Here is a 182,263-nt window from a genome sequence, read left to right as displayed (position 1 = left end):
TTTCCAGTTAATATCTACGCTGTCAATTCAATATGTTAATGAACTTATCCCCATCTGCTCTCTCGAACATCTTCCCCGAAGGGTAAGGTAATAATGAGTTTTCTTTTTTTATCTTAACTCGTTGCCTCGTTAAGCGGGTGCAAATATAAAACCCTTTTTTTAATCTCGCAATGTTTATTTGATTTTTTTTTAAGACCGCTTTTGCAAGCTTTCTCATCTAAACCAAATCAACACTCAAAGAACTTTTTACGCTAAAAACGTTGCCGTTTTTAGCGGTTGCAAACTTACAACCTTTTTGTTTAATAACGTGCTTTTATTTCTCTTTTTTAAAAACTAATCTAAATCCGATAATAATAACTTGTTAATGAACATTTTGCCTCGCTAACTACCGTAGTTGTCTCGCTAAGCGGGTGCAAATATACAGCGTTTCTTTATTAGTAATCTAATTAAATTACACCTTTTTTTAAAATAATATGTAAAGCGAATGTTCCTAGATGGTTATGTGTGGAGGATAATCGTTTTAAACATTTCAATACTTTAAAAACACCTAGCTATATTACTAAACCGAATAGAAAACGCCCATAACCCCTTACGGGATTACTTCAATAAAACACCTCTTATATAGTACATCTATAATATACCTACCATACTTTCATACTAAAACAAAAGACTTATATAATAGGTATAGGTTGTTTTCTACATAAAGAAATTCCAAACAATTCCAAAACGCACCGCTAAATCACGGTATGGATAATATGGTGCAGAAAAATAATCGTAGCCAGAGAAGGCCGCATTAAAATGTTCTACTTCAAAATAAATACGAGTTTGTTGGATTTTAGCATTCAAAAAGAAATCGAATCTTGGGAAGTTTCCAAATTCACGATCTGTTTGCACATAGAACTCTCCCAATAACGGATCGTAAGCATCCATATAGTAGTTTGAGAAGTAATTAAACGTAATTCCTGTTTCCAGAAGCAAAGCCTTCTTAAAAAGTCTTTTACTATAATATAAGGTATTACGAGTTACAAAGTCCGGCATGTTTAATACCTGGTCACCGTCTTGCACATTTTGATACAATATGGTATTATCTAATGCAAAATCTCCGAACTTGATTTTTTTATCTAAACGCACTCTTAAATACGTTATCGTTCCATTATCCTGAAATGGTTTAATACCTCCTGCCTCTTCATCATTCTTAAAATAGGCATAATCGCTTACGGTAGAATAATCGACAGTTAGATTTAATAGTTTTTCTGATTCGAACTTAAAACTTAATTGCTGTGTTTTTTCGGTACTAAAATTAGTTTGCCAATTGTAGTTTAAATAATCACTTTGAAAAAGCAAAAAATTGTAATTGGGTTGTGACGCATTATGATTAATCTCTGCACTCATTAATATATCGTCCGTAAATTGGTAAGCGGCTTTTCCTGTAATATAATTTCCTGAGAAATCTCCAGTAACATTTAATCCAGCATCACCATAAATATCAAATCCTCCAAATTTGTTATGATATTTCCCACCAACAGCAACCACATTACCTTTTAAACGGTTTGTAATATACTGATCTTCTAAAATCACAACTTGGTCGTAACCGTAATTATAATTATCCAGACTTACATTAAATTGTAAATCACCTAAAATAGCGTTATTGTAATTTAATTGAAGTTGATTATAGAAATTTTCGACCGTGGAGCGATCTGTTATATCTGATGTTATAAAGGATTCTCCAAAATAATCGTTCGCAGTTTCCTGGTTAAATTCGAAGTACTTATCATCGAAAGTCATAATATGAGTTATATTTAAACTGTGTTTCGCCAATGAATCTTCTGGCTTTACAATATAATATCTATGATCTAAATGAAAACGCTTTCCCTTTAATACATTATCGGCATCTTGAAAATTCATATCAAAAACACCACGATCTAAAAACTCAGGGTCTCCAGATTCAAAATATCCGACTTCTTCATCGGTTAAACCCCCGTTTTCTTCATTTTCCAAATACTGAGAAACAAAGTGGACTTTAGCGATATAACGTTCATTCTTCGTTTTATAATTAAAGGTCCCTTCAAAATCTCCAGAACTTGCAAGAAAACTTTGATAATTACCTAAAGAACGTAATCCTTTATACGAGACAGAAAAATTAAACTGCTCGGAAAGGTTTACGGAAAAAAAACCTTGAGCCACCTGCCCTTGCTTAAAACCAGTTCTATAGAATAGTTCTGTTAAAGGTGTTGGCACATGGTAATAGCTAACATCTTCTACCGTTCTAAAAGCAAAAGATTTACCTCGTGCTCCCAAATCTGGCATTAAACGTTCGGACTTAAAATTGTAACTCAATGTATTATAAGACTGCCCCATGTTAGAAAACTTCATAAGGTTGAAATTATCTTTTCTTAAATAATTGAATTTATATTGTTTTTGGATGGATAACGTAGTATCTACATAGGTCGTATCGTTTAGATTCGATATAATAAGATACTGTTCAATTTTAGCTACTTTTTTATCCCCAGCTTTAGTACTTGTAGTATCCAATGTGATTTGAGAAAATTCGTATTGATTTGCAGCATCGTCTCCTTTTACCTTTTTCCCAGCACCTAGACTTTCTATTTGAGAAAAGGCTAATTGAGTAAAACACAATAAAAAGAATGACAGAATGATTTGCTTCATAATTATTTTTTAGACCTTGCAAAGGTAAATACAAAATATGATAACCGTATATAACAAAACTATAATTTAAATGCTTGCCCTTAACTATTCAGAATTCGAGTTTGAATGTGGTACAGATGAAGCTGGACGCGGTTGTTTAGCAGGTCCGGTTACTGCTGCTGCCGTAATTTTACCAAAAACTTTTATTAATTCAGTACTAAATGATTCTAAACAATTATCTGAGAAAAAACGAGATTTACTAAAACCTATTATAGAACTTGAGGCTGTTACTTTTGGTGTGGCACATGTTTACCCCAATAAAATAGATGAGATAAACATTTTAAACGCTTCTATTCATGCCATGCAATTAGCTATTGCTAAATTAAACCCAAAGCCGGAATTTATAAGTGTAGACGGGAATAGGTTTAAACCATATTTAGAAGTGCCCTATGAAACCATTATTAAAGGAGATGGGAAATTTTTAAATATTGCCGCAGCATCAATTCTTGCAAAAACCTATCGCGATGCATATATGTGTATTATTCACGAAGAATTTCCAATGTATAATTGGAAACAGAATAAAGGATACCCTACTAAAGAGCATCGTGCAGCCATAAAAAAATATGGACCAACAAAATACCACCGTTTATCTTTTAGATTACTACCCGATCAATTAAAATTAGATGTATAACTTCATATATTTGTAAAAAAATTTCTTTTATGAGAGCGCTTTTCTTAGCCATAATTTTTAGTGTATTCTTAATAAGTTGCGACACCTCCACAACAACGAAACACAGTTTAATTGAATTTGTTCCGGAAGGTGCTTCAACTTTAATTAAAACGAATAATATTGAAGATTTAAAAAGCAGTCTTTCCAATAACGATTTAATTCAGGAATTTAAAACGGCTTCATTTTATAAGTCTTTAGATAATATTTTTAAAAACACAACGGCTTTCAAACCTAAATCTGAAGCTCTGTTTTGTTTTTCTAAGGATAAAAACGATAGTACTCAAGTCACTTTAATTACAAAATACACGCCTAATTTATTTCAGTTCGATTCGTTAGCGAAACCCAAGCGAGAAGATATTAAGTTTAAAAACGCGACTATTACCAAAACGCAACTCAATTCGGAAACGCTATATAGTGTAATTATTGACAGTATTTTTATTGGATCGACTTCAAAAACCATTATTGAAAACAGTTTAGATGTAAAACCAGTAAGTGAAGAGCTTCAGAAAATTTATAATACTACGGCCACCGAAAAAACATTTGCTGTAATTTTAGATACGGAACAAGTAAAACAATCATCACTGTTTTTTAGTTCAGATTCTATTCCGCTTCAAAATTTCACAAAGTATATTGCTTTAGACACAGATATTACTCAAGATCAAATTACGTTAAACGGTATCACCAAAGCATCAGATTCTACAAATCACTTAATAAATATTTTTAAAAATACTACGCCTCAAGAAAATAAGACCGCTAAAATCACGCCGGAAGATAGTGACGGTTTTATGAGTTTTACGTATCAAGATTTTAGTAATCTGCAGGCCAATCTAGTCGCATTAAACAAGCAAGAACCTATAGAAACCACATTATTTCATAATACAAATGAAATTGGAGTGATCTATAATAAGGAGCATCGCGCAATTGTTTTACATAGTTTAGACGATATGGCTACTAGTGAAGCTTTACTAGATTCTCAAGAAGTTATAGAAACCTTTCGTCAAGTAGATATTAAACGTTTTGCGCATCCGGAATGGTTTACTAGCAATTTTAAACCTTTAATTAAAATAAAAACAGCTTCATTGTACGCCGTTTTAGATTCCTTTTTTGTATTCTCTGATGACTTAGAAATGCTTCAAAATGTAATTTCAACCTTTCAAAATAAATCAACTTTAAGCGAACGCGATTTTTATCATAACATTACAGAAGACTTAAGCGATGCCTCTTCTTTAATGCTGGTTGGTAATGCCAATCTGTTAGAAGACATATTACAATCTAACTTTAAAACATCGTCTCAAGTAAATACTACAGATTTTAAAATATCTGCTATACAATATATATACGACCACGATTTTGCTCATGTAAATGCTGTGATTAAGAAAGCCAGAACCAAAGCAACTGAAAATTCTGTAAGTGAAGAGTTGAACATAAAATTAGATGCGAAACTTTTAAATAATCCCCAATTTGTAACAAATCATATTACTAGCGAAAAAGAAATCGTGGTACAAGATGTAAATAATAATCTGTATTTAATTTCTAATAAAGGAAAAGTCCTTTGGAAAAAACAGTTAGACGAAGCTATTTTAGGAGACATTTCGCAAATTGATATGTACAAAAACGGTCGTTTACAATTTGCTTTTACAACAGCACATCACCTATACATATTAGACCGTAACGGGAAAGATGCAAAATCCTTTCCAATAAACTTTAAAGATAAAGTAACACAACCCTTAGCGGTTTTCGATTACGACAATAATAAGAAGTATAGATTATTAGTGATACAAAATCAAGAGGTTTTAATGTACGATGCTCTTGGAAAACAAGTTAAAGGCTTTAACTTTAAAAAAGCAAGTACAACTATAATACATAAACCACAGCATTTTAGGGTTAGTGGTAAAGATTATTTAGTTTTTAAAACAACCGATAAACTATATATTTTAAGCCGGACAGGAGAAGTACGTGTTACTCCTAAAACAGCATTCACCTATTCTAAAGAAGCTGTTTACGTTTACAATAATAAATTTGCTACTACTACAGATAAAGGCGATTTAATACTAGTAGATTTAAACGGAAAAGTATCCAGCGAGAATTTAAATCTCGGCGAAAACCACCATATAGATGCAACGACACGAACACTTGTAACGCAGTCTGAAAACAAACTAACCATTAGAAATAAAACATTAGAGTTAGATTTTGGAAGTTACACTCAAGCAAAATTATTTTACATAAATAATAAAATTTACGTAACCACAACAGATTTACAAGCCCAAAAAGTTTATGTGTTTGATAGCCAAGGTGAGGAAATCTCAAATTTTCCAGTCTATGGAACGAGCGCTTTAGACATAGCAAATTTAGACAAAGATAAACCGTTGGAAGCGGTAACAAAAGGAAACGATAATGCCATAATTATTTATCAGATTAATTAAAAGTTTAAGCCTTAAAGTGCTCTTATTTATTATTAAAGCTGAAGGTAATTTAGTACTATTGCAACCCTTAATTTTTTAAGATTAAAATACTATGATAAAACGTAACATCGCCACGATTTCTAAATTTATAATTCATAAAGTTGGAAATAAATTTAACGATACCAAAAATGCATTTTCTGAAAAAGAAATACAATTTGACGAAGCGAGTTACGATTTAATGCTTCCGTTCTTATTGAGACCATTTGGCACCGTAGTGCAGAGTCATCGTTTTAATCATCATGCGAATATTAAATTGAATGAAATAAACACTTACGCTGGAGATATTTTTGCTGATGAATCTAATTTTATCGATGTATCTAAAAACATCGTTAAGCATTTATACGAGCAATCAAATTCAGTACAAATTAAAACTGGAGATGTTATTGTTGCGATTTTTGAAGGTATAGAGTTTAATGAAATCGTAACCAATGCGATTGGAATTTTTAAAATTGAAAACAAATCTAATTTCTTTCAGACCTATTTAGAAGGCAACAGTTACGACGTTGCTGTTCAACAAGGAATTAACACAAAAAAAGTAGACAAAGGCTGTTTAATTTTAAACCAAACAGATGCTGAAGGACCAATTGTATTAACCGTAGACAATAACAATTACGATGCACAATATTGGATTAACCACTTCTTGAACATTAAATATGCTAACGATTTTAATTCGCACACCCAGAATTATATCGAGTTATGTAAAGAGTTTTCTACCGAGATTTTAAAAACAAGTTATGGTAACCAAGAACAGAATATCTTTTTAGCAAAAACAGTAGACTATTTTAAGGAACATGAATTTGTAAACATTGAAAATTTTAAAGAAGAAGTCTTTCAAGACGATAAGCATAAAACCCTTTTCGACGATTACAAAAAATCTTTTGAAGGCGAACAAGATATCCTTATTTTAAATCAGTTTGATGTTGCAGAACCTGTTGTGAAAAAACAAAAGGCGAAAATTAAAACAGAGATTAAGCTCGATACTCAAATCCAAATTAAACTCGATATTGATGCACCAGATGCAGCAAGCGAATATTTAGAACGTGGTTTCGACGAAGAAAAGAAAATGTATTATTATAAGGTGTTTTTTAATACTGAAGCTTAATCTCCTTTTAGCTTAAAAGTATTTAACTTTGAACTCTTATAATAAAGAACGGAATTATAAAAATAGATTCCGCGGTATAGACACTAACGGTTGTCCTAAAAACAACAGACTAAACGTATAATAAAATGACACAAGAAGAATTTTTAGAACAGAACGTATTTACGGGTTTAACAAAGAATAATGAAAATAATGGTGAATGTTACTTCTCAGAAGAAGATTTTTCTGAAGTTTTAAAACAATGCGAACATTTTGGAATTGCTATTTACGATATCAAGGCCACTATAAATGGTGAAGATCACAAAACGATAAACCACGATATGTTCAGGAAAAAAGCAACTGATGTAAACTGGTACAAAAGAGAATTCAGTCACTTAAAACGTGAACAAGAAGACATGCAATATGCTGCTACTTACAAGGTTTCTAAAAAATTATTGGCTAGGTAATCTCTAAATCTCATTCTAAAAAGTGTATTTAGAATGAGATTTAGATTCGTTTATTCTAAAACAAATTCAGCCTCAAAAAGCGTGCTAAAATGTTTCTGAATTTTAGTCTTTACTTCCGCTTCATCAACTTCTTTTACCCCCAACTCAACATTAAGAGACGTAACGGCTTTGCCACGAATTCCACAAGGCACAATATTATCGAAATATCCCAAATTTGCATTCACATTTAAAGCAAATCCATGCATCGTTACCCAACGACTAGCACGTACTCCCATTGCACAAATTTTCCGAGCAAACGGCGTACCTACATCTAACCAAACTCCTGTTTCACCAGGACTGCGCTCAGATTTTAAGCCATAATCATTTAAAGTCAAAATAATAACTTCTTCTAAAAAACGAAGGTATTTATGTATATCTGTAAAGAAATTATCAAGATCCAAAATGGGATAACCTACTATTTGCCCAGGACCATGATAGGTAATATCTCCACCTCTATTTATTTTATAGAATGTCGCACCCTTTGCTTTTAATTGCTCTTCGTTAAGCAACATATTAGACATATGTCCACTTTTTCCTAAAGTATATACGTGCGGATGCTCTACAAAAAGAAAGTAATTTGGAGTAGGTATTGTAGTGTCTTCTCTCCTATTTTTAATTTTTATATCTACGATTTGTTTAAATAAGTCCTCTTGGTAATCCCAAGTGTCTTTATAATCTTTTAAACCTAAATCTTGTAATTGTATGATCTTATTCAATGTAGTAAATTTTTAATCTTTTAGAACCACTTTTAAAGTCATTAATTCTGAATTTCTAATCATCTCAATATAGTTCTGTTTCAGAGTCATCGTTTTCTTGTCTTTACTAAGCAATGCATTGGTATTAGAAACCGACTTTATTTTTTTCGGAAAATGATACACCAATGTATAAGTCATGGCATTCAGAGTTTCTTCTCCCTCTTCACCCATCATACTCATTTCTTTATCTAATTCTGCTAGTGCTTCATCGGATGGTTTATAACCATCTTTAAGCGATCTCGAAAACTGCTTACCATCAAACGAAAAGTCGACATGTTTAAGCATATCGTTTACCGATTTAGCGACTGCAGTACCATCCATTTTAGAAAACTCAGGACTGCCTTTCGTATTAAACGCTTTTGCCTTATCTATATTTTCTAAAATTTCCGGAAATTCTGATATAGATTTAAATGTTGAACCAAAACCAAGATTAAAAACATCTGTTTCGTAATTGGATTTCACGCGCATCATCATCGTCTCCAAAGATTTCAAATTATCCTGTTCCTCTTGAGGTAAATTCGAAATACTATCATACTTTTCCTGTAATAGATCCTTAAAATAAATGATACTATCTACCTTTTTCTCTTTCTTGTAAGCCTCTTCATTTCCTCCTATCTTTTTTACAGCGATCATGGCTTCACTCATATCATAATCCATCAGAAATTCTCCTGAACCATCGGGATAAAATGTAATCTCTTCTGTATAATTACAACTCGTTAACACAAAAGTTGAAAGGCAAATAAATAGAATAAAAAAACGAAACATAAGACTTATAAAAGCGGGTTAGTATTCGTGCAAAGATACGACTTTAGGTACGAGAAACTTCAGCAGACTAAAGCTTCAGTTCGGGCTAAAAGCAGGCAGGTTATTAAAAGTATTTAATCTTCTAATACGACTTCTACATTCAGACTTTCAGGATTAGTTACATAGTCTTTAAAGCTAAGTTCTGCAGAAAAACTTTTATGATCTTCACTAAACATCACATTCTTTAAAGACACCGATTTAATCTTCTTCGGAAAATGATAATTTAATGTATATGTAGATGCAGCAAGAATCATTTCTGTATCTGCTAAACTATCTTTTGTAGCTTGTAAAAGCTCAGGGTCTGTAACCTTTACAGTACGTTTAAATACATTTTCTTTGTAAGAATAATACACTTCACTGCCTTCTGTAACGCCCATATTTCCTAAGGGGCTAGTCTTAGCCGAACCTTTATCATTTAATTCATTTGCCTTGTTAAGGACTTTAAACATATCTTCTAGCTCATCAACATTTTTAAAATCAGTATTAATATCGATTACCATTTGTTTTGTGTTTGGATCCATTAACATATGCATTTTAAAGTTTTCTAAAGCTTTAAGTTGCTCTTGTTCGGCTTTTGGAAGTGTTGCAATGCTATCTTTTTTGGCTTCTAAAAAATCCTTAAATACAATTGTCGAATCTAAAACCACATCAGCAGTATCTCCTACACTTTCTCCTCCCATTTGCATAAGCTGAGAGCCATCAAACTCAAAAGACATTTTACCACTACCGTCCTCATTTATATATATGTTTTCAGAAAACTCACAACTACTTAATATAAGTAACATAATACAAACGCTTAATACATAGATTTTTTTCATAGGTTGGATAGGTTTATTATCAGCCGCAAATATACTTACTTATATATAAAAAGCACCCTGATTTTAACCTTAAGACACCCATATAGAGCAAAATTCACTGAATTCAGGTAGACATATAAAGTCGAAGTTAAATTATCGTTTTGGATTATTTAAGATCACTAATGCAGCTATTACACCGGGAACCCAACCGCAAAGCCATAGTAAAAAAACGATAAGAACAGATCCGCAGCCTTTCCCTATAACGGCTAATGGCGGACAAATAATTGAAAGGATTACTCTCCAAATACTCATTGTGATTGATTTTATTGTGATTGATGATGTATAAATAAGACGCTATAAAAGGGCAATTGTTACACCTATAAAAATCTATTTTGTTTTTCGATAATATATATTGATATAATAACCAATAGTAATTATCTTTGTCAGTTAATATATTAAATAGAACAATAGTAGTATGTCGCAATTATCAGAGCAAGAAATCGTAAGAAGAGAAAAGCTGACTAAACTTCGTGAGTTAGGAATTAATCCATATCCAGCAGATCTTTATCCCTTAACCCACACGAGTAAACAGGTTAAAACAGGTTTTGAAGAAGGTAAGAAGGTGATAATTGCCGGACGATTAATGTCACGCAGAATACAAGGAAACGCGAGTTTTGCAGAAGTGCAGGACAGCGAAGGTCGTATTCAAGTCTATTTTAATCGTGATGAAATTTGTACAGGTGAAGACAAAACCAAGTACAATACTATTTATAAAAAATTATTAGATATAGGTGATTTCGTTGGTATTGAAGGTGAATTATTCACAACCAAAGTTGGCGAAAAAACCATTATGGTGAAAGACTTTACCATTTTAAGTAAATCGTTACGCCCGTTACCTCAACCTCGAGTTGATGCTGATGGAAAAGTACACGATGCCTTTACAGACCCGGAACAACGTTATAGACAACGTTATGCAGATTTAGTTGTAAATCCACATGTAAAAGAAGTGTTTATAAAGCGTACTAAACTTTTTAATGCCATGCGTAATTTCTTTAACGACGCTGGATATTTTGAAGTTGAAACGCCTGTATTACAACCTATTCCTGGTGGTGCTGCTGCACGTCCGTTTATTACACATCACAACAGTTTAGATATGCCTTTGTATATGAGGATTGCTAACGAATTATACCTAAAACGTTTAATTGTTGGTGGTTTTGATGGTGTTTACGAGTTTTCTAGAAACTTCCGTAACGAAGGCATGGACAGAACCCACAACCCAGAGTTTACTGCAATGGAAATCTATGTATCATACAAAGATTACAATTGGATGATGGATTTCTGTGAAAAACTTTTAGAACATTGTGCAATGGCAGTTAACGGAACTACAAAAGCGACTTTCGGAAAACACGAAATAGACTTTAAAGCGCCTTACGCGCGTGTAACCATGGCAGATTCTATTAAGCACTTTACAGGCTTTGATATTACGGGTAAAACAGAAGCTGAAATTCGTGAAGGTGCTAAAGCTTTAGGAATCCAAGTTGATGAGACCATGGGTAAAGGAAAATTAATCGATGAGATTTTTGGTGAAAAATGTGAAGGAAACTACATTAACCCAACCTATATTACAGATTACCCAAAAGAGATGAGTCCGCTTTGTAAAGAGCATAGAGATAATCCTGAATTAACAGAGCGTTTTGAGTTAATGGTTTGCGGAAAAGAAATTGCAAATGCATATTCTGAATTAAACGACCCAATAGACCAACGCGAACGTTTCGAGCATCAATTAAAATTAGCTCAAAAAGGAGACGACGAAGCTACAGAGTTTATCGATCACGACTTTTTACGTGCATTAGAATATGGTATGCCTCCTACTTCAGGTATGGGAATTGGAATGGACCGTTTAATTATGTTCTTAACAAACAATCAATCTATTCAAGAAGTATTGTTTTTCCCTCAAATGAGACCTGAGAAAAAACAAGTGGATATGTCTGAAGATGAGAAAATAGTTTTCAATATTCTAAAATCTAATTCACCTATAGAGCTAAATGCACTTAAAACTCAATCTCAATTAAGTAACAAGAAATGGGATAAAACTATAAAAGGGTTAACCAAATTAGGAGTTGCCAAAGTAGACAAAGCAGACGATGGTTTGTTTGTTGCACTCAATGGATAATTTATGATTGAACTTATATTTAAATACAAAGCTAAAGCATACCTCATTTTTTGGTATGCTTTTTTATTAGTTGTCCATTTTTTTTTAAAAGATAGATTTCTACCTCTTGTTTTTATTTTTAATGCGTGTTCCTTAATTTTCATTATTACATATGGTTTTTTGCTATCTATTGGCCTATATAAACATAAGAAACTGAGTATATTCATACTCTGTTTTAATAGCTTAATAGCGGTGTATTGGTATAATAATTACCATTTTAAGACTGAAGACACAACCGTCAATACAGCCTTAAACACCCATTCGGTCTTGTATTGGAATATTTCCCGGCCAGATCAATTGCCTTTAGATGTGATTTTTAAAAACATGAAGGATAGCAATCCTGAAATCATTGTTTTAGTTGAAGCTAAAGATATCCCTTATGCCGATATTAAATTTTTGAAAAGACATTATCCTTCTTATGATATACAGCAACTTGAAGGTGAAATGATGATAGCTGTTAATGGTGAAATAAACGACGTAGAATACAAGAAAATTTCGAGAGGTTCTAAAGCTAATTTGGTCACCGCTACAATTAACAATCGTCTGAGAACCATTTTAGTTATCGATTTATTAGCGAATCCAGCTTTATCAAAAAAAGCAGATTTTAAAATGTTAGAATCAATTATAGAATCTCAGCATATCGATTTTATTATAGGTGATTTTAACACCACTTACGAAAGTGTTTATTTTGAAGCTTTTACTTCAGATTATGAGAGTTTCCATAAGTACAACAATGGTTTTACGGCTACCTGGCCTAGCGTACTTCCTTTATTAGAGATTGATCATTTTTGGCTGTCTAAAAAATGGAAACCTATAATCCTACACAAGGAATTCAATACTGATTCTGATCACGGACTTTTACTAGGGAAATTTCAGCTTAAACCGTAATTTAAATAGTCTTGTCACTCTACTTAGAGCGTTAATAGGTTGTTAAAATTTAATTACCAATTAAACCTATTTAAAAAACCACGGTCTTAGATGTATAATTTTTAACACAAAAGACATGAAAAAAATAATGATTTTAGCACTTGTATTTATCTCTATAAATGCTTTTGCACAACAAAAAAAGGGTGATTCTCAGAAACAAGACAGAAAAGAAATGCGCATGCAAGGTGCAGACTTTACTCCTGAACAACAAGCAACACTACAGACAAAAAAAATGACTTTAAATTTAGACCTTTCTGATGCTCAACAAAAGGAAGTTTATAATTTAAATATTGCTCAAGCGAAAGAAAGACAGACCAATCGTGAGGCGTTTAAGAAAGCTAAAGAAGCGGGACAAAAACCTACAGACAATGAGCGTTACACAAGAATGGTTGCTCAGTTAGACAATCAAATATTGGTTAAGACTAAAATGAAAAGTATCTTAAAAAGCGAACAATATGCAATTTGGGAAAAAGACATGGCGAACCGTAAAAAAGGCAGAAAAAATCAAGGAGACAGAGGAACCGAACGTCAAAACCAAAATAGACAAGGATAACAAGTAAAAGCATTAAAGTAAAAGCGGCAAATGGTAACAGATTCGCCGCTTTTGCTTTTATATAAATTTTATAAACATTCTGTTTAATTCATCAGGTTCAATAAATTATTTTTAATAGCATAGGTTACTAAACCAGCCACATTTTTAGATTCGGTTTTAAGAAGTAAATTATTACGATGACCTTCAACCGTTCTTGGACTTATACACAATTGATCTGCTATTTCTGAAGTTGTAAATTGCTTGCAAATAAGCCCCAATATCTCTTTCTCTCTTCCTGTTAAATACGATTCGTCAAAATCACATTTTGCATGTTTCCCGTTATTATTAGCCAAATCTTCGTGAATAAACTTTAAAACGTCGTTGGTATAACAAAATCCAATATCATGAACTTCTTTTATAGCTGTTAAAAATTCTTCTGGACTCGCATTCTTAGGCAAATAACAAGACACTCCTAAATGAATCATATTTAAAATACAGGATTTAGAATTATAACTCGTTAGTGCTACTATTTTTAAATCTGGAAATTCCTTATGAATTAATTTCATGGCTTCAACTCCATTTAATTCAGGCATATTTAAATCGGTAATTACAATATTTGGAAGGGTAGAAGATGTTCTTAAATATGTAATAAGCTCTAATCCATTAACAGCTTCAAAGTCTACTACTATTTGCTTATCACGCTCAAGCAGGAAACGAATCCCTTTTCGAAACAACCGTACGTCGTCGGCCAAAACAATATGTATTTGGTTAGATTCCATTAACTAAATTTTAATATTAACTATTAGACAAAAAGGCCCAACTCCTATGCGTTGGTTATAAAGCAAGTAGATTTTTGAGTTTTTTTTAACGTTTGTAACGTTATTAGTTCTGATAAAAACTAAATACTTACGCCTTATTGCTATTAATCGTTAAAGGAAGTTTAAAGCTAATATAGGTTCTTTTAGAGCAGATTAACCAAAAACGACCTCTAATCGATTAAAAACACGTAGAAATACCTACTAATAAATAGGAAATTTCTACGCTAAAATTTCAGGTTTAATTTTCTTATTTTTAATAGAATTCAATTTAGAATGTGAATTATTATCTTATTAAACCACTGGTATATCTGCAAATTTTCAACAGAAAGATAACAAAAAATAGTATACAAAAAGCGTTTTTAATAAGTACGTAACCATACGTAAGTACAAATACCTTTTTTTAAATTCTGGTACTACCCCTCTAAAAACAACTGTTTTAGTATTCTAAATTTGATACAAACATATTAATAATCTAAAACTTAGAAATCATGAAAAAATTCATCGCACTTGTATGTTGTTTGTTTCTAGTAAACAACTTCTACGCACAAACTATTAAAACGCAACAAGAACTAGAACTTGAATCTGCAGTTGCCGTTAACCAAAACAAAAATGTGGCAGCCTTAACAAATTTAGATAAATCGAGAGCCTCGGTTAAAACTGTTGGAGTAAATGCTACATATATGAATAGCTCTGTATTTACAGACAATGCAACGTTTGTAAAGATTTTACAACAACGCGCAGCCAAATACGATTTAAAAAACACAGAAGTATATAATCCTGGAGACAAATCGACTTACGCTGTTGTTTTCGACACAAAAAAAGGTGTCATGTCTGTAACGTATAATGATGATGGTAAAATTACAGCATCTAAAGAGCGTTACAAAAATGTAGCTTTACCAAGACCTGTAATTGTAAGTATAATGAAGGCATATCCAGAATGGAGATTCGATGGCAATGTATGTAGTATAGATTACAAAGACAACAAAGGCCTTTTAACCTCTTACAAAGTAAAAATTTCTAATGGTACCCAAACAAAAACAGTAAAGTCGGATGCTAAAGGAAACATTATCTAATTGAATACCGTTTTAATAATTCTCCCATTTTAAGATAGTAGTGAGATCATTGAATATACATAAAAACATCAGTCATGAAACGTATACTAATAAGTGTTGTAATTCTCCTCTTGGGCTTTCAAAGTCTGAAGGCACAGATGAGTTCAAAAAAAACAACCATCGAATTTTCCAATACACAAACCCCACAGGTTAACAATATTTATAGTGTACATGAAGATATTCATGCTGAAGCAAACTATGTTATAACAAAATCTAAAATTGAAGTCCCTATAACTTACGAAACAGATATTAATTATCCTTACGAAAATAATTCGGAGGACCAAATAGATACAATTACATTATACTCCAAATTTTCAGACCAAGGGTTAACAAACTTACAATGAGTCTTTAGAAAACACCTATACATTATGAATTTAAAAAACATTTACCTGAAGGATTTAATCCTTACAATGGCATGTTCGAAGACGTTAATTCTAAATCTTTACAACACCCCATTACAGCCAGATAAAAACTTAAAGCCTCAATTAATAACCTCTAACCACATTATTAATTTAAAATTAAGACATTATGAAAAAAATTATTACACTAGTATGTTGTTTGTTTCTAGGAAACAACTTCTACGCACAGGTTGAAATCACTCAAGATAATTTACAAGAAAATCCAATTGCATACACTCAAACCAAAAATCCAGATGCACAAACGAGTCTTGAAAAATCTAAGGCAACGGTTAAAACTGTTGGAGTGAATGCTACTTATATGAATAACTCCGTATTTACCGATAATGGAAACTATGTAAAAATTTTGCAACAATACATTTCAAAATATGATGTAAAGAATATGGAAGCTTATAATAATGATGACAAATCTATTTATGATGTAAGTTTTAAAACAAAAAAAGGGATTTTTTTAGTAACGTATAAAGGTGATGGACAAATTATATCATCCAAAGAGCGTTATAAAAATGTGATAATCCCAAAAGCCGTAAGCATTAGCATAATGAAAACTTATCCGAATTGGATACACGAGGCTAGTATATGCACCGTAAATTACAGACATGGCAAAGGTCTTTCGACCAGCTACAGAGTAAAAATTTCTAATGGAAATCAGACCAAAATAATTAAAACCGATGCTAAAGGAAACATTATCTAATTGAATACCGTTTTAATAATTCTCCCATTTTAAGATAGTAGTGAGATCATTGAATAAACATAAAAACATCAGTCATGAAACGTATACTAATAAGTGTTGTAATTCTCCTCTTGGGCTTTCAAAGTCTGAAGGCACAGATGAGTTCAAAAAAAACAACCATCGAATTTTCCAATACACAAACCCCACAGGTTAACAATATTTATAGTGTACATGAAGATATTCATGCTGAAGCAAACTATGTTATAACAAAATCTAAAATTGAAGTCCCTATAACTTACGAAACAGATATTAATTATCCTTACGAAAATAATTCGGAGGACCAAATAGATACAATTACATTATACTCCAAATTTTCAGACCAAGGGTTAACAAGCTTACAATCGTTCGCTGTATTTACCGTGGTTAACACTAACGACTTACCTTACAATGAGACTTTAGAAAACACCTATACATTAAGTCCTGAATTTAAAAAACATTTACCTGAAGGATTTAATCCTTACAATGGCATGTTCGAAGACGTTAATTCTAAATCTTTACAACACCCCATTACAGCCAGATAAAAACTTAAACCCTCAATTAATAACCCCAAATCACAGTATTAATTTAAAATTGAGACATTATGAAAACATTCATTTCAATCGCATTATGCCTGTTATGTTATAACAGCATCCGTGCACAAAACACAGACGTCAATAAAACTAACGACAATAAAATAACAGTAACAGCTGTTGAAAAATTAGAAATTCCTGATGTATTTCTATTAGAAAAACACAACTTAGAGATAAAAACGACAGGAACAAACGCCAATTATTTAAACCTGTCTAGCGTTTTAGAAAGCTCTAGATACGTAAGAAAACTACAAACTATCGCTGCGGGCTACGACATTAAAACATCCGAAGTGTATACCAGTCAATACGACAGTGAGAAAAAGCCCATTTATCATATAACTATGAAAACAAAAGAAGGCAGAATTAGAGCTTATTATAATGGTAAAGGTGAAATTAAAAAGGCTTCAGAACGTTACACAAATGTGGCAATCCCAACCTACATTGTAATTAAAATTATGAAAGACTATCCGGATTGGAAGGTTACGAATCAACTGTGTGAAATCGATTATCAGCTTAATAAAGAATCTATAATAACCTATGAAGTTAAACTTATGAAAGGAAACAAAAAGAAAACAATTGATTTAGATGCTAATGGAAATATTATGTAAAAAACCTCAACAATGAGTATCAAACAAAATGTAAAACATAGACAAAAGACTTATAATTTCATTAAGTCCACAGCAGTAAGTGTAATATAAAAAGGCTTTCCCAATATATAGGAAAGCCTTTTTTATATCTTATAATTTATAATCTCACTGCGACTTTACAGCACTGCTATCTGGCATCCTGATTGTGTTTCAACATCAAAGAACACTTAATCATTTAGCTATGTAACTCTGTAATTCAATTATTTTAAAATCTTATTTCTCCAACGATGTTGCTACTTTATGTACAGCATTTATAGTGGTATCTAAATCGGCATACGTTAAAGCATCTGTTATAAACCAAGTTTCGAAAGCACTTGGTGCGATATAAATACCTTGATCCAACATGCCATGGAAAAATATTTTAAAATTTTCATTATTTCCTAAAGCAGACGTTTCAAAATCGACCACAGGCGTTTCAGAAAAATGTACTGAAATCATAGAACCTATTCGGTTTATGGTGTGTACAATTTTATGATCGTTTAATACTTTAGTTATCCCTTTATGTAAATATTCGGTTTTTTCTGCCAAACGATTAAAAATTTCAGCATCGCTTTCTAACGCTTTCAACATCGCCAAACCTGCAGCCATCGCTAACGGATTTCCGCTTAAAGTTCCTGCCTGATACACCGGGCCTAACGGCGCCAGATAATCCATAATGGCTGCATTCGCTGCAAAAGCACCTACTGGCAATCCGCCACCAATTACTTTTCCAAAACATACAATATCTGCTTTTACATTATATAATTCTTGCGCACCTCCTCTAGCCAATCTAAAACCAGTCATAACCTCATCGAACACCAAAAGGATATTATTAGCATCGCATAACGCTCTAAGTTTCTGCAGAAAATCAGCTTGTGGCGGAATACATCCCATATTCCCTGCAACAGGCTCTAAAATAATACACGCGATATCGTCTGGATTCGCTTCAATTATAGATTTTACGTGGTCTATATCGTTATACTTTGCCAATAACGTATCTTGAGCAGTACCTTTAGTAACCCCAGGACTATTCGGGCTTCCAAAAGTTACGGCTCCACTTCCTGCTTGAATTAAAAACGAATCGCTATGCCCATGATAACAGCCTGCAAATTTTATAATTTTTTCTTTTCTGGTATAACCTCTTGCTAAACGCACGGCACTCATACACGCTTCGGTTCCTGAATTTACAAATCGAATTTTATCAATATTCGGAACCATAGACACGGCCAAAGCAGCGATTTCTGTTTCAATTTCTGTAGGTGCTCCAAACGATGTTCCTAATTTTGCTTTTTCAATAATAGCGTCGACAACGGGTTGGTAAGCATGACCCAAAATCATAGGTCCCCAAGAGTTTATATAATCTATAAAGGTGTTATCATCTTCATCAATTAAATACGCACCTTTAGCTTCTTTCATAAAAATAGGAGTTCCTCCTACCGCTTTAAAAGCACGAACTGGCGAGTTTACACCTCCAGGAATTACGCGTTCTGCATTAGCAAATAACGCACTACTTCTTGTATATTTCATTGTAATATTTTTATATTTAGGATTTTACGACCAACTCCTGACCAATAGAAATTGTAGTATCTCGTAATCCATTTAATTTTTGTAGTTCTTGAACCGAAATATTATAGCGTCTAGAAATAGAATACAGCGTATCTCCTTTTACCACATAATGTACATCTTGACTTGTACTTGGTTTACTAACACGTTTTGGTTCATTTCCTGTAACGGCATCGTCGTATGTATACAACTCATAACGCTCTATTATTGCTATTAATTTTTCAGGATATTTTTTATCGGTGGCATAACCTGCAGCACGCAAACCTTTCGCCCAACCTTTATAATCGTCTATATCTAATTCGAATAAGCCCGAATAGCGTTTTCTTTCGGTTAAAAACAAAGAGTGATCGCGGTACGAATATTTTGCATCTTTATATTTTCTGAAACATTCCTGATCTTCATCATCGTCGTGATGAATACTTGCACCCGTCCATTCATGACATTTAATTCCGAAATGATTATTCGCTTCGACAGCTAAACGTCCTTTTCCGGAACCCGATTCTAAAATACCTTGCGCCAATGTAATACTTGCCGGGATTTTGTAGAATTGCATTTCTTCTACAGCAACACCACTATAAACCTGAATATATTCGGCAGTACTACTCACCAAAACAGGCACTACAACTACCTGAGTTTCGGCAGGCGTATCTTCATTCTTAATTTCCGTTTTTGGCTGAGGCGTCTTACGCTGAACGTGTTCTGTTTTGTGTTTCGATTTAGACGATTTATGCTTTCGCTTCCGCGCTCCACAACTAAACAACACACTTACGACTATTAAAAGGATTACAATTTGCTTCATGCATCTATATAATTTGGGGCAATTTCTTTTTTTTCAATTGGGTGTTCATACCTGCAATGCCTTGTAAACCTCCGGTATGAATCATTAAAATTTTGGAATGTTCTGGAAAATATCCTTTTCGGATTAAATCCATAATACCAAATAGTACTTTTCCTGTATATACCGGATCTAGAGAAACGGTATAATCCGATTTAAATTGATTGATAAAACGAACCAAATCGGCATTAATTTTAGCATAACCACCAAAATGATAATCGGTTATCAGCTTCCAATTGGTTTTGGCTACAAACTTACTAATATTGTTTTGTAAAAAGTCACCTTTTAAAGCAGGAAATCCTAAAACAGTTTGATGAGGTTTACTGCTATTTATCAATCCTGAAATGGTTCCTCCAGTCCCAACCGCACAACAAATATAATCGAATTCTGAATCTTGAGGTGTTAATATATGTTCGCACCCTTGTACCGCCAACGTATTTGTACCGCCTTCAGGTATCAAATAAAAGTCACCAAAAGCGACTTGTAAACCTTGAATAAATGCATCTGTTTCTTTATTCCTGTAATCGGCTCTCGTAACAAATTTAAAATCCATACCACAAGATTCGGCAAATTTAAGCGTGGGATTTAAATCGGTTTGCAAAGCCAATTCTTCGCCACGAATAATACCAATGGTTTTAAAACCTGAAACTTTCCCCGCATGGGCCACTGCGGCAATATGATTAGAATATGCACCACCAAACGTTAACAAAGTTGTATGTGCTTCTTCCTTTGCCTTTAAAACATTGTAGTATAATTTTCTGTATTTGTTCCCGCTAACAAACGGATGTATTTCGTCTTCCCGTTTAATAGAGAGACTAATATTATAATCGGCATTTAAAATTATGGCCTGATTATTGATTTGTGAAGTTTTGGGTATAAAAAACATAGTACGTCTAGTGTCTTTAGACTTAGATGTACAAAAGTAAAGGAAAAATTAAAAAGTTAACATGAACTTTTTATTAAAAAAGAGAAAATATCATACTAATTCGTTAATTTTAACCTAAAATCACCCTAAACAAGAAATCTATTAACAAAATTTTAATCGTTTTACTTTCAGTTAATTAGTTTTAATTATCCGAAATGATTAATTTTGCAACCGATAATTTTTAACCTCATATTTATGGCTATTAACTCTACCTATTCAGTTCCTAATGGAACATCTTCTAATCGCACCTCCTCGTTTATAAAATATATGTTTTGCTTTATGCTTTTTGGACTTTTGAGTTTAGAAGGGTTTGGGCAAGGAGCAAGTTATACATGGACAGGAAATGTTAGCACGGACTGGGACGATTCTGGAAATTGGGATGGTCCGGGTAATAAATTCCCTAATAATAATGGAGCGGCAGTTACTATTGGTAATAGCCAAAACAACAATTATCCAGTAATAGATGATCAGACTATTGTTGTTAAGTCTATCTCTATGGATTGGAATGGCAATCTAACTGTGCTAAATGGTGCTATATTAAATGTTTCGAAAGATATGATAATCAATGGTGTACTTACGATAACCAATAGTAGCTTGGACATTGGAGGAGATTTTAGTAGTAATCGTAATTTAACCATTTCAAATAGTACCATAACTGTAACTGATTTCACTTACGAGAGTAGCGGATCTAATAATATGTCATTAGGAAGCTCTGTATTGGATGCAACTGGAAACATTACAATAAATAGACCGTTAACATCAAGTATTAATTCAATTATTAAAGCCACAAACTTTACATTAACAGCTTCTGGTGGTAGTCAGTGGGATTTAGATAATACTCAAGTATTTATTACAGGAAAATTTAAATCTGAAAGAATTGTTAATATTAAAAATTCTAGTAATATTGAAACTTCAAACTTTGAACTCACTAGGTCAGGACAGTCAACAGTAAACATCTATGATAAATGTACTCTTACTGTGAAAAATAATCTAAGTATGGATAATTTTATGACAATTTATGATGGCGGTAGTTTAATCCAATTAAAAGAAGGGGTGGATTCAAATATAATAGGGAATAGTTATACCAATCCATTTACTGTTGAACGCATAGCCACCATAGCACGCAACACAGATTACGTCTACTGGGCATCACCAGTACAAGGCTTTTCAGTTGATAATATTGGTAGTACATCACACCGTTACGAATGGCAACCTACTGTAGAAAATAACGACACATATTTAAGCGATTTTGGCAACTGGAAAAAAGCTACAGGAACAATGACACCTGGTCAAGGGTACATTGTTAGAGGATTTCCAACAATTAACGGTGCAAGTGAAAATGAATACACTCAAAGATTTCAAAATCAAAAACCAAACAATGGACTAATTTCAATACCTGTTTTTCATGGGGGTTACGATAAAGGAACTTACAATGAATATGACTCAGGAAATTCTGGCCCATCAACCACAAAAATATCTAATGAAGACGACAACTGGAATTTAATAGGAAACCCATATCCTTCTGCCATTAGCATTGAAAAATTCTTAACAGAAAATGAAGATGTTTTAGAAGGCGGTGTGCGTATTTGGACACATGGTTCTGCTATTAGCACAGAACATGATGACCCATTTTACCAAGATTTTGTATACAACTATTCTTCATCAGATTATTTCACTCATACCGCTACAGGCCCAAGTACTTTTGGTGAATTTTCTGGTTACATCGCTTCAGGGCAAGGATTTTTTGTGACAGTTATTCACAATGATTACGACAAGGATAATGAGAAAGCTGAATTTAATGTAAACTTCACCAATGCCATGCGCCAATTAGAATCAGACTATGATAATGCTGATTTTTACAGAACAGATGAAGCCTCACAAAAATCACGTATTTGGTTAAGCTTATCGGCAAACGAAACAAAAAGCTCTAACTCTATGCTATTAGGATATATAAACGGAGCAACTATAGAAAAGGACAATATTTACGATGCTGTAATTATGGATTACAATATCATGAGTATACACTCTTTAATAAATGAAGAGCCTATGGTAATTCAAGGGCGTCCCTTACCATTTGTGAACTCAGACGAAGTGCCTTTAGGAGTTATCTTAAAAGATAAAGATTTATATACTATTGGTATCAGCCAAGTAGACGGTTTGTTCGAAGAAGGTCAAGATATCTATTTAGAAGACACCTACGAAAATATTACTCACGATCTTAGAAAATCGCCTTACCAATTTGCAGCAGAAGCAGGAACGTTTAACGACCGTTTTGTGCTACGTTACCAAGCCAATAAATTAGATGTAGAGGATGCTGTTATAAATACTAATTTCAAAATTATAGCAACTAGAGATTTCATAAAAGTGAGTAGCACAACAAGTACAGTGAACAGCATTGTTGTATACGATGTATTAGGTCGTGTGTTATATCAAGCAAATAAATTAAATGCTGCTGAGGTAAAACTAGATCAGTTTAAACCAACCAACAGTCCGTTAATTGTAAAGGCAACGTTGTCTAACGGAACAGAAAAAGCACAGAAGGTTATTTATTAGGTGTTAGGTGTTAGGTGTTAGGTAAAAATAACCATGAACAACTCACTAATATCCAAGTGTTATTAAAAACGTTCGTCACCCTGAACTCGTTTCAGGGTCGCATTTGAGTAAGATAATCACTGTTATGTGATACCGAAACAAGTTCGGCATGACGTTGTATCATAATACAAACTTGAACTAAAAACACCCATCACCCTGAACTCGTTTCAGGGTCGCATTCGAGTAAGGTAAACACTGTTATGCGAAACTGAAACAAGTTCGGCAGGACGTTGTATCATAATAAAAACATGAACTAAAAACGCTCGTCACCCTGAATTCAGTTCAGGGTCACATACGAGTAAGAAGACTACTGCTATGTAATACCGAAACAAGTTCGGCATGACGTTGTATCATAATACAAACTTGAACTAAAAACACCCGTCACCCTGAACTCGTTTCAGGGTCTCATTCGAGTAGGTAAACACCGTAAAAACCACTAACAATTCACTATTTTATAGACTTCAAAAAAGAAAATCGAGACCTTGACTGTAAATAGTTAAGGTCTTTTTCGTTGGCATAGGCTTCACGTTCAAAAGAAATATGTTTATAAGCCATCCTCCTGTTTTTATATTGAGCCAAACGGAGCAAGAATTCTAAAGCATACCAGATATAAAAAGGCAATACCAAAAGTTCCAATTGCTGTTTTAAATGAATACGCTCGTGGTTTACTAAAACCAAATTCGTTTTCATTTTCGAATCTCTTAAAAACATAAACGGGTACAGAGTAATTCCCTGAAAGCCTTTTGGTATGATATATTTTGAAATTAAAATCATACAATTGCGGGTTCAAAAATCAATCCAATTTACACTATCTTTGAAAAACATGAAAAAAATAATTCCTGTAGAAGAAGGCGATTACTATTTAACCCCAGAAGGGTATCGCTGTTTTACCGCACAATACCATCTTAAAAGAGGCTATTGTTGCAAAAGTGGTTGCAGACATTGCCCGTACGGTTACGATAAAAAAACGGATTCGTTTAAAAAGTAATATGTAAAACTACTATATATTATGAAAACAAAATTTGATCAGCAAACTCTCAAATCAAGCGGAATCGAGATCGAGCCTAAAGGCTTTTAACTAGGCTCAAACTGACCATTTTAATAATTAAGAGTAAACACATATACAATGGATAATCTTTTAATGACCTATAGAAATAAAGTAGCGAATACCCATCACCGAGTGGATATTCGGTATCCATAGCGTTTTAATTTTAATTAATGAATTAAAACTAAAAACGCTAAAATTCAAACTATAATGACATTTAAAGCACAAATCCTAGAAGGTATTCCAAAACAGTTACCTGAACCTCAAGCTTACGACACCACAATAAATCACGCACCAAAGCGTAAAAACATATTAACGACTGAAGAACGCAAATTAGCATTAAGAAATGCGTTGCGTTATTTTGATGCATCTCAGCATAAAGAGCTTCTTGAAGAGTTTAAAAACGAGCTAGACACTTACGGTCGTATCTACATGTATCGCCTACGACCGACTTATAAGATGTATGCCAGACCGATTAATGAGTATCCTGCGAAGTGCGAACAAGCTGCAGCGATTATGCTCATGATTCAGAATAATTTAGATTATGCTGTGGCGCAGCACCCACATGAACTCATTACCTATGGCGGAAATGGTGCTGTATTTTCTAACTGGGCGCAATATCGCCTAACCATGAAATACCTTGCCGAGATGAACGACGCCCAAACCTTAGCGATGTATTCCGGGCACCCGATGGGACTATTCCCATCTCATAAAGATGCTCCAAGAGTTGTAGTGACTAACGGCATGATGATTCCTAATTATTCCAAACCCGACGATTGGGAGAAATTCAATGCCATTGGCGTCACCCAATACGGACAAATGACTGCCGGTAGTTTTATGTACATCGGCCCGCAAGGGATTGTTCACGGCACAACCATTACGGTATTAAACGGCTTTCGGAAAATAAAAAAAGAACCACAAGGCGGATTATTCGTCACCTCTGGCTTAGGAGGCATGTCTGGCGCGCAACCCAAAGCTGGAAATATTGCAGGTTGCATAACAGTTTGTGCCGAAGTCAATGAAAAAGCGGTAAAAACAAGACATTCTCAAGGTTGGGTAGATGAAGTGATTTCCGATCTTAAATTACTTGTGGTCCGTGTAAAAGAAGCACAGGATAATAAAGAAACAGTGTCCATTGCATACCACGGAAATGTAGTAGATATCTGGGAAACCTTCGATACTGAAAACATTCACATCGATTTAGGAAGCGACCAAACTTCGCTTCATAATCCTTGGGCAGGTGGCTATTACCCAGCAGATTTATCTTTTGAAGATGCAAATATTATGATGTCTGAAAACCCTGGATTGTTTAAAGAAAAGATTCAAGGCACCTTACGTCGTCATGCAGATGCTATTAATAAACACACAGCCAAAGGCACCTATTTTTTCGATTATGGAAATGCCTTTTTACTAGAAGCCTCGCGTGCAGGAGCAGATATTATGGCAGAAAATGGTATCGATTTCAGGTACTCGAGCTATGTGCAAGATATTATGGGCCCTATGTGTTTCGACTATGGTTTCGGACCGTTCCGTTGGGTTTGTGCTTCAGGAAAACCAGAAGATTTAGAAAAAACAGATGCTATCGCTTGTAAAGTTTTAGAAGGAATTAAGACCAACTCACCTGAAGAAATTCAGCAACAAATGGCTGATAATATTCAGTGGATAAAAGGCGCTCAAGAAAACAAATTAGTAGTTGGATCTCAAGCACGAATTTTATATGCCGATGCCGAAGGACGTATGAAAATTGCGGAAGCTTTTAATGAAGCCATAAAAAATAATGAAATTGGAACTATAATTTTAGGACGCGACCATCACGATGTTTCTGGAACCGATTCTCCGTATAGAGAAACCTCTAATATTTACGATGGTTCTCGCTTTACTGCAGACATGGCGATACAGAATGTAATTGGCGATAGTTTTAGAGGTGCGACCTGGGTAAGCATCCATAACGGAGGCGGTGTTGGCTGGGGAGAAGTGATCAACGGAGGTTTTGGCATGGTTCTTGACGGTAGTAAAGACGCTTCTAGACGGTTGAAATCCATGTTGTTCTGGGATGTGAATAACGGAATCGCAAGACGAAGTTGGGCTAGAAACGAAGAAGCATTATTTGCAATTAAACGTGCAATGGAAGTAGAACCTAATTTAAAAGTAACCCTTCCAAATATGGTGGACGATAATTTAATCAACAACCTTTAAACTAAAAACACATGAAAAAATTCTTAAAATTTGCACCTGCGTTATTAATTCTTTTAGTGGTAAGCGCTTGTAGTTCTATAAAAGTAGCTTCAGATTACGAAAAAGGAACGTCGTTTGATACATTTAAAACATATGCGTTTTACAAAACCGGAATTGATAAAGCCGAAATTAGTGATTTAGATAAAAAACGTATTTTACGTGCTATCGAAGCCCAAATGACTGCTAAAGGTTATGTAAAATCTGAGACTCCGGATATATTAGTCAGTATTTTTACAAAAGCAAGAGAACAAGTAAACGTATATAATAACAATATGGGCTGGGGCCCTTATGGTTACGGTTGGGGTTGGAGTCCATACTATTACAACGATTTTAACAACACTTCAATAACAAGCTCTACAGAAGGTACTTTATTTATAGACCTTATAGATGCAAAGAAACAAGAACTGGTTTGGCAAGGTGTAGGTTCAGGATATTTAAATCAGAACATGAACAAAAAAGACGAGCGTATTAATGAGTTTGTAGCTCAGATTTTAGCAAGTTACCCGCCAGAACCTAAAAAATAATATTTTCCCTGAAAAAGAAAATTAGTGCTAGGAACCTAGAAATGGGTTCCTTTTTTTATGCTCAATTTTGAATAGAACTTTAAGTTTAATTCATAATTTAATTTACTCACGTCCACCTACTCTATGTCCTTCCTAACTAGACTTTAACATTATCATCAGCTAAATTTCATTATCTTACCCTAATAGTGTCCTAAACAATTAGTCTCTTTTCCCAAAAAGATTTACCGCTGTTCACTTTATAGAATTACTTGTGCTAAGGGAAGTACTTTTTCTAAATAAGTTAAATTTTGTTTATTGGGTTGGCCTATCGAAAATTTATCGTAAAATTTGAAGTGAAAGTATCGTAAAATTTAAAGCTGTTTGAGCTAAACGAATGAATCAATATTATTGAATTTTAGTAGCGAGTTCTTTAAATTTAGATGGTGAACGAAAAATTTAGATAAAAGTTCGTAAGCCTAGATTTTTTTGGTTCGTTTTTTTATCAATGAAAAAAATGAACATATAATATTATTTAGAACACGATTGACCTTACTCTAAGCAACTTGTAAAATAATGCAGAACAATACAATACCATCTAATCCTATTTTAAAGCGTTTACCAAAACACTTACAGCAGTTTATAAAGCCACAAAATTACGATGATTATACGGCTATAAATCAAGCCGTATGGCGGTATGTTATGCGTAAAAATGTAGATTATTTAAGTACGGTTGCACATAAATCGTATTTAGACGGACTAAAACAAACTGGGATATCCATTGAAAGCATTCCTAATATGTACGGTATGAACCGTATTTTAAAAGATATTGGTTGGGCCGCTGTTGCTGTAGATGGCTTTATCCCTCCAAATGCATTTATGGAATTTCAGGCGTATAACGTCTTGGTTATTGCAAGCGACATCAGACAATTAGAACATCTAGAATATACACCTGCCCCAGATATTATTCACGAAGGTGCAGGCCACGCTCCTATTATTGCGAATCCAGAATATGCGGAATATTTAAGACGTTTTGGAGAGATTGGTTGTAAAGCAATTTCGTCGGCTAAAGATTTCGAATTGTACGAAGCCGTAAGACACTTATCTATCATTAAAGAGGCTCATGGTTCTCTAGAAACAGATATTATTAAAGCAGAACAAAAGGTTGAGGTGCTTCAGCAAAACATGGGGGAACCAAGCGAAATGGCACTAATAAGAAACCTGCATTGGTGGACTGTAGAATATGGCTTAATTGGTAGTATTAGTGATCCTAAAATTTATGGTGCAGGATTACTATCATCTATAGGCGAAAGTGCTTGGTGTATGACTAATGAAGTCAAGAAAGTTCCTTATACTATTGAAGCTCTACATCAAAATTTCGATATTACGAAGCCACAACCTCAACTGTATGTCACTCCAGATTTTGCACATTTAAGTTTAGTATTAGAAGAATTTGCCAATACTATGGCATTGAGAACAGGCGGATTAAATGGTATTCAGAAGTTGATTGATTCAAAAGCAATAGGCACTATTGAACTGAGTACAGGTATTCAAATTTCTGGTGTTTTTGATACTGTTTTAGAGGCCAATAATCAACCCATTTATTTTCAGACAACGAACGAAACGGCTTTAGGTTATAGAGACAAAGAATTAGTTGGACATGGTGTTAAGAATCACCCAAAAGGCTTTGGCTCTCCTATTGGGAAGTTAAAAGGCATAAATTTAGCCATTGAAGATATGAGTCCCCGTGATTTAAACGCCTACGATATTTACGAAGGAAAAATAGTTACTTTAGAGTTTAAAAACAACCTTGTTGTTCGTGGCGAAATCATTACGGGAAAACGCAATTTACAAGGAAAGATTATTTTAATCAGTTTTAAAAATTGTACCGTTTCTCATCAAGAAACTATACTTTTTAGTCCTGATTGTGGTCATTTTGATATGGCTGTGGGTAAATCTATTGTCTCTGCTTATTCTGGTCCGGCCGATTTTAAAAGCTTCAATCTTATTACGCATACACAAACGCATCAAACTATAAAAGCTAAAAAAACCATAGAGAATATTGCTTTAGAGAAATTGTATCAAAACGTTAGAAACTATCGAGAAGGAAAAAACAAGACGGTTTCACTTTCTGAAATTTTGAAGTCACTAAAAGAAAATTATTCTAGCGATTGGTTACTAACTGTAGAATTGTATGAACTCGCTCATCAATCTAACAACCTTATTTTAAAAGAAGATATCCTAACTCGTTTACAAGAACTGAAACAGAATAGACCAGAAATTAAACATTTAATTAATGGCGGCTTACAGATTATCAATAACACTATTTAAACATAACTTAGGTCGTTTTAAAGCTATTCAATACGGCTTTCGTAAAAGTACTCAAAACTAAAGTTCCGCTTATTTTTGCACGTTCTGCAAGTAAATTATCCCAATGCTCCGTGTTTTGCCACATCACAACTTTCATGGCTTTAACGGCGTCTGGATTGTACGTTTTAAGTTTCTGAACCAATGTTTTAGTAGCTTCAATTAATGCGCTTTTAGAATCTAAAACATCTGCATATAATCCTTTTTGTTTTGCCCATTGAGCATCGTAAAACTGCTCTGCATTAATAGTCATTTCAGACATCGCTGTCATTCCAATTTTTCGACTCACAGCGGGCTCTATAACAAAAGGCCCGATGCCAATACTCAATTCACTTAATTTAATAGAAGCGTGTTGTGTTGCCAAACAATAGTCGGCTGCAGCAGCTATGCCAACCCCGCCTCCAACAGCTTTACCTTGTACTGCACAAACAATAAATTTAGGACACTTACGCATCGCATTAATAACATTTGCGAAACCAGAGAAAAACAATTGTCCTTGGGCTTCCGTCTCAATACCAATTAATTCATTAAAACTTGCACCTGCACAAAACGTTCTATCTCCTCCACTTTGTAAAACCACAACCTGTACATCGTTATTTTTACCAGCCAAATTAATGGCTTTTTCTAACTTAGAAAGTAGTGCGCTAGGTAATGCATTATGTGACGGATTGTGAAATGTAATGGTACTTATGCCGTCTTCTACGACTTGTTTTACGAAGGGTTGTTCCATGTTTTAATCAGCAAAATATTGAAAATCGAAGATACAGAAATTTTTAAGTTGGGTATTGATAAGCTTTCATTTATCTAAGAAAACTCGTATTTTTATAAAAAAAGTCATGGGTTTACTCGATTTTTTATTCAGAAAGCAAAAACGCGATATTCAATATTTCAAGTCTAAAGGTGCCATTATTTTAGATGTTCGCTCTAGAAGGGAATACAAAAAAGGTCATATTATTGGATCGGAAAATGTACCAATAGCAGATTTACATCAAAAAGTAATACTACTAAAAACCACTAAAAAACCTTTTATTGTGTGCTGTGCCAGCGGTGTTAGATCTGCAAAAGCTGTGAAATTTTTACTTATAAACGGTATTGAAGCCACAAACGGCGGAAGTTACCAGACTCTAAAAAGGTTACTATAATTCTAAATCTTGCAATGTTTCCTCGGCTGTAATTGGCGTATTATTATATTGCAATGTCCAACCTAAAGAATTGGTTAATATATAAAACTTTGCAAGTTCACTAATTAATCTGTTTTTTGAATTTTTCTTAAATTCTGAAGCCGCTACTTTTTTCATTAAAGAGGCTTTTACCTTATTCTTAATCTTATTATAATCTTTTGCTTCAAACTGATTTAAAAAATCGGCTTGTATATCATAATACTCAAATTCGGGACTAATTTTAATTTCTTCATCTGGAATGTACGTGATATTTAATATTTTATTCACCTCATCGATATCGTAGGTAATTTTACTTAAATCGTAAGATATGGTAACATCAGCATTTACAACAACCAAGGCTTTTTTTTCTGCACTAACTAAATACGGGAATACTTCCTTAGAATCTTTGTAGGTAAACACCTCGCTAAAATGACCTTCTGTAACAACTAATTTACCAACGTTTTTAATCTGCTCTTGAATTAACATCGAACTTTGTAAAAGTTCAGAATCGTCGTCTGTCTTTGGATTACAATATTTAAACGTGAAGAAAAATGCTATTGCGATAAGGACTCCAAAAGTTATATTTCGCATCAATTTATTTTTTAATTAAAGGTATAAAATATGTTGAGTAACACGACACTTTTAGGCATTAAAAAAGCATCAACTCCTTGTTCACATACTTCATGCTTCATGACGTTGATACTTCTTAACAGACTGATTAATAGCACTGCTAAATTATATATTATTTAAACAATTGGCGATTCTTTTAGATGATTGACATGAAAATTAGACATAAAGTGAAATAATCGAAAGTTTCACAATAAATTCTTACAAAGAAAAAGAAATCCAATCTATTTTTTTCTGAATATTAGTAATTTTCTTATTTAAATCCTTAAGAAATTTCTGATGATTCTCAGAAAATTCGTTGAAAGGTTTGTGTTTTAATCCGCTTTGAATAACATGTACGTCTTTCATAATTGGAACTGTTGTAGACGCAAACCAAGAGGCTTGAAATTTCTCCCAAATATAATCGACAGCCATTTGATTAGGATGAATTAAATCGGCCGCATAAAAGCGATAATCGCGAAGCTCGTCCATCATAATTTCATAAGACGGAAAATAATGTAATTGATGTGTTTCTGAATCATCTAAAAGCTGATGGATTGCAGATATTAAATGTGATTTACTTCGAGTGTTTTCGACAAAACCATCTTTTGTATGTCGAATAGGTGAAACCGTAAAAACCACATGAACATTTGGATTTACTGAAGCAATTAAGCGCAACATCTGTTGTAACGATTGTGCAATCTCTGCACTGCTCAACAATTCCTTTTTAAAAGCTTTTTGTGGCACTTTATGACAATTTGCAACAATAGTATTGGATGCTAAATTTCTGTACACCCAAGCTGTCCCTAGAGTAATTACAATATGTGTACTGGTATCCAAAAACTGTTTAGTCTGTTTTAAAGCTGAATTTAATCCGTTTAAAACTTGTGCCTTATCTAATCCGCTTAATTTAGAATGTGCTTCGAAACAATGCCAAACCTCATCCTGAGAAAACAGATCAATATCTGTATAAATTTTTCCATTAACGGCATGACTTATTAAGCGTTCTATCGCTTTAGGCTGAAACAAAACACCAAACGGATTTTGAAGATTTTGAAATTTAAAATAATCGAACTTTTCACCTATGTTTTCTACAAAACAAGATCCCAATAACAACACCTTAGACTGATAATCGATTTGATTTTCGGTTTGCTGTTGTATTGGGATCTCGGTAAAAAATTTCATATGTTATGGATTAACAACATAATTTTTTGCAGCGACTAAAGCTTCTGCAATACCTTCTGGCTTCTTACCTCCAGCTGTAGCAAAAAACGGCTGTCCGCCACCGCCTCCTTGTATATATTTTCCTAATTCGCGCACTACTTGCCCGGCGTTTAGTTTATGGCTAGCGACTAATTCTTTAGAAATATAACATGATAAGAGCGCTTTTCCGTCCTGTTCTGTTCCAAAAACTAGAAATGCATTTTCTAAAGTCCCACCTAACTCAAAAGATAAATCTTTAATTCCTGAAGCATCTAAATCGACTTGCTTTGCTAAAAACTGAATACCATTAATGGTTTCTACTTCGTTTTTAAGCTCGCCTTTAACATTTTTTGCTTTTTCTTTTAAAAGTACTTCTACTTGTTTTTTCAGACTTGAGTTTTCATCTTGTAAATTCTGAAGTGCTTTAATAGGCTCTTGAGCATTATTAAGCAATTCTTTCATTTCAAAATAAATCTTACTATTATCTGTATAAAAATCTCTTACAGAATCATTTGTAATCGCTTCAATTCTACGAATTCCTGAAGCTACAGCACTTTCCGAAGTGATTTTAAAATGCCAAAGATCGGCTGTGTTTTTTACGTGAGTTCCTCCACAAAGTTCTATAGATTTACCGAAACGAATAGCACGAACAGTATCTCCATATTTTTCTCCAAAGAGCGCCATTGCGCCTTCGTCTATTGCTTTTTGCATTGGAATATTACGTTGTTCTTGTAAAGGCAATTTACCTTCTATACGTGCATTTACAAAATCTTCTATATCGTTTAATTGCTCATTCGTAACTTTCGAAAAATGAGAAAAGTCGAAACGTAAATGTTTAGAATGTACAGCAGATCCTTTTTGCTCTACATGCTCTCCTAAAATTTCGCGAAGTCCTTGATGCAATAAATGTGTTGCGGTATGATTACTAGACGTTCTGCTACGTTGTTTCTCATCGACACCCGCTTTTAAAACATCGTTTAAATCTTCAGGAAGTTCCTTCACTAAATGATACACAACATTATTTTCTTTTTTGGTATCTAAAACATAAGTGACGTTCCCATTAGGCGACTCTATATATCCTTTATCTCCTACTTGCCCTCCGCCTTCTGGATAAAAAGGTGTAAGATTAAATACTAGTTGATACATTGTTCCATCTTTTTTAGAGACCACTTTTCTGTAACGTGTAATTCTCACAGGAGCTTCTAAAGTATCGTAACCTACAAATTCCTGAACAGCATCTTCGATTAAAATAGTCCAATCGCCTGTAGACATTTCACTTGCCGAACGCGATCTTGATTTTTGTTTTTCCATGGCAACATGAAAACCAGCTTCGTCTAATTCTAATCCTTTTTCTCGAAGTATTAAAGACGTTAAATCTATTGGAAATCCATAAGTATCATATAATTCGAATGCTTTTTCTCCAGAAATCACTGTTGTGGAGGCATGATCGATAATACCATTTAAAAGCACTAAACCTTGATCTAATGTTCTTAAAAAAGACATCTCTTCTTCTTTAATTACGTTTTGAATCAGTTGTTTTTGAGATTTTAATTCAGGGAAAGCATCTCCCATTTTATTAATAAGCACATTTATTAGTCTGTAAATAAATGGTTCTTTTTGATCTAAAAATGTAAAACTATAACGTACAGCACGACGTAAAATTCTACGGATTACGTAACCTGCTCCAGTATTACTTGGTAATTGTCCGTCTGCGATTGAAAATGCTACAGCACGCACGTGATCTGAAATGACACGAATCGCAACATCTACTTTTTCATCTTTACCATAAGTCGTTTTAGAAATCGTTTCAATTTCACGGATAATTGGGGTAAACACATCGGTATCGTAATTAGACTGTACACCTTGCATAACCATACATAAACGTTCGAACCCCATACCTGTATCGATATGTTTATTTGGAAGAGCTTCTAAACTACCGTTGGCTTTACGATTGTATTGCATAAATACCAAGTTCCAAATTTCGACAACTTGCGGATGATCTGCATTAACTAATGTTTTTCCGTCGACTTTAGCTTTTTCTTCAGCCGATCGAATATCTACATGAATTTCACTACAAGGTCCGCATGGTCCTTGATCTCCCATTTCCCAAAAGTTATCTTTTTTGTTTCCTAGCAAGATGCGATCTTCAGAAACAATTTCTTTCCAAAAATCGTATGCTTCTTGATCCATTGGCGTACCATCAGCCTCGTCTCCCTCAAAAACAGTTACATATAAAATATCTTTATCTATACCATATACATCAATTAACAACTCCCAACACCAAGCAATAGCTTCTTTTTTAAAATAATCGCCAAAACTCCAGTTCCCAAGCATTTCAAATAAAGTATGATGGTACGTATCGTAACCTACTTCCTCTAAATCGTTATGCTTTCCAGAAACGCGTAAACATTTTTGCGAATCGGTTAACCTGGTATTTTTAGGTACAGCTTGCCCTAAAAAGTATTCTTTAAATGGAGCCATTCCCGAATTAACAAACATTAACGTAGGATCGTTTTTTAAAACCATAGGTGCAGAAGGCACAATGGTATGACCCTTACTTTTGAAAAATTCTAAATATTTAGCGCGAACGTCTTGAGATTTCATAATATATGTAACAAAATGTTATTAAATTGACTACTTTTAAGAGGTCGTTTTTCGGTTTTAAAGTGCAAATATATTGTTAAATAAAGGTTTGCTTGAATCTAGTCGTAAAATATTCTCATTAGTTTTTTAAATTTGCAAAGAAAATATTTTTGTAGGTTTGTCAGAATACCCTTGATTTAACACCATGTTTAATCTTTATAATTGCAAAAATAGTATAAATTAGATAATGAGTAAGGTAAAATATTATTATGATCCTGAGACGCTTTCCTATCGTAAAATAGAGCGTAAAAAACGAAATACGTTTAAGTTTATCCTAGGATTTATAACGGCTGCTGCATTATTCGGATTTTTAACCATTTTTATCACAAGTCATTTTGTTGAATCGCCACAAGAGAAAGCCTTAAAGCGCGAATTAGTAAATATGCAATTGCATTATGATATGCTAAACAAAAAGATGGATGAAGCCTCTGAAGTTTTAGCCAGTTTAGAAGATCGAGACAACAATATATACCGTATTTATTTTGAAGCGAACCCCATTCCTGAAGAACAACGTAAAGCAGGTTTTGGAGGTATAAACCGATATAAAGGATTAGAAGGTTACGACAATTCTAAACTTATAGTTGAAAGCAATAAAAAACTAGATATTCTTCAGAAACAAATTGTAGTGCAATCTAAATCCTTAGACGAAATTGCAATATTAGCAGAAGACAAAGAAAAATTATTAGCAGCTATTCCAGCAATCCAACCTGTAAATAATGTCGATCTAACTCGAATTGCTTCAGGATATGGTTATAGAACAGATCCGTTTACAAAAGCTCGTAAATTTCATTATGGAATGGATTTCACCGCACCAAGAGGAACTCCCGTATATGCAACTGGTGATGGTGTTGTAATTCGTGCCGATAATCAATCTACTGGTTATGGAAATCATATTAGAATAGACCATGGCTATGGCTATGTGAGTTTATATGCTCACCTTTACAAATACAATGTCAAGAAAAATCAGAAAGTAGAACGCGGAGATCTAATCGGATTTGTAGGAAGTACAGGCCGGTCTGAAGCACCTCATTTGCACTATGAAATTTTTAAAGATGACGAACGCATCAACCCAACAAATTTCTATTATGGCAGTTTAACTCCCGAAGAATACAATAGTCTTTTAGAGAAAGCTTCTTTAGAAAATCAATCATTAGATTAATGCATATAGATTTACCCGAAAAACGCTATTATGGTATTGGCGAAGTCGCCAAAGCATTCAATGTTAATGCCTCTTTAATCCGCTTTTGGGAAAAAGAATTCGATGTGCTTAAGCCTAAAAAAAACGCTAAAGGCAACAGGAAATTTACACCTGAGGATATAAAAAATCTAAAATTAATTTATCATTTAGTTAAAGAACGAGGATTTACGCTAGACGGCGCAAAAACTCATTTAAAGGAAGAAAAAAAGAAAACTTTAACTAACTTTGACATTATAGATAAATTGGAGGATATAAAAAACCAACTTATCAGAATTAAAAATCAACTATAAAAAACTAACAATCATGAAAAAATGGTTAATTCCTGTAATTATTGTTGCAGTTATTGTAATAGGATTCTACAAATGGGGTGTAGGATTTAACAACTCAGCTGTAAGACTTAATGAAAATGTAAGTGAAGCTTGGGGTAATGTACAAACGTCCTACCAACGTAGAAACGACCTTATTGGAAATCTTGTAAAAACAGTTCAAGGTGCTGCAGATTTTGAAAGATCGACGTTAACGGATGTTATTGAAGCGCGTGCAAAAGCAACTTCTACAACAATTAACCCGGAAAATATAACACCAGAACAATTAAAACAATTTAATGACGCTCAAGGTGGATTAAGTAGTGCTTTATCTCGATTATTAGTTTCGGTAGAACGCTATCCTGACTTGAAATCCAATCAGAATTTCTTAAAACTTCAAGACGAATTAACAAGTACTGAAAACACGATTCAAACTGCGAGAGTACGTTATAACGAAGCTATTAAGCCTTATAACAATCACGTAAAAACATTCCCTAATTCTTTATTAGCAGGATTCTTGAACTTCGATGCCAAGCCGTATTTCGATGCTGAAGCGGGTGCAGAAAAACCAGTAGATGTTGAATTCGATTTCAATAAAAAATAATGGATTCTAAAGTAGAAAAATTTCTTAGTCAAAAAGAAGAGAACGAGATTGTTGAAGCTATTCGTGTGGCCGAAAAACAAACATCTGGTGAAATCCGAATTCATATAGAAAAGACTACTTCCATAGACGTTTACGAACGTGCTTTGGAAGTTTTCCTTGCTCTAAAAATGAATAATACAAAACTCCAAAACGGAGTACTTATTTATGTTGCTGTAGAAGATAAAACTTTTGTTATTTACGGTGACAAAGGCATAAACGATGTGGTTGACAATAATTTCTGGGACGCTACAAAAGATGTGATCCAATCTCATTTTAAACAAGGTAAATTTAAAGAAGGCCTTATTGAAGGTGTACTAAGAGCAGGAAAAGAGCTTCAAGCTAATTTCCCTTGGGACGCTTCAGACATTAACGAATTACCTAACGAAATTTCAAACGGATAGATCGTGCAAAAATTAAAAAACACTTGGTTATTTACCTGTATATGTATTACATTTTGTTTCACACAATTAGCTACAGCTCAATTTGAGATTCCTGCTAAACCAGAAATTCAAACCAGTGTTTACGATTATATCAATTTATTAACGCCAGCAGAAAAAAGTGCCCTCGAAACTAAACTTGTAAAGTACTCCGATACAACTTCTACACAAATTGTGGTTGCCATTATCGCGTCCACAAAGGGTGAAAACATTGGATTATTGGCTCCTAAATGGGCCCAAGAATGGGGCATTGGCCAAGCAAAAGAAGACAATGGTGTTTTTATATTATTAGCCAAAGACGATCGTAAAATATGGATTGCTCCAGGCTACGGTGTAGAAAACCGACTTACCGCTGGTATTGTAGGCGAAATTACAAGAGATGTGATTATTCCCGAGTTTAAAACAGGGAGTTTTTACGTAGGATTAAACAAAGGTTCTGATGCTATTTTTCAGCTCCTTATGGGGGAATATCAGGGTTCTAGACAAAGTGCTAAACCAGATAATTTTCCTTCAGGTAAGATCATCTTTATGATCGTTATTTTCATAATTTTCATTATAGCTATTTCTAAAAACAAACGCGGTGGCGGCGGAAATGGCAACAACCGTAGACCAACAAGCATCTTAGACGCTATTATTTTAAGCAATATGGGCCGTGGTAGTTTTGGTGGAGGCTTTGGATCTTCTAGTGGCGGCGGTTTTGGCGGCGGCGGCGGTTTTGGTGGAGGCTTCGGTGGCGGTGGTTTTAGTGGTGGTGGAGCTGGCGGGAGCTGGTAACTCATTATCAAATATTCAATTTTTCATGTCTTATTTTTTATTAATCTGATTTCTATTCAGTTCATAGCTTTATGCTTTTTTGTTTTGTCTTTTTTTGGCTAACTTTAAAATAAAAATGCTGTGAAGTGCCATCCTCATCACTATTTTTTCGAGGTTAATTTTCTATTTCATAGCTAAATCGTACTAGTCATTTTTTTATTTCTAGTAAACAACACTTCATACTATGAAAAAACACACCAAACTTATAATCAGTATTTTAGTATTAATTCTTGTGATGAGTATACAATTAATAGCTGATTTTCTAACTCGAATTACAGGCTTGGATTTTTCCATCTTGACTACCCAAAAATCAAATCTCTTTATAGCTGCTTCTGCTTGGGTAATCATAGTCGTTTTACGCTTACTAAAAACAAGATTCTTAAGACATTACGACATCTCTGAAGAAGATAACTTACATTCACGAAAAATATACACACAGTTTAATATCTTAGAAAAGGTTCTTATTTTTATAATAATTATTTCGGCTATAGGATTTATTTTACTGTCTTTTGATGGCATCCGAAAAATCGGTATGGGGCTTTTTGCTTCAGCTGGAATAGCGGGAATTATACTGGGTTTATCGGCACAAAAAGTTGTAGGTGCTTTGTTTGCAGGAATCCAAATTGCGATTACGCAACCGTTCAGAATTGACGATGCCGTTGTTGTTGAAGGGGAATGGGGCTGGATTGAAGAAATAAATCTCACCTATGTGGTTATTCGCATTTGGGATAAAAGACGATTAGTTTTACCATCTACCTATTTCTTAGAAAAACCTTTCCAAAATTGGACTAGAAATAACGCAGACATTATGGGAACCATATTTTTATACACAGACTACAATATTCCTTTTGATGATCTAAGAACTGAACTTACACGCCTTTTAAAAGCTAGTGATTTGTGGGATGGAAAAGTAAACGTGCTACAAGTTACAGAATCTAAAGAAACTACCGTAGAATCTAGAATTCTAGTGAGTGCTAAAAATTCTCCTATGGCTTGGGATTTACGTGTTCATATACGCGAAAAGATGATAGTATATATTCAAAAAAACTATCCAGATAGCCTACCGAGAACACGTTTTGTTTTGGAAAACAAGGCATCCTAAAAACGATATATTTATTAATTAGCTCGACCTTTTTTAATTATAATCTCAATCAAATAGAATACTGAGGTTATTAAACAAATTTGAGACACCTTAAACTTAACTTTTTGTGCCTAGACTATTAAATTTCCAACTAAAGCCAATTAAAAAATACTGTTGCAATACATTACTTTCACTATCCTGAATATAATCTTCGTTTACAATACGACGGGCATTTGTATTCTGGTTTAAAATATCGTAAGCCTTCAAGGTTATGTACCCTGTATCTTTTAACAAAGAATAGGACAACGTACTATTCCATAACCATGAACTTTTTTGAAACCCGTCTGAAATATTCGAGTTGTAATTGAAATTAATATTGTTTCGCCACTCGAAGTTATTAGGCAAATACAAAGCGGTATTTAATCTTAAATTATGAATGGTAAAAGCGGTATCGTCAAAACTTTCTAAACTATAAGTCCCTTTAGAGAATTTCGTAGAATAAAAAGATTCAAGCTCTATAATGTCTGTTATTTCATAAACTAAACCGATTGAAGGTTCCAATGCACGCACCGTACTAGTATATTCAACATCATTATTGAAATTGACATTACGCTGCAAATTAGGACGCATACCTGCAACTACTTTAAGATTGGAAATAGAATCTAATCTTATTTTTTGAGACACATTCAACATCATATATAAATTATATGAGCCATCTACATTTGCATAGGTAGTTGTTTTAACCAAATTCTCGTCGATAATGGACTTAGCCACAACTTTATTATCTAAAACACTCATGTTTACATACCCGAAAAATCCAAAGCGCTTATTAAAATTATTAGTATTAAATCTCGCATTTAGTCTGTGGTTTTCAGTCACCTCTAAGGCAGGATTACCTTTAATTATGTGTAATGGATTACTAATATCAACATAAGGTTGAAGTTCTGCAATTGACGGTGCTTCATTTCTTAACCTATAATCCAAACGAAAAGACATTTTAGATTTTATATTATAACCCAATCGAGACCCTATTCTTACCTGTGCAAAATCTTGATCAAAATTTAGCCATGGACGCAACGCATCTTTAGACGATAAATTTATAAAGTCGTAACCCAACTCTGCTCTAAAAGACCATCTATCACCACGGTATCTCACACCTACTTCTGGTGTAGATGTTATATTTTCATTCGTGAAATCTGTACTTTGATCGAAATTAAAATCGGAGTAATCTTGTTCTGATTCATTATAATCATACGTAGCCAATTTACTCTCTGTTAAGGTACCGTTATAGTTATACTCTACATCTAAAGACATTTTATCTTCAATTAGTGGCATCCTAAACCGTACAGAAGAATTAGATTGAGTTTCTGAAAGGTCCCCATCTTCATATTGATTTCTAATATCATCACTAGGGTCATTACCATAATAATTAGTTTCTGAAAGTAAATACTTATCGGAATCACTATTTTTCAGTTCACCACCCATTTCAAAACGAATAAAACTACCTTTCTCTCCAATACGTTTTGTTGCACGTAAATCGGCCGAAAACTCATCAGCCTCACCCACACTGTTAATCTTACTTACAGATTCGTTTGTTAGCTCTTGATCGGCATTAAAAGATTCCTCTCCACTTAACCAATTACCTGTGGTTTTATTAGCTTCAAACCGAGATCGTAAAGAAATCATTAAAGTTGGATCTAACTCGGTTTCGTAGGATATATTCGCCCTATGCCCTTCGTTTGTTTTTAAATTACTAGATTCTTCGGCAGTATAATACTTGGTATCAGGAAGAAATATTTCTTTATCTACTTTTTGTTTCTCATCAGAATCGCTTCTTGCATAAAAATAGTCGGCATTAAATTCCTTATTTTTAGAAGGAGAATCGTTATAATTTGCCCCAATATTCTTTGATGTTATAATTCCATTACCACTACCACTAAATGCTCTGCTTCCACCACGACCAAAAGTATCGTTCAGTTCTGAATTACTAAAACCTGGCGCGTTTATATTATTCCCTCCTGCTAATATACTCACTCGGCGTGTATCGTTAAATCGATTATAGATACCTGACATTTCATAGCGACCATCAGTACCTCCTGCGGCAGATAACCTTCCGAATTGCCCTTTATTCTTATCTTCTTCAATCGTTAAATTAATCGTTTTACTTTCTTGTTCTCCAGCTTCTCCAGCGAAAGCTTCATCTCTAGTTTTTGTATCCACGATTTGAATCTTCTTAATCATATCCTTAGTTAAGTTTTTAGTCGCAATGGAGGGATCGTCTCCAAAAAAGGATTTTCCATTTACCAAAACATTATCAACTTCAACTCCATTTACAGTAATAATTCCATTTTCATCGATTTCTACCCCTGGTAAAACTTTTAAAACATCTTCAACATTGGCATCTTTCTTTGTTTTAAAGGACTTAACATTATATTCTAAAGTATCTGTCTTAAATGTAATAGGAGCTGTCGATTTTATTAAAATCTCATCTAGAGTATTATCTTCTGTTTCTAATAAAAGAGCTGGTAATTGAATCTGATCAGACGACATTTCTATAACCTTCGCATATGTTTTATACCCCAAATACGTCATAAAAATATTTAAACGATCGTCTGGTGATTTGCCTTCAATTTTAAACTCACCCTTTTCATTGGTTATGCCATAAGCTACTAGTGAACTATCTTGAATACGCTCTAAATACACCGTTGCAGCTTCCAAAGGTTCATTAACATCTGCAGCAATTAAGACTCCTGAAATTTCAAATTTTTTGGATTGTGCATGTAAAAAAGTGGATAGCAAAAATAAAAATGCAATGAAAATATATTTCATGTTGTTTGGTTTGTAAGTAAAGTTTGTTTTAAAACTAGAGTGATGCTCCTTAATAATTAAGACCATACAAAACACAAATGGTTTAATGTCTTAAACAGAATTACATGTATTACATTAAATCACACCATATTTTTTGTATAAAAAAAGCCCATTCTATTTAAGAACGGGCTATAATATGATAATATAATATTAATTATTTTTTACGCATGTATACACTAACAGGCACTCCATTAAAATCGAAATGCTCGCGTAATTTATTTTCTAAAAATCGTTTATACGGATCTTTTACATACTGTGGTAAGTTACAGAAAAATGCAAATTGTGGTTGCGAAGTTGGCAATTGCGTAATAAATTTAATTTTTACGTATTTCGCTTTATATGCTGGCGGCGGATAGCTTTCAATTATAGGTAGCATCACTTCGTTTAAAACACTTGTTTTAATTTTCTTAGTTCTGTTCTTATAAACTTCTACAGCTGTTTCAATAGCTTTAAAAATACGTTGTTTGTTTAAAACTGAAATAAACACGATTGGCACATCTGTAAAAGGTTCCATCTCACGACGAATTTGTCTTTCAAATTCTTTAGCCGAATTGGTTTCTTTTTCAACCAAATCCCATTTATTTACAAGAATAACAATCCCTTTTCTGTTACGTTCTGCTAACCAGAATATATTCTGAACCTGGCCGTCGAAACCTCTTGTTGCGTCTAATACAATAATACATACATCACTATGCTCAATGGCACGCACACTACGCATTACAGAATAAAACTCTAAGTCTTCCTTTACTTTAGATTTACGACGAATTCCAGCCGTATCAACCAAATTAAATTCAAAACCAAAACGGTTATATTTTGTATCGATAGAATCTCGAGTCGTTCCAGCTATATCTGTAACAATGTAACGTTCTTTACCAATCAATGCATTTATAAAAGACGATTTCCCTGCATTAGGGCGACCAACTACTGCAAAACGAGGCAAAGCATCTTCTTCCTCTTCCTCTACATGTTCTGGTAAAGCTTTAACAAGAGCATCTAATAAATCTCCTGTTCCACTACCATTTATACTGGCTACGTTATAATATTCACCTAAACCTAACGAATAAAACTCTACAGCATCTTCTGCACGTTTTCCGTTATCTACTTTATTTACTACTAAAAACACAGGTTTAGTAACTTTACGCAATAACTTAGCTACGTCTTCATCCATTCCTGTAACTCCAGTCTCTACATCTACCATAAAAATAATAGCATCTGCTTCTTCAATAGCTAAAACGACTTGTTTATCGATCTCAGCTTCAAACACATCATCACTCCCCTTTACATATCCTCCTGTATCTATTAACGAAAATTCCTTTCCGTTCCAGTCACTTTTACCGTAATGTCTATCGCGAGTAACCCCACTAACGGCATCTACAATGGCTTCACGTCGTTGTATTAAACGATTGAAAAATGTTGACTTTCCAACATTTGGTCTTCCTACTATGGCTACTATATTACTCATATACTTTTAATTGTCTGCAAAGGTAGTGTTTACAAGTTTAAGAAAAAACTGTATTTTAACGCATTCTTTTAAACGTGAGAAAAAACATGATATTAGATAACGACATTGTACTTCGCCCAAGGTTTAACATGGATTTACCCAAGAGTAATGAAACTATTTTAACTGTTTTTGAAGATTTAAAAAATACCCAAACAGAATTTATAGTGTCGCGTGTAGACGATCATGTTTTTATTCGCATTCCGAAGCACAAACAACATTTTTGGTCTCCACAATTACATCTTGAAATCAACGAGTTAGAAGACGGAAATTGCAAGCTTCACGGGCTTTTCGGGCCTAATCCGACCGTTTGGACGCTCTTTATATTTCTACATTTTGTAGTCGCAATGCTTTTTTTTGGCTTCGGTGTTTGGGGCTATTCCAACTGGGCTTTGAAGACCGCTTTCGGATTACAATTAGGTATTTGTATAACGATGATTGTACTCTGGTTTGCACTCTATTTTATAGGACGTGCTGGCCGAGCAAAAGGAAAAAACGACATGATTATTTTACATCGTTTTATGAAACAAAACCTAAATTTATAAAATTTTACACCAAATTATTTCTGATTATATCCAAAACGACGCAATTGGACAGAGTTTGAACGCCAGTTTTTGTTCACTTTTACGTATAATTCTATGTGAATTTGTTTTCCAAAGAATTTTTCTAAATCTTTTCTTGCCTCTACACCTACGCGTTTTAAAGCCGAACCTTTATGACCAATAATAATTCCTTTTTGTGTTTCGCGTTCTACCATAATTACCGAACGTACACGAATTATTTGTTCTTCTTCGAAAAACTCTTCCGTATCAACCTCAACAGCATAAGGAATTTCCTTTTTGTAATGCATTAAGATTTTCTCACGAATAGTTTCATTGATAAAGAAACGCTCTGGCTTATCGGTTAACTGATCTTTTGGATAAAACGGTGGAGAATCTGGAAGTAATTCGATAATACGATTAAAAACTTCAGAAACGTTAAAACCTTCTAAAGCAGAAATTGGAAAAATCTCAGCATTTGGGACTTTACTACTCCATAAACCTACTTGCTCTTCTAGTTGACCTTGATCTGATTTATCAATCTTATTAAGCAGTAATAAAACAGGAATTTTAGCTGCGGTAATTTTATTGAAAAAGGCTTCATCTTTTAATTCTGTTTCACCTATTTCAACCATATAAATCAATACGTCTGCGTCTTCAAAAGCCGATTTCACGAAATCCATCATAGACGATTGCAATTCGTAAGCCGGTTTAATAATCCCAGGAGTATCTGATAAGATTACTTGAAAATCATCTCCATTTACAATACCTAAAATACGATGACGCGTGGTTTGTGCCTTAGATGTGATGATGGATAACTTCTCACCTACAAACGCATTCATCAATGTTGATTTCCCTACGTTTGGATTCCCTATAATATTTACAAAACCTGCTTTATGATTCATCTTTTACTGCATTTTAGTGGTTGCAAAGTTACAACCTTGGTTTATTAAATCCGCTTTTACGAACATAATACTTTGTTTTCAATTCAATTTAAATGAAAAAAGCGACTAAGAAGTTCTTAATCGCTTTTTATATTTGTGTTTAAGAAGTTTACATTCCTATTAAACTCATGGCTTGTTTTAAAATTTCTGGATTACTAGAAATCCAACTCATTACTTTACTAGTTAATTCTGGATTACTCATAGCGTACTGTAATAGTTTAGATTTCGTACCTGAACCTGCTAAATAATCTGTAATCTGAGATTTAGTATCAGAACTCGTTGTTAAGTAATTTGTAACCTGTGAACTTAATGTTGAGTCTGAACCAGAAACCAAAACATTTTTTACTTTATCTTGAGCCGCAGAACTGTTCATAAAGTAAGTCTTCATCTGAGCTGCACTCATATTAGATACTAATGAACTAGCCGTTGAACTTGTTGTAGATTTTGTTGAATCACAGCTATAAAACGCTGTAAAGCTTAAGGCTAACGCCAATACTACGAGTGTTTTTTTCATGACTATTATTTAATATATACTTATGTTTTTTAATGAAATTGTCTCAAACAGATTAACCCTTCTTCAAAAGCATTTTTAAATACAACTGTTCCACTTTGGTTCTTGCCCAAGGTGTTCGTCGTAAAAATTTTAAACTCGATTTAATTGAAGGATTTTCTGTAAAACAACGAATTTTAATATTATAGCCCATATATTCCCATCCATAATGCGCTTCAAGATCTACTAAAATCTGTTCTAATTTTACACCGTGTAAGGGATTATTTGGTTGACTTTCCATAACTTAGTTTCTTCTATCTCTGGTTCTGCGACCTGAATTAGAAGCACTACTTTTATTTGAATTTCTACTATCACTAGTCTTAGCTTTTGGAGCTCTAGATCTAGAACCACCGCCACCTTGTTTAATCGGTTCTGTTGAAGCGTTAGGATCTGGTTCAAAACCTTCAAGAATTTCTACAGGAATCTTCATTCCTATTAATTTCTGAATATCAGCTAAGAAAGATGTTTCATCTGCACTTACTAAAGAAATCGCTTCTCCACTTGCTCCTGCTCTACCCGTTCTTCCAATTCTGTGAACGTAATCTTCAGGAATATTAGGAATTTCGAAGTTTATAACGTGAGGTAATAATGGAATATCTAATCCACGTGCAGCAATATCTGTTGCTACCATAACGCGAATACTTCCATTTTTAAAACCTTCTAATGCCTTTGTTCGTGCTCCCTGACTTTTATTTCCGTGAATAGCTGCAGCTGTAATTCCCGAAGAAATCAACTTCTTCGTCAAATTATTAGCTCCGTGTTTTGTTCTTGTAAATACTAGAACCTGCTTCCATCTTCCTTCCGAAATTAATTTAATTATCAAGTCCGTTTTCTTTGCTTTAGCAACACGATATACTTTTTGTTGAATAACTTCAACTGTTGTATTTTCTGGAGTTGCCTCAACAGAAACAGGATACGTTAAGATGCCGTTCGCAAGTTTTTTAATGTCCTTTGAGAACGTTGCAGAAAACATTAAATTCTGACGTTTTTTAGGAATTAATTTAATGATACGTTCTATATCCTTAACAAATCCCATATCTAACATACGGTCTGCTTCGTCTAAAACAAATATTTCTACACTTGCTAAAGACAGTATATTTTGGTTACATAAATCTAATAATCGTCCTGGAGTTGCGACTAAAACATCTACTCCACGCTTAATTGTTGTTGCTTGTGGTTTTTGATTAACACCTCCAAAAATCACTGCCGATTTAATATCTAAAAACTCGCTATATTCTTTAACGTTTTCATAGATCTGCGCTGCTAATTCTCGAGTTGGCGTAAGTATTAAAGCGCGCACTGGGCGATGCCTTTTGGCTGTTCCTTCGCTTAAAATTTGAAGTAATGGCAACGTAAAACCCGCGGTTTTACCTGTACCTGTTTGTGCCGACGCCAATACATCCTTCCCTTCTAAAATGGGTGGAATTGCTTTTTCTTGAATTGGAGATGGCGTGTCGTATCCTTTTTTATTGATTGCTTTCAATAAGGCATCAGATAGGCCTAGTGAATTAAATGACATACATTATTATTGAAGAAAATGACATACAATTATTTTAATGTCATTCTTTATGAAGTTGCAAAAGTACGCTTAATTTTTCACGCATAGCATCATTTTAAGAAGAGTTACTAAAATTAGAGTCACGAAACACATCACAAATCAGTCATTAACCTTCTTATTTTAAGCGGTTTCATCATTTGTAACGTTTACCATATCTTGTTTCATTTTAACTCCTAAAATATAAGCTCCATTAACATATTTGTATCAAATATTAAATAAAACAACCTTTTAGCAGTTGAAAACACTCAGAAATATTCATAATATCGATTACAAAAGAAGCCATACATAAATCCTAAAAGAGTGAAACAACAGTCAAATAAATCGTATTTTTACATTCCGTTTATCAGCTTTAGAAAATGCATATTTCTGAAGTTAAAAATTACGATACAATGCATAATTTAATTCAGAAATACAACATTCCAGGACCTCGTTACACCAGTTATCCAACCGTACCATATTGGGACGAACAAGGCATATCTCCAGAAAATTGGATAAGTACGCTTAAAAAATCATTTAACGAATCGAATACTTCCGAAGGCATAAGCCTGTATATTCATTTACCTTTTTGCGAAAGTTTATGTACGTTTTGCGCCTGCAATAAGCGTATTACGAAGCAACATGGTGTGGAAGTGCCTTATGTAGACATGGTTTTAAAAGAATGGAATATGTATTGTGAAATTCTTGAAGACAAACCTAATATTAAGGAAATACATTTAGGTGGCGGAACACCAACATTCTTTTCTTCGGAAAATTTATCCAAACTCATACATGGCATTTTTGAAACAGCTACTAGAGCTGAAGATTTCGAATTTAGTTTTGAAGGACATCCAAATTACACAACTAAAGAACAATTACAAGTTTTATTCGATTTAGGATTTAAACGTAACAGTTTTGGGATACAAGATTACGACCCAATAGTTCAGAAAGCGATTAATCGCATGCAATCTTTCGAAACTGTAAAACGTGTTACTAACGATTCTCGTGCCATAGGTTACGACTCTGTAAGTCACGATTTAATTTTCGGATTGCCGTTTCAAAATGAAGACAGTATACGAGAAACCATAAAAAAAACAGTCGAATTAAAACCAGACCGTATCGCCTATTATAGTTATGCACATGTCCCGTGGATAAAAGGAAACGGACAACGCGGATTTAAAGACACCGATTTACCACAAGACAACGAAAAGCGTGCTTTATACGAACTAGGAAAACAATTGTTTTTCGATGCTGGTTATGTAGAAATCGGAATGGATCATTTTGCATTATCAACAGACAATATGTATGTTGCAATGAAAAATAAAGCGCTGCACCGTAATTTTATGGGCTATACCTCCGGAAAAACAAAACTTATGATTGGTTTAGGCGTATCGTCGATAAGTGACTCTTGGTACAGTTTTGCTCAGAACGAAAAAAACATAGACGATTACTATGCCCGTTTAGAAGCTGGTGAATTACCCATTTTTAAAGGTCATTTATTATCTGAAGAAGATTTAGTGGTAAGACAACACATTCTAAATATAATGTGTAATCTAGAAACATCATGGAAAGATTCTAAAATGAAATTGAAAGAGCTTCCTGAGATCCTATCTCATTTAAAAGAAATGGAAGACGATGGGGTTCTCGACATTCTTAAAGATGGTTTAATTGTAAAAGAAGAAGGTCGTATGTTTATTAGAAACATTTGTATGGCTTTCGATTTGAAACTCCTTCAGAATAAACCAGAAACTAAGATTTTTTCAATGACAATATAATTCATTTATTTCCAAATCATATTTGAATCTAGAATCCAAATTAGTAATTTTTTATTTAAATGATATATTATGAAAACGAAAACCTCTATAATTTTAGGACTTCTGCTTCTTCTCGTTGCAACTGCAATACACTTCTATTTTAAAAATGATTTCTCAGATTTCATGATAGGTCTATTATTTGGGACAGGAATTGCGATCCTAATAATCGCTCTTATCAAAAGCAAAAAGTAAATTTAAAATACATTTATAAAATATATAGTACAAAAAAGGGAGGCAAATGCTTCCCTTTTTCTATAAAAATATTGCGTTCACCGCTAAAGAATAGCGAGAACTATCAGTACTGTATAGGCTCCAATATTAAATAGTAGTCTATTCTTTAAAACATGTAGATTATATGCATTTAGATTAAACAAAAGTGCGATACAAATACATTAACTAGTCAATATTTTATAAAATTACAACTCGTATTTAATACGTAACTCATAACTTTATGTTCAATATAAAACTAGTATAAAATGAAACATTCAAAATATATAAAACACACTATCATCTTAATAATAATGGCAATTATCTTTTCTTCTTGTGCTACAATTCCAGAAAAAGTAGAAGCTGTTAGTCCGTTTAACAAAGAAAAATATTTAGGAAAATGGTATGAGATTGCACGTTTGGATTTTAAATATGAAAAAGATCTGAATAACACTACTGCAAACTATACTATAAACCCTAACAACTCTATAAAGGTTGTAAACAAAGGTTATAATTATGTAAAAAAGGAATGGACAGAAGCCGACGGAAAAGCCAAGTTTATTGATAGCGATACTATTGCCAAATTAAAAGTATCCTTTTTCGGTCCGTTTTATGCTGGTTATAATGTCATTGCGCTAGCCGAAGATTATAAATACGCCTTAGTTGCTGGTAAAAACTTAGATTATTTATGGATTCTATCTCGAGAGACAACAATTCCAGAGCACATAAAACAAGACTTTTTAAACACAGCGGAAACCATTGGATACAACACAAAAAACCTGATTTGGGTGAAACACGACAAGTCCTAATGCGATTAGATACAGTGCTCAAATAAAATATTTTTCACAAATAATTTATAAAGTTTTCGGATATTTATAAAGTAGAAATTGATTTACGTTTAAAATAATAATTTCAAAACGAAATCGACCACACAACTAATCAATAAAAAACCAACTTTATGAAAAAATTATTAGCAGAATTCCTAGGCACCATGTGGCTAGTATTAGGCGGATGTGGAAGCGCAGTTATAGCAGCTGGATTTCCAGAATTAGGAATTGGATTTGTAGGAGTCGCCCTGGCTTTTGGACTTACCGTTTTAACAATGGTTTATGCCATTGGAAACATTTCCGGATGTCACTTAAATCCAGCGGTTTCAATAGGACTGGCGGTTGGAGGACGTTTCGACAAAAAAGATCTTATTCCTTACATAATTGCTCAAGTCCTTGGTGGTATTCTAGGAGCTGGAATACTATACGTAATAGCATCGGGTAAAGCTGGCTTTGAATTAGGTGGATTTGCAGCCAATGGATACGGAGAACATTCTCCAGGTGGCTACAATTTAATGTCTGCTTTAGTTTCAGAAATCGTAATGACGTTTATGTTCTTAATTATTATTCTTGGTGCGACACATTCTAAAACGCCTAAAGGTTTTGCGGGTATCGCTATTGGTTTAGGTTTAACACTTATTCATTTAATTAGTATCCCTGTTACTAACACCTCTGTTAACCCAGCAAGAAGTACAAGTCAAGCTTTGTTTGTTGGAGATTGGGCATTAGGCCAGTTATGGTTGTTTTGGGTAGCTCCAATTATTGGCGCCGTTATAGCAGGTGTAGTTTATAAATATTTAGCACCAGAAAAAGCATAAAAGCATATAAAAAATATTTTGTAAATAGACTGTTTTTTAATACATTAGGATACTAACTGTAAAAATAAAATCATGAGAAGTCTACTTTGGCTTGTTGCCGTAATTTGCATTATCGTTTGGCTTTTAGGAATGCTAGATATAGTTCCTGGACTTGCCACAAACAGTTTAATTCACATTCTTATAGTAATTGCCATTATTGTAATTCTTTACAATATAATCTCTGGACGTAAACCTTTATAAGAGCGTTTTACTTTTTAAAATAACAATCTACTTTTAGACTATAACTTTGTTGTCTAAAAGTAGATTGTTTATTTTTACACTTTCCTTAAAAAATTATCATGGGTAAAAAAACAGATCATATAGCACCACATATCGAAGACTTTATAGCTAATCAGCATTTGTTTTTCGTGGGCACGGCTGCTGCCGAAGGTCGCATAAATGTATCTCCAAAAGGCACAGATAGCTTTAGAGTAATTAATAAAAATAAAATTATTTGGTTGAATTTAACCGGAAGCGGAAATGAAACCGCTGCACACTTACTACTAAACAATAGAATGACCATTATGTTTTGTGCGTTTGAAGGCAAACCTCTTATTTTGAGACTTTATGGAAATGCTACAATTTTTCATCCAAGAGATAACGCTTTTGACACCTACAGCTCTTATTTCCCTAATGCGGTTGGCTCTAGACAAATTATTGAAATGGATGTAGATTTGGTGCAAACCTCATGCGGATTTGGCGTGCCATTTATGGATTACAAAGAAGAGCGCACCACTCTAAATGAATGGGCAACACAAAAAGGTCCAGAAGGCATTGAACAGTATTGGGTCGATAAAAACACCGAGAGTATTGACGGTTTCGAAACGCAAATTATTAAATAAAATGGAACACACACATATTGCAATAAATTTCACGAAAAAGCCTACTCCCGAAGATTACATAACCTTTATTACCGAATCTAACATACCGCTTTTATCAGAATTTAAAGGCAAAAAAGGTGCATTTTTATCGGATTCGACTTTAGACGAATTTGTAAAAGCAGAATTATTACACGACGATTACACATTAACTCAAGACTCTAAAAGAAAACTATTAACACTATCTAGTGGTGAACGTAAAAAAGCGTTATTCAATCATCTTTTAAAAGCGAATCCTCAGTTTTTAGTCGTAGTCAATCCGTTTGATTCCTTAGATGTACAAAATGTAGACGAATTAAAAGTGCGTTTAATATCACGTTCTGAAGACATTCCCATCATACAATTCTTTAGCAGAAAAGACGAAATATTACCCTGCATTCAATATATTTTGAAACCTGAAGCTGATACTTTTAAAATTCAGCCTCTTTCAGAATATATAAATGAAGGCAATGGAAATTCGAATTTAGAATTTTCAAAACCGCTTCCTAAACCCTTTTCAAAACAAATAAAAAGTTTACCATCAACATTAATCGAATTAAAGAAAGTTAATGTTTCTTACAACGACAAACCGATTTTAAAAAACATTAGTTGGTCGATTAATCAAGGTGAGTTTTGGGAACTAAAAGGGGCTAATGGTACCGGAAAATCGACTTTGGTTACGATGATGATTGGAGACAATCCAAAAGCGTATGGTCAAGATGTGTTTTTATTTGGATCTAAACGTGGTTCAGGTGAAACCGTTTGGGATATAAAACAAAATATAGGCTATTTTACACCAAGTATGATGCACTTATTTAACGGCCAACATACCGCTTTAAATATGGTGATTTCGGGTTTAAAAGACAGTATTGGTTTATACCAAGTTCCTACAGATTTGGAGGTGAATTTAGCCAAACAATGGTTACAATTAATAGGATTAGATACGATTACAAACACAAATTATTATTACCTGTCTGAAACCAATAAACGGTTAATTTTAATTTGTAGAGCCATGATTAAACACCCTCCTTTAATTTTGTTGGACGAGCCTACGGTTGGTTTGGACGATAAAGGCGCCATGGTATTTATTAGTTTAGTTCAGAAAATTGCAAAGGAAAGTAATACTGCGGTTTTGTATGTATCGCACAAAACGGAACCCGAATTAAAACCAACACATATTTTTCAATTGGAACGTACAAATTCTGGTTCGATTGGAAAAATTATTACACCAGCTAATTAGCATAAAAAGGTAAATGATAGTCGATAAATTAAGTATAACAGAACATATTCCTAAACGGATTTTACCACTTATTATAATTTCTCAATTCTGTTGTACTTCACTTTGGTTTGCTGGAAATGGTGTTATGGACGAGCTTATTCAAGTCTATAATTTAGATACTTCTGCGCTAAGCTTTCTCACTTCTGCAGTGCAATTTGGATTTATTCTAGGCACATTTGTTTTTGCTCTATTTACAATTTCAGATCGGTTTTCGCCTTCTAAAGTTTTTATGGTGAGTGCTTCTTTAGCCGCTATTTTTAATTGCGGATTGGTACTAAAAGGTCAATCGCTAACATTGCTGCTTACTTTACGTTTTTTAACGGGATTCTTTCTTGCTGGTATATATCCTATAGGCATGAAAATCGCAGCCGATTATTATAATCAGGGTTTAGGAAAAGCTCTTGGGTTTTTGGTAGGTGCCTTAGTATTAGGAACAGCTTTCCCTCATCTTTTAAGTAACATTACGGAACATTTACCCTGGGAAAGTGTAATCTACACAACATCTCTACTCTCAATTTTAGGAGGATTTTTAATTTTAGTTTTCGTCCCCAATGGTCCGTTTAGAAAATCAAACACTAAAACGGACTTCTCTATACTTTCGAATTTATTTAAAAACAGAGCATTTAAAGCTGCTGCATTCGGATATTTTGGGCATATGTGGGAACTTTATGCCTTCTGGGCATTTACACCAGTAATGATTGCAACCTACAACCTGCTTCATCCGGAAACAGAACTAAACATAGCTCTATTTTCATTTTTAGTTATTGGTAGCGGTTCATTTAGCTGTGTTTTTTGTGGCATACTTTCAAAATACAAAGGCTTAAAAACGTCTGCATTTTACATATTATTAGCTTCTGCAATCTGTTGTCTGTTATCTCCTTTTAGTTTCTACTTAAATTCAGCTCTATTTTTTATATTGTTTTTAATCTTTTGGGGTATGGTTGTGGTTGCAGACTCTCCGCTCTTTTCAACCTTGATTGCTAATAACACAGCTCCGGAAACTAAAGGAAGTGCACTAACCATTGTAAACTGTATAGGGTTTTCTATCACTATTATTAGCATTCAGACTTTAGGATTTCTACAAACAATCATCAATCCAACGCTAATATATTTAGTTTTAGCCATTGGACCTATTCTCGGATTAATTGCATTAAAAAACAAGAAACAACTACCAACTGTTTAATAAATTAAGATCATTCGAATCATGTCATTAATCAACTAAAAAGTAAACAAGACAATTCTTTTTGTAAAATAAACTTTACTTTTTAAAACTATTTATCTACATTTGTGTCAAGTTAACTTAACATTTACTAAAACACACTTGACTTATGGAACCACAAAACTGGAATAAAAAAGTAAAACAAAACACAAAAACATTAGCCTTTTGGACCTTGGCTTGGCTATTGTCTATGGCTCTAGCAACCTTTGGCCCAAAATTTATTTGGGAAGATAATTTCACATTTACTTTAATAGGTGTTATTTTGAATTTTTTAATAGGAATAGGAATGATTTATGCAAATATGAAACAACTAAAAGGTCTTGATGAGTTGCAACAAAAAATTCAATTGGAAGCTATGGGTATTGCCTTAGGCGTTGGTATTGTAGGAGGTTTAAGTTATTCTTTATTAGACACAACCAATATCATTTCGAAAGATGCTCAAATTTCATTCTTAGTTATGGGGATTTCTATTACCTATTTAGTAGCCACTTTTATTGGAAACAAAAAATACAAATGAAAAACAGACTAAAAGTACTACGCGCTGAAAACGATATGACACAAGCCGATTTAGCCAATAAACTCGAAGTATCCAGACAAACAATTAATGCTATAGAAAAAGGAAAATTCGATCCGAGTTTACCTCTTGCTTTTAAAATTTCAAGACTTTTTAAGCAAGAAATTGAGGCTATTTTTATAGATGAATAATTTTATATCTAAATATCATGCTCAATTTGTTTTAGTAATGCAAAGCAGGAGTAATGAGAATATGACACAAGCTTAAGGTGAATATAAATTCAACACTAAAGCACAATTGTTTCTCAATTTAAAAGATTCCTGATCTTCACTATTCATGTCTTTATCAAAATAATAACTACTCCTCCTTTTTATAAACATGCGGATTTTCGACTATGCCTTTTTTAAATATTTTTCTAATATTCATTCTTAAAAACGAATCAATTTTTAAAACCTGATTTGTTAATTTTTGTTCTGGTCGGCCTCTAAATGTAGTTACATGAAACGAATCGGTAGTTTGAAGTGGGCTATCTGAAAAGTAATAATTAGACACACATTGTCTTGATGCATCTGCTGTAACAGGACTCACAGAATGCCAGGATGCCTGATGAGTGGCCATTACAATAAGCCTATTAAACTTAGAATGCACAACGGTTTGTGGTTTATCCAGACCATTTGGCCAAAGTTCTAAATGTCCGCCATTATCATCTTTCCAATCAGGACTTACATAATACAGTAAATTTAAAACACGCCAGCGATTTCTATCCTTATCGTGAGAATTATCTAAATGCGGATTTAAAAACTGATCTTTATGCATAGCAGAAATTCCGCCTGCATATAACTTTTCATCTGGATATAAATCGTCTATTTCACAAATCTCACGAACCAATCTTACAATTTTTTCATCTTGAAAAGCATAAATAGCTTCTTCTAAAATAGGATTGTATTTATTCATTTGAGCAGCTACATGTTTATATTCACGTAAGCTCTTTTTAAGTGTCATATCTTCTGGTGAAGGAAATTGATTATGAATTTCTGTAGCGATATCAACAGGCAAAATAGTATCGATATAAAAATATCCTATTTTATCTTTTGAGTCATTAAACTGAAGCTTTAATGATTCTTTTTCTGCAATCAACCGATCTATAATTAGCTTGGACAAACTGTTGCGATCTATAGAATCTTTATTCATTTTAATGGGGTTTATATAACTGTAAATAATATTATGCTTTTGTATTAAAGCGGATTAGCACTAAATGTATCCCCCTGAGAAACATCGCCAGACATAAATCCTTTTTTAAACCAACGCATACGTTGTTCTGAAGTCCCATGTGTAAAGGAATCTGGAACTACACGACCTGTAGATTGTTTTTGCAAACGGTCGTCGCCAATAGCATTTGCAGCATTTAAAGCTTCTTCTAAATCCCCATCCTCCATCATCTGTGTCATGGCTTGTGAGTGATGTGCCCAAACTCCAGCAAAGTAATCTGCTTGAAGTTCTAAACGCACAGAATACTTACTATATTCTGTTTCACTGACCTGACCTCTTAACTGTTGCATTTTATCTGTAATACCCATAATTTTCTGAACATGATGTCCGACTTCGTGAGCAATAACATAGGCTTGAGCAAAATCTCCTGGCGCATTCATTTGGCGTTCCATTTCATCAAAAAAACTGATATCTAAATATAATTTTTCGTCACCTGGACAATAAAAAGGACCAGTTGCACTGGAAGCCGCACCACAAGCAGATGCTACAGAACCCGTAAAGAGCACTAAGGTTGGTTCTCGGTAATTTGTTAAGAGCTGATTCCAAACATCTTCTGTACTCGCTAAAATGGTTGTACTAAATTCAGCTAGTTGTTCATCTTTTTCGGTTGGTTGATAAGTAGTCGAGGATTCTGTTTGTATTGGTCCACCTCCTAAAACTCCACTAACTAAATTTAACGGATTATACCCTGTTACAACCGAAAATAAGATGACGATTCCAACAACAATTAATCCTTTTTTAGAAAATAAAAGCTTTACTAACGGAATCAATAACATTGGACTAATACCACCTGATCCTCTTCTGCGACCTGGACCACTTTGCCCTCTGCGATCTTCTACATTAGAACTTTGCCTTCTTCCTTGCCATTTCATAATACAGTTTTGCTTTAGTTGGTTTCTCTTTTAAATAAATTTAATCAAATTTACTTTACATTGTTTAGATGTACAATCTAAATTTAAAATGATTAACGTAATCTAAAAATTATTCCAATACTAATCCCCAATTGATGCACATCAATCGGGGTTTATAATCTATATAAAAAACACTTAAATTCTATTCTCTTTTTTATTTAGTAACAGGACCTAGAGGCATAATTACTTTCCCGTAAACTTCGTTTAACAAAGTACCAACACCTGCATAAATCGCAGAAGCACCACAAATAATACCTTCGTAACCTGTAATCGTTCCGATAAGTTCACTACCTGTATATCTCCCTAAAGCTAACAAGAAAAATAAGATGGTTAAGCTTCCAAATACAAATTGAAGTGCTTTACTAATTCTTAAGGTTCCAATAAAAAAAAGACCTGTAAAAATGCCCCACATAATAAAATATGCAATCATTCCGGCTGTCGACGTCCCTTCATAGATGTCTAATTCCGGCATTAAAAGTAATCCAACTAATGTTAACCAGAAAAAACCATACGATATGAATGCGGTCATCCCAAAGGCATTATTCTTTTTAGATTCTAAAATTCCTGCTATAATTTGTGCAGAACCACCGTAAAAAATCCCCATGGCTAAAATCATAGAATTTAATTCGTAAAAACCAGCATTATGCAGATTTAATAAAACGGTTGTCATTCCAAAAGCTAAAAGTCCTAATGGACCAGGATTCGCCGAACCATCTTTAATTATTACTGTCTTTTCTTCCATTTGTCTTACTTGTATTTAATGTTTATATTATAAATTTAATTTACTCCTATAACTTCTAGTTTATACTGCATTTTATTAAAAATTTAATTTTAAACACACAATATAAAGATAATCCCAAATAATATGTTGAAAAATTACGAAATTTACACATCTATTAATGTGATTTATGCTATTTTTTTGAATGAAAAATAATCACCATTAAATACAAATAACTTTATATGCAAGACATAAGTATTTTGGGATGTGGTTGGCTAGGTTTCCCACTGGCAGAAACACTCCTAAATAAAGGATACCACATAAAAGGAACAACAACTAAGGTAGAGAAATTAACAACACTCAAATCGGTTGGTATTGTTCCTTATCTAGTCGATATACATTCTAAATCTTTGAATACTAAATTTTTAGATTCTGATATTTTAATTATTTTAATAACCTCAAAAAATGTTGATGCTTTTAAACAGCTTATAAAACACATTGAAGCATCCCGAATTAAAAATGTTATTTTTATAAGTTCCACTTCCGTCTATCCAAACACAAATACGGTGGTTACTGAAGAATCCCAAACGAAATCAAGTCCGCTTGTTGATATTGAAAATCTTTTTCTAAATAATAAAACCTTTAAGTCGTCTATAATCCGATTTGGCGGTTTATTTGGTTATGGCAGAAAACCGGGAAATTTTATTCGATCGCATAACACAATTCCTAATCCTGAAGGGTTTATAAATTTAATACATCAAGACGATTGTATAAATATAATTAACGCTATTATTGAAAAGAACATTTGGGGAGAAACACTAAATGCATGTTCTAATTCTCATCCTAAACGTTCAGATTTTTACATTAAGGAAATGGCTAAAGTGGGAAGATTACATCCGATATTAGATCCTGAATCCGCTAACGATTATAAAATTGTTAATCCTGAGAAACTTATATCGCTATTAAACTTCACTTTTAAATATTAAGATTTGATGAACTATTAACATGTTGGAATATTGAATTATAAACAAAAAAAAATCATCAGTACATTATAATAATATACTGATGATTTTTAAATATTATCAAAAGACGAAAGTAATCTAATTCTTAATTTTAAATTCCTGAACACCTTCCTCTAACCATGTTTGATATATTTCCGGGTCTGGAAGATAAGCCACTGGCTCTAATAATTGGTCTTCATTATGATCTATAATAACATAAAAGGGTTGTGAATTAGACTTGTATTTAATGGTCTGCATTTCACTCCATTTTTGACCAATATATTTTAATTTCTTTCCTGGTTTCAACTTAGATTCTACAATATCACCTTCCGCTAACGGACGTTTATCATCAACATACAAGGAAATCAAAACAACGTCATTTTTTAAAATATTTAAAACACCTGGTTTTGGCCAAACATTCTGTTCCATCTTTCTACAATTTACACAAGCCCAACCCGTAAAATCTAACATAATAGGCTTACCTACTTCCTTAGCGTAAGCTAGACCTTTATCATAATCATTAAAGGCCATTATATCGTGAGGTGCTAATAAATGCGCCCCATCTGGCAATTCTGCATGAACCTCTGTATTAACTCCACCTCCAAGTTTAGAGAATCCTACACCATAAGGCGATTCGCTATATTCTTGTGGCGGTGGAAATGCACTAATAATATTTAAAGGTGCTCCCCAAAGTCCAGGAATCATATAAATGGTAAATGCTAAAACTACAAGACCTAAACTTAAACGACCTACAGAAATATGAGGTAATGGTGAGTCGTGTGGTAATTGTATTTTTCCGAACAAATAAAAAGCCAAAGTTCCAAAAATAGCAATCCAAATAGAAATAAATACTTCACGTTCTAGTATATGAAGTTGTAATACTAAATCGGCTTGCGATAAAAATTTAAAGGCTAAAGCCAATTCTAAAAATCCTAAAACTACTTTTACTGTGTTTAACCATCCACCTGATTTCGGTAATGAATTTAACCATCCTGGAAATGCTGCAAATAATGCAAATGGTAAGGCGATAGCCAAAGAAAACCCGAACATTCCTATAATTGGTGCTAGCCCTCCTTTAGATGCAGACTCGACCAAAAGCGTGCCTACTATTGGTCCTGTACAAGAAAAGGATACAATGGCTAATGCCAAAGCCATAAAGAAAATCCCAACTAATCCACCGCGATCTGCTTGAGAATCGACTTTATTTGCCCAAGAATTTGGCAGTACAATTTCGAAAGCCCCTAAGAACGAAGCTGCAAAAACCACTAATAATATAAAGAAAATCACGTTAAACCATACATTTGTTGCCAATGCATTTAAAGCACTTGCTCCAAATATCCCTGTTACCGCAGTTCCTAATAAAACATATATTACAATGATGCTAATTCCATAAATAACGGCATTCTTAATTCCAGCAGCTTTGGTTTTACTTTGTTTGGTAAAGAAACTCACTGTCATAGGAATCATTGGGAACACACAGGGTGTTAATAATGCTGCGAACCCGGATAAAAAAGCAATAAAAAAGATAGACCAAAGTCCTTTATTAGACTCTGATTTTTCAGCTTTTTTAATATTTTTCTCGGTAACTTTTATTTGTGTTTCCTCAGAATCTTGTTCTGCAGTTAACGTTTTGGCTGTAGCCGAAGCTGAGTTATCGTCCAAATAAAACTCCAAATCTATCTCTGTAGGAGGCATACATTGTGTATCATCACAGACCATAAACTCTACAAATCCTTCAATTTTTTTAATGGCCGAATTGACCTTTATATTTTGAACAAATCGGGCTTGACCTTCAAAAAACTTAATCTCCATTTCAAATACCGGATCGAAAACAGTATGCCCTTCCCCTTCTATTGTATTACCTTCTAAAGTAAATGTTTCTTCAGAATTATCGTAAATAAAAGTTGTTGGAATAGGACCATCATCTGGCACAAATTGAGAGTACAAATGCCAATTTGTATCAATATTTGCAGTAGAAATTAATTTGTATTCTGTATCTGAAATTTTCTCTACGGAAGTAGACCATTTTACAGGATCTAAGATTTGAGAAAAAGAAGTTAAACTGAATGTAAATAAAAGGGCAAAAAGAATATGCTTCATAGTAAATGAAAAGTTAAAAGGGGATTGATGTAATATACTTAAATAAATTTTTTAACGTCTTGCAAATATACGTTGCCTATTAAAAAATCATTCTATTCTTAAAGAACTATTAACGTAAATCTATCAAATCAATCAGGATTACAAGGAATCCATTCATCCATAAAATAAATTAGCAATCATAATTCTTCAATGCTGTCGTAACTTAAATAGTTTTACTTACAATTAATTTTCAAAAACACACAATAAAACTCTAATATCAATCACATATCGTAAAAATCGACTAATAACCAAAGTTCATTTTTTATCGCATGTTAAAAACACACAATAATCGGTTTCTAATTAGTCGCTCATACAGGAGGAGAAGGTTCTGTAAACTTTATATCGGAAGCTTTTAATCATTTAAAAACTGACAGCAAAGACCATGAAAATCATTGTTTAGATGATGATGTTTTGGTTCAGAAATTAATTAAAGATAAAATTGCTTTAACCTTATGTCTGCTAAGTAATCTAGAACTTAAAGTGATTCAGAAATTAGAAGATCATAACATTACTGATATACTTGATAGAGGAATTATGGCAACCATAAATTCTGACGATCCTACCTATTTTGGTAGTTAATGTGAATGAAAATTATTAAGAAACGGCTAAAGTCTTAAATTTAAATATAGGTCACTTAAAACAACTCACCATTAATGGTTTTGAAGTAAGTTAACTTAGTTCTAAAGTTAAGAAAAAGCATATTTTAAATGTAGAAAACTATTTCAGTTCATTAGACTAATAAACTGGAATAAAAGTTGAGTTTCACTTTATTTAGCTGCTTAGCACAAAAAAACAGCCCTTAAAAAAGAGCTGTTTCATTATATTATTTAAATAACGTTAGATGTTATTTCATTCCTTTTTTATTAATAGCGAAACGGTATTGCAAGCCTGTCATAAGAAAACGTTGATTATCGGAAAGACTATATTCACCTCTAACCATCCAGTGCTTATTAATCTGCACATTGAATCCCATTTGGAATGTTACTGTCTGAACCATTTCTTTTTTAATATTGTAATCAATGGTAGTGGTAAATATGCCACTTTCATTTACCCTTTCCCCAATTGTTGTTAAATATTCGTTATGACGTGTTAACTTTCTTTTATCTCTATTGCTTGTACCCGGATCATTAATAATTTCTTCGTTACTTGCTATTTTCTCATCTAAAGTTTCATTAAATGTCGCATCTAATTCAGGAAACACTTCATCTAATCCAATTGAACCTGAATTACCATCTGCCCCAACAAAATTTCTATACATAACTCCAACATAAGGTGCTATAAAAAAATCTTTATTTTTTTGAGATACTCCAAAACGATACCCTGCTCTAGCCGATAAGGTCGCATAACCCACTTGTTCTTTTAACAACTCGGTATCTGTACGTGAATAATTAAAATCTGTACTTCCGAAATAGTTATTCCACCCAAAAACCAACGTAGCACCAATCCCATATGTTCTGGCATCAAACTCTACTTCTGATGAAAATTCTGGTAGCTGTAAAATAATTTCTCCCAATCCATCTTTCCATGTTGGCTGAAGTGATACTTGTGTACCTCCTGTTACCGCAGACATTAGGCCATATACATTAAGAAAAGGCAACACCCAAGCATCTGCTCTAAGATTTAAACCATTTGTAGTCGCACTAACCTGTGTAAAATTTAAGGTTTCGACATTTAATATATCCGAAAAATCTTTACCACCTACTTCCAGACCGAATTCAGTAATTTCCATATCCATAAACACATTGATATAATTTACATTTACACCAAAAGGAAGCTGAAGTTGATCTGCATACCCTTTGTCTGCAACTTTTTGCCCCCAGATTGGTAATACATAAGGATATATAATAGAGTCTTGTGCTTCAGAACCTCTATTTTCTGGTGACTCCTCAATTATTTGTGCTGATGCTTGAAAAGGCAAACTAAATATTACTGCTATTAACAGTATTGAAAATTGTTTCATTTTGGTTTTAAATTAATTTTTGATTTTTTTGATTTCTCGTCAGTATACTTAATAACTCTTTTTCCGTATTAAGATTTCTTTCACATTTCAAAAATAAATGAAAAGATTTTTTAAAAAGACTATTGAAGGGTAAAATATTTCAAAAATCACAAAACCCTAGATCACGCAAAGAATCCGGATTAACTAGATTCTATTTATGCCTAATATCAAAAACCCACAACTTTTGGACTTGCCCACTCACACTTCCTAATTAAACCATACTCAAATCCATAAATAGGTCAATTACATACACACACATTGTTTAATTAACAAAAACAATTGTGTTAATCAGAAACCTAAAGGTTTTACATATTTTATTTATGATTTACACAATTATACTTATGTCTTTTTATATCCCTGTTTTTATTTGGGACATACATTTATTTCTTTTACCTATTCCTTATAAACCTCCGTTTAGAAGTTTAAATTTCCATCTAGAATCGAATTAAAATAGAAATAAATTTCTACTTAATTTATGATTTAGCAGATAATAACCTGATTAGAAGCCCATATTGTTAATTCATTTTTCACACTATTAACTGCTAATTTATAAGAATTTATTACTGTTATTATTCTAAATGATGAATATGAGCAAACAATTGATAGATTCGAGAATTAAAATTCAACCCTATTTACGGTTCTTTACGAAGTGATTAATAAGGTCAGGTAACTCACTATGATTTTTAATTCATTAAGATTAAGTTATCTGTTTAATTTAAAATAGTCACAATCTTTTTATTCCTAAAACATACAATTACATTACCATATAATAGCAACAACTAATAATCGAAGACAGAAAAAACTAATATTCCGGGATCGTTAGCAACTTTAAATAGATAGCAAAAACAACATATACATATCGTATTAAAAACACATATTACTACACATAAATCAAAATAGACATGAAAGAATACAATCAATTTATAAACGGAGAATTTGTAAAATCAACATCTTCTGCAGTTACAGAAGTACTTAACCCATGTACAGAGGAAGTAATTTCGATAATTCCAGAAGGCTCTGTAGAAGATGCAAACAAAGCATTGGAGGCAGCGCAAGCATCGCAACATGCATGGAAATCACTACCCGCAATAGAAAGAGCAGGCTATTTAAACAAAATGGCTAATGTAATTCGCGAAAACCGTGTGTTTTTAGCAAATACTTTAGCAAAAGAACAAGCAAAAGTTATAGCACTAGCTCAAGTTGAAATTGATGTTACTGCCGATTATTATGATTATAATGCTGGATGGGCTAGACGTATTGAAGGTGAAATTATTCAAAGTGATCGTAAAAAGGAACACATATTTTTACATAAATCGCCTATCGGTGTCGCTGTAGGTATTTGCCCATGGAACTTTCCTTTTTTCGTCGCTGCTCGTAAAATAGCACCATCTTTAGTTACAGGAAACACTTGTGTTTTAAAACCAAGCTGTATCGCACCTAACACGATCATGGAATTTATTAAATTAATTGAAAACATTGGAATTCCTGCTGGAGTTTTAAACGTTGTTTGTGGAACTGGTAACGTTGTTGGAAATGCCCTTACAACAAGCCCTATAACTGGCATTATAAGTTTAACAGGAAGTGTATTTGCAGGTCAAAAGGTTATGGAAGCAGCTTCTCAAAATATTACAAAAGTATCTTTAGAATTAGGAGGAAAAGCACCTGCTATAGTTTGTGCAGATGCTAATTTAGATTTAGCTGTCAATGCTATAGTGTCTTCTAAAGTAATATTTAGTGGTCAGGTTTGTAATTGTGCAGAACGCGTTTATGTTGAAGATGCCATATATGATGAGTTTATGGATAAAGTCACTAAAAAAATGGCAAATGTAAAAGTAGAAGATGCTTTTTCTGAAAACAATCCAGATATGAGTAGTATGGTTTCTAAGGATCAAATCGATAAAATTTCTGAAATGGTTGAGTATGCAAAAAAGGAAGGTGCAGAAGTAGTTATTGGAGGAAAAAGGTCAAGCCAATTTGATAAGGGATTCTTCTATCAACCTACTCTACTAACCAATGTAACTCAAAACATGAAGATTATACAAGAAGAAGTCTTTGGTCCTATCTTACCCGTGATGAAATTTAGCACGTTAGACGAAGCTATTGCATTATCTAACGATAGTGAATTTGGATTAACATCATCCATTTTTTCTGAGAATTTCAACAAAGTGATGTATGCTTCTGAGGAATTAAATTTTGGAGAAACATATATTAATAGAGAACATTTTGAAGCTATTCAAGGATTTCACGCAGGATGGAAAAAATCAGGATTAGGTGGCGCAGATGGGAAACATGGAATGGAGGAATATCTCCAAACTAAAGTAATCTATGCACAATATAGATAAAACAAACATCTTCTATACAATTTGAGCAGCATTTCATAAACTGTCTAAGTTTTAAAATCTCAGGTTAAATATTAATCTGAGATTTTTTTATTTATTAATTTTAACTTTTACGCACTTAAAAAACTAGAAGTTTATTAAAACTCCAGAACTGCGAATACTTATGTAGAAACTTTCAATGCCAAAATCAAAGAATATATAGCACAGTTGAGAGGTGTGAAAAATGTAGAACTCTTTCTTTTTTAGGCTCACTACTATTTTTGCTTAAACATAACAATTAGGCTTGATACTAAATTGATCCCGTATGACCCGATGTCTATTCATTATAAAAGTATCCTTAATTTTATTGATAATAAATTTTAATACTAAAATTACCAAAATAAATGAGAAGACGAATAAAACACTTTTCATGAAATATTCTGCAACTATTCTGTACGCTAAAAAAACAAAAAAAGCTTCACATTTATGTGAAATCTGGCTATACTTAATAGCGGAAATTGGGCTCAAACCAACGACCAGACATCGTTAATCCAAAACACTTTATAAGCATAATTCCAAAGATAACCATCACTTTGTTTCCGTTCTCCCCTGCACGCTCTAGCAATACTTGTTTTGGATAAATTATTAATCTTTGATGCCTCTGCCACAGACCTATAAGCTCACAATTTAACACCTTTTAAATTGTATTGATGTACTTTCTTTTTCCGGAGATCCTCCTTTAGCACATACGGCATAGTTAAATTGTAATTGCAATCTATGATTTCATACCCATGGCCAGGAAATATTCGAGAATTATATGAAACGTAGTATACTATTGGCAAAAGACAATATTATTTCTGAATTACATTTTCCTTTAAAAAACAATATTATTTCAAATAATAATAATAATAATAATAATAATGCATCTAAATCCTTAAAATCACTTGCAGATAATTAGTTTAGCCCCGTATAAGTTCGGGGCTAAACTAACTGGAAAATTTGAATAATTGGTTAATGAAAAATCGCAAAAATTCATATGTGTTAGTGTTAACGAATAATTCGCACCATCTTTAGCAAAATAGGTGTTTATAGTTTTATCTCGATTCGCTTTACTTGACTTGTTAACAGGCAGGCTGAAGACTACATAAAAGCACCTCCAAACCCCGGTAATGGTTTGAAATGCTTCTTCAGGAGATAGTTAATAGTCACCGAATCATTCGCAGATATAAAAGACTCTAACTTCGTTAAACTATGTCTGCTTTCTTAGGTTTCATAAACTTCAAAAGTCATTTCGTTTGTTTCTTTATTTTCATTTCATTGGTTTTACAACTTGATAATGCGATCATCATTAAAAAAATTGTGACGTAGTTTCATTTTTTTATATATAATTTTTTTTATCTGACCCTATTTTGTTTGATTAACCTTAAAGATTACTTTCATATTTCTATTAATATTTACTATTCTATAGAACTACTCTTTAAGAGAACTATTGTACGGCACACCATTATTTTACTGCGCCTATACTCTACTTATTTTTCAGAATTACCTGCTTTATTCCATAAATTTTCAAACGAAAACATCCTTACATTTATACAGATCTCTTAATTTACCACCTATTTGATTTGGCCAACTTCAGACGAACAGCACTTAATACGCTTAAAATTATTCAATTACAACAATAGTGATAATCTTTAAATATTTCATTGCACTTATATAATTGTTATTAATTAGAATTACTTTTAGTTTCATAATAATCTCTTAAAATATAAAAAGCTTGTTTTTTCATTCCTTGTTCTGAAATTAATCCCTTTCTATTAAAATCATCTTGAATTTTTCTTAAAGGACGCCTTGCTGAACGGAAGTCCATTTAAATCCAAGGAGATATACCTGCTAGAAAATCAATGTTTTCCATCATTTCAATATTTTGGTTGTAACCTATGATTATAATAACCATTTTCAAGTGGGTCAACAATCATGTCCCACATACCATTTAATGACGTTTTTTCTCTTGAATCAATGTTTCGTAATAGGTTTAAAAAAGCTGCTTCTTGCGCTGTAAGTATTGTACTTAAACTTATTAGCACTATAATTAAACTATTCTTAAGTAATTTTATATTAAGTTTTTTTTCTAAATGTTTTTTTTATTTAGAATTTACCTTATTGTAATTCCAATACTCTAACATAGTCAATAATCATTTTTTGAGAAGTCATAGTTTCATCCATACCCTGTGCTCCTCCCCAGCCACCTCCCATGGCAAGGTTTAAAATAATATTTTGTGCATTATCAAAAGGCCAAGCATCTTCTTCTCCATTATTGTTATAATAGAAATACTCAGTATCATCTACAAAACCTGTAATTTTTTCAGGAGTCCATTCAATGGCATACGTATGAAATTCTGTATTCATTTTCTCCACATCAACAATAAAGGTTTTTTGATTTCCAATTTTAAAATAATACGCATTACAATGAACCGACGCATGTGCAATTCCATTTCCCGTAGCATCATCCATTTCATATCCAACGCTTTCTAAAATATCAATTTCACCACATTCTGGCCAAGAAGATTCATCAATATAAGTATCACCTAATGTCCAACCTGCAGCCCAATTCCCTCTGTTTACAGGTACTTTTGCTCTCAATTCAATTCTACCATAGGTAAAACTGGTTTTTCCACGTGTAGTTAACCTTGCTGAAGTCCATTCTTGCCCCATATCGTTTTTACGAGCTTCAATAATTAAATTTCCATCTTCAACACGCGCATTTTCTTTTCTATCAACAGTGTAATATTGCGCTTCAAAATTTCCCCAACCCCAGTTTCCAATATCATAAGTCCATTTGGAAGTATCAACTTCAGTTCCTTCAAACTCATCTGCCCAAACAACTTTCCAGTCTTTTCCATCTGTTTTTTGAGTTAAATTTTGAGGTGTTACTTCACTTTCTCTTAATAGCGTAAATTTTAACCAATCAATATTTACAGCAGCATTAAAGTGGATTTTCATTTTATGAATTCCTTTTTTCAACGGACTTCCATCTCTATTAATTACAGAAAAACCAGCATCTTCAACAAGCATATTTCCTGTAATATTATAGGTTCTTCCAACAGTATTATCTGCATAATCTTCTACCCAAAAACTAGCATTTTCAACTTCAGAACTTAGTTGAATTGCTGTTGTATATCGTCCTGAAATAGGAACATTAACGGCTACTTCCACCCAACCTTCTGAATTTGGGCTAATATAAGTAACGTCATTTAATTGTATTGTTTCAAAATCTTCACTAGAAGCTGTAAAATCTTCTGCCTCTACTTTTATTTCAACAACTTTAGACTCTACTGCTTCCTTTACTACTTCTTTTGACTTTTCTTTTGATCCGCAAGAAATTAAAACGGAAACCCCAAAAAGAATAAAACTAAGGTTATAAAATATTGATTTTTTCATTATTATTATTTTTTAAATTCATACACTTTCTTCAAATCTAGTTTGAAGTACTTTTAGCTTCATAATAATCTTGCAACACAAAAAATGCTTTCTTTTTTTGCCCGTCTTCAGAAATCAAACCTTTTCTATTCCAACCATCTTGAATTTTTGGCAACACACGTCTTGGAGATCTAAAATCTACCAACACCCAAGGAGAAAAACCTTGTAATTGCTTAATTCCATCTAACATTTTTAAGGTTTGTATATAAACATCTTCTTGAAATTCTTCTGTCCAACGTGCAGATTTATTACCGTGTAAACCAACTTTAGCACCAGCACCAAATTCAGAAATAAGTACTGGTTTGTTTTGCGTAATATTCCAACTTATTTGGCCACATTTTTCAGGTAAACCATCGTACCAACCAACATATTGATTAAAACTTAGCACATCAACCACATCTGCAAAAGAATCATTTATTGTTCTTATCGCCGGATTTCCTTCAAAGTCGCTTTGCTCTAAAGCGGCGCTAATTAAACGCGTTGGATCCATTTCACGAGCGTGCGCTGCTAAATTTCCAAGAAAAACATTTCGTGCTTCACTTGTAGGAGTTTCGTTTGCCATAGACCAAATAATTACTGCTGCTCTATTTTTATCACGCGTAATTAATTCTGATAATTGAGTTTCAGCATTTTTATAGGTATCTTTATTATTCCAGGCAATAGTCCAGTATACTGGGTTTTCTTCCCAAACTAAAATCCCCATTTTATCAGCAAGGCGGACCATATGCTCATTGTGTGGATAATGCGCCAAACGCACATAATTACAACCCAATTCTTTGGCCCAATTCAACAACTTTTCAGCATCAGCTTCAGAATAACCTCTACCGTTACGATAAGGACTTTCTTCATGAATTGAAATTCCTCTTAAAAAAACGGGCTCATCGTTTAATAAAATCTTAATTCCTTCCGTTTTAATAGTTCTAAAACCAATATTATCGGTGATTTTATCTTCTGAAGTTGAAACGGTTACATCATATAACTTAGGGGTTTTACCTGACCAATATTGAATTTTTTTAGATTTAACCTCAAACGTAGCTAACCCTTCGTTATTGGTTACAATTGTTTTATTTATTTTAAGTTCAGGAATGTTTATTTGTACATTTTTTTTAGCAATATCAGTTCCGTTTAACTGTACAAATCCAGAAATTTGTTGGTTGTCATCTTTATTTAATTGAATTAAGTAATCCTCAATAAAGTTAGTTGAAACTTCTACTAATTTCACATCTCTTGTAATTCCACCATAATTCCACCAATCTGTATTTAGCGTTGGTACACCTTCAGCAGTTCTTTTATTATCTACTTTTACAATTAAAAAATTGTCTTTATCTTCTAATAAATCTGTTACTTCAAAATTAAAAGGCGTAAAACCTCCAATATGTTTTCCGATTTTTTTCCCATTAAAATAAACATCTGCTTCATAGTTTACCGCTTCAAAATACACATAAACGCGATCTGTAGCATTCGTTTTTTTATAGTTGAATGATTTTTTATACCAAACAGTTCCTTCATAATAAAACAAATTTTCTTTTTGTGTATTCCAATCGCTTGGCACAATAATTTTATCTGAAGTATCAAAATCATATTCTACTAAATCTGATTCATCTTTAGGTTTTACATTCAAGAAAAATGCACCATTTCCTGGGTTTTCTTGATCTTCAAATGCTTCTAAACGGTAATTATAAAAACCGTTTTCATAAGGATCTACTATGTAGTTCCATTCACCATTCAAGCTTGTTACTGGCCGATTATAAACATTTATCAATAGGTTTTCTTGTGCTGATAATCCAGCAAAAACTACTATAGTTAAGAGTAGCGATAATTTAAATTTGTTCATATCTCAATTTGTTTGATGTTTATAATTTATTCTTTGTTTAATTAAGTGTTGAGGATTACCTCCGACTTGAATTTCAAATTCACCTTCTTCAAGTACCCAAGTATTATCTGGGCCTATACTTTGTAAATCTTTCGTTGAAACTATAAATTCAACGGTTTTAGATTCGCCTGATTTTAAACTGATTTTATCAAAACGAATCAATCTTTTTGAATCGGGTGAAACGGTTGCTATTAAATCTTTCGCATAAACCTCCACTATTTCTTTTCCTTCTCTTTTCCCAGTGTTTTTCACATTTATAGAAACTGTAAATTCATCAGTACCAACTATAGTTTCTTTACTAATTTTTAAGTTTGAATATTCAAAAGTGGTATATGACAATCCGAAACCAAATTCAAACTGAGGATAAAACCCATCATAACCCCAATCTGTATCTCTTATATCGGTTTTTTTATGATAATAGGTTACCATATTTCCTGAATATTTTGGATAGGTATACGGCAATTTCCCACTTGGATTTACAGATCCAAAAAGCACATCTGAAATTGCTCTACCTCCTTCTTGGCCTGGATAATACGCCATTAAAACACCAGAAACCAGTGGTTCAATTTCACGAATAATTCTAGGTCTTCCTTGCGCCATAACTAAAATGATTGGTTTTCCGGTTTTGGCTAATTTCTTCACCAATTCTTGTTGAACAACTGGTAGTTCTAATTCATTAATATCTGAAGGTTTTTCAGTTGCAGGAATTTCACCCACACAAACCACAATATAATCGGCACTTTTGGCTTTTTTAACAGCTAAATCTGAATTAATATCATCCGTATAATCTGTTCCTTCAATAAAATCTACATTCTCTGCACCTATTTCTTTTTGAATAGCGTCTAATATTGTGAGTTTTGTGGGGTCGTTATAAATGGTATCTCTTCCTAAAAAAGTTCTAGACCAAGCACCATTCAACATATTTATGGAGTTTGAAGCATACCCCGTCACCAATATTTTTTTGTTTTTCAGTAAAGGTAAAATGGCATCCTCATTCTTCAATAAAGTAATCGCCTCAATTGCAGTATTGTAGTTTGCTTCTATATGTTTTTCACTTCCAAAATCTGGATATTCATTTGGGTTATTATAAGGATCTTCAAATAAATTTAATTGAAATTTTAAACGTAAAACACGTGTCACCGCATCATTAATTCTACTCATTTCAATTTCACCACTTTCAACCAATTCTACAATAATATCCACCACATCGGCACTGTACGGATTCATTAACAAATCCAACCCTGCATTTACAGCAAATTTTGTCGCTTCTCTTTTATCTTTTGCAGTTTCGTGTGCTTCAATTAAAAATTCAACATCACTAAAATCTGAAATTACCACACCTTGAAAACCTAATTCTCCTTTTAAAATATCAGTAATATAGTATTTGTTCATATGACAAGGAATTCCGTTTACCGCGTTAGAACTAATCATTACACCCATAGCACCAGCGTTAATCGCTTTTTCAAATGGTGGTAAAAAGTACTCACGCAAACTGTTTTCAGGAATAATGGCATTGGCACGATCTTTTCCATTTCGTCCAGCTCCATAACCAATAAAATGTTTTAAACAAACTGCGGTACTTTGTGAATTTGCCAAACTTTCTCCTTGCGAACCTTCTACATATGCTTGTGCCATTTCGGAAATTAAATAAGGATCTTCTCCAAAACTTTCTGCAATTCTTCCCCATAACGGGCTCATAGCAACATCCGCATTTGGATTAAAATTCCAAGGCAATGATGCCGCTCTAGATTCATAAGAAGTAATTTGAGCACCCAATTTTGACAATTCAGTATTCCAAGTCGCTGCAACTGCAATTTCGTGTGGAAATAGTACAGAACCTTTCACATAATTCGCCCCATGAATATTGTCAATTCCATATAAAACAGGGATTCCCAAACGCGATTTTTGCATCGCTGAATCTTGAATTTCTTTTACTATTTGATACCATTGTTCTCTACTTGCTAAAAACCCTGGAGTGTTATGAATGGAACCAACATTTAAATCAATAATTAAATTTTTAAATTTTTCAGCATCAAAATCAACACTATCACGTTTATCCCAATAACCGCCCGTTAACACTGCAGGCAAACCAATATTTAACATTTGACCTGCTTTTTCTTTTAAGGTCATTCGAGATAAGATATCTTGAATTTTTGTTTCAATCTCTGCAGATTGAAGATTATCTACTTTTGATGTCTCCGTACTATTTTCAATGTTTGAACAAGAAAACAGTACAGTTGCTACTATAATAAGTTGTATAAGTTTTTTCATTTAAATTTAGTTTACATTAAAACCTAATGCTTTAGAATAACCTGTATTGGGAAAACAATTTTGGTACAAACTATTTTCTAAATATTGATTTAATGCTTTTTGAACCTTTACAATATCAGGTCTATTTTCTCTAATTTTCGCATATGAAGAACGATCACTTTGTGCATATTCAATAATTAAATTGTAATCTTCTGGCTGTTCAAAATTCATAATTCCTTTAGTATTATTCATTTTTTTATACGGCCAGTAGCACCAATTGATATTGTTTTCTTCTAATAAAATTCTGAAATCTTCTACCCATTCATCCGTGTTCTCACCTGTTTCTCCAACATAAATTGGCACTTGATGTTCGGCACTAAAATCAACATATAATTGAACTTCTTCTTGCTGTACTTCAAACCAATATTTATGAAATTCATATACAATATTATCATCTACTATGTCTTCAAAAACATCAAAATTAGTACTCCAAACCGAACCATTTAAAAAGATCATATGTTCCGAATCTACCTTTCTAATTTCTTTAATAATACGACTGTACAATAAAAATAACTGATGATTTAAATCGTCCAACTCATCTTCAAAATAATGCGCAATGGGTTCATTCACTAAATCATAACCAATAATCACGGGTTCATTTTTGTAACGCTCTGCAATTTCTACCCAAATCTTCGTCATTAAATCTTGTGAAGATTTACTTTTATATAAGTACGGATACCCATAACTATCGTCTATATTATCACCCGTTTGTCCTCCCGGAGCAGCGTGCATATCTAACAAAATATACAATTGTTCTTCTCTACACCACTCAATTATTTTGTCGAAATATTTAAACCCTGAGTTGCGCTCACCCATATACAAATCATCAGTAAACATTTTATAATTGAATGGCAAACGAATATGGTTTACACCTATCCTTTTTAAATATTTAATATCGTCGTGCGTGATATAATTTTTCAAGAAACCATTCCAAAAAACAGCTAAACTATCAGGACCAACCAATTCGTATAACAATTCATCTATTTTACGTGGAGAATTTACTTGCTCCATTTTAAACATATAACCTTCAGGCACTAACCAATTTCCAATATTAGTTCCTTTTAACTGAATTTCGTTTCCCAACGTATCCACTAATTTAGTTCCATCCGTTTTAATAAAACTCAAGGTGTTTTTAATTTCTTTTGATATTGAAATTGGTTCTTTTGAGTTTTCTTCAACCTTTTGCTTACAAGAATAATTTACCGAAAGCAGTGCTATTAATATTAAAGTAGTAAGCTGTTTTTTCATTATATATATGTCTTTTCTAATTTAATTTTAACAAATACAGGAAAATGATCGGATGGAAATTTTAAATCCTTTGAATTATTTAAAACTCCATATGTTTTAACCTCTATAGTTTCAGTATTGGAAACAAAAATGTAATCTATTCTTTGTGTAGAAATTTCATCATATTGAAAATCATTAAATGTTCCTACAGAACCTATTAATTCTTCAGTAGCAATTTCTTTACTATCTCTCATTTCATTTTTCACTATTGAAATTGGATTACTTGTTGGTTCAGCATTAAAATCACCCATTAAAAAGGTTGGTAACTCATCTGTATTTAATGCTTTCATTTTGGTTAAAACTAATTGCAAACCTTCTACTCGTGCTATTTCACCAATATGATCTAAATGCGTATTAAATACCCAAAATCTTGTCCCTTCTTTTATATTTTCAAACAATCCGTAAGTGCAAACTCTTGGATAAGCAGCATCCCAACCTAAACCAATTTCATGGGGCGTTTCTGACAACCAAAAAGTACCTTGCTCTATCATTTTGTACTTTTTTTTATTATAAAAAATTGCTGAATACTCACCATTATCACCACCATCTCTTCCTTCTCCAATAAAACTAAATGCAGTTAATTGCTTATTTATATAAGCTACTTGATTTGGCCTTCCTTCTTGAATTCCAAAAATATCAGGACTGTAAAACTGAAGTTGAGAAACTAAAAACTCTTTTCTATTTGGCCAAGCATTTTCACCATCAGAAGCTATGTCTAAACGGATATTGTAGGTCATTAAAGACAACTCCTGGCTCATTCCTTTTGAAATAAAAAAAACTGTAAATACTATTAAAATAAAATTTCTCATATACTATTATTTACCTTAATTTTTAATAGTTACCGTAACCTTTTCAACCTCACCCGCTCTTTCAAATAGTAGAGTACTTGTAGCCGCATCAATACTCAACGTTCTTGATTGAATAGTCGAATTGTCCTCAAAAAATATAGTCAATGTATTTTCTGCTCCTTTTTGATAAATTACTGGCACTTGACAATACGTAAAACACAAAGAGTTTTCTTCCAATTGAATTTCCTTTTTAACTCCTTTTACATCCCAATAATTAAATGTTTTTGGAGATTTCAAGAACTCTTCTTCTTTTAATAAACATGGATTAAATTGAATTTTTCCGTCTTCAACTAAAACCCCTAATTCTCCAAATCTGCTTAAAAAATCTTCTTTTACTTGCCCTGTCATTCCAGGTTGTTGTGCTCCTTTTCCTCCTGGTGTATGCGAATATGGATCGGTTGGAAATGCACCATAAACTGTTGGTGATTTGTGTACCCCAATTCCTTCATTTATTTCGTAATAATGCGCAATTAATTGATCAACTAATTCTTTACTTTCATTCTTATTTACAGCTTTTACGCAAATTTCTTGTACCGCCAATGCCAATTTTGAAACCATATGCCAATAAATAGATCCCAATCCTTCATAACCATAAAATGTTCCAGATCTTCCTGTAAAATATTTATGATTGAATACTTCCTCAAACACCGCTAATAATTGTGGCGCTTCATTTTTAATAACCTTTCCATATTCCTTTTCAGGTAATTCAGCCAAAGCGTCTTTTACGCTATTTGCATTATTGAAGTTTCCATTGAAATGATAATTTCCTTCAATGTCTTTTTCTATAATTTGCGTATTTCCAACTTTCAATAATTGGTGAACGAGTTTTAATTTTTCAACTTTCTCTGTTGGAATTATATTTTTACCCACAAAACGCGCTAATTGTTTGTTTGGATACAACAAATAACTCGATTGGTCTTTTCTGTATAAATCACTTTTCTTCAAACCATTTAACAACGCTAAACTTTCTTTTGAAGAAAGTTCCCCAGAACTTAAAACCGCTACTTGTCCTTCTAACATTTCAGGTAAATACGCAATTGAAATTTCCTTATTTTTTATAGTTATCAAATTGTACGCGTGATACAAATTATCAGCTCTTTTATTTGCTTTTATAGAATGATCTATAAATTCCAATGCCACTTTTGTAAAGCTTAATAAATCGGTTTTTGAAACCGTTTTTTTCTTTGCTGAAAATCCATTTTTATAAATAGTTGTTCTAAAATTACTTCCTGCAGTTCCCAAACCATCTAAAATAGATTTACGATTTTCATCTGAAATCGCACCATTTAACAACTGTTTGTTATTGGTCAACGTTTCTAAAACTGTATTAAAAAACACCGCTACTTCTTCAGAAAGTTCTGTTTCAGATAGCTTACTTTTTTCTATAACTTGTTCAAAAAAGTGTAAAAATCTACGTAAATAATACAAGGTTACCATAGACACTCCATTACCAACCAAGGCATTATTTGCATCATTCCATTCTGGTCGTTGTGTATTTAACCAAATACCTGCTTCAGGAATAAAGTTGGAAACTTTTGCCAACACCGTTGCCAATAATTTCTCCATTAAATTCACTTTACAAATAGCATTTTGTTGGTTTAATAACAAAGCTCCATCCGCTCCTAAAACTGCTTTTCTTTTATTGATTTCGCTATCTAAATCGTAATCAAAATCAATGGTATCTTTTGGATGTTTTAAAGTATCCTCATAACTTTTAATTTTATACGGCACATTGGCATATACAAACAAATCTTCATTAAAATATTTTTCTAACTGATTTGGATAATAATTTTCAGCAAACTCTAAGAATTTCAACAGATAAATAATTTGATGATCACCCCAATAACCAATAAATGACCAAGGATCATCTGGCTCCACAATTTCCCAGTCAAAACCATCTTTTGTAACGCGATACGGATTGTAACCTTCAAAAGTCGTTGCATTTAAAAACTTGAAAATCATATTTTCAATAAATGCGGGATATGAATGTGCTAAGGCTTCCCAATTTTGAAAAATATCACGCCAATTCCCCTGATAATCTAAAATTTTAGAACCATCAATTTCACTGCGTGTATTGATAGAAAATTTATTCCAAGGACGACTTGGATCTCCATGACGTCTACTAAATTTTAGCGGTAAATATTCTGCACACAATCGTTTAAAATCAGTGTTTTTATTTTTTGAAGCTAATTCTTGTAAGTCTTTTAAAGTGAATACTTCTGATAATGAATTCACCTCGTTTTCAACTTCACTGTAAACGTCTTTGTTTGCTTTTGAAATGTATTTTTTAAAATCACCGGCTTCGATCTGATAATTTTCATCAAAAATTCCACCACGCATAATGTTGAATAACGTGTTTGCAAAATGACGTGTATCTTTAAAAACATCAGCAGTAACTTCAATTCCATCAGCATTACCAGTTAATTGAACCAAGTTTTGAGTTCCTAATTCAATATCCTGTTCCACTTCTTGAATAAGTGATTCCTTATTTTTTATTTTAGTTGAAATTTCAGTAATTACGGTAGCACTCTGATTTACATTGGCTACTTGCATCCATTTTTTTTCTGAATTCTCTTTTAATTCAATTTCTGACACCGTGAAATAAGCTCCTTTTTCAGCTCTTACATCAACTTCTTGTGTTATTTCTTTTCCTTTTCTGAAATTATTTAATTGTAATGAAGATATTAGATACATTGGGTTTTTAAAACCAACAGACCAAACAGTAGTCGATTTTAATGATTCACTTGGCTCGGCTTTATCAACAATAATAGCACTTAACGTATAAATCCCTAAGCCAGTTTCAGTTTCTAATTCATTTTTTTTATAGGCATCAACTAGGTTTGATTTACTATTTTGCATATCAGCAGATAAACCTGAAGGAATCAAATTTTGTAAGCCATCTAAAACGGTGATTTTTTTCTTTTTCGAAGACGTATTTGTTAACGTTGCCTTTTTTACAAAACCGAATACATTACTTGAATTCCATTCATATGAATACGCTAAACCTAAGCTTTTATTGATTTCTTCAAAAATAATTTTATTGCCGAAGCTATTTTTATAGAGGTTCCGTTGAATTTTATAAACACCTTCAAAACGATTTGAAAAAGGTTCCCAAAGTAAGGTTTTCTTCTTTTTATGAATTTTAAAAATGGTTTTACTACCCGTAATTTCAACTGACTCTGTTATTTTATCATCGGTATTATACGGAAATAGTGCAGAATCACAATCTTTTCTACCCGCTGTTAAACCGCCGTTACTTGATACAAACATCCAATGATTGGAGTCACTTACTATGCTCATAAAAAACGGACGCATAACATTGCTATTCGAAATTTTGAAAAAAGTTTCGTTATTTATTTCAATACTTTTCCCTTTTACTTTTTGGGATTGAAGCTTTGATTTTATGTTTCCAATATATATATTCTCCTTTTTCATTTCAGGTCGTTTTAAAAAAAAATAGATTGCCAATTAAGAGATTCAAACAATTAACCAAAACAATTCAAAAAATAATTATTCGCTGCTAAAACCGAAACAAACAACCGCGATTTAAACAATGTATATCCTAAAAGACAACCTATTCGTTGTTATTCTAATTCAATATTAATTTACTTTAAATGGAATATTTGCTGCGGCAGCATGTTTATTCCCATCACTTGCATACACAAATAACCGGTATAACCCCGCTTTTGGTGCTTTAAAAGTAAGTGCTCCATTTTCTTGATTTACAAACAAGTTTTCAATCGGTTTTGGCCTCGATTCATGATCTCCACCATGACCTAAATCCGTGCTTTCAGGTAAAATTTCCCAGGTATAAGTAATACTGTCATCTTCAAAATCATTGATAATTACAAATGCTTCAGACTTTTCATTAGCCATTAAAACTACATTGTCATTTGCTGTTTTATCATTAATTGTAAAGGACACTATTTGAGGCGTTCTGTTTGCTGGCCACTCACCATTCCATATATAATGCATCACATCAACCGACTCCGTTTCATCTCCGTTTTCTAAAAACACGCCATACCAAGTTGGCGTACGTTCTTGCTTATTTCCCCAAAGAAAAACGTATGAACCTATACATTGTAGACTATCTGCTTCAATTCCTCCTTTGTATCTTTTTAAATAATTTGCAGCTTTTATAGTACTGTTTTCTTCTATAGGTACACCCCACTCCGTTTTTGGCACTTCCCAATGACCAGTTGCTCCCCATTCTGTAACCATATAAGGGCCTTCCCAACCATACTCACGAATCAGATTCGGTAAATTTGGTAAGTCGCCATACATTTGAACAGATAGAATATCCAAATCAGGACATCTTTCTTTTATTAGTGTAACTTCTTTTTCTGAAATCCCAGCTAAACTTGTCGTTGTTAAATGATTTGGATCTACTTCGTGAATCATTTCTGAAATTTCATTCACAGCATCCCAAACTTTAGGGTTTTCAGAGTTTAAATTCAGTTCATTTCCAATTCCCCAAATTAATAACGCAGGATGATCTTTCAAGGCTAATACTTGCGCTTTTATACTATCTAATTGAGCTTGTACAGCAACCTCATCATCATAATCAAATCCATGGCGTTCTCTTGCCACTTCAATTCCCATAGTTACCATTAAACCGTTTTCCAAAGCTTCGTCTAAAACCTCTTGTCCGCTTCTTTCTCCGTTATCTGTTCTCCAAGTTCTAAATGAATTTCCATTGTGTGCAGCTAAAGAAGGAATATCTCCATATTCTAAGCCCGCTCCATTAATATAAAAAGGTTCTTCATTTACAAGTAACTGAAACTTTCCATCTACATTTTGTAATGTAACTTTTGCTGTTTGTCCTTCTTTATTCTCCACAACTTCCTTATTTGGTTCATTTTTACACCCCATCAAACAACTAAGAAGTATTAAGAATGCTATATATTTTTTCATTTTTAATGTTAATTTTATTAATCTTAGTTTTTAACTAATTCAAACTCAATTTGCTCTAATGATTTCCCTTTGGTTTCTGGAAGAATTCTAAAAAGAATAAAGAATCCTATCGTTGCAATAGCTCCAAATATTAAGAAAGTCATGGCGTTTCCTAAAGTTGACAATTCCCAAGGGAATATTTGCTGAATTAACCAGCTTACAAATGAGTTTACAAAGCCAATAGCACCAATGGCCAAACCTCTGTATTTAATAGGGTATAATTCTGATAATAACACCCACATAACTGGTCCTAATGAAAATGCAAAACAAGCGATAAAGCCTAAAATACCGACTAAAACTAACACGGGATTCATGTCCGCTGCAACTTCTAAAATAGCGCCTTCATTTTTAGCGTACACTTGATTTCCTAGTGCAGATTTCATATCGTTTTTAAAATCTACATCATTGTCATATTGCTTGTTTTCAAAAGGAATTAACTTTGAATTATCAAAACCTTCAAAACTTGCAATGTCTTGCGGTGTTAATTTATAAGTCGCTTGACTAAATCCGTACCCACATAATAGTAAACTCACTGCGATACCTGCCATTCCTACTAAAAGTAAAGGACGTCTTCCCATTTTATCAATTAACAAGATGGCAACTATAGTAAATAATACCGATGTAAAACTTAGTAAAACACCTGAAGAGAATGCCGCATCTGTACCGATACCTGTCTGTTTAAAAATGGAAGTTGCATAAAAATAAACGGCGTTAATTCCTGTAATTTGTTGTAAAACTCCAATGGTTAAACCAACAATTATGATGAATCGTAAGGAAGGTTTTAGCAACTCTCTAATGGACACTTTCGATTTACTTTCTCCTTCTTTAACATGGTCTTCAATAGATTTTATTTCTATGTCTGCTTGTTCTTTTCCATGAATAGATCTTAATACGTTTTTAGCTTCTTCTATTTTACCAGAAGCAAATAACCAGCGCGGGCTTTTTGGCACTAAAAACATAAAAAAGAAATATAAAACTGCTGGAATTAATTCAACGCCCAACATATATCTCCACACATTTTCATCTGTCAAAAATGAAGATCCTTCAGAATTTAATTGATTCAAATAATAATTACTTAAAAATGCTGCAAAAAACCCTAAAACGATGTTTAACTGCTGTATAGAAACCAACTTTCCTCTGTTTTCTGCTGTTGAAATTTCAGCAATATACGTGGGTGCTAAAATCAACGCTGCACCAAAGGCAAAGCCTCCAAGCATTCTAGCGATGTACATCATTTCATAAGAGGTAGCATACGCCGATGCTAATGCTGAAATTGCATACGCTAAAGCTACAATTATCAGAATTTTTTTTCTTCCAACAATATCACTTAATCTACCTGAAACTAACATGGCAATCATGGCTGCAAATGATGGTGAACTTACCACCCAACCCATTTGGCCATCGGTTAAATTAAATTCAGGTCCGGCATAAGACATAACCCCTGAAATAATTCCTGCATCAAATCCAAATAAAAACCCACCTAAGGACACTACGAATGCAATAAATACTAACTTTTTTGACATAATAAATTTGTTTGTTTTAATTAGTTCAATACAATGGATTGAATTGAACGTGCTGGCATACTTAAATTTGCCGTTTTGCCATCTACAGATAACATATAATCCATAGCGTTATCACTTTCATTCATGGCCACAATAACAATACTACCATCTGTATTTTGAAACGTTGTAGCGCTTATATGATTTGCTGTTGTTCCGGTTGAAAGTCGTTTGGCTCCTGGACGTATAAATTTTGAAAAGTGACCAATATAGTAGAACGAATTTGTAAATATTAACTCATCCGTATTTGTATCGCCATGAACGGGTGCAAAACATAAGTTCCCTACATGATTTGGCCCACCTGTTTCATCTAATAAAATATTCCAATCAGTCCAAGCCACAGTTCCATTATTAAAATCGTTAATCATTGCTTTCCCGTAACGTTCGGCTAATTTTGGATCTTCAATTCTATTGAAATCATATTTTTCAGTGCAACCTTCAGTAAAAACTAACTTTTTATCAGGAAATGCTTCATACACTTTACCAACATTATCAAACATTGGCACACCATCTTTCCAATCTTCATACCAGTGAAAACCAATACCCCAAACGTATTTTGAAGCTTCAGGATCGCTTAAAATCACATTGGCTCTCTCGTATAATAAATCTCGGTTATGATCCCAAACAATAATTTTTTTATCTCCAAGTCCTTCATTTTCTAATGTTGGTCCTAAATAATTTTTTAAGAAATCGCGCTCTTCTTCAGCGGTATAAATACAAGATTCCCAAATTTGAGTGGCCATGGGCTCATTCTGAATAGTCAATCCCCAAATAGGTACACCTTCACTTTCGTAAGCTTTTATAAATTTCGCGTAATAATTTGCCCAAGGTTGTGCGAAATCTGGTTTTAATTTCCCACCATTTAACATCTCTCCATTTGTTTTCATAAACGCTGGAGGACTCCAAGGTGTAACATACATTTTTAAGGTTCCACCTGCAGCTTCAATAGCAGTTTTTATAAATGGTAATCTGTACTTTTGATCGTGTTCAATTGAAAACGTAGTTAATTCTTCATCGCCTTCTTCAACATATGTATAGCTTCCACTACTAAAATCACTACTATGAATGTGTGTTCTTGCTAACGAATAGCCAATTCCATTTTCAATACTGTAATAAGCTTCCATAAATTTGTCTTGATTTTCTTTAGACAATTTGTAAAAAGTTTCCGCAGAAGCATCAGATAACGCAGCTCCAATACCAACAAACGTTTGAAATGATTTTGAGGTATTTACGAAAATAGAAGCTTGCGTTTCTAAGGGTTGTATAAAATCTGAAAAAGCAACATTTTCTGAAGTTAATTTTAGTTTAACATCACTCACTGAGTTGGTAGTATATACTTTACTACTTGAAATTTTAATACTGTTAGCATTGCTTTTATCAGCAGTAACCACTATTTCATTTTCTGTTTTTTCTTTAGTAATACAACTGCTAAAAGCTAATGCGATTAGCAAACAACTAAGGACCATTTTTAAAGATTTTTTTTGTAACATACTGTTATTTTTTTTAAGAAAATTCATGTTAATTGACACCTTTTAAAGGTTGTATTCATACCAATTTTCAAATTATTCTAAAACCTAATTATTCGTTTTGATATACTCTTACATAATCTACTTCCATAGATGATAGGGTGAAATTTGGATCTATATCAAACCAAGCTCCTCCCATTGCAACATTTAATATTATAAATTGATTTGCCATAAAAGGCCAAGTATCATTCGTTTTATTTGATGGTTTGTATGTAAAATGCTCTTTACCATCAACTGAAAAAACAAGTTCTTCACTATCCCATTCCACTTCATAAATATGAAATGCTGTTGAAACATCATCAATGGTTTGCGAACCATGATTTACAGTTTCACCATAACTTGAAGGTGTGTGTGTAGCACTTTGAACAACGTTTTGATTGTAACCCCAATGTTCCATAATATCAATTTCACCACAAGCTGGCCACCCTGCGTTATCAATATTTGCACCAAGCATCCAGATGGCAGGCCAAGTACCTTCACCAAATGGTAGTTTAGCTCTTACTTGAACTTTTCCATAGGTAAAGTCATATTTACCTTGAGTTAACAGACGTGCAGACGTGTATGAAGCCCCGTTATAAGCTTCCTTTATCGCTGTAATTTTTAATAGTCCATCTTCAACAATTACGTTTTCAGGTCTGTCTGTATAATATTGTTTTTCTCCATTTCCCCAACCATTACTTCCTGTCCCAATATTATAGCCCCACTTTGTATCATCAGGGCTGCCATCAGTATCAAATTCATCACTCCAAACCAATTTATTAAACTGATTAGACACTAAAACAGTAACAGATTTAGAATCACTAATATAATCACCTGTACTAGAATAAGCGTACACGTACACTGTATATGTATTTGTACCTTTAGTTGTATAGGTATGTTCAATAGTTCCGGTGGAACTTTCAACTTCGGAACCTGTACCCAATCTAAAACCATATCTTACAGCATCTTTAGCAGATGCTACACATTTAATTACCCCTGAACCATCTCCATTAGGAAAATCGGTTGTAACGCCTTCAGTAGTAATTGTTAATGTTACGTTTGAAGGAATAATTGGTTGTGTTTCATCTGGTAATACTGGTAAATCTTCAGAACTATCTCCGCTACTACAAGAAATGAATAGTATTCCTACAATTGCTATAATTTTATAAAATCTCATCATATTTTAGATTGTAATTAGTGATTTGACAAATACTTATTTGAGAAATTACATTTAGATTTTCAGAAAAAACCAAACCTTTAAAATGAATTTATCGAATACTTTTTTTGAATGAAATAGGGAACAATTACACCTTTTTTTGTAGCGAGTATTTACTCTAGTAAATGAAAAATCACCCACCACGACAGTGCAATGGGTGATAAACCAAATTCAACAGTATAAAATTATTCAACTAATTTCAAGCGTAGTACTTGCTCTAATTAAGATTATTCTTCTGACTTAAATACCCAAGTCCAACCAGTTCCTCCTCCATTAGTTGGCACATATAAAACTAATTGCTCTTCTGTTAATGAAACGATTTCATATAATCCATCAGGATTACCTCTTGGTTCTTCAGACCCTAAAATATTACTATCATTAACTTGTAATAATTGGTTTTTAACATCTAACACAAAACTCCCTAATTGTTCTGCCCCACTACCATCATAATAAGTGTAGTTCGCTGCTCCATTTAAATCAAAGTGCATTTTTCCAGCGGCGTCAACAGGTGGGCAACAATCTCCTGCGGCATTCCACCAAGCTGTCCACGCACCATCTTTACTATCTGGAGGAGACATAAACCACCATAATTTACCATCTGGGCTAGGTCCACCATCAAAAACCCATGTTTTTCCTGCAACAGTATCATCTCCTACTAAATCGTACCAATCTTGATCTAAAGGATGATCTAACGCATCAATTTGTATATCAATTGTTTTTTCGAAAAATTCTGCTCCTAAAGTTCCTTTATAAGTGAACGTTGAAGTTCCGGGTATTGGATAAATAAGTGTAATCTCATTGGTTAAGGCTTTCCCTAAATTATAATTCCAGTACCCCGTAATTCCCGGAGTTACCATATTTAAAGTAATTTCATTACCACCAGAAGTACTTGCTGTAACGACTAATTCAACCCCTTCAACATCAGTAGTATTTACTAAAGTTTCTTCATCTACAATTGGATCACAGGCAGCAAAAAGCAACACCAATACAATTGAGAAATAACTTATTATTTTATTAATTTTCATATCGTTTCGTTTTAAAATTAAATTAACTCTACCATCCTGGGTTTTGATTATAAACTCCGTTTGATAATCGTATTTGTGTTTCAGGTATGGAAATCAACCCTTTAGTTTCAGGTCTATAATTCACTTTATAATTTCCTTCTACACCTGAATTATTTACTTGAATAGTTTGGCTAAATGCGGTGTCTACATCTCCCCAACGCACTAAATCAAACCAATGTAAACCTTCAAAAGCTAATTCATGTAAACGCTCTTGTTTTAAAGCTTCTATCGAATATCCTACTGGAATTAATCCTGCTCTTGATCGTACTCTATTCATTCCATCTGAAGTTCCTGAAATTTCTGAATGCATTAATAATACATCTGCGAAACGCATAAAAATAAAGTCTTGTGCATGCATTAATTGCATATCTGAATCTCCCCATTGATACATTTGAATGAACATTCCTGTAACATCTCCACCACCATCAGGTACATTTTGAATTGCAGTATACTTTTTATTCCAGTAGCCTGTTTCTTGATCTCCTTTACTTGGTTCGTATCCTGCTGTTCCTTGATCCGCTTCGCCAACTTTAATAATTGAACCTACCTTTCTTGGATCTGCATCATCCCATCCACTCCATAAAACTGGATTAATGGTACACCATCCCCATCCTTCTCCAAACGGAACTAATGACTGGCCACGCATTCCTGAGAATAAAGCAAATCTATTGGTATAAATATTTCCATTATCCCAACCCCAGTTACCAAAAGAATAACGTTGCATAAACATAGTTTCAGAATTCCCTGTTCCAAATGTTGGATTTGTGCCATCTTGTCCAACCCAAGCTAAACCTTCTGCTGCTGCCCAAGGCAATGTTGTGTCGTTATTTGCAACTTCATTCACATAAGAATAAGGCCATAAATTTCTAAAATCGCTTACTAATGCATATCCACTATTTTGAATACAATCGTCTAAATATGTTGTAACCTGTGAAGCGCTTAACGTACCTCCATCAACCAAAGGTAATTCTGAAGTTGCTTGACCATTCATGTTTGTCATATAACCTGTATAGTACAAGTAAACACGTGCTAAATAAGCTTCGGCGATCCATTTATTTGCATGCCCATAACTTGAAGTAGGAATACTTTGAAACGAAGTTGCTGGCATTCTTTCAATAGCAGTTACTAAATCTGAAGCAATTTGTGCATAGGTTTCTTCATAAGTAGCTCTAGGAATATCTCTAGGAGTATCTAAATTTATAATTAAAGGTACACCTCCAAAGAATTTTGCCAATCTAAAGAAATAGAAAGCACGCATAAAATAGGCTTCACCTATTGATTGATCTTTAAATGCTAAAGCTTCTTCTGGAGTATCAAAGAAAGAAGTAAAGTCTGTTGCCTCTGTCTTTTCTATAATTCCATTGGCTCTAGAAATACCGTTATAAGATTGTGTCCACATATCTTGATACGTATCATCTTGTGGGTCTTCAAAATTATCAGCCCATTTGGCTGATTTATCATCTGGCCCACCACCACCTAACATCATATTATCCATGAGGTTAGCTGCCATTGATTCATTACTATGAACATTTAAAGTATACATTGCATTATATACACCTGCCATTGCTTCATCAATATCTGTAGGTGTTTTGTAAAAACTCTCTAAACTTTTCCCATAGAGGTTTACCGTGTCTAATTCTGAAGAACAACTGGTTGCGAAAACCATTGCCATGAAAGCTATTAAATATGTTATTTTTTTCATCGTCTAAGTTTTTTTAATTAAAATTGAGCAGTTAGTCCCCAAATTACTGTTCTTGCTTGAGGATACAAGCCTAGATCAACTCCTGATGCCCAAGTTGTATCATCATTCCCACCGTAACTTACATCTGGATCCATTCCGTCATAATTAGTAAACGTGTGAAGGTTCGTTACTGCCATATATATATTCAACTTGGAAAACACATTGGCAGGGAGCATACTTTCAGGAAATTCAAACCCTACAGTTAAATTATTAATTCTTAGATAATCTGCATCATGCATGAAAATATCTGAAATATAATTTGTATTTCTATTTGATCCTGAAGTTAAACGTGGTAAAGTATTCGAAGTACCTTCTCCATGCCAGCGATCAAAAATAGAAGTCGTATAATTTTGAGTAAAATTATCAGCAAATGATCTATAGGATTGCATTACTTGCATTCCAAATTTCCCTGCTAATGTTGTATTGGCATAAAAACCTTTATACCCAACATTTAATTGAAATCCTAATTCTAAATCTGGATTTGGATTACCCAAATACGTTTTGTCACCTTCATCAATTACACCATCTTGGTTTAAATCTACAAAACGAACATCTCCAGGACGTTGATCAGAAAAATAAGGATCTCCACTTGGAGTCACATAAGCATCTACCTCTTGTTGATTTTGTAAAATACCATCAGTTTTATATCCGTAGAAATAACCAATTGGTTGCCCTACCTCTACTCTTGAGATATAAGAAGTCCCTTGTGATAATATACTACTAGCTCCAATAATAGAACCATCTGTATTTGCTATTCGAGTGACTTCATTTTTATTACTCGCTCCTGTAAGTGTAACACCATATTGGAAATCGTTAATTTCATCAGACCAACTTACAACAACTTCAACCCCTTCATTTTCAATATCACCTCCGTTAATATAAGGAGCACCTGCGCCTGAAGTTCCTAAAATTGGAGCTTCTAACAACCAGTCTTTTGTTGTTTTTTTATACCAATCAAAAGTTAATGCTAATCTAGAATCAAACATTCTTACATCAAATCCAAAATCTAACTGTTCTGAAGTTTCCCATGTAACATCTGGATTTGGAACTTTTGCTGGATATGCTGTTGTTCCTGAAACGGGTTTAGTGTCTCCAAAGAAATATCCAGGAAATACATAGGCAATTTGTGATGAATAGATAAAATTATCTATAGATTGGTTACCGTTTTGTCCCCAACTAGCACGAAGTTTTACAAAATCTAAATAGTCTCTAGTGTTATCCATAAAGTCTTCTTCAGACAATATCCAACCTCCAGAAAATGAAGGGAAAGTTCCCCAGCGATTTCCTTCAGCAAAATTTGAAGATCCATCTACACGTACAATTGCTGAAAACAAATACTTTTCTTTGTAGTTGTATTGCGCTCTTGCCATATAAGACATTAATCCTCCACCACCTGCGGCCCAATCTGCACCCCAAGTATTTATATCACTAATAGAAGCTGGATTTTCTGTATTTTGAAGATAAGCATATTCCATTTGACCAGGGAATAATAAATTAGCTTTGGATCCACCTACTTCATTATTAATTTGATTTTGTAATAACTCTGTACCTATTAAACCTGTAATTTGATGATCTCCAAATTGGCGCTCGTAGGTTGCCGTGTTTGTCCAAGTCCAAGTATTTCCAAAATACTGACTTTGAGTTGCACCATTAGTACTATTAGAATACAACCTTCCTAAATTATAAGTTGAACTCATAGATCTATTGTTTCCAAACCAAGTATTGATACCAAATGAAGAGCGTATTTTTAAATCTAGAATAGGTTCTATTTCTAGATAAACATTTCCAACAATAGTGTTGTTTTTATTATCGTTAAAATTACTTCGATAATACATTACTGCTAAAGGGTCATGTTGATTTCCTCCAACACCTTCTAAGGTTGGTGCAAATCCATAGGGATCAATATTGTAATCAATAGATCCCTGCCAATAAGCAGGCATCAATGGGTTTTGAACCAATGCATTGTGTAAATCATTGTAGTAAATATTACCCGTTGCTACAGATCTATTTTCAGAATTGGTATATGTCATATTTTGTCCAACTGTAATAATATTGTGCTCTTCATTTTTTCTTAACACAAATTCAGTATTCAGTCGTAGTGTTAATCTGCTATAGCCAGCATCAATTATATCTCCACCAATTATCCCTTTCTGGTCGAAGTAAGAAACACCCAATGCATAAACAGCATCCTCACTACCTCCTGTAATATTTAAGGCATAATTACTTACTGGAGCATCTGCCGTAGTCATCTCATCAATCCAATTAGTGCCTTCCCAACCATTTTGGAGATTATCCCAAATTTCTTGACCGTATTGTTCGGCAGCTTGTGGATAGTTAGTACTTAACCAAGCATTATTTTTAATTGCAGCTTCCCAATTTGTTGGTGCTAACCCATCATTTACTCGCCCTTCATCCATAATGTACATATACTCTTGTGCATTTAAAGGGTCTAAGTTTTTGTAAATGTTTTGAAATCCATAATAAGTAGAAAAAGTTATTTTTGCTTGACTACCCGCACGACCTTTTACTGTAGTCACTAATACGACCCCATTGGCTGCTCTAGAACCATAGATTGCAGCAGAAGCAGCATCTTTTAAAACATCGATAGACTGAATATCTGTTGGGTTTAGGTAATCAATGTTACCAACAGCTATACCATCTACAATATATAACGGCTCTGCATTTCCAATAGTACCAATCCCACGAATAGTTACCTTAGTACCTGCTCCAGGAGCTCCATTGTCTCGTGTAATATTTACACCAGCTGTAGTCCCTTGTAAAGCCTCCATAGCCGAAGGCGTGTTAAGAGCAGTAATTTCTGCACCAGTCTTATTAACACTAGACCCAGTAATTAATTCTTTTTTCATTGTACCATAACCTACTACAACAACTTCATCTAAACTTTGTAGATCTTCTTGCATGATTACATTTAAGGCGTTAAAATCCTTAACTACAATTTCTTGGGTGATGAATCCCATAAAAGAAAACACTAATGTTTCTCCTATTTCTACTCCAGAGATTGTAAAATCACCATCAAAGTCTGAAGCGGCTCCATGGGTTGTGTTTTTGACAATTACCGAAACTCCCGGCAAAGGAAGATCGTTTACACCTGAAACATTTCCTGTTATATCTTGCGCATACCCATAGGAGCATAGCATAAATAAACCTAGAAATAAAAAGTTCCTAAAAATTTGAATTTTCATAAATAATTTGGTTTTATTAATTAGTTTGTTTTTGTATTAATTTGAATTAATACTATTCAAAGTCCTGTAGAATGTTAATACAATTTCATCTTTTACCTATACCTATAGATTTAGACATAATATAAAATCATTTTTTTCTACTTGATTCTGAATACTTTAAATATATAGGAAAATGTTAAAAAAAACTTAAGAACAACCTATACAAAAAACATACAATCGCTAAATCCAATTGATAATATAGAATAGTTTTGAGGTAAAATAGCATAGAAATGCCCGTAAAATATGATTATTCAGCCTTATTTATATCTTTAAAAATTGAAGAAAAATAAAAGATAAAAAAATAACTATTTCGTTGTAGTAGCTAGAATGTTGTGGTAATGTTGTACTAATTTTAAACTGTTTTAATACAAAGCTGAGGTCTTTATATTTCTAAAATGTACTCAACAAGGCTTTTCTTGTGATCTAAGTTTAATTTTTTACGCAATCTGTATCTTTTAATTTCAACACTTCGAAGTGAAATATTTAGTAAAGGGGCTATTTCTTTGGACGATAAGTTTAAACGAAGGTAAGCACATAGACGAAGATCGTTTGGAGTAAGTACAGGGTGGACAGATTTCATTTTCTTCAAGAAATCACTATCGGCATTATTAAAAGCTTCCTGAAACATTTCCCAGTCACTATTTTTAGCCATATCCTTATCTATTATTTTTATAATGGGTTTAACACTCGAGGTGTCCTTTAAATTAGCCAACTCATTTTTTAAGGAATTTAAAAACTCATTATTTTTTACAATATTCATTGTTGAAGTCGCTAGTTCACGTGTTTTACCTTCAATTTCATTTTGTAATTTTTCGTTTTTCAAATTCATTATTTCTTTTTCAGACTTTAGCTGACTTAAAGTAAACTCACTTTGTTTTTTTTCTAATAATATTTGTTTTTGTTTATTAAAATATCTCTTATATAATAAATGCACTACAATTATTAGCACAATAAATAAAACGATATAAACTACAATTAGAGTATTTGAAATATACCAAGGCCTATTAATTGTAAAATGATAAACAATAGAATCTTCAGATACATTATGCCCTATTCGAGCATTTACTCTCAGGGTATAATCTCCAAAAGATAAATTCTCAAAAGATACTGATGATGACGGAGACCATTCACTCCACTCATTATACATGCCATCTAATTTGTATTGATAATTAACAATTAAATATTTATCAAATACAGGAACACTATATGTAAAATTTAAATTGTTTTCAGATGTTTTAAAATTTCCAATCTCATTTAAATTAACTGGCATTTTTTCACCATTTAAAGTACTTTTATTAATAGTGTTTAACGTTAATTTAAAATCTAGAAGTTTGGTTTTACTTAAATCTAATATTATATACCCTCTTGATGTTCCAAATAAATAACTTTGATCGTTTAGGCGAGACATACATTCATAACCTGAAATATCGAACCTTAATGATTTAGGAATTAATATTTTATTAATTTTAAAATCTTCAGAAAGTTCTCCTGGTGTAAAATAAGTAATACTATTATTGGTAAATCCCCATAACGTATTTGTCTCATCATCAACTATTAATCTACCAGAGACGTAAGTGTCATTAAGTAAAACTTCATTGGTTAAAAGTGTGTCTTTAATAAAAAAATCTTTAGAGGAATTAAATTTAAAAATTCCACTACTTGAGTTATAAATTAAAGCATCATTATAGTTAACAATTCCTGAACCTAGAGATTTTGGAGCAGATTGATCTATTAACTTTGTATAAACTTTTGTATAATCATCATTAAGAATTAGTTTAAATAACCCCATTAATCCATGATTAACAAATAACTGATTTGACTTATTTAAATATATTTGACGACAAGATATATTATCAAATCCTTCAATTTTATTCCTTAACCCCCAGGTATCACCCTCCTTTTCCAGAACATATAACCCATCATAATTTCCTTGTATTAATAAATTTGGATTATTTTCAATAGGTTCAAAATCCCAAGCCCCCATAACATCACAAACCAATTTTACAGAATCACCTTTTACTATAAAAGTTCCTGTATTGTGCCCACAAAACAAGGTGTCATCAAAAACCTCCAAACTCCAAACTTGCCCACTTGTTCCTTCTATAAACTTGAAGTTATCGTTTGTATTAAATTCTTTGTAAAACAATCCTTGATTTGTACCTAGATAAAGTGTATTGTCGTATAATCTTGAAGCGTAAACCGTACCTAGATTTCCACTTATATCATTATAAACACTGAAAGGAGAATTTAAATTTACAACACTAATTCCATTATCTAGCCCTAACCATAGATTTTGATCTTTATCCTCAAAAAGTGATAACACTGTATTATTATTTAAGCCCTTTTCTTGGTTAATAGCTGCTATTACATTTCCTTTTAAATCAACTTTATACATCCCATTTGAAATAGTACCTAAAATTAGGTTTCCATTTTTTAGTTGAATACTACTAAAAACGCGTTGATTTTTAATAACCTCATTTATAGGACTCTCCCAAGTTTCAATCTTTCCATTCTGCAACGTAAAAAACCCAGCATCTTGGGTTAAAAAAACTGTTTTACTATCAATTTTATAAATATTAACCAAGATATTATCTTGAAAGATGGGATCATTAGAAACTAAGACTTCTTTTCCCCGTTCAATTTTATAGATTCCATCAGCTACCTTTTGAAAGTAAATACTGCGATCAATTTCAAAAATTTTATATAAAACCGTTTCCGAATTAATTATATTAAATGTTTCATCTATTGTATTATAAATATAAATTCGATTTAAAGATTGAAATAAAACCCAATCCTCAAATATCAGAATAGTCCAAAAATTTTCATCATCAATTAAAAGCTCATCCAGTTTATCACTCAATGAATTGTACTCTAGTAATCCAAAATTATTTTTTTTCCAACACCCAAACTCCTTATAACTACCTGTATATATTCGATCTCCATCCACTTTAACAGACCTAATTATAGCCTTATTTGGAGATTGCCATAAATTCCATTTTTCACCATTATACTCTAACAAACCTTTATTATTTGCTACATATATATAATGTTCATCAGATTGGTCTATAGACCAATTTTGGTTATCAGCTCCATATATTTCTGCAGAAAAATTCTCAACAGGTGGTAATTCTTGTGCATAGCCAAAAAAGCAAATGAAATAACATATAAAAAATGTAACTTTTTTTAATAAATTCAAAAGATCTATAATTTAAAGATTGATACTTAATCGAATCCGAAATTTAAGAAAAAGATTATTGATAGATAATCTTTAATTATATTTTAAATTAAGACATTGTTTAAGATAACGATTCTATTTATTTCTAAAGTTGAGATTATAACCTAAGCAGAGCGTTTAATAACCATCATAATTACCCAATAGAGATTAAATAATAGCTGAATCAGGCTAAAATGATTATCAAAACCTGTTTAGTCTTATAAAAATTGTAATAATAAGCTAGCTTGTGGGCTTGCCCCGAGGCAGTTTATTTTGTATGCCGAATGCTACAAAAAATTAAATTGACGAATTTACTCAAGATATTATTAATAAGAATAAGTAAGAAGTAAATAAAATTATCAATTAATTTATTACTTTAAAAATAAACACAAAAGGATTAGAAAGTATGAACGTAAAGACTTAATGAACACCAGAGTGAAAGTGGAAATAAAAGACGAAATATCTTGAATTAAAACGCTTCAAAAAGAAATAGAATAACTTAAAAAGTTACTCCTTAAAAAAGATCCGGATGCTATGGTAGAGGAATCTTACTTGGAAGTAGCTACAGAGAAATTAGGATACAAAAATGTCTAACAACTCAAAAATAAACTCAATACCAAGCCTTAATAAAAGCAAAAAATAAAGCTAAAGGATTTGCTTCCTTATTAACTATATCCTGTAGTTTTGGTCTAAAACGATATGCTTATAATAAGTATAAAAACAGAGCTGATATATGTTTAAAACAGGAGCAATAGATTATTAATATAGTTAAAAAAAAGACGCAAACTCCTTCCTTAAGAAGGTGTTCGGAAATTTATAAAAGCATTAGACGAAGAATTTGGATTAAAAGAGAAAGATTATACTTGTTTAGTGGCTGTTTCTTTAGGTTACAAATCAGCTTCTGATTTTAATACTACTGACAAAATACCAAAATCTAGATTATTAGAAAGTGAAATAATAACAGTAGTTTAGAAAAATGACAAAATCAACATGCTTAAAATTACTTTTTATCAGCATGGTAGGTATCTCAAATTTACGATTAATAATAGTGTGGTAATTACAATTAAGCCTATTATAATTATCTTTACAAAAAAAACAGGAAACCATGAGCATGCTCCACCTAAAACTAGAAACAGATCCTCGCTGGGTTACCATCGTAGAAAGTAATATTGAAGAAATACTTACCGATCACGCTTGGTGTGAGCAAAAAGCAGCTACAAATGCCATTACAATTATTACAAATAATAGTGAACACCAAGAGCTAGTTACCGCATTATTAGAGTTAGCTAAAGAGGAGTTAGAGCACTTTCAAATGGTACACAATATCATTAAAAAACGAGGTTATACTTTAGGTCGCGAGCGTAAAGACCATTATGTAAATCAACTCTATAAGTTTATGAACAAAGGAGGAAACAGGCAACAAATTTTTGTAGATCGTTTATTGTTTTCGGCAATGATAGAAGCACGAAGTTGTGAACGTTTCAAATTACTATCTCAACGAATTAAAGACGAAGAATTATCTAAATTTTACCACGACTTAATGATTAGTGAAGCAGGACATTACACCACATTTATCACATTTGCTAGACAATACGGAAAAGGAATTGATGTTGATAAGCGCTGGCAAGAGCTCGTTTCTTTTGAAGGTGAATTAATAAAAAGTTACGGTAAAAGTGAAACTATACACGGCTAAACGGGATGCCTATTATAAGTATAAAAATAGAACTGATAAACGTTTTATACGGAAACAACAGATTATTAATACAGTTAGAAAAAGACGCATATCTCTTCCTAAAGAAGGTATTCGAAAACTTATAAAATCATTAGACGATGATTTACCAAGATCAATCTTAAAAACCACTAAATTTAGTGTATCAATTCTTAGTCAAAAAGAGGTTTTAAACTTTAACGGATCAAATGGAAAAGTTGGGGAGAATGTTATCTTTGAATAAAAAGTGTTTAGATTTTGAATATAGAATTAGCCCGTTATTTATTGCCAGAAGGACTATTAGAATACTTTGATATTGTAGCAGATAATACTACCAATAATCAAACTCACTTCTATTTAGAAGAAAAAAATAGACTCCCAGAAGAATACCGCTGTGAAATAGCAAAGTCAAAAGGATTCTTGTCAGAAATCACTATTGAAGACTTTCCGCTTCGAGGCAAACCTGTACTTCTACATATAAAAAGAAGACGTTGGACACTCGTTGATACTGGCAAAATCATAAAAAGAGATTGGAATTTAGTCGCTAAAGGCACTCGGATTACTAACGAGTTTGCCTCTTTTTTAAAAGAACTCTCTTGATAATCATGCTATAAGCGCTAAACGTTTTGGAGATTATTACAAGATAAAAGGAAAAACACTTCAGTTTCACTATAAAAATCATCTTAGCGACTTTAAAGATTGGGCTGAAAAGGATCACGCTAGTGATTGGCTACTCTATGGTAAAAATCTGGGTAGATATCTAAGCTTAGATGAGACTTCGCTTTCTAATGGAGAACTTTACACCATTGTAACCAATAAGGACGCCCATGGTAAAAAAGGAAGTATTGTTGCTATTGTAAAAGGCACCAAAGCACAGGATGTCATCGATGTGATTAACCAAATCCCTATAGAAAGACGAAACATGGTTAGGGAGGTGACTGTAGATATGGCGGGAAACATGAACTTAATCGCTAAAAAATGTTTTCCAAAAACAGATATCGTCACCGATTGATTTCATGTTCAAAAACTAGCATCAGAAGCTGTTCAAGAAGAACGTATTCGATTAAGATGGGACGTTATAGAGACTGAAAATAAAGCCATTTAAGAAGATCGAAATAAAGGAAAAGTATATCAAACTGAACTTCTTCAAAACGGGGATACACATAGACAGTTATTAGCTAGAAGCAGATATTTATTATTCAAATCAAAAACTAAATGGACGACAAGTCAAATAGATAGAGCTGAAATTTTGTTTCAACTATATCCAACTATTGAAAAAGCTTATAAGTTAGCTCAAGCACTAAGCTATATCTATGAAAACAACACCAATAAAGATGTAGCTAGACTAAAAATGGCACATTGGTACAACAAAGTAGAAAACTCTAATTTTAAGTCATTCAATACCATTGTAAGATCTATAAAGATGCACTACAAACCGATTTTGAACTATTTTAAAAACAGAAGTACAAACGCATCGGCAGAATCTTTCAATGCCAAAATAAAGGAATTTAGAGCGCAATTTAGAGGTGTAAGAGATGTGAAATTCTTCCTCTATAGATTAACTAAATTATATGCTTAATTTTCACTACTCCCCAGAAATATGTCTTGATCCTTTATTTTTCACTTATTAAACCTATAGAAAACAAAAAACCCTTATAAAACGTGTGTTTACAAGGGTTGATTTCTAACTTAGTAGCGGGAACTGGACTCGAACCAGTGACCTTCGGGTTATGAGCCCGACGAGCTACCTACTGCTCTATCCCGCGATATAAATCCTAACAACAAACTTAGCTTTTAACTCTCAGCTCATAATACTGACCTCGTTGTTTCGGACTGCAAAGATACAACCCTTTTTTGATATATCAAGCATTATTTTTAAAAATAATTAAATTAAATTGTATTCGCTTGAAAACCTGAAAGTTCACTATCTAAAAAAGAAACATTAATCTCTATAGGATTACAACAGACTTCACAATCTTCGATATATTGTTGTTTGGAAACTCCTGAATCCAACAACATCGAAATCTGCTCCCAACAATACGGACATGTAAAAAAGTGTTCTAACATGTCTTTTCTTTATATGAGATTAAAATTTAAATATATTAATAATCGGTGATTACTGTACCTGTCTCTATCGCTAGATATCCCTTTGGCATATGATCGGTAAAACTATAATACTCTTTATTAAAGTTGTTTTTCTTCAACATTAATGTTGTTAAATTATTTAGGTTACCTATTGATGCAGGCAAATACCCTGTAAACTTGTTATTTGTAATAATTAGTTCTTCCAAATTTGTTAGCTCACCAATTTCATTTGGTAATTCACCTTCAAAATCATTATCATGTAAGCTCAAATGTTCTAACTTTTTTAGGCTACATAATTGTTTTGGAAAATATCCTGAAAAATGATTTCTTCCTAATTGTAGAATTTCTAATTGCGTTAATTTTGTAAAGGTTGATGGTACATTCCCTTTAAATTTATTATGATATAAACTTAAAAATTCTAATTGCTGTAAATTACCAATCTCAACTGGTAAGAAACCTACAAATTCATTTAAAAACAACTCTAAACTAGTAAGATCTCTTAATTCTCCTATAGATCTAGGAATTGTTCCCCCTAAACTATTTGATGCTAAATTAAGTACTTTTAAATATGTTAATTCACTAATACTAGCAGGCAATTCTCCTCTTAAATTGTTACTTGGAAGATTAAGAGCAATAACATGGTCGTCGCTAATTGTAACGCCATACCATTCCTCTACGGGAGTATTTAAATCCCATGGTGTTTTCCAATATTCGCCATCTGTGGCATAGTATAAATTAACGAGTGCTTTCTTCTCATTAAATGGAATACTCGCCAAAGCGAAAAGGGATGAAAATAAACAGATTAAAGTAAGTTGAATTGTTTTCATTACGAAAAAGATTAGGGGGGCTATTAGTCAAACAATATTAACTAAAACATAGCTTAACGTCAAATTTTTTCGATGAAATACAGTTTTTGTTAACTTTCTAATTTTTCGATATCTATTTGCACAGCTTCCCAATCTGACATTAATGTTTTTAATTTCTTTTTCTTTTTATTATAAATGTCGAAAAAATCAGGTTTAGCAGCATATTCGTCATAATTTAATGCTAAATCTGTATCAGATTTTTTTATATCCTTTTCTAATTGACTAATTTGAGATTCGATTTTACTCAGTCTATTCTTTAAAGATTTTGATTTTTTCTGATCCTCGTAAGACGCGGTATTCTTTTCTTTTGGCTGATCTTTAATTACATTACGTTTTTCTACTTCTCTTAAATTTTCAACATTACGTTCTTCTAAGTAAAAATCTACATCTCCTAAGTATTCCTTTATTTTATGATCTTTAAATTCAACTACTTTATCAGTTAAATTTTGAAGAAAATCTCTATCATGCGATACTAATAACAACGTCCCTTCAAAACGTTTTAAAGCTGCCTTTAGCACATTTTTAGACTTAATATCTAAGTGATTGGTTGGCTCATCCATAACCAAAACATTAAAGGGCTGTAGCATTAATTTTGCCAATGCTAATCGGTTTCTTTCACCTCCAGATAATACACGAACATATTTTTCGGCTTCTTCTCCTCTAAATAAGAACGATCCTAAAATGTCTCGAACTTTACTTCTGTTCTTTTCATTAGCAGCATCAATCATAGTATCTAGAACGGTTTTATTTCCGTCTAAATATTCTGCTTGGTTCTGAGCAAAATATCCAATCTGTACATTATGGCCTAATTTTAATTGGCCTTCGTATTCTAACTCTCCAACAATAATTTTTGCTAACGTAGATTTACCTTGTCCGTTTTGTCCAACAAATGCCGTTTTACTGTCACGCTCTATGTGTAAACTTATACCCTGAAGCACTTTCTTATCACCATATTCCTTGACAATATTATTAGCTTCTACAACCACTTTTCCAGGAATAACTGACACTGGAAAGTTAAGCGTCATTACACTATTATCATCTTCATCGACTTCTATACGATCAATCTTATCTAACTTTTTAATAAGTGATTGTGCCATTGTTGCTTTAGATGCTTTAGCACGGAACTTTTCAATCAGCTTTTCTGTTTGCTCTATTTGCTTTTGCTGATTTTTCTGAGATGCCACTTGTTGATCTCTAATCTCCTGACGCAAAACCAAAAACTGAGAATATGCTTTTGGGTAATCGTAAATTCTACCTAAAGATATTTCTATAGTTCGGTTGGTTACATTATCTAAAAACATCTTATCGTGAGAAACAATAGCTACTGCTCCTTGATAATTTTTCAAGAAACCTTCTAACCAAATAATAGATTCTATATCTAAGTGGTTTGTTGGCTCATCGAGTAATAGAATATCATTATTTTGAAGTAATAATTTGGCCAATTCTATACGCATTCTCCAACCTCCAGAAAAAGTATCTGTCAATTTTTCGAAATCTTCACGCTGAAATCCTAACCCTTGTAAAATACGCTCGGTATTTCCTTGATAGTTATAACCGCCTATAATTTCGTATTGATGTTGCAAATCGTTTAAATCGACCATTAACTGGTGATACGTTTCACTTTCGTAATCTGTACGAATAATAAACTGTTCGTTTATATATTCCATTTTGGCCTCTAAATCCTTAATTTCTGTAAAGGCTTGATAAGCTTCTTCTAGAACTGTTCGACCTAAAACAAAATCTATATCTTGTCTTAAAAAGCCTATTTTTAAATCTTTATCTGCAGAAATCTGACCAGAATCTGGTTGTAAATCTTTAGATAAAATCTTCAGCATGGTCGATTTTCCGGCACCATTTTTACCAATTAAACCAACGCGGTCTCCCTGACCTAGTTTAAAGGTTATCTCTTCGAATAAATATTCACCCTGAAATGAAATAGATAAATTATGAATGTTAAGCATAGAATTGTTACAAATGTTACCAAACATTAAGCTATTAAATCTTAAGTTTGTGTTTTAAAATAAGTTGCAAAAATACATTAAATAAAATGTTTACAAAAGGATCGAAACTATATAGTATTTTTACTGGAGCTTGCCCTAAATGTCATCAAGAATCTATGTACGAAAATAAAAATCCGTATGTACTTAAAGACACTTTATTAATGCACGATAATTGTTCGCATTGTAATACAAAATATAAAATTGAACCTTCTTTTTTTTATGGTGCAATGTACGTAAGTTATGCCGTAGGTATAGCATTTGCCGTTGCCGCTTTTATTATTAGTCACATATTTATTGGCTCCGGATTATTAACAGCATTTATTGCAATAGTTTGTACTTTAATAGCATTTATGCCTGTAATAATGCGATTATCTCGTAATATCTGGATAAACATGTTTTTGAGTTTCGACAAAAATTTAGTAAATAAATAAAAAATTAAACTTCAGCATATCTACTTATATCGATTTCCGAGTCTAAATCCGAACCATTTTCTATAGTATTATACAGTTGTTTAGACACGTACGGGCCAATCATAACGCCTCGCGATCCTAAACCATTTAGCACATACATATTCTTATGTTTTGGATGCTCTCCAATCAATGGTCTTCTATCTTTTACTGTAGGTCGAACTCCTGCGAGTTGGTCTATAATAGTAAAATCGCACTTTAAAAACGTTTTTAACTTCGTTAATAATTGATTTTTTCCGGCTTCGGTAGTAAGATTTGTCTTGTCTGTGTTTTCGTAAGTCGCTCCTACTTTATATAAGTCTTCTCCTAAAGGCATTAAAAACAAACTAGACTTTACCAAATAATCGATTTTTAATTCGGGAGCGTGAATAATTAGTAGTTCACCTTTAGATCCTTGTAATGGTAAATAATTGAAAAATGGATTTTGTTTCATTCCAAAACCTTCAGCAAAAACGATATGCTTTACTTTTATATTCTGATATGTGAATCCTGTATCTGTAGATTTTAAATCTTCATATATAAACCCTCTTTCATCTAATTCATCATGCAACTTTAAATATTTTCTGTAAGATGAAATTAATGTAGAGGTATCTATTCTTCCTGTAAGAAGCACTTCCCCAAATCCTAAATCAGCATCTAAAGACGCATTTGTGTTTTTAATTAATTGAGTAGAAAGAAATTCACCAACATTAGGTTTATCTGAAGCTGCAAACCAATTATTCTGATCTTCGGAAGATACAAATCGTCTATAAACAGGAAGTTTAAAATCTAAAGTGACTCCCAATTTAGATTCTAAATTAAGGTAAAAAGGCAAAGCCAAATCTAATTGTTCTTGACTTTTCCAAACTGCGGTAAATCGCTTTAAAATAACAGGATTATACATCCCTCCTGCGACATTAGATGATTGCTGGGATTGATTATCAAAAACCAATACAGATTTGTTATTCGTTTTTACCTGCTCAATAAAAGACACACCTGCAAGCCCACAGCCTACTATTAAATAATCTACTTCTTTCATGGTTCAAAGATACTGTGTTTAAAAATATGGGAATACTAAAAAGGCCCGCAAATTGCGAGCCTTTTTAAATAAGATATGATATTATGGACTTAGTAAGACCACATATCTAATTCGAAATTTCTAATATTTTCTTTAATTCTATCAGATTCTAATAACTGCATTAAAGCGTTATCTGAGATATATTCGTCAACTTCTCTGTCTCCATAAACATTCTCTTCTTTAAAGATATATCCGTTAAAACGTCTAGAGTTTAAAATATGATCAAAACTGAATGGAACTGCACTATTGTTACTATTAAAAGCTTTTGCTTCATGCAACACTTGTCTAGCATCTGGATAGAACACCCAGAATAATGGAATTAATTCTGGAGTATCAGAATCGATAAAGTTAACATCTGGTGCTACGGGAGCAATACCTAATAAACGGTATTTTAACTCAGACTGACGCTTATCGAAATACCAAAGTCCTTTAATCCAATATTCAGTAATATCGTAAGAAGAGATAGATCTTTTACTTATATATTGCTCATCTACTACACCTTCAGCATTGTATTGTTCAAAACCAAGATCTGTAGTATCTACTAAAACTAATGCATCTTGAATATCTACTAATGTTCTTTTGGTAGTAAAATAAGAATCGTCGTAAATATTTACAATCTTACCGTCTTTAATACTTTTTAAAAGCACATCGTAAAGTGAACGTCTGTTATTTCCAATATTATTTGTATCTACAGGATAATATAAAGGAAAATTTACACGCTCGTCTAACACAATTTTTTCCCAGACCATTTTAGAAAACAATAGATCACGATCGTCTACATAACCATATTCTAAAGGCTTATCATTATCTAATGCTTTTTGTGCATCAGTTCTCTGACCGATTTCGTCTGGGCTTTTAGCATTTAAGATATTGGCTTGTGCAAATGATGCTGAAGCAACAAAAACGCTACATAGGATTAATAAAAAACTTTTATAATTCATTGTTTAAAATTTAAAATGTTGTGCTAATCTACTTAGAGATGCTTAGTCTTTTAATTAGTTTGAAAGCTCAATTAAGATCGGAGATACTTTCTTCAATTTATACGATGTGTTTCCGCTAATTTGAGCAGAAATATCGAAAATAGTTATTGCGTCTCCACGTCTTGCTTTACGTAAAGCAGCTTTTGCTTTATCGTTAAGTTTAGTTCCTCCAACAGTAATAGTTGGTTGTCCAGGGATTTTAATTTTGAAAGATGTTACTTTTAAAGGTAAATCGAAATCGAAATCATCCAATTTAGCTCCAATAGTAGAAATCTCTAAAGCATTACGTTGCATGGTAACATTACCATCTTCACCACGTATTGTTCCTGTTGGACTAGGAATATCTTTAATTCTAAATGTAGCTTTATCAGATACTGGTTTCCCATCAGGTAAAGTACCAGTTACACTAATAGTAACTTCTCTTCCTTGTCCAGGATTCATAACGTATTTACCAACTCCAGAACCTTTCTTTAATCCAGCTGCACTAGCATTTACTTTATTGTCTGCAATACCAGCGAATGAAATAGTCATGGGGTTAGCAACACCACGATAAACTACATTCATTTTGTCTGCAGAAATAGTTGCTGCATTTGGCATTGGAATGGTTGCGAATGTTGATTTTACAGGAACTTCTACAGCTTCTCCATCTTGAATAAACGTTAATGTACCTGCTATTACATGTTCTCCCGCACTTCCCGTTCCGAACTTTAATTTCACTTTACCATCTTCTACAGTATATTGCGCTGGTGTTAATGGTTTACCATCTAAAGTTAATTCAACTTTGTTTGGTTTAGTAGAACCATCTTTACGACCTAATACAATATTACCATCGAAAGTTTCTCCGTTAAAATAAGCAGATTTAGAAGTTTCTAATAACGTAGTATAGTTAGTCATTGAAGCTTCTGCCGCCAAAGAACCAGATAACATTCTATTTAGAATTTCTGAAGATGTACTTTTAACGTCAGATTGTAATTGTGTAATTTTAGTTAAAGAAGCTACTAAAGGAAAACCTTTATAGTTATAATCTAACCAATCTACTTCTTGACCATCTCTATTTTTTACTGGTGCAGTACTAAACTCTTCTTCTACATCTAATGCTATAGGAGCTAATTTAGGATCTGTATTTAAAACAGCAGCAACTCCATTTCTAAAGTTTGCAATCTGAGTTAGAAACTCATCTCCTTCCGGCTTATATCCGTTAGGCTTAAAGAAAAATTCATCTAAGAAATCTCCTTTATCCATTGTTTCATAATCTCTAGGATCTTCAATACCAGCAAGCATTTTGCCTTTTAAATCGTCTAAATATGAATTAAAATCTGTAACTAAAGTTTTAATTTCATTAGCTTTAAGCTTAAGTGGCTTAAATTTCTCTGGTTGCTCTTCTGCTTTTAAATCCAGGTTTGATAATAATGCGAGATTACGTTCTGTAGTCGCTTTGTTAGAATCTTCTAACTTTTCATTCATCATTCCAAATGCTGATAGCACTTCTTTTGACATATTCAACGCTAACATCGCGATGAAGATTAAATACATCAAGTTAATCATTTTCTGCCTTGCAGATAAATTCCCTCCTGCCATGTCTAATTAGTTTTTTAAGTTATTAGTAAATAGAACTATATATTCTAATTAGTGATTATTTTTTTGTCATTGCTGAAAGCATTCCACCGTATACACCATTTAAAGATGATAAGTTAGAAGCTAATGATTGCATTTGATCTTTTAATTTTTGAGCATTTTCTACAGACTCTTGATTGATTGAAGTTTGACGACTTGCGCTCTCCAATTGAATCTTATACATACTGTTTAAAGACTCCATTTGTGATGCAGCGATAGACATTTCTTCACCATATTTTTTTGTAGAAGCAATAGAATCTACTGCAGGACTAATACCTTTTGCAGCACCTTCAAAGTTTTTAATACTAGAACCAAGACTTGCCATTAATTCAGCATCAATTTTAGCATCCTTTAATAAATTATCTAATTTTTTAGATAATAAACCTTCAGCATCTTTAGGCTCTTCTTTTTTACTTTTACTAGTTTGCATTGCTCCTCCAGATAATTCAGGATAAACTAAAGACCAATCTAATTCGTTGTCTACTGGTTCGAAAGCAGAAATTGCGAAAATAAGTGCTTCTGCAACAAGACCAATAGTTAATAAGTTATTCCCATTTAAAATACCAAATTCTATGTGGGTAATTTTAAATAATGCACCAATAATTACTACTGATGCTCCCAGCCCATAGGCCATATTCATAAATCTTTTACTTGCTTTTGATTGTGCCATAATTTCTAAATTTAATTAAGGAATACCCTTAAATAGGTTGATTAATAATGATTAATATTTAGGTTAAGTTAAAAAAATTAATTTATCGTCCGCTACCACCACTAGTGATATCTGTTCCCATATAATCTTGAACAGTTCTAAAACCAATATAGCTTCTTGCAGAGTCTGCGTATTCATAATCTCTTGAGCTTACTTGTAAGAAATATGCAACATCTTTCCAAGAACCACCTCTTACACCTTTACGTTGGCTATTGTGGTCGTTTACACTTGGGTTAATAGATGAAATATATTCATAAGATCCTGGATCGTAAGAAGAAGATACCCATTCTGCAACATTTCCTGACATATTATATAAGCCAAAATCGTTCGGTTCGTAAGATCTTGCCTCTACAGTATATAATGCTTGATCTGCAGCATAATCACCTCTTAAAGGTTTAAAGTTTGCCATAAAACAACCTCTATCGTCTTTAGCATAAGGTCCACCCCAAGGGAATGTTGCTGCTTGAAGACCTCCACGTGCCGCATATTCCCACTCTGCTTCAGATGGTAATCTGAAAGAGTTTACATACTGCATTTTTTTATCTTTTTGATATGAATTTTTGTATAAAGTTCTCCATTGACAGAATGCATTTGCTTGTTTCCAACTTACACCTACAACAGGATATTCACCATAAGCATCATGCCAGAAATAGTCATTATGCATTGGCTCGTTATACGAATATGCAAAATCTCTAATCCAAGCTGTAGTATCTGGATATACTTGAATTTCTTCAACCATTACAACATCACTACGTTTAAGATTTTTATTCTTAGCCGCCTTCTGAATATCTAAATAGGTATATTGAAATTTAAATTTATTAACATCCCAAGTACGTTGACCATTATAAGATTCTTCTAAAGGAATATGCATAGTGTCCATTACTTCTGCATAATATTCGTCTGGATATTCAGCTTCTTCAAAAACAAGATCTACACGCTTATTTAGTTTTCTTCCTTCATTTCCTGTAGGTCCTAAACCACTATAGTTGTCTAGCATATATTTTTCGTATACTGTCATACTAGCGGTATCTGCATCCGTAAATGCATATTCACCAATACCACCATCTTCAGGAGTTTTTCCAACTTCGTCTGCTAAAACAGCTAATCTCGTTCTAATAATAGAATCACGAACCCAGTTAACAAATTGTCTATACTCGCTATTGGTAATCTCAGTTTCGTCCATATAGAATGCACGAACAGTTACCGTTTTTGAAGGCGCATCTTGTATGCCTGCTAAATCGTCGTCTGCTTTACCCATTATAAAAGAACCTCCAGGAACTAATGCCATTCCATAAGGTTTTTCTGGGTGCCATCTTTTTCCTTTAACTCCAGTAAGCTCTCCTCTGTCTCCAGAGCCACAACTCATTATTACTGCTAAAACAACTGTTAATAAAACTATTTTTTTCATATCCATAGAAAACTTGAGGTTATAATTGGTACCTAAAATTTAAGAGCGTAAACATATTTATATATTTTCTAAAAAACAACTTTTTTGAGGAAAAATTAATCATTTCATCGTAAAAAGATGCGTTTAGTCGATGAACTGTACGTTTCGTCCAATTTATATGCCCTTTAAACGCAATTCTTTTGATAGGCCTTAAACCATCTCGCGGGAATTATGTTATTGCAAGCATCTAAATAATCTTGATGCATACAGGGTAATAACGTGTGTCTCTTTAATTTATTATTGATTTCATTTAAAAATGGGATCTCAATCCACCAACGTCCAGTCTTGACGCTTTTGTAAAAATTGAGTTCTTGGGAGTCGACTAAAGTAATAAATTTTTGGTAAATATGTTCGTTTTTAAAATCACTATCATCTACTCTATTATTCAGTCCTTCAATAAAGTACCAAATCATTTGAGAGATTAATACACATGTAATTTCGTCGTCTTGAGAGGGCTTATATTCAAAGATACCTAAAGCACTCACTTTATTACTAATACCTGCATATCTTGTAATAGCACATATTTCTTTACCATCTAAACCATTAGGAGAAACCTTTTGGTTTAAGCTAACTTCAGAAGCTTTCATAGATCCTAAATCTATAGTTACTATATTGGCATCACGCATAACAGGTTCTACCAAAGTAATATCGTTAGACACTTGCCCTAAACGATACGCTTCAAAATATAATGTTTCCATCAAATCTATTTGTTCTTGCGAATTAAAATAGGTCTGATAGCCAATAGTTGCATAATTAAATAGATTGTAAGGCTCTTCTAAAATAATTTTACCAACAAAACTATTATTTTTAATAGGTTGAGCTAAATCTCCTAAATCGAAATTGCTATCTACATTAACAATGTTAACCATTGGAATAAGACTGTCGAATGCACGATACATAGGATATGTAAGATCTTGACTTCCGCCAAGTACAACCGGAATTATTTTTAATTTCACTAATTCTGAAACGGTTTCTTTTAACGCATAGTACGTATCTTCTACAGTTTCTCCTTTATAAATATCTCCTAAATCTGCTATAGTCGTACTCCAACTTCCAGGATATAATTTATATAAAGCGTTACGGATTTCGTTTAAATTGAAATCTTCCCCAATATAATTAACGTCGTTTCGATTTTCTAAAACACCTATAATAGCGACATCCACACCTTCTAGGTCTGGAATACCACTTTGTTTAGAATGAATTTTTAATTTTTGTCCGAATGCTTGTGGCGACAATAACGCGTTATGTGCCAAAACAACATCGGGAACAGGAGCCAAAAAATTAAGGTCGGCCATGTATTATTTCTTTTTAGCAGTAGTTGTTTTTTTCACTGGAGCCTTCTTTTTTGCCGGAGCTTTCTTTTTAGCTGCAGTTTTTCGCTTTGGTGTTTTTGCTTCAATTAAAGCCATAGCCTTATCTAAAGTAATTTTTGTTGCGTCTACTGTTTTATCTAGTTCTACCTTTATTTTTCCTTTTATAACATTGTGTCTTCCCCAACGAGCTTTCTCTACACGAATACCTTCATCTTCCCAATTGTGAATGACTTTATCAATTTCTTTCTGAATTTTCTCTTTTATTAGCGTTACAATATCATCATCGGATAAATTATCCCAATCGTATTTTTTGTTCACATTAATAAAAATATTGTTCCATTTAATAAATGGTCCGAAACGTCCTTTTCCTTTTTGTACTGGTAAATCGTCGTACATATATATAGGAGCATCTGCTTCTTGCTTCTCTTTTATTAAAACAATAGCATCTTCCAATTCTACACTTAATGCATCTACACCTTTTGGTAAAGACACATAAGCTTCTCCAAATTTCACATAGGGTCCGAAACGTCCATTGTTTACTACAACAGGAAGATCTTCATAAACACCTAAATCTTTAGGAAGCTTAAATAAATCTAAAGCATCTTCAAATGTAATGGTATTTAATTGTTGGTCTGGAGATAAACTTGCGAATATTTTATCTTCTTCTTCGGCTGCTCCTATTTGAGCCATTGCTCCGAATTTACCTAAACGCACACTAACTTGACGGCCAGTTTTAGGATCTGTTCCTAAAATACGCTCGCCCGATTCACGTTCTGCGTTTTCTTGAACATCTACAACTTGAGGATGGAATTTAGAATAAAAATCCTTCATCATTTTAGTCCAATTTTCCTTCCCTTCAGCAATATCATCAAAATCTTCTTCAACTTTGGCGGTGAAATTGTAATCTAAAATACTCTCAAAATGATTTACTAAAAAGTCGGTTACTATTATTCCAATATCTGTTGGTACTAACTTCCCTTTATCCGATCCTACTTTCTCGGTAAGTAGTTTCTCTTTTACTTCTCCACTGTTTAAAGTGATTTGTGTATACTCACGTTCTACCCCTTCAATGGTTCCTTTTTCAACATAATTTCTATTCTGAATTGTAGAAATTGTTGGTGCATATGTAGACGGACGACCAATACCAAGTTCTTCTAGTTTCTTAACCAAAGAGGCTTCTGTATATCTATAAGGTGGTCTGGTGTAACGTTCTGTCGCCGTAATATATTCGTTAAGTAATGTTTCCTTAACCTTCATTGCTGGCAACATACCATCTTGCTCAGAATCTTCGTCGTCGTTGCCTTCTAAATAGACTTTTAAAAATCCATCGAAAGTAATAACTTCTCCGTTTGCTGAAAATAATTCTTTATGTGTTGAAGCTGAAATTTTAACGTTTGTACGTTCTAACAACGCTTCACTCATTTGCGATGAAATAGCACGTTTCCAAATCAGTTCGTATAAACGTGCTTGATCACGATCTATATCTACAGAATGTAGAGCAAAATCTGTCGGACGGATAGCCTCATGCGCTTCTTGAGCACCTTTAGCTTTACCTTTATAATTACGCTCTTTAGCGTATTTAATACCGTAAGCATTTTCAATCTCGGCTTTCGCTCCTTTTCTTGCTTCGTCAGATAAGTTTACACTATCTGTTCTCATATAAGTAATTAAACCGGCTTCGTATAAACGCTGCGCCATGGTCATGGTTTTACTTACTGAAAAATATAATTTACGTGCTGCTTCTTGCTGAAGTGTAGACGTTGTAAATGGTGCTGCTGGTGATTTTTTAGCTGGTTTTTTCTCTAAATCGGCTACTTTAAAATCGGCTGAAGCATTACTTTCTAAAAACTTAAAAGCGTCTTCTTTTGAAGTAAACGATTTTGGTAATTTAGCTTTAAATGATTGTCCGGCTTCATTAGAAAATTCGGCATCAATTCTATAAGATGCTTCTGCTGTAAATTCCTGAATTTCGCGATCACGTTCCACAATTAATCGCACAGAAACCGATTGTACTCGACCTGCAGACAAACCACCTTTTACTTTACGCCATAATACCGGCGACAATTCGTAACCTACTATTCTATCTAATACACGACGTGCTTGTTGCGCATCGACTAAATGATAATCTATACCACGTGGATTTTCAATCGCCTTTTGAATAGCTGTTTTAGTAATCTCGTGAAAAACAATACGTTTTGTTTTGCTTTTGTCTAATTTTAAAGTTTCGGCTAAATGCCAAGCAATCGCCTCACCCTCGCGATCCTCATCACTTGCTAACCAAACCATTTCGGCTTTCTTAGCTAAGTCTTTCAGTTTTTTTACAACTGCTTTTTTATCGGAGGAAACTTCGTATTTTGGACTAAAATCGCCTTCTACATCTACACCTAATTCCTTAGATGGCAGATCGGCAATATGACCAAAACTAGACTCTACTTTATAATCTTTACCTAAAAATTTTTCGATCGTTTTCGCCTTTGCAGGTGATTCCACTATTACTAAATTCTTCGCCATTTTTACTTTTTTGGTGCTGCAAATGTATATCAAAAAAGATACATCATCCTAATTATATCAGTATTCAGTACGATGAAAGGTGAAAAACTTCGATTTTTAACCGAAATATATTCAACTTAATTATTAATTTTTTAAGAATTATAAGGTTGTTTCTATAAAAACACTTTGGTCTTCTGAATTCTCGACCCCAATTACCTCTTTATAAATTATATATAAAGGTATGTACGTAAACGAAGCTGTAGCAAACAAACCAATAAAACACATTAACATCCCTACAATCTGTGCCAAAAAACCACATATAACGAATAAACCAAATGTGATTAACCATTTTTTGTTTCCTAATTTAAAACTAGCTTTTACAATATCTGTAACACTTTGATCTGGATTAAAAGCAAAAATTACAGTTATAAATGAAAGCGGAACGAAAGCATAAAATAACGGAATTACACATAAAAATGCAGCAACAATAGAGATTAACAGAACGACTAAAGCCAATTTAATTAGTTTAAGAAAATAAGCCTTTTTAAAATAATAGAAATAATCGTCTTTAACAATTTCTTCAAAATCCTTTTGTTTACAAATCCTGTAAAATGCAGACATCAATCCCATACTTATCGCAGATGCTATAATTGCGAAAACAAAGAAGAACACCCCTGTAAGAATTAAAAAAATCACGTTTACACTTTCACTATTACTAATAAATTCTGGATCGATACCAAACGCTAATAAAGGAATATATATAATACAGTAAATTGGAATAATAGCGACTATACTTAGTAATATCGTAATTAATCCTTGTACCCACACTTTTTTAAAAAGGTCGATAGATTGGCTAAAGATAATTCCGAAATCTAATTGTTTAGCGTGATTTACTTTCTGTTCAAATTCTGATAAAAACATTTATATAGGTTTAGTTGGGCTAAAGGAAACATAATTTAACAAAATTACAAGAAAAATTAAACTGACACTTTGTCACAAACATAATATTAATTGTATCTTTGCAAACTTATTGACTGATAATTTTTTTCAGCAACATTATGGAGAAGACAATTGACGAAAGCAAACAAGGAGAATCCCTTGTATTAGAACAAAAAAAAGAAAATTCACGTAAACTTTTTATAGAAAGCTACGGCTGTGCTATGAATTTTAGCGACAGTGAAATCGTAGCCTCAATTTTACATAAGCAAGGTTACAACACCACTCAAAACTTAGAAGACGCCGATTTAGTTTTAGTAAACACCTGCTCTATTAGAGATAAAGCAGAACAAACTATACGTAAACGCCTTGAAAAATATAATGCGGTAAAACGTATTAATCCAGGAATGAAAGTTGGCGTTTTAGGCTGTATGGCCGAACGTCTTAAAAGCAAGTTTTTAGAGGAAGAAAAAATCGTAGACCTTGTAGTTGGCCCTGATGCTTATAAAGATTTGCCTAATCTTTTGGCAGAGGTTGAAGACGGTCGCGATGCGATAAATGTAATTCTTTCTAAAGACGAAACTTATGGAGACATTTCTCCAGTACGTTTAAACAGTAACGGTGTAACTGCTTTTGTTTCGATTACGAGAGGTTGCGACAATATGTGTACCTTTTGTGTTGTTCCGTTTACTCGTGGTCGCGAACGCAGTCGTGAACCACAAAGTATACTTGAAGAAATTAATGATTTAGCGAGTCGCGGTTTTAAAGAAATCACTTTATTAGGACAGAATGTAGATAGCTATTTATGGTATGGCGGCGGACTTAAAAAGGATTTTGATAAAGCGACAGATATGCAAGTTGCAACTGCTGTTAATTTTTCAAAACTTTTAGAATTGTGCGCTAAAGAACAACCAAAAATGCGTATCCGATTTTCAACATCTAACCCTCAGGATTTAACCCTTGATGTTGTTGAAACAATGGCAAAATTCAAAAATATTTGTAATCATATTCATTTACCCGTGCAAAGTGGGAGCAATCGTATTCTTAAAGAGATGAATCGTTTGCATACACGAGAAGAGTATTTTGAATTGATAAATAACATTCGCCGTATTCTTCCAGACTGCTCTATTAGCCAAGATATGATTACGGGTTTCCCAACCGAAACAGAACAAGACCACCAAGACACTTTAAGTCTAATGGAATTTGTAAAATATAATTTCGGTTTTATGTTCTATTATTCTGAACGCCCCGGAACTATGGCCGAACGTAAAATGGAAGACGATATTCCCTTAGAAATTAAAAAGAAACGTCTAGACGATGTGGTTCAATTACAACGTAAACACAGTGAATTCCGCACCAAAGCCTATGTAAATACTGTTGTTGAAGTATTAATTGAAAGAGAATCTAAAAAATCTGATCAGCAGTGGTCAGGAAGAACATCACAAAATATTGTTGCTGTGTTTCCTAAAGGGGATTTCAAAATTGGTGATTTTGTAACCGTTAAAATTTTAGACTGCACGAGTGCGACTTTAATAGGTGAAGCTATTTCGATTTCAAACGTATAACAAGACCTTTAACCACAACCTAAAAACTAATTAAAGTATGGAATCAGTTCAAGCCATAAAACAACGTTTTGGAATTATTGGTAACGACCAAAAACTTAATCGCGCCATTGAAAAAGCGATACAAGTTTCGCCTACAGATATTTCGGTTTTAGTTACCGGAGAAAGTGGTGTTGGTAAAGAAAGTATTCCGAAAATTATTCATCAGCTTTCACATAGAAAACACGGAAAATATATTGCAGTAAACTGCGGGGCTATTCCCGAAGGAACCATAGATAGTGAACTTTTCGGACATGAAAAAGGAGCTTTTACGGGTGCGACACAAACCCGATCCGGTTATTTTGAAGTCGCCGATGGCGGAACCATTTTTTTAGACGAAGTTGGAGAATTACCGCTTACAACCCAAGTCCGCTTGTTGCGTGTATTAGAAAACGGAGAATTTCTAAAAGTAGGTTCTAGTCAAGTACAAAAAACAGATGTTCGTATAGTAGCTGCCACAAATGTGAATATGTTTGATGCAATTAAAAAAGGAAAGTTTAGAGAAGATTTATACTACCGTTTAAGCACTGTAGAAATTCACCTTCCACCTTTACGCGAACGTCAAGAAGATATTCATTTATTATTCAGAAAATTTGCTAGCGATTTTGCTTTAAAATATAAAATGCCAACTATTAAATTAACAGATGATGCGACGCTCGATCTACTAAAATTTAGATGGAATGGAAATATTCGTCAGTTAAGAAATGTGGCAGAACAGGTTTCTGTTCTAGAAGAAAACAGAACCATAAACAGACAAACATTAAGAGGTTATTTACCTAATACAGCGTCAAATTTACCTGCCGTAATTTCCAACACGAAATCAGACTCAGACTTTAGTAGTGAACGCGAGATCCTTTACAAGGTATTGTTCGATATGAAAGCAGATTTAAACGATCTTAAAAAATTGACAGCCGAATTAATGAAGAACGGTAATGATAAAGACGTTCAGAAAAATAACGAAAGTTTGATTCAAAAAATTTACGGAGACGAATCGGATGCTGAATATGACGAAACAGATGATGATTTAGAAATCTTATCAATAGCAGAACCAAAATCAACAGCTTTGGTTGACACCTCTGTAAATCCTTTAGATAAATATCATTTTGCTGAAGAAATTCAGGAAGAAGAAACCCTATCTTTACAAGACAAAGAATTGGAGTTAATAAAAAAATCGTTGGAACGTCACCAAGGAAAACGTAAATTGGCGGCTGCCGAATTAGGCATAAGCGAACGCACTTTATATAGAAAAATTAAACAGTACGACTTATAAATCATGGCTTTAAAACATTATTTTCTATTATTTTTAATTTCAATAAGCATTACTGCCTGTGGCGTTTATTCGTTTACAGGTGCAAAAGTAAATGCAAAAACAAAAACATTTCAGGTTAATTATTTCCAGAATAATGCCATTTTAGTCGAACCCGGATTAAGTTTAGATTTCACGAACCAATTAACAGATTTACTATTAAATCAGACCAACTTGGATCTAGTAACATCTAATGGAGATTTAGTTTACGAAGGTGAAATCAAAGTATACAGAATATCTCCAACTACAGCAACAGCCGACAATACCGCAGCACAAAACAGATTAACCATTTCTGTGAATGTCCGTTTTTACAACACCCAAGATGAAGAAGCTGATTTTGAAAAGAACTTTTCGTTCTTTTACGATTACCCAGGAACTTCCCAGTTAGTGGGTGCACAAAAAACAGTAGCTGTAGATGCTATTTTTGAACGTTTAACTCAAGATATATTTAATGCGTCTTTAGCGCAATGGTAACTATGACAAGCGCCGATTTTACACATATTTTACAATACCCAGAAGCTTTGTCTCCAAAGCAAGCCAATGATTTGAAAACCATTTTAGATGAGTTTCCATATTTTCAGCCTGCTCGTGCCTTATACCTTAAAGCATTAAAAACCGAGGAAAGTTTTAAATACAATCAAGAATTAAAAACTACGGCAGCTTACACTACAGACCGCAGTATTTTATTCGATTTTATTACTTCGGAAGCCTTTGCACAAAATAAAATTTCTCAATTTATAAAGCAAAATACCGAATATTTAAGAGATATTGAAGTTGATGTTGAAGATATTTCGGTAGACAAAAAAACATCTATAGATGATATTCTTTCTCAGCAAATTGATGACACTGAAGGTGTTCTTGATCCTGAATTATTTCAGCCCAAAATAACACCAGCAAAACTTGTTCATTTTACTGAAGAACCTTCAGAAGCCATTAAAACAATTACTAAAGAAGAATCTGAGAAAAACGACAACACTAAAAATCCTACAGAAGTAGAAAACACAAATACTGAAGACACAGTCTCTACTCCCGAAGCTATTTTAGAGTTAGGAAAACCTTTAGAATTTAATAATAGAGAAACCCATTCGTTTAACGAGTGGTTAAAACTCACTACTTTTAGTCCTGTAAATAGATCTATTTCTGATGCTACTTTAGTTTCAGAAGAAAAACAGGAAATAGCACCTGAAGAAATTCAACCTTTAGAAAAAGAGGAAATTCTAGAAGAAAAACCGTGCCCAACCAAGGCTAAAAAGTTTGCTTTAATTGATAAATTCATTTCAACAAACCCAAAAATTGACCCAAAAAAATCTTCTGGTGCACATCAAAATTTAGCAGAATCTCATTTATTACAGCCAGAATCGCTAATGACAGAGACTTTAGCAAGAATTTATGTCGAACAAAAAAACTACAAAAAGGCAATTCAATCTTATAACATATTAAGTTTGAAATATCCAGAAAAAAGTGGTTTCTTTGCAGACCGAATTAAAGCAATAAAACAAATACAAGAACAAAATAAAAGAAACTAATGAGTACGTTTACAATATTTTTATTCCTAATCGTTGTAGTAGCATTTTTATTAATAGTAGTAATTATGGTGCAAAACCCTAAGGGAGGTGGATTATCTTCATCTTTTGGCGGAGGCGGTTCTCAACAAATTGGTGGTGTTAAAAAAACTACCGACTTTTTAGATAAAAGTACATGGACATTAGCAGGGTTAATGTTAGTTTTAATTTTACTATCTAACATAGCTATAAACAAAGGAAATGGAGATTTAGAATCTAAAGCATTAGACTCAGAATCTACAGCACAACCTTTACCTACTGCTCCAGCTGCACCAGCAACACTACCTGTTGTTCCAACAGAAGACGGTGCTGAATAAACAAAAACAACTCATATTTACAATATTAAAATGCCAACTTTTACAGTTGGCATTTTTTGTGGCTGAAAGTTTGTCATGCCTTTGGACTTGGCACAATTTTCGAATGGTATAGATTCATAAAATATAAACTATTTAAAAACTATAATAATATGAGTAAAGTAAACATCACACCACTTGCAGACCGCGTTCTGGTTGAACCACTTCCTGCAGAAACTCAAACAGCATCTGGATTATTTATCCCAGATTCAGCGCAAGAAAAACAACACAAAGGTATTGTTATTGCAGTGGGTACAGGTAAAAAAGATGAACCACTTACTGTAAAAATTGGAGACACCGTGCTTTACGGAAAATACTCTGGTTCTGAATTAAAATTAGAAGGAACAGATTTCTTAATGATGCGTGAAGAAGACATTATGGCGATTATCTAATCTTCCTTTTTCCGTGACAACGGAAACCCAAAAAATTATTATAATAAAATCAAGTAAGTAAGCATAAAGCAAACAGCCAAAAGCTTACACCCAAAAAATATAAAAATGGCAAAAGATATTAAATTTGATATTGAAGCACGCGACGGTTTAAAACGTGGTGTAGATGCTTTAGCAAATGCAGTAAAAGTAACATTAGGACCAAAAGGTCGTAACGTAATTATTGGTCGCTCTTTCGGAGGTCCTATAGTAACTAAAGATGGTGTTTCTGTAGCTAAAGAAATCGAATTGGAAGACCCTCTAGAAAATATGGGTGCTCAAATGGTTAAAGAAGTTGCTTCTAAAACTAACGATCTTGCAGGTGACGGTACAACTACCGCTACTGTTTTAGCTCAAGCTATCGTTAAAGAAGGTCTTAAAAACGTTGCTGCAGGTGCAAATCCAATGGATTTAAAACGTGGTATCGATAAAGCTGTTGAAGCTATCGTTGCAGACCTTGCTAAACAAACTCAAGAAGTTGGTGATTCTTCAGATAAAATCAAACAAGTTGCAGCTATTTCTGCTAATAACGACGATGTTATTGGTGATTTAATCGCTCTTGCATTCGGAAAAGTTGGTAAAGAAGGTGTGATTACTGTTGAGGAAGCTAAAGGAACAGATACGTATGTAGACGTTGTTGAAGGTATGCAGTTTGACAGAGGATACTTATCTCCTTATTTCGTTACAGATAGCGAAAAAATGATTACAGATTTAGATAATCCTTATATTTTATTGTACGATAAAAAAGTATCTACAATGAAAGATTTATTACCAGTACTTGAGCCAGTTGCTCAATCAGGAAAACCTTTATTAATTATTGCTGAAGATGTAGACGGAGAAGCGCTTGCAACTTTAGTAGTAAATAAATTACGTGGTTCTCTTAAAATTGCTGCTGTAAAAGCACCTGGTTTTGGAGACAGACGTAAAGCTATGTTAGAAGATATCGCAATCTTAACTGGTGGTACTGTTATTTCTGAAGAAAGAGGATTTACTTTAGAAAACACTACTATCGATATGCTAGGAACAGCAGAACGTATTACTATCGATAAAGACAATACAACGGTTATAAACGGTGCTGGAGATAAAGACATGATTAAAAATCGTGTAAATCAAATTAAATCTCAAATCGAATCTACAACTAGTGATTACGATAAAGAAAAACTTCAAGAACGTCTTGCTAAATTAGCAGGTGGTGTTGCTGTACTTTATGTAGGTGCTGCTAGTGAAGTTGAAATGAAAGAGAAAAAAGACCGTGTAGATGACGCTTTACATGCAACGAGAGCTGCTGTAGAAGAAGGTATTGTTGCTGGGGGAGGTGTTGCTTTAGTTAGAGCCAAAGCCATTTTAGCAGGTTTAGTTACAGAAAATGCAGACGAAAGTACAGGTGTGCAAATTGTAGCTCGTGCTATCGAATCTCCTTTAAGAACTATTGTTGAAAATGCAGGTGGAGAAGGTAGTGTTGTTGTCTCTAAAGTTTTAGAAGGTAGTGGGAACTTTGGTTACGATGCTAAAACTGAAACTTACGTAGATATGCTTGTTGCAGGTATTATCGACCCTAAAAAAGTAACTCGTATTGCATTAGAAAATGCTGCATCGGTTGCTGGAATGATACTGACTACTGAATGTGCATTAATCGACATTAAGGAAGAATCTTCTATGCCTCCAATGGGTGGTGGTATGCCAGGAATGATGTAATTTATATAACATCAAATAAAATTAAAAAACCGAAGTTCTTAGGACTTCGGTTTTTTTTATGGGTTAAGATTTTTAGGATAGTGTCGAAAAACTATCTCTAGATTTACGATTAATAACTAACTTTCGTTTTCCGGATGACAATAGAGGTATTTCAGTTACATATTGAAAATCAATTTGAACATCCTCCCCTAATAATTTAATAAATTCATTCTTAATTTGTAGTTCATATTTAAATTCAGGATCCACATTTAATTTAAAAGTATATTTTTTATCATCTTCTTGAATAAATTGATACTGTCTAATATTCGGATATTTTAAAATATTATATACTGCATAAGATGAAACAAACCTACCCTCAGAATCATAAATCATATCCATTTTTCTTCCCTCAATATTCATAAGAATCGGATATTCTTCCAAAATATTTTCTTGATAGTTAAGCATACCAATATCTCCTGTATCATATCTAATCATAGGCATACAATAATTAAACAAATCGGTTATAACTATTCGCCCTAACTCTCCTTTACGAGCTGGCTTATCACTATTTAAATCTAAGATTTCAACAAAGTAACTTGCCCAATTAATATGAAAACAATTCTTATCTCCCCTTAATTGTTGGGCGATTATACCATTTTCAACATTAGAATACCTTGAAACGACCTTTGCTCCAAAGAAATTTCCGACTACTTCTTTTGTCCTATCGTTAAGCGCTTCAGACATAGCCACGATTGAAGATACCGAAGCTCCTTTTAAAGGTTTTAAATCATGTTTTATAATATAGTCCCTTAATACATTTAAAGCGGATGCATATGCTATAATTCCTTTTCTTGAACCTGATGACGTTTTTATATTATCTAATAATTCAACCACATCTGAATCTGCTAATTTAGATACCGGATGCATATGAATATTTCTTTTCCAAGTTTCAAATTTTGATCGACTATTATATTCGTCCCAATGTCTTATATAATACAACTTATCTCCTAATTCAAAACCTGAAAGTTTAGCAAAATAAATCACATCTGCAGCATTTCTATCCTTTTTTGCTGCATCTTGATATATCTTAAATGGTGTACCTGTTGAACCACTAGTATAAGCTGGAAAATTAACTTTATTTAAAAATATTTCTGATTTAAACCCATCATAATGAGATATAATAATATTCTTATCAATCACAGGAAAGTCAGACAACTTACTGCCCTTTCCTGAAATTCTATTCTTATAAAAATCAGTAGTTAATACTGCATGGTTTAATAACCTCTTTAATTTTCTCTTTTGAAGGTTCCTTGACTCCTCTACTTCTAAATTTTCCTGAATATACTTTATTTCATTATACTCATTCTTTATCTTCCCTCCTTTAAATAGATCTAATGTCCAAAAGATTTTATTCCTTATCATATTAAACATAATTAATTTAACTGTTTTTTATTTCTTAATTGTCATTATTTTATGCGATCACTCATTTTCAACTCTGTGTCCCAATATAATTTTCACATACTATTTCATTCTAGCGAATCCAACAAAATCGACTTTCAATTACGCAGTCATTTCTCTGTGTAATTTTTTATTCTAGTTCGTAATTTAGACATGTAGTATGCAATAGAAAAACCAACAACAAGAATAATTTTAAACTTATCACTTTATTCATTTAGCTTTTTAACGGCTACTTCTAATGCATTTATTCTCTTCTCTTGCTGCAATATATACAGTGTAAGTTCTTCTATCTTTTCTAACAATACAGCATTCATTTCACCTAATTTAATTCCATTAGCTTTCACTTCCTTTTCACTTGGAACGTTAGGCAAATATCCTTTTTCTTTAATATGTTTTTCTACATCTTCCAAAAGAGGTAGTTCATAATCTGTTTTAAAAACATAATCTGGCCAAGCTGTCTGTAATTGAACCTTTATTTCTTCAGCAATTATGTTACCTGCTACAGCCAATCTATAACCTTGGGTATTTGTTGTCCCAATTCCTAAATTTCTAAAAGCAAATAAATCCCTTGCAATCCAATCAACACTTTCTAAATTCGCATTTTGCTCTGTGTAATGTAACTCAGTTTCTGTTGGAACTAGTGTTGTAACCGTTAATGCTGTACTTAATCCTGAACGATTTCCGGAACCATCAATTGACTCGACAGTAAATCCATAGACCGTAGATCCAGTTAAACCTGATATACTTCGTGTTAACAAGCCTCCTGTTAATCCTAAACTAACTCCATCTTGAAATACTTCGTAGTCTGTAACTCCTATGTTATCTGTAGAAGCCACCCAACTTAAATCTAAACTTGTAGAGGTTATATTTGCAGATGATAATCCCGTTGGAATACTTGGAGCAGTAACATCCGAAGCAGCTAAAGTTGTAACAGTTAATGCCGCACTTGATGCTGAACGGTTACCTGAACCATCTATTGACTGAACTGTAAACGCATAAGCCGTAGAACCAGACAAGCCTGTTATACTTTGTGTTAACAAACCTCCTGTTAATCCTACACTAACGCCATCTTGAAAAACTTCGTAATCTGTAACCCCTACATTATCGGTAGAAGCAATCCAATCTAAATCTAAACTTGTAGAGGTCATATTTGCTGATGATAATCCCGTTGGAATACTTGGAGCAGTAACATCCGAAGCAGCTAAAGTTGTAACAGTTAATGCCGCACTTGATGCTGAACGGTTACCTGAACCATCTATTGACTGAACTGTAAACGCATAAGCCGTAGAGCCTGACAAGCCTGTTATACTTTGTGTTAACAAACCTCCTGTTAATCCTACACTAACGCCATCTTGAAAAACTTCGTAATCTGTAACCCCTACATTATCTGTAGAAGCAATCCAATCTAAATCTAAACTTGTGCTAGTAATATTTGCTGATGATAATCCCGTTGGAATACTTGGAACTGTAGTGTCTGTTGCAACTAAAGTTGTTACTGTTAATGCTGTACTTAAGCCTGAACGATTTCCGGAACCATCAATTGACTCGACAGTAAATCCATAGGCCGTAGATCCAGTTAAACCTGATATACTTCGTGTTAACAAGCCTCCTGTTAATCCTAAACTCACTCCATCTTGAAATACTTCGTAGTCTGTAACTCCTATGTTATCTGTAGAAGCCACCCAACTTAAATCTAAACTTGTAGAGGTTATATTTGCAGATGATAATCCCGTTGGAATACTTGGAACTGTAGTGTCTGTTGCAACTAAAGTTGTAACTGTTAATGCTGTACTTAAGCCTGAACGATTTCCGGAACCATCAATTGATTCGACGGTAAATCCATAGGCCGTAGATCCAGTTAAACCTGATATACTTCGTGTTAACAAACCTCCTGTTAATCCTAAACTCACTCCATCTTGAAATACTTCGTAGTCTGTAACTCCTATGTTATCTGTAGAAGCCACCCAACTTAAATCTAAACTTGTAGAGGTTATATTTGCAGATGATAATCCCGTTGGAATACTTGGAACTGTAGTGTCTGTTGCAACTAAAGTTGTTACTGTTAATGCTGTACTTAAGCCTGAACGATTTCCGGAACCATCAATTGACTCGACAGTAAATCCATAGGCCGTAGATCCAGTTAAACCTGATATACTTCGTGTTAACAAACCTCCTGTTAATCCTAAGCTAACTCCATCTTGAAATACTTCGTAGTCTGTAACTCCTATGTTATCTGTAGAAGCCACCCAACTTAAATCTAAACTTGTAGAGGTTATATTTGCTGATGATAATCCCGTTGGAATACTTGGAATTGTAGTATCTGTTGAAGCTAGTGTTGTAACCGTCAATGCTGTACTTAAGCCTGAACGATTTCCGGAACCATCAATTGACTCGACAGTAAATCCATAGGCCGTAGATCCAGTTAAACCTGATATACTTCGTGTTAACAAACCTCCTGTTAATCCTAAACTCACTCCATCTTGAAATACTTCGTAGTCTGTAACTCCTATGTTATCTGTAGAAGCCACCCAACTTAAATCTAAACTTGTAGAGGTTATATTTGCTAATGATAATCCCGTTGGAATACTTGGTGGCGTAGAATCTCCTGTCCCCACTAATTGTATACTAACATTGTCAATAAACACCTGGTTTCCAGTTTGCCCACCTGAACTTGGAGTCGCATAAATTCTTATGATAGGATTAGAGCTTGTTGCTGTAACTGTCCAATTATGCTCCACCCAGTTATTGCCGTTTATTCTTGTCGTTTGAAAACCATTAAGCCCTGTCCAGTTTGCAAATGCTGGATCATAACCTGAATCACCTTCTCTAGCCCATATACTAATATTATATTGTTCTCCAATAACGGCACTAAAAGTATAACTCATATCCCTACCATTAGCTGCCGTACGTGTAGAAACTATCGAATAATTACCAGAATAAGGGTTAACATCGCTAGCAGTAATATTAGATGAACCTGTCCAACCATCAACACTGTTAGACTCAATTAATATAGACGCAGCATTTGCTTCATCGTGAAGATTTTGAGAAGAAACTCCATAAATTGAAAAAAAAATCAGAAAAGCATAAAAGTATTTCATAGCATCTTTTAAATTGTAATAATTTATAAAAAAAATTGAACCTAAGCTTGCTATTAACCTTTCTTTTAAAAAATGAAAATGATGTTCAGCTCATCCTCTTTGATAAAGATATATTGAATTTATTATGCATGAAAATTATTACTTCGTTAATCAAAAAAAAACGACAAAAAGAATGAATAGTGATGTTTTTCTTACATCTAACTAATAATTAATCTATTACAAAAACCGTAAAAACTTATTTTTATTCCTTGATTTGCTTCTGATAATAAAATGCAGGTAATAGCAACAACAATAATATGGGCTGAATTAAAAAACGACGGATATTAAAAAGAATGAAATAATTGTCTTGTTTCGCATTTAAAATAAGTAACAAAAACACGGCTATTAAAATCACATAAGCTACGACGTATAATATCACAGAGAATTTCAATGCCTTTATATCTTTAAATACAAAGTAGATTACCCCCAAAGACAACAAAGTATTTAGAAAGAATCTGAGTGTAGTAAATCCTACCAATTTAAAAGTATCAAAAACGGGAGTATTAAGATATAAATAATCATTTTTAAAAAATTCTAAAAACGGATCGTAAAACAAATCTGCTTCAAAAGCTCGGATTAGAATCAATCCGATAACAAATAAAACAATAAGACTATAGCGTTGAGTGTTCTGCATCTTTCTTTTTAATTTTCACGAAATAATTCACCCAAATCACCCATAATAAAAAAACCATTCCATATATAATTAATGGAAAAACTACACCGTGGAGTATATGTTCTAAATCTGGATAATAATACAACCCTAGCGTTAATACTGCAATACGAGCTACATTGACTATATATATTAAAACAGCTCCTGCAATAATAAAAAGTACTGTATTTTTAAATGAAGCTGCAAAAGCGACGATAAATGCAATAAAAAGGATAATCACACTTATAGCATTACACCCTTCAATAATGCGTACAATATAATCTCCATTCAATAAAAATCTTACCCAAGGCTCTCCTTCATGTAATTCTATTTTGGAGTCAAATCCAGCTACATTTAAAAGGTCCTGCGACTGTTTTGCCACTTGATACGTTAAATAATCAGGTTGATAGATTGTGGTTTTCGAATAATCTAAATACCATTTGTACCCTAAAGACATCACGAAATACACCACTAGAAACGTTACGATGAATCGAATTACAGGTTTATATGTTTTAAATAAAGTTGCCAATACTATTAAATGTTTAAGGTGTTAAATTTATAAAAATGAAGTTCCATAATCGTAGCATTTTAAATACTTTTACAAAAAAATAAAAACCATGCCTTTAACGTCTTTAAAACCTCAAGTAGTAACTTTATTATCTAATACAGAGAAAACCGTAGACGCACGTCTTTTATCTGTTTGCGAACTATTAGAACAACATGTGACCTATTATAATTGGGTAGGTTTTTACTTTAAAAACGGTGACAAAAACGAACTTAAACTAGGGCCATATGTTGGTGCTCCAACAGACCATACGATTATTCCGTTTGGAAAAGGTATTTGCGGACAAGTAGCATTAAGTAACGAAAACTTTGTTGTTCCAGATGTTACAGCTCAAGACAATTACATAGCCTGTAGCATTACTGTAAAGGCAGAAATTGTAGTTCCGCTTTTTGTAAATGGAGAAAATGTTGGTCAGATAGATATCGACTCGAATACACCTGATCCATTTACAGCAGAAGATGAGCGTTTCTTAGAATTTGTTTGCGAGCAAGTCGCTAAGGTATTGGCATAAGTTCCAAAATACATAAAAACTAAAATCTCGACGTCGTTCTTAAAAAGAAAGACGTCGAGATTTTTTATGTTATAACTATTTCAATTTCAATTCTTGTTATTATTACACCTTCGAGATAAGGAGAACAAAAAACCCAACACCCAAAACCTAATACCCAAAATACTACATCCCTGTCCGTATCGCTTCAACAGGATCTAACTTAGATGCTGATATCGCTGGCAAAACTCCTGAAATCAATCCGATTAATGTTGATAATGAAAAGCCGATAAACATATTCCAGAACGATAGTATAAATTCAAAATCATCTACAAACTGGGAAGCCACTAAAGATATAATCCACACAAAAAAGAGTCCTATTACTCCTCCAATCACAGCTAAAATGATAGCCTCAAATAAAAATTGAAACAATATAAATCGATTTTTAGCCCCTAAAGACTTCTGAATTCCGATAAGGTTTGTGCGTTCCTTTACACTAACAAACATAATATTTGCAATACCAAAACCTCCAACAAGAAGTGAGAACCCACTTATTATCCAGCCAGCAAGATTCATAACACCAATAATATTATCAATAGCATCTGTCATTCCTGACAGTTTATTCACGAAAAAATTATCTGGCTCATCAGCTTTTAATCCTCTGTACACTCTAAATTTCTGTTTTAAAATTTGTTCAAAAGCATCAATATCCACACCTGTTTCGGGCTTAATTGTAATAGCACCTGGAATACCATCGGAACCGCCATTAGTAAACTGTCTTACAAAATTTGCAGGCAAATAAGCTTTTTCATCAGGAGAATCAAAAAGCGAAGATCCTACTTTTTTAAGTACACCAATAACAGTTACTTTTCGACCATACATACGTACTTCTTTTCCTAGAGGCTCTTCATTACCAAAAAGATTTTCTGCTAATTCGGCTCCAATAACAACAACCGGTGCTCCAGTAGATGATTCAGATTCTGAATAAAACCGCCCTTCTCCTATTTTTAAATCTTCAATTTCATAAATACCGTAAGATGCGGGTGTAACATTTACATTACTAATGGCATTGTCTTGATATTTTATGGTTTCAGAATTTCCGAAAATAATATAGGCACTAGACTTAATATTTGGAATCTCACGATTGATAAATTCGTAATCGTCGTTCTCTGTTTGAGGATAATTATCCCGTTGCCATCTCGGAACTTCTGTAGGTCCAAAAGAGTACTTTGTTAAGTAAATCGTGTTTTTATCTAAGCCCGATAACTGACTTTTAATACTTTGATCTAAAGAGTCGACAGCTGCTAATACTGCTATAATGGAGAAAATACCAATGGTCACACCCAACAAAGACAAGAATGTTCTTAATTTATTATTTCGTAAAGCATTTATAGCAAACGCGAAACTTTCTTTAAAAAGTCTTAAATACAAGATCATTTAGAAGTGCTTTTATTAAAAATTTGTGAATTTAAAGATAGGACGTTTTAATTATAGATTTGTTACAAAAAAAATAAAAACAAAACCCGAAACAAACTATAAAAATTTTAATGTAAATACGTACTTTTGCGCATTAATATAACACAACACTAATGAGTAACGAGAAAACAATCAAATCTGCATTAATTTCTGTTTTTAGCAAGGATGGTTTAGAACCTATTATCAAAAAGTTAAATGACTTAGGTGTAACCATGTATTCTACTGGAGGAACACAAGCTTTTATTAACGATTTAGGAATAGACGTTGTCCCTGTAGAAGACGTAACATCTTATCCTTCTATTTTAGGCGGACGTGTAAAAACATTACATCCAAAAGTTTTTGGTGGAATATTAAACCGTCAAGATAATGAGCAAGATCGTGCTGAATTAGCAGAATTTGAAATTCCTCAGATCGATTTAGTTATTGTTGATTTATATCCCTTTGAAAATACGGTAGCTTCTGGTGCTAGCGAACAAGATATTATAGAAAAGATTGATATCGGTGGAATTTCGTTAATTCGTGCTGCTGCAAAAAACTATGCAGATGTAGTGTGTGTATCTTCTGTAAATGATTATGCTGGATTTTTAGAACTTATTTCTGAACAAAACGGAACACTTTCATTAGAACAAAGAAAAGATTTTGCAAGAAAATCATTCAATGTATCGTCTCATTACGATTCTGCTATTTTTAATTACTTCAACAAAAACAATGAAGAAACAGTTTTAAAAATTAGTGAACAAAACGGTCAAGTGTTACGTTATGGAGAAAACCCTCACCAAAAAGGATTTTTCTTCGGAAATTTTGATGATATTTTTACAAAACTTCACGGAAAAGAATTAAGCTACAACAACCTTTTAGATGTTGATGCTGCTGTGAATTTAATAAACGAGTTTAAAGGAGACAAACCTACGTTTGCAATCCTAAAACATAATAACGCTTGTGGTGTTGCACAACGTGAGACTTTAAGTCAGGCCTATACCGATGCTCTTGCTGGAGATCCAGTTTCTGCTTTTGGTGGTGTTTTAATTTGTAATAAAGAAATAGATTTAGCTACAGCAGAAGAGATTCATTCATTATTTTGTGAAGTAGTTATTGCACCTTCATTTAGCGTTGATGCTTTAGCACTTTTAAAAGGAAAGAAAAACAGAATCCTTTTAATTCTTCACGATATTGAAATGCCTAAAACAAGTGTAAGATCTTGTTTAAACGGTGTTTTAGTTCAAGGCACAAACAACATTACAGATCGTTTAGAAGATTTAACAAACAAAACAAACAATAATCCTACAGATAGCGAGTTAAATGATTTGATCTTTGCTTCAAAAATCTGTAAGCATACAAAATCTAACACAATTGTATTGGCTAAAGATGGTCAATTATGTGCTAGTGGAACAGGACAAACTAGTCGTGTAGATGCTCTTAACCAAGCAATACATAAAGCTCAATCTTTTAATTTCGATTTAAAAGGAGCTGTTATGGCGAGTGATGCGTTTTTCCCTTTCCCTGATTGTGTAGAGATTGCAAAAAATGCAGGAGTTTCCGCTGTTATTCAGCCAGGAGGTTCTATTAAAGATCAATTAAGCATCGATTATTGTAATGAAAACGGTGTTGCAATGGTATTTACAGGCACACGTCATTTCAAGCATTAATTTCATTACTTTTACGACACTCATTTTAATTAAAGCAAAAAAAGACATATAACGCATGGGATTTTTTGACTTCCTTACAGAAGAAATAGCTATTGACTTAGGAACAGCCAATACTCTTATTATCCATAACGATAAAGTTGTGGTGGATAGTCCTTCAATAGTTGCTCGCGACAGGATTAGCGGTAAAATTATTGCCGTTGGTAAAGAAGCCAGCATGATGCAAGGAAAAACGCACGAAAACATTAAAACAATTCGCCCCCTTAAAGATGGTGTAATTGCAGATTTTGATGCGTCTGAACAAATGATAAGTTTGTTTATTAAAAATATTCCCGCTTTAAAGAAAAAAATGTTTACCCCAGCACTTCGTATGGTGGTTTGTATTCCTTCTGGTATTACCGAAGTTGAAATGCGAGCAGTAAAAGAATCTTGCGAACGTGTTAACGGAAAAGAAGTTTATTTAATACACGAACCTATGGCTGCTGCCATAGGTATTGGTGTAGATATTATGCAACCTAAAGGGAATATGATTGTAGACATAGGTGGTGGTACTACCGAAATTGCAGTGATTGCTTTAGGTGGTATTGTTTGCGACAAATCGGTAAAAATTGCTGGTGATGTCTTTACAAACGATATTATATATTACATGCGTACACAACACAACTTATATGTTGGAGAGCGTACTGCAGAAAAAATTAAAATTCAGATTGGTGCTGCAACCGAAGATTTAGAAACTCCGCCAGACGACATGAGTGTTCAAGGGCGTGATTTACTAACCGGAAAACCAAAACAAGTGCAAATTTCGTATCGTGAAATTGCAAAAGCATTAGACAAATCTATTCTTAGAATTGAAGATGCCGTAATGGAAACATTATCTCAAACACCTCCAGAATTAGCTGCCGATATTTATAATACAGGTATCTATTTAGCAGGTGGTGGTTCTATGTTACGTGGTTTAGACAAACGTCTGTCTCAAAAAACAGATTTACCTGTTTACATCGCAGAAGATCCTTTACGTGCAGTTGTTCGCGGAACAGGTATTACGCTTAAAAACTTGCCTAAGTATAAGAGCGTCCTGATAAAATAGCCTTAAAGCATGCAGCAAATTTTAAATTTTATAATACGTAACAAAAACTTTTTGTTGTATTTGCTGCTGCTTTCATTGGCCATATTTTTTACTATACAAACACATTCTTATCAGAAGAGTAAATTTATAAATTCGGCTAATTTTTTAAGCGGAGGAATCTATACCCGTTTAAATAACATCAATCAGTATTTCGATTTAAAAACTCAGAACGAGTATTTATCCGACGAGAATGCTAGACTTCGAAATCGTCTTCAAAACTATCATATTTCGCTAGAAGAAAATTATGTTGACACCACTGGTTTTGATGGTTCGTATTTGTTTAGACCTGTTCTTGTTATAAAAAATAGCTACTCTGCTACAACAAATATTTTACTTATAAATAAAGGAAGCAACGATAGTATTCAACAAGATTTCGGATTAATAACTCCAAAGGGAATTCTTGGAATCGTAGATAAAACCAGTAAAAATTACGCTACAGTTATTTCAATTTTAAATTCGAAAAGTAAAATTAGTGCCCAGTTAAAAAAAACGAATCATTTTGGAACTTTAACTTGGGATGGAATCTCGCCTAAAACTGTTCAACTTATCGATATTCCAAAAATCGCTCCTATTGTAATTGGAGATACAATTGTAACTTCTGGTCGTTCTGTAATTTTCCCAAAAGGGATTCAAATAGGAACTATTGAAAGCTACAAACTAGATGCGGCAGAAAATAACTTCGAAATTAATGTGAGTCTATTTAACGATATGACAAATATTGAACATGCTTATATTATAGAACATTTGGATGCGCCCGAGATTAATAACATACTAAACTTATCGAATGAACAGTAGCGTTATATCTCAAGTTTTCAATTTTATATTACTTGTATTAATACAGGTTCTGATTCTAAATCATATTAATTTTTTAGGATACATTAACCCATATTTATACATCCTTTTTATTGTACTTTATCCTATTAAAAACGATCGTATAGTATTTCTACTTTTAAGTTTTTTACTAGGTATTTTAGTCGACATATTCTCAGACTCCGGAGGTATTCATGCTGCCGCTTGTGTAACTATAGCATATATAAGACCATTAGTATTAAAATGGTCTTTTGGAACAGTTTACGAGCACCAAACTATTAAGTTTAACAATGTAGATTTTGGCTCTAAATTGATGTATATAAGCATCCTAACTGTGATTCATAATTTAATCCTTTTTCTTTTAGAAGTTTTTAACTTTTCTGAAATACTTTTAACGCTTCAAAAAACGTTATTTTCTAGTATCTTTACCATTCTTCTGTGTATAATAGTTACTATTATTTTCAGCAAACGTACTAAATGAGGCAATTTTTATTATTTTTTACCATAATTACGGTTGGACTCGTATTTATTTCTCGGCTATTCTATCTTCAAATTTATAGCTCGCCGGCAAATAATTTATACGACGATAACGCTATTCGTAAGGTTTACGACTACCCAAAACGTGGATTTGTTTACGACAGAAATGGCACACTTTTAGTATCTAACCAATCGTCTTACGATGTTATGGTTATCCCACGTGAAGTAAAAGCATTAGACACGATTGAGTTCTGTAATTTATTAAAAATTGATAAAGCTCAATTTATAAAAACATATAAAAAAGCGTACCACTATTCGCCTAGATTACCTTCGGTTTTTGTGTCTCACCTTTCTAAAGAAGATTATGCTGTACTTCAAGAGAAAATGAGAAAATTTGAAGGTTTCTACATTCAAAAACGATCTCTTCGTCATTACGAAGCTTCTATTGGCGCGAATGTTTTGGGAGATATTGGTGAAGTTAATAATGCCATCATCAACAATAACCCATATTACAAAATGGGAGATTTAATTGGAAAACAAGGGATTGAATTATCTTACGAAGATGAATTAAGAGGTAAGAAAGGAATTAAATTTATTCAAAAAAATAGATTCAACAAAAATATAGGACCTTATAAAGAAGGCCAATTTGACACATTACCAATTCCCGGAAAAGACATAAAAATCACAATTGACGCTGCACTACAAGCTTACGGCGAACAATTAATGGAACACAAACACGGTGGAATTATTGCTATCGAACCTAGCACTGGTGAAATTTTAACTATGATATCTGCTCCTACTTACGACCCTAATTCTTTGGTAGGAAGAAAACGATCTCAGAACTTCACAAAATTGTATAACGATTCAATTGCCAAACCACTTTACGATAGAGGTTTATTAGCACAATACCCGCCAGGTTCTCCTTTTAAAGTTTTAAATGCACTTATAGGATTGCAAGAAGGCGTAGTAGACACACAGGATCAATTTACGTGTAACCATGGGTATAGCTACGGAAATAGAAAAATGGGGTGTCACGGACATCCGAGTCCGTTGTCTATGAATATGGGTATCTACGAATCCTGTAACTCTTATTTTGCCAACGTTTATAGACGAATTATTGAAAAATACGACACGCCTTACGAAGGTATGAACGTCTGGAACAAACATGTAACAAGTTTTGGCCTCGGAGACTATTTGGGATACGATCTTAAAATTGGAAGCCCAGGACGAATTCCTAGTGGGGATTTTTACGACAAATGGTACGGAAAAAACAGATGGAGAACGACCTTTACGCTTTCTAATGCTATTGGACAAGGTGAAATTGAAGCGACTCCAATTCAGTTAGCAAACATGGTGGCTGCCATTGCCAATCGTGGTTATTTTTATACGCCACACATTATAAAATCTATTGAAGGTCAAGAAATCGACGCGCATTTTACAACACCACGACATACCACAATCGACAAAAAGAATTTCGATCCTGTAGTACAAGGTATGTTCGATGTATATAATAAAGGTACGGCTGCTAATTTACAAGTAGAAGGCATAGAAATTTGTGGTAAAACAGGAACTGCGGAGAACTTTACAAAAATTGACGGTGTAAAAACACAACTTACAGACCACTCTATTTTCGTTGCCTTTGCTCCAAAAGACAATCCTAAAATTGCCATTGCTGTTTTTGTTGAAAACGGATATTGGGGAAGTCGTTTTGCGGGTAGAATTGCAAGTTTAATGGTCGAAAAATATTTACGTGGTACGATTTCTAGAACCGATATGGAAGACTGGATATTAAGTCATAGTTTAGAAAATGAATATGAAAAACCATATTCTGGAAATCCATTTTCTATTAATCGCGGTTCAATTTTAGAATTGGTAGAACCAACTGTAATTAACCATGACCATTTACTCCCAGCTAAACCCTAATTATGATTAGAGAAACCAACAGACATTTTTCTTTCGATTGGACAACTATTATTATTTTCATGTTGCTTGTTGGCTTTGGTTGGGTAAATATAGTTTCATCTTCCCATGTCGGGGAAACTATGGATTATTTAGATTTTTCTCAACCTTACGGAAAACAACTTGCTTTTATTGGATTAACTATTGGATTAATAGTTGTTATTTTATCGATTGAAGCGAAGTTTTACGAACGGTTTGCCAGTGTTATTTACGTCATATCTATGTTGTCTTTAATAGGACTTTTCATTTTCGGTAAAAACGTAAACGGAGCACAGTCATGGTACGGAATTGGGGGGATGACTTTTCAACCTAGTGAATTTGCAAAAGCAGCTACAGCCCTAGCTGTGGCTAAATATGTAAGTGATTTACAAACGGACATTAAACGATTTCCAGATCAGATTAAAACGTTTATAATCATATTTATACCTGCCTTTTTAATCCTGTTACAAAACGATGCGGGAAGCACAATTGTTTATGGCGCATTCTTCTTTGTGTTGTATCGCGAAGGACTTCCTCAAATTTACTTAACACTAGCAGTGAGTGTCGTTTTTATATCTATATTATCTTTAAAATTCGGACCTGTAATCACTTCAATTATTGCTGCTGTAATTATATTTTCTCAATATTTTTTAAGCAAAAAAAAGCCAATAATTGTACAACCTATTATCATTACTATAATTGCTGTGGCGATGTCTATTGGAGTTCATTTTTTTTATGACAATGTGCTTCAAGCACATCAAAAAGACAGAATAAGTTTATGGTTAAGATTAGAAAATGACACTAGTAAATTAGCTGAAATGCGCCGTGACATTTTATACAATCTATATGAGTCTGAAAAAGCAATTAGTTCTGGTGGTTTTGCAGGAAGAGGTTTTATGGAAGGAACCCGAACTACAGGAAAATTTGTACCCGAACAGCATACCGATTATATTTTTAGTACCGTTGGCGAAGAATGGGGATTTGTAGGTAGTGCTTTAGTCATTATCTTATTTGTACTCTTAATGCTACGCGTACTGCATCTTGCCGAGTTACAAAAATCGCAATTTAGTCGCGTTTATGGGTATTCTGTAGCATCAATCATGTTTCTCCATTTTATGATTAATATCGGAATGGTTATGGGGTTAATTCCAACCATTGGTATACCTCTGCCCTTTTTTAGTTACGGAGGTTCCGGTCTTTGGGGTTTTACTATTTTATTATTCATATTTATTAAGCTAGATTCTAATAGGATTAATGAATGGTAGCTAATTTTAGTTTTTAATTCATAAAAAGCTCAAATTTTAATTGTTTGTTAAGGGCAAAATAGTAATTTTAAAACACCTAACAAACCAGTTGTAGTTTAAAATATGCTAATATGAGTCGAAACTTTAGATTCCTTTTCATCCTAATTTTTATTGCCTCCCAAACTTACAGTCAGAATCAATTTTCAGAATTTACTATTTTATCCGAATCTAAAACTCTAAATATTGAACAAGCGCTAAGTGAATACATTCAATTTAATTCGGTTAGTGGTAATGAAAAAGAAGCTGGAGATTGGATAAAAGGATTGTGCGAACAAAACGGATTGCATATAAAGGAAATGGGCAGTACTAACAATAACTACAATTTTGCTGCATCTGTGTACCCCTTAAGCAGTGGTTTACCGAATATTATTTTACTAAACCATATAGATGTTGTGCCTTCAGGAGACATAACAAAATGGGAGCATGGACCTTTTTCTGGAGACATTACAGATACCGAAATATGGGGTCGTGGAGCTTTCGATAATAAAGGGAATGCTATTATGCATTTATTTAGTGTAATAGAAATCCTTCAGAAATATGGTAAAAATAAAATGCCATATAATGTGACTTTCTTGGCTGTATCCTGCGAAGAAACCCAATGTAGTGGAGGTGCTTCTTTCGTAGTAAATAATTTTTTTAAAGAATTAAATCCTGTGGTCGTATTAGGAGAAGGACCGCCTGCTTTTAATGATGTTTTAAAATCTCATCCGGATCAAAATTTATTCGGGATATCTATCACAAATAAAAGACCGTTGTGGTTAGAATTGTCATTAAAAATTAAAACCTCAGCTCACGGTTCTATCACACCTATAAACTATGCCAACAAAGGCATGATTAGAGCATTAGACAACCTTATAGAAAAAAAACAGAAAGTAGTTTATAACGAAACGAACATAAATATTTTAAAACAATTAGGACAATGGGAAAAAGGTGTTTCTGCTATAGCTCTTAAACATCCAAGACTTTTTAAAAGTTTACTGATACCTCAATTAAGAAAAAAACCTGAGTTATTCTCTTTGTTTTCAAACTCCATAACTTTAACGAGTGTGAATAGCCATAATGATGTTATAAATGTTATTCCAGATGAAGTTACAGCCCTTCTAGATTGCAGGTTATTACCACATCAGACCAATGAAGAATTTATTACAGACATTAAAAATCAATTAAAAAACAAGAAAATAACGATAAAAGTGATTCGAGAAATGCCTATTATTCCTCCTTCGGATGACAAATCGATGTTTTTTAATAAAATTAAAGATGCATTAAAAAAGAATTATCCAAACTCGAATACCTTAAGTGTTTCTGTACCTAATTATAACGATGTGAGTTATTTTAGAGCTAAAGGAATAAATTCGTATTGTTTTACGCCGATACAATTAGAACGACAATATTTAGAGCGTATTCATAACATAAACGAACGTATTCCAAGAGGTGTACTCATTAAAGGTAAACAAACATTTGTAGACTTTGTTGAAGATTGTTTTAATCAATAAACGCCACCTGATCTGGCATATTTTCATAAAATAAGGAGTCATTTAAAAACTAAAATTACGTTACATCTATAGCCACCTTAAAAACAATAATAGTTTAGCAACCACCATTTTTAAAATATCTTTAATACTTATAAGTTTAAAATTCACACTCTATGAAAGTAGCTTTTTTCAGTTCAAAATCTTACGACATTACCTCTTTCGAAAAACATAATAACGGTTCACATGACATTACCTTTTACGAAAGCACTTTAAACACAAAGACTGTAAAATTAAGTCAGGGTTGCGATGCGGTTTGTGCCTTTGTAAACGATCATTTACACGAGCGCACCATAAAGTTGCTAAGTGAATATGGTGTAAAACTTATTGCCATGCGTTGCGCTGGCTTTAATAATGTAGATTTAAAAGCAGCTAAAGCCCATAACATAAAAGTTGTACGTGTTCCTGCCTACTCGCCTATGGCTGTTGCAGAACATGCTACTGCTTTAATTTTAACATTAAATAGAAAGACACATAAGGCATACAATCGTGTTCGTGACGGTAATTTCTCTTTAGAACGTTTAACAGGTTTCGATTTATATGGCAAAACAGTTGGTGTGGTTGGAACGGGAAAAATCGGTCAGTATTTTTGTAAAATCATGACCGGATTTGGTTGTAAAGTAATTGCATACGATTTATATCCTAACGAAGATTTAAAAGCACTCGGCGTGACTTATGTTTCTATGGATGATTTACTTAATGCTTCAGATATTATTTCGTTACATTGCCCGTTAACAGAAGACACTCAACATTTAATTGGCAAAGTAGCATTTTCTAAAATGAAAAAAGGGGCCATGTTAATTAACACAAGTCGTGGTGGTCTAATTAATACTGTAGAAGCTGTTGAAGCTTTAAAGAATAAAACGCTTGAATATTTTGGTATAGATGTTTACGAGCAAGAAGAAAAACTGTTCTTTAGAGATTTATCTGAAAATATTATTATGGATGATGTTATTTCGCGGTTAATCTCTTTCCCTAATGTATTGATTACTTCGCATCAAGGATTTTTAACGCATGAAGCTTTAGAACAAATTGCGAATGTTACGCTTAAGAACTTAAATGATTTTGAAGCTGGAAAAACTTTAGAAAACGAAGTCGATTTCAACTAAACAGTTCCTAAAACCTCAAACTTTTAAGCAAATTCGGCTTTTTTACTTTAAAAAGTAAAAAAGCCGAATTTTTTATTTCGTCCAAGATAAATCTCCAATTTTAGAGCTCTGCCCACACACGTATTATACAATCCTTAAACGTCTCCAATTCAATAATCTAGAGTTTTACTCATTAGATGTGATGCAAGAACCATCACAACGTAGCTATTAGTTAAGAACTCTAGTTTAAAAATAATTACCTTTATGTCGTGTTAAGACATAATCTTTACTATTAATTTGAATATTTTAAAAACCGACTTATCATGGCTTTAGGAGCATTTTCCATCAGTTTAAATGTAAAAGACATTCATATCTCTAAACTTTTTTATGAGACTTTAGGGTTTACCGTTTTTGGCGGCGATATCGAAAAAAATTACCTCATCATGAAAAATGGTGAGACGTTAATCGGATTGTTTCAAGGGATGTTCGATACCAATATTTTAACCTTCAATCCGGGTTGGGATCAAGATGCTAAAACAGTAGAAACGTTCACTGATGTAAGAGAAATTCAGAAAGAATTAAAATCAAAAGGCATTCATTTATCTTCAGAAGTAGACGAAACATCCAAAGGTCCTGGAAATATCATTATTATAGATCCCGATGGTAATCCAATCCTTATCGACCAGCATATTTAGACTATTGTTATTCCGCTTATTTCAGGTATAAGAAATTTATTGTTTCATTAGCAACCATGTTAAACATTCACTAAATATTATATATCAATCCTTTAAGTTAATTTAGTTTATTATATTTTTAGATTATAGAAAACACCAACTTATAACTAAACTTAGCTAGCATGATGCAGAATTACATTTTTGATAACGTTCTTAAAAAACACAGGGTATTAACTTTATGTGTATTTTGCTTATCATTTTCGACGAATCTACTGGCTCAGGATACAGAGACCACATCAAAAAAAGAATACGGTTATAATAACACTACAGGAGTTTCAACATATAATCCTTTAAATTATTTAACGTATACACAGCAAACAAATAAAGAAAAACACTATGCTTTAGGTCAATACAAAGTTTTTAGTAATGCGTTTACGTTTGCACCCATATCGCACCTAAAACTAACTGCCGAAGGTGGACCTGTAACACAACAATCCTTTTTCAGTCCATTACCTCCAAATATCCATTTGTATTACCGTGCCGAAATTTCTTATGCGATTTCAGATTATGTTCAACCCTATATTTACACGCAACATTTAAGCGCTCCTCTAAATCAGAATTCAAGTATTGAAGACGACAACTTACGTTTGAATCCATTTTTTATGCAATCGGAAATTGGTACGGGTGTAAAAACAGAGGTTAATGGATATCTTTTAGAAACTGGCGTTAGAACAATGACAGATCCAACTCTTGATGCTCAAACGTCGTCAACTCAGGTGTTTTCTAAAATTATTAAGAAATTCTAGATATTTTCATTAAGCTACTTTATATCGTATTACAACTAAAATTGGTGGTATTATTCTCTTATCTTTATAGGAATAAATATCCTCATTAGGATATATTCTATTCTTTTCCATTCACATTATGAAAGTACTTTTAACAGGAGCCACCGGATATATTGGTAAGCGTTTATTGCCCGTTTTGGTTGCTCAAGGTCATAACGTAGTCTGTGGGGTTCGTGACCCGAAACGGTTTAATCCTCCAGAATCTATTGCTCCAAATATTAGTGTAATTACCATAGATTTGTTAGATGAAACTAGCCTGAAAAATATCCCAAAAGATATTGATGCAGCATACTACCTCGTACATTCTATGTCGGCTTCTAGCGACTATCAAGACCTAGAAAAACAATCGGCTATATACTTCCGAGACGCTTTAAATAAAACAGATGCCAAACAGGTTATTTACTTAAGTGGCATTGTAAACGACGATAAATTATCCGAACATTTAAATTCACGACAAACCGTAGAACACGAACTGGACAAGGGAAACTATAGTTTAACAACGCTACGAGCAGGAATAATTATTGGCTCAGGAAGTGCGTCATTCGAAATTATAAGAGATTTGGTTGAAAAACTTCCCATAATGGTAACGCCGCGTTGGTTAAACACCAAATGCCAACCGATTGGAATAACAGACGTGATTTCATTTTTAAGCAAAGCCTTAAACAAAAAAGAAACCTACGGAAAAAACTTTGACATTGGCGGACCCGATATTTTAACGTATAAAGAGATGCTTTTACAATTCGCCAAATCACGCGGACTAAAACGATACATTTATATCGTTCCTGTCATGACGCCTCGCCTATCTTCGTATTGGTTGTACTTCGTCACATCAACGTCATATAAACTTGCAATCGCACTTGTAAACAGCATGAAAGTTGAAGTGATTTGTAGAGATAATGAGATTAATACTATTTTAGGTATCACTCCTATTTCTTATAAAGAAGCACTAAGCAAAGCCTTTAAAAAGATAGAAACTAACGAAATTATATCGAGTTGGAAAGATGCTTTAAGCAGCGGTACCATGAATATTAATATGTCCGATTTTATACAAGTACCCACTCACGGATGTTTTATTGATACACGCGAAAAAGCATTTAATAATAGAGCAGAATGCATAGAACGTATTTGGCGTATTGGAGGAGAAACCGGCTGGTATTACGGTAACGGCTTATGGAAAATAAGAGGTTTTGTAGATAAACTTTATGGAGGTGTAGGCTTACGTCGCGGACGCACACATTTAGACGCTTTATTTCCTGGTGATGCGCTAGATTTTTGGCGTGTTTTGTATGCCAATAAAGACGAAGGACGTTTACTTTTGTTTGCTGAAATGAAATTACCCGGAGATGCTTGGCTCGAATTTAAAATAAAAGATAACACCTTAGTACAAACGGCTACTTTTAGACCTGTTGGGTTATCTGGCCGATTATATTGGTATAGCGTACTCCCGTTTCATGGTTTTATTTTTAAAAACATGCTAAAAAACCTTACCGCTTAAAAACATAATTATTACATTTTCCCCCATGACTTATACCCTTTTTTGGTTTAGACGCGATTTAAGATTAACAGATAACACTGGACTTTTTGAAGCTTTAAAAAGCAATACAAATGTGCTTCCTATTTTTATTTTCGACGAACATATTTTAGATGAATTAGAAGCTGATGATGCCAGAGTAGAATTTATTCATAAGTCATTAAAAGATATAAATGCTGAATTACATACGTTCGCGTCCTCAATCTTATGTCTAAAAGGAAAACCTATAGAAGTTTGGAAAAAACTGATTAATGATTACACGATTGAATCGGTGTATACCAATACAGATTACGAACCTTATGCTAAATCACGGGATGCAGAAGTTGAAGCTTTGTTATCTGAAAACAATATCACTTTTCATCCATTTAAAGATCAGGTTATTTTTGAACCTCACGAGGTTTTAAAGCAAGATGGAAATCCATATACGGTTTACACACCATACAAGAATAAATGGTTAGAACATTTTAATGGCGTCACACTTCATACAGCACTTCAAACTAATAATTTACATCAACATACATTTGATTTTCCGAGTTTAGAGTCTATCGGATTTAAAGCCTCTACAAAAACGGTAAAACCTTTTGGACTTGAACAGGTCGGTAAATATGAGACGTATCGCGATTTTCCGAATAAAGATATCGGGAGTTATTTAGGTCCACATTTACGTTTTGGAACCGTTAGTATTCGCGAAATTATATCAGAATTGAAACCTGAAGACAGCACGTTTTTAAGCGAATTAATTTGGAGAGAATTCTTTATGCAGATTTTATTTCATTTTCCTAAAGTGGTGAATGCCAATTTTAGAAATAAATACGATGACATTGCATGGCGAAATAACGAAGGGGAGTTTAAATTATGGTGTGAAGGAAAAACAGGCTACCCGATGGTTGATGCCGGCATGCGACAATTAAACAAAACCGGATATATGCATAATCGGGTGCGCATGGTCACTGCTGCTTTTTTATGTAAACATCTATTAATTCATTGGACTTGGGGAGAAGCGTATTTTGCTAAGCATTTATTAGATTACGAATTAGCAGCTAACAACGGAAACTGGCAATGGTCGGCTGGGACCGGTTGCGACGCGGCTCCTTATTTTAGAATATTCAATCCGATTACGCAATTAGAAAAATTCGATAAGAATTTAGAATATGTAAAAACTTGGATTCCAGAATTTGGCACTAAGGATTACCCAGAACCCATTGTCGACCATAAAGAAGCTAGAGTTCGTGCTTTAGACACCTATAAAGCTGGCATTAGAAATTAAACGTTTTTAGACTCAAAATCAATCGTGTGTTAATTATTATATGTTCATTTTTTTCATTGATAAAAAGATCCTTCGACTTCGCTCTGGATAAACCAAGCCAAAAAAATCTAGGCTTACGAACTTTTATCTAAATTTTTCGTTCACCATCTAAATTTAAAGAACTCGCTACTGAAAATCAATAATATAAATACTTTCGTTTAGCTCAAACAGCTTTAAATTTTACGATACTTTCTCTTCAAATTTTACAGTAAATTTTCGATAGGCCAACCAAAAAAAACAAAATTCAACTTATATATAAAAAGTAACTCCCTCATTATAAGTGATTCCATAAAGCAATATCTCTTTTTGGAAAAAAGAAATTAAGTGGTTTTAGAGTCGAAATAACGGAAGCCTTCAATATTTAAAAAGATAAGTAATAGTCCGTAAATACTATCTTCAATAGGAATTGTAAATATGCGAATACCCATATTTTCAGCATTATTATACCACACAATTGGTGCTTCTAAAAAAGTTCCTGTTAGTATACCATTACTTGCTAAAAAGAAAGGTAGAATAAATAAATACGTGAGATAATGGTAGCTTAAATCTACTTTCTCCCATTTCAAATACATTAAATACAAGGCAGTAAATCCGCATGCTGTTGCTGTGTACCAGCGATTAGAATACAATATAGCTAACACTGAAAATAAGATAATGAAAATTGTAGTAATATGATGCTGACTTCTTTTCAACGGGTTGTGTCTTACCAAGTATGTAAAAGCGAAATAAGAAAAGACACAGCAAAATGGAATACAGATAAAAAACAAGATTTCCTCCAGCGGTAAATTACCAAGAAAGATTCCCGTTAAATACTCAGGATTAAATCCCCATACACCCATAGCGGTAAAGGCATAATCCCAAATTAAGAAAAGTATAGTTATTATTATATTGGCTTTAAAGAAGGGTATCCAATGTTTGTAAAAGGCATGTTTAGAATAAAAACTAGCAATTAATGGAACAAACAGACAAGCCAAATCGACAATTAAATATGTAAACGACTTCATTTCTTTTGGTATTTTTCATGATACTTTTCAGGAACATTCAACATCCCAAAACACTCTCCTTCTTCCTTGCCTAAGTGTTTATGATGTACTTTATGTGCTTTTCTCAAACCAATTAAATACTTGTTTTTGGTCTTACTAAACCATTTAAAACGCTGATGTATTAACACATCGTGCACTAAAAAATAGGCTATCCCGTAGAATAATATTCCTAGTCCTATAAAGAATAAGACGTTCAATTCTGGGTTAATTCCGAAGTAAAACAAAGCAATACTAGGTATGGCAAAAATGACAAAAAAGATATCGTTTTTTTCGAACACATGCGGGTATTTTGGCTGATGATGGTCTGCGTGTAAATACCACAAAAAACCATGCATCACGAATTTATGCGTCAACCACGTAATCGCTTCCATTATTAAAAATGTAGCGAGTGTAACAACTATATATAATACAATTTGCATCATCAGTTATTTGTATATTTTATTAATGGTTAATAAGATCTCTCGCTTATACGTTTCTGGCAAATCGGAAGCTGCGATATGCGTATTTATAAAATTATAATCGGCTTCCTTATCATCAGAATAATTTAAAAAACCTGGTAAACTTACTTGTGTAAGCAATCTTACATAGCGTCCTTCAATATTATTTGGATGCGATTTCACGAAATCTTCTAACAGCTGTTTTCCTTCCTTAAAATAAGATAATTTTTTGAAAGGCCAAGAGGTATATTCCGCTTTTCTCATAATTGCAGATGCCTTATAAGGTGTTTTTAAATCGCAATTCACATCTTCTGCAGATTCTAAAAACGAGTTGAGAGTAGCTTCCGAATTAATATTGTGGAAACCCTCTCTAATGGCTGGCATATCGCTACAATTCATTTGAGAATTCATAGTTAAAAAGAGTATTATGATTAGAGATTTAAATAACATTTAATTTATATCGTATATATGCTTTGGTTAAAATAACAAGTTTTAGAGGGTTCGAAATACGAATACGCTCGTACAATAATCGTTTTGAGTCTAATCGCTTTAGTTTATGAAGCAATTTCAAATAGTACTTGTATGCTAAATACACACCTAACCTACTTTCCATAGGTAATTGCACGATACCTTTATAAGCTTCTTCGAAATCCGATTCTATATCTCTAATAATATCTTCTTTCGCTAAATTAGTCAGGCCTTTTTTATTCACATTGGGAAAATACGAACGCCCTAGAACTTCGGTATCATCTTTAATATCTCTTAAGAAATTCACTTTCTGAAATGCCGAACCCAAATATTTTGCAGAATCTTTTAAAGCGTTAAACTTATCCTCGTCGTTATTTACAAATACCCGTAAACACATTAAACCAACTACATCGGCCGATCCATATATATAATTCTTATAGGCCTCGTCGGTATCGTATTCTGTAATCTTTAAATCACATTCCATACGTTTTAGAAAATCGACTACATATGTCTGTAAATCATACGCTCTAACGACCTCTTGGAACGCATTAATAATAGGATTTAAACTTATTTTACGTTCCAGAGCTTTATGATAATCGGCAACGAATTCATGAAATAATTCCTCTTGATTATAACCTTCAAACGAATCTACAATTTCATCGGCATAGCGCACAAAGCCATATATAGCGTATATATGTGGTCTGACTGACGGCGCGAATAATTGTATACCCCAAGAAAATGAGGTACTGTATTCTTTAGTAATTATTTTACTACATTTTAAACTGGATGTGTCGAAAAGTGCCTTCATGATTTAGAATATTTTAAAATTAATTCGCTTACAATTTTTCCTGAAATCAATGATGGAGGAACTCCTGGTCCAGGAACTGTTAATTGTCCGCAGAAATATAAATTATCAACTTTTTTACTTTTTAATTTCGGTCGCAAGACATGAGTTTGCATTAGTGTATTTGCCAATCCGTAGGCATTCCCTTTATATGAATTATAATCGTCTTTAAAATCGTTTACACAATATGATTCTTTAAAGAGGATCGTAGATCTGACATCACAACCAACCGTTTTCTCTAGCCGTGTTATCAGTTTATCAAAATACTCAGCTCTAATTTCTGGAGTATCTTCTAAATCAGGTGCAATTGGCATTAAAAATATACCAGCTTCTTTACCTTCTGGAGCAGCTATAGCATCTGTTTTACTTGGAAAACTTGCATAAAACAAGGGTTTTTCTGGCCAAGTTTTAGTATCGTAAATGGTTTCGGCATGGGCTTCAAAATCTGTATCGAAAAATAAGGTGTGATGCGTTACATTTTCGATAGATTTATCGAATCCTACAAAAAACAATAAAGCAGAAGGCGCGAACGTTTTCTTATCCCAATACCCTTCCGAATACTGTTTAAATGATTCTGGCAGTAATGTTTCTGTATGATGATAATCCGCGCCACTTAATAACACATCGCATGGATAATCTTGTTGTGCTGTCGATACACTTTTCACCTGTTTCCCGTCTAAATTGATAGAAGTAACTGCTTTATTCGTTTCAAATTTCACACCCAAACTCAAGGCTAGTTTCTCTATACCTTTTACAACTTCATACATGCCTCCCATGGGATGCCATGTCCCTAATTTAAAATCGGCATAATTCATAAAATTGTAAAACGATGGTGTATTACTTGGTTTTGCACCTAAAAACAACACCGGAAATTCCAATATTTTTTGAAGCGATTCATTTTTAACGTAACTCGCCACTTGTTTTTTAATGGTTTTTAGAAAAGCACCTGATTTTGTTATGGTGTCCCAATTCACAATTTCGAAAAGATTTTCACCTGGATTATACACCAAGTCTTTTATAGCAATATTGTAATTGTCTTCAGACTTATTAATAAATTTCTGAAGCGCTTTACCACTATTAGGTTCTATAGCTTCAAACGTGGATTTAATTTTTTCTAAATCGTCTTCAATCGCAATAGATTCATTGGGGTTAAAATATATCTTATAGGCTGGATTTAATTTTTTCAACTTATAATAATCGGTTGTAGAGGCCTTAAAATCATTAAAAAAGGAGTCAAAAACATCAGGCATCCAATAAAACGTTGGACCAATATCGAACACAAAACCATCTTTCTTAAATTGTCTTGCACGACCTCCAATGGTGTCGTTTTTTTCCAGAATTGTAACATCGAAACCCGCTTGAGCTAAATAACAGCTCGCCGATAAGGATGAAAATCCAGACCCCATTATTATTATTTTTTTATTTATCATGTGTATATCAAAATCGCTTTTAATAAATCCGACAACAATTAAGTTACCATTGCCGGATTTAACTACTTAACCAACCTGTTGATTTTTAACCTAATATAATCTATTTATTTTAATTAGTTAGGCAAAAGCACACGATCTATAACGTGAGCAACACCATTTGACGCCATAACATCGGCAGCTATTATATTTGCATTTTCTCCAGTAGCATCTTGGATTACATAAGCATCTCCAGACATTATTACATTTATACTATTTCCAGCGAAAGCAGTTTCTACAGACGTTTCAGATAAATCTGCTGCATAAACAGCTGAAGGAATAACATGGTATAATAAAATGTTTTTAAGTAAGGCCATTTCCTCATCTGTATTAAAATCGTCTAAACTATTATAGTCATCTCCTAAAGCATTAAGCAAAGCAACAAATGCATCGTTAGTAGGAGCGAATACGGTAAAAGGACCTGCACTGTTTAAAGTTTCTACCAAACCAGCTTTAATAACTGCTGCTTCTAAAATCGATAAATCGTCGTTTCCTACTACTATTTCAACTAAAGTCATACCATTTAGCATGTCTATAATCTCTTGAGGAAGTAATACTTTATTAATAATGTGCACTACACCATTTGATGCTTCTACATTTGCAGTTGTAACCATTGCCGAAGTATCTGTAGCGTCTTCTATGTACACGCCATTGGTTAAATCTACCATTAGGTTTTCCCCTTGTACAGTAGAAATCTCTTGATTGTCACTAAGCTGATTTGACATTACTGCCGCTCCTGCTACAACATGATATTGTAGAATTGTTGCTAACATTTTTCTGCCTTCGGTAGTATCAAAATCGGCTAAACTATTATAACCATCTAATTGATTTAACAGATTTGTAAAAGCCTGATTGGTTGGTGCAAATACGGTAAATGGTCCGTCTCCACTTAAAGTACCGACTAAATCGCTATCGTCTTCCTTGTCTGCCATAATTAAAGCTGAAACCAAACTGCTTAGATCTGAAGTTTCTTGAGCGGTTTCAACAATATTATTTTCTTCCATTACTTTAACTCCATCATCATCACTATCACAAGATGTAACAACTAAAACTAAGCTAAATAAAGCTACTAGGTATTTTAAATTTGTTTTCATGTCTATATTTTTTATCATTAATGTTATACAAAACTATAAATTATATTTCATTTGTCCAACTTTATTATTATTTAATTAGACAAATGTATTTTAACAAAAGCTTTAAAAAGTCTTTTATTTGTTTAACTTTGTCCAACTAACACTTAGACATGAGTAATTATACAATGGCACAAATTGTGTCTTTAACAGGCATAAAATCGCATACTTTAAGAAAATGGGAAAGTCGTTATAACTTTTTAGAACCTTTGCGGACGGATACAAACATTAGATATTATACCGATGAACAATTAAAGAAATTACTAAATATTGGTATTTTAACTCGGAATGGGTTTCGAATTTCTAAGATTGATGGGATGTCTGAAGAAGACATTCATAATGAAGTCACCAAAATACTTTTAGAAGGCTCTTCGGAAGATGAAGTAAGTGCGCTAATACTGAGTATGATTACGTTAAATGAAGATGAATTTGACGCTACTATAAATGCTCAAATTCTTAAAATGGGCTTAATTTCTACCATAACGGGACTCATTTATCCCTTTTTAGCACAAGTTGGTGTATTATGGGGAGTAAATAAAGTGATGCCTGCACAGGAGCATTTTATCTCTAATTTAATTAGACAAAAAATATTTACAGCTATAGAATTATTACCGAAACCGCTACCAAATGCACCTAAAGCCATACTGTTTTTACCAGAACACGAGGATCACGAAATTGGATTATTAGTAGCCTCTTATATTGCTCAGAAAATAGGATGGAGGGTGTATTATTTAGGGCAGAATGTACCTAACGAAAATATTAAAATGGTGGCAGAAATCACAAAACCGGATATTTTAGTCACCATGTTTATTACACACTCTAGAAAATCTATAGAATCCAGGCTTTTAGGACTAACACAAGAACTTGATATTCCCATAGCTGTATCGGGTTATATTGAAAATCCAGATGATTTAAAAATAATTTCAGAACATATTCATTATTTAAGTAGGCCCGAAGATTTTATACCCCTATTACAGACTATTAAAAATTAATCGTGCCCTAAATACTATTATATGTTCATTTTTTTCATTGATAAAAAGATCCTTCGACTTCGCTCTGGATAAACCAAGCCAAAAAAATCTAGGCTTACGAACTTTTATCTAAATTTTCGATAGGCCAACAAAAAAACAAAATTCAAATTATATAGAAAAAGTACCTCCATTTACGCAAGTAATCCCATAAAGTGAACAGCGGAACATCTTTTTAGAAAAAGAAGCTTCAGGTTTAGTACGCTAATTATTTTGTATTAAATGTTTTTATCACCTTAAATTGATATACGATATCATTTGAACGCACTAGATTATTCGTACCATTAGTGTCGGTATAGTTTTTAGTATATTGATAGGATAAATTAGCTTCAAGTTTAAAATCCTTATTAAATTGATAACCTATTCCTGGAGAAACTCGAATAACGTCATTAAATTGAGAGGCACTTACTAAGTTAAAGAACGCTTCTACAGAAACAGGCATGTAGAATCCTTGGTCCTTTGAAAAAACCAAGCCTTCTAAATTAAAAATTGCTGTAACTTTATATCTAAAACGCAATCCAAAAACCTGATTCCCTGGCTCTTTAGAAAACACAAAACGTTCTTCTAGCCTTAATAGCTGATTAAACTGAACTCTAGGACGTATTTTAAACCCTAACTGATACCCTTGAAAGGGTCTAACCTCGAAAGATCCATAATTACCTTCTTCTTCTGTTGTTAGCAAATAAAGACCTGTACCCCACAGTAATTTCTCCGTATGTTTTATACGTTTAAAGATAAATTTATCTTTAAAAATAAGTTTATCAAACGTCTTTTGGTATGATCCTTTTAAAATATAACGATGCCAACTTTTTGGCCATATGGTTCTGACTCCTATATTACCAACAATTTTCTCTCCATCTCCTACATTCCAAGACGGATCGTAGTCTAACCACAATTGTTGCGAAAAATCACTTTCAGTATTCTGTGCATTAACTTCTTGAATAGATGTTATAAAAAAACCTACAAATAAGCAACCTAAAATAGTTCTTATTGCTATCCTATTAAAAGGTTTAGAGGCACATACAACTTCGAAAGGCATTTATTTAATTTATATTAATTTTTAAATAATCGTAATTATATTACGACACTATTAGAATTTTACAGACTCTAAATGTATAAAAAACATGAAGTAAAATGACAATCTATTTTAATAAATTTTCCTTATACAGGAATTTTTTAATCATTTTATACGAACTTTAAAACAGATTTATTTCACAAAATTGCTATTGCTTTTTTTTCGTAAAACTGACCTTGCCAAATCTTTAATTCAATAAACTTTCTATCAATTTTAGCGACTACCTCAAAGTTTTTAAGTCCGTTCCATTGCGGAGCTAATTGCAAGTCTTTTGGGGATTCACTTATAAAACGCTCAATTATGATATCAAGTCGGAGTAATCGTATAAATCCGGCAATAAATTCAATATAGCTTTCTAAAGTTGATAAATTAAAATATTCTGAATTATCCTTGTATCGATAGGCCATAATAGATTTTTTTACAATCTGTAAATGATGAAGTTTTAAAGTATGTATAGGTAATCATTAAAGTACTTTGGAATGATGTAATAAATCGGCTTTAGATTCTCCTGGTAAACCTATAATCACATGAGCACCTAAACAAATACCTTTGTCTATACATTTCTCGAAAATCAAAATAGTATCTTCAAACGCATGGCAATGATTAACCTTTATCATAGTAGAATTTAACGTACTTTCTACTCCAAATTAAGGAGCCACATAATAGGATATAGAAAAATGATATAGGTAATCTATAATTTCATCAGAAATACAATCTGGTCTCATGCCAATAATATTGGGAACACTAAGCGTTTATTTATTCATCTTTTTAAAAAAAATCGAAATAGGTATTAGTATACACTTGAAATAGGCTAAATATTTCTAAGTTTTATATTGGGTAGAAAACCGAGTAACACCCTTCTTTCAATTGCGAAGTAATACTGGTATTCGTCTTAAAATAACCCGATGTAAAGGAATCATTATTACAATATGTTTATCTTTTAGAACCAGCCCTATTCGGACAGGAAAACCCAATATCTAAAGCTGTTGTTTGAACACATTAATCAAATTTGAATTTCATATTCGAGGAATAATCTAGGTAACGTTTACCTGTAATTAGCATAAGAAGAAATAAAATATAAATTACCGATAATTAATACGTTAGAATATAATAAAAGTTATACTTGAATAGACTAAGATTAATATAAAAATTAGAGATGTTTCAGAATCTCATCCTGAGAAGCATATATTATTTTTACTAATTCAAAATCAATAGGATCTTTAAGAGAAACAAAATATTTTAACTGCCAAACTTGTGTCCGCTTAGCTTGAGAACTCGAAGCCACATCCCAAGGTGGATATACACGAAATCCGCGTTTTCCCTCTTTAGTTGATGTAGTTACTAAACCATGGGAAATACCAGCTGCTTTCGGAATTACAAACTGCCCTAATAACTCATCTTTACATACATTAATCACATAAAAATCGAAAGCATCATCTTCACAAAAAGGTTGCGTTACATCATTCTTATTTCGATTCCAAAATGTAACGAATTGCCCTACTTTCTTGGGTGTAATTTTAGCAGTTCTACAAATAATATATTTGTCGTTTAATGTAAATTGACAGGCTTCATAAGCTGAGCCTTCTGACTCAGATACAAAACCGGAAATTATCAATGAACAAGGTTTGTATATTTTGGTATTTATTGTTTTTAGAACAGATGTCATTTGGAAAATTTTATAGGCAGTCTAAAATAAGTAAAATAGCAGTAAACAAACAACTATTGATTACATAAATCAATCATTTAAACTCTAATTATAATCTTTATGAAATAGTAGCCGATGCATCTATTTTAACGACACTATAAGTATCCAAAAAGTCGATAAGGGTTCCTTGTTTTTCAAAATCTTCTGCAAACCATTCAAAAATCTTTGAGATTTCAATCGCGTCTTTAGAAATGGAATTCTTAGATGTATCATTCACATAACGATTGGTAGCCGCTTCTAATTGTTGTTACAATTGAATTGCGATATATGCTTCATTTAACAAATCAGGGCAAGGATACGAGGTTCATTCATTTTACGAAGAATTTCATGCTCAATAGCACCTAAACTATAGGTTTTATCTGCAATATCAATAAATTCAATATCCCAAGGCTCTTTTATATCTCTAATACTTTTAACAGAATAATGATCTAGAATTAATTTTATAATGAATGCATTGTAAGTATTAATCCAATAGGCTAATTTTTCGTTTTTACTCCAAGAATTTAAAGGCGCATTATTTCCTAAAACAATTAAAATAGTCTTGAAGTTCTTTTTCATCGTCTTTAAAACCTTCATAATTCACCTGACCGTCTTTAGTCACATATTTTGACAATAAAATAGTCCATTGCGCGTGATCCACGACACTTTTGGAATCAAGAATCTGGTTATTCTGAAATTCGCTTACCTCATGCAGATTTGTAACCATTGCTAAAGGCATATATAAAAAGAGTAAAAAGTAACATTTCATCTATTTGGTTTCTTTAAAAGACTCTATTTAAAGCCTTTCCTAACAGTTAAGCCCTCAAACTCTTTTGACATATTATTCCTCGAATTTGAAGTTCACGTTATAAAACCAACCGCCTGTTTTTTAAGCATAATTTTCTAAATAAGGTTCCCAACTGTAGGCATTAAATTTAAGCTTATAAGGTCTATTTCCCAATTCTAAGACATGTATTAAAATCTGTTTTACACCTTTTAAACTTCCAAAATCTCCTTGAAACCAAAACAATATTTTAGACGTATGTATGGTTTTTGCATCAATATCAACACGTGTTTCAGAGGACAGGAACGCATACAAAGCATCATCGAGTTGTTTATTTAACTTTTCAAAAGTATAAAAAGCTATTGGCGGACAACTTTTAGCACCACAATTTAAAGCAAAATGAATGCGGTAATCTATTTTCTCTACCGCCAATTTTCGAATTAAAGTGGCAGCAAATAGATTAGGCAAATAACCTAAACTCATTTTCCATCGGTATCTTCTCAAAATACCGTGTTCAATATCGTCTAGGCTAAAAAAGGTTTCTGCTATATTAATTTCTTTTTTTAAGAACATGCGTTTGCCTTGAGTATGATCGCGTCCCGCTAATATTTGAAAATACGCATTGTAAATATTTATCCAAAACGTATTCTTTTTTCTGTCTGTAATTAATTGAGACGTTAACTCGGTTATAGACATCGTATGCAATGCATGTTCTATTAAACGCGTATCTTTTCTCAGTTTAACATTTAATAACAACGCTTCAGATAGCGATAGCAAACTGTTTAAATTATTCATTGACTTAAGAAAAATGTGATGGTCATGTATCAGGTTATAAAATATGACTACAAACCGAACCCGCCTTTTTAAGTTAGTCGGAAGAAAATTTAAACTTGACTCATTTTTATTCTATATAATCGAATTTTAAAATATTGCCCTTCCCTTTCTTTCCTTCATTAGAGATATACAAATCCCCATTTTCAGTAAAAAAGATGCCCTCTGGCTGCGTAAACTGATCATAATCTAACGAATATGTATTCAAAATTTCACCTTCCTGATTCATTTCAACCATTAATTTTCCAACCGACGAAATAATATATAACGTATTCCTTTTGGGATGCATTGCTAGGCCACTTGGAGCAAAGTGATGTTTCTTATTTTTAGGGTTAAAATGGTTTTTTGAAATGGTATAAACAGGAGTTTTACCAAGTGTATTTGTTTCTAAATTGAATTCATAAATTACATTTTGATTCGTGCCATCAATTTCAACCTCTTCTTTACAAGCAACTAGCAACCGATTACGTTCTTTGTCAAAATAAAGACCTTCCGTATCTTGCTTTTCGGTTAAAAAGGTTTTGTGCTTCTCAACTTTTGGAGTGGTTTTAAAATCATTAATTTGGTAAATAGTTCCGTTAGATTTTAATACATATACCGTATTTCCTGAAACAGCTAGATCTTCATAATCACCATCTTTTCCAAATTTATAACTCTCGTCTACTTTTTTAGTCTCTAAATTATATTCATATAACTTACCTTCTTCATCATTAACACTCAATATATGTGGAAAATTTAATACCGATATTCCAGAAATTTCAACTAGCTTTCTCGGCATTTTCCACTCTTCCGATGGTTTATCTAATGTATAGGATGTAGAAATATCATGTTTAGAATTCGGGTTTTTACAAGTCATAAATAATAATAAAAGAAAAATAGTTTTAAACATAATATTGGATTTCAAATAACAAATGCATGTGAATTTAGTGTTTTCTATTTAAAATAAAAAGAGTCCTACAAACTTCATAATCCCAAAATAATTGATTTTCGACTCCATTGAGCATAAGAAAACCATGTAATTATTAAAAACAATTAAGCCTGGTATTTATTTAATCACACGGATCTAAGCATCGAAATTATTTTAATTTTAATGGTAAGTTTGCCATTAGCTTTAGTCGCTACTTTATTTTTAAATTGTTATGACATAACTTTAGCAGACCGCTTTTTAACCACAATTATTATGAGAATTATTTCAATTTTTATTCTTGGTATTGTTTTTTGCTTGTCGTCTTGTAAAAAAGAAAATAAAAAAACTACAGCAAAAGCATCGCAAGGCACACCTGTAGTTTATGTTACAAATTATCCGCTTTATTATTTTGCAAACCGTATTGGCGGCGAAGTTATCGACTTACATTTCCCAGCTTCTGAATTGATTGAACCTGCGATTTGGAAACCAGAAACCGATACTATTGTAGCCATGCAACAAGCAGATTTTATTTTTATTAATGGAGCATATTATGAAAAATGGCTTATGAACGTTTCTCTTCCAGAGAATATCATTGTAAACACAGGTGCTTCATTTGAAGATAAATTACTAGGAAACGGGGAAGTATTCTCCCATTCTCATGGCGAAAATAAAACACATCTACATACAGAAACAGCTTATACAACATGGCTAGATCTCGCGTTTGCGAATAAACAAGCGGAAGCTATAAAAAATACGTTATCAGAAAAATATCCAGAATTAGAGGATACGTTTAACAGTAATTTCAAAACATTATCCAACGAATTACTGGAATTAGATATGGAGTTTAGAAGTGTAGGCTCACAAATGCAGGAAGCCAATATAGCTGTACTTTTTTCACATCCGGTCTATCAATACTTTCAAAAAGCATATGGTATTAAAGGGGAAAGTTTGCATTGGGAACCTTACGACAATATAGATCAAGATAAATTACAGGAAATAGTGCATCTAACTAAACATCAAAATATAAACACTTTAGTTTGGGAGGCTGCTCCTAAAACCGAAAGCGCAATTACTTTAGAAAAACATGGAATTAAAAGCGTAATTATTGCCCCGTTATCAGGAGAACCAAACGATGGTGACTTTTTATCAGTTATGATTCAGAATTTAAACACCTTAAAAGGTATTTCTCTTCCTTAACCACTAGATAATAGAACGTATTCAATTATTAAAACAAAATTGAAGTAGAACAAACTGCACTCTTATACAACATTATATTTTAAGATAAAGCTCTGAGGGCAGACCTATTTCAGGTCACACTTTTTATTTCGTATTAAATAACATGAAACAAACGTTGAATAACATGTTATAAAAAAAGGCTTCTCGTTATAATTCCAAGAAGCCTTTTTTATGTTTTTAGCTGAATTTACTCTCTATTTATCTCTAACTTTTCAGCAAAATATTCACAGAAATCCTTCATTGTAGCGGTCATTTTTTCGTCTTGAGTTGCACGATTAAACGTATCACTCATCGCTACTAAAGTTTGATGAAAAAATACTTTCATTTCATCTACAGGCATATCTTTAGTCCACAAATCGATACGCAACGATTCTTGAGCTTTACTATCCCAAACCGAAAGCATCATCGCTTTAGCTTCTTCATTATTAATACCGCCATCTTCTGCCGTCCAATTTAATTTTTCAGGAACGCGATTTTCGTCTAATTCTACAGTTAATTGTATCGTTGATGTAAGCTGTGCCATTATTTTTTTGGTTTAAATTTTGAATGATTAAAAATATCTTCAGAACTCATGTTTAACATGTCTTTAAAAGATACCTCTTTATTATTTTCCATATACGCTTTTACAATTTGCCATCCCATATACTCTCCTATTCTACCTGGCGATTGATTATCTACATCGGCTAAATAAAATTTAGAAAATGGTGCTGTATTTATAAAACGTGCTGGTAGTTTGGAATCTGTACTAAACAACAATTCACGCTCTACAAAATATTGCCAAATATAAGCTTCGTTAGCTTCTGCCCATTGTAATTCTGCTGTGGAATATTCTATTTTTTCTGCATCCGTTGCAAACGGAATCATAAGATCTTTAAAATATAAACGTTTTCCAGCAAAAATCATTTCATCTAGTAGCGTTTTGTTTTTCATTGGTAACATATAGCGAATAGCATAAGCATCGGCCAAATCGACCACAATCTGATCTTTAATAAATCCTTTTCTTATATACTCTTGAACGCCTAGATAAAATTCATGGTCAGGTCCTAAATACGTATCTAAAGCAATTAAATCTATAGAATCTGTAACGATAACTTTGTTTCGATAATCGACATAAGATGTGGTACCTATTACTCTTGGGGCTTTAAATTCTGGGTAATAAAATTTTAAATGTTGAAATAATGATGAAATTTCAGCCTCAAGATCATCAGTAATAGGAAAGGTTTTAATTACGGCTTCAGATAATTCTTGTTGAATCGTGTCTTGGATTTTTTCCATCCAAAAGGCATCCGGATAAGATTTAGTAAACATAAATGGATAGCTTGTTTTTAAACCTTCCAAATCTTCCGGGGTTGCTTTAGCAAAATCTACATCAAAACGCTCAATGGTCACCGGCATTTCAATATTTGAAACTTCATCGGTAACTTTACTATCATTTTTACAAGAAACTAGGGTGATTATTATTAAAAGGAAAAAACTTAGATATTTCATATAAAACTAGATGCTGTTAATTTTTATTACTTGAACGTTTCGTTTATTTTTGTTAGGCAAAGGTAAGATTCTTTGTATTAAATCCTTCAAAAATGCAAACAGAAAAAATTGTAGATCACATCGTAAATTGGTTAAAAACTTATGCTGAAAACGCCAAAACAAATGGTTTTGTAATCGGAATTTCTGGCGGAATCGATTCGGCTGTAACCTCAACACTATGTGCCCTTACAGGTTTAGATGTATTGTGTGTAGAAATGCCAATTCACCAAGCACCTAGTCATGTTTCGAGAGCAGAAGAACATATTAAACAACTTAGCGATAGATTTCCCAATATTAAAGATACAAGAGTAGATCTAACTCCTGTTTTTGAAACCTTTAAAACGGAAGTATCCTTAGAAGGTCAAGATGCTACAGTAGCCATGGCACTAGCAAACACCAGAGCACGTTTACGTATGTCTACGTTATACTATTACGCCGGATTAAAAGGCCTTTTAGTTGCTGGAACGGGTAACAAAGTTGAAGATTTTGGTGTTGGATTTTACACAAAATATGGTGATGGTGGAGTTGATTTAAGTCCGATTGCCGATTTAATGAAATCTGAGGTTTATGCATTGGCTAAAATTTTAAATGTTCCGACTTCTATTATTGAAGCTGCTCCAAGTGATGGCCTTTTTGGAGACGCAAGAAGTGATGAGGACCAAATTGGAGCCTCTTATCCAGAATTAGAATGGGCAATGAAAATGGCCGATGGAGGAAAAACTGCTGATGATTTTTCAGTAAGAGAAAAAGAAGTGTTTACCATATACAAACGTTTTAACACATCGAACAAGCATAAAATGGACCCAATTCCGGTATGTATTATTCCTAATAATTTAAAATAAAATAGACCTATAAATAGATACTTTTTTTTATATTTACATAGACTGGATTTCTTTACGGAATCTGCTGCCCCAACAGTCGTTAATTTTAAACCACCTAAATTATGATAAAACTGTTGGTAGCCGACCACCATCCTATAATACGTAAAGGATTAGAATTGCTGTTTTTAACATCGCCCGTAATTCAAGTTGAAGGAGGCGTAGATGATGGTGAGTCAATTTTCGATTTTCTAAAATCCAATACCGTAGACATATTAGTTTCTGAAATTGATTTACCTAAACTAAACGGTATCACAGCCTTAAGACGTCTAAAAAAAGAATATCCTAACGTTAAAGTTTTAATATTTAGCACGCATCCTGAAGAGGTTTATGCGATGAGTTCTATAAAAGCTGGCGCTTCTGGGTATATTTCTAAAACAGCTAACATTTTAACACTTCGTGAAGCTATATTAAAAATCAACCAAGGCGGTATTTATTTAAGTAACGATTTAACCCACAGATTAGCATTTGGAGAACGGATAAACAGAACGGGATCGTTTTATAAAAAATTATCGACTCGTGAAGTAGAGGTTCTAAAACTGCTATCTATTGGTAAAAAAAACAAAGAAATTGCTCAGGAATTAGATATAAACGAAAAAACAGTAAGTACTTATAAAGCGCGTTTAATGAAAAAACTACATGCCTCTAATTTGGTCGATTTACTAAATCAGGCTAAGCTTCTGGAATCATAACACACGAGTTAATTTTCGAGACAATAACATTTTAAGACCGTAATAATCTTTGACTTCCTCAAGGATATTTCGGTTTGTTTCATTTTTATGTTCTAATGTTGTTTGTTGTAATTCTGATACTTTTTTCTCAATAAGGAAACAACGTAAATTTAAAATCGTATCACTAACCAACTGAGCAACACCTTCTTCTTTAGATTTCGGAAAAATATTATTACGCTCCCAATCGTGTAATGTATAGCGCTCGTCTTCCATTAATATACTCGTTATTTCTTGAGATAATTGCTGGTCTACAGTATTTACAAATTGTTCTAAAACAAAATCTGGATTCTGATTTAGAGTTTCGATAATGGTATAATATAGTGTTTTAAAGGTCTCGTTTCCAAACTGCATTTCGTCTTCCTGTAGGTCTAAAAATATTTTCTCGAAGACTCTCGCTTGCTGTATTACAGATTCTAATTCTAAATCGCCCTTTTCGTTTTCCTTTAAAATGGAATCCTCAAAATCTTCTTCTTTGTTACCATATAGCAATAAAATTTCAATGATTTTTCGTTCCAAAAGATACTGAATATCAATCTTTTTAGGTTGTTCATCGTTTCTTATCACTTCAAAAAAATCTGGTGGCGGCTCTTGACTACTACCATAACTACTTCCACTACTACTGCTATTACCAGAAGGCTTATTACTACTGCTACTACTCATTTGTGCTAACGAGCTAAACAATACAGACTCGCTAATATCCATAATTCTAGCACATTCCTGCAAATACACTTCTTGCTTAATACGATCTGGAATTTTAGAAATACTCTGTATAATATCGCGAATAGTTTCAGCTTTTTTAATCGGATCGTTTTTAACATCCTCGACTAACAATCCTGCTTTAAACTGGATAAAATCTTTAGCATTTTCTTCTAAATAGACACGTAGTTCTTCTTCAGTATTTTGTTTTGCAAAACTATCTGGATCCTCACCTTGCGGAAACGAACACACGCGAACGTTCATGCCTTGTTCCAGAATTAAATCAATCCCACGAATAGAAGCACGCATTCCCGCAGCATCGCCATCAAACAAAACGGTGATGTTCTTAGTCAGCCTGTTTATTAAACGTATTTGATCTGGAGATAAAGCTGTTCCAGAAGACGATACGACATTCGTAATTCCAGTTTGATGAAACTGAATCACATCGGTATACCCTTCAACTAAAAAGCAATTATCTTCTTTAGCTATGCTTTGTTTGGCATGGTAAATTCCGTACAACACCTTACTTTTATGGTAAATCTCACTCTCGGGAGAGTTCATATATTTCGCAGCCTTTTTGTCATTGGTCAAAATACGACCTCCAAAACCTAAAACTCGGCCACTCATACTTTGTATAGGAAACAAAACACGACCTTTAAAACGATCGAAATACTTCTCTCCTTTCACTATAGAAAGTCCTGTTTTTTCAAGGAATTCTAATTTATAACCTTTCTTTAAAGCTTCATCAGAAAATGCCTGCCATTCATCTAACGCATATCCTAAACCGAAAGATTTAATCGTTTCTGGGGTAAAACCACGCTCTTTAAAATAGCTTAAACCAATAGCTTGTCCAGCATCGGTTTTATGCATTATTTTCTGAAAATATGTATTTGCAAATTCACTAACCAAATACAAGCTTTCTCTCGCATCTTGCTTTTCCTTTTCTTCGTTAGTTTGTTCAGTTTCTTCTATTTCAATACCGTATTTTCTGGCTAGATATTTAATGGCCTCAGGATATGTAAAATGCTCGTGCTCCATTAAAAAAGCTACAACATTTCCACCTTTACCACTTGAAAAATCTTTCCAAATTTGCTTTACAGGAGAGACGACAAAACTCGGAGAACGCTCATCACTAAAAGGACTCAACCCTTTATAGTTACTACCTGCTTTTTTAAGCTGAACAAAATCGCCAATAACTTCTTCTAGTCGTGAAGCTTCAAATACAGTGTCTATGGAGGATTTTGAAATCAATGAAATACGGTTTAAATGATGAAAATTGTGATGCAAATATAGTTTAAATATGAACTTTTTGAACCTCTCCTTACATTTAAATCTAAAAGTCATTTGGCATATATTCTCATACATTTGGATAATATATTCACATAACACTTGTTACCAATTGCTTAACTTGGCGTCTTGAACTATACTGTTTTTAACTCCTAAGAATGAGAAACTACTTTCTGGCCTTCCTTTTAATTTTATTTATATTATCACCTACAAGCATCATTTTAGCTCAAGAAAAAGCAACTCCAATATTTAAAGATGGTGAAGCTCAGATTGTAGAGGCTTTTAATAATCCCAAAGATTGGATTCGACACGACCTTTGGGTCGAAACTGAATTCGATACCGATGGAGATGGTAAATTAGATCGCATGCATGTCGATGTTACCCGACAAAAACAAACAGACACTGAAGGATTAAAGCTCCCTATCGTTTATGAATCTAGCCCCTATTATGCCGGAGTAGCTGAAGATATTCCTGGATTATTTTGGGATGTAAATCACGAAATTGGTGCAGAAGAAAAACCTCGTATTCACCCCGAAGTAAAACGTGTTCGCAAACGTCCTATAATCTCTAATTCTCAAATAAAAACATGGGTCCCTCGCGGATATATTGTAGTACATTCCTCTTCTCCCGGAACAGGTTTATCTCAAGGCTCACCTACGGTTGGTGGCGACAATGAATCTTTAGCACCAAAAGCAGTTATCGATTGGTTAAACGGAAGAGCAAAAGGCTACACAACTGCTGACGGGACTGAAACTGTTGAAGCATTCTGGTCTACAGGTAAAGTTGGGATGACTGGAACCTCTTATAACGGAACCATACCTTTAGCTGCTGCAACCACTGGAGTTGAAGGCTTAGAAGCTATAATCCCGGTAGCACCAAACACCTCCTATTATCATTATTACAGATCCAATGGTTTAGTACGATCTCCCGGCGGATATTTAGGTGAAGATATAGATGTATTATATGATTATATCCATAGTGGTGGAGATGAAACGAAAAAAGCATATGCTAACAAAACCATTCGTGATTCTATAATGATAAATGGCATGGATAGACAATCTGGCGATTATAATGATTTTTGGGCAGGTCGTGATTATTTAAACGATATGGAACCAATGACAGCTGCATTATTAATGTCGCACGGGTTTAACGATTGGAATGTAATGCCAGAACACAGTTATCGTATTTACAAAGCTGCTAAAGACAAAGGACTTCCTGTACAAATATACTACCACCAATATGGTCATGGCGGACCACCACCTATGACGATGATGAATCGCTGGTTTACGCATTATTTACACGGTATTGATAATGGCGTAGAAAACGATGAAAAAGCATGGATTGTAAGAGAGCAGGATTCTCCAGACAAACCAACACCTTATAAAGATTATCCAAATCCTGATGCTAAATTAGTGACTTTATATTTACATCCTAACGGCACAAAAACGGGTAAGTTAAGCACTAAAAAGCTGTCTGGTAATGTTCAAGAAAAGCTAATTGATGACGCTAGCTTTTCTGGAGATTCGTTAGCAAAATTATCAACATCAAAACATCGCTTGTTATATGTCTCTCCAAAACTTAAAAAAGATGTTCACCTTTCTGGAATTGCACAGATTAACATAAAGCTTGCAAGTAGTAAACCCGCAGCAAACTTATCTGTATGGTTAGTATCTTTACCTTGGAATCCAGATATAAATGCTCCGATTACAGACAATATTATTACGCGTGGATGGGCAGATCCTCAGAATTATAAATCCATTAGAACTAGCGAACCTTTGGTTCCTGGTCAATATTACAATGTTGCTTTCGATTTACAACCCGATGATCAAATCATTAAAAAAGGCCAACAAATTGGACTTATGATTTTTTCTAGTGACAACAATTTTACGTTACTACCAAAACCGGGAACAGAACTAACTGTTGACTTAAACGGAACAACCATAAATTTGCCAGTTGTTGGAGCTGAATACTCCCTGAAAACAGCGACTGATTAATAGCGGAAAAGGCTTCAATTAATTTTGAAGCCTTTTTAATTTTATTTAATCCATATCGAAACGCAAACCTAACGATATGTTATTTTGATTAATAGGTTGATTTCTAAATATCGGAGACAAATCGTATTTAAAATACACCCCAACATTACCTATTGCCATGTAGCTACTTACTCCATAAACAAAACTATTCACTGCGTCGTAATTCTTGTACTTCTTTTTCTGATTACTACCATCTTCATAATATTTTACTTTTTGAAGTGATGCTAGATTAAACCCACCGTAACCACCAATGCCAAATTTAAATTGTTTCTGAGTTGAATATCTAAAGTAATCTGTATTCTGAGTCTTCTTTGATGGTCCAAATTCAAAATGCACAGGAAACACTAAATTAGTCGTTCTGAATTTTGATTTTTTCACCTCGTAAGGAAATTCAACAAAATTGACTTGATCACCATCTTCCACAAAATACATGTTGTTTTTTATATTTAATTTATTCCATTGTAACGATGCTCCGTATTTTAAACGGACTGCATTCGAATTTTCAAACACACGTGTTTTCCATGCCCAACCTAATTCTACAAATCCTGAACCACCAAGTTTATATGGAGAATCTCCTAAACTTTCCCCTTCAATAAGTGCATTATTAAAACCAATAGCAAAAACTAAAGTACTTGTCGTGCGCTTATCGTAAACAGGTGTTGGTTTTACACGAGGTTCAATCGAAATAGAAGTGTGCTCGTTAGAAATGTCGCTTTTAATATATTTTCCTATTCTTATAACAATTCGTCCGTCGTCTTCAAAAGAGTAATCTTCGTTATTACGCTCTAATAAATCAATCTGATTATCGATAATAGCTACTCGATTATTAATATTTAAGGCACGTTTTTTAGCAACTTCTTTTTTTAAGATTTCTCCTTCTTCTGAGGTAATATAACCGGCATCTACTTTTTCATTAATCGCTTCAACTTCTTGTCTTAATAATTCTTTTTCTTCACTGCGAACGACTTCTTTCTGAGTATTTAAGACCTGAATATCTTCAATTTTAAGGGAGTCAGACGTATCTATAATCTCTATTTCTTGAGCAATACTGACTTGTGAAACAAGAATTAGACTAAGGGCAATTGTTAATTTAGTAATGATGTTCATAATGTTCGTTTTTTGATTGATTGATTGATTGATTGATTGATTTTGATGAAATATTTTAATTATTACGTTCTACAACAGCCGTTTTTACCTTTACAAAACCGGTTTTAACGGCGTCGAAAACTTTTTCTCTAAAACTGTATTCGATGTCGTTTTCAACATGTTCTAAAAGCTGTTCTGAATTAACTGTCTGTTGGGCTTGTTGTATTGATTTATCGGCAATAATATCTTGTTCTGCTTGTAGTAAAAGGTCTTCTATATAATCTTCTGTAGAAATAGGTTCCTGTTCTGCTAAACCTGTTTTGGAATCAAATTCAGAAACTGAATCTTGTAAAATACGCGCGATAGTATTCTGCACTTCTGCCACTTGACTTTTACTAGCATTGTTATTTGGTGACTTTTTGCTTTTAGGTTCTTTATTTTGACTCACGACAGCATGATTACTGCTATTTGAAGGTGATTTTACAACTTCTAATTCTTGAAATTCCTCAATTTCAGGTTCTATTATTGATTCTTCAATTTCTATTACATCCGCTGCGACCACAATAATCGTATCCGTTGCAGGTTCTGTATCGACTATAGGTAAATCTGGAGTCGTATCTGTATTAAAAAATAAAGTGCTAAACAATAATATTCCTATAAAACTCGCCGCAATCGCCATTACCCAATAGCGTTTTGAATTCCTTTTTTTCTGCGGAGTTTCTAATTGTGATTGCAATTTGTCCCATGAAGCAGGAGACGGTTGCAAACGGCGTTCTTCAAGACTATTCTTTATTTTATTTTCGAAATTATTTGACGCCATAACTATCGGAATTTAATGCATTAATTTGCTGTTGTAACAACTGTCTTGCTTTATACAATTGCGATTTAGAAGTCCCTTCTGTGATTTTAAGTAAGTCGGCAATTTCATGATGTTTATACCCTTCTATAGCATACATAACGAAGACCATTTTATAACCTTCCGGTAAATCATCTATAAGATTTTGAATATCTTCTACTGCAAAATTAGCATCACTATAAATCGGTGAAACATTTTTTGTTTCGTTTTCAACTTCAACAAAAATGAGTTGTTTTTTTTGTCTCAAAAACGAAATAGATTCACGAACCATAATTCTTCGAATCCACCCCTCGAAAGAACCTGCATCTTGAAATGTATGCAATTGCGTAAATACTTTATAAAAACCATTTAGCATCGCTTCTTCTGCATGCTGTACATCTTTAATGTAATACCTGCAGACACTTAGCATTTTAGGCGCATGCCAATCGTACAAGGCTTGCTGTGCTTCGCGATGGTTTTGGAGAGCCTTTTTTATAAGCTGATTTTGGTTTTTATGCAACTGAATAACTTTCAAAAGCGGTTTCATTTGGTCTTCTATTTATAAAGACGCAAAAACAAAGTAAAAGGTTGCCTGAAGATTTTATTTTTTTCTTTCGATTACATAATTCACCATTAAAATCAATGATGACTTGTAAGCCGATTCTGGATAAGGTTCTAACATTCTCAAAGCTTCTTCCTGGAATGCTTTCATTTTGGTAACGGCATAATCTAAACCGCCTTGTTCCTTTACAAAAGCAATAACTTCTTTTACGCGTTTAGCATCTTTGTTATGGTTTTTAATAGAATTAATTAACCATTTACTATCTTTTTTAGACACCTTATTAAGCACATGTATTAGCGGAAGTGTCATTTTTTGCTCTTTAATATCGATTCCGGTAGGTTTGCCAATTTTTTCTTGGCCGTAGTCGAATAAATCATCTTTAATTTGAAAAGCCATTCCGATAAGCTCACCAAATTTGCGCATAGTTTCTACATGCGTAGATTCAGGTTTAACGGAAGCCGCTCCCAAACTGCAGCATGCAGCAATTAATGTTGCTGTTTTCTGACGGATAATTTCGTAATAAATATCTTCAGTAATATCTAAACGACGTGCTTTTTCAATTTGAAGTAATTCACCTTCGCTCATTTCGCGAACGGCAATTGAAATAATTTTAAGTAAATCGAAATCGTTATTATCTATAGACAACAACAAACCTTTAGACAATAAATAATCGCCAACTAAGACGGCAATTTTATTTTTCCATAGTGCATTTACAGAGAAAAAACCGCGGCGTCTATTACTATCGTCTACCACATCGTCGTGCACCAAAGTGGCAGTATGTATTAACTCGATAACCGAAGCTCCACGATACGTACGTTCGCTAACTTCTCCATTAGACACCATTTTAGAGACTAAAAACACGAACATTGGTCGCATTTGTTTCCCTTTTCTATTTACAATATAATGTGTAATTCTATTAAGTAGAGCGACTTTTGAAGACATAGAAAGTAAGAACTTTTGTTCAAAAAGTTCCATTTCGTAAGCAATAGGTTGCTTTATTTGCTCTACAATTTTCAACTAGAAATCTTAGGAATTAGTAATCTATACAAACCTAATAAAAATGGGCGTTATAAACTACATTTATAATATTCATTAATGTTTTAAACTAGCGGTTTATCAATTAGCTTTTATTTGCCAATTGCCCACAGGCAGCATCGATATCTTTACCTCGAGAACGTCTAATAGTAACGGTAATATTATTAGCTTCGAGTACTTTCACATACATATTGATAGCGTCGTCTGGAGCTTGTTGAAATTGGCCATCGTCGATTGGATTGTATTCAATTAAATTGACTTTACTCGGAGCAAATTTACAAAACTGAACAAGTGCATCTACATCTTTTCGTTTGTCATTTATACCAGCCCAAACAATGTATTCGTAAGTAATCCTGCTTTTTGTTTTACTATACCAATATTCTAAAGCCTCTCGTAAATCGGCTAAAGGAAAGGTTGCATTAAACGGCATGATTGAGGTTCTTACCTCATCGATTGCAGAATGCAAAGACACAGCAAGTTTAAACTTTACCTCGTCGTCTGCCATTTTTTTAATCATCTTAGGAACGCCAGAGGTAGAAACTGTAATACGTCTAGGAGACATCCCTAAACCTTCTACATGTGTGATTTTATCTATAGCTTTAATCACATTATTGTAGTTCATAAGAGGCTCTCCCATTCCCATAAACACAATATTGCTTAATGGTCTATCTTGATACAGTCGACTTTGATTATCGATGGCAACCACTTGATCGTAAATTTCGTCTGGATTTAAATTACGCATTCGTTTTAAACGTGAAGTTGCGCAAAACATGCAATCTAAACTACATCCAACCTGACTAGACACACAAGCCGTGGTTCTGGTTTTTGCAGGAATTAAAACAGATTCGACTACCAAACCGTCGTGTAATTGCACCGCATTTTTAACTGTACCATCACTACTACGTTGCATCGTATCTACCTTAATGTGATTAATAACAAAATTATCCTCTAACATTTGTCGAGTTTCTTTGGATAGATTTGTCATATCATCGAAATGATGTGCGCCTTTGCTCCACAACCATTCATAAACCTGATTTCCACGAAATGCTTTATCGCCTTCCGATTCAAAAAAATTCCGAAGTTGATCTTTTGTTAATGCCCGAACGTCCTTTTTCTTGTTTGCCATAATACTGCAAAAGTAATTAAAATGTGATTAGTAAAATAGTACCTAATCATCTCTATTTAAGCTATAAAAAAAGCCTTGATGAACAAGGCTTTTTAGTGTTTTGAATCTCTATAATTTATATGATTAACATGGCGTCACCATAACTATAGAATTTATACTCCTCTTTTACGGCTTCTTCGTATGCACGTTTAAGAAAATCGTGACCTGCAAATGCAGAAACCATCATTAAAAGTGTAGACTTTGGCGTATGGAAGTTAGTAATCATACAATTCGCGATACTAAATTCGTAAGGAGGGAAAATAAATTTATTTGTCCAACCATTAAATTCATTTAACGTACCATGAGAAGACACAGCACTTTCAATAGCACGCATAGATGTTGTACCTACAGCACATACACGTCTCTTTTCTTTAATTCCAGTATTGATTATCCCTACTGCTTTCTCTTCAATAATAGCCTCTTCACTATCCATTTTATGCTTAGATAAATCTTCAACCTCAACTGGATTAAAAGTACCTAATCCTACATGTAAAGTAACATCTGCAAATTTAACACCTTTAATTTCTAAACGCTTTAATAAGTGTTTAGAGAAATGCAATCCAGCTGTTGGAGCAGCTACAGCACCTTCGTTTTTCGCATAGATGGTTTGGTAACGCTCTTCGTCTTCCGGCTTCACTTCACGCTTAATATATTTTGGAAGTGGAGTTTCTCCTAAGATTTTAAGTTTGTTTCTAAATTCTGTATAAGATCCATCATATAAAAAACGTAATGTACGTCCTCTAGATGTTGTATTATCTATAACTTCTGCTACTAAGGTATCGTCGTCTCCAAAATATAATTTGTTTCCGATTCTAATTTTACGAGCAGGATCTACTAAAACGTCCCAAAGACGTTGTTCTTCGTTTAATTCTCTTAATAAAAATACCTCGATTCGCGCACCAGTTTTCTCTTTGTTTCCGAATAATCGTGCAGGAAAGACTTTAGTGTCGTTAAGAATCATCACATCATCTTCATCAAAATAATTAATGATATCTTTAAACTGTTTGTGTTCAATAGTTTGATTTTTTCTATCCAAAACCATTAGGCGGGACTCATCTCTGTTTTCACATGGGTCTTCTGCTAATAATTCTTCTGGTAGATTAAAATTAAAGTGCGATAATTTCATTTTCTGATATTTTGTTTTTAAATATTATGTGCATTAGAATAATTCTAATTTCACAATATTGTTAAAAGGAACGGCAAATATACAATCTGAAGATAGGCCTTGTCAAGTAAATCACTACTTATTATTGATTTAATTTCAAAATACTACTCAAAATCGTCTTTATTTTTGAAAATTTTTAGTTTTTTATAATTTTGAAGCCTATTTTTTCTAAATCACTCCAAAATTCCGGATACGATTTCGAAACCACTTCGGCATTATTTACACGCATTTTAGTACAAAGTGCTAAAGGAGCAAATGCCATTGCCATTCTATGATCGTTATAAGTATCGATTGCGATATCCTGATTTATTGATTCTGAAGATTCTAAAACTAGAGTTTTGTCGGTAACATGCACTTTACCTCCTAATTTTTCTATCTCGGTTTTTAAAGCTTCTAATCGATCTGTTTCTTTAATTTTTAAGGTATGTAATCCGGATAAATCACATGTAATTCCTAATCCAAAACACGTTACAACAATTGTTTGAGCTATGTCTGGTGCATTTACTAAATCGAGTGTAATATTCGTGTCTTTTAAAACTACTTTTACTTTTTTAAGTGTAATTGTATTGCTTTCAAAAGTAGTTTCTACTCCAAACTGATTATAAATTGAAGCTAAAACGGAATCCCCTTGTAAAGAAGAAGCCTTATAAGCTGATAATGTAATTGCAGATCCAATCGGACTTAATGCTACAATACTAAAGAAATACGATGCTGAAGACCAATCGCTTTCTACGGTTAACGTTTGTTCTACTACAGTTTCAGTTTTTGGCTGAATTGTAATTGTCTGACCTTTAAAGTCTGCTTCAATACCCAATTGATGCAACAAATTCAAGGTCATTTTAATATATGGAACTGAAGTAATTTCTCCATCTAGAGTCAGTTTTAAACCGTTTTTCAGCGAAGATCCAATTAACATTAACGCCGAAATATATTGACTACTTACGTTTGCCTTAAGAGTAACTTCGTTTTGAGTAATCGTCTTTCCTGAAATTTTTATTGGTGGATATCCGTCATTTTCAACATAAGAAATATCTGCACCAAGATCTCGCAACGCATCGACTAAAATTTTAATCGGACGTTCTTTCATACGTTTCGACCCCGTTAAAGTTACAGATTTTCCTTCCTGACTAGAAAAATAAGCCGTAAGAAAGCGCATCGTTGTTCCTGCATGATGAATATCGACTATATCATCTTCCGATTTTAAAGCCATTTGCATCACGTCAGAATCATCTGAATTTGACAAATTTTCTAAGGAAATAGCTGGAAATAAAGCCTGTAAAACTAATAAGCGATTCGATTCGCTTTTAGATCCGGTAATAGTAACTTGTAATGGCTCTTGTATAATTTCAGACTGCTCTAAACTGATATTCATTATATACTATTTTAATTTTTTATTATTGTGATGCCTGTCGTGATCGCGCTTGGTTTTTAAATCCAATTTCTTATCGAACGCGTCTTGTAAATTTATTCCTGTTTGGTTAGCTAAACATAAAACTACAAAAACAACATCGGCTAATTCTTCACCAAGATCTTTATTTTTATCACTTTCTTTTTCACTTTGTTCACCATAACGTCTTGCAATAATTCTAGCGACTTCTCCTACTTCTTCGGTAAGTTGTGCCATATTGGTAAGCTCGTTAAAATAACGTACACCATGTTCTTTAATCCAAGAATCTACGGCTAATTGTGCATCTTCAATATTCATTTGTACTGATTTTTAGAATCTTTTTATAACTGAGATAACTATCTATTATTCTTTGTTTTTGCTATCAATAATTATGGTTACTGGACCATCGTTTAACAACTCTACTTTCATATCTGCTCCAAACTGTCCTGTCTGTACTTTTTTACCTAAATCTGCTTCTAACTGACTTACAAAAGATTCATATAACGGAATGGCAACATCTGGTTTTGCAGCCTTAATATAACTAGGTCTATTTCCTTTTTTTGTACTTGCTTGAAGTGTAAACTGACTAACAACAATGGCTTCTCCTTTTACAGCGATAAGAGAGGTATTCATAACTCCTTCTTCATCTTCAAAAATACGGAGATTTGCTATTTTTTTCGATAACCAAGAAATATCTTCTTGAGTATCATCGGCTACTATGCCTAATAAAATTAAAAGCCCGTAAGCTATATTTGCAACGGTTTCTCCTTCTATAGTTACACTGGCTCTTGCTACACGTTGAATAACTGCTTTCATTAAAATCCGTCTTGTTCCTTATCCCAAATATCTGTGCGATAATGTTCGTCTTCACCTTCAACAATTTGCACATAACTTCTATAACGCGAAAATGAAATTTCATCGCGATCTAAAGCAGCTTTTACGGCACATTTAGGCTCTTCAATATGAAGACAATTATTAAATTTACAATCTTGTTTTAAAGCAAAAAATTCAGGAAAATAACCACTAATTTCTTCCTTCTCCATATCTACAACGCCAAATCCTTTAATTCCTGGTGTGTCTATAATTCGAGCATCGAAACTTAAATCGAACATTTCAGCAAATGTCGTAGTATGTTGCCCTTGCATATGCTGGGTAGAAATGGCTTTGGTTTTTAAATCTAAAGTAGGTTCTAAAGCATTTACTAAAGTAGATTTTCCAACTCCCGAATGACCAGCAAACATACTTACTTTACCGAGCATTAAAGCCTTGACTTTATCAATATTTTTTCCTGTTTCTGCAGAAATGCCAATGCATTCGTAACCAATTGCTCTATACACCGAAGCCAAATATCGCACTTCTAGAATCGTCTTTTCGTCGTACACATCAATCTTATTAAAAAGTAAAACGGTTTTAATAGAATAGGCTTCTGCTGTAACTAAAAAACGATCTATAAAACTTGTAAGTGTTGGCGGATTATTAATAGTAATTAATAAAAATACCTGATCTATATTTGAAGCAATAATATGAGTCTGCTTAGATAGATTTACCGATTTACGTACAATATAATTTTTCCGATCGTGAATATGATGAATCACCCCAGTAGTGACATTATCCAAAGTTTCAATTTCAAAATCGACTGAATCGCCAACTGCAATTGGGTTGGTGCTTTTAATACCTTTAAGTCTGAATTTACCTTTTATACGGCAGTCGTAAAAGACACCTGATAGTGATTTCACGGTGTACCAACTTCCTGTAGATTTATATACTGTTCCTGTCATATTTGCCAAAAGTAAAGTAAAAAAATAAATTTTGCTCAAACCAAAATATTTATATTAGCTTTTTTTTAATTTTTTAAACCTTTAATAATGAATCGAATTTTATTTACTATTTTACTATTCTTAATCGGTCTGACTGAAAGCATAGCTCAAGTGGAGTACAAAATCATCACATCTGTCGAATCTATTGTCCCTAATGGATTAGGAAGGTCTCGGTTAATTTCTTCCGAAGAAGAACGAAACTTTGAAAACTTTACGACACAGCAAACTGATGATGAAAGTAACAGAAATAAATCTAATAGAGGTGATTTACGTGTCAAAGATTTTGAAGAGACTAAACTCCTAAATTTTTACAATATTGCAGGTATTCGATTTCAGAACATTGCCGCTAATGATGCTTTAGTGAGCTCAAAAATAAGTTCAATGACAGAAGAAGGTTGGGAACTAGCTTTTGTTTCCAGTGCTGTTGAAAGTGATTCTGGATCACAAGACAGGCAAGGCATATTTATAACACGATATATTTTTAAACGAACAAAATAATTAAGAATACGAAAGACTCACAATTGTGAGTCTTTCGTATTTCAAAATAAAAATTATTTATTGATAATTTTTTCTTGGTGATTGATAGATTCTTGGTGAATCGCTTTGAACATTTTTAAGATGAATTCTTCACTTAAACCATGATCTTGACCTTCTAACACCATTTTTCCTAAAATCTCGTTCCAACGTTTACTTTGTAAAACGGATACGTTTTTCTGACGTTTTAATGTTCCAATACCATTAGCAACATCCATACGTTTACCTAAAAGCTCGATAATTTGATTATCTACAACATCAATTTTAGCTCTTAAATTATTTAAAGCAGAGGTATAATCAGCTTCTGAATCTGTTTCTTTTCTAATTTTAAGATCTTTCATGATCTGAACTAAAGTAGAAGGTGTTACTTGTTGTGCAGCATCACTCCAAGCATTATCAGGATCGAAATGTGTTTCAATCATTAATCCATCAAAATTTAAATCTAAAGCCGTTTGGCATACATCAAAAATCATATCACGATTACCAGTAATATGCGACGGATCGTTAATTATTGGTAAATCAGGGAATTTAGATTGTAATTCAATCGCTAATTGCCATTCTGGAGTATTTCTATATTTTGTTTTTTCGTAAGTTGAAAATCCTCTATGAATAACTCCTAATTTTTTAATATTTGCAGTTGCTAAACGTTCAACCGCTCCTAACCACAATGCTAAATCTGGGTTTACTGGATTTTTAACCAATACAATTTTATCTGTTCCTTCTAAAGCATCTGCAATTTCTTGAACAATAAATGGGCTTACTGTAGAACGTGCTCCAATCCATAATAAATCTACGTCATGTTCTAAAGCTAACTTTACATGTGCTGCATTTGCTACTTCTGTAGCCGTCTTCATTCCTGTTTCTGCTTTAACTTTTTGTAACCATTTTAAGCCCAAAGCACCAACACCTTCAAACATTCCTGGTCTAGTTCTTGGTTTCCAAATTCCAGCTCTAAAATAACTCACATCCGTATCTTTTAACTCGTGTGCAATTTTTAAAACTTGTTCTTCTGTTTCCGCACTACAAGGACCTGCAATTACTAAAGGGTGATCTAATTTTAAATCGTCTAACCAGGTTCTTAATTCTTTCTTGTTTTCCATAATGTTACTACTGTTTAAGCAATTCCTTTTAAAATATCTTTAATTCGATTTGTGTTTTTCATCTCGTTAAAAATAGCCTCAAAGTCATCTTTTTCTAATAAAATTTTAAATTGATTAAGGTTGTTTATATACTCGTCTAACGTCTCTATTACGTTTGTTTTGTTTTGTTTAAAAATGGGTGTCCACATATTTGGAGAACTTTTTGCCAATCGAACCGTTGAAGCAAATCCACTACCCGCCATATCGAAAATATCGCGTTCGTTACGTTCTTTATCTATCACCGTCTTTCCTAACATAAAAGAACTAATATGCGACAAATGTGACACATATGCTATATGTTTATCATGCGATTCCGGATTCATATAGCGAATACGCATACCTAAATCTGAAAACACGCGCAAAGCTCCTTCTTGTAATTTAAAAGCCGTTTTTTCTACTTCGCAAATAATGTTTGTTTTATTTTTAAACAAATCGTGAATTGCTGCTTGTGGTCCAGAAAATTCTGTACCGGCAATTGGGTGACATGCTAAATAATTCCTTCTATTTACATGTTTCTCTACAGCCTGACAAATATCTAATTTAGTCGAACCAACGTCTATAACTAATGTATTATCTGATACTAAATCTAATATTTCTGGAAGCAAAGTAACAGACACATCAACAGGTATAGATAAAATAACTAAGTCTGCATTTTTAACCGAATCTAAAGTTCCTTTTTCGTCAATTAAACCGCTTACTAAAGCCTGATTTATATGTTCATAATTTTTATCGACACCTATTATTTTAGTTTCCGGATGTACCTTTTTAAGGTCTTTAACCATACTCCCACCAATTAATCCAACACCTATTACTACTACATTTTTCATAAGTATTTAATTTTGATATTTAATTCGATTTATCGCTTCTTCTAAATCTTGTTCTGAAGCACATAGCGAAAATCGAATGTAGCCTTTACCTTGAGTACCAAAAATAATTCCTGGTGTGATAAAAATAGAATTATCATACAAGATTTTATCAATAAATAATTCGGCATCTAGACCCTCAGGTAATTTAGACCATACAAATAATCCCGATGTGGTTTTATCGTAAGTACATCCTAAAGCATCTGCTAATTCCCAAACCAGCTCTCGCCGTTTTTGGTATACACTATTCAAACTTTTAAACCACATGTCTGTGCTTTTTAAAGCTTCAATAGCTCCTTTCTGAATCCCGTAAAACATTCCAGAATCCATATTACTTTTCACTTTTAAAATAGCACTTATATGTTCTGCATTTCCTAAAACCATACCAACACGCCAACCTGCCATGTTAAAGGTTTTACTTAACGAATTTAGCTCTACACATACTTCTTTTGCTCCAGGAACACTTAAAATACTTCGTGGGTTCTCGTTTAAAACAAAACTATAAGGATTGTCGTTTACAATTAAAATAGTATTGCGTTTTGCAAAAGCCACTAATTCTTGATATAATTCTTTTGTAGCATTAGCACCAGTAGGCATATGCGGATAATTTACCCACATAATCTTCACTTTACTTAAATCTGTTTGTTCCAGAGCTTCTAAATCTGGCAACCAACCATTCGTTTCGTCTAAATCGTAAGTTACGGGTTTAGCCTCAATTAATTTAGTTACAGAAGCATATGTTGGATATCCTGGATTAGGAATTAAAACCTCGTCTCCTACATTTAAAAAGGCCATAGAAATATGAAGAATTCCTTCTTTACTTCCCATTAAAGGTAAAATTTCTGAAGCTGGATTTACATCAACCTGAAACTGCATTTTATAAAATTCGCACATCGCTTCACGCAATTCTGGCAATCCCTGATAACTCTGATATTGGTGTACATTTGGGTGTTTAAAACTTTCGGCAATAGCATCTACTACACGCTGTGGTGGCATTAAATCTGGGCTTCCTATCCCAAGATTGATAATCGGTTTCCCACTTGCTTTTAAAGCATTCACTTCTCTTAATTTCTTAGAAAAGTAATATTCTTCAACCGTTTGTAACCTGTTTGCAACAGTTATCATAATTTTGCATTTTTATATTCTCCTAAAACTTTAAATTCTTTCACCATTATACTTAGAATGTCTTTTGCCTTCTCGAAATTCTTATATTTTAAGAATGTTACATCTACAAAAAAAGCATATTTCCAAGGCGTTTCAATCTTTGGTAACGACTGTATTTTTGTTAAACTCATTCTACAATCACTTAACACATTTAAAACACTTGCTAAACTACCGCGTTTATGTTCTACTACGAATCGAATAGACGCTTTAGTAATTTCACTTTCATCTATTACAGAATTCTGTGTTTTTACAATTACAAAGCGCGTTTCATTTTCTTTAATGGTTTGAATACTTTCAGCCAAAATTTCTAATCCAAAAATTTCTGCGGCGGTTTTACTCGCAATGGCAGCAACTCCTTTTAACTGATTTGTTTTTATACGCTCGGCAGTCTCTGCAGTATCCCTATCTTCAACTAGTTTAATATGCGGATAATCTTTAAAGAAAATCTTACATTGCAATAATGCCATTGGATGCGAATACACTTCCGTAATATCTTCCATTTTCTGACCAGGATAAGCCATTAAATTATGCTGAATATCCAAATAGCACTCTCCAATAACATGAAGATTAAACCTATCTATTAATGCATAATTTGGTAAAATAGAACCTGCAATAGTATTCTCTAATGCCATAATCCCAATATCACTTTTTTTACTAACAAGATTGTCTACTAACGTATCGAAAGACATACATTCATCGATTATCGTATCGTTATCAAAATACGTTTTGGCAACGATGTGATGGAATGAACCCTTTATACCTTGAATTGAAACTGTTTTTGCCATATATAAAAAAAGTCTCGATTTTCATCGAGACTTTATATTAAAATTTATATTTATAAATTACACATAGAATGTCTCGTTCCTTTTGCTAAAAAAGAAATAGAAAAAATTAAAATATGTGAAACTTGTATTTTGCATGTATTGCTTTTTGTGGCTACTAAAGTAGTTAATAATTTCACATTACAAAACGATTCATTTATTTATTTTGAATTCTCTTTATAGTTTTAAAGATTTTAACGTAATTCGTAAAATAAATTATATAATGTTTACTTTTGAACAAAGTATTGTAAAATGTCAATAAAGGTAGATCAGCTTAGTAAGGTGTATGGCACTCAAAAAGCACTAGATAATGTTTCTTTTTCTGTAGGAAAACCCGAAATAGTTGGATTTCTTGGCCCTAATGGAGCAGGAAAGTCTACAATGATGAAAATTTTAACCACTTTTATCGATGCGTCTTCAGGTGAAGCTGAAGTAAATGGGTTTAATGTTCACGGACAATCTAATCAGGTGCAACAAAGTGTGGGCTATCTCCCAGAACATAATCCGTTGTATTTAGACATGTATGTAAAAGAGTATTTGGCTTTTAATGCAGACATTTATAAAATATCGAAAGAACGTATTGCAGAAGTTATTGAACTTACAGGTTTAACACCAGAATCTCACAAAAAAATCGGACAGCTTTCTAAAGGATATCGCCAACGTGTAGGTTTAGCCAATGCATTATTACACGACCCTGAGGTGTTAATTTTAGATGAACCTACTACTGGTCTTGACCCAAATCAATTGGTTTCTATTCGCGAATTAATTAAAAACATTGGGAAGACAAAAACCGTTTTTCTTTCAACACATATTATGCAAGAAGTTGAAGCCATGTGCGATCGTGTTATTATTATTAATAAAGGAAAAATTGTTTCGGATAAGAAACTGAAAGATTTACATGCTGGAAAAGCACAGGTTGTAATTGTTGAATTTGATTTTAGAGTAGAAGATGCATTCTTGTTACGATTGCCTCACGTTATATCAGTAAAAAACACTTACGGTTTTGTTTATGAAATCACATTTTCGACAACTGAAGACATGCGTCCTAAAGTATTCGATTTTGCACATGATAATGAATTAAAAATCCTTCAGCTTAATCAGAAAAACGATAGCCTAGAAGAGCTTTTCAGAACCTTAACTCAAGATTAATCAATCTTCAAAATACAATTTTCCTTTAAATTTCTCTTCAACATCTACAACAGCAGGTCTGTTTTTAGAAATTAAATTTCCTGTACTTACAAGTTCTCCTATTAATGAATGCTGCGGATGCACAACCATATCGTTACTTCCTCTGTGGTATATTTCGACAGTGTTTGCTATTAAATCTGCACCTTCAAACCGACCAGCTCCAGCATAGAATCCAACCGATAATTTATTTACTGTTCCCGAAAGATAAAATACTGATATGTTATTAGATACTACAACTAAATTTTCAACATCTAATTGCAAATTAAAATCACCAACATTAAAACTCTCTGAAGTATTATAATCTTCCGACAATAATTGTAGTTTTTCAAGAATTAAAAGACCTTCAGACTTTACTTCAAACTGCGTAGAGCTTCTAATCTGATTAAAACCTGGTGTCGTTATTGTTATTTTTGTAGGATCGTAAGCTCTAAACAAATTACACGTATTATAATCTGTAAGTTGTAATTCGCCATCGATAACTTTAACCTCCACATCGTTCATTAAATTTTCGCCTGTTTCAATAAACGCTTTTAATTCGGAACCTTGTATTATGGTTAATTCTATATTTCTGTTGACTAGAATTTTTTCGAAAGCATCAATTTCTATCGTTTTTGAAATGATATCTCCTGTAGTTTGAAAGCAATCGCTACTACTTTCGCTATCGCAAGAACACACAAAAAACACAACGAGTATGGTTAATAATTTTTTCATCTTTTATAATCGTATTCCTACTCCAAATTCAACACATTCTGCTTTTGCGCCATGTGTTTTTAAGGTAATTGCACCAAACATTTTTTTTCCAAAATAGCGTTTCAAACCAATCCTGAAATACGTTCGTCCTTCAAAATCGTATGGATAATACACATAATATCCTACCTGTGTTTCTACAGACATTTTATTAATATACAATTCATAACCAACAAACATGCCTACACGTTTATAATCGGTATCGGGATCTATATTTCGTTCCGGAAATGCAACGGAATTATACGCTATTAAATCTTTTAAAAATGTTGAAAAAAACATATCTGCCCCCAACTGCAAACCACTTTTCCTAGACAGTCGCTTGTCTGCATATGCAGATATAACATAAAAAGGAGATTGCCCCATCCCTATTATATCACTCTCATTCACACCTGTACGGAAGACTATATTAAATTTTATAGGCTGCGTGAAATTTTCACTAACTGACGAATGAATAAATTCGGGATCTTCTTCTTCTAAATCATAAGTTACACCAACATTAAAAGTAACTGTATTCACACTTGTATTGGGAGCCACAACATTGGCATTCGAATAATGAAAAAGCGATAATCCTGCTTGAAGTCCGAAACGATCGAAAATACGTTCTCGCTTATAATTCAACATTAAATAGGTCGCACTTAGAATGGTTGAACCAAAAGCAACGTTTTTATAATTATCGTATTTATCGTAGGGATTTGTATTATAAGCCAACCCCGTACCGATACGCAACATTACGTTTCGTTTTAAAAAATAGAAATTATAATGTCCGTATAATGCATAATTATCTCCTAAAACTTCATTTTTTAAATTCTGATATGAAAAAGACGCACCATAATCAGGATAATTATAGATTCCTTCCCATTCTTTATTCCCAAATGTTTTTCTATTCCAACTAACAACTACACCTTCTGGATGGCCTTCAATAAGGTGTAAAATATAATTATTATGAAGCGCTATATTGCCTCTAAAATAATTTACATCTACATAAGACGATTTTGTTGCCTCTTGAGAAAACACTAAAGGTGAAATCACAAAACACAAAAAAAATAAGAGTTGCTTCATAAAATAAATTGAGAGTCAAAAGTAAAAGAATTCTTAAAATATAGCTGATGCAATTGCTTTTATATTATCACTTTTTCCCATAGAATAGTAATGCAAAAATGGCACACCCGCGGCTTTTAATTCTTTAGATTGCTGAATAGCGAATTCAATCCCCACTTGTCTAACAGCTTTACTGTCTTTGCAAGCCTCTACCGCATCGATTAAATCTTCGGGTAAATCGATTTTAAAAATCTGTGGTAAAATTTGTAAGTGACGTTGTACAGCCAATGGTTTTATACCTGGAATAATAGGTATAGTTATTCCGATAGCTCTGGCTTTATCAACAAAATCGAAATATTTCTGATTGTCGAAAAACATTTGAGTCACAACATAATCAGCGCCAGCATCAACTTTAGCTTTTAAACGTTTTAAGTCTGTATTTAAAGACGGTGCTTCCATGTGTTTTTCCGGATAACCAGCAACACCAATACAGAAATCGTAATTATGTTCTACTTTAATATCGTCGTGAAGATATTTCCCTTGGTTTAAATTTGAAATTTGTTCCACCAATTCACTCGCATACATATTCCCGCCTTCGGTAGCTTTAAAATAAGATTCATCTTTACGTGCATCGCCTCGCAAAGCCACAACATTATCTAGTCCTAAATAATGACAATCGACTAAAACATACTCGGTTTCCTCTTTTGTGAAACCACCACAAAGTAAATGCGGAATAGCATCAATCTTGTATTTATGCATTATTGAAGCACAAATCCCAACAGTACCTGGACGTAAACGGGTGATGCGTTTATCTAGAAGTCCATTGCCTTTATCGACATAAACATACTCTTCGCGAGACGTTGTTACATCTATAAATGGTGGTTTAAACTCCATTAACGGATCTATATTATTATATAAATCTTGAATGTTTTTTCCTTTTTGAGGCGGAATAACTTCGAAAGAGAATAATGTTTTTCCGTTGGCTTGTTTTATGTGATCTGTAACTTTCATTATTTAGTCAATACCTTTTTAATCGTTTTATAGTCGTCTTGATATTCCCAATAAATGAGGCGACCATCTGTATAATCTGTTAATATAAACTTTTCGCTAACCGATTTAATTCTCGAAATCGCTACTATTTTCTTAGAAAACTCTTCAGCTTCTACGCGTTCACTTATTTCTTTATTTTCAGCATCGAAACCATGAATAATAACATGACTTCCCAAATGCAATTCTATAAATTTATTAGTCATAATTATTAAAAATTAATCGGCAAGATTTGGACTTAACCACTTCTCTGCTTCTTCGTTACTAATACCACGACGCTTCGCATAATCGACCAGTTGGTCATTCGTGATTTTTCCTAAACCAAAATACTTAGCTTCTTTGTTTGCAAAGTAATACCCACTTACACTGGCAGCAGGCCACATGGCTAAACTTTCTGTAATTTCCACACCAATTTCTTCTTTAACTTTTAAAAGTTTCCAAATGGTTTTCTTTTCTAAGTGATCTGGACAAGCTGGATATCCGGGTGCTGGACGAACTCCTTTATATGTTTCTTTAATTAATTCTTCGTTTGAAAGTGTTTCATTAGAATCGTAACCCCAATAATTTATTCTGACCTCTTTATGAAGATATTCAGCGAAAGCTTCTGCTAAACGATCGGCGAGCGCTTTTATCATAATTGAATTATAATCGTCGTGATTTTCTTCAAATTGCTTCGCTAATTCTGCTGTTCCAAAACCTGTACTTACACAGAAACATCCCATATAATCTTGAACTTCTGAATCTTTGGGCGCAACAAAATCTGCTAAAGCATAATTAGGCACACCTTCACGTTTATCTAATTGCTGACGCAGTGTTAAGAATGTAACTTTGGCTTTTCCGTTTTCGTCATAGATTTCAATATCATCATCGTTAATCGTGTTTGCTGGAAACAATCCGAAAATTGCTTTTGCGCCTAATAATTTCTCATCAAATACACGCTTTAATAATTCTTTTGCATCTGCAAATAATTCTTTTGCTTGTTCTCCTACTACATTATCGGTTAGGATATCTGGATATTTCCCATGTAAATCCCAACTTCTAAAAAACGGACTCCAATCAATAAATTTTTCTAACTTTTTAAGGTCGAAATCTTGAATAACGTGAACTCCTAATTGCTTTGGTTTTACAATTTCAGACGTTTTCCAATCTATTTTAAACTTACGTTTCCTAGCATCTTCAATCGTTGCAAAATTTTTCTTTTTTCCACGTTTTAAAAACTGTTCACGGAATTTTTCATATTCCTCACGAATCTGCTCTTTATATATTTTACTATCTGCCTGCAACAAATTCCCAACAACAGTAACTGCTCTTGAAGCATCGTTTACATGCACAACAGCATGAGTGTAATTTGGTGCAATCTTAACGGCAGAATGTGCTTTAGACGTCGTTGCTCCACCAATAAGTAAAGGAATTGTAAACTTCTGACGTTCCATTTCTTTAGACAGATATACCATTTCGTCTAAGGACGGCGTAATTAATCCGCTTAATCCTATAGCATCTACATTTTCAGCTTTTGCACGTTCTATAATTTTTTCTGGCGGTACCATAACACCAAGATCTACAATCTCGTAATTGTTACAACCAAGTACAACGCTTACAATATTTTTACCAATATCGTGCACATCTCCTTTTACGGTAGCCATTAATATTTTACCCGCGAATTCTTGTTTTCCGTCTTTTTCTGCTTCAATAAAAGGTTGTAAATAGGCCACGGCTTTTTTCATTACACGTGCCGATTTCACTACTTGAGGTAGGAACATCTTTCCACTTCCAAATAAATCTCCAACCACATTCATCCCAATCATTAAATGACCTTCGATAACATGAATAGGTTTTGCAGATTCTTGTCGTGCTTGCTCTACATCTTCAATAATAAAAGCATCAATCCCTTTTACTAAAGCATGCGTAATTCTATCTTGCAATTTGTGACTACGCCATTCTAAAATTTTGGCTTCATCTACTTTTTTATCTCCTTTAACCGTTTCAGAAAAATCTAATAAGCGTTCTGTTGCATCATCGTTTTTATTGAATAAAACGTCTTCAACCAATTGTAATAAATCCTTCGGAATTTCGTCGTAAACTTCCAACATTGTTGGGTTCACTATACCCATATTCATTCCGTTTTTTACGGCATGATATAAGAATGCTGAGTTAATTGCTTCTCGAACAGTATCGTTTCCTCTAAAAGAAAAAGACACATTACTTACACCTCCAGAAACATTGGCGTAAGGTAAATTTTCTCTGATCCATTTTGTAGCATTGAAAAAATCTAATGCATTTAAGCGATGTTCTTCCATTCCCGTGGCTACAGGGAAAATGTTAGGATCGAAAATAATATCTTGAGGCGGAAATTTTACTTTATCGACTAAAATATCGTAAGAACGTTTACAAATATCTATTCGACGTTGGTAATTATCGGCCTGACCATCTTCGTCGAACGCCATAACAACCATTGCAGCTCCATAACGTTTTACCAATTTTGCATGATGAATAAACGCTTCTTCTCCTTCTTTTAAACTGATAGAATTCACCACCGATTTTCCTTGCACCACCTGAAGACCTGCTTCAATAATCTCCCATTTAGAACTATCGATCATGATAGGCACACGGGCGATATCTGGTTCTGATGCAATTAAATTCAGGAACTTCACCATGGCTTCTACACCATCTAACATCCCTTCATCCATGTTCACATCGATAATTTGCGCACCACCTTCAACTTGATCGCGGGCAACATCTAAAGCTTCGTCGAATTTTTCTTCTTTAATTAATCGCAGGAATTTTCTAGAACCTGTGACATTGGTTCGTTCCCCGACATTTATAAAATTACTTTCTGGTGTAACTATTAAGGGTTCTAATCCAGAAAGGCTTAAATATTTGGGCTTGTTGCTAGTTGTCTGTTGTTCGTTATTGGCTTCGTTATCCATCATAACTTTTTATAATAATTAATAAAACCGTTAAGCAGTTTTTTATTAATAATCAATTTATCAATGTTTTGTTTTAAATCGTATTCCGAAATATATCCTAAATCGTAAGACAAATATAATTGAGTTTCCACTTCGTTTATAGAGCCTTTTGCAATATATAAAAAATGAATAGTTTCTTTATTTGATTGTCGTCCTACACCTTCTGCAATATTTGAAGGTACAGAAACCACACATCTTCTTAGTTGATTTGTCAAACCGTAGAGTTCTTCAGTGGGAAATAATTTCGTCAATTCGTAAATCATTTTCACCAAAACTCTAGCTTGTTTCCTTACATCTAATTCCGTGTAATTCATCCTTCCTATCAACTATCAACCAGAAACTAAATACTAACAGTAGCTTGTCTAGATTTGTATTTTGCAGCTACATCTGCAATTAATTTAATATGTTCAGGAGTTGTTCCGCAACAACCACCAATTATATTAATGATATTTGCTTTTAAATAGCTCTCTATAAGCTCCTGCATTTGCTCTGCTGTCTGGTCGTATTCACCAAAAGCATTTGGTAATCCTGCATTGGGATGCGCAGATGTATAAAAATCTGTTTCGTTAGATAAGCGCTGTAAATACGGTTGTAATTGATCGGCTCCTAAAGCACAATTAAATCCAACACTTAATAATGGAATATGAGAAATGGATAATAAGAAAGCTTCTACTGTTTGTCCTGATAATGTTCGTCCTGAAGCATCAGTAATCGTTCCAGAAACCATGATTGGAATTTTAATTCCGCGTTCTTCCTGAACTTGATCGATGGCGAATAAAGCAGCTTTCGCATTTAATGTGTCGAAAATAGTTTCAACCAAAAGCATATCCACACCGCCGTCAAGCAAAGCTTCAGTTTGCTGATGATAGGCTTTTCTTAATTCTTCGAAAGTTACGGCACGATATTCCGGACGGTCTACATCTGGAGATAAACTCGCCGTACGGTTTGTTGGACC

163 protein-coding genes, 1 tRNA gene and 1 pseudogene (1 of these 165 running past the window's edge) are annotated in these 182,263 nt (G+C 33.2%); 70 read left to right on the top strand and 95 right to left on the bottom strand.

The genetic code is table 11. The features are described from left to right. Positions 1 to 696: 696 nt before the first annotated feature. A complete protein-coding gene (locus R6X41_RS02240; protein WP_318497029.1) occupies positions 697 to 2,667 on the bottom strand; it encodes a putative porin in 1,971 nt (656 codons plus the stop codon). Between the two features lie 70 nt (positions 2,668 to 2,737). On the opposite strand from R6X41_RS02240, the gene rnhB reads away from it, so the two are divergent. From rnhB to R6X41_RS02220, 4 genes are all read left to right on the top strand, one after another. Beyond that, the gene (gene rnhB / locus R6X41_RS02235) at positions 2,738 to 3,337 is read left to right on the top strand and encodes a ribonuclease HII (RefSeq protein WP_318497028.1); all 600 of its coding nucleotides are present in this window, start codon (positions 2,738 to 2,740) and stop codon (positions 3,335 to 3,337) included. 29 nt (positions 3,338 to 3,366) lie between these two features. Continuing rightward, positions 3,367 to 5,799 (top strand): ribonuclease HII, encoded by a 2,433-nt coding sequence (locus R6X41_RS02230; RefSeq protein WP_318497027.1) that lies wholly within the window; start codon positions 3,367 to 3,369, stop codon positions 5,797 to 5,799. 91 nt (positions 5,800 to 5,890) lie between these two features. Beyond that, positions 5,891 to 6,940 (top strand): nucleoid-associated protein, encoded by a 1,050-nt coding sequence (locus R6X41_RS02225; RefSeq protein WP_318497026.1) that lies wholly within the window; start codon positions 5,891 to 5,893, stop codon positions 6,938 to 6,940. A 125-nt stretch (positions 6,941 to 7,065) separates the two neighbouring features. Beyond that, entirely contained in the window at positions 7,066 to 7,383 is a 318-nt protein-coding gene (locus tag R6X41_RS02220; RefSeq protein WP_318497025.1) for a hypothetical protein, read from the top strand. A gap of 50 nt (positions 7,384 to 7,433) precedes the next feature. Here R6X41_RS02220 and lipB read toward each other — a convergent pair whose 3' ends face one another. From lipB to R6X41_RS02200, 4 genes are all read right to left on the bottom strand, one after another. Next, complete coding sequence (lipB, locus tag R6X41_RS02215; RefSeq protein ID WP_318497024.1) at positions 7,434 to 8,138, bottom strand: lipoyl(octanoyl) transferase LipB; 705 nt, start codon at positions 8,136 to 8,138, stop codon at positions 7,434 to 7,436. Between the two features lie 12 nt (positions 8,139 to 8,150). Beyond that, complete coding sequence (locus R6X41_RS02210) at positions 8,151 to 8,942, bottom strand: hypothetical protein (RefSeq protein ID WP_318497023.1); 792 nt, start codon at positions 8,940 to 8,942, stop codon at positions 8,151 to 8,153. Between the two features lie 113 nt (positions 8,943 to 9,055). Continuing rightward, a complete protein-coding gene (locus tag R6X41_RS02205; RefSeq protein WP_318497022.1) occupies positions 9,056 to 9,799 on the bottom strand; it encodes a hypothetical protein in 744 nt (247 codons plus the stop codon). Between the two features lie 132 nt (positions 9,800 to 9,931). After that, on the bottom strand, positions 9,932 to 10,090 hold the full coding sequence (locus tag R6X41_RS02200) for a YqaE/Pmp3 family membrane protein (protein WP_083495670.1): 159 nt from the start codon (positions 10,088 to 10,090) through the stop codon (positions 9,932 to 9,934). 163 nt (positions 10,091 to 10,253) lie between these two features. On the opposite strand from R6X41_RS02200, the gene lysS reads away from it, so the two are divergent. The 3 genes from lysS (at position 10,254) to R6X41_RS02185 (ending at position 13,470) form a co-directional block, all read left to right on the top strand. Then, on the top strand, positions 10,254 to 11,951 hold the full coding sequence (gene lysS / locus R6X41_RS02195; protein WP_318497021.1) for a lysine--tRNA ligase: 1,698 nt from the start codon (positions 10,254 to 10,256) through the stop codon (positions 11,949 to 11,951). Positions 11,952 to 12,182: 231 nt separating this feature from the next. Next, positions 12,183 to 12,878 (top strand): endonuclease/exonuclease/phosphatase family protein, encoded by a 696-nt coding sequence (locus tag R6X41_RS02190; protein WP_318497020.1) that lies wholly within the window; start codon positions 12,183 to 12,185, stop codon positions 12,876 to 12,878. A gap of 115 nt (positions 12,879 to 12,993) precedes the next feature. Next, the gene (locus R6X41_RS02185) at positions 12,994 to 13,470 is read left to right on the top strand and encodes a DUF4890 domain-containing protein (protein WP_318497019.1); all 477 of its coding nucleotides are present in this window, start codon (positions 12,994 to 12,996) and stop codon (positions 13,468 to 13,470) included. 83 nt (positions 13,471 to 13,553) lie between these two features. Here R6X41_RS02185 and R6X41_RS02180 read toward each other — a convergent pair whose 3' ends face one another. Further along, a complete protein-coding gene (locus tag R6X41_RS02180) occupies positions 13,554 to 14,228 on the bottom strand; it encodes a response regulator transcription factor (protein WP_318497018.1) in 675 nt (224 codons plus the stop codon). 527 nt (positions 14,229 to 14,755) lie between these two features. Between R6X41_RS02180 and R6X41_RS02175 the strand changes: the two genes are divergently transcribed. The 5 genes from R6X41_RS02175 to R6X41_RS02155 all read left to right on the top strand — a co-directional run bounded on the left by R6X41_RS02175 (position 14,756) and on the right by R6X41_RS02155 (position 17,705). After that, positions 14,756 to 15,340 carry a hypothetical protein gene (locus R6X41_RS02175; RefSeq protein WP_318497017.1) on the top strand — a complete coding sequence of 195 codons (585 nt, stop codon included), beginning with the start codon at positions 14,756 to 14,758 and terminating at the stop codon, positions 15,338 to 15,340. Between the two features lie 74 nt (positions 15,341 to 15,414). Beyond that, positions 15,415 to 15,723: a hypothetical protein gene (locus tag R6X41_RS02170; RefSeq protein ID WP_318497016.1), complete on the top strand. Its 309-nt coding sequence runs from the start codon at positions 15,415 to 15,417 to the stop codon at positions 15,721 to 15,723. 184 nt (positions 15,724 to 15,907) lie between these two features. Continuing rightward, positions 15,908 to 16,489 carry a hypothetical protein gene (locus R6X41_RS02165; RefSeq protein WP_318497015.1) on the top strand — a complete coding sequence of 194 codons (582 nt, stop codon included), beginning with the start codon at positions 15,908 to 15,910 and terminating at the stop codon, positions 16,487 to 16,489. Between the two features lie 74 nt (positions 16,490 to 16,563). Further along, a complete protein-coding gene (locus R6X41_RS02160; RefSeq protein ID WP_318497014.1) occupies positions 16,564 to 17,049 on the top strand; it encodes a hypothetical protein in 486 nt (161 codons plus the stop codon). Between the two features lie 59 nt (positions 17,050 to 17,108). Then, positions 17,109 to 17,705: a hypothetical protein gene (locus R6X41_RS02155; protein WP_318497013.1), complete on the top strand. Its 597-nt coding sequence runs from the start codon at positions 17,109 to 17,111 to the stop codon at positions 17,703 to 17,705. A gap of 252 nt (positions 17,706 to 17,957) precedes the next feature. Here R6X41_RS02155 and hemL read toward each other — a convergent pair whose 3' ends face one another. From hemL to R6X41_RS02140, 3 genes are read right to left on the bottom strand one after another with little or no spacing between them, the layout of a single operon-like run. Continuing rightward, positions 17,958 to 19,250: a glutamate-1-semialdehyde 2,1-aminomutase gene (gene hemL, locus R6X41_RS02150; protein WP_318497012.1), complete on the bottom strand. Its 1,293-nt coding sequence runs from the start codon at positions 19,248 to 19,250 to the stop codon at positions 17,958 to 17,960. 16 nt (positions 19,251 to 19,266) lie between these two features. Further along, positions 19,267 to 20,085 carry a glucosaminidase domain-containing protein gene (locus R6X41_RS02145; RefSeq protein ID WP_318497011.1) on the bottom strand — a complete coding sequence of 273 codons (819 nt, stop codon included), beginning with the start codon at positions 20,083 to 20,085 and terminating at the stop codon, positions 19,267 to 19,269. 4 nt (positions 20,086 to 20,089) lie between these two features. Then, positions 20,090 to 21,007: a 1-aminocyclopropane-1-carboxylate deaminase/D-cysteine desulfhydrase gene (locus tag R6X41_RS02140; protein WP_318497010.1), complete on the bottom strand. Its 918-nt coding sequence runs from the start codon at positions 21,005 to 21,007 to the stop codon at positions 20,090 to 20,092. A gap of 234 nt (positions 21,008 to 21,241) precedes the next feature. Here R6X41_RS02140 and R6X41_RS02135 point away from each other — a divergent pair, with 234 nt between their 5' ends. Then, a complete protein-coding gene (locus R6X41_RS02135) occupies positions 21,242 to 23,599 on the top strand; it encodes a DUF8693 domain-containing protein (RefSeq protein WP_318497009.1) in 2,358 nt (785 codons plus the stop codon). A gap of 486 nt (positions 23,600 to 24,085) precedes the next feature. Here the strand turns inward: R6X41_RS02135 and R6X41_RS02130 are convergent, their stop codons facing one another. Next, positions 24,086 to 24,412, bottom strand: a complete 327-nt coding sequence (locus R6X41_RS02130) for a hypothetical protein (protein ID WP_318497008.1) — start codon at positions 24,410 to 24,412, stop codon at positions 24,086 to 24,088. 49 nt (positions 24,413 to 24,461) lie between these two features. Here R6X41_RS02130 and R6X41_RS02125 point away from each other — a divergent pair, with 49 nt between their 5' ends. The 4 genes from R6X41_RS02125 (at position 24,462) to R6X41_RS02110 (ending at position 29,749) form a co-directional block, all read left to right on the top strand. Continuing rightward, positions 24,462 to 24,626 carry a C1orf53 family protein gene (locus R6X41_RS02125; RefSeq protein ID WP_318497007.1) on the top strand — a complete coding sequence of 55 codons (165 nt, stop codon included), beginning with the start codon at positions 24,462 to 24,464 and terminating at the stop codon, positions 24,624 to 24,626. Positions 24,627 to 24,893: 267 nt separating this feature from the next. Beyond that, positions 24,894 to 26,879, top strand: a complete 1,986-nt coding sequence (hutU, locus tag R6X41_RS02120) for a urocanate hydratase (RefSeq protein ID WP_318497006.1) — start codon at positions 24,894 to 24,896, stop codon at positions 26,877 to 26,879. A gap of 11 nt (positions 26,880 to 26,890) precedes the next feature. Next, the gene (locus R6X41_RS02115) at positions 26,891 to 27,442 is read left to right on the top strand and encodes a DUF4136 domain-containing protein (protein ID WP_318497005.1); all 552 of its coding nucleotides are present in this window, start codon (positions 26,891 to 26,893) and stop codon (positions 27,440 to 27,442) included. Positions 27,443 to 27,994: 552 nt separating this feature from the next. Continuing rightward, positions 27,995 to 29,749 carry an aromatic amino acid hydroxylase gene (locus tag R6X41_RS02110; protein ID WP_318497004.1) on the top strand — a complete coding sequence of 585 codons (1,755 nt, stop codon included), beginning with the start codon at positions 27,995 to 27,997 and terminating at the stop codon, positions 29,747 to 29,749. A gap of 7 nt (positions 29,750 to 29,756) precedes the next feature. On the opposite strand, the gene R6X41_RS02105 is transcribed toward R6X41_RS02110, so the two are convergent. After that, positions 29,757 to 30,515 (bottom strand): enoyl-CoA hydratase/isomerase family protein, encoded by a 759-nt coding sequence (locus R6X41_RS02105; RefSeq protein ID WP_318497003.1) that lies wholly within the window; start codon positions 30,513 to 30,515, stop codon positions 29,757 to 29,759. 106 nt (positions 30,516 to 30,621) lie between these two features. Between R6X41_RS02105 and R6X41_RS02100 the strand changes: the two genes are divergently transcribed. Next, a complete protein-coding gene (locus tag R6X41_RS02100; RefSeq protein WP_318497002.1) occupies positions 30,622 to 30,927 on the top strand; it encodes a rhodanese-like domain-containing protein in 306 nt (101 codons plus the stop codon). Here R6X41_RS02100 and R6X41_RS02095 read toward each other — a convergent pair. The 3 genes from R6X41_RS02095 to alaS all read right to left on the bottom strand — a co-directional run bounded on the left by R6X41_RS02095 (position 30,922) and on the right by alaS (position 35,358). Beyond that, positions 30,922 to 31,536, bottom strand: a complete 615-nt coding sequence (locus R6X41_RS02095; protein ID WP_318497001.1) for a DUF4230 domain-containing protein — start codon at positions 31,534 to 31,536, stop codon at positions 30,922 to 30,924. The genes R6X41_RS02100 and R6X41_RS02095 overlap by 6 nt on opposite strands. 237 nt (positions 31,537 to 31,773) lie before the next feature. Further along, the gene (locus R6X41_RS02090) at positions 31,774 to 32,736 is read right to left on the bottom strand and encodes a GSCFA domain-containing protein (protein WP_318497000.1); all 963 of its coding nucleotides are present in this window, start codon (positions 32,734 to 32,736) and stop codon (positions 31,774 to 31,776) included. A gap of 3 nt (positions 32,737 to 32,739) precedes the next feature. Beyond that, positions 32,740 to 35,358: an alanine--tRNA ligase gene (alaS, locus tag R6X41_RS02085; RefSeq protein ID WP_318496999.1), complete on the bottom strand. Its 2,619-nt coding sequence runs from the start codon at positions 35,356 to 35,358 to the stop codon at positions 32,740 to 32,742. Positions 35,359 to 35,584: 226 nt separating this feature from the next. Here alaS and R6X41_RS02080 point away from each other — a divergent pair, with 226 nt between their 5' ends. The 6 genes from R6X41_RS02080 (at position 35,585) to R6X41_RS02055 (ending at position 39,895) form a co-directional block, all read left to right on the top strand. After that, on the top strand, positions 35,585 to 36,556 hold the full coding sequence (locus R6X41_RS02080; RefSeq protein WP_318496998.1) for a M23 family metallopeptidase: 972 nt from the start codon (positions 35,585 to 35,587) through the stop codon (positions 36,554 to 36,556). Next, the gene (locus tag R6X41_RS02075; protein ID WP_318496997.1) at positions 36,556 to 36,885 is read left to right on the top strand and encodes a MerR family transcriptional regulator; all 330 of its coding nucleotides are present in this window, start codon (positions 36,556 to 36,558) and stop codon (positions 36,883 to 36,885) included. Before R6X41_RS02080 ends, R6X41_RS02075 begins: the two co-directional genes overlap by 1 nt. 13 nt (positions 36,886 to 36,898) lie before the next feature. After that, complete coding sequence (locus R6X41_RS02070; RefSeq protein WP_318496996.1) at positions 36,899 to 37,504, top strand: LemA family protein; 606 nt, start codon at positions 36,899 to 36,901, stop codon at positions 37,502 to 37,504. Continuing rightward, on the top strand, positions 37,504 to 37,944 hold the full coding sequence (locus R6X41_RS02065) for a TPM domain-containing protein (RefSeq protein WP_318496995.1): 441 nt from the start codon (positions 37,504 to 37,506) through the stop codon (positions 37,942 to 37,944). The genes R6X41_RS02070 and R6X41_RS02065 overlap by 1 nt, the downstream gene beginning before the upstream one ends. A 3-nt stretch (positions 37,945 to 37,947) precedes the next feature. Further along, positions 37,948 to 38,754: a TPM domain-containing protein gene (locus R6X41_RS02060; protein ID WP_318496994.1), complete on the top strand. Its 807-nt coding sequence runs from the start codon at positions 37,948 to 37,950 to the stop codon at positions 38,752 to 38,754. Between the two features lie 223 nt (positions 38,755 to 38,977). Further along, positions 38,978 to 39,895: a mechanosensitive ion channel family protein gene (locus R6X41_RS02055; RefSeq protein WP_318496993.1), complete on the top strand. Its 918-nt coding sequence runs from the start codon at positions 38,978 to 38,980 to the stop codon at positions 39,893 to 39,895. Between the two features lie 96 nt (positions 39,896 to 39,991). Here the strand turns inward: R6X41_RS02055 and R6X41_RS02050 are convergent, their stop codons facing one another. After that, complete coding sequence (locus R6X41_RS02050; RefSeq protein WP_318496992.1) at positions 39,992 to 42,703, bottom strand: outer membrane beta-barrel protein; 2,712 nt, start codon at positions 42,701 to 42,703, stop codon at positions 39,992 to 39,994. Between the two features lie 193 nt (positions 42,704 to 42,896). Further along, the gene (der, locus tag R6X41_RS02045; protein ID WP_318496991.1) at positions 42,897 to 44,204 is read right to left on the bottom strand and encodes a ribosome biogenesis GTPase Der; all 1,308 of its coding nucleotides are present in this window, start codon (positions 44,202 to 44,204) and stop codon (positions 42,897 to 42,899) included. Between the two features lie 86 nt (positions 44,205 to 44,290). On the opposite strand from der, the gene R6X41_RS02040 reads away from it, so the two are divergent. Continuing rightward, positions 44,291 to 44,785 carry a GTP-binding protein gene (locus R6X41_RS02040; RefSeq protein WP_318496990.1) on the top strand — a complete coding sequence of 165 codons (495 nt, stop codon included), beginning with the start codon at positions 44,291 to 44,293 and terminating at the stop codon, positions 44,783 to 44,785. A 14-nt stretch (positions 44,786 to 44,799) separates the two neighbouring features. Here R6X41_RS02040 and era read toward each other — a convergent pair whose 3' ends face one another. The 4 genes from era to R6X41_RS02020 all read right to left on the bottom strand — a co-directional run bounded on the left by era (position 44,800) and on the right by R6X41_RS02020 (position 47,792). Then, positions 44,800 to 45,684, bottom strand: a complete 885-nt coding sequence (gene era / locus R6X41_RS02035) for a GTPase Era (RefSeq protein ID WP_318496989.1) — start codon at positions 45,682 to 45,684, stop codon at positions 44,800 to 44,802. A 148-nt stretch (positions 45,685 to 45,832) separates the two neighbouring features. Beyond that, positions 45,833 to 46,237, bottom strand: a complete 405-nt coding sequence (locus R6X41_RS02030; protein WP_318496988.1) for a hypothetical protein — start codon at positions 46,235 to 46,237, stop codon at positions 45,833 to 45,835. Positions 46,238 to 46,289: 52 nt separating this feature from the next. Next, positions 46,290 to 46,514, bottom strand: coding sequence for a VF530 family protein (locus R6X41_RS02025; protein ID WP_318496987.1), 225 nt, complete (start codon positions 46,512 to 46,514; stop codon positions 46,290 to 46,292). 3 nt (positions 46,515 to 46,517) lie between these two features. After that, positions 46,518 to 47,792 (bottom strand): DEAD/DEAH box helicase, encoded by a 1,275-nt coding sequence (locus R6X41_RS02020; RefSeq protein WP_318496986.1) that lies wholly within the window; start codon positions 47,790 to 47,792, stop codon positions 46,518 to 46,520. A 428-nt stretch (positions 47,793 to 48,220) separates the two neighbouring features. Between R6X41_RS02020 and hemN the strand changes: the two genes are divergently transcribed. From hemN to R6X41_RS01975, 9 genes are all read left to right on the top strand, one after another. Then, the gene (hemN, locus tag R6X41_RS02015; protein ID WP_318496985.1) at positions 48,221 to 49,582 is read left to right on the top strand and encodes an oxygen-independent coproporphyrinogen III oxidase; all 1,362 of its coding nucleotides are present in this window, start codon (positions 48,221 to 48,223) and stop codon (positions 49,580 to 49,582) included. Positions 49,583 to 50,097: 515 nt separating this feature from the next. After that, positions 50,098 to 50,637, top strand: coding sequence for a lipocalin family protein (locus tag R6X41_RS02010; protein WP_318496984.1), 540 nt, complete (start codon positions 50,098 to 50,100; stop codon positions 50,635 to 50,637). A 149-nt stretch (positions 50,638 to 50,786) separates the two neighbouring features. Further along, entirely contained in the window at positions 50,787 to 51,473 is a 687-nt protein-coding gene (gene aqpZ / locus R6X41_RS02005; protein WP_318496983.1) for an aquaporin Z, read from the top strand. 72 nt (positions 51,474 to 51,545) lie between these two features. Beyond that, positions 51,546 to 51,713 (top strand): lmo0937 family membrane protein, encoded by a 168-nt coding sequence (locus R6X41_RS02000; RefSeq protein ID WP_318496982.1) that lies wholly within the window; start codon positions 51,546 to 51,548, stop codon positions 51,711 to 51,713. 98 nt (positions 51,714 to 51,811) lie between these two features. Beyond that, the gene (locus tag R6X41_RS01995; protein WP_318496981.1) at positions 51,812 to 52,354 is read left to right on the top strand and encodes a pyridoxamine 5'-phosphate oxidase family protein; all 543 of its coding nucleotides are present in this window, start codon (positions 51,812 to 51,814) and stop codon (positions 52,352 to 52,354) included. 1 nt (position 52,355) lies between these two features. Next, complete coding sequence (locus tag R6X41_RS01990; RefSeq protein ID WP_318496980.1) at positions 52,356 to 53,609, top strand: ATP-binding cassette domain-containing protein; 1,254 nt, start codon at positions 52,356 to 52,358, stop codon at positions 53,607 to 53,609. Between the two features lie 13 nt (positions 53,610 to 53,622). Then, a complete protein-coding gene (locus R6X41_RS01985) occupies positions 53,623 to 54,831 on the top strand; it encodes an MFS transporter (RefSeq protein WP_318496979.1) in 1,209 nt (402 codons plus the stop codon). A gap of 145 nt (positions 54,832 to 54,976) precedes the next feature. Continuing rightward, the gene (locus tag R6X41_RS01980; protein ID WP_318496978.1) at positions 54,977 to 55,384 is read left to right on the top strand and encodes a hypothetical protein; all 408 of its coding nucleotides are present in this window, start codon (positions 54,977 to 54,979) and stop codon (positions 55,382 to 55,384) included. Beyond that, positions 55,381 to 55,572, top strand: coding sequence for a helix-turn-helix transcriptional regulator (locus R6X41_RS01975; protein ID WP_318496977.1), 192 nt, complete (start codon positions 55,381 to 55,383; stop codon positions 55,570 to 55,572). The genes R6X41_RS01980 and R6X41_RS01975 overlap by 4 nt, the downstream gene beginning before the upstream one ends. Positions 55,573 to 55,738: 166 nt before the next feature. On the opposite strand, the gene R6X41_RS01970 is transcribed toward R6X41_RS01975, so the two are convergent. From R6X41_RS01970 to R6X41_RS01960, 3 genes are all read right to left on the bottom strand, one after another. Continuing rightward, positions 55,739 to 56,572 carry a 2OG-Fe(II) oxygenase gene (locus R6X41_RS01970; RefSeq protein ID WP_318496976.1) on the bottom strand — a complete coding sequence of 278 codons (834 nt, stop codon included), beginning with the start codon at positions 56,570 to 56,572 and terminating at the stop codon, positions 55,739 to 55,741. 44 nt (positions 56,573 to 56,616) lie between these two features. Continuing rightward, positions 56,617 to 57,522 (bottom strand): KPN_02809 family neutral zinc metallopeptidase, encoded by a 906-nt coding sequence (ypfJ, locus tag R6X41_RS01965; RefSeq protein WP_318496975.1) that lies wholly within the window; start codon positions 57,520 to 57,522, stop codon positions 56,617 to 56,619. A 193-nt stretch (positions 57,523 to 57,715) separates the two neighbouring features. Beyond that, positions 57,716 to 58,303: an acetate uptake transporter gene (locus R6X41_RS01960; protein ID WP_318496974.1), complete on the bottom strand. Its 588-nt coding sequence runs from the start codon at positions 58,301 to 58,303 to the stop codon at positions 57,716 to 57,718. 218 nt (positions 58,304 to 58,521) lie between these two features. Here R6X41_RS01960 and R6X41_RS01955 point away from each other — a divergent pair, with 218 nt between their 5' ends. After that, entirely contained in the window at positions 58,522 to 59,265 is a 744-nt protein-coding gene (locus R6X41_RS01955) for an NAD(P)-binding domain-containing protein (RefSeq protein WP_318496973.1), read from the top strand. Positions 59,266 to 59,379: 114 nt separating this feature from the next. On the opposite strand, the gene R6X41_RS01950 is transcribed toward R6X41_RS01955, so the two are convergent. After that, complete coding sequence (locus tag R6X41_RS01950; RefSeq protein WP_318496972.1) at positions 59,380 to 61,380, bottom strand: protein-disulfide reductase DsbD family protein; 2,001 nt, start codon at positions 61,378 to 61,380, stop codon at positions 59,380 to 59,382. A gap of 378 nt (positions 61,381 to 61,758) precedes the next feature. Here R6X41_RS01950 and R6X41_RS01945 point away from each other — a divergent pair, with 378 nt between their 5' ends. Beyond that, entirely contained in the window at positions 61,759 to 61,998 is a 240-nt protein-coding gene (locus R6X41_RS01945) for a hypothetical protein (RefSeq protein WP_318497038.1), read from the top strand. Positions 61,999 to 62,263: 265 nt separating this feature from the next. Here the strand turns inward: R6X41_RS01945 and R6X41_RS01940 are convergent, their stop codons facing one another. Next, entirely contained in the window at positions 62,264 to 63,379 is a 1,116-nt protein-coding gene (locus R6X41_RS01940; protein WP_318496971.1) for a hypothetical protein, read from the bottom strand. A gap of 941 nt (positions 63,380 to 64,320) precedes the next feature. Here R6X41_RS01940 and aldA point away from each other — a divergent pair. Both aldA and R6X41_RS01930 read left to right on the top strand, forming a co-directional pair. Further along, the gene (gene aldA, locus R6X41_RS01935; protein ID WP_318496970.1) at positions 64,321 to 65,760 is read left to right on the top strand and encodes an aldehyde dehydrogenase; all 1,440 of its coding nucleotides are present in this window, start codon (positions 64,321 to 64,323) and stop codon (positions 65,758 to 65,760) included. 793 nt (positions 65,761 to 66,553) lie between these two features. Continuing rightward, positions 66,554 to 66,694 carry a hypothetical protein gene (locus tag R6X41_RS01930; RefSeq protein WP_318496969.1) on the top strand — a complete coding sequence of 47 codons (141 nt, stop codon included), beginning with the start codon at positions 66,554 to 66,556 and terminating at the stop codon, positions 66,692 to 66,694. Between the two features lie 1,199 nt (positions 66,695 to 67,893). On the opposite strand, the gene R6X41_RS01925 is transcribed toward R6X41_RS01930, so the two are convergent. The 14 genes from R6X41_RS01925 to R6X41_RS01860 form a co-directional block, all read right to left on the bottom strand. Then, positions 67,894 to 69,174: a family 16 glycosylhydrolase gene (locus R6X41_RS01925; RefSeq protein ID WP_318496968.1), complete on the bottom strand. Its 1,281-nt coding sequence runs from the start codon at positions 69,172 to 69,174 to the stop codon at positions 67,894 to 67,896. Positions 69,175 to 69,211: 37 nt separating this feature from the next. After that, on the bottom strand, positions 69,212 to 71,047 hold the full coding sequence (locus tag R6X41_RS01920; protein WP_318496967.1) for a glycoside hydrolase family 2 protein: 1,836 nt from the start codon (positions 71,045 to 71,047) through the stop codon (positions 69,212 to 69,214). Between the two features lie 3 nt (positions 71,048 to 71,050). Next, the gene (locus tag R6X41_RS01915; RefSeq protein ID WP_318496966.1) at positions 71,051 to 73,357 is read right to left on the bottom strand and encodes a glycoside hydrolase family 3 N-terminal domain-containing protein; all 2,307 of its coding nucleotides are present in this window, start codon (positions 73,355 to 73,357) and stop codon (positions 71,051 to 71,053) included. A 6-nt stretch (positions 73,358 to 73,363) separates the two neighbouring features. After that, a complete protein-coding gene (locus tag R6X41_RS01910) occupies positions 73,364 to 74,644 on the bottom strand; it encodes a glycoside hydrolase family 5 protein (protein WP_318496965.1) in 1,281 nt (426 codons plus the stop codon). Continuing rightward, the gene (locus R6X41_RS01905) at positions 74,644 to 75,492 is read right to left on the bottom strand and encodes an endonuclease/exonuclease/phosphatase family protein (RefSeq protein WP_318496964.1); all 849 of its coding nucleotides are present in this window, start codon (positions 75,490 to 75,492) and stop codon (positions 74,644 to 74,646) included. The genes R6X41_RS01910 and R6X41_RS01905 overlap by 1 nt, the downstream gene beginning before the upstream one ends. A gap of 15 nt (positions 75,493 to 75,507) precedes the next feature. Continuing rightward, entirely contained in the window at positions 75,508 to 78,966 is a 3,459-nt protein-coding gene (locus tag R6X41_RS01900; protein WP_318496963.1) for a hypothetical protein, read from the bottom strand. Between the two features lie 165 nt (positions 78,967 to 79,131). After that, a complete protein-coding gene (locus tag R6X41_RS01895; RefSeq protein ID WP_318496962.1) occupies positions 79,132 to 80,445 on the bottom strand; it encodes a glycoside hydrolase family 2 TIM barrel-domain containing protein in 1,314 nt (437 codons plus the stop codon). Positions 80,446 to 80,468: 23 nt separating this feature from the next. Next, the gene (locus R6X41_RS01890) at positions 80,469 to 82,007 is read right to left on the bottom strand and encodes a sugar porter family MFS transporter (RefSeq protein ID WP_318496961.1); all 1,539 of its coding nucleotides are present in this window, start codon (positions 82,005 to 82,007) and stop codon (positions 80,469 to 80,471) included. Positions 82,008 to 82,027: 20 nt separating this feature from the next. Continuing rightward, the gene (locus tag R6X41_RS01885) at positions 82,028 to 83,533 is read right to left on the bottom strand and encodes a glycoside hydrolase family 30 protein (protein WP_318496960.1); all 1,506 of its coding nucleotides are present in this window, start codon (positions 83,531 to 83,533) and stop codon (positions 82,028 to 82,030) included. Positions 83,534 to 83,621: 88 nt separating this feature from the next. Next, positions 83,622 to 84,728 (bottom strand): glycoside hydrolase family 16 protein, encoded by a 1,107-nt coding sequence (locus R6X41_RS01880; protein WP_318496959.1) that lies wholly within the window; start codon positions 84,726 to 84,728, stop codon positions 83,622 to 83,624. A 263-nt stretch (positions 84,729 to 84,991) separates the two neighbouring features. Further along, a complete protein-coding gene (locus R6X41_RS01875; protein ID WP_318496958.1) occupies positions 84,992 to 85,789 on the bottom strand; it encodes a hypothetical protein in 798 nt (265 codons plus the stop codon). Between the two features lie 28 nt (positions 85,790 to 85,817). Continuing rightward, on the bottom strand, positions 85,818 to 87,530 hold the full coding sequence (locus tag R6X41_RS01870; protein WP_318496957.1) for a RagB/SusD family nutrient uptake outer membrane protein: 1,713 nt from the start codon (positions 87,528 to 87,530) through the stop codon (positions 85,818 to 85,820). Between the two features lie 17 nt (positions 87,531 to 87,547). Then, a complete protein-coding gene (locus R6X41_RS01865) occupies positions 87,548 to 90,772 on the bottom strand; it encodes a SusC/RagA family TonB-linked outer membrane protein (RefSeq protein ID WP_318496956.1) in 3,225 nt (1,074 codons plus the stop codon). Positions 90,773 to 91,193: 421 nt separating this feature from the next. Then, entirely contained in the window at positions 91,194 to 94,007 is a 2,814-nt protein-coding gene (locus R6X41_RS01860; RefSeq protein ID WP_318496955.1) for a helix-turn-helix and ligand-binding sensor domain-containing protein, read from the bottom strand. Between the two features lie 1,129 nt (positions 94,008 to 95,136). Here R6X41_RS01860 and R6X41_RS01855 point away from each other — a divergent pair. From R6X41_RS01855 to R6X41_RS01840, 4 genes and pseudogenes are all read left to right on the top strand, one after another. Next, on the top strand, positions 95,137 to 95,718 hold the full coding sequence (locus R6X41_RS01855) for a MiaE family protein (protein ID WP_318497037.1): 582 nt from the start codon (positions 95,137 to 95,139) through the stop codon (positions 95,716 to 95,718). Then, complete coding sequence (locus R6X41_RS01850; RefSeq protein ID WP_318496954.1) at positions 95,699 to 95,977, top strand: hypothetical protein; 279 nt, start codon at positions 95,699 to 95,701, stop codon at positions 95,975 to 95,977. The genes R6X41_RS01855 and R6X41_RS01850 overlap by 20 nt, the downstream gene beginning before the upstream one ends. Before the next feature lie 14 nt (positions 95,978 to 95,991). Next, on the top strand, positions 95,992 to 96,333 hold the full coding sequence (locus R6X41_RS01845; protein WP_318496953.1) for an ISAon1 family transposase N-terminal region protein: 342 nt from the start codon (positions 95,992 to 95,994) through the stop codon (positions 96,331 to 96,333). Between the two features lie 10 nt (positions 96,334 to 96,343). Beyond that, positions 96,344 to 97,312: pseudogene (locus R6X41_RS01840) on the top strand (ISAon1 family transposase). A 114-nt stretch (positions 97,313 to 97,426) separates the two neighbouring features. Here R6X41_RS01840 and R6X41_RS01835 read toward each other — a convergent pair. The 4 genes from R6X41_RS01835 to R6X41_RS01820 form a co-directional block, all read right to left on the bottom strand. Continuing rightward, positions 97,427 to 97,499: transfer RNA gene (locus tag R6X41_RS01835), tRNA-Met, on the bottom strand. Between the two features lie 124 nt (positions 97,500 to 97,623). Continuing rightward, on the bottom strand, positions 97,624 to 97,800 hold the full coding sequence (locus tag R6X41_RS01830) for a CPXCG motif-containing cysteine-rich protein (protein WP_318496952.1): 177 nt from the start codon (positions 97,798 to 97,800) through the stop codon (positions 97,624 to 97,626). Between the two features lie 35 nt (positions 97,801 to 97,835). Continuing rightward, entirely contained in the window at positions 97,836 to 98,645 is an 810-nt protein-coding gene (locus tag R6X41_RS01825) for a Two component regulator three Y domain protein (protein ID WP_318496951.1), read from the bottom strand. Between the two features lie 89 nt (positions 98,646 to 98,734). Further along, entirely contained in the window at positions 98,735 to 100,645 is a 1,911-nt protein-coding gene (locus R6X41_RS01820; protein ID WP_318496950.1) for an ABC-F family ATP-binding cassette domain-containing protein, read from the bottom strand. A gap of 86 nt (positions 100,646 to 100,731) precedes the next feature. On the opposite strand from R6X41_RS01820, the gene R6X41_RS01815 reads away from it, so the two are divergent. Further along, complete coding sequence (locus R6X41_RS01815; protein WP_318496949.1) at positions 100,732 to 101,115, top strand: DUF983 domain-containing protein; 384 nt, start codon at positions 100,732 to 100,734, stop codon at positions 101,113 to 101,115. Between the two features lie 4 nt (positions 101,116 to 101,119). Here R6X41_RS01815 and R6X41_RS01810 read toward each other — a convergent pair whose 3' ends face one another. The 8 genes from R6X41_RS01810 to R6X41_RS01775 form a co-directional block, all read right to left on the bottom strand. Continuing rightward, positions 101,120 to 102,169: an NAD(P)/FAD-dependent oxidoreductase gene (locus R6X41_RS01810; protein WP_318496948.1), complete on the bottom strand. Its 1,050-nt coding sequence runs from the start codon at positions 102,167 to 102,169 to the stop codon at positions 101,120 to 101,122. 89 nt (positions 102,170 to 102,258) lie between these two features. Then, positions 102,259 to 103,149 (bottom strand): type IX secretion system ring subunit PorN/GldN, encoded by an 891-nt coding sequence (gene porN / locus R6X41_RS01805; protein ID WP_318496947.1) that lies wholly within the window; start codon positions 103,147 to 103,149, stop codon positions 102,259 to 102,261. A gap of 54 nt (positions 103,150 to 103,203) precedes the next feature. After that, positions 103,204 to 104,766 carry a type IX secretion system motor protein PorM/GldM gene (gene porM, locus R6X41_RS01800; RefSeq protein WP_318496946.1) on the bottom strand — a complete coding sequence of 521 codons (1,563 nt, stop codon included), beginning with the start codon at positions 104,764 to 104,766 and terminating at the stop codon, positions 103,204 to 103,206. 55 nt (positions 104,767 to 104,821) lie between these two features. Then, entirely contained in the window at positions 104,822 to 105,472 is a 651-nt protein-coding gene (gene porL, locus R6X41_RS01795) for a type IX secretion system motor protein PorL/GldL (protein WP_318496945.1), read from the bottom strand. Positions 105,473 to 105,554: 82 nt separating this feature from the next. Next, positions 105,555 to 106,919, bottom strand: a complete 1,365-nt coding sequence (gene porK, locus R6X41_RS01790) for a T9SS ring complex lipoprotein PorK/GldK (RefSeq protein WP_489670883.1) — start codon at positions 106,917 to 106,919, stop codon at positions 105,555 to 105,557. A 164-nt stretch (positions 106,920 to 107,083) separates the two neighbouring features. Then, positions 107,084 to 108,253, bottom strand: coding sequence for a formimidoylglutamase (locus R6X41_RS01785; protein ID WP_318496943.1), 1,170 nt, complete (start codon positions 108,251 to 108,253; stop codon positions 107,084 to 107,086). A gap of 3 nt (positions 108,254 to 108,256) precedes the next feature. Next, entirely contained in the window at positions 108,257 to 110,782 is a 2,526-nt protein-coding gene (gene topA, locus R6X41_RS01780) for a type I DNA topoisomerase (protein ID WP_318496942.1), read from the bottom strand. 138 nt (positions 110,783 to 110,920) lie between these two features. Then, the gene (locus tag R6X41_RS01775) at positions 110,921 to 111,682 is read right to left on the bottom strand and encodes a hypothetical protein (RefSeq protein WP_318496941.1); all 762 of its coding nucleotides are present in this window, start codon (positions 111,680 to 111,682) and stop codon (positions 110,921 to 110,923) included. Positions 111,683 to 111,819: 137 nt separating this feature from the next. Here R6X41_RS01775 and miaB point away from each other — a divergent pair, with 137 nt between their 5' ends. The 7 genes from miaB (at position 111,820) to groL (ending at position 118,642) form a co-directional block, all read left to right on the top strand. Next, positions 111,820 to 113,262, top strand: a complete 1,443-nt coding sequence (gene miaB / locus R6X41_RS01770; protein ID WP_318496940.1) for a tRNA (N6-isopentenyl adenosine(37)-C2)-methylthiotransferase MiaB — start codon at positions 111,820 to 111,822, stop codon at positions 113,260 to 113,262. A 37-nt stretch (positions 113,263 to 113,299) separates the two neighbouring features. Further along, the gene (locus R6X41_RS01765) at positions 113,300 to 114,568 is read left to right on the top strand and encodes a sigma-54 interaction domain-containing protein (protein WP_318496939.1); all 1,269 of its coding nucleotides are present in this window, start codon (positions 113,300 to 113,302) and stop codon (positions 114,566 to 114,568) included. Between the two features lie 3 nt (positions 114,569 to 114,571). Next, complete coding sequence (locus tag R6X41_RS01760) at positions 114,572 to 115,078, top strand: LptE family protein (protein ID WP_318496938.1); 507 nt, start codon at positions 114,572 to 114,574, stop codon at positions 115,076 to 115,078. Continuing rightward, positions 115,072 to 116,130 (top strand): DUF8458 domain-containing protein, encoded by a 1,059-nt coding sequence (locus R6X41_RS01755; protein WP_318496937.1) that lies wholly within the window; start codon positions 115,072 to 115,074, stop codon positions 116,128 to 116,130. Before R6X41_RS01760 ends, R6X41_RS01755 begins: the two co-directional genes overlap by 7 nt. Further along, positions 116,130 to 116,483, top strand: coding sequence for a preprotein translocase subunit SecG (gene secG / locus R6X41_RS01750; RefSeq protein WP_318496936.1), 354 nt, complete (start codon positions 116,130 to 116,132; stop codon positions 116,481 to 116,483). Before R6X41_RS01755 ends, secG begins: the two co-directional genes overlap by 1 nt. 149 nt (positions 116,484 to 116,632) lie before the next feature. Next, complete coding sequence (locus R6X41_RS01745; protein WP_318496935.1) at positions 116,633 to 116,911, top strand: co-chaperone GroES; 279 nt, start codon at positions 116,633 to 116,635, stop codon at positions 116,909 to 116,911. Positions 116,912 to 117,016: 105 nt separating this feature from the next. Further along, on the top strand, positions 117,017 to 118,642 hold the full coding sequence (groL, locus tag R6X41_RS01740) for a chaperonin GroEL (protein WP_318496934.1): 1,626 nt from the start codon (positions 117,017 to 117,019) through the stop codon (positions 118,640 to 118,642). Between the two features lie 72 nt (positions 118,643 to 118,714). Here groL and R6X41_RS01735 read toward each other — a convergent pair whose 3' ends face one another. The 4 genes from R6X41_RS01735 to xrtF form a co-directional block, all read right to left on the bottom strand. Then, positions 118,715 to 120,043 carry a phenylacetate--CoA ligase family protein gene (locus R6X41_RS01735; RefSeq protein ID WP_318496933.1) on the bottom strand — a complete coding sequence of 443 codons (1,329 nt, stop codon included), beginning with the start codon at positions 120,041 to 120,043 and terminating at the stop codon, positions 118,715 to 118,717. Between the two features lie 242 nt (positions 120,044 to 120,285). Further along, positions 120,286 to 123,177: a fibronectin type III domain-containing protein gene (locus tag R6X41_RS01730; RefSeq protein WP_318496932.1), complete on the bottom strand. Its 2,892-nt coding sequence runs from the start codon at positions 123,175 to 123,177 to the stop codon at positions 120,286 to 120,288. A gap of 241 nt (positions 123,178 to 123,418) precedes the next feature. Beyond that, positions 123,419 to 123,850: an exosortase F system-associated membrane protein gene (locus R6X41_RS01725; RefSeq protein WP_318496931.1), complete on the bottom strand. Its 432-nt coding sequence runs from the start codon at positions 123,848 to 123,850 to the stop codon at positions 123,419 to 123,421. Then, entirely contained in the window at positions 123,828 to 124,394 is a 567-nt protein-coding gene (gene xrtF, locus R6X41_RS01720; RefSeq protein WP_318496930.1) for an exosortase family protein XrtF, read from the bottom strand. Before xrtF ends, R6X41_RS01725 begins: the two co-directional genes overlap by 23 nt. 88 nt (positions 124,395 to 124,482) lie before the next feature. On the opposite strand from xrtF, the gene R6X41_RS01715 reads away from it, so the two are divergent. Then, positions 124,483 to 124,941: a GAF domain-containing protein gene (locus tag R6X41_RS01715; RefSeq protein ID WP_318496929.1), complete on the top strand. Its 459-nt coding sequence runs from the start codon at positions 124,483 to 124,485 to the stop codon at positions 124,939 to 124,941. Positions 124,942 to 125,103: 162 nt separating this feature from the next. Here the strand turns inward: R6X41_RS01715 and R6X41_RS01710 are convergent, their stop codons facing one another. Then, on the bottom strand, positions 125,104 to 126,354 hold the full coding sequence (locus tag R6X41_RS01710) for an ABC transporter permease (RefSeq protein WP_318496928.1): 1,251 nt from the start codon (positions 126,352 to 126,354) through the stop codon (positions 125,104 to 125,106). Positions 126,355 to 126,506: 152 nt separating this feature from the next. Between R6X41_RS01710 and purH the strand changes: the two genes are divergently transcribed. The 12 genes from purH to R6X41_RS01650 all read left to right on the top strand — a co-directional run bounded on the left by purH (position 126,507) and on the right by R6X41_RS01650 (position 140,625). After that, positions 126,507 to 128,039 carry a bifunctional phosphoribosylaminoimidazolecarboxamide formyltransferase/IMP cyclohydrolase gene (gene purH / locus R6X41_RS01705; RefSeq protein ID WP_318496927.1) on the top strand — a complete coding sequence of 511 codons (1,533 nt, stop codon included), beginning with the start codon at positions 126,507 to 126,509 and terminating at the stop codon, positions 128,037 to 128,039. 55 nt (positions 128,040 to 128,094) lie between these two features. After that, positions 128,095 to 129,123, top strand: a complete 1,029-nt coding sequence (locus tag R6X41_RS01700; protein ID WP_318496926.1) for a rod shape-determining protein — start codon at positions 128,095 to 128,097, stop codon at positions 129,121 to 129,123. A 9-nt stretch (positions 129,124 to 129,132) separates the two neighbouring features. Next, positions 129,133 to 129,957: a rod shape-determining protein MreC gene (mreC, locus tag R6X41_RS01695; RefSeq protein ID WP_318496925.1), complete on the top strand. Its 825-nt coding sequence runs from the start codon at positions 129,133 to 129,135 to the stop codon at positions 129,955 to 129,957. Continuing rightward, positions 129,947 to 130,453: a rod shape-determining protein MreD gene (locus R6X41_RS01690; protein ID WP_318496924.1), complete on the top strand. Its 507-nt coding sequence runs from the start codon at positions 129,947 to 129,949 to the stop codon at positions 130,451 to 130,453. The genes mreC and R6X41_RS01690 overlap by 11 nt, the downstream gene beginning before the upstream one ends. Beyond that, positions 130,450 to 132,372 (top strand): penicillin-binding protein 2, encoded by a 1,923-nt coding sequence (mrdA, locus tag R6X41_RS01685; protein WP_318496923.1) that lies wholly within the window; start codon positions 130,450 to 130,452, stop codon positions 132,370 to 132,372. Before R6X41_RS01690 ends, mrdA begins: the two co-directional genes overlap by 4 nt. Positions 132,373 to 132,374: 2 nt before the next feature. Then, positions 132,375 to 133,652 carry a rod shape-determining protein RodA gene (gene rodA, locus R6X41_RS01680; protein ID WP_318496922.1) on the top strand — a complete coding sequence of 426 codons (1,278 nt, stop codon included), beginning with the start codon at positions 132,375 to 132,377 and terminating at the stop codon, positions 133,650 to 133,652. Positions 133,653 to 133,762: 110 nt separating this feature from the next. Continuing rightward, positions 133,763 to 135,184, top strand: a complete 1,422-nt coding sequence (locus R6X41_RS01675) for a M20 family metallopeptidase (RefSeq protein ID WP_318496921.1) — start codon at positions 133,763 to 133,765, stop codon at positions 135,182 to 135,184. A 152-nt stretch (positions 135,185 to 135,336) separates the two neighbouring features. After that, complete coding sequence (locus tag R6X41_RS01670; protein WP_318496920.1) at positions 135,337 to 136,329, top strand: 2-hydroxyacid dehydrogenase; 993 nt, start codon at positions 135,337 to 135,339, stop codon at positions 136,327 to 136,329. A gap of 302 nt (positions 136,330 to 136,631) precedes the next feature. Further along, on the top strand, positions 136,632 to 137,003 hold the full coding sequence (locus R6X41_RS01665; RefSeq protein WP_318496919.1) for a VOC family protein: 372 nt from the start codon (positions 136,632 to 136,634) through the stop codon (positions 137,001 to 137,003). A gap of 161 nt (positions 137,004 to 137,164) precedes the next feature. Continuing rightward, positions 137,165 to 137,788: a hypothetical protein gene (locus R6X41_RS01660; protein WP_318496918.1), complete on the top strand. Its 624-nt coding sequence runs from the start codon at positions 137,165 to 137,167 to the stop codon at positions 137,786 to 137,788. Positions 137,789 to 137,906: 118 nt separating this feature from the next. Next, entirely contained in the window at positions 137,907 to 139,322 is a 1,416-nt protein-coding gene (locus tag R6X41_RS01655; RefSeq protein WP_318496917.1) for an SDR family oxidoreductase, read from the top strand. A 25-nt stretch (positions 139,323 to 139,347) separates the two neighbouring features. Beyond that, positions 139,348 to 140,625, top strand: coding sequence for a cryptochrome/photolyase family protein (locus tag R6X41_RS01650; protein ID WP_318496916.1), 1,278 nt, complete (start codon positions 139,348 to 139,350; stop codon positions 140,623 to 140,625). 359 nt (positions 140,626 to 140,984) lie between these two features. On the opposite strand, the gene R6X41_RS01645 is transcribed toward R6X41_RS01650, so the two are convergent. The 6 genes from R6X41_RS01645 to R6X41_RS01620 form a co-directional block, all read right to left on the bottom strand. Then, a complete protein-coding gene (locus R6X41_RS01645; RefSeq protein ID WP_318496915.1) occupies positions 140,985 to 141,668 on the bottom strand; it encodes a lycopene cyclase domain-containing protein in 684 nt (227 codons plus the stop codon). Continuing rightward, complete coding sequence (locus tag R6X41_RS01640; protein WP_318497036.1) at positions 141,665 to 142,126, bottom strand: sterol desaturase family protein; 462 nt, start codon at positions 142,124 to 142,126, stop codon at positions 141,665 to 141,667. The genes R6X41_RS01645 and R6X41_RS01640 overlap by 4 nt, the downstream gene beginning before the upstream one ends. Positions 142,127 to 142,132: 6 nt before the next feature. Next, positions 142,133 to 142,555: a hypothetical protein gene (locus tag R6X41_RS01635; protein WP_318496914.1), complete on the bottom strand. Its 423-nt coding sequence runs from the start codon at positions 142,553 to 142,555 to the stop codon at positions 142,133 to 142,135. 28 nt (positions 142,556 to 142,583) lie between these two features. Next, entirely contained in the window at positions 142,584 to 143,420 is an 837-nt protein-coding gene (locus R6X41_RS01630) for a phytoene/squalene synthase family protein (protein ID WP_318496913.1), read from the bottom strand. Then, positions 143,417 to 144,862, bottom strand: coding sequence for a phytoene desaturase family protein (locus R6X41_RS01625; RefSeq protein ID WP_318496912.1), 1,446 nt, complete (start codon positions 144,860 to 144,862; stop codon positions 143,417 to 143,419). The genes R6X41_RS01630 and R6X41_RS01625 overlap by 4 nt, the downstream gene beginning before the upstream one ends. A 137-nt stretch (positions 144,863 to 144,999) precedes the next feature. Further along, on the bottom strand, positions 145,000 to 146,016 hold the full coding sequence (locus tag R6X41_RS01620; RefSeq protein ID WP_318496911.1) for a fasciclin domain-containing protein: 1,017 nt from the start codon (positions 146,014 to 146,016) through the stop codon (positions 145,000 to 145,002). 149 nt (positions 146,017 to 146,165) lie between these two features. On the opposite strand from R6X41_RS01620, the gene R6X41_RS01615 reads away from it, so the two are divergent. Then, positions 146,166 to 147,044 carry a MerR family transcriptional regulator gene (locus tag R6X41_RS01615; RefSeq protein WP_318496910.1) on the top strand — a complete coding sequence of 293 codons (879 nt, stop codon included), beginning with the start codon at positions 146,166 to 146,168 and terminating at the stop codon, positions 147,042 to 147,044. A 244-nt stretch (positions 147,045 to 147,288) separates the two neighbouring features. Here R6X41_RS01615 and R6X41_RS01610 read toward each other — a convergent pair whose 3' ends face one another. From R6X41_RS01610 to R6X41_RS01570, 9 genes are all read right to left on the bottom strand, one after another. Next, a complete protein-coding gene (locus R6X41_RS01610; RefSeq protein ID WP_318496909.1) occupies positions 147,289 to 148,119 on the bottom strand; it encodes a DUF2490 domain-containing protein in 831 nt (276 codons plus the stop codon). Between the two features lie 173 nt (positions 148,120 to 148,292). After that, on the bottom strand, positions 148,293 to 148,610 hold the full coding sequence (locus R6X41_RS01605; protein ID WP_318497035.1) for a hypothetical protein: 318 nt from the start codon (positions 148,608 to 148,610) through the stop codon (positions 148,293 to 148,295). 9 nt (positions 148,611 to 148,619) lie between these two features. After that, a complete protein-coding gene (locus R6X41_RS01600; protein WP_318496908.1) occupies positions 148,620 to 148,772 on the bottom strand; it encodes a hypothetical protein in 153 nt (50 codons plus the stop codon). Positions 148,773 to 149,305: 533 nt separating this feature from the next. Beyond that, positions 149,306 to 149,821 carry a MepB family protein gene (locus R6X41_RS01595; protein WP_318496907.1) on the bottom strand — a complete coding sequence of 172 codons (516 nt, stop codon included), beginning with the start codon at positions 149,819 to 149,821 and terminating at the stop codon, positions 149,306 to 149,308. Between the two features lie 97 nt (positions 149,822 to 149,918). Further along, positions 149,919 to 150,077, bottom strand: coding sequence for a hypothetical protein (locus tag R6X41_RS01590; protein WP_318496906.1), 159 nt, complete (start codon positions 150,075 to 150,077; stop codon positions 149,919 to 149,921). A 59-nt stretch (positions 150,078 to 150,136) separates the two neighbouring features. Next, the gene (locus R6X41_RS01585) at positions 150,137 to 150,418 is read right to left on the bottom strand and encodes a DUF547 domain-containing protein (RefSeq protein ID WP_318496905.1); all 282 of its coding nucleotides are present in this window, start codon (positions 150,416 to 150,418) and stop codon (positions 150,137 to 150,139) included. Further along, positions 150,375 to 150,608 (bottom strand): hypothetical protein, encoded by a 234-nt coding sequence (locus tag R6X41_RS01580; RefSeq protein WP_318496904.1) that lies wholly within the window; start codon positions 150,606 to 150,608, stop codon positions 150,375 to 150,377. Before R6X41_RS01580 ends, R6X41_RS01585 begins: the two co-directional genes overlap by 44 nt. 120 nt (positions 150,609 to 150,728) lie before the next feature. Beyond that, positions 150,729 to 151,418, bottom strand: a complete 690-nt coding sequence (locus tag R6X41_RS01575) for a DUF547 domain-containing protein (RefSeq protein WP_318496903.1) — start codon at positions 151,416 to 151,418, stop codon at positions 150,729 to 150,731. Positions 151,419 to 151,524: 106 nt separating this feature from the next. Further along, positions 151,525 to 152,343 carry an SdiA-regulated domain-containing protein gene (locus R6X41_RS01570; protein ID WP_318496902.1) on the bottom strand — a complete coding sequence of 273 codons (819 nt, stop codon included), beginning with the start codon at positions 152,341 to 152,343 and terminating at the stop codon, positions 151,525 to 151,527. A 291-nt stretch (positions 152,344 to 152,634) separates the two neighbouring features. Between R6X41_RS01570 and R6X41_RS01565 the strand changes: the two genes are divergently transcribed. Further along, positions 152,635 to 153,558: a metal ABC transporter substrate-binding protein gene (locus tag R6X41_RS01565; protein ID WP_318496901.1), complete on the top strand. Its 924-nt coding sequence runs from the start codon at positions 152,635 to 152,637 to the stop codon at positions 153,556 to 153,558. A 226-nt stretch (positions 153,559 to 153,784) separates the two neighbouring features. Here R6X41_RS01565 and gldC read toward each other — a convergent pair whose 3' ends face one another. Then, positions 153,785 to 154,120 (bottom strand): gliding motility protein GldC, encoded by a 336-nt coding sequence (gene gldC / locus R6X41_RS01560; RefSeq protein WP_318496900.1) that lies wholly within the window; start codon positions 154,118 to 154,120, stop codon positions 153,785 to 153,787. Continuing rightward, a complete protein-coding gene (gene gldB, locus R6X41_RS01555; protein WP_318496899.1) occupies positions 154,120 to 155,085 on the bottom strand; it encodes a gliding motility lipoprotein GldB in 966 nt (321 codons plus the stop codon). The genes gldC and gldB overlap by 1 nt, the downstream gene beginning before the upstream one ends. Positions 155,086 to 155,177: 92 nt before the next feature. Here gldB and nadE point away from each other — a divergent pair, with 92 nt between their 5' ends. Further along, positions 155,178 to 155,966, top strand: a complete 789-nt coding sequence (gene nadE / locus R6X41_RS01550; protein WP_318496898.1) for an NAD(+) synthase — start codon at positions 155,178 to 155,180, stop codon at positions 155,964 to 155,966. A 101-nt stretch (positions 155,967 to 156,067) separates the two neighbouring features. After that, positions 156,068 to 156,694, top strand: coding sequence for a response regulator transcription factor (locus R6X41_RS01545; RefSeq protein ID WP_318496897.1), 627 nt, complete (start codon positions 156,068 to 156,070; stop codon positions 156,692 to 156,694). Here the strand turns inward: R6X41_RS01545 and dnaG are convergent. Further along, positions 156,689 to 158,680, bottom strand: coding sequence for a DNA primase (gene dnaG, locus R6X41_RS01540; protein ID WP_318496896.1), 1,992 nt, complete (start codon positions 158,678 to 158,680; stop codon positions 156,689 to 156,691). The two genes, R6X41_RS01545 and dnaG, sit on opposite strands and share 6 nt — an antisense overlap. Before the next feature lie 194 nt (positions 158,681 to 158,874). On the opposite strand from dnaG, the gene R6X41_RS01535 reads away from it, so the two are divergent. Beyond that, positions 158,875 to 160,710, top strand: coding sequence for a Xaa-Pro dipeptidyl-peptidase (locus R6X41_RS01535; protein ID WP_318496895.1), 1,836 nt, complete (start codon positions 158,875 to 158,877; stop codon positions 160,708 to 160,710). 45 nt (positions 160,711 to 160,755) lie between these two features. Here the strand turns inward: R6X41_RS01535 and R6X41_RS01530 are convergent, their stop codons facing one another. The 10 genes from R6X41_RS01530 to rsgA form a co-directional block, all read right to left on the bottom strand. Beyond that, complete coding sequence (locus R6X41_RS01530; RefSeq protein WP_318496894.1) at positions 160,756 to 161,856, bottom strand: porin family protein; 1,101 nt, start codon at positions 161,854 to 161,856, stop codon at positions 160,756 to 160,758. Between the two features lie 55 nt (positions 161,857 to 161,911). Then, entirely contained in the window at positions 161,912 to 162,655 is a 744-nt protein-coding gene (locus R6X41_RS01525) for a hypothetical protein (protein ID WP_318496893.1), read from the bottom strand. Further along, positions 162,642 to 163,217, bottom strand: a complete 576-nt coding sequence (locus R6X41_RS01520) for an RNA polymerase sigma factor (RefSeq protein ID WP_318496892.1) — start codon at positions 163,215 to 163,217, stop codon at positions 162,642 to 162,644. Before R6X41_RS01520 ends, R6X41_RS01525 begins: the two co-directional genes overlap by 14 nt. Positions 163,218 to 163,271: 54 nt before the next feature. Beyond that, positions 163,272 to 164,249 (bottom strand): polyprenyl synthetase family protein, encoded by a 978-nt coding sequence (locus R6X41_RS01515; protein ID WP_318496891.1) that lies wholly within the window; start codon positions 164,247 to 164,249, stop codon positions 163,272 to 163,274. A gap of 103 nt (positions 164,250 to 164,352) precedes the next feature. Continuing rightward, entirely contained in the window at positions 164,353 to 165,393 is a 1,041-nt protein-coding gene (gene rlmN / locus R6X41_RS01510) for a dual-specificity RNA methyltransferase RlmN (protein ID WP_318496890.1), read from the bottom strand. Between the two features lie 115 nt (positions 165,394 to 165,508). Then, the gene (gene queA, locus R6X41_RS01505; protein WP_318496889.1) at positions 165,509 to 166,558 is read right to left on the bottom strand and encodes a tRNA preQ1(34) S-adenosylmethionine ribosyltransferase-isomerase QueA; all 1,050 of its coding nucleotides are present in this window, start codon (positions 166,556 to 166,558) and stop codon (positions 165,509 to 165,511) included. A 175-nt stretch (positions 166,559 to 166,733) separates the two neighbouring features. Then, complete coding sequence (locus R6X41_RS01500; protein ID WP_318496888.1) at positions 166,734 to 167,969, bottom strand: 3-phosphoshikimate 1-carboxyvinyltransferase; 1,236 nt, start codon at positions 167,967 to 167,969, stop codon at positions 166,734 to 166,736. A 6-nt stretch (positions 167,970 to 167,975) separates the two neighbouring features. Next, complete coding sequence (locus R6X41_RS01495; RefSeq protein WP_318496887.1) at positions 167,976 to 168,302, bottom strand: nucleotide pyrophosphohydrolase; 327 nt, start codon at positions 168,300 to 168,302, stop codon at positions 167,976 to 167,978. 45 nt (positions 168,303 to 168,347) lie between these two features. Then, positions 168,348 to 168,800, bottom strand: a complete 453-nt coding sequence (dtd, locus tag R6X41_RS01490) for a D-aminoacyl-tRNA deacylase (RefSeq protein ID WP_318496886.1) — start codon at positions 168,798 to 168,800, stop codon at positions 168,348 to 168,350. Next, entirely contained in the window at positions 168,800 to 169,762 is a 963-nt protein-coding gene (gene rsgA, locus R6X41_RS01485; RefSeq protein ID WP_318497034.1) for a ribosome small subunit-dependent GTPase A, read from the bottom strand. Before rsgA ends, dtd begins: the two co-directional genes overlap by 1 nt. A gap of 87 nt (positions 169,763 to 169,849) precedes the next feature. On the opposite strand from rsgA, the gene R6X41_RS01480 reads away from it, so the two are divergent. Next, positions 169,850 to 170,299: a hypothetical protein gene (locus R6X41_RS01480; RefSeq protein WP_318496885.1), complete on the top strand. Its 450-nt coding sequence runs from the start codon at positions 169,850 to 169,852 to the stop codon at positions 170,297 to 170,299. A 53-nt stretch (positions 170,300 to 170,352) separates the two neighbouring features. Here the strand turns inward: R6X41_RS01480 and R6X41_RS01475 are convergent, their stop codons facing one another. The 4 genes from R6X41_RS01475 to R6X41_RS01460 are packed head-to-tail and all read right to left on the bottom strand — an operon-like array spanning position 170,353 to position 174,286. Further along, positions 170,353 to 171,435, bottom strand: coding sequence for a bifunctional 3-deoxy-7-phosphoheptulonate synthase/chorismate mutase type II (locus R6X41_RS01475; protein ID WP_318496884.1), 1,083 nt, complete (start codon positions 171,433 to 171,435; stop codon positions 170,353 to 170,355). Between the two features lie 14 nt (positions 171,436 to 171,449). Next, a complete protein-coding gene (locus tag R6X41_RS01470; protein WP_318496883.1) occupies positions 171,450 to 172,301 on the bottom strand; it encodes a prephenate dehydrogenase in 852 nt (283 codons plus the stop codon). 6 nt (positions 172,302 to 172,307) lie between these two features. Further along, positions 172,308 to 173,462, bottom strand: a complete 1,155-nt coding sequence (locus R6X41_RS01465) for a pyridoxal phosphate-dependent aminotransferase (protein WP_318496882.1) — start codon at positions 173,460 to 173,462, stop codon at positions 172,308 to 172,310. Beyond that, a complete protein-coding gene (locus R6X41_RS01460) occupies positions 173,459 to 174,286 on the bottom strand; it encodes a prephenate dehydratase (RefSeq protein WP_318496881.1) in 828 nt (275 codons plus the stop codon). The genes R6X41_RS01465 and R6X41_RS01460 overlap by 4 nt, the downstream gene beginning before the upstream one ends. A gap of 288 nt (positions 174,287 to 174,574) precedes the next feature. On the opposite strand from R6X41_RS01460, the gene gldA reads away from it, so the two are divergent. Next, entirely contained in the window at positions 174,575 to 175,471 is an 897-nt protein-coding gene (gene gldA / locus R6X41_RS01455; protein ID WP_318496880.1) for a gliding motility-associated ABC transporter ATP-binding subunit GldA, read from the top strand. Here the strand turns inward: gldA and R6X41_RS01450 are convergent, their stop codons facing one another. The 7 genes in view from R6X41_RS01450 to R6X41_RS01420 are tightly spaced (at most 33 nt apart) and all read right to left on the bottom strand, a layout consistent with a single transcriptional unit that may run on beyond the window. Next, on the bottom strand, positions 175,472 to 176,221 hold the full coding sequence (locus R6X41_RS01450; RefSeq protein ID WP_318496879.1) for a head GIN domain-containing protein: 750 nt from the start codon (positions 176,219 to 176,221) through the stop codon (positions 175,472 to 175,474). It abuts the gene before it with no gap. Positions 176,222 to 176,224: 3 nt separating this feature from the next. Next, complete coding sequence (locus tag R6X41_RS01445; protein WP_318496878.1) at positions 176,225 to 177,316, bottom strand: acyloxyacyl hydrolase; 1,092 nt, start codon at positions 177,314 to 177,316, stop codon at positions 176,225 to 176,227. Positions 177,317 to 177,349: 33 nt separating this feature from the next. Then, positions 177,350 to 178,306: a methylenetetrahydrofolate reductase [NAD(P)H] gene (gene metF / locus R6X41_RS01440; RefSeq protein ID WP_318496877.1), complete on the bottom strand. Its 957-nt coding sequence runs from the start codon at positions 178,304 to 178,306 to the stop codon at positions 177,350 to 177,352. Further along, on the bottom strand, positions 178,306 to 178,548 hold the full coding sequence (locus tag R6X41_RS01435) for a hypothetical protein (protein ID WP_318496876.1): 243 nt from the start codon (positions 178,546 to 178,548) through the stop codon (positions 178,306 to 178,308). The genes metF and R6X41_RS01435 overlap by 1 nt, the downstream gene beginning before the upstream one ends. A gap of 12 nt (positions 178,549 to 178,560) precedes the next feature. Then, a complete protein-coding gene (gene metH / locus R6X41_RS01430; RefSeq protein WP_318496875.1) occupies positions 178,561 to 181,272 on the bottom strand; it encodes a methionine synthase in 2,712 nt (903 codons plus the stop codon). Then, positions 181,269 to 181,622, bottom strand: coding sequence for a four helix bundle protein (locus R6X41_RS01425; RefSeq protein WP_318496874.1), 354 nt, complete (start codon positions 181,620 to 181,622; stop codon positions 181,269 to 181,271). The genes metH and R6X41_RS01425 overlap by 4 nt, the downstream gene beginning before the upstream one ends. 26 nt (positions 181,623 to 181,648) lie before the next feature. Then, on the bottom strand, positions 181,649 to 182,263 hold the 3' portion of the coding sequence (locus tag R6X41_RS01420) for a homocysteine S-methyltransferase family protein (protein ID WP_318496873.1). 387 nt of this gene lie beyond the right edge of the window; the window shows 615 of its 1,002 coding nt (coding positions 388–1,002); the start codon falls outside the window, past its right edge; the stop codon is at positions 181,649 to 181,651.

It is taken from the genome of Formosa sejongensis (assembly GCF_033447105.1).
In the GTDB taxonomy this organism is placed as follows: domain Bacteria; phylum Bacteroidota; class Bacteroidia; order Flavobacteriales; family Flavobacteriaceae; genus Formosa.
This window is presented reverse-complemented; position numbering and strand designations above follow the sequence as displayed.

Coding starts and splice junctions, on each gene's coding strand:
- R6X41_RS01875 (WP_318496958.1), bottom strand. CDS start 85,789: ATGAAAATTAATAAAATAATAAGTTATTTCTCAATTGTATTGGTGTTG.
- hemL (WP_318497012.1), bottom strand. CDS start 19,250: ATGAAATATACAAGAAGTAGTGCGTTATTTGCTAATGCAGAACGCGTA.
- R6X41_RS02160 (WP_318497014.1), top strand. CDS start 16,564: ATGAAACGTATACTAATAAGTGTTGTAATTCTCCTCTTGGGCTTTCAA.
- R6X41_RS01545 (WP_318496897.1), top strand. CDS start 156,068: ATGATAAAACTGTTGGTAGCCGACCACCATCCTATAATACGTAAAGGA.
- R6X41_RS02130 (WP_318497008.1), bottom strand. CDS start 24,412: ATGATTTTAATTTCAAAATATATCATACCAAAAGGCTTTCAGGGAATT.
- R6X41_RS01815 (WP_318496949.1), top strand. CDS start 100,732: ATGTTTACAAAAGGATCGAAACTATATAGTATTTTTACTGGAGCTTGC.
- R6X41_RS01710 (WP_318496928.1), bottom strand. CDS start 126,354: ATGATCTTGTATTTAAGACTTTTTAAAGAAAGTTTCGCGTTTGCTATA.
- R6X41_RS01480 (WP_318496885.1), top strand. CDS start 169,850: ATGAATCGAATTTTATTTACTATTTTACTATTCTTAATCGGTCTGACT.
- R6X41_RS02075 (WP_318496997.1), top strand. CDS start 36,556: ATGCATATAGATTTACCCGAAAAACGCTATTATGGTATTGGCGAAGTC.
- R6X41_RS01715 (WP_318496929.1), top strand. CDS start 124,483: ATGCCTTTAACGTCTTTAAAACCTCAAGTAGTAACTTTATTATCTAAT.
- R6X41_RS01775 (WP_318496941.1), bottom strand. CDS start 111,682: ATGTTTTTATCAGAATTTGAACAGAAAGTAAATCACGCTAAACAATTA.
- R6X41_RS02185 (WP_318497019.1), top strand. CDS start 12,994: ATGAAAAAAATAATGATTTTAGCACTTGTATTTATCTCTATAAATGCT.
- R6X41_RS02010 (WP_318496984.1), top strand. CDS start 50,098: ATGAAACATTCAAAATATATAAAACACACTATCATCTTAATAATAATG.
- R6X41_RS02055 (WP_318496993.1), top strand. CDS start 38,978: ATGAAAAAACACACCAAACTTATAATCAGTATTTTAGTATTAATTCTT.
- R6X41_RS01575 (WP_318496903.1), bottom strand. CDS start 151,418: ATGAATAATTTAAACAGTTTGCTATCGCTATCTGAAGCGTTGTTATTA.
- R6X41_RS02025 (WP_318496987.1), bottom strand. CDS start 46,514: ATGGAAAGTCAACCAAATAATCCCTTACACGGTGTAAAATTAGAACAG.
- R6X41_RS01580 (WP_318496904.1), bottom strand. CDS start 150,608: ATGAAATGTTACTTTTTACTCTTTTTATATATGCCTTTAGCAATGGTT.
- R6X41_RS02170 (WP_318497016.1), top strand. CDS start 15,415: ATGAAACGTATACTAATAAGTGTTGTAATTCTCCTCTTGGGCTTTCAA.
- R6X41_RS01985 (WP_318496979.1), top strand. CDS start 53,623: ATGATAGTCGATAAATTAAGTATAACAGAACATATTCCTAAACGGATT.
- R6X41_RS01735 (WP_318496933.1), bottom strand. CDS start 120,043: ATGATAAGGAATAAAATCTTTTGGACATTAGATCTATTTAAAGGAGGG.
- R6X41_RS01520 (WP_318496892.1), bottom strand. CDS start 163,217: ATGAAACCGCTTTTGAAAGTTATTCAGTTGCATAAAAACCAAAATCAG.
- R6X41_RS02135 (WP_318497009.1), top strand. CDS start 21,242: ATGGCTATTAACTCTACCTATTCAGTTCCTAATGGAACATCTTCTAAT.
- porK (WP_489670883.1), bottom strand. CDS start 106,919: ATGAAAAAAATAGTTTTATTAACAGTTGTTTTAGCAGTAATAATGAGT.
- R6X41_RS02030 (WP_318496988.1), bottom strand. CDS start 46,237: ATGAAAAAAACACTCGTAGTATTGGCGTTAGCCTTAAGCTTTACAGCG.
- R6X41_RS02180 (WP_318497018.1), bottom strand. CDS start 14,228: ATGGAATCTAACCAAATACATATTGTTTTGGCCGACGACGTACGGTTG.
- R6X41_RS01725 (WP_318496931.1), bottom strand. CDS start 123,850: ATGCAGAACACTCAACGCTATAGTCTTATTGTTTTATTTGTTATCGGA.
- rsgA (WP_318497034.1), bottom strand. CDS start 169,762: ATGACAGGAACAGTATATAAATCTACAGGAAGTTGGTACACCGTGAAA.
- R6X41_RS02020 (WP_318496986.1), bottom strand. CDS start 47,792: ATGTCATTTAATTCACTAGGCCTATCTGATGCCTTATTGAAAGCAATC.
- R6X41_RS01625 (WP_318496912.1), bottom strand. CDS start 144,862: ATGGGGTCTGGATTTTCATCCTTATCGGCGAGCTGTTATTTAGCTCAA.
- R6X41_RS02070 (WP_318496996.1), top strand. CDS start 36,899: ATGAAAAAATGGTTAATTCCTGTAATTATTGTTGCAGTTATTGTAATA.
- R6X41_RS01765 (WP_318496939.1), top strand. CDS start 113,300: ATGGAATCAGTTCAAGCCATAAAACAACGTTTTGGAATTATTGGTAAC.
- R6X41_RS01660 (WP_318496918.1), top strand. CDS start 137,165: ATGATGCAGAATTACATTTTTGATAACGTTCTTAAAAAACACAGGGTA.
- topA (WP_318496942.1), bottom strand. CDS start 110,782: ATGGCGAAGAATTTAGTAATAGTGGAATCACCTGCAAAGGCGAAAACG.
- R6X41_RS01890 (WP_318496961.1), bottom strand. CDS start 82,007: ATGTCAAAAAAGTTAGTATTTATTGCATTCGTAGTGTCCTTAGGTGGG.
- gldC (WP_318496900.1), bottom strand. CDS start 154,120: ATGGCACAGCTTACATCAACGATACAATTAACTGTAGAATTAGACGAA.
- R6X41_RS02230 (WP_318497027.1), top strand. CDS start 3,367: ATGAGAGCGCTTTTCTTAGCCATAATTTTTAGTGTATTCTTAATAAGT.
- R6X41_RS01915 (WP_318496966.1), bottom strand. CDS start 73,357: ATGAAAAAACTTATACAACTTATTATAGTAGCAACTGTACTGTTTTCT.
- R6X41_RS02090 (WP_318497000.1), bottom strand. CDS start 32,736: ATGAAATTTTTTACCGAGATCCCAATACAACAGCAAACCGAAAATCAA.
- R6X41_RS01600 (WP_318496908.1), bottom strand. CDS start 148,772: ATGATAAAGGTTAATCATTGCCATGCGTTTGAAGATACTATTTTGATT.
- R6X41_RS02205 (WP_318497022.1), bottom strand. CDS start 9,799: ATGAAAAAAATCTATGTATTAAGCGTTTGTATTATGTTACTTATATTA.
- R6X41_RS02065 (WP_318496995.1), top strand. CDS start 37,504: ATGGATTCTAAAGTAGAAAAATTTCTTAGTCAAAAAGAAGAGAACGAG.
- porM (WP_318496946.1), bottom strand. CDS start 104,766: ATGGCAGGAGGGAATTTATCTGCAAGGCAGAAAATGATTAACTTGATG.
- R6X41_RS02100 (WP_318497002.1), top strand. CDS start 30,622: ATGGGTTTACTCGATTTTTTATTCAGAAAGCAAAAACGCGATATTCAA.
- R6X41_RS01475 (WP_318496884.1), bottom strand. CDS start 171,435: ATGGAAAACAAGAAAGAATTAAGAACCTGGTTAGACGATTTAAAATTA.
- R6X41_RS02240 (WP_318497029.1), bottom strand. CDS start 2,667: ATGAAGCAAATCATTCTGTCATTCTTTTTATTGTGTTTTACTCAATTA.
- R6X41_RS02050 (WP_318496992.1), bottom strand. CDS start 42,703: ATGAAATATATTTTCATTGCATTTTTATTTTTGCTATCCACTTTTTTA.
- R6X41_RS01730 (WP_318496932.1), bottom strand. CDS start 123,177: ATGAAATACTTTTATGCTTTTCTGATTTTTTTTTCAATTTATGGAGTT.
- R6X41_RS02095 (WP_318497001.1), bottom strand. CDS start 31,536: ATGCGAAATATAACTTTTGGAGTCCTTATCGCAATAGCATTTTTCTTC.
- R6X41_RS01900 (WP_318496963.1), bottom strand. CDS start 78,966: ATGAAAAAGGAGAATATATATATTGGAAACATAAAATCAAAGCTTCAA.
- era (WP_318496989.1), bottom strand. CDS start 45,684: ATGAATCATAAAGCAGGTTTTGTAAATATTATAGGGAATCCAAACGTA.
- R6X41_RS01645 (WP_318496915.1), bottom strand. CDS start 141,668: ATGAAGTCGTTTACATATTTAATTGTCGATTTGGCTTGTCTGTTTGTT.
- R6X41_RS01940 (WP_318496971.1), bottom strand. CDS start 63,379: ATGAAACAATTTTCAATACTGTTAATAGCAGTAATATTTAGTTTGCCT.
- R6X41_RS01930 (WP_318496969.1), top strand. CDS start 66,554: ATGAAACGTAGTATACTATTGGCAAAAGACAATATTATTTCTGAATTA.
- rlmN (WP_318496890.1), bottom strand. CDS start 165,393: ATGGCAAACAAGAAAAAGGACGTTCGGGCATTAACAAAAGATCAACTT.
- R6X41_RS01910 (WP_318496965.1), bottom strand. CDS start 74,644: ATGAAAAAACAGCTTACTACTTTAATATTAATAGCACTGCTTTCGGTA.
- R6X41_RS02000 (WP_318496982.1), top strand. CDS start 51,546: ATGAGAAGTCTACTTTGGCTTGTTGCCGTAATTTGCATTATCGTTTGG.
- rodA (WP_318496922.1), top strand. CDS start 132,375: ATGATTAGAGAAACCAACAGACATTTTTCTTTCGATTGGACAACTATT.
- metF (WP_318496877.1), bottom strand. CDS start 178,306: ATGAAAGTTACAGATCACATAAAACAAGCCAACGGAAAAACATTATTC.
- R6X41_RS01615 (WP_318496910.1), top strand. CDS start 146,166: ATGAGTAATTATACAATGGCACAAATTGTGTCTTTAACAGGCATAAAA.
- hemN (WP_318496985.1), top strand. CDS start 48,221: ATGCATAATTTAATTCAGAAATACAACATTCCAGGACCTCGTTACACC.
- R6X41_RS01950 (WP_318496972.1), bottom strand. CDS start 61,380: ATGAAGCATATTCTTTTTGCCCTTTTATTTACATTCAGTTTAACTTCT.
- R6X41_RS01820 (WP_318496950.1), bottom strand. CDS start 100,645: ATGCTTAACATTCATAATTTATCTATTTCATTTCAGGGTGAATATTTA.
- gldB (WP_318496899.1), bottom strand. CDS start 155,085: ATGAAATATCTAAGTTTTTTCCTTTTAATAATAATCACCCTAGTTTCT.
- R6X41_RS01905 (WP_318496964.1), bottom strand. CDS start 75,492: ATGAGAAATTTTATTTTAATAGTATTTACAGTTTTTTTTATTTCAAAA.
- R6X41_RS01920 (WP_318496967.1), bottom strand. CDS start 71,047: ATGAACAAATTTAAATTATCGCTACTCTTAACTATAGTAGTTTTTGCT.
- secG (WP_318496936.1), top strand. CDS start 116,130: ATGAGTACGTTTACAATATTTTTATTCCTAATCGTTGTAGTAGCATTT.
- R6X41_RS01465 (WP_318496882.1), bottom strand. CDS start 173,462: ATGATAACTGTTGCAAACAGGTTACAAACGGTTGAAGAATATTACTTT.
- R6X41_RS01530 (WP_318496894.1), bottom strand. CDS start 161,856: ATGAACATCATTACTAAATTAACAATTGCCCTTAGTCTAATTCTTGTT.
- R6X41_RS01445 (WP_318496878.1), bottom strand. CDS start 177,316: ATGAAGCAACTCTTATTTTTTTTGTGTTTTGTGATTTCACCTTTAGTG.
- R6X41_RS01925 (WP_318496968.1), bottom strand. CDS start 69,174: ATGAAAAAATCAATATTTTATAACCTTAGTTTTATTCTTTTTGGGGTT.
- R6X41_RS01865 (WP_318496956.1), bottom strand. CDS start 90,772: ATGAAAATTCAAATTTTTAGGAACTTTTTATTTCTAGGTTTATTTATG.
- hutU (WP_318497006.1), top strand. CDS start 24,894: ATGACATTTAAAGCACAAATCCTAGAAGGTATTCCAAAACAGTTACCT.
- aqpZ (WP_318496983.1), top strand. CDS start 50,787: ATGAAAAAATTATTAGCAGAATTCCTAGGCACCATGTGGCTAGTATTA.
- R6X41_RS02200 (WP_083495670.1), bottom strand. CDS start 10,090: ATGAGTATTTGGAGAGTAATCCTTTCAATTATTTGTCCGCCATTAGCC.
- R6X41_RS01500 (WP_318496888.1), bottom strand. CDS start 167,969: ATGAATATCAGTTTAGAGCAGTCTGAAATTATACAAGAGCCATTACAA.
- mrdA (WP_318496923.1), top strand. CDS start 130,450: ATGAGGCAATTTTTATTATTTTTTACCATAATTACGGTTGGACTCGTA.
- nadE (WP_318496898.1), top strand. CDS start 155,178: ATGCAAACAGAAAAAATTGTAGATCACATCGTAAATTGGTTAAAAACT.
- R6X41_RS01620 (WP_318496911.1), bottom strand. CDS start 146,016: ATGAAAACAAATTTAAAATACCTAGTAGCTTTATTTAGCTTAGTTTTA.
- R6X41_RS01960 (WP_318496974.1), bottom strand. CDS start 58,303: ATGGAAGAAAAGACAGTAATAATTAAAGATGGTTCGGCGAATCCTGGT.
- gldA (WP_318496880.1), top strand. CDS start 174,575: ATGTCAATAAAGGTAGATCAGCTTAGTAAGGTGTATGGCACTCAAAAA.
- R6X41_RS01810 (WP_318496948.1), bottom strand. CDS start 102,169: ATGAAAGAAGTAGATTATTTAATAGTAGGCTGTGGGCTTGCAGGTGTG.
- aldA (WP_318496970.1), top strand. CDS start 64,321: ATGAAAGAATACAATCAATTTATAAACGGAGAATTTGTAAAATCAACA.
- R6X41_RS01700 (WP_318496926.1), top strand. CDS start 128,095: ATGGGATTTTTTGACTTCCTTACAGAAGAAATAGCTATTGACTTAGGA.
- R6X41_RS01885 (WP_318496960.1), bottom strand. CDS start 83,533: ATGTTACAAAAAAAATCTTTAAAAATGGTCCTTAGTTGTTTGCTAATC.
- R6X41_RS01650 (WP_318496916.1), top strand. CDS start 139,348: ATGACTTATACCCTTTTTTGGTTTAGACGCGATTTAAGATTAACAGAT.
- R6X41_RS02110 (WP_318497004.1), top strand. CDS start 27,995: ATGCAGAACAATACAATACCATCTAATCCTATTTTAAAGCGTTTACCA.
- porL (WP_318496945.1), bottom strand. CDS start 105,472: ATGGCACAATCAAAAGCAAGTAAAAGATTTATGAATATGGCCTATGGG.
- R6X41_RS01830 (WP_318496952.1), bottom strand. CDS start 97,800: ATGTTAGAACACTTTTTTACATGTCCGTATTGTTGGGAGCAGATTTCG.
- R6X41_RS02145 (WP_318497011.1), bottom strand. CDS start 20,085: ATGAAGCAAATTGTAATCCTTTTAATAGTCGTAAGTGTGTTGTTTAGT.
- R6X41_RS01495 (WP_318496887.1), bottom strand. CDS start 168,302: ATGAATATTGAAGATGCACAATTAGCCGTAGATTCTTGGATTAAAGAA.
- R6X41_RS01895 (WP_318496962.1), bottom strand. CDS start 80,445: ATGAAAAAATATATAGCATTCTTAATACTTCTTAGTTGTTTGATGGGG.
- R6X41_RS02210 (WP_318497023.1), bottom strand. CDS start 8,942: ATGTTTCGTTTTTTTATTCTATTTATTTGCCTTTCAACTTTTGTGTTA.
- R6X41_RS01595 (WP_318496907.1), bottom strand. CDS start 149,821: ATGACATCTGTTCTAAAAACAATAAATACCAAAATATACAAACCTTGT.
- R6X41_RS02040 (WP_318496990.1), top strand. CDS start 44,291: ATGATATTAGATAACGACATTGTACTTCGCCCAAGGTTTAACATGGAT.
- ypfJ (WP_318496975.1), bottom strand. CDS start 57,522: ATGAAATGGCAAGGAAGAAGGCAAAGTTCTAATGTAGAAGATCGCAGA.
- R6X41_RS02175 (WP_318497017.1), top strand. CDS start 14,756: ATGAAAAAATTCATCGCACTTGTATGTTGTTTGTTTCTAGTAAACAAC.
- der (WP_318496991.1), bottom strand. CDS start 44,204: ATGAGTAATATAGTAGCCATAGTAGGAAGACCAAATGTTGGAAAGTCA.
- R6X41_RS01425 (WP_318496874.1), bottom strand. CDS start 181,622: ATGAATTACACGGAATTAGATGTAAGGAAACAAGCTAGAGTTTTGGTG.
- R6X41_RS01610 (WP_318496909.1), bottom strand. CDS start 148,119: ATGCCTTTCGAAGTTGTATGTGCCTCTAAACCTTTTAATAGGATAGCA.
- R6X41_RS01745 (WP_318496935.1), top strand. CDS start 116,633: ATGAGTAAAGTAAACATCACACCACTTGCAGACCGCGTTCTGGTTGAA.
- R6X41_RS01525 (WP_318496893.1), bottom strand. CDS start 162,655: ATGGCGTCAAATAATTTCGAAAATAAAATAAAGAATAGTCTTGAAGAA.
- R6X41_RS02225 (WP_318497026.1), top strand. CDS start 5,891: ATGATAAAACGTAACATCGCCACGATTTCTAAATTTATAATTCATAAA.
- groL (WP_318496934.1), top strand. CDS start 117,017: ATGGCAAAAGATATTAAATTTGATATTGAAGCACGCGACGGTTTAAAA.
- porN (WP_318496947.1), bottom strand. CDS start 103,149: ATGAATTATAAAAGTTTTTTATTAATCCTATGTAGCGTTTTTGTTGCT.
- R6X41_RS01570 (WP_318496902.1), bottom strand. CDS start 152,343: ATGTTTAAAACTATTTTTCTTTTATTATTATTTATGACTTGTAAAAAC.
- R6X41_RS01990 (WP_318496980.1), top strand. CDS start 52,356: ATGGAACACACACATATTGCAATAAATTTCACGAAAAAGCCTACTCCC.
- R6X41_RS01975 (WP_318496977.1), top strand. CDS start 55,381: ATGAAAAACAGACTAAAAGTACTACGCGCTGAAAACGATATGACACAA.
- R6X41_RS01460 (WP_318496881.1), bottom strand. CDS start 174,286: ATGGCAAAAACAGTTTCAATTCAAGGTATAAAGGGTTCATTCCATCAC.
- R6X41_RS02140 (WP_318497010.1), bottom strand. CDS start 21,007: ATGTTTTTTATACCCAAAACTTCACAAATCAATAATCAGGCCATAATT.
- R6X41_RS02125 (WP_318497007.1), top strand. CDS start 24,462: ATGAAAAAAATAATTCCTGTAGAAGAAGGCGATTACTATTTAACCCCA.
- R6X41_RS02105 (WP_318497003.1), bottom strand. CDS start 30,515: ATGGAACAACCCTTCGTAAAACAAGTCGTAGAAGACGGCATAAGTACC.
- R6X41_RS02115 (WP_318497005.1), top strand. CDS start 26,891: ATGAAAAAATTCTTAAAATTTGCACCTGCGTTATTAATTCTTTTAGTG.
- R6X41_RS02220 (WP_318497025.1), top strand. CDS start 7,066: ATGACACAAGAAGAATTTTTAGAACAGAACGTATTTACGGGTTTAACA.
- R6X41_RS01825 (WP_318496951.1), bottom strand. CDS start 98,645: ATGAAAACAATTCAACTTACTTTAATCTGTTTATTTTCATCCCTTTTC.
- R6X41_RS01450 (WP_318496879.1), bottom strand. CDS start 176,221: ATGAAAAAATTATTAACCATACTCGTTGTGTTTTTTGTGTGTTCTTGC.
- R6X41_RS01955 (WP_318496973.1), top strand. CDS start 58,522: ATGCAAGACATAAGTATTTTGGGATGTGGTTGGCTAGGTTTCCCACTG.
- R6X41_RS01675 (WP_318496921.1), top strand. CDS start 133,763: ATGAGTCGAAACTTTAGATTCCTTTTCATCCTAATTTTTATTGCCTCC.
- R6X41_RS01995 (WP_318496981.1), top strand. CDS start 51,812: ATGGGTAAAAAAACAGATCATATAGCACCACATATCGAAGACTTTATA.
- R6X41_RS01755 (WP_318496937.1), top strand. CDS start 115,072: ATGGTAACTATGACAAGCGCCGATTTTACACATATTTTACAATACCCA.
- rnhB (WP_318497028.1), top strand. CDS start 2,738: ATGCTTGCCCTTAACTATTCAGAATTCGAGTTTGAATGTGGTACAGAT.
- R6X41_RS01585 (WP_318496905.1), bottom strand. CDS start 150,418: ATGAAAAAGAACTTCAAGACTATTTTAATTGTTTTAGGAAATAATGCG.
- R6X41_RS01630 (WP_318496913.1), bottom strand. CDS start 143,420: ATGAAGGCACTTTTCGACACATCCAGTTTAAAATGTAGTAAAATAATT.
- R6X41_RS01640 (WP_318497036.1), bottom strand. CDS start 142,126: ATGCAAATTGTATTATATATAGTTGTTACACTCGCTACATTTTTAATA.
- R6X41_RS01535 (WP_318496895.1), top strand. CDS start 158,875: ATGAGAAACTACTTTCTGGCCTTCCTTTTAATTTTATTTATATTATCA.
- lysS (WP_318497021.1), top strand. CDS start 10,254: ATGTCGCAATTATCAGAGCAAGAAATCGTAAGAAGAGAAAAGCTGACT.
- R6X41_RS01880 (WP_318496959.1), bottom strand. CDS start 84,728: ATGATGAGATTTTATAAAATTATAGCAATTGTAGGAATACTATTCATT.
- R6X41_RS01760 (WP_318496938.1), top strand. CDS start 114,572: ATGGCTTTAAAACATTATTTTCTATTATTTTTAATTTCAATAAGCATT.
- R6X41_RS01980 (WP_318496978.1), top strand. CDS start 54,977: ATGGAACCACAAAACTGGAATAAAAAAGTAAAACAAAACACAAAAACA.
- R6X41_RS01565 (WP_318496901.1), top strand. CDS start 152,635: ATGAGAATTATTTCAATTTTTATTCTTGGTATTGTTTTTTGCTTGTCG.
- miaB (WP_318496940.1), top strand. CDS start 111,820: ATGGAGAAGACAATTGACGAAAGCAAACAAGGAGAATCCCTTGTATTA.
- R6X41_RS02080 (WP_318496998.1), top strand. CDS start 35,585: ATGAGTAAGGTAAAATATTATTATGATCCTGAGACGCTTTCCTATCGT.
- R6X41_RS01670 (WP_318496920.1), top strand. CDS start 135,337: ATGAAAGTAGCTTTTTTCAGTTCAAAATCTTACGACATTACCTCTTTC.
- mreC (WP_318496925.1), top strand. CDS start 129,133: ATGCAGCAAATTTTAAATTTTATAATACGTAACAAAAACTTTTTGTTG.
- R6X41_RS01855 (WP_318497037.1), top strand. CDS start 95,137: ATGCTCCACCTAAAACTAGAAACAGATCCTCGCTGGGTTACCATCGTA.
- dtd (WP_318496886.1), bottom strand. CDS start 168,800: ATGAAAGCAGTTATTCAACGTGTAGCAAGAGCCAGTGTAACTATAGAA.
- R6X41_RS01785 (WP_318496943.1), bottom strand. CDS start 108,253: ATGGCCGACCTTAATTTTTTGGCTCCTGTTCCCGATGTTGTTTTGGCA.
- metH (WP_318496875.1), bottom strand. CDS start 181,272: ATGATGGATAACGAAGCCAATAACGAACAACAGACAACTAGCAACAAG.
- R6X41_RS01665 (WP_318496919.1), top strand. CDS start 136,632: ATGGCTTTAGGAGCATTTTCCATCAGTTTAAATGTAAAAGACATTCAT.
- R6X41_RS01690 (WP_318496924.1), top strand. CDS start 129,947: ATGAACAGTAGCGTTATATCTCAAGTTTTCAATTTTATATTACTTGTA.
- R6X41_RS02155 (WP_318497013.1), top strand. CDS start 17,109: ATGAAAACATTCATTTCAATCGCATTATGCCTGTTATGTTATAACAGC.
- R6X41_RS01435 (WP_318496876.1), bottom strand. CDS start 178,548: ATGACTAATAAATTTATAGAATTGCATTTGGGAAGTCATGTTATTATT.
- R6X41_RS02165 (WP_318497015.1), top strand. CDS start 15,908: ATGAAAAAAATTATTACACTAGTATGTTGTTTGTTTCTAGGAAACAAC.
- R6X41_RS01470 (WP_318496883.1), bottom strand. CDS start 172,301: ATGAAAAATGTAGTAGTAATAGGTGTTGGATTAATTGGTGGGAGTATG.
- alaS (WP_318496999.1), bottom strand. CDS start 35,358: ATGAAATCTCAAGACGTTCGCGCTAAATATTTAGAATTTTTCAAAAGT.
- R6X41_RS01635 (WP_318496914.1), bottom strand. CDS start 142,555: ATGAATTCTCAAATGAATTGTAGCGATATGCCAGCCATTAGAGAGGGT.
- R6X41_RS01870 (WP_318496957.1), bottom strand. CDS start 87,530: ATGAAAAAAATAACATATTTAATAGCTTTCATGGCAATGGTTTTCGCA.
- queA (WP_318496889.1), bottom strand. CDS start 166,558: ATGAAATTATCGCACTTTAATTTTAATCTACCAGAAGAATTATTAGCA.
- R6X41_RS01655 (WP_318496917.1), top strand. CDS start 137,907: ATGAAAGTACTTTTAACAGGAGCCACCGGATATATTGGTAAGCGTTTA.
- R6X41_RS01970 (WP_318496976.1), bottom strand. CDS start 56,572: ATGAATAAAGATTCTATAGATCGCAACAGTTTGTCCAAGCTAATTATA.
- purH (WP_318496927.1), top strand. CDS start 126,507: ATGAGTAACGAGAAAACAATCAAATCTGCATTAATTTCTGTTTTTAGC.